Annotated in this window: 217 protein-coding genes, 7 tRNA genes and 1 pseudogene (2 of these 225 running past the window's edge); 119 read left to right on the top strand and 106 right to left on the bottom strand. The window is 65.0% G+C overall.

All coding sequences use genetic code 11. The annotated features are described in order from the left end of the window. The 4 genes from CK498_RS00320 to CK498_RS00335 form a co-directional block, all read right to left on the bottom strand. Window positions 1-1099 carry the 5' portion of an acetyl/propionyl/methylcrotonyl-CoA carboxylase subunit alpha gene (locus CK498_RS00320; RefSeq protein WP_095618879.1) on the bottom strand. The gene continues 959 nt to the left of window position 1, outside the view, so only the first 1099 of its 2058 coding nucleotides appear in the window; its start codon is at window positions 1097-1099; the stop codon falls past the left edge of the window. Then, window positions 1096-1914: an enoyl-CoA hydratase-related protein gene (locus CK498_RS00325; RefSeq protein WP_095618880.1), complete on the bottom strand. Its 819-nt coding sequence runs from the start codon at window positions 1912-1914 to the stop codon at window positions 1096-1098. The genes CK498_RS00320 and CK498_RS00325 overlap by 4 nt, the downstream gene beginning before the upstream one ends. 506 nt (window positions 1915-2420) lie before the next feature. Then, window positions 2421-4028: a carboxyl transferase domain-containing protein gene (locus CK498_RS00330; protein ID WP_095618881.1), complete on the bottom strand. Its 1608-nt coding sequence runs from the start codon at window positions 4026-4028 to the stop codon at window positions 2421-2423. 141 nt (window positions 4029-4169) lie between these two features. Beyond that, window positions 4170-5339: an isovaleryl-CoA dehydrogenase gene (locus tag CK498_RS00335; protein WP_095618882.1), complete on the bottom strand. Its 1170-nt coding sequence runs from the start codon at window positions 5337-5339 to the stop codon at window positions 4170-4172. Between the two features lie 259 nt (window positions 5340-5598). On the opposite strand from CK498_RS00335, the gene CK498_RS00340 reads away from it, so the two are divergent. Next, window positions 5599-6468 (top strand): class I SAM-dependent methyltransferase, encoded by an 870-nt coding sequence (locus CK498_RS00340; RefSeq protein ID WP_095618883.1) that lies wholly within the window; start codon window positions 5599-5601, stop codon window positions 6466-6468. 11 nt (window positions 6469-6479) lie between these two features. Here CK498_RS00340 and CK498_RS00345 read toward each other — a convergent pair whose 3' ends face one another. Next, window positions 6480-7421 carry a sodium-dependent bicarbonate transport family permease gene (locus tag CK498_RS00345; RefSeq protein ID WP_095618884.1) on the bottom strand — a complete coding sequence of 314 codons (942 nt, stop codon included), beginning with the start codon at window positions 7419-7421 and terminating at the stop codon, window positions 6480-6482. Between the two features lie 124 nt (window positions 7422-7545). On the opposite strand from CK498_RS00345, the gene CK498_RS00350 reads away from it, so the two are divergent. From CK498_RS00350 to CK498_RS00360, 3 genes are all read left to right on the top strand, one after another. Further along, entirely contained in the window at window positions 7546-8535 is a 990-nt protein-coding gene (locus tag CK498_RS00350; protein ID WP_095618885.1) for a LysR family transcriptional regulator, read from the top strand. Window positions 8536-8572: 37 nt separating this feature from the next. Continuing rightward, complete coding sequence (locus CK498_RS00355) at window positions 8573-9163, top strand: TetR/AcrR family transcriptional regulator (protein ID WP_229358915.1); 591 nt, start codon at window positions 8573-8575, stop codon at window positions 9161-9163. Window positions 9164-9270: 107 nt separating this feature from the next. Beyond that, a complete protein-coding gene (locus tag CK498_RS00360) occupies window positions 9271-9648 on the top strand; it encodes a group I truncated hemoglobin (protein ID WP_095618886.1) in 378 nt (125 codons plus the stop codon). 102 nt (window positions 9649-9750) lie between these two features. On the opposite strand, the gene CK498_RS00365 is transcribed toward CK498_RS00360, so the two are convergent. Genes CK498_RS00365 through CK498_RS00380 form a run of 4 tightly spaced genes read right to left on the bottom strand, consistent with a single transcriptional unit; the run spans window position 9751 to window position 13526 of the window. Continuing rightward, a complete protein-coding gene (locus CK498_RS00365) occupies window positions 9751-11256 on the bottom strand; it encodes a tripartite tricarboxylate transporter permease (protein ID WP_095618887.1) in 1506 nt (501 codons plus the stop codon). A gap of 13 nt (window positions 11257-11269) precedes the next feature. Further along, window positions 11270-11725: a tripartite tricarboxylate transporter TctB family protein gene (locus CK498_RS00370; protein ID WP_095618888.1), complete on the bottom strand. Its 456-nt coding sequence runs from the start codon at window positions 11723-11725 to the stop codon at window positions 11270-11272. Between the two features lie 24 nt (window positions 11726-11749). Then, window positions 11750-12712 (bottom strand): Bug family tripartite tricarboxylate transporter substrate binding protein, encoded by a 963-nt coding sequence (locus CK498_RS00375; RefSeq protein ID WP_095618889.1) that lies wholly within the window; start codon window positions 12710-12712, stop codon window positions 11750-11752. A gap of 55 nt (window positions 12713-12767) precedes the next feature. Beyond that, window positions 12768-13526, bottom strand: coding sequence for a GntR family transcriptional regulator (locus CK498_RS00380; RefSeq protein ID WP_095618890.1), 759 nt, complete (start codon window positions 13524-13526; stop codon window positions 12768-12770). Window positions 13527-13685: 159 nt separating this feature from the next. On the opposite strand from CK498_RS00380, the gene CK498_RS00385 reads away from it, so the two are divergent. Then, window positions 13686-14483 carry an amidohydrolase family protein gene (locus CK498_RS00385; protein WP_095618891.1) on the top strand — a complete coding sequence of 266 codons (798 nt, stop codon included), beginning with the start codon at window positions 13686-13688 and terminating at the stop codon, window positions 14481-14483. 81 nt (window positions 14484-14564) lie between these two features. Here the strand turns inward: CK498_RS00385 and CK498_RS00390 are convergent, their stop codons facing one another. From CK498_RS00390 to CK498_RS26045, 4 genes are all read right to left on the bottom strand, one after another. After that, window positions 14565-15821 carry a flavin-containing monooxygenase gene (locus tag CK498_RS00390; RefSeq protein WP_095618892.1) on the bottom strand — a complete coding sequence of 419 codons (1257 nt, stop codon included), beginning with the start codon at window positions 15819-15821 and terminating at the stop codon, window positions 14565-14567. After that, window positions 15818-16378, bottom strand: coding sequence for an OsmC family protein (locus CK498_RS00395; protein ID WP_095618893.1), 561 nt, complete (start codon window positions 16376-16378; stop codon window positions 15818-15820). The genes CK498_RS00390 and CK498_RS00395 overlap by 4 nt, the downstream gene beginning before the upstream one ends. A 103-nt stretch (window positions 16379-16481) precedes the next feature. Then, window positions 16482-17030 carry a DUF4242 domain-containing protein gene (locus CK498_RS00400; protein ID WP_176475672.1) on the bottom strand — a complete coding sequence of 183 codons (549 nt, stop codon included), beginning with the start codon at window positions 17028-17030 and terminating at the stop codon, window positions 16482-16484. After that, the gene (locus tag CK498_RS26045; protein WP_176475673.1) at window positions 17027-19273 is read right to left on the bottom strand and encodes a hypothetical protein; all 2247 of its coding nucleotides are present in this window, start codon (window positions 19271-19273) and stop codon (window positions 17027-17029) included. Before CK498_RS26045 ends, CK498_RS00400 begins: the two co-directional genes overlap by 4 nt. Before the next feature lie 160 nt (window positions 19274-19433). Here CK498_RS26045 and cysK point away from each other — a divergent pair, with 160 nt between their 5' ends. From cysK to CK498_RS00415, 3 genes are read left to right on the top strand one after another with little or no spacing between them, the layout of a single operon-like run. Then, window positions 19434-20912, top strand: a complete 1479-nt coding sequence (gene cysK, locus CK498_RS00405) for a cysteine synthase A (protein ID WP_095618895.1) — start codon at window positions 19434-19436, stop codon at window positions 20910-20912. Window positions 20913-20925: 13 nt separating this feature from the next. Next, on the top strand, window positions 20926-21510 hold the full coding sequence (locus CK498_RS00410) for a carboxymuconolactone decarboxylase family protein (protein ID WP_095618896.1): 585 nt from the start codon (window positions 20926-20928) through the stop codon (window positions 21508-21510). A 51-nt stretch (window positions 21511-21561) separates the two neighbouring features. Beyond that, on the top strand, window positions 21562-21906 hold the full coding sequence (locus CK498_RS00415) for a TfoX/Sxy family protein (RefSeq protein ID WP_095618897.1): 345 nt from the start codon (window positions 21562-21564) through the stop codon (window positions 21904-21906). Window positions 21907-21953: 47 nt separating this feature from the next. On the opposite strand, the gene CK498_RS00420 is transcribed toward CK498_RS00415, so the two are convergent. Both CK498_RS00420 and CK498_RS26050 read right to left on the bottom strand, forming a co-directional pair. After that, a complete protein-coding gene (locus CK498_RS00420) occupies window positions 21954-22361 on the bottom strand; it encodes a VOC family protein (RefSeq protein ID WP_095618898.1) in 408 nt (135 codons plus the stop codon). 70 nt (window positions 22362-22431) lie between these two features. After that, window positions 22432-22590, bottom strand: coding sequence for a hypothetical protein (locus CK498_RS26050; RefSeq protein WP_176475666.1), 159 nt, complete (start codon window positions 22588-22590; stop codon window positions 22432-22434). Between the two features lie 146 nt (window positions 22591-22736). On the opposite strand from CK498_RS26050, the gene CK498_RS00425 reads away from it, so the two are divergent. Next, a complete protein-coding gene (locus CK498_RS00425) occupies window positions 22737-23468 on the top strand; it encodes a helix-turn-helix domain-containing protein (RefSeq protein ID WP_095618899.1) in 732 nt (243 codons plus the stop codon). A gap of 42 nt (window positions 23469-23510) precedes the next feature. Further along, on the top strand, window positions 23511-24407 hold the full coding sequence (yddG, locus tag CK498_RS00430; protein ID WP_095618900.1) for an aromatic amino acid exporter YddG: 897 nt from the start codon (window positions 23511-23513) through the stop codon (window positions 24405-24407). Window positions 24408-24437: 30 nt separating this feature from the next. On the opposite strand, the gene CK498_RS26055 is transcribed toward yddG, so the two are convergent. From CK498_RS26055 to CK498_RS00450, 5 genes are all read right to left on the bottom strand, one after another. Beyond that, window positions 24438-24611 carry a hypothetical protein gene (locus CK498_RS26055; protein WP_176475674.1) on the bottom strand — a complete coding sequence of 58 codons (174 nt, stop codon included), beginning with the start codon at window positions 24609-24611 and terminating at the stop codon, window positions 24438-24440. A 5-nt stretch (window positions 24612-24616) separates the two neighbouring features. Continuing rightward, a complete protein-coding gene (locus CK498_RS00435; protein WP_095618901.1) occupies window positions 24617-25909 on the bottom strand; it encodes a glycerophosphodiester phosphodiesterase family protein in 1293 nt (430 codons plus the stop codon). 115 nt (window positions 25910-26024) lie between these two features. After that, window positions 26025-26834: a substrate-binding domain-containing protein gene (locus CK498_RS00440; protein ID WP_095618902.1), complete on the bottom strand. Its 810-nt coding sequence runs from the start codon at window positions 26832-26834 to the stop codon at window positions 26025-26027. A 51-nt stretch (window positions 26835-26885) separates the two neighbouring features. Beyond that, window positions 26886-27641, bottom strand: coding sequence for an ABC transporter ATP-binding protein (locus CK498_RS00445; protein ID WP_095618903.1), 756 nt, complete (start codon window positions 27639-27641; stop codon window positions 26886-26888). Next, window positions 27638-28342 carry an ABC transporter permease gene (locus CK498_RS00450; RefSeq protein WP_095618904.1) on the bottom strand — a complete coding sequence of 235 codons (705 nt, stop codon included), beginning with the start codon at window positions 28340-28342 and terminating at the stop codon, window positions 27638-27640. Before CK498_RS00450 ends, CK498_RS00445 begins: the two co-directional genes overlap by 4 nt. A gap of 118 nt (window positions 28343-28460) precedes the next feature. On the opposite strand from CK498_RS00450, the gene CK498_RS00455 reads away from it, so the two are divergent. Together CK498_RS00455 and CK498_RS00460 are read left to right on the top strand one after the other, a co-directional pair. Then, window positions 28461-29345, top strand: a complete 885-nt coding sequence (locus tag CK498_RS00455; protein WP_095618905.1) for a helix-turn-helix transcriptional regulator — start codon at window positions 28461-28463, stop codon at window positions 29343-29345. A 192-nt stretch (window positions 29346-29537) separates the two neighbouring features. After that, window positions 29538-29756, top strand: a complete 219-nt coding sequence (locus tag CK498_RS00460) for a hypothetical protein (protein WP_095618906.1) — start codon at window positions 29538-29540, stop codon at window positions 29754-29756. Between the two features lie 276 nt (window positions 29757-30032). Here the strand turns inward: CK498_RS00460 and CK498_RS00465 are convergent, their stop codons facing one another. The 7 genes from CK498_RS00465 to CK498_RS00495 form a co-directional block, all read right to left on the bottom strand. Beyond that, entirely contained in the window at window positions 30033-31241 is a 1209-nt protein-coding gene (locus tag CK498_RS00465; RefSeq protein ID WP_095618907.1) for an MFS transporter, read from the bottom strand. A 62-nt stretch (window positions 31242-31303) separates the two neighbouring features. Then, window positions 31304-32407, bottom strand: coding sequence for a pyridoxal phosphate-dependent aminotransferase (locus tag CK498_RS00470; protein ID WP_095618908.1), 1104 nt, complete (start codon window positions 32405-32407; stop codon window positions 31304-31306). Between the two features lie 38 nt (window positions 32408-32445). After that, window positions 32446-33834 carry an FAD-binding oxidoreductase gene (locus CK498_RS00475; protein ID WP_095618909.1) on the bottom strand — a complete coding sequence of 463 codons (1389 nt, stop codon included), beginning with the start codon at window positions 33832-33834 and terminating at the stop codon, window positions 32446-32448. 19 nt (window positions 33835-33853) lie between these two features. Beyond that, window positions 33854-35479 carry an ABC transporter ATP-binding protein gene (locus CK498_RS00480; RefSeq protein ID WP_095618910.1) on the bottom strand — a complete coding sequence of 542 codons (1626 nt, stop codon included), beginning with the start codon at window positions 35477-35479 and terminating at the stop codon, window positions 33854-33856. A gap of 13 nt (window positions 35480-35492) precedes the next feature. Next, window positions 35493-36329: an ABC transporter permease gene (locus CK498_RS00485; RefSeq protein ID WP_095618911.1), complete on the bottom strand. Its 837-nt coding sequence runs from the start codon at window positions 36327-36329 to the stop codon at window positions 35493-35495. Next, on the bottom strand, window positions 36326-37303 hold the full coding sequence (locus CK498_RS00490; protein ID WP_095618912.1) for an ABC transporter permease: 978 nt from the start codon (window positions 37301-37303) through the stop codon (window positions 36326-36328). The genes CK498_RS00485 and CK498_RS00490 overlap by 4 nt, the downstream gene beginning before the upstream one ends. 75 nt (window positions 37304-37378) lie before the next feature. After that, window positions 37379-38932 (bottom strand): ABC transporter substrate-binding protein, encoded by a 1554-nt coding sequence (locus CK498_RS00495; protein ID WP_095618913.1) that lies wholly within the window; start codon window positions 38930-38932, stop codon window positions 37379-37381. Window positions 38933-39265: 333 nt separating this feature from the next. On the opposite strand from CK498_RS00495, the gene CK498_RS00500 reads away from it, so the two are divergent. Further along, window positions 39266-39940 carry a GntR family transcriptional regulator gene (locus CK498_RS00500; protein ID WP_095618914.1) on the top strand — a complete coding sequence of 225 codons (675 nt, stop codon included), beginning with the start codon at window positions 39266-39268 and terminating at the stop codon, window positions 39938-39940. Between the two features lie 34 nt (window positions 39941-39974). Continuing rightward, a complete protein-coding gene (locus CK498_RS00505) occupies window positions 39975-41249 on the top strand; it encodes an ArgE/DapE family deacylase (RefSeq protein ID WP_095618915.1) in 1275 nt (424 codons plus the stop codon). A 16-nt stretch (window positions 41250-41265) separates the two neighbouring features. Here CK498_RS00505 and CK498_RS00510 read toward each other — a convergent pair whose 3' ends face one another. Together CK498_RS00510 and CK498_RS00515 are read right to left on the bottom strand one after the other, a co-directional pair. Continuing rightward, on the bottom strand, window positions 41266-42192 hold the full coding sequence (locus CK498_RS00510; RefSeq protein WP_095618916.1) for a hydroxymethylglutaryl-CoA lyase: 927 nt from the start codon (window positions 42190-42192) through the stop codon (window positions 41266-41268). A gap of 15 nt (window positions 42193-42207) precedes the next feature. Next, window positions 42208-43413: a CaiB/BaiF CoA transferase family protein gene (locus CK498_RS00515; RefSeq protein WP_095618917.1), complete on the bottom strand. Its 1206-nt coding sequence runs from the start codon at window positions 43411-43413 to the stop codon at window positions 42208-42210. A gap of 138 nt (window positions 43414-43551) precedes the next feature. Between CK498_RS00515 and CK498_RS00520 the strand changes: the two genes are divergently transcribed. From CK498_RS00520 to CK498_RS00555, 8 genes are all read left to right on the top strand, one after another. Further along, the gene (locus tag CK498_RS00520; RefSeq protein ID WP_095618918.1) at window positions 43552-44448 is read left to right on the top strand and encodes a LysR family transcriptional regulator; all 897 of its coding nucleotides are present in this window, start codon (window positions 43552-43554) and stop codon (window positions 44446-44448) included. Between the two features lie 361 nt (window positions 44449-44809). Beyond that, window positions 44810-45784 (top strand): TRAP transporter substrate-binding protein, encoded by a 975-nt coding sequence (locus CK498_RS00525; protein WP_095618919.1) that lies wholly within the window; start codon window positions 44810-44812, stop codon window positions 45782-45784. An 82-nt stretch (window positions 45785-45866) separates the two neighbouring features. Then, window positions 45867-46409, top strand: a complete 543-nt coding sequence (locus tag CK498_RS00530) for a TRAP transporter small permease (RefSeq protein WP_095618920.1) — start codon at window positions 45867-45869, stop codon at window positions 46407-46409. Further along, a complete protein-coding gene (locus tag CK498_RS00535) occupies window positions 46409-47704 on the top strand; it encodes a TRAP transporter large permease (protein WP_095618921.1) in 1296 nt (431 codons plus the stop codon). The genes CK498_RS00530 and CK498_RS00535 overlap by 1 nt, the downstream gene beginning before the upstream one ends. 11 nt (window positions 47705-47715) lie before the next feature. Beyond that, window positions 47716-48750 (top strand): histone deacetylase family protein, encoded by a 1035-nt coding sequence (locus CK498_RS00540; protein ID WP_095618922.1) that lies wholly within the window; start codon window positions 47716-47718, stop codon window positions 48748-48750. Between the two features lie 25 nt (window positions 48751-48775). Beyond that, window positions 48776-49132, top strand: a complete 357-nt coding sequence (locus CK498_RS00545; RefSeq protein WP_095618923.1) for a RidA family protein — start codon at window positions 48776-48778, stop codon at window positions 49130-49132. A 1-nt stretch (window position 49133) separates the two neighbouring features. Next, window positions 49134-50075 (top strand): bifunctional Delta(1)-pyrroline-2-carboxylate/Delta(1)-piperideine-2-carboxylate reductase, encoded by a 942-nt coding sequence (gene lhpI, locus CK498_RS00550; protein WP_095618924.1) that lies wholly within the window; start codon window positions 49134-49136, stop codon window positions 50073-50075. Window positions 50076-50209: 134 nt separating this feature from the next. After that, window positions 50210-51484: a D-amino acid dehydrogenase gene (locus tag CK498_RS00555; protein WP_095618925.1), complete on the top strand. Its 1275-nt coding sequence runs from the start codon at window positions 50210-50212 to the stop codon at window positions 51482-51484. Window positions 51485-51679: 195 nt separating this feature from the next. Here the strand turns inward: CK498_RS00555 and CK498_RS00560 are convergent, their stop codons facing one another. The 4 genes from CK498_RS00560 to CK498_RS00575 all read right to left on the bottom strand — a co-directional run bounded on the left by CK498_RS00560 (window position 51680) and on the right by CK498_RS00575 (window position 55324). Further along, entirely contained in the window at window positions 51680-52450 is a 771-nt protein-coding gene (locus tag CK498_RS00560; protein WP_095618926.1) for an RNA methyltransferase, read from the bottom strand. Between the two features lie 151 nt (window positions 52451-52601). Further along, window positions 52602-54242: a chaperonin GroEL gene (gene groL, locus CK498_RS00565; protein WP_095618927.1), complete on the bottom strand. Its 1641-nt coding sequence runs from the start codon at window positions 54240-54242 to the stop codon at window positions 52602-52604. A 59-nt stretch (window positions 54243-54301) separates the two neighbouring features. Further along, on the bottom strand, window positions 54302-54595 hold the full coding sequence (locus tag CK498_RS00570; protein WP_076748271.1) for a co-chaperone GroES: 294 nt from the start codon (window positions 54593-54595) through the stop codon (window positions 54302-54304). A gap of 210 nt (window positions 54596-54805) precedes the next feature. Then, window positions 54806-55324 carry an FxsA family protein gene (locus CK498_RS00575; RefSeq protein WP_095618928.1) on the bottom strand — a complete coding sequence of 173 codons (519 nt, stop codon included), beginning with the start codon at window positions 55322-55324 and terminating at the stop codon, window positions 54806-54808. Between the two features lie 264 nt (window positions 55325-55588). On the opposite strand from CK498_RS00575, the gene CK498_RS00580 reads away from it, so the two are divergent. After that, on the top strand, window positions 55589-56350 hold the full coding sequence (locus CK498_RS00580) for an SDR family oxidoreductase (RefSeq protein ID WP_095618929.1): 762 nt from the start codon (window positions 55589-55591) through the stop codon (window positions 56348-56350). A 132-nt stretch (window positions 56351-56482) separates the two neighbouring features. Here CK498_RS00580 and CK498_RS00585 read toward each other — a convergent pair whose 3' ends face one another. Then, on the bottom strand, window positions 56483-56749 hold the full coding sequence (locus CK498_RS00585; RefSeq protein ID WP_095618930.1) for a ComEA family DNA-binding protein: 267 nt from the start codon (window positions 56747-56749) through the stop codon (window positions 56483-56485). Window positions 56750-56986: 237 nt separating this feature from the next. Here CK498_RS00585 and pyrF point away from each other — a divergent pair, with 237 nt between their 5' ends. Continuing rightward, the gene (gene pyrF, locus CK498_RS00590; protein ID WP_095618931.1) at window positions 56987-57688 is read left to right on the top strand and encodes an orotidine-5'-phosphate decarboxylase; all 702 of its coding nucleotides are present in this window, start codon (window positions 56987-56989) and stop codon (window positions 57686-57688) included. Window positions 57689-57694: 6 nt separating this feature from the next. Here the strand turns inward: pyrF and lapB are convergent, their stop codons facing one another. The 3 genes and pseudogenes from lapB to CK498_RS00605 all read right to left on the bottom strand — a co-directional run. After that, window positions 57695-58870: a lipopolysaccharide assembly protein LapB gene (lapB, locus tag CK498_RS00595; protein WP_095618932.1), complete on the bottom strand. Its 1176-nt coding sequence runs from the start codon at window positions 58868-58870 to the stop codon at window positions 57695-57697. After that, window positions 58871-59176, bottom strand: coding sequence for a LapA family protein (locus tag CK498_RS00600; RefSeq protein ID WP_095618933.1), 306 nt, complete (start codon window positions 59174-59176; stop codon window positions 58871-58873). 44 nt (window positions 59177-59220) lie between these two features. After that, a pseudogene (locus tag CK498_RS00605) lies at window positions 59221-59556 on the bottom strand (integration host factor subunit beta); the annotation flags it as partial. Window positions 59557-59712: 156 nt separating this feature from the next. Here CK498_RS00605 and CK498_RS00610 point away from each other — a divergent pair. Both CK498_RS00610 and CK498_RS00615 read left to right on the top strand, forming a co-directional pair. After that, window positions 59713-60006: an FAD assembly factor SdhE gene (locus CK498_RS00610; protein ID WP_095618934.1), complete on the top strand. Its 294-nt coding sequence runs from the start codon at window positions 59713-59715 to the stop codon at window positions 60004-60006. Next, window positions 59966-60376 (top strand): protein YgfX, encoded by a 411-nt coding sequence (locus tag CK498_RS00615; protein ID WP_141246889.1) that lies wholly within the window; start codon window positions 59966-59968, stop codon window positions 60374-60376. Before CK498_RS00610 ends, CK498_RS00615 begins: the two co-directional genes overlap by 41 nt. Here the strand turns inward: CK498_RS00615 and nadB are convergent. Together nadB and CK498_RS26060 are read right to left on the bottom strand one after the other, a co-directional pair. Then, window positions 60363-61952, bottom strand: coding sequence for an L-aspartate oxidase (nadB, locus tag CK498_RS00620; RefSeq protein WP_095618936.1), 1590 nt, complete (start codon window positions 61950-61952; stop codon window positions 60363-60365). The genes CK498_RS00615 and nadB overlap by 14 nt on opposite strands. Before the next feature lie 106 nt (window positions 61953-62058). Next, window positions 62059-62168: transfer RNA gene (locus tag CK498_RS26060), tRNA-OTHER, on the bottom strand. Window positions 62169-62263: 95 nt separating this feature from the next. On the opposite strand from CK498_RS26060, the gene CK498_RS00625 reads away from it, so the two are divergent. The 11 genes from CK498_RS00625 to CK498_RS00675 all read left to right on the top strand — a co-directional run bounded on the left by CK498_RS00625 (window position 62264) and on the right by CK498_RS00675 (window position 71072). After that, window positions 62264-63607, top strand: a complete 1344-nt coding sequence (locus CK498_RS00625; protein WP_095618937.1) for a tyrosine-type recombinase/integrase — start codon at window positions 62264-62266, stop codon at window positions 63605-63607. Beyond that, window positions 63604-64098 (top strand): hypothetical protein, encoded by a 495-nt coding sequence (locus CK498_RS00630; protein ID WP_095618938.1) that lies wholly within the window; start codon window positions 63604-63606, stop codon window positions 64096-64098. The genes CK498_RS00625 and CK498_RS00630 overlap by 4 nt, the downstream gene beginning before the upstream one ends. A gap of 87 nt (window positions 64099-64185) precedes the next feature. Beyond that, complete coding sequence (locus CK498_RS00635) at window positions 64186-64455, top strand: helix-turn-helix transcriptional regulator (RefSeq protein WP_217987669.1); 270 nt, start codon at window positions 64186-64188, stop codon at window positions 64453-64455. Continuing rightward, window positions 64452-64673 (top strand): hypothetical protein, encoded by a 222-nt coding sequence (locus tag CK498_RS00640; protein WP_095618939.1) that lies wholly within the window; start codon window positions 64452-64454, stop codon window positions 64671-64673. The genes CK498_RS00635 and CK498_RS00640 overlap by 4 nt, the downstream gene beginning before the upstream one ends. Beyond that, entirely contained in the window at window positions 64666-67119 is a 2454-nt protein-coding gene (locus tag CK498_RS00645) for a DNA primase family protein (protein WP_095618940.1), read from the top strand. The genes CK498_RS00640 and CK498_RS00645 overlap by 8 nt, the downstream gene beginning before the upstream one ends. A 1-nt stretch (window position 67120) precedes the next feature. Continuing rightward, the gene (locus tag CK498_RS00650; protein WP_176475675.1) at window positions 67121-67648 is read left to right on the top strand and encodes a GNAT family N-acetyltransferase; all 528 of its coding nucleotides are present in this window, start codon (window positions 67121-67123) and stop codon (window positions 67646-67648) included. A 466-nt stretch (window positions 67649-68114) separates the two neighbouring features. Continuing rightward, the gene (locus CK498_RS00655) at window positions 68115-68477 is read left to right on the top strand and encodes a hypothetical protein (RefSeq protein WP_095618942.1); all 363 of its coding nucleotides are present in this window, start codon (window positions 68115-68117) and stop codon (window positions 68475-68477) included. 100 nt (window positions 68478-68577) lie between these two features. Continuing rightward, window positions 68578-69999 carry a hypothetical protein gene (locus CK498_RS00660; RefSeq protein WP_217987670.1) on the top strand — a complete coding sequence of 474 codons (1422 nt, stop codon included), beginning with the start codon at window positions 68578-68580 and terminating at the stop codon, window positions 69997-69999. Continuing rightward, entirely contained in the window at window positions 69996-70205 is a 210-nt protein-coding gene (locus CK498_RS00665; protein WP_095618943.1) for a hypothetical protein, read from the top strand. Before CK498_RS00660 ends, CK498_RS00665 begins: the two co-directional genes overlap by 4 nt. A gap of 25 nt (window positions 70206-70230) precedes the next feature. Further along, a complete protein-coding gene (locus tag CK498_RS00670) occupies window positions 70231-70530 on the top strand; it encodes a hypothetical protein (protein ID WP_095618944.1) in 300 nt (99 codons plus the stop codon). A gap of 2 nt (window positions 70531-70532) precedes the next feature. Further along, a complete protein-coding gene (locus tag CK498_RS00675) occupies window positions 70533-71072 on the top strand; it encodes a hypothetical protein (RefSeq protein ID WP_095618945.1) in 540 nt (179 codons plus the stop codon). 475 nt (window positions 71073-71547) lie between these two features. Here the strand turns inward: CK498_RS00675 and CK498_RS00685 are convergent, their stop codons facing one another. The 7 genes from CK498_RS00685 to uvrY all read right to left on the bottom strand — a co-directional run bounded on the left by CK498_RS00685 (window position 71548) and on the right by uvrY (window position 76068). Then, window positions 71548-71964: a type II toxin-antitoxin system YafO family toxin gene (locus CK498_RS00685; RefSeq protein ID WP_095618947.1), complete on the bottom strand. Its 417-nt coding sequence runs from the start codon at window positions 71962-71964 to the stop codon at window positions 71548-71550. A 347-nt stretch (window positions 71965-72311) separates the two neighbouring features. Then, window positions 72312-72398, bottom strand: a tRNA-Leu gene (locus CK498_RS00695). Between the two features lie 176 nt (window positions 72399-72574). Beyond that, window positions 72575-72648 (bottom strand) — tRNA-Cys (locus tag CK498_RS00700). Between the two features lie 122 nt (window positions 72649-72770). Beyond that, window positions 72771-72845 (bottom strand) — tRNA-Gly (locus CK498_RS00705). 79 nt (window positions 72846-72924) lie between these two features. After that, the gene (pgsA, locus tag CK498_RS00710; RefSeq protein WP_095618949.1) at window positions 72925-73473 is read right to left on the bottom strand and encodes a CDP-diacylglycerol--glycerol-3-phosphate 3-phosphatidyltransferase; all 549 of its coding nucleotides are present in this window, start codon (window positions 73471-73473) and stop codon (window positions 72925-72927) included. 74 nt (window positions 73474-73547) lie between these two features. Beyond that, the gene (gene uvrC, locus CK498_RS00715) at window positions 73548-75362 is read right to left on the bottom strand and encodes an excinuclease ABC subunit UvrC (protein WP_095618950.1); all 1815 of its coding nucleotides are present in this window, start codon (window positions 75360-75362) and stop codon (window positions 73548-73550) included. A 52-nt stretch (window positions 75363-75414) separates the two neighbouring features. After that, window positions 75415-76068, bottom strand: a complete 654-nt coding sequence (uvrY, locus tag CK498_RS00720; protein ID WP_095618951.1) for a UvrY/SirA/GacA family response regulator transcription factor — start codon at window positions 76066-76068, stop codon at window positions 75415-75417. A 248-nt stretch (window positions 76069-76316) separates the two neighbouring features. On the opposite strand from uvrY, the gene CK498_RS00725 reads away from it, so the two are divergent. Then, window positions 76317-76392 (top strand) — tRNA-Ala (locus CK498_RS00725). Between the two features lie 130 nt (window positions 76393-76522). Here CK498_RS00725 and argF read toward each other — a convergent pair. Next, window positions 76523-77443 carry an ornithine carbamoyltransferase gene (gene argF / locus CK498_RS00730; protein WP_095618952.1) on the bottom strand — a complete coding sequence of 307 codons (921 nt, stop codon included), beginning with the start codon at window positions 77441-77443 and terminating at the stop codon, window positions 76523-76525. 151 nt (window positions 77444-77594) lie between these two features. Here argF and grxD point away from each other — a divergent pair, with 151 nt between their 5' ends. Beyond that, window positions 77595-77930: a Grx4 family monothiol glutaredoxin gene (grxD, locus tag CK498_RS00735; protein WP_095618953.1), complete on the top strand. Its 336-nt coding sequence runs from the start codon at window positions 77595-77597 to the stop codon at window positions 77928-77930. Window positions 77931-78089: 159 nt separating this feature from the next. On the opposite strand, the gene rnt is transcribed toward grxD, so the two are convergent. Then, window positions 78090-78755, bottom strand: coding sequence for a ribonuclease T (gene rnt / locus CK498_RS00740; RefSeq protein ID WP_095618954.1), 666 nt, complete (start codon window positions 78753-78755; stop codon window positions 78090-78092). Between the two features lie 164 nt (window positions 78756-78919). Here rnt and CK498_RS00745 point away from each other — a divergent pair, with 164 nt between their 5' ends. The 3 genes from CK498_RS00745 to CK498_RS00755 all read left to right on the top strand — a co-directional run bounded on the left by CK498_RS00745 (window position 78920) and on the right by CK498_RS00755 (window position 81735). Further along, a complete protein-coding gene (locus tag CK498_RS00745) occupies window positions 78920-80140 on the top strand; it encodes an argininosuccinate synthase (protein ID WP_095618955.1) in 1221 nt (406 codons plus the stop codon). 25 nt (window positions 80141-80165) lie between these two features. Beyond that, on the top strand, window positions 80166-80456 hold the full coding sequence (locus CK498_RS00750) for an HlyU family transcriptional regulator (protein WP_095618956.1): 291 nt from the start codon (window positions 80166-80168) through the stop codon (window positions 80454-80456). Window positions 80457-80595: 139 nt separating this feature from the next. Beyond that, on the top strand, window positions 80596-81735 hold the full coding sequence (locus tag CK498_RS00755) for a DUF294 nucleotidyltransferase-like domain-containing protein (RefSeq protein ID WP_095618957.1): 1140 nt from the start codon (window positions 80596-80598) through the stop codon (window positions 81733-81735). Between the two features lie 7 nt (window positions 81736-81742). On the opposite strand, the gene CK498_RS00760 is transcribed toward CK498_RS00755, so the two are convergent. The 7 genes from CK498_RS00760 to CK498_RS00790 all read right to left on the bottom strand — a co-directional run bounded on the left by CK498_RS00760 (window position 81743) and on the right by CK498_RS00790 (window position 91988). After that, window positions 81743-82966 (bottom strand): EAL and HDOD domain-containing protein, encoded by a 1224-nt coding sequence (locus tag CK498_RS00760; RefSeq protein WP_095618958.1) that lies wholly within the window; start codon window positions 82964-82966, stop codon window positions 81743-81745. 77 nt (window positions 82967-83043) lie between these two features. Further along, window positions 83044-85794, bottom strand: coding sequence for a sensor histidine kinase (locus CK498_RS00765; RefSeq protein ID WP_095618959.1), 2751 nt, complete (start codon window positions 85792-85794; stop codon window positions 83044-83046). Continuing rightward, complete coding sequence (locus CK498_RS00770; RefSeq protein ID WP_324615486.1) at window positions 85791-86063, bottom strand: hypothetical protein; 273 nt, start codon at window positions 86061-86063, stop codon at window positions 85791-85793. Before CK498_RS00770 ends, CK498_RS00765 begins: the two co-directional genes overlap by 4 nt. Then, the gene (locus tag CK498_RS00775) at window positions 86060-88141 is read right to left on the bottom strand and encodes a 3'-5' exonuclease (protein ID WP_095618960.1); all 2082 of its coding nucleotides are present in this window, start codon (window positions 88139-88141) and stop codon (window positions 86060-86062) included. The genes CK498_RS00770 and CK498_RS00775 overlap by 4 nt, the downstream gene beginning before the upstream one ends. Next, complete coding sequence (locus CK498_RS00780) at window positions 88141-88512, bottom strand: response regulator transcription factor (protein WP_095618961.1); 372 nt, start codon at window positions 88510-88512, stop codon at window positions 88141-88143. Before CK498_RS00780 ends, CK498_RS00775 begins: the two co-directional genes overlap by 1 nt. Before the next feature lie 155 nt (window positions 88513-88667). Next, complete coding sequence (locus CK498_RS00785) at window positions 88668-90839, bottom strand: cytochrome P450 (RefSeq protein ID WP_095618962.1); 2172 nt, start codon at window positions 90837-90839, stop codon at window positions 88668-88670. Between the two features lie 90 nt (window positions 90840-90929). Next, window positions 90930-91988, bottom strand: a complete 1059-nt coding sequence (locus CK498_RS00790) for a phytoene/squalene synthase family protein (protein ID WP_095618963.1) — start codon at window positions 91986-91988, stop codon at window positions 90930-90932. Between the two features lie 562 nt (window positions 91989-92550). On the opposite strand from CK498_RS00790, the gene ispH reads away from it, so the two are divergent. Further along, window positions 92551-93558 (top strand): 4-hydroxy-3-methylbut-2-enyl diphosphate reductase, encoded by a 1008-nt coding sequence (gene ispH / locus CK498_RS00795; RefSeq protein WP_095619548.1) that lies wholly within the window; start codon window positions 92551-92553, stop codon window positions 93556-93558. A gap of 159 nt (window positions 93559-93717) precedes the next feature. After that, entirely contained in the window at window positions 93718-95925 is a 2208-nt protein-coding gene (locus CK498_RS00800) for a CHASE2 domain-containing protein (RefSeq protein ID WP_095618964.1), read from the top strand. An 11-nt stretch (window positions 95926-95936) separates the two neighbouring features. On the opposite strand, the gene CK498_RS26065 is transcribed toward CK498_RS00800, so the two are convergent. From CK498_RS26065 to CK498_RS00820, 4 genes are all read right to left on the bottom strand, one after another. Next, window positions 95937-97523 (bottom strand): FecR family protein, encoded by a 1587-nt coding sequence (locus tag CK498_RS26065; RefSeq protein ID WP_176475676.1) that lies wholly within the window; start codon window positions 97521-97523, stop codon window positions 95937-95939. An 11-nt stretch (window positions 97524-97534) separates the two neighbouring features. Then, complete coding sequence (locus CK498_RS00810) at window positions 97535-98947, bottom strand: hypothetical protein (protein ID WP_095618965.1); 1413 nt, start codon at window positions 98945-98947, stop codon at window positions 97535-97537. After that, complete coding sequence (locus tag CK498_RS00815; protein WP_095618966.1) at window positions 98944-99717, bottom strand: 3',5'-cyclic-nucleotide phosphodiesterase; 774 nt, start codon at window positions 99715-99717, stop codon at window positions 98944-98946. Before CK498_RS00815 ends, CK498_RS00810 begins: the two co-directional genes overlap by 4 nt. Before the next feature lie 282 nt (window positions 99718-99999). Next, window positions 100000-100278, bottom strand: coding sequence for a hypothetical protein (locus CK498_RS00820; RefSeq protein WP_095618967.1), 279 nt, complete (start codon window positions 100276-100278; stop codon window positions 100000-100002). A 241-nt stretch (window positions 100279-100519) separates the two neighbouring features. Between CK498_RS00820 and CK498_RS00825 the strand changes: the two genes are divergently transcribed. From CK498_RS00825 to CK498_RS00835, 3 genes are all read left to right on the top strand, one after another. Further along, the gene (locus tag CK498_RS00825; protein ID WP_095618968.1) at window positions 100520-102199 is read left to right on the top strand and encodes a carbon starvation CstA family protein; all 1680 of its coding nucleotides are present in this window, start codon (window positions 100520-100522) and stop codon (window positions 102197-102199) included. A gap of 22 nt (window positions 102200-102221) precedes the next feature. Beyond that, on the top strand, window positions 102222-102524 hold the full coding sequence (locus CK498_RS00830; protein ID WP_095618969.1) for a cory-CC-star protein: 303 nt from the start codon (window positions 102222-102224) through the stop codon (window positions 102522-102524). A gap of 215 nt (window positions 102525-102739) precedes the next feature. Then, window positions 102740-103747, top strand: a complete 1008-nt coding sequence (locus tag CK498_RS00835) for an ArsA family ATPase (protein WP_095619549.1) — start codon at window positions 102740-102742, stop codon at window positions 103745-103747. A gap of 2 nt (window positions 103748-103749) precedes the next feature. On the opposite strand, the gene CK498_RS00840 is transcribed toward CK498_RS00835, so the two are convergent. From CK498_RS00840 to metG, 5 genes are all read right to left on the bottom strand, one after another. Continuing rightward, window positions 103750-104808 (bottom strand): carboxysome shell carbonic anhydrase domain-containg protein, encoded by a 1059-nt coding sequence (locus CK498_RS00840; protein WP_095618970.1) that lies wholly within the window; start codon window positions 104806-104808, stop codon window positions 103750-103752. Between the two features lie 20 nt (window positions 104809-104828). Then, window positions 104829-105464, bottom strand: a complete 636-nt coding sequence (gene nth / locus CK498_RS00845; protein WP_095618971.1) for an endonuclease III — start codon at window positions 105462-105464, stop codon at window positions 104829-104831. Further along, on the bottom strand, window positions 105461-106420 hold the full coding sequence (locus tag CK498_RS00850) for an RnfABCDGE type electron transport complex subunit B (protein WP_229358916.1): 960 nt from the start codon (window positions 106418-106420) through the stop codon (window positions 105461-105463). Before CK498_RS00850 ends, nth begins: the two co-directional genes overlap by 4 nt. Before the next feature lie 83 nt (window positions 106421-106503). Then, window positions 106504-108090 (bottom strand): diguanylate cyclase domain-containing protein, encoded by a 1587-nt coding sequence (locus CK498_RS00855; protein ID WP_095618973.1) that lies wholly within the window; start codon window positions 108088-108090, stop codon window positions 106504-106506. A gap of 147 nt (window positions 108091-108237) precedes the next feature. After that, window positions 108238-110283, bottom strand: a complete 2046-nt coding sequence (gene metG, locus CK498_RS00860; RefSeq protein ID WP_095618974.1) for a methionine--tRNA ligase — start codon at window positions 110281-110283, stop codon at window positions 108238-108240. A gap of 145 nt (window positions 110284-110428) precedes the next feature. On the opposite strand from metG, the gene CK498_RS00865 reads away from it, so the two are divergent. After that, window positions 110429-112810, top strand: coding sequence for a DNA polymerase II (locus CK498_RS00865; protein WP_095618975.1), 2382 nt, complete (start codon window positions 110429-110431; stop codon window positions 112808-112810). A gap of 95 nt (window positions 112811-112905) precedes the next feature. Here CK498_RS00865 and thiI read toward each other — a convergent pair whose 3' ends face one another. Beyond that, window positions 112906-114378, bottom strand: a complete 1473-nt coding sequence (gene thiI, locus CK498_RS00870) for a tRNA uracil 4-sulfurtransferase ThiI (protein WP_095618976.1) — start codon at window positions 114376-114378, stop codon at window positions 112906-112908. A gap of 327 nt (window positions 114379-114705) precedes the next feature. Continuing rightward, window positions 114706-115335, bottom strand: coding sequence for a glutathione S-transferase family protein (locus CK498_RS00875; protein ID WP_095618977.1), 630 nt, complete (start codon window positions 115333-115335; stop codon window positions 114706-114708). Between the two features lie 179 nt (window positions 115336-115514). Between CK498_RS00875 and CK498_RS00880 the strand changes: the two genes are divergently transcribed. Together CK498_RS00880 and CK498_RS00885 are read left to right on the top strand one after the other, a co-directional pair. Further along, complete coding sequence (locus CK498_RS00880; protein ID WP_095618978.1) at window positions 115515-115784, top strand: hypothetical protein; 270 nt, start codon at window positions 115515-115517, stop codon at window positions 115782-115784. Window positions 115785-115890: 106 nt separating this feature from the next. Then, window positions 115891-116268, top strand: coding sequence for a metal ABC transporter substrate-binding protein (locus CK498_RS00885; protein WP_141246890.1), 378 nt, complete (start codon window positions 115891-115893; stop codon window positions 116266-116268). 9 nt (window positions 116269-116277) lie between these two features. Here the strand turns inward: CK498_RS00885 and CK498_RS00890 are convergent, their stop codons facing one another. Beyond that, window positions 116278-119349 carry a transglycosylase domain-containing protein gene (locus CK498_RS00890; protein WP_229358917.1) on the bottom strand — a complete coding sequence of 1024 codons (3072 nt, stop codon included), beginning with the start codon at window positions 119347-119349 and terminating at the stop codon, window positions 116278-116280. 195 nt (window positions 119350-119544) lie between these two features. Here CK498_RS00890 and CK498_RS00895 point away from each other — a divergent pair, with 195 nt between their 5' ends. From CK498_RS00895 to CK498_RS00945, 11 genes are all read left to right on the top strand, one after another. Continuing rightward, window positions 119545-120675, top strand: a complete 1131-nt coding sequence (locus CK498_RS00895; RefSeq protein WP_095618981.1) for a heparan-alpha-glucosaminide N-acetyltransferase domain-containing protein — start codon at window positions 119545-119547, stop codon at window positions 120673-120675. Then, entirely contained in the window at window positions 120672-121790 is a 1119-nt protein-coding gene (locus tag CK498_RS00900; protein ID WP_095618982.1) for a serine hydrolase, read from the top strand. The genes CK498_RS00895 and CK498_RS00900 overlap by 4 nt, the downstream gene beginning before the upstream one ends. Before the next feature lie 18 nt (window positions 121791-121808). After that, window positions 121809-122087 carry a peptidylprolyl isomerase gene (locus CK498_RS00905; RefSeq protein ID WP_095618983.1) on the top strand — a complete coding sequence of 93 codons (279 nt, stop codon included), beginning with the start codon at window positions 121809-121811 and terminating at the stop codon, window positions 122085-122087. Window positions 122088-122251: 164 nt separating this feature from the next. Next, complete coding sequence (locus CK498_RS00910; RefSeq protein ID WP_095618984.1) at window positions 122252-122458, top strand: DUF6494 family protein; 207 nt, start codon at window positions 122252-122254, stop codon at window positions 122456-122458. Between the two features lie 28 nt (window positions 122459-122486). Next, window positions 122487-123422 carry an ABC transporter ATP-binding protein gene (locus CK498_RS00915; RefSeq protein ID WP_407645827.1) on the top strand — a complete coding sequence of 312 codons (936 nt, stop codon included), beginning with the start codon at window positions 122487-122489 and terminating at the stop codon, window positions 123420-123422. Further along, window positions 123419-124180 (top strand): ABC transporter permease, encoded by a 762-nt coding sequence (locus CK498_RS00920; RefSeq protein ID WP_095618986.1) that lies wholly within the window; start codon window positions 123419-123421, stop codon window positions 124178-124180. Before CK498_RS00915 ends, CK498_RS00920 begins: the two co-directional genes overlap by 4 nt. Window positions 124181-124227: 47 nt before the next feature. Continuing rightward, window positions 124228-125235: a nucleoid-associated protein gene (locus CK498_RS00925; protein ID WP_095618987.1), complete on the top strand. Its 1008-nt coding sequence runs from the start codon at window positions 124228-124230 to the stop codon at window positions 125233-125235. Window positions 125236-125330: 95 nt separating this feature from the next. Next, window positions 125331-125852, top strand: coding sequence for a DUF1269 domain-containing protein (locus CK498_RS00930; RefSeq protein ID WP_176475677.1), 522 nt, complete (start codon window positions 125331-125333; stop codon window positions 125850-125852). A gap of 15 nt (window positions 125853-125867) precedes the next feature. Continuing rightward, complete coding sequence (locus tag CK498_RS00935; protein WP_095618988.1) at window positions 125868-126341, top strand: tellurite resistance TerB family protein; 474 nt, start codon at window positions 125868-125870, stop codon at window positions 126339-126341. Continuing rightward, window positions 126338-126934 (top strand): exopolysaccharide biosynthesis protein, encoded by a 597-nt coding sequence (locus CK498_RS00940; RefSeq protein WP_095618989.1) that lies wholly within the window; start codon window positions 126338-126340, stop codon window positions 126932-126934. Before CK498_RS00935 ends, CK498_RS00940 begins: the two co-directional genes overlap by 4 nt. A gap of 39 nt (window positions 126935-126973) precedes the next feature. Next, window positions 126974-127186 (top strand): LapA family protein, encoded by a 213-nt coding sequence (locus tag CK498_RS00945; RefSeq protein ID WP_095618990.1) that lies wholly within the window; start codon window positions 126974-126976, stop codon window positions 127184-127186. An 8-nt stretch (window positions 127187-127194) separates the two neighbouring features. Here the strand turns inward: CK498_RS00945 and CK498_RS00950 are convergent, their stop codons facing one another. Next, window positions 127195-128109 carry a YihY/virulence factor BrkB family protein gene (locus CK498_RS00950; RefSeq protein ID WP_095618991.1) on the bottom strand — a complete coding sequence of 305 codons (915 nt, stop codon included), beginning with the start codon at window positions 128107-128109 and terminating at the stop codon, window positions 127195-127197. A 127-nt stretch (window positions 128110-128236) separates the two neighbouring features. Between CK498_RS00950 and CK498_RS26070 the strand changes: the two genes are divergently transcribed. Next, window positions 128237-128416 (top strand): hypothetical protein, encoded by a 180-nt coding sequence (locus tag CK498_RS26070; RefSeq protein WP_176475678.1) that lies wholly within the window; start codon window positions 128237-128239, stop codon window positions 128414-128416. Continuing rightward, window positions 128407-129603 (top strand): CHASE3 domain-containing protein, encoded by a 1197-nt coding sequence (locus tag CK498_RS00955; protein WP_176475679.1) that lies wholly within the window; start codon window positions 128407-128409, stop codon window positions 129601-129603. Before CK498_RS26070 ends, CK498_RS00955 begins: the two co-directional genes overlap by 10 nt. A 3-nt stretch (window positions 129604-129606) precedes the next feature. On the opposite strand, the gene CK498_RS00960 is transcribed toward CK498_RS00955, so the two are convergent. Continuing rightward, complete coding sequence (locus CK498_RS00960) at window positions 129607-130632, bottom strand: serine hydrolase domain-containing protein (RefSeq protein WP_229358919.1); 1026 nt, start codon at window positions 130630-130632, stop codon at window positions 129607-129609. A gap of 321 nt (window positions 130633-130953) precedes the next feature. Between CK498_RS00960 and CK498_RS00965 the strand changes: the two genes are divergently transcribed. From CK498_RS00965 to dcd, 4 genes are all read left to right on the top strand, one after another. After that, complete coding sequence (locus CK498_RS00965) at window positions 130954-131550, top strand: hypothetical protein (RefSeq protein ID WP_141246891.1); 597 nt, start codon at window positions 130954-130956, stop codon at window positions 131548-131550. Between the two features lie 156 nt (window positions 131551-131706). Next, on the top strand, window positions 131707-132693 hold the full coding sequence (locus CK498_RS00970) for a coiled-coil domain-containing protein (RefSeq protein WP_141246892.1): 987 nt from the start codon (window positions 131707-131709) through the stop codon (window positions 132691-132693). A 187-nt stretch (window positions 132694-132880) separates the two neighbouring features. Continuing rightward, window positions 132881-133681, top strand: coding sequence for an iron-sulfur cluster carrier protein ApbC (apbC, locus tag CK498_RS00975; protein WP_176475702.1), 801 nt, complete (start codon window positions 132881-132883; stop codon window positions 133679-133681). Between the two features lie 111 nt (window positions 133682-133792). After that, window positions 133793-134359 carry a dCTP deaminase gene (dcd, locus tag CK498_RS00980; protein ID WP_095618996.1) on the top strand — a complete coding sequence of 189 codons (567 nt, stop codon included), beginning with the start codon at window positions 133793-133795 and terminating at the stop codon, window positions 134357-134359. 85 nt (window positions 134360-134444) lie between these two features. On the opposite strand, the gene purN is transcribed toward dcd, so the two are convergent. Together purN and purM are read right to left on the bottom strand one after the other, a co-directional pair. After that, on the bottom strand, window positions 134445-135191 hold the full coding sequence (gene purN, locus CK498_RS00985) for a phosphoribosylglycinamide formyltransferase (RefSeq protein WP_095618997.1): 747 nt from the start codon (window positions 135189-135191) through the stop codon (window positions 134445-134447). Next, window positions 135188-136261, bottom strand: coding sequence for a phosphoribosylformylglycinamidine cyclo-ligase (gene purM, locus CK498_RS00990; RefSeq protein WP_095618998.1), 1074 nt, complete (start codon window positions 136259-136261; stop codon window positions 135188-135190). The genes purN and purM overlap by 4 nt, the downstream gene beginning before the upstream one ends. 149 nt (window positions 136262-136410) lie before the next feature. On the opposite strand from purM, the gene CK498_RS00995 reads away from it, so the two are divergent. From CK498_RS00995 to CK498_RS01005, 3 genes are all read left to right on the top strand, one after another. Further along, the gene (locus CK498_RS00995; protein ID WP_095618999.1) at window positions 136411-137487 is read left to right on the top strand and encodes an AI-2E family transporter; all 1077 of its coding nucleotides are present in this window, start codon (window positions 136411-136413) and stop codon (window positions 137485-137487) included. Next, on the top strand, window positions 137484-138185 hold the full coding sequence (gene hda / locus CK498_RS01000; RefSeq protein WP_095619000.1) for a DnaA regulatory inactivator Hda: 702 nt from the start codon (window positions 137484-137486) through the stop codon (window positions 138183-138185). The genes CK498_RS00995 and hda overlap by 4 nt, the downstream gene beginning before the upstream one ends. A 189-nt stretch (window positions 138186-138374) precedes the next feature. Continuing rightward, complete coding sequence (locus CK498_RS01005) at window positions 138375-139664, top strand: PQQ-dependent sugar dehydrogenase (protein WP_095619001.1); 1290 nt, start codon at window positions 138375-138377, stop codon at window positions 139662-139664. A gap of 98 nt (window positions 139665-139762) precedes the next feature. Here CK498_RS01005 and CK498_RS01010 read toward each other — a convergent pair whose 3' ends face one another. After that, window positions 139763-140326, bottom strand: a complete 564-nt coding sequence (locus CK498_RS01010) for a carboxypeptidase-like regulatory domain-containing protein (protein WP_229358920.1) — start codon at window positions 140324-140326, stop codon at window positions 139763-139765. 147 nt (window positions 140327-140473) lie between these two features. Between CK498_RS01010 and CK498_RS01015 the strand changes: the two genes are divergently transcribed. After that, window positions 140474-141853, top strand: a complete 1380-nt coding sequence (locus CK498_RS01015) for a class II fumarate hydratase (protein ID WP_095619002.1) — start codon at window positions 140474-140476, stop codon at window positions 141851-141853. Between the two features lie 267 nt (window positions 141854-142120). Here the strand turns inward: CK498_RS01015 and CK498_RS01020 are convergent, their stop codons facing one another. After that, a complete protein-coding gene (locus CK498_RS01020; RefSeq protein WP_095619003.1) occupies window positions 142121-142879 on the bottom strand; it encodes a DeoR/GlpR family transcriptional regulator in 759 nt (252 codons plus the stop codon). A gap of 226 nt (window positions 142880-143105) precedes the next feature. Here CK498_RS01020 and glpK point away from each other — a divergent pair, with 226 nt between their 5' ends. The 3 genes from glpK (at window position 143106) to CK498_RS01035 (ending at window position 144900) form a co-directional block, all read left to right on the top strand. Next, window positions 143106-144587 carry a glycerol kinase GlpK gene (glpK, locus tag CK498_RS01025; RefSeq protein ID WP_095619004.1) on the top strand — a complete coding sequence of 494 codons (1482 nt, stop codon included), beginning with the start codon at window positions 143106-143108 and terminating at the stop codon, window positions 144585-144587. 116 nt (window positions 144588-144703) lie between these two features. Beyond that, window positions 144704-144780 (top strand) — tRNA-Val (locus tag CK498_RS01030). A 43-nt stretch (window positions 144781-144823) separates the two neighbouring features. Beyond that, window positions 144824-144900 (top strand) — tRNA-Val (locus CK498_RS01035). Between the two features lie 56 nt (window positions 144901-144956). On the opposite strand, the gene CK498_RS01040 is transcribed toward CK498_RS01035, so the two are convergent. The 4 genes from CK498_RS01040 to CK498_RS01055 all read right to left on the bottom strand — a co-directional run bounded on the left by CK498_RS01040 (window position 144957) and on the right by CK498_RS01055 (window position 148082). Continuing rightward, the gene (locus tag CK498_RS01040) at window positions 144957-145424 is read right to left on the bottom strand and encodes a GAF domain-containing protein (protein WP_095619005.1); all 468 of its coding nucleotides are present in this window, start codon (window positions 145422-145424) and stop codon (window positions 144957-144959) included. A gap of 66 nt (window positions 145425-145490) precedes the next feature. Continuing rightward, window positions 145491-146324 carry a MetQ/NlpA family ABC transporter substrate-binding protein gene (locus CK498_RS01045; protein WP_095619006.1) on the bottom strand — a complete coding sequence of 278 codons (834 nt, stop codon included), beginning with the start codon at window positions 146322-146324 and terminating at the stop codon, window positions 145491-145493. 80 nt (window positions 146325-146404) lie between these two features. Then, window positions 146405-147058 (bottom strand): methionine ABC transporter permease, encoded by a 654-nt coding sequence (locus tag CK498_RS01050; RefSeq protein WP_095619007.1) that lies wholly within the window; start codon window positions 147056-147058, stop codon window positions 146405-146407. After that, entirely contained in the window at window positions 147039-148082 is a 1044-nt protein-coding gene (locus CK498_RS01055; RefSeq protein ID WP_095619008.1) for a methionine ABC transporter ATP-binding protein, read from the bottom strand. The genes CK498_RS01050 and CK498_RS01055 overlap by 20 nt, the downstream gene beginning before the upstream one ends. 412 nt (window positions 148083-148494) lie before the next feature. Here CK498_RS01055 and CK498_RS01060 point away from each other — a divergent pair, with 412 nt between their 5' ends. The 7 genes from CK498_RS01060 (at window position 148495) to CK498_RS01090 (ending at window position 154503) form a co-directional block, all read left to right on the top strand. Next, window positions 148495-149124, top strand: coding sequence for a riboflavin synthase subunit alpha (locus CK498_RS01060; RefSeq protein WP_095619009.1), 630 nt, complete (start codon window positions 148495-148497; stop codon window positions 149122-149124). 228 nt (window positions 149125-149352) lie between these two features. After that, the gene (locus CK498_RS01065; protein ID WP_095619010.1) at window positions 149353-150654 is read left to right on the top strand and encodes an NCS2 family permease; all 1302 of its coding nucleotides are present in this window, start codon (window positions 149353-149355) and stop codon (window positions 150652-150654) included. A 21-nt stretch (window positions 150655-150675) separates the two neighbouring features. Beyond that, window positions 150676-151221, top strand: a complete 546-nt coding sequence (locus CK498_RS01070) for an adenine phosphoribosyltransferase (RefSeq protein ID WP_095619011.1) — start codon at window positions 150676-150678, stop codon at window positions 151219-151221. A gap of 36 nt (window positions 151222-151257) precedes the next feature. Beyond that, complete coding sequence (gene gpt, locus CK498_RS01075) at window positions 151258-151746, top strand: xanthine phosphoribosyltransferase (protein WP_095619012.1); 489 nt, start codon at window positions 151258-151260, stop codon at window positions 151744-151746. Between the two features lie 15 nt (window positions 151747-151761). Continuing rightward, window positions 151762-152463 carry a uracil-DNA glycosylase gene (ung, locus tag CK498_RS01080; protein WP_095619553.1) on the top strand — a complete coding sequence of 234 codons (702 nt, stop codon included), beginning with the start codon at window positions 151762-151764 and terminating at the stop codon, window positions 152461-152463. 79 nt (window positions 152464-152542) lie between these two features. After that, the gene (gene upp, locus CK498_RS01085) at window positions 152543-153172 is read left to right on the top strand and encodes a uracil phosphoribosyltransferase (RefSeq protein ID WP_095619013.1); all 630 of its coding nucleotides are present in this window, start codon (window positions 152543-152545) and stop codon (window positions 153170-153172) included. A gap of 86 nt (window positions 153173-153258) precedes the next feature. Then, on the top strand, window positions 153259-154503 hold the full coding sequence (locus tag CK498_RS01090; protein WP_095619014.1) for a uracil-xanthine permease family protein: 1245 nt from the start codon (window positions 153259-153261) through the stop codon (window positions 154501-154503). Window positions 154504-154507: 4 nt separating this feature from the next. On the opposite strand, the gene CK498_RS01095 is transcribed toward CK498_RS01090, so the two are convergent. After that, window positions 154508-155089, bottom strand: a complete 582-nt coding sequence (locus tag CK498_RS01095; RefSeq protein WP_095619015.1) for a cupin domain-containing protein — start codon at window positions 155087-155089, stop codon at window positions 154508-154510. A gap of 221 nt (window positions 155090-155310) precedes the next feature. Between CK498_RS01095 and mobA the strand changes: the two genes are divergently transcribed. The 7 genes from mobA to CK498_RS01130 all read left to right on the top strand — a co-directional run bounded on the left by mobA (window position 155311) and on the right by CK498_RS01130 (window position 160454). Continuing rightward, window positions 155311-155922 (top strand): molybdenum cofactor guanylyltransferase MobA, encoded by a 612-nt coding sequence (gene mobA / locus CK498_RS01100; protein ID WP_095619016.1) that lies wholly within the window; start codon window positions 155311-155313, stop codon window positions 155920-155922. Beyond that, window positions 155919-156482 carry a molybdopterin-guanine dinucleotide biosynthesis protein B gene (mobB, locus tag CK498_RS01105; protein ID WP_095619017.1) on the top strand — a complete coding sequence of 188 codons (564 nt, stop codon included), beginning with the start codon at window positions 155919-155921 and terminating at the stop codon, window positions 156480-156482. The genes mobA and mobB overlap by 4 nt, the downstream gene beginning before the upstream one ends. Continuing rightward, window positions 156479-157729, top strand: a complete 1251-nt coding sequence (moeA, locus tag CK498_RS01110; RefSeq protein WP_095619018.1) for a molybdopterin molybdotransferase MoeA — start codon at window positions 156479-156481, stop codon at window positions 157727-157729. The genes mobB and moeA overlap by 4 nt, the downstream gene beginning before the upstream one ends. A 13-nt stretch (window positions 157730-157742) precedes the next feature. Next, complete coding sequence (moaC, locus tag CK498_RS01115; RefSeq protein WP_095619019.1) at window positions 157743-158552, top strand: cyclic pyranopterin monophosphate synthase MoaC; 810 nt, start codon at window positions 157743-157745, stop codon at window positions 158550-158552. A 2-nt stretch (window positions 158553-158554) separates the two neighbouring features. Continuing rightward, on the top strand, window positions 158555-159007 hold the full coding sequence (gene moaE / locus CK498_RS01120) for a molybdopterin synthase catalytic subunit MoaE (RefSeq protein WP_095619020.1): 453 nt from the start codon (window positions 158555-158557) through the stop codon (window positions 159005-159007). Continuing rightward, window positions 159004-159990, top strand: coding sequence for a GTP 3',8-cyclase MoaA (gene moaA / locus CK498_RS01125; RefSeq protein ID WP_095619021.1), 987 nt, complete (start codon window positions 159004-159006; stop codon window positions 159988-159990). Before moaE ends, moaA begins: the two co-directional genes overlap by 4 nt. A gap of 173 nt (window positions 159991-160163) precedes the next feature. Further along, window positions 160164-160454: an H-NS family histone-like protein gene (locus CK498_RS01130; RefSeq protein ID WP_095619022.1), complete on the top strand. Its 291-nt coding sequence runs from the start codon at window positions 160164-160166 to the stop codon at window positions 160452-160454. 103 nt (window positions 160455-160557) lie between these two features. Here CK498_RS01130 and CK498_RS01135 read toward each other — a convergent pair whose 3' ends face one another. Next, window positions 160558-162129 carry a ribonuclease J gene (locus tag CK498_RS01135; RefSeq protein ID WP_095619554.1) on the bottom strand — a complete coding sequence of 524 codons (1572 nt, stop codon included), beginning with the start codon at window positions 162127-162129 and terminating at the stop codon, window positions 160558-160560. 236 nt (window positions 162130-162365) lie between these two features. On the opposite strand from CK498_RS01135, the gene purU reads away from it, so the two are divergent. Together purU and CK498_RS01145 are read left to right on the top strand one after the other, a co-directional pair. Next, entirely contained in the window at window positions 162366-163220 is an 855-nt protein-coding gene (gene purU, locus CK498_RS01140; protein ID WP_095619023.1) for a formyltetrahydrofolate deformylase, read from the top strand. A gap of 18 nt (window positions 163221-163238) precedes the next feature. Beyond that, window positions 163239-163910, top strand: a complete 672-nt coding sequence (locus tag CK498_RS01145; RefSeq protein WP_095619024.1) for an energy-coupling factor ABC transporter permease — start codon at window positions 163239-163241, stop codon at window positions 163908-163910. A 13-nt stretch (window positions 163911-163923) separates the two neighbouring features. Here CK498_RS01145 and dinB read toward each other — a convergent pair whose 3' ends face one another. Next, window positions 163924-164976 carry a DNA polymerase IV gene (gene dinB, locus CK498_RS01150; RefSeq protein ID WP_095619555.1) on the bottom strand — a complete coding sequence of 351 codons (1053 nt, stop codon included), beginning with the start codon at window positions 164974-164976 and terminating at the stop codon, window positions 163924-163926. Window positions 164977-164990: 14 nt separating this feature from the next. Further along, on the bottom strand, window positions 164991-165638 hold the full coding sequence (lexA, locus tag CK498_RS01155) for a transcriptional repressor LexA (RefSeq protein WP_095619025.1): 648 nt from the start codon (window positions 165636-165638) through the stop codon (window positions 164991-164993). A 166-nt stretch (window positions 165639-165804) separates the two neighbouring features. On the opposite strand from lexA, the gene CK498_RS01160 reads away from it, so the two are divergent. From CK498_RS01160 to CK498_RS01175, 4 genes are all read left to right on the top strand, one after another. Next, on the top strand, window positions 165805-166473 hold the full coding sequence (locus CK498_RS01160; protein WP_095619026.1) for a TetR/AcrR family transcriptional regulator: 669 nt from the start codon (window positions 165805-165807) through the stop codon (window positions 166471-166473). Beyond that, the gene (locus CK498_RS01165; protein ID WP_095619556.1) at window positions 166473-166994 is read left to right on the top strand and encodes a L,D-transpeptidase; all 522 of its coding nucleotides are present in this window, start codon (window positions 166473-166475) and stop codon (window positions 166992-166994) included. Before CK498_RS01160 ends, CK498_RS01165 begins: the two co-directional genes overlap by 1 nt. A 111-nt stretch (window positions 166995-167105) precedes the next feature. Further along, window positions 167106-168125, top strand: a complete 1020-nt coding sequence (nagZ, locus tag CK498_RS01170; RefSeq protein ID WP_095619027.1) for a beta-N-acetylhexosaminidase — start codon at window positions 167106-167108, stop codon at window positions 168123-168125. Window positions 168126-168165: 40 nt separating this feature from the next. Continuing rightward, on the top strand, window positions 168166-168744 hold the full coding sequence (locus CK498_RS01175; RefSeq protein WP_095619028.1) for a hypoxanthine-guanine phosphoribosyltransferase: 579 nt from the start codon (window positions 168166-168168) through the stop codon (window positions 168742-168744). Window positions 168745-168802: 58 nt separating this feature from the next. Here CK498_RS01175 and CK498_RS01180 read toward each other — a convergent pair whose 3' ends face one another. Beyond that, the gene (locus CK498_RS01180) at window positions 168803-169213 is read right to left on the bottom strand and encodes a MerR family transcriptional regulator (protein ID WP_095619029.1); all 411 of its coding nucleotides are present in this window, start codon (window positions 169211-169213) and stop codon (window positions 168803-168805) included. An 81-nt stretch (window positions 169214-169294) separates the two neighbouring features. Between CK498_RS01180 and CK498_RS01185 the strand changes: the two genes are divergently transcribed. From CK498_RS01185 to CK498_RS01195, 3 genes are all read left to right on the top strand, one after another. Continuing rightward, a complete protein-coding gene (locus CK498_RS01185) occupies window positions 169295-170428 on the top strand; it encodes an enoyl-CoA hydratase/isomerase family protein (protein ID WP_095619030.1) in 1134 nt (377 codons plus the stop codon). 88 nt (window positions 170429-170516) lie between these two features. Next, entirely contained in the window at window positions 170517-171698 is a 1182-nt protein-coding gene (locus CK498_RS01190; RefSeq protein WP_095619031.1) for an acyl-CoA dehydrogenase, read from the top strand. Window positions 171699-171981: 283 nt separating this feature from the next. Continuing rightward, entirely contained in the window at window positions 171982-173187 is a 1206-nt protein-coding gene (locus tag CK498_RS01195; protein ID WP_095619032.1) for a CaiB/BaiF CoA transferase family protein, read from the top strand. A gap of 31 nt (window positions 173188-173218) precedes the next feature. Here CK498_RS01195 and ppsR read toward each other — a convergent pair whose 3' ends face one another. Further along, entirely contained in the window at window positions 173219-174052 is an 834-nt protein-coding gene (gene ppsR / locus CK498_RS01200) for a posphoenolpyruvate synthetase regulatory kinase/phosphorylase PpsR (protein WP_095619033.1), read from the bottom strand. Window positions 174053-174252: 200 nt separating this feature from the next. Between ppsR and ppsA the strand changes: the two genes are divergently transcribed. Next, window positions 174253-176625, top strand: coding sequence for a phosphoenolpyruvate synthase (ppsA, locus tag CK498_RS01205; protein WP_095619034.1), 2373 nt, complete (start codon window positions 174253-174255; stop codon window positions 176623-176625). Window positions 176626-176861: 236 nt separating this feature from the next. Further along, the gene (ggt, locus tag CK498_RS01210) at window positions 176862-178685 is read left to right on the top strand and encodes a gamma-glutamyltransferase (RefSeq protein WP_095619035.1); all 1824 of its coding nucleotides are present in this window, start codon (window positions 176862-176864) and stop codon (window positions 178683-178685) included. 53 nt (window positions 178686-178738) lie between these two features. Here the strand turns inward: ggt and CK498_RS01215 are convergent, their stop codons facing one another. From CK498_RS01215 to acnB, 3 genes are all read right to left on the bottom strand, one after another. Next, window positions 178739-180616, bottom strand: a complete 1878-nt coding sequence (locus CK498_RS01215) for a glycerophosphodiester phosphodiesterase family protein (protein ID WP_095619036.1) — start codon at window positions 180614-180616, stop codon at window positions 178739-178741. A gap of 9 nt (window positions 180617-180625) precedes the next feature. Next, entirely contained in the window at window positions 180626-181111 is a 486-nt protein-coding gene (gene rraA, locus CK498_RS01220; protein ID WP_095619037.1) for a ribonuclease E activity regulator RraA, read from the bottom strand. 187 nt (window positions 181112-181298) lie between these two features. Then, window positions 181299-183902: a bifunctional aconitate hydratase 2/2-methylisocitrate dehydratase gene (acnB, locus tag CK498_RS01225; RefSeq protein WP_095619038.1), complete on the bottom strand. Its 2604-nt coding sequence runs from the start codon at window positions 183900-183902 to the stop codon at window positions 181299-181301. Window positions 183903-184192: 290 nt separating this feature from the next. Between acnB and CK498_RS01230 the strand changes: the two genes are divergently transcribed. The 3 genes from CK498_RS01230 to CK498_RS01240 all read left to right on the top strand — a co-directional run bounded on the left by CK498_RS01230 (window position 184193) and on the right by CK498_RS01240 (window position 189281). Then, window positions 184193-184627 carry a DUF1289 domain-containing protein gene (locus CK498_RS01230; RefSeq protein WP_095619039.1) on the top strand — a complete coding sequence of 145 codons (435 nt, stop codon included), beginning with the start codon at window positions 184193-184195 and terminating at the stop codon, window positions 184625-184627. A 68-nt stretch (window positions 184628-184695) separates the two neighbouring features. After that, the gene (gene miaE / locus CK498_RS01235; RefSeq protein WP_229358921.1) at window positions 184696-185334 is read left to right on the top strand and encodes a tRNA-(ms[2]io[6]A)-hydroxylase; all 639 of its coding nucleotides are present in this window, start codon (window positions 184696-184698) and stop codon (window positions 185332-185334) included. 53 nt (window positions 185335-185387) lie between these two features. After that, window positions 185388-189281, top strand: a complete 3894-nt coding sequence (locus tag CK498_RS01240; RefSeq protein WP_407645811.1) for an AAA family ATPase — start codon at window positions 185388-185390, stop codon at window positions 189279-189281. Window positions 189282-189289: 8 nt separating this feature from the next. Here the strand turns inward: CK498_RS01240 and CK498_RS01245 are convergent, their stop codons facing one another. From CK498_RS01245 to queC, 4 genes are read right to left on the bottom strand one after another with little or no spacing between them, the layout of a single operon-like run. Further along, window positions 189290-189556: a YkgJ family cysteine cluster protein gene (locus CK498_RS01245; protein ID WP_095619041.1), complete on the bottom strand. Its 267-nt coding sequence runs from the start codon at window positions 189554-189556 to the stop codon at window positions 189290-189292. Next, window positions 189553-190389 (bottom strand): 6-carboxytetrahydropterin synthase, encoded by an 837-nt coding sequence (locus tag CK498_RS01250; RefSeq protein WP_095619042.1) that lies wholly within the window; start codon window positions 190387-190389, stop codon window positions 189553-189555. Before CK498_RS01250 ends, CK498_RS01245 begins: the two co-directional genes overlap by 4 nt. Next, window positions 190386-191030 (bottom strand): 7-carboxy-7-deazaguanine synthase, encoded by a 645-nt coding sequence (gene queE, locus CK498_RS01255; protein WP_095619043.1) that lies wholly within the window; start codon window positions 191028-191030, stop codon window positions 190386-190388. The genes CK498_RS01250 and queE overlap by 4 nt, the downstream gene beginning before the upstream one ends. Continuing rightward, window positions 191030-191725 (bottom strand): 7-cyano-7-deazaguanine synthase QueC, encoded by a 696-nt coding sequence (queC, locus tag CK498_RS01260; protein WP_095619044.1) that lies wholly within the window; start codon window positions 191723-191725, stop codon window positions 191030-191032. Before queC ends, queE begins: the two co-directional genes overlap by 1 nt. A 137-nt stretch (window positions 191726-191862) precedes the next feature. Between queC and CK498_RS01265 the strand changes: the two genes are divergently transcribed. The 3 genes from CK498_RS01265 to CK498_RS01270 all read left to right on the top strand — a co-directional run bounded on the left by CK498_RS01265 (window position 191863) and on the right by CK498_RS01270 (window position 193554). Then, window positions 191863-192273 (top strand): SRPBCC family protein, encoded by a 411-nt coding sequence (locus CK498_RS01265; protein WP_095619045.1) that lies wholly within the window; start codon window positions 191863-191865, stop codon window positions 192271-192273. A 99-nt stretch (window positions 192274-192372) separates the two neighbouring features. Continuing rightward, window positions 192373-192519 (top strand): hypothetical protein, encoded by a 147-nt coding sequence (locus tag CK498_RS26075; protein WP_176475681.1) that lies wholly within the window; start codon window positions 192373-192375, stop codon window positions 192517-192519. A 336-nt stretch (window positions 192520-192855) separates the two neighbouring features. Further along, window positions 192856-193554, top strand: coding sequence for a TVP38/TMEM64 family protein (locus CK498_RS01270; protein WP_229358922.1), 699 nt, complete (start codon window positions 192856-192858; stop codon window positions 193552-193554). 4 nt (window positions 193555-193558) lie between these two features. Here CK498_RS01270 and CK498_RS01275 read toward each other — a convergent pair whose 3' ends face one another. From CK498_RS01275 to flgA, 4 genes are all read right to left on the bottom strand, one after another. Next, the gene (locus CK498_RS01275) at window positions 193559-195181 is read right to left on the bottom strand and encodes a GGDEF domain-containing protein (protein WP_176475682.1); all 1623 of its coding nucleotides are present in this window, start codon (window positions 195179-195181) and stop codon (window positions 193559-193561) included. Between the two features lie 134 nt (window positions 195182-195315). Then, a complete protein-coding gene (locus CK498_RS01280; protein ID WP_095619047.1) occupies window positions 195316-195768 on the bottom strand; it encodes a flagella synthesis protein FlgN in 453 nt (150 codons plus the stop codon). Next, the gene (gene flgM, locus CK498_RS01285; protein WP_095619048.1) at window positions 195765-196061 is read right to left on the bottom strand and encodes a flagellar biosynthesis anti-sigma factor FlgM; all 297 of its coding nucleotides are present in this window, start codon (window positions 196059-196061) and stop codon (window positions 195765-195767) included. Before flgM ends, CK498_RS01280 begins: the two co-directional genes overlap by 4 nt. Window positions 196062-196148: 87 nt before the next feature. Further along, window positions 196149-196871, bottom strand: coding sequence for a flagellar basal body P-ring formation chaperone FlgA (gene flgA, locus CK498_RS01290; RefSeq protein WP_095619049.1), 723 nt, complete (start codon window positions 196869-196871; stop codon window positions 196149-196151). Window positions 196872-197069: 198 nt separating this feature from the next. Between flgA and flgB the strand changes: the two genes are divergently transcribed. The 11 genes from flgB to flgL all read left to right on the top strand — a co-directional run bounded on the left by flgB (window position 197070) and on the right by flgL (window position 207753). Then, entirely contained in the window at window positions 197070-197483 is a 414-nt protein-coding gene (flgB, locus tag CK498_RS01295; protein WP_095619050.1) for a flagellar basal body rod protein FlgB, read from the top strand. A 12-nt stretch (window positions 197484-197495) separates the two neighbouring features. Further along, a complete protein-coding gene (flgC, locus tag CK498_RS01300) occupies window positions 197496-197903 on the top strand; it encodes a flagellar basal body rod protein FlgC (protein WP_095619051.1) in 408 nt (135 codons plus the stop codon). Window positions 197904-197905: 2 nt separating this feature from the next. Continuing rightward, a complete protein-coding gene (gene flgD, locus CK498_RS01305) occupies window positions 197906-198583 on the top strand; it encodes a flagellar hook assembly protein FlgD (protein ID WP_095619052.1) in 678 nt (225 codons plus the stop codon). Between the two features lie 66 nt (window positions 198584-198649). Then, window positions 198650-200011: a flagellar hook protein FlgE gene (flgE, locus tag CK498_RS01310; protein ID WP_095619053.1), complete on the top strand. Its 1362-nt coding sequence runs from the start codon at window positions 198650-198652 to the stop codon at window positions 200009-200011. A 23-nt stretch (window positions 200012-200034) separates the two neighbouring features. Beyond that, complete coding sequence (locus tag CK498_RS01315) at window positions 200035-200793, top strand: flagellar basal body rod protein FlgF (RefSeq protein ID WP_095619054.1); 759 nt, start codon at window positions 200035-200037, stop codon at window positions 200791-200793. Window positions 200794-200829: 36 nt separating this feature from the next. Continuing rightward, the gene (gene flgG / locus CK498_RS01320) at window positions 200830-201612 is read left to right on the top strand and encodes a flagellar basal-body rod protein FlgG (RefSeq protein ID WP_095619055.1); all 783 of its coding nucleotides are present in this window, start codon (window positions 200830-200832) and stop codon (window positions 201610-201612) included. Window positions 201613-201631: 19 nt separating this feature from the next. Next, on the top strand, window positions 201632-202321 hold the full coding sequence (locus tag CK498_RS01325; RefSeq protein ID WP_095619056.1) for a flagellar basal body L-ring protein FlgH: 690 nt from the start codon (window positions 201632-201634) through the stop codon (window positions 202319-202321). 57 nt (window positions 202322-202378) lie between these two features. Beyond that, window positions 202379-203461 carry a flagellar basal body P-ring protein FlgI gene (locus CK498_RS01330; protein ID WP_324615501.1) on the top strand — a complete coding sequence of 361 codons (1083 nt, stop codon included), beginning with the start codon at window positions 202379-202381 and terminating at the stop codon, window positions 203459-203461. Then, window positions 203461-204555 carry a flagellar assembly peptidoglycan hydrolase FlgJ gene (gene flgJ / locus CK498_RS01335; protein ID WP_407645812.1) on the top strand — a complete coding sequence of 365 codons (1095 nt, stop codon included), beginning with the start codon at window positions 203461-203463 and terminating at the stop codon, window positions 204553-204555. Before CK498_RS01330 ends, flgJ begins: the two co-directional genes overlap by 1 nt. A 57-nt stretch (window positions 204556-204612) precedes the next feature. Then, window positions 204613-206490, top strand: coding sequence for a flagellar hook-associated protein FlgK (gene flgK / locus CK498_RS01340; RefSeq protein ID WP_095619059.1), 1878 nt, complete (start codon window positions 204613-204615; stop codon window positions 206488-206490). A gap of 21 nt (window positions 206491-206511) precedes the next feature. Continuing rightward, window positions 206512-207753, top strand: coding sequence for a flagellar hook-associated protein FlgL (flgL, locus tag CK498_RS01345; RefSeq protein ID WP_095619060.1), 1242 nt, complete (start codon window positions 206512-206514; stop codon window positions 207751-207753). A 46-nt stretch (window positions 207754-207799) separates the two neighbouring features. On the opposite strand, the gene amaA is transcribed toward flgL, so the two are convergent. Both amaA and amaB read right to left on the bottom strand, forming a co-directional pair. Further along, on the bottom strand, window positions 207800-209083 hold the full coding sequence (gene amaA, locus CK498_RS01350) for an L-pipecolate oxidase (RefSeq protein WP_095619061.1): 1284 nt from the start codon (window positions 209081-209083) through the stop codon (window positions 207800-207802). Between the two features lie 76 nt (window positions 209084-209159). Then, window positions 209160-210653: an L-piperidine-6-carboxylate dehydrogenase gene (gene amaB, locus CK498_RS01355; RefSeq protein ID WP_095619062.1), complete on the bottom strand. Its 1494-nt coding sequence runs from the start codon at window positions 210651-210653 to the stop codon at window positions 209160-209162. A 124-nt stretch (window positions 210654-210777) separates the two neighbouring features. Between amaB and gcvA the strand changes: the two genes are divergently transcribed. After that, on the top strand, window positions 210778-211692 hold the full coding sequence (gcvA, locus tag CK498_RS01360; RefSeq protein WP_095619063.1) for a transcriptional regulator GcvA: 915 nt from the start codon (window positions 210778-210780) through the stop codon (window positions 211690-211692). Here the strand turns inward: gcvA and CK498_RS01365 are convergent. Further along, window positions 211673-212560 (bottom strand): LysR substrate-binding domain-containing protein, encoded by an 888-nt coding sequence (locus CK498_RS01365; RefSeq protein ID WP_095619064.1) that lies wholly within the window; start codon window positions 212558-212560, stop codon window positions 211673-211675. The two genes, gcvA and CK498_RS01365, sit on opposite strands and share 20 nt — an antisense overlap. Window positions 212561-212747: 187 nt before the next feature. On the opposite strand from CK498_RS01365, the gene CK498_RS01370 reads away from it, so the two are divergent. Further along, on the top strand, window positions 212748-214001 hold the full coding sequence (locus CK498_RS01370) for a 2-aminoadipate transaminase (protein WP_095619065.1): 1254 nt from the start codon (window positions 212748-212750) through the stop codon (window positions 213999-214001). A 44-nt stretch (window positions 214002-214045) separates the two neighbouring features. Continuing rightward, window positions 214046-215404, top strand: coding sequence for a 2-oxoadipate dioxygenase/decarboxylase HglS (gene hglS, locus CK498_RS01375; RefSeq protein ID WP_095619066.1), 1359 nt, complete (start codon window positions 214046-214048; stop codon window positions 215402-215404). A 23-nt stretch (window positions 215405-215427) separates the two neighbouring features. Here the strand turns inward: hglS and fliR are convergent, their stop codons facing one another. The 9 genes from fliR to fliJ form a co-directional block, all read right to left on the bottom strand. Beyond that, window positions 215428-216219 (bottom strand): flagellar biosynthetic protein FliR, encoded by a 792-nt coding sequence (gene fliR, locus CK498_RS01380; RefSeq protein WP_095619067.1) that lies wholly within the window; start codon window positions 216217-216219, stop codon window positions 215428-215430. A gap of 12 nt (window positions 216220-216231) precedes the next feature. Beyond that, window positions 216232-216501, bottom strand: a complete 270-nt coding sequence (gene fliQ, locus CK498_RS01385) for a flagellar biosynthesis protein FliQ (protein WP_095619068.1) — start codon at window positions 216499-216501, stop codon at window positions 216232-216234. Between the two features lie 49 nt (window positions 216502-216550). After that, window positions 216551-217300, bottom strand: coding sequence for a flagellar type III secretion system pore protein FliP (gene fliP, locus CK498_RS01390; protein ID WP_095619559.1), 750 nt, complete (start codon window positions 217298-217300; stop codon window positions 216551-216553). 5 nt (window positions 217301-217305) lie between these two features. Continuing rightward, the gene (gene fliO, locus CK498_RS01395; RefSeq protein WP_095619069.1) at window positions 217306-217788 is read right to left on the bottom strand and encodes a flagellar biosynthetic protein FliO; all 483 of its coding nucleotides are present in this window, start codon (window positions 217786-217788) and stop codon (window positions 217306-217308) included. After that, entirely contained in the window at window positions 217785-218279 is a 495-nt protein-coding gene (fliN, locus tag CK498_RS01400) for a flagellar motor switch protein FliN (protein WP_095619070.1), read from the bottom strand. The genes fliO and fliN overlap by 4 nt, the downstream gene beginning before the upstream one ends. Next, window positions 218272-219324 (bottom strand): flagellar motor switch protein FliM, encoded by a 1053-nt coding sequence (gene fliM / locus CK498_RS01405; RefSeq protein WP_095619071.1) that lies wholly within the window; start codon window positions 219322-219324, stop codon window positions 218272-218274. The genes fliN and fliM overlap by 8 nt, the downstream gene beginning before the upstream one ends. Before the next feature lie 47 nt (window positions 219325-219371). Further along, window positions 219372-219857 carry a flagellar basal body-associated protein FliL gene (gene fliL, locus CK498_RS01410; RefSeq protein WP_095619072.1) on the bottom strand — a complete coding sequence of 162 codons (486 nt, stop codon included), beginning with the start codon at window positions 219855-219857 and terminating at the stop codon, window positions 219372-219374. 214 nt (window positions 219858-220071) lie between these two features. Then, complete coding sequence (locus CK498_RS01415) at window positions 220072-221460, bottom strand: flagellar hook-length control protein FliK (protein WP_095619073.1); 1389 nt, start codon at window positions 221458-221460, stop codon at window positions 220072-220074. 72 nt (window positions 221461-221532) lie between these two features. Then, window positions 221533-221894, bottom strand: the 3' portion of a protein-coding gene (gene fliJ, locus CK498_RS01420; RefSeq protein WP_095619074.1) for a flagellar export protein FliJ. It continues 97 nt past the right edge of the window; the window shows 362 of its 459 coding nt (coding positions 98-459); its start codon lies off the right edge, out of view; its stop codon occupies window positions 221533-221535.

Below are 221894 nucleotides of genomic sequence, written 5' to 3' on the forward strand. Positions count from 1 at the left end.
GGGTGCCGGTGGCGGGCAGGAAGTCCTGCAGCGGGTCTTCGGCGTAGAGCCGCGCCTCGAAACTGTGGCCGCTGATGGTCAGTTCGTCCTGCTTGAGCGGCAGGGTTTCGCCCATGGCCACCCGCAGCTGCCACTCGACCAGGTCCTGGCCGGTGATCATCTCGGTGACGGGGTGCTCCACCTGCAGGCGGGTGTTCATCTCCATAAAGTAGAAGGCGCCGTCCCGCTCTTGTGAAGAGCCTTGTGAAGAGTCCAGCAGGAACTCGACGGTGCCCGCGCCCACGTAGCCGATCTCCTTGGCGGCGCGCACCGCAGCCTCGCCCATCTCGCGGCGCAGCTCGGCGGTCATGCCGGGGGCGGGGGCTTCCTCGAGCACCTTCTGGTGGCGGCGCTGTACCGAGCAGTCGCGCTCGAACAGGTAGACGCCGTTGCCGTGACTGTCGCAGAACACCTGGACCTCGACGTGGCGCGGCTGGGTCAGGTACTTCTCGATCAGCATGCGGGCATCGTTGAAGGCGGCCTGGGACTCGCGGCGGCAGCCGTCCAGCGCGGCCTGGAAGTCGGCGCCGGACTCGACCACGCGCATGCCCTTGCCGCCGCCGCCGGCACTGGCCTTGAGTAGCACCGGGTAGCCGATCTTGTCGGCCTCGCTACGCAGCAGGGCGTCGTCCTGGTCGTGGCCGTGGTAGCCGGGCACCAGCGGCACCCCGGCGTTGGCCATGCGCGCCTTGGCGGCGGACTTGTCGCCCATGGCGGCAATCGCCGCGGCGGGCGGGCCGACGAAGACGATGCCGGCGGCGTCCAGCGCTTCGACGAAGGCGCCGTTCTCGGAGAGGAAACCGTAGCCGGGGTGAATGGCGCCGGCGCCGCTGCGCTGGGCGGCCTCCACCACCGCCTCGACGTTGAGGTAGCTGTCGCGGGCGGCGGCGGGGCCGATGCGTATGGCCTCGTCGGCTTCGCGGACGTGGCGGGCGCTGGCATCGGCATCCGAGTAGACGGCCACGGTGCGCAGGCCCATGCGGCGTGCGGTGCGCATCACGCGGCAGGCGATCTCGCCACGGTTGGCAACCAGCAGGGTATCGAAGCGGGCGGTGGTCATGGGGTGTCGTCCTGTGGCGGGCGCCAGCGCGGGGCGCGCTTGTCGAAGAAGCTGGCCAGGCCCTCCTGGCCTTCGTGGCTTACGCGCAGTTCGCTGATCACGTGGCAGCTGTGCTCGCGGGTGGCATCGCTGTCGGGCTCACGGGCGACCTCGGCGAGCAGCGCCTTGGTGGCGCGCTGGGCCTGGGGCGAGCCGGCCAGCAGCGTCGCGAGCATGGTCTCGATTTCGTCATCCAGGTCATCGTGGCCCACCACCTGGTGAACCAGGCCGAGCCCAAGGCCGGTGGCGGCGTCGATCTCCTCGGCGGTCAGGGCGAAGCGGCGCGTCTGGCGCGGGCCGATGGCGCGCTGCACATAGGGGCTGATGACTGCCGGAGCAAGGCCGATCTTGACCTCTGAGAGGCAGAAGCGGGCCTTCTCTGAGGCGATGACGATATCGCAGCAGGCGGCGAGGCCCACGGCGCCGCCGAAGGCCGCGCCCTGCACCCGGCACACGGTGGGGCAGGGCAGGGTGTCGAGGCGCTGCATCATTTCGGCGAGCCTGCGCGAGTCGGCGAGGTTGGCCTCGAGGTCATACTCGACCATGCGCTGCATCCAGTTCAGGTCGGCGCCGGCGGAGAAGTGCTTGCCCTCGGAACCCAGCACCATCACCCGCACCTCGCCGCGGGTGGCGGCCTCATGCAGGTGTGCCAGGTGCGCGTTGAGCTCGGCGATCAGGCTATCGTCGAAGGCGTTGTGCACCTCGGGGCGGTTCAGCGTCAGCCGGGCGACGCCGCGTTCGTCGATGTGTTGCTGGCAGAGTGTGGTCGTTGCCATGGTGAAACCTCCCTCCAGTGGGAGCGAACTTATTCGCGATGGCTGTTTGCCCGGCAGGGCTGCGCCCTGCATCGCGGTTGAAACCGCTCCTACATTTGCCTCGGCGCCATTTCCCTGTGGGAGCGAATTTATTCGCGATGGGCTGTTTATCCGGCAGGGCTGAGCCCTGCATCGCGGTTGAAACCGCTCCTACATTTGCCTCGGCGCCATTTCCCTGTGGGAGCGAATTCATTCGCGATGGGCTGTTTGCCCGGCAGGGCTGCGCCCTGCATCGCGGTTGAAACCGCTCCTACATGTGCTTTGGCGCCATTCCCTAGTGGGAGCGAATTCATTCGCGATGGGCTGTTTGCCTGGCAGGGCTGCGCCCTGCATCGCGGTTGAAACCGCTCCTACATTTGCCTCGGCGCCATTTCCCTGTGGGAGCGAATTCATTCGCGATGGGCTGTTTATCCGGCAGGGCTGCGCCCTGCATCGCGGTTGAAACCGCTCCCACATTTGCCTCGGCGCTACATCCTGAACACACCAAAGGTGGTGTCTGCTATCTCGGCATTCATGGCGGCGGCGAGCGCGAGGCCCAGCACGTCGCGAGTCTGGGCTGGGTCGATCACGCCGTCGTCCCATAGCCGCGCACTGGCGTAGTAGGGGTGGCCCTGGTGCTCGTACTGCTCGCGGGTGGGGGCCTTGAAGGCTTCTTCGTCTTCGGCGCTCCACTCGCGGCCGTCGCGCTCGTGCTGCTCGCGCTTGACCTGGGCCAGTACGCCGGCAGCTTGTTCTCCACCCATGACGGAAATCCGGGCATTCGGCCACATAAACAGCAGGTTGGGCTCGAAGGCACGGCCGCACATGCCGTAGTTGCCGGCGCCGAAGCTGCCGCCGATCAGCACGGTGAACTTGGGCACCCGGGCGCAGGCCACCGCGGTGACCAGCTTGGCGCCATGCTTGGCGATGCCCTCGTGCTCGTACTTGGAGCCGACCATAAAGCCGGTGATGTTCTGCAAGAACAGCAGCGGGATCTTGCGCTGGGCACAGAGCTCGATAAAGTGCGCGCCTTTCACGGCACTCTCGGAAAACAGTACGCCGTTGTTGGCGACGATGCCCACCGGGTGGCCGTGGATATGCGCGAAGCCGGTGACCAGGGTGTCGCCGTAGTAGCGCTTGAACTCGTCGAAGTCGGAGTCGTCGACGATACGGCCGATCACCTCGCGCACGTCGAAGGGCTTCTTGAGGTCGGTGCCGACGATGCCGTAGAGCTCGGCGGGGTCGAGCCGCGGCGGCTTGGGAGGCTGCATGGCGAGCCGGCCGCGCTTCTGCCAGTTGAGCCGCGATACACAGGCGCGGGCCAGCTGCAGGGCGTGGGCGTCGTTCTCGGCGTAGTGGTCGGCCACGCCGCTGAGCTTGGCGTGGACGTCGGCGCCGCCCAGCGCCTCGGCGCTGATGCTCTCGCCGGTGGCGGCCTTCACCAGCGGCGGGCCGCCCAGGAAGATGGTGCCCTGCTCGCGGACGATGATCGACTCGTCGGCCATGGCCGGCACGTAGGCGCCGCCGGCGGTACAGGAGCCCATCACCACGGCGATCTGCGGGATGCCTTCGGCGGAGAGGGTGGCCTGGTTATAGAAGATGCGCCCGAAGTGGTCGCGGTCGGGGAATACCTCGTCCTGCAGGGGCAGGTAGGCGCCGCCGGAGTCGACGAGATAAATACACGGCAGGCGATGCTTGCGGGCGATCTCCTGGGCGCGGATGTGCTTCTTCACCGTGAGCGGGTAATAGGTCCCGCCCTTGACAGTGGCGTCATTGGCGACGATCACGCACTCCACGCCCGAGACGCGGCCGATGCCGGTGACGATGCTGGCAGCGGGCACTGCATCGGCGTAGACCTCATGGGCGGCCAGCGCCGAGAACTCGAGGAACGGCGAACCTTCGTCGAGCAGATGGTCGATGCGGTCGCGCACGAACAGCTTGCCACGACCTTCGTGCCGGGCGCGGGCCTTGTCGCCGCCGCCCCGGCGGATCGCCGCGCTCAGCTCGCGTAGCGCCAGCACCTCCCGGCGCATGGCCGCCTCATTGGCCTGGAATAGCTCGCTGCGCGGGTTGACTTGTGTCGTTAAGATAGCCATAGGAGTCTTTTTTCTCTTCAGGCATGAAAATAAGCGAGCGATATTCAGACAAGGCAAAAATTGACGAAAAAGCGGAGTTTACTGTTGTAAATGAGCATTTTGAGTCAATTTTTAACGCTGTATGAATGAGCGCAGCTATTTTCATTTGGATTCGTTGAAGATCTCGCGGCCAATCAACATGCGCCTTATCTCACTGGTCCCGGCGCCGATCTCGTAGAGCTTGGCGTCGCGCAGCAGGCGCCCGGTGGGGTAGTCGTTGATATAGCCGTTGCCACCCAGCAGCTGGATGGCGTCCAGCGCCAGCTGGGTGGCCTTCTCGGCGCAGTAGAGGATCACTCCGGCAGCGTCCTTGCGAGACACCTTGCCGCGGTCGCAGGCGCCGGCCACGGCGTAGAGGTAGGCGCGGCAGGCATTGAGGGTGGTGGCCATGTCGGCGACCTTGCCCTGCACCAGCTGGAACTCGCCGATCGCCTGGCCGAACTGCTTGCGCTCGTGGATGTAGGGCACCACCACGTCCATGGCGGCCTGCATGATGCCGATGGGCCCGGCGGCGAGCACGGTGCGTTCGTAGTCCAGCCCGCTCATCAGCACCCGCGCGCCCTTGTTCACTTCGCCCAGCACGTTCTCGGCCGGCACCTCACAGTCCTGGAACACCAGTTCGCAGGTGTTGGAGCCACGCATGCCGAGCTTGTCGAGCTTCTGGGCGGTAGAGAATCCCGGCATTCCCTTCTCGATCAGCAAGGCAGTGATGCCCTTGGCGCCGGCGGTTGGGTCGGTCTTGGCGTAGACCACCAGCACATCGGCGTCGGGGCCGTTGGTGATCCACATCTTGTTGCCGTTGAGCAGGTACTTGTCGCCGCGCTTGTCGGCGCGCAGCTGCATGGAGACCACGTCGGAGCCGGCGCCGGGCTCCGACATCGCCAAGGCGCCGACGTGCTCGCCGCTGATCAGTTTGGGCAGGTACTGGGCCTTCTGCTCGGGGCTGCCGTTGAGGGCGATCTGGTTGACGCAGAGGTTGGAGTGGGCGCCAAACGAGAGTGCCACCGAGGCGCTGGCGCGGGAGATCTCCTCCATGGCGATGCAGTGCGCCAGGTAGCCCATGCCGCTGCCGCCATCCTCGTCCGGCACGGTGATGCCGAGCAGGCCCATGTCACCGAACTTGCGCCACAGGTCGGACGGGAAGTCGTTGCTGGCGTCGATCTCGGCGGCGCGCGGGGCGATCTCGTCACGGGCGAAGGCGTTGACCTGGTCGCGCAGCATGTTGAGCTCGTCGGCGAGGCCGAAGTCGAGGGGCGTATAGGCGCTGTGCATGGTGGGCTCCGGAAACATCGAATGCTGGTTGTCAGCCTAGAATTAGTTGACGTTAACGTAAAGTGCGCGCAGCAATGATTAGACGAAAGGCCCAGATCAATGTCAGTCGTGGGATCGAGGTGTCGATGGGCGTTGGCTGCTACTACTGATGAAGTGGGAGAACGTCACGATAACGATAGCGGCTGCCGTACCGGCAGCCCGCCCGTTGGCGCTGCCGCTCGGCGCTGACGCCTTGGTTCCGTCATGCGGAGAGACCGTCATGAACCAGACTGCACAACCCGCCAACGAATACGTCGAATTCTGGAACGACACCCTGGCCGAGAAGTTCACTCGCTACCAGGACATCCTGATGAACGGCTTGAGCTATCACAGCCGTGTCCCCCTCGAACACCTGGAGGTGCCCGCTGGCGCAGGCATTCTCGATGTCGGCTGTGGCTGGGGCGACACCGCCATTGCACTGGCGCACAAGGCCGGCCCCGAGGGGGAAGTGCTGGGGCTGGATTGCGTCGAGGCGTTTCTGGAGGATGCGCGACGACGGGCCGACGAGGCCGGCGTCAGCAATGTGCGCTTCGTGACCGCCGACGTCGAGCGCTACCCCTTCGAGCCGCTATACGACCTGTGCTTCTCGCGCTTTGGCATGATGTTCTTCGAGCATCCGGTGGTGGCCATGCGCAACGTGCACAAGGCACTGCGCCCCGGCGGGGAGCTGATGTTCATCGTCTGGCGCGATATCCAGGACAACCCCTGGCTCGGCCTACCCAAGCAAGTGGTGCTGGACTTTCTGCCGCCGCCGGGGGAAGACGCCCGCACCTGTGGCCCAGGCCCCTTCTCGATGGCCAATCCCGAGGTGGTGACCCAGCAGCTGGAGATCGCCGGCTTCGAGGAGGTGGCCTTCGAGCGTAATGATGGCCCGGTGGAGGTGGGCGACTCAGTAGAGAATGCCATGCGTTTCCAGCTCGCGCTGGGGCCGGCGGGGGAGGTATTTCGCGAAGCCGGCGATGAGGCGGAGCGGCAACGACCCCAGATCGAAGCGGCGCTGCGCGATGTCCTGGCGCCCTTCGAGCAGGATGGCAAAATCGTCATGGACTCCAGCTCCTGGACCATCACGGCGCGCAAGCCGGCGGCGTGAGCGATGGCCGGCTAGCTCGACACCATCTGGATGAGGCCATGGTAGAGGGGAATGCCCACGATCACGTTGAGGGGGAAGGTAAACCCCAGCGCAGCGAGCATCGCCAGGCCGATATTGGCCTCGGGGATGGCGCTGCGCATGGCCGCCGGTGCAGCGATATAGGAGGCACTGGCGGCAAGCGCGGTAAGGATCAGCAGTGAGCCGCTGGGCAGACCCAGCAGCAAGCCGACGCCCAGGCCGGTCATGGCCAGCAGCGGCGGGGCGACCAGCGCAAAGCTGAGCAGCCGCCAGTGGAACCAGGGGATGGGGCGCAGGGTCTCGGCGGCGGTCAGACCCATCTGCAGCAGGAACAGCGCCAGCACTGCATGGAAAGCGCCAGTGAACAGCTCGGTGACGTTGGCGCCCTGCATCGGGCCATACATCGCACCGATCACCGCGCCACCGGCCAGCAGAATCACCCCGCGGTTGGTCAGGGTCTCGTGCCAGATACCCTGCAGCGCCTCGGCGGAGTCGCTGCCCTTGTAGCGGCGATAGAGCGCGATGGCGACCATGATCGCCGGCAGCTCCATCATTACCAGGTAGAGGGTGACTTCGGCGCCGATCGGCAGGCCGCGGCCCTCGGCGAAGGCCAGTGCCACGGCGAAGGTGCCGGCGCTCACCGAGCCGTAGTGGGCGGCGATGCTGGCACTATCCGCCGGCGACAGCCGCACCAGGCGCCGCAGCACCGGCATCAGCGCCAGTGGAATCAGCGCACCCAATGCAGCGACCGCCAGCAGCTCGGGCAGCAGTGACCAGCGCAGGTTGCCATACAGCGCCATGCCGCCCTTGAGGCCGATAGTCAGCATCAGCAGCAGGCTCAGGGTGTCATAGGCGGCCTTGGGGATGGTCAGGTCGGACTTCACCACGCCGGCCAGCAGGCCAAGCAGGAAGAACATCACCACGATATCGGGCATCAGGGCATCTCGCGCTGGTGGAGAGGGTAGTAGAGAAGTGGTGCGCATTCTGCAAAGAGACGGTCATTGCTACAAATCAAGAGTTGGGCGATGTTATATAGATATTTATCTATATGGGGGCCCGATGAACATTCGCCATCTGACCTTTCGCCTGCTGCAGGTGTATGTCGCAGTGGTGGCCAGCGGCACGGTGAGCGAGGCAGCACGGCGCCTGCACCTGACCCAGCCGACGGTCTCGATGCAGCTCAAGCGGCTCGGCGAGGCGGTCGGCGAGCCGCTGCTGGAGAGCCGCCAGGGGCGCCTCTATCCCACCGAGGCGGGCAGCGAGCTGTATCGCGCCAGCCGTGAGGTGCTGGGGCGCTTCGACGACTTCGACGATTACCTCTCGGCGCTGCGCGGCGGCGAGCGCGGGCGCTTCTCGATTGCCCTGGTCAACACCGCGCAATACGTACTGCCACGGCTGCTGGGGCCACACAGCCGCGCCTTTCCCGAGGTGGAGGTGACCGTGCATATCGGCAATCGCCGCCAGATGCTGACCCGCTTCGAGCGCCAGGAAGATGACCTCTACGTGTTCAGCCACCCGCCGTCGCTGGCCCATGCTCGGGCCGGACGCTTCCTGCGCAATCCGCTGGTGGCGGTGGCGCCGCGTGGCCATCCGCTGGCGACACGCGAGCAGGTCGACATGAGCGAGCTGCTGGGCGAGCGCATGCTGCTGCGCGAGCCGGGTTCGGCCACCCGTATGCTGTTCGAGAGCTGGCTGCAGGAGCAGGGGCTGACGCTGGGGCCGACGCTGCAGATGGCCAGTAACGAGGCGATTCGCATCGGGGTGGCGGCGGGCATGGGCCTGGCGGTGCTCTCCGAGCATGTGCTGCCACCGGAGCACCCCGATATCGTTATCCTGCCGGTGGCGGGCCTGCCCATCGAGAGCCACTGGCAGTTCATCGTGCGCAGTGACCGGCGACTCTCGCATGCGGCCCTGGGCTTTCTGCGCTTCGCCGCCGGCCATCTGGACGAATGCGTCGAGCCGCGTTTCTTGAGCAACGAGCTGCAGGGGCTGCTGGATCGATTGGAGGAGGCGCCCCGGAACTTGACGACTCGGCGAACTGAGCCATAGTAAAGAGTAGACCGGTCGGTCTATGTAAGGAGCGTGCATGACGGTTGAAGCTAAGGAGATGTCCACTAAGGATCGCCTGCTCGAGGCGGGACTCGCCATGTTACTCAAGCAGGGCTACAACCACTTGGGTATCCAGGCCCTGCTGGCGGAAACGGGGATCCCCAAGGGGTCCTTCTACCACTACTTCCGCAGCAAGGAGGATTTTGCCCTGCAGGTAGTGGACCGCTATATGCAAGAGGTTCACCAGGGGCTGGATATGAGCCTGGGCAATCGTGCCCTGCCACCTCTGCAGCGGGTGCGTCTCTTCTTCGAATTATCGCGGGAGAAGTACCGCAGCGAGGGTTACCTCGGCTGCCTGTTGGGTGGGCTTGGCCAGGAACTGTCCGGGGTCAGCGACACCTTTCGGCACAAGATCGAGGGCTGTTTCAACCTGATCGCCGAGCGGATTACCGACTGTCTGGAGGAGGCGCGCCAGCGCGGCGAGCTGGCGGCGGAGCAGGACCCCCGCCAATTGGCGGACCGGCTGCTGGACTGCTGGGAGGGTGCTGCGCTGCGCAGTCGCCTACGTCGTGACCCTGGCCCGCTGGGGGCCATGCTCGACTTCTATTTCTCGGCCGCGACCCGCTAGGCGTTTTTTGCGCCGAGAAATAGACCGACCGGTCTGTTCCGGGTGGCTGCCAGCCACCCCTCACTAGTGGCAAGGGTCGGCTCCATGACCGACCCGGGAGGTATCAGATGACAACCACAAGCCTCTACCAGCGTCTGGGCGGCGAGCAGGGCATTGCCTTGCTGGTCGACGATATCGTCGAGGCGCATATGCAGAACCCCACGGTCCAGGCGCGCTACCTGCCCGCTCTGGACGATCCGGTGCATCTCGATGAGTTGAAGGGGCACCTGCGCGATTTCCTCTCCGCCGGTACCGGCGGCCCCGCGGAGTACCGTGGCAAGAACATGCTCGAGGCACATCGCGGCATGAATATCGGCGAGGCCGAGTACATGGCGGTCATGGATGACATCCTGGGCGTGCTCGATCGCCATGAGGTGGATCCGCAGACCCGCCAGGAGGTGCTGGGCATTGCCTATTCGTTGAAGGAGGAGATCTTGCACGTTTGACGCTGAGGTATTGGTGCGATGGGCTCGGCGCTTGGTGAGGCCGAGCCTTTTAATTGGGAGAGTCCGATGCTCGCGCTGGTTACGGGGATTTGCGCGGTGGTTTCAACTGGCTCTTTTTGACGAGTGGCCGCGCAGACGCAGTGCCTTCCAGAGCTGGGAAAGCAGGATCGTCGCAAGGAGAATGATGATACCCAGGGAGATGGGGCGGGTGAACAGTACTGTCCAGTCATTCTGGGAGATCAGCATGGTAAGGCGCAGGTTCTGCTCGGCCATGGGGCCCAACAGTACCCCCAGCACCACGGGTGCCAATGGAAAGGCGAGGCGATTGAGCAGGTAGCCGATCAGTCCGAAGGACAGCATGACATAAAGGTCCGTTACGTTGCCGTTGACGGTGTAGATCCCTATGGCCATCAGCACCAGGGTGGTGGGCACCAGCAATGCGGTGGGCATGCGCAGGATCTGGGCGAACAGGCGAGTGGCGACCATGCCGCCGAGCAGCAGGAGCAACATGGCCGTCAGCAGCAGCTGCCACATGAAGCCGAAGACCACATCGGGCGAACGGGTGAACAGCTGTGGGCCGGGTTGAAGTCCGTGGATCATCAAGGCACCCAGTACCAGGGCGGCGATCAGGTTGCCGGGAATACCCAGTGTCAGGGAGGGAATCATGGCCGAGGCGTTGTCGGCACTGTTACCGGATTCGGCCGCGGCGACGCCGATCGGGTTGCCGGTGCCGAAGGTTTCGGGATCGGGGGCTCTTCGCTTGGCCTCGTTGTAGCTGAGCAGCGCCGCCAGGTTACCGCCGGCACCGGGCAGGATACCGACACAGACGCCGATCACCGAGGAGCGCGTCCAGGTCCGCCAGTAGCGCCGCACCAGGCCCAGGCTGCCGTCACCGGCGGTGACACGAAAGCTGTCGGCATTGAAGTAGGATGCGTTGCGCTTTTCCGCCATCTCCAGCACTGGAGGCACGGCATAGAGCCCGATTAGGACGATCAGCAGATCGAAGCCGCCCACCAGGTAGAGGGTGCCGAAAGTGTAGCGCTCTGCTCCACTGATGGCGTCGACGCCCACCAGGCCGATAATGACGCCGAGCAAGGCGCTTAGCATGCCTTTGCTGATGTCCTTGCCGACCAGCACGGCAATGCTGACGAGACCGAAGATGGCCACCCAGAAATACTCCGAGGGGCCGAAGGCCAGGGTTACCTTGGCCAGCATGGGGGCCAGGGTCATCAGGGCCAGGGCGCTGACGATACCGCCGATGGCAGATGACCAGCATGCGGTCTTGAGGGCGAGTCCGCCTTGCCCCTTGCGTGTCATCGGATAGCCATCGAAGGTGGTGGCGATGGCGGCCGGCGTACCCGGAATATTGAGCAGGATGGCCGGGATGGAGCCACCGTACATGGAGCCGTTGTAGATACCGGCCACCAGCCCCAGGGCGATGACGGGGTCGAAACCGTAGGTCAGGGGCAGCATCAGTGCGATGGCCATGACCGGATTGAGGCCCGGCAGGGCGCCAATCATGATGCCGATCAGGGTGCCAACGACCAGGCTGATCAACGACCCGAGCTGCAGCGCCACCGGGAGTGCATTCAATAGTGATTCGAACATCGGGACACCCTTTCTACGAAGCGAGGAAGAACTCGACGGGTAAGGGGCGCCTCAGCACCATGGCAAACAGGCCGTACAGCAAGGTGATGAAGACCAGGGTGATGCCCAGCACTACCACAGGTCGTCGCTCTCCCAGCACTGGGGCCAGCACAATGATGAACAGGGCGCTGGTGGTATAGAAGCCCACGCTCGGCAGGGCCGTGTAATAGACCAGGCAGCAGCCCAGCGTGGCCAGGAAGCGTCCAGGGTGATCCACCAGGGCCATGACTGGCTGGCTGCTGGGGTGTCTGGCCAGGAGGCTCCGCGAACTTCGCCAGATCAGCGGCAGCGAGAACACCCCCATCAGGATGCCTGCCCCGATGGGGATGTAGGCGGCGTCGGCAAAGAAGTCCTTCCCCATCCAGGCCGTGGTGGCGCCAATGATGAGGAAGGCGATGCCAGAGAAGAAATCTCTGTAGGTCATGGGCATGATGGCTCTCTGAGCAGGCGCAGGTCAGTGTTGCTTCAGGCCGAGGCTTTCCAGGGTCTCGCCAATGGCTTGCGTCTCCAGCCGCAGCCGCTCGCGCAGTTCTTCTCCACGTACCAGATTGAGGGTTTCGCCCTGGGCGGTGAGGAAGTCCTGGAACTCCGGGTCTTCCACGGCACGGGCCACGGCGTCGGCAACCACGTCGGCGCGCGCCTCGTCCATGCCTTCCGGGCCCAGCATCATGCGCCAGAGCACGGTTTCCAGCTCCGGGTGGCCCAGGGCCGTGAGCCCCGATGCCTGGGGCAGGGCTTCGTTGTCATCGGCAGAGGTCACCAGCAGGCACTTGGCCTGGTCATCCTCGACATAGGGCAACACCGGGGTGATGGAGCCGCCGTAGATGTCGACGTGGCCACCGAGAAAGTTCTGCAGGGTCTCGCCGGCGCCACCGAAGGGGATGGGGCGGGCGGTGATGTCGAAGGCGTCGAAGATCCGTTCGGCGGCCAGGCGCATGGTGCCGCCGACGCCATCGTTGCCGTAGGTGTATTGGCCGGGGTTGGCCTGCAACTCGGCAAGCAATTCCTCGGCGTTTTCAGCCGGGAAATCAGGCGATACGCAAAGGGTGTAGGCACTCTGCGAGGTGCTGATGATCGGGGTCAGCGTCTCGTAGGAGTACTGCACGCGCTGCATGTGCGGCACCGTGGTGATGGGGCTGTTCCAGGTGGAGAGCAGGGTATAGCCATCGGCACGCGACCGGGCCAATTGGTTGACGCCGATGGCGCCACCGCCACCGGCGACATTGAGCACGGCGGCGGGTTGGCCGAGTTCCTGCTCGAGGTACTGGTTGAGCATTCGGGCGACGTTGTCCGTGCCACCACCGGCGGGTGCCGGCACGATGATTTCGATGGGGCGGTTGGGGTAGTCGCTTGCCAGGACGGGAGTGAAGGCAGTGGCTGATATGGCGGCAGCGGTGAAGAGCAGCGTGAGTTTCATGGTAGATACCTGTTGTTGGAATCGTGAGGACATGGGGCGAGCTTCGAGACTCGCTTCAGGTGTGTTGCTCGCCGAGGTTGACGCGATAGCGGAACCGCTCCGGGCGACCATGCACGCGGCGATATTCGATGATGCGTCCTACGGGGTTGCGCGCGATGCGCTCGATGACGGCAACCGGCGAATTGGCGGGCAGCTCCAGGTATTTGGCGCTTGCCTGGGTGGCGGTGCCGAACGAAAGCTCATCCGTCGCAGACGAGATCAGGATCCCGAATTTCTGCAGGAATACCGGATAGAGCAGGGGGCCCATCTCCTTGGGATCGAGTGACATCAGTCCATCGAAATCGGGCAGGCGCAGGTAGATCTCCTCGAACAGCAAGGGATCCCCGGCCCAGAGACGCACGCGTTCCAGCTTGAGGCAGCGCCCGCCAGCGTCGTCGCCAAAGGCTCGCTTGACCTCGGGCGGCAGGTCCACTTCCTGGCGGCTTAGGATCCGGCTCTCGGGAATCACCGGGCCGTCGGGGTCTTCCACGTCGTGAACGTGAAAGAAGCGGAACAGGTCGGCGCGAAATGCCGGTTGCTTGACGAAGGTGCCGGTTCCACGACGGCGTTCCAGCAAGCCTTCGTCAACGAGCTGCTTGAGCGCCATGCGCATGGTGGCCAGCGCGACGCCATACTCCTCGGCGAGGCGGTTCTCGGAGGGAATCATGTCGCCGGGGGACCATTCGCCATTGGCGATCCGCGAGGCCAGCTGATCGCGCAACCGAGCGTAGAGCGGGAGTCGTCCATCGGTGCGGGTCTTGGGTAGCGCTTGCATGAGTGGGTTCTCCCGGTGGGATTCCGTTGCCTTGTTGCTGTCACTAAAGACCAGTGTATACTTCTAGTCAACCAGTTCTCTAGAGAACTAGACTTAAGTTCAAGTCGGAACGCCGGGGACATGTCCCTGCCCGGATGACCGGACGGAGAGGAATCGAGAGTGAAGCGAGGATTCGACTGCCATGCCCACGTCTACGCCCGGGTGGATGAGGCCAAGGGATCCAACTATCGTCCGTCGCGGCCGGCACCGCTTGATGAGTGGCAGGGTTACCTGGATGACCGCAGGCTCCGTGGCGGTGTCCTCGTGCAACCCAGCTTCCTGGGGCACGATAACCGCGAGCTGCTGCAGATCCTGGACAAGCTCGGTGACGGGTTCAAGGGAGTGGTACAACTGCCCAAGCACGCGAGCCTGGCGGAGATGAAAGAGCTGGATGCTGCCGGTATCGTCGGCGTGCGCTGGAACCTCATCGAGCGGCGCCGCGAGCTACCTGACCTGGACGATCCCCAATGGATCGACTTCCTGGATCGCCTCAAGGCATTGAACTGGCACCTCGAACTGCACCTGGAGGGAAACCGACTTCCGGAGCTCTTTCCGGCACTCCACGCGCATGGTGTCACCCTGGTCATCGATCATCTGGGGCTGCCCGTTGAAGCCGATCCCTTTTCCGGCAGCGGTTTTCGAATACTGCTGGAGGCAGGACGAGCCGGGCGCACCTGGGTCAAGCTGTCGGCGCCTTATCGATCCCCCGTCAATGACCTGAGGCCGCATGCTCAGGCGCTGTTGGAGCACCTGGGGCGCGAGCGGCTGGTATGGGGCAGCGACTGGCCCTGGACCCGTCACGAAGGCAAGCACGACTACCGGGACACCCTCGACTGGCTGAGCGACTGGGTCCGCGATGAAGACGACCGACGCGTTATCCTGAACGATTCTCCGCGCAGGCTGTTTCATCTCGATTGAGGATGGTTTGAGAACGAAATCCAGAGCGAATGAAGACCCGGCCGCTCACACCGAGCGGCTGGGTCTTGGCGTTTTCAGGGTTTAGGCAAAGCTGCCGTGGTGCGTTCTCACCTTGGCCAACCAGGCGGCCAGGTGGGCGCTGAGTTCGGCGGCGTCGGCATCGGCGCCGTGGATGGCGCCCGACTTGCGCCTGCGCATGAACGGCAGGCCCATGGCGTAGAGGCCGGGAGCCACCACGCCGCCTTCGTGACGCAGGCGCCCGCGGGTATCGAATACCGGTACCTGGAGCCAACTGAAGTCGGGACGAAAGCCCGTGGCCCAGAGCACCGTCTTGATCTCACCGGCAGCCAGGTCGAGGCCCAGGCAGGGCCGCGGCGGCACCCGAGTGGGCGCCGGGCGCTCCGGAGTCGGCAGGGCGCCGTGCCAGTCGTGGGCGCTGGCCCAGGCGTCCAGGTTGTCTAGCAGCCGCGCCAGCTTGAGATCCGCGGCGGTGCAGTGAACGGCCAGCGAGCCCGAGAACTGCAGCCGAGAACCGACAAGGCCAGCCAGACGCCCCACCAGGCGAACGCCACGCCCGCTCAGAACGTTGAGGTCGAGATCCTCGGACGTGGCGTTGCCCAGCAGCTGCGGCGAAGGTTGACGCCGGGCGCGGGCGAGATCGTCCACCTCGTCGAAGCGCTGGTCGAGCATGCCCGCGTGCTCAAGCCACCATTGAATGTCACGGCCGCGGTAGCGTCGCGGCAGGCGCAGGTGCTGCCCCACGGCCAGAGTCACGGGTCGACTGCTGCGCTGAAGCTCGTCGGCCAGCTGTACGCCGGTGGCCGAGGCGCCCACTACCAGCACGCCGCCTTCTGGCAGCTGCCCTGGGTGACGGTAGGCATGCGGCGTCAGGCTCATGATCCATGGCGGCAGGGCCGCCGCCATGGTAGGCACGACAGGCAGCTGACAGGCACCGGTGGCGATGATCGCCGCGCGGCAGCGCCATTCGCCGCGGTTGGTGATGATTCGGTAGCCGTCTTCCTCCTGGCGCAGCGCGAGCACCTCGGTCGCGGTATACAGCGGGGCCGAAAGGCCCCGTGCATAGTCATCGAGAAAGGCGATCAACTCCGGCATGCTCATGAAGCCTTCCGGCTCCGGCCCAGTGTAGGCCTGCCCGGGCAGACGGCACTGCCAGTTGGGCGTGAGCAAGCGCAGCGACTCCCAGCGTTCGTGGCGCCAGGCGTTGGCCACCTCGCCGCGTTCCAGCACCACATGGTCGATGCCGTGCCGGGTCAGATGATGGCTCATGGCGAGCCCGGCGTGCCCGGCGCCGATGACCACGGCGGTCACACGCTTCATTTCAGCTCGACCTTCACGTGGCTGGGATTGGTCAGCAGGTCGTACACGGCCGAACGCTTCTGCGATTGGGCGACCAGCGCCTCGATATCCGCGTGGCTGGCGTCGGCGTCGATCTCGAACGTCACGCGAATGTCGTCGAAGCCGTTGCGCACCTCCGGGTCCATGCCGAGGATGCCCTGGATGTCCATGTCGCCCTCCACCATGGCCTTGACCGAGCGCAGCTGGATGCCGCGATGCTGGGCTACGGCGGCAACACCGGCGGTGAGGCAGGCGGCCAGCCCGACCAGCACGTACTCCACCGGGGTGGGACCGTGGTCTTCGGCGGCGAACACGTCGGGGTGGTCCGCCTGGTAGGTGAAGCGTGAGCGATGCCGCTGGGTTTCGCCGAGGCCGTGGAAGTCCTCGACGGCGATCTGGCTGTGCGTGCCGCGAATCCAGTCGCAGTGAGCGCGCCAGGTGAAGCGGGCGGCCTGCGGGGCCTGGGCCAGCGCTTCGCGGGCGCCCAGCAGGGCGGTGACATTGACGCCGTTGTCGATCTGTTGAGTAGTGGTGTGCATGGAACTCTCCTCTCGCTTTTTTCTCGTCGTGGGTGACCGTCAGCGGTCAGGAACGAGATTCGGTGGGGCACGTGAGACCCAGCGTGGGAGAGGGCGTGGTTTTTCAAGGCTGCGCCGTGGTATCGGCCGGTGCGATACGCTGAAAGGCCCAGATGCGGCTGACCGGCATGCCGGCCTGATGCTGGGCCAGGCGTACCGATTCGGCATCGGGCGCTTGGTAGAGGCAGTGCATGCGCCGCCGGTCGAGAGAGAAATGGCTGCGCAGGAAGCGCACGCGATGGTTGGATAGGCAGGCGGCTCCGGCGTTCTCCAGGGCCTGGATCGCCTCGAAGGTGACAGGGGCGGCGAAGTGGCGCTCGACCAGGACGTTGGCGGTCGCCAGCTCCGTGGCCTTCAGGCCGGGGGGATCGTGCACGCTGCCGCCCCACAGCGAGCTGATGTCGGCGCCGGCCTGGCGCAGGCCGATACGCGCCGATTCGATGTCGGGGGCCTGGAAATGGCAGACCAGGCGGCGTCCATCGCGTGCCAGCAGGCTCTCCTGCCATTGGATCCGATACAGGTCGAAACACGGCTGGGCCGCCTCGGTCAGTGAGCGTACCAGCGGCGATTCGAGGGGGCGCTCGAAGTCGCGTTCCAGGATGACGTCGATCATGCTTCGTCCTCGGCTGCGGGCTGGCTCAGCAGCGCTTGCCAGCGCCGTCGAGCCCAGCCGGCAACGGGCTGTCGCGCCAGTGCTTCGGCGGCCTGGGTATGCTGTTTCCAGCCGGCCGTGTCGCCAAGGCGCTGGGCACATTCGGCCAGCAGCGCGTGGGCCAGCAATTGCTCGCTGAGGCGTTCGAGCACCCTTGCGTGCTCCAGGGCTTCGCTGGCGCGGTGCCTGGCACTTTCGGTTCGTGCACGTGAGAGGTCGAGCCGGGCTGCTTGCAACAACAGCACGGCCAGGCGATGGCGCGCATCGGCGTGGCGCAGGGTGACGAGGGCGACGCTGAAGGGGGCGGGGTCGTCCTCCAGGGCATAGTGGCACAAGGCCTGCGCGGCAGCAGCATAGGGTGCCTCGCTGCCGTCGCGCAGGCGTTTGCCGAGCTCCTGCAGCAGGGCGCAGCGTTCCCGGGCCCGTGCGTAGTCGTCACGCTCCAGGTCGATCAGCAACTGCGTCTCCAGCGCTTGGAACTCACCCAGCCGATCACCCATGGCTCTGCACAGGGTGCGGGCCTCCATGAAGTAGCTCGCTGCTTTATCGAAACGATCCTCATGCAGGCTGAGCAGGCCTTGGGCCAGGGGGATGGCGGGGTGGCCGATACGCAGCTGGATGGCCAGCTCGCGCGCTTCGCTGAGCAGCTCGACCGCCCGGTGCAGGTCGCGTTCCAGCATCGCCAGGCAGCGGGCGGTTTCAGCCATGGCGATGACCTGTTCGCGGCCCCCGGCGCAGCGTGTTGCGCGCTCCGCTTGCAGTGCCTGCTCATGAGCATCACCCCACTGGCCGTGGGCCCAGCGTATATGGCTAGCCAGTTGGTAGCCGAGCCGCGCATGGGCGAGTGCGCCCTGTTCCAGGGCCAGCTCGGCAAGCGCCACTACTTCGCCGGCGCCACTCTCCCAATCCGCCAGGGGCGCGGCGCTATAGAGGATATCGTGTAGTTCCAGGGCCAGGCAGATACGCCGGGTGCCGGTCATGTCCTCGATCAGTGCCAGGCCTCGCTGGGCGAAGCGCTGGGCGTCCTGGTTGGCGAGGATACGCAGGCAGTAGCGTCCGGCTTCGATCACTGCTCGGGTAGCCAGTTCGAGGTCGCCGCTGGCATGAGCGTGGTGAACCAGGCTGCTGGCCTGGCGCATATCGTTGAGGGGCCTTGCGGCCAGCCATTCGGCAATACGCCGATGCATGGCCTGACGCCGTGCCGGCGAAATCGCCTGGTAGAGCTCGGTGGCCGCTTCAGCGTGGGTAAAGCGCAGCCCTTCGGCGCTGATGGAGAGCCACTGGTGACGTTCGGCGAACTCCAGCGCGATGCCGATTCGGTTGGTGTCGAGCCCAGAGACCTGGCCCAGCGTAGCGGGGTCGGGGGCGGGAGCCAGCAGCGCCGCCCAGCGCATCACTTCCAGGGTGTCGCCCTCCAGGGCGGGTAGCCCACGGTTGGGAGTGGAGCGAGGTGGCAACGCCGTGTCGGTACTGATCGGCAGTGGGCCTTGGGCTTGCTTGGCCTCGCGCCAGGCACGCAGCAACTGGCCGCCGGGTTGCAGGCCAGCCTCGCGGCTGAGGCGCACGCCCAGCTGCAGCTGCTGTTCGGCGTCGCGTGGGCGATGCAAGGCCAGCAGCAGGCGCACCAGTTCGGCGCGTGCCGCTTCGTCGAAGGGGGCAAGGCGCACCCAGGCGTGAGCGTGGGGAAGGGCGCGCTCGGGAGTATCGACGAGACGCTCGACCAGGGCCGCCAGTAACGTCGTCTGGGCACGCAGGGCGGCTTCGCGTTCGGCCAGACACCAGCCGTGGAAGTCGTGGAAGTTGGCCAGTTCCAGCCCCTCGAGAAAAGGGCCGCGGTAGCGGCAGGCGGTGCGTTCGAGGGTTTCGATGGCGGCGGCCGTCAACTGAACGGCATGCAGGCCAGCCACATCGACATCGATGTCCGTGGTATCCAGGCCCACGCCTCGCCGGTCGGCCATGAGCCGGGCTCGGCCTGGGGTGTCCATCAGGCGGCGCAGCTTCGACAGGCTCCAGCGCAGCGAGCCCCGTGGGTCGTCAGGTAGTTCCCAGAGCAGGTCGCACAGGTGTTCCCGGCTCAGGGGGCGCGAGTGGCGCGCCAGATAGGCGAGCAGGGCGCGTGTCTTCTTCGAGGGCGGCAGCGCCAATACCTGTCCGTCCCGAATCACTTCGAGATCGCCAAGCAGATTGAGGGTCAGCGCGTTCATTTCCCGGCCCTGTGAGGCATCCCAATCAGTATAGCCTGCGCAGTGTCCACGAGCCTGACTGCAGGCTGCGTCGCACCGGCAAAAAACCACGCTGGTTACCACGCCTGCTTACTCGGACCTGAGCGAGTCTCTACTCGGACCCCATCCCGAGGAGCCTCACATGACTCGATACATCAGCATTCTCGAAACCATCGGTCGTACCCCACTGGTACGCCTGGATCGCCTGGCGCCGCCGGACGTCAACGTATACGTGAAGGTGGAGGCCTTCAATCCCATGGGCTCGGTGAAGGATCGCATGGCGCTGGCGGTGATCGAGGCAGCCGAGCGCAGCGGCGACCTGCACCCGGGCCAGACGGTCATCGAGGCCACCAGTGGCAACACCGGCATCGGCCTGGCCATGGTCTGCGCACGCAAAGGCTACCCGCTGGTGGTGACCATGGCGGAAAGCTTCAGCCTGGAGCGGCGCCGGCTGCTGCGTTTCCTCGGTGCCCGCGTGGTACTGACGCCGGCCGCCGAGAAGGGCAGCGGCATGCTGGCCAAGGCAATCGAACTGGCAGACAAGCACGGCTACTTATTGTGCCGCCAGTTCGAGAACGAGGCCAACGCCGAGGTGCACAGCCGCACCACGGCAAGGGAGATACTCGACGACATGCAGGGCGAGCCGATTCATGCCTGGGTCAGCGGCTTCGGCACCGGCGGTACGCTCAAGGGCGTGTCCCGGGTGCTCAAGGCGGCCGATCCGCGTATTCGCATCGTCGTGGCCGAGCCCGACAACGCTCCGCTGCTGGGCAGCGGCGAGGCGCAGCCGGCAGGCGTCAGTCATCCGCGTTTCCGCCCGCACCTGATGCAGGGCTGGAGCCCCGACTTCATCTCGCCGCTGACCCAGCAGGCGGTAGCCGCCGGTGTAGTGGACGACGTCGTGCCGGTGGCCGGGGAGGAGGCGCTGCGGCTGGCCCGAGAGCTGGCCCGCAAGGAGGGGATCTTCGTCGGCATATCTGCCGGTGCGACCCTGGCCGCGGCCTTGCAGGTGGCTCGGCGGGCGCCGGCCGGCAGCCATATCGTCTGCATGCTGCCCGACACCGGCGAGCGCTACCAGTCCACGCCGCTGTTCGAGGGTATCGAGGACGAGATGAACGAGGAGGAGCTGGCGCTGTCGCGCTCAACGCCAGGTTGTCGCTTCGACACGCCGGCTGTCACTCCCGTATCGCAGGTTGTCACGCCACAGGAGGCGGTCAGCGATATCGAGGCCGAGCGCCGGCTCGACGACTACCTGACCCAGACGCCGGTGGTGATGTTCGCGCTGGCCTGGTGCGAGTTCTGTTGGTCGGCGCGTAAGTTGTTCGACCGCCTGGGGGTCGACTACCTGAGCGTGGATCTCGACTCACCCGCCTATCAGGCCGGCGACATGGGGGTGCGCCTGCGCCCAGTGCTGGCGCGGCGTTGCGGAGCGCCGACCATCCCGCAAATCTTCATCGACGGTCAATCCATCGGGGGCTGCAGCGAACTGTTCGAGGCATGGCACGACGGCAGCCTGGGCCGTCATCTTGCTGAGTGCGGCGTTGCATATGACGCCGAGGCCATCATCGACACCGAATTGCTGCTGCCGACTTGGCTACATCCACGTTCCGTCACGGCCTGAGGGAGAGAGACCCATGAGCTATATCGCAACGACGCCACCCGAGCAGGCCGAAGGCGAGGTGCAGGCCATGTATCAGCGCCAGCAGGCGCACTTCGGCTACCTGCCCAACTATGCCCGGCTGTTCTGTCATCGCCCCGAGGTGATGAAGGCCTGGGCGACGCTGATCGCCACTGTCCGCCGCCCCATGGAGGCGCGCCGCTACGAGCTGGTGACCGTTGCCGCCGCCCGTGCCCTGGGCAACTCCTACTGCTCCTTGGCACATGCCAAGTTCCTCTCGGAGCTGGTGGGCATGGCGGCCACCCAGGCCATGGTGCTCGGAGAGAAAGGTGCGCTCGACGAGGCCGAGTGCGACATCATGGCCTTTGCCGCCAAGGTGGCCTGCCGCGCTCAGGAGGTCGGTGCAGAGGATATCGAAACACTGCGCGCCCATGGGCTTGCCGACGACGAAATATTCGACATCGTCGCCGTGGTCGCCGGGCGCGCCTTCTTCACGCGCATTCTCGATGGCTTGGGGGCCGAACCCGATGCCGCCTACCGCGAGCTGCCCACCGAGCTGAGTGAGGCGCTTTGCGTGGGCAGGCCGATGGCTTTGAGTTGAGCCGGTCGTAAGCCAGAATGATGGACATCCCATAGGCATGGAGGAGATGCCGTGAGCGAATATACCGATTCGCTGCGCGACGTGTTCGAGCTGTTTGGCCCCATCACCGCACGGCGCATGTTCGGCGGCCACGGCATCTATCACGATGGCCTGATGTTCGCGCTGGTGGCCGACGAGACGCTCTATCTCAAGGTCGATGAGTACAACCTGGGCGACTTCGAGCGCGAGGGGCTCGAGCCGTTCGCGTACGACAAGGGCGGCAGGGTGGTGCAAATGTCCTATTACCAGGCGCCGGAGGAGCTGTTCGAGGACCGCGAGCTGGCTGCCGCCTGGGCACGCCGCTCCTTCGAGGCCGCCCTGCGCGCCCAGGCGGGCAAGCGCAAGGCGAAACCCTGATGGTCGGCTTGTTTGCCACCTCGGTGCAGCTTCTCCGACGGTGATGCTCAGATGGTGGGAGGCCCCTTGAGCTCGATGGTGTTGCCTTCGGGGTCTTCGAGGTAGAGCGAAGGGCCTGTGCCCTCGGCGCCGTAGCGCTGCATGAGTTCGCCGGCCTCGATGTCGTGCGTGGCTAGGTGTCGGCGAATCTCCTCCTCGTCGAAGGGCTCCAGGCGCAGGCAGAAGTGATCGAGATTGCGCCCCTCGCGGCCCGGGGCGGCGCCGCCACGCTGTCCCAGTTGGCCTGCCACGGGTACCAGGTCGATCAGGCTGCTTCCGGCGCGCAGCTGGATCAGGCCGATCTCTTCCTGACGCTTCTCCACCGTGCAGCCCAGCACGTCACAGTAGAAGGCGAGCATGGCGTCGGTGTCGCGGATGCGCAGCACCAGATGATCGATTCCTTGGATAGGCAGCATGCTTTCCCGGTTCTCTTGATGAGCCCATAGACACTATGGCTCAGGCGGTCGGTAGGCTCCAGCACTTGAGTCACTTCCACCTGCCGCGCCCTCGCTCCGGTACCATGCGGCCGAAGTAGAGCAGGCCGAAGATCAGCCAGGCCACGGTGAGTATCAGCGTGAAGCCAAGAACGGTGGGTGCACCGAACTGGGCGATGAGCGGCAGCGCACTTGGGCCGCTGCCTGCCATGCATTGCCTGGTTCAGCTTAGCTAAATTCGGCCACCGTCCAAGGATGCGATACGTTATCCTGTTTCGGTCGTAGCATGCTCGATACGGGACCAGAACCCCATTACCCGACGGTTCAAGAAGCACTACCATAATGCCTGGACATGTCATGGACAGCCTTCTTGTCGAAACCCGCAGCTATCCTGATCGCGAACTGAGCGATCGCCACGGTTTTCACCAGTTACTGCTGGGGCTAGACGGTGCCCTGGAACTGGAAGCGGCAGGGCGGCTCATTCACGTGACCCGCGGTGTGCTGGCCCCGGTAGCCAGCGGCGACCTGCATCATTATCTGGCGCCGGGAGACAACCGCGTGCTGGTGCTCGACCTCCCCGAGGGGTGGTGCGAGGCGCTGGTCCTGGATGGCTTGTTCGAAGGCTCGGCGCGGCGTTTGCCGGAGCCGCTGGTGTCCCAGGGAGAAAGGCTTGGCGGCACCGACCAGGCGCTGGCCCGCTGGCTCGAGCTGGCGCTTGGAGCCGGTGGGCGTCGGCTGGTGCCGCCGCGGCTCAAGCTGCTCGATCTGCTGCCTGCCATGCGCGCCGACCTGGCGCACCCCTGGCGCGTGGCCGAGATGGCCCGCCGCTGCCACCTGGCCGAGGCCGTCTTCGCCCGCCAGTTCCGTATGCTGACAGGCCAATCGCCCCACGAATGGCTGGTGCGGGAACGATTGGCACTGGCTCGCGCGCTGCTGCTGAGCGACGATGTCTCGCTGACCGAGCTGGCCCAGCACTGCGGATTCGCCGACAGCGCCCATTTTTCCAAGAGTTTCCGCCAGTGGCATGGGGTGTCGCCCGGCAAGTGGCGGCGTAGAGGTCAGGATTCGACAAGCGACAGCATGGCCTGAACGGCATGCTGAAGCCTCGACGTTGTTGATGAGGCTTGCGCCATGTTATCGCTCTCCCGCCGTCAGGCCACGGCCATCGGGGCCACCACCATTCTCAACTGGGCATTGCTCGCCACCCTGACGCAGTTCTCCGGGCCGGTGCCGCCGTTCCTGCTCACCGGGCTGGCCTTCGGCATCGCCTTCCTGTGCTTTCTGGCCTGGAGCCTGGGGCGGCGTGAGTCGTTCACGGCGCCGCTGCGTCAGGCGCCTTCGGTGTGGGCGCTGGGAGTGGGCGGACTGTTCGGCTATCACGCGCTCTACTTCGTCGCCCAGCAGAACGCACCGCCGGCCAATGCGGGGCTGATCAGCTATCTGTGGCCGTTGCTCATCGTGCTGTTCGTCGGCCTGCTGCCGGGGGAGCGACTGCTGCCCAGGCATGTACTGGGCGGGCTGCTGGGCTTTGCCGGGGCGGCGCTGTTGATTGGCGGCGATCTGGGCGCTGGCGGCAGCGTACTGGGCTATGGGGCGGCCTTCGCCTGTGCCCTGGTGTGGAGCGGCTATTCGGTGCTATCGCGAGCCAAGAAAGCGGTGCCGACCAGCGCCGTGGGCGGTTTCTGCTTGGTCACCTCGTTGCTGGCCTTCACCTGCCACGGCCTATTCGAGGCCACGCGCTGGCCCCAGGGCAGTGCGTGGCTGGGTGTGGCCGGGCTGGGGTTGGGGCCGGTGGGCAGTGCCTTCTTCACCTGGGATATCGGCGTCAAGCACGGCGACCTGCACCTGCTCGGGCTATTGGCCTACGCCACGCCGCTGCTCTCGACACTGGTGCTGATCGTGGCCGGCTACGCCGAGGCCACGCCGTTGCTGGCCCTGGCGGCAGGCGTGATCACCCTGGGCATGCTGGTAGGTAGCGGCGCGCTGGTTCGCCGCAAGAAGCGGGAGATCCCCGTGCGCTCCGCCTGAGGCGGGCGCACGGGGGCGGGAACGAGCCGCTCAAAACGAGCCTGACAGTGAGTCCACCACGATCAGCAGGAGCAGCGAGATGACCGGCCCCACCACGGCCATCGCGCGGTGAGTATCGTAGTGACGAACTAAGGCGTTGACGCGCTTGGCGACAACCCGCCCCTTCATGCCGATATTGCCAAGGCTCACCTGCTCGAAAGACATGTGACTCAGCGACTCGCGTTGATGCAGTTGTCGTAGAAGGTCACGGTGGCGGGCCAGTCGCTGAACAGGCCGATGATGCCGACATCGCGGGCCAGCACATCGAGGCTGAGCAGCTTGTCGCCCTCCTTGTCGATCACGTCATCGGTAGTGCGGTGGTACCACTCGCCGTCTTCGGTCAGCGGGCCGGAGCGTTCGAAGGTCCAGGCGATCAGGTCGAGCCCGGCAGCCTTGGCGCGCTCGGCGTAGAGCGAGGGCACGATGTGGCTTTCGTCGTCAGCGGCGTCGGGGTTGGAGGCCAGCAGCATCCACATCGGCGGGGCGAGGATCTGCACGCCCTGGTCGGCCAGCTCTGCCATGCTCGGCGACCAGGTGGCGGGGTCGCTGTGATCGAAATCGTCCTGGCTATAGCGACCGTCGAGGTAGACGGCCTGCTCGCCAAACTCAGGCTCGTTGTCGATCCAGTAGCGCACGTCGTCGAGCGAGAACGACTGGGCGTAGACGTCGCTGGCCGGCACGTCGGCGGCCTTGTACTCGTCGATCATCTTCTGGGCGTAATCGGCCTGACTCATACCGTTGAACGGCATCTCGACACTGGGTGCCTTGAGCTCCGGGGTCATCTTCACGCCCAGCGCCTTGAACAGTTCGATGCTGTCGGCATGGCTCATCAGGGTACCGCGGGTGGCATAGAGGTCGGTACGCCAGCCGGGGGTGCCGGCCAAGTAGCCGTCGATGCTGGTGGCTGCGGTGTTGGCCCCCTCCATCTTGCCCTCGAGGGTACGGAATTCCGCCAGGGTGATATCGCTGGTGCAGCACTGAATATCAGCGGCGTTGGTCAGTTCGCCCGCCTCGTTGAACGCCGGCGGCACGCTGCACTGCTGGGCCAGCTCGGTGGCGACGATGTTGGTGGTGGTGTGGAGGTCGCACTGGGAGTGGCGGCAGACGAGCTCCTGGTCGGCGGTGAAGGTGACGTCGCACTCGAGGATGCCGGCCCCCATTTGGGCACCGGCGAGGAAGGATTCACGGGTGTGCTCGGGGAACTGTAGCGGGGCGCCGCGGTGGCTGATACTGAAGTCGCTGCGCTGCCACTCGCCGGTATTGGCCGCGCAGTTCAGCAGCTCTGCCTTGAGTTCGCGTGAGCGCTGGGTCGCTTCATCCATGTCCTGGACCAGGAACAGTGGGCGGGGCCCCAGGGTAACGTGGCCGGCAGCGGCGATATCGTCCTGGGCGGCGCCGTTGATAGGGGTGAGCAGCAGTGCTGCCAGGCCAGCGCAAGTGAGCATCAAGGGGAGCGTCTTCATTTCAAGCCTCGCGTTTGTTCTAAGCCGGATAGGGGAAGCCACGCTGAGAGAGTGAACGTGTGGCATGACCGTGATGTTAAGGCCCTATGTCAGCCCCGGCGCAAGCCTTGGCCTCTCACTCGGCGTTGGGAAAGAATAGCTGCTCGCCGTCGATGGCGTAGCCGGCAATCGCCTCCTGGCCCTGGTCCGAGACCAGCCACTGGTGCCACTGTGCGGCGAGGTCGTGCTTGAGGTGCGGGTGGCGTTCGCGGTCCAGCAGCAGGCTGCCGTACTGGTTGAACAGCGCTTCGTCACCCTCGAACAGGATGGCGAGATCCTGGCGGTTGTCGAAGGCCAGCCAGGTGGCGCGGTCGGCGAATACGTAGGCGTCCATCCCCGCCGCGGTGTTGAGGGTCGGGCCCATGCCGCTGCCCAGCTCGCGGTACCAGCCGCCGGCGGTATCGACCCCGGCGTCTTGCCAGAAGCGTTGCTCGGCGCGGTGGGTACCGCTGTCGTCGCCGCGCGAGGCGAACGGTGTGCCGCTCTCGGCGATACGGCTAAAGGCGTCGAGCGCGCTGTCGGCGTCGGCGATGCCGGCCGGGTCGTCGCGGGGGCCGATCAGCACGAAGTCGTTGTACATCACGTCGAGGCGCTCGCTGGCATAGCCATCGGCGACGAACTGCTCCTCGCCCTGGGTATCATGAACCAGCAGGCTGTCGGCATCGCCACGGCGGGCGATCTCGAAGGCCTGGCCGGTGCCCACCGCAACCACGCGGACGTCGATACCGCTAGCTTTGCGAAACTGCGGCACGATATCGGCGAACAGCCCCGACTGCTCGGTGGAGGTGGTCGAGGCCAGGGTGATAAAGCGCTCTTCAGCGGTGGCGAGTGGCGCCGAGAGGGCGATGCCTAGCGCGAAGGTCGAGAGTAGATGGCGACGTGGCATGGGAGCTCCTTGTTGTCATGGTAGCGCTGTTCTAGCGGCGCTGCTTGCCAGCTACCAGGGCAGCTCGCCGCGTACGAAGGCGGCGGCCTCGCTGCTCTGGGGCGTATCGAAGAAGCGCTCGGCGGGGCTGTGCTCGAGCAGCCGTCCGGCGTTGAGGAACACCACGTCGTCGGCCAGGCGGCGCGCCTGGTTGAGATCGTGGGTGGTCATCACGATCTTGGTGCCGCGTTGATGAAACTGATTGACCGCCTCCTCGACGGCACGAATCGCGGCGGGGTCGAGGGCCGCGGTGGGCTCGTCGAGAAACAGGATGTCGGGCGCCAGCAGCCAGGCCCGGGCCAGCGCCAGGCGCTGCTGCTCGCCGCCGGAGAGCACCCGCGCCGGGCGCTGGGCGAGCGAGGCCAGGCCGAAGCGTTCCAGCGCTGCCTGGGCGCGGGCCTTGCGCAGGCGCCGCGGGCAGCCGCGGATCGCCAGCACATAGGTGAGGTTGGCCTGGGCGCTGCGCTTGAGCAGTACCGGGCGCTGGAAGACCATCGCCTGGCGCAGTGCCAGCGCCGGGCTCAGCGGCTGACCGTTCCAGCGGATCTGCCCGACGCTGGGTGTCAACAGGCCGTGGCAGAGGCGCATCAGCAGGCTCTTGCCGGCGCCGTTGGGCCCCATGATCAGGCTGCGGCCGGCGCCCAGGCGAAGGTCGATGTCGCCCAGCAGGCGCTGGCCTCGATGGCTGAAGCGCACGCCGTCGAGCGATAGCGGTAGCATCGGGGCCGTCGTGGCCTGGGCCAGATGCGGTTGGCTCAAGTCGCTCATCCCATCTGCCTCCTGGCGCGCTCGCCGAGCAGGTGCGCGGCGCCGTTGACACAGGCCACCAGCAGCAGCAGTACCAGGCCCAGGCCCAGCGCCAGCGCCAGGTTGCCGCGGCTGGTCTCCAGGGCGATGGCGGTGGTCATCACCCGGGTCACGCCGTCGATATTGCCCCCCACGATCAATACCGCGCCGACCTCGGCGCTGGCGCGGCCGAAGCCGGCCAGTACCACGGTGGTGAGGGCCACCCGGGCGTCCCACAGCAGGGTCGGCATCATGCGCGCGCGCCCCATCCCGAAGGAGGTCAACTGCTCGCGGTATTCGGCGAGCAACGCCTCGATATGCTGGCGGGTCAGGGCGGCGACGATGGGCAGTACCAGCACCACCTGAGCGATGACCATGGCGGTGGGCGTGAACAGCAGCCCGAGGCTGCCCAGCGGCCCGGCCCGTGACAGCATCAGATAGACCATCAGGCCGGCCACTACCGGCGGCAGACCCATGAAGGCGTTGAGCACCACGACCACCGCACCGCGGCCGGGGAAGGCCCACAGCGCCAGCGCCGCGCCCAGTGGCAGGCCGATCATGGCGGCGATCAGCACGGCGCTCAGCGACACCTGCAGCGACAGGCTGACGATATTCAGCAGCGCCGGGTCGAGGGTAACGATCAGGGTCAGCGCGGTGGAAAAGGCGTTGTCGGCGAGTGGCATTACGGGCTCCATGCAGGTCGCTGCATGATGTGCCGTTATGCCGTTATATGCATCATGTGCTGTAATCAATGCAGCCCTATGCAGCCAAATGCCACCCTTGACGCCTGAAAGGCCTGCCATGACCGCCCACGCCTACCTCACCACCCGCGAGGCCGCCGATTACTTGCGCCTCAAGGAGCGCAAGCTCTACGACCTGGTACGCCAGGAACTGGTCCCCTGCACCCGGGTGACCGGCAAGCTGCTGTTTCCGCGCCAGGCGCTGGACCTGTGGCTGATGAACCATCTGGAGGGCGACCAGCGCAGCCGCGAGCCACTGGCGGCGATCCTCGCCGGCAGTCAGGACCCACTGCTGGAGTGGGCGGTGCGCGAGTCGGGCTCGCAACTGGCGACGCTATGCCACGGCAGCGGTGACGGCGTGCGCCGGCTGCTGGCGGGGCAGGCGCTGGTGGCCGGCGTGCATCTGCTCGACCCGGATAGCGGGCGCTACAATGACCCGCTGGCACTGGGGTTGGGCGGTATGCGTGACCTGGTGGCGATCCGCTGGGCACGGCGCCGCCAGGGGCTGATGCTGGCCCCCGGCAATCCGCTGGACATTGCCGGGCTCGCCGACCTGGCCAGGCCCCAGGTGGTGCTGGCCCATCGCCAGCCGGACGCCGGTGCCGAGCGGCTGTTGTCGCTGCTGCTGGCGCGGGCCGGCATGCGCCTGGAGGCACTCGACCTGAGTCCCAACGTGGCGCTGAGCGAGGATGACCTGGCGCTGGCAGTGCGCCGTGGGGATGCCGATGCGGGGCTCGGGGTGGAGGCGGCGGCCCGGCGTCATGGGCTCGATTTCATCGGCCTGCACGATGAGTGCTTCGACCTGCTGCTGCGCCGCCGTAGCTACTTCGAGGCGCCGTTGCAGCGGCTGATGCGCTTCGCCCACGACCCGCGTTGCCGGGATTGGGCGGCGCGGGCCGGGGGGTACGACCTCGGCGAGCTGGGGGAGGTGGTCTATAACGCCTAAGGCGCGCCTAGCGTCATATTGTTTCCATATTCTGGACGCTTGTTGGTGGCAGAGATCGGATATAGTAATTAATGAACGCTGTTCGAGCCTGCCCGCCCATCAGAGGCGCGACCCCAAGCGGGGTCGAGATGCCGGCCGAACCGGGAGCGAAGGGGATAACGGACTGTTTCCTTATCCTCATGAGGCAAGACCATGCGACTGTTACCCCTGACGATTGCTGCCGTGGCACTGACCCTGGCCGGCTGCAGCTACTCGCCGGCGCGGATTACCCCCGAACCGCTGATCGAGATCGATGGCCGCGATCATCGCCACCATCGTGGCAGCCGGAATTCCCATCACTACTACCACTATGACGACCGTCGCCGCGGTGGTTTCTGCCCGCCGGGGCAGCGCAAGAAGGGACGCTGCTGAGGCCACACCAGCTGGTTCGGCCTAGCTGGGAGGAAGGCAGGGAGTAGGGCGTTTGACGCTCCATTGCGCGGCAATGGCTTTGGCCTAATGCTCAATCCGCATGCGTGCTGCAGCGCAGTATAGATGTCTCGACAGCGGCTGACGCTTCACGAGGTACCACTCAGCATAGTCGGCTGCCGAGCAGCAGCATGCCGGGGTCGAGGGCGTGCCAACCCCACCATGTCAGCAGCAGGGCACCGCTCAGTAGCGCCAGCACGGCAAGTCGCGTAGCCAGGCTCATGCGCTGATCTCGCTGGGAGTGGTGCGGTTGATGGGTTGTTCGTTGATGAACCAGTGGAGAGCTGCAGCCGCCACCGAAAGCAGGATGGCGATGTTCCACACCATGTCGTAGTCACCGTGGATGTCGTAAAGGTAGCCCCCCAGCCAGACGCCTAAGAAGGAGCCGAGCTGGTGGAAGAGGAAGACGATGCCGCCCAGCATGGAAAGGTGCTGCACGCCGAAGACCGAGGCCACAATGCCATTGGTCAACGGCACCGTAGAGAGCCACAGAAGCCCCATGGCGATGCCGAACAAGTAGGCGCTGGGCGGGCTTAGCGGGGTGAGCAGGAAAAGGGCGATGACGACTCCGCGGATCAGGTAAAGCCAGGTGAGTAGGCGTGGCTTCGAATAGTGTCCTCCCAGCCACCCGGCGGCGTAGGTCCCGAAGATATTGAACAGGCCGACCAGGGCCAGCACCGTGCTGCCAACGTGCACGGCAATACCGCTGTCGAAGAGGTAGCCGGGCAGGTGGACACCGATGAATGTCACCTGAAAACCGCAGACGAAGAACCCCAGACTGAGTAGCCAGAAACCGCGATGGTTGGAGGCCTCGTTGAGTGCGGTGGCTAGGCTGATATCGCTGGTGGCCTTGGCTGAGGGGCGATCACGTAGCATGGCACCAAGGGGCAGCATCAGCGCGGCGATAGCCCCCATCGCCAGCAGCGCTGCCGACCATCCCAGCCACCCCAGCAGGCCGAGGGTACCAGGAAGCATGGCGAATTGACCAAAGGAGCCGGCGGCGCTGACCATGCCCATTGCCATGCTGCGCTTTTCTGGAGCCACCGCACGTCCCACGGCGCCAAGAATTACCGAGAAGGTGGTGCCGGAGAGGCCCAGTCCGATCAGTACCCCGGCGGAGAGGGTCATGCCCAGTGGCGATTCCGAGATCCCCATCAACACCAGGCCCAGGGTGTAGAAGGCGCCGCCCACCACCACCACTCGGGCAGCGCCGAATCGGTCGGCCAGGGCGCCAGCAAAAGGTTGCGAGAGCCCCCAGAGTAGATTCTGAATCGCCAGAGCGGTGGCGAAGACACCGCGGCCCCAGCCCAGCTCCGAGCTCATGGGCTCGAGAAACAGCCCGAAACCGTGGCGTAAGCCGGTGGCCAAGGTCACGATCATACTGCCGAGTATGATAATTAGCAGTGAGTGGCGTCGGATGGCATCCATGTCGTCATAACTATTTGCAGGCTAGTGAATATCACCATACTGAGTCTGAGCATTCTTGCCTACTAACGACCGAGGGCAGCTTCCAGGATGGCCAGTTGCCCGGGTGCCAGGGCGTTCTCCACCGCGGTGATGCGCAGCACGTGGCCCAGCGCCGGGTCGGCGGGGCGGGCGATCAGCTTGCCGGCCTCGAGCATCTCGCGATGCACGCGCCCGGCCAGCTCGGCGCTGGGCAGACGCAGGCCGACGAAGTTGGTGGCGCTGGGCAGCACGTCGGCGCCCAGCGCGCGGAAGTGCTCGCTGAGCCGCTCGCGGCGCGCGCGCACCGCCCGCACGTGGGCATCGCTCTCCGCCGGGGCATCCAATACCACTTCGGCGGCAGCCTGGGTCAGCGTCGACACCGCATAGTGAATCCGTACCTTCATCATCACCGCCAGGGTCTCGGGTTCGGCGATGGCGTAGCCGACCCGCAGCCCGGCCAGGCCGTGGGCCTTGGACAGGGTGCGCAGGCGAATCACCCCGGGCAGCACGCGGCGCCCGAACTCGCTGCCGGCATCCTCGCGGAAGTCATGGTAGGCCTCGTCGAGCAGCAGCCAGCAGTCGTCGGGTAGGGCCGCGCGCAGCGACAGGATGGCGTCGTCACCGTGCAGGTGACCACTGGGATTGTCGGGATTGGCGAGATACACCAGCCGCGCCTGGTGGTCGTGGGCGGCGCGGGCCAGGGCCTCTAGGTCCGGCGCCAGGCGGCCGGGCCCCTCGTCGTAGGCGATTTCCACCAGCCGGCAGCCCTGGCCGCGGGCAAAGTAGCCGAAGGTGGGGTAGGTGCCGGCGGTGCCCACCACGCAGTCGCCGAACACCACGCTAGCGCGCAGCGCCAGCGCGATCAGACTGTCGGCGCCGGCGTCGACCAGCATGGCGTCCAGCGCAATGCCTTGCTGCTCGGCCAGGCGCTGGCGGATGCCCAGCGCCTCGGCGTCGCCGTAGCTGTAGACGTGCTCGGCCATGGCGTCGCCGAAGTGCTCGCGTAGTGCGCGATGGGGCATGTCGAGGCCCTCGTTGGAGCCCAACTGATGGGGGATCTCGCGTCCCAGGCGGCGCTCCAGCACGCGCACGCCGGGGAAGGGGTTGTGGGGGCCGTCGCCGCTGAGATGGTCGGGAAAGCGGGGCATGGGTGACTCCAAAGAAGCGTGAAACGAGGTGGCGGCGTTCAGTCGTTCGCCACGACCTTATGACGGTTGAGCAGCCCATGGGGGTCCAGGGCCTGCTTGAGGGTGCGCATCAGGGCGAGCTCTTCCCGGCTGCGTGAGAGCGCCAGGTAGTCGCGCTTTTCGAGGCCGATGCCATGCTCGGCGGAGACCGAGCCGCCGAGCGCGGCCAAGGGCGCATAGACGTGTTGCTCCACTGCGCGCCGGGTGGCCGGGTCCTGGCTGCCGACGCCCACCGAGAGGTGCAGGTTGCCGTCGCCGAGGTGGCCGAAGGTGACCACGCGGCCGGCCGGCCAGTCGCGATGGATCGCCGCCTCGACGTTGCTGACATAGCCCTCCATTTCCGCGATAGGCAGGCTGACATCGAAGGTGAACAGTGGCGAGAGGCCTTGGATCAGCCCCTCGATGTCCTCGCGGATGGCCCACAGCCCCTGGCGCTGACTGTCGGAGTGGGCCAGCACCGCATCGCCGATCAGCTCATGCTCGAGGGCCGTTTCCAGGGCCTGGGCGAACTGCGCGGCGTGGCTGTCGGGGTCGCTGCCTAGCGACTCGACGATGGCATAGAACGGCGCATCCGGCGTCAGCGGCGGCGCATGGCGTTGGCTCTCTACCGTCAGCAGCCGGTAGTGGCTCTGCCACATCGCCTCGAAGGCGGCGAGGCTGCCGCCCAGCGAGCGCCCAAGGTGGCCGAGCAGGCCGGTGAGCGCGGCGAAGCTCGGGCAGGCGACCAGTGCGGTCTGCACCGCCGGCGTGGGCGGCTGCAAGCGCAGCACGGCACGCGTGACGATACCCAGGGTGCCCTCGCTGCCGATGAACAGCTGCTTGAGGTCGTAGCCGGCGTTGTTCTTGAGCATATGGTTCATCGAGCTGACCACGCTACCGTCGGCGAGTACCGCCTCCAGCCCCAGCACCTGCTGGCGCATCATGCCGTAGCGGATCACGCGGATGCCGCCGGCGTTGGTGGCGATATTGCCACCGATGGTGCAGCTGCCGCGGGCGCCCAGATCGAGGGCGAACTGCAGGCCGGCCGCCTCGGCGGCCTCCTGGACGCGCTGCAGCGGCGCGCCGGCCTGCACGGTGAGCGTCGCGCCCACCGGGTCGAGGGTCTCGATGGCGGCCATGCGCTCCAGCGAAATGACCAGCTCATCATCGCTGGCCTCGGCGCCGTGTACCAGGCCGGTGAGGCCGCCGTGGGTGACCACTGGCTGGCGTGCCGCGTGGCAGGCGCGCATCACCGCGGCGACGTCCTCGGTGCTGGCCGGGCGCACGATGGCCGCCGCCTGGCAGGGGGCGCCGGTCATCCAGTCCACCACGCGAGCGGTGACCGCTTCGCCGGTCAGCACATGGGCGTCGCCGACGATGGCGGCGATCTCTTTCAGCAGGGCATCCATTCGTTGCTTGGTCTCCTTGTCAGGCATCGGCGAGTTCGTGCTCGCGGCCGGGAATGGCATCCAGCAGTTCGCGAGTGTAAGCCTCGCGAGGCGCCAGGAACACCTCCCGGGCCGGCCCCTGCTCGACGATGCGTCCGTGCTGCATGACGACGATGTGGTCGCAGATCTGTGCCGCCACCCGCAGGTCATGGGTGATGAACAGCAGCGATAGCGAGAGCTTCTGCTTGAGCTCCTCCAGTAGCTCGAGGATCTGGGCCTGGATCGATACGTCCAGCGCCGAGACCGCTTCGTCGGCGACGATCAGCTCGGGCTGCATGGCCAACGCCCGGGCGATGCCGATGCGCTGGCGCTGGCCGCCGGAGAACTCGTGGGGGTAGCGGTCGTCGGTGCCGTCGAGCCCCACCAGTGCCAGCAGTTCCTTGGCCTTGGCCATGGCCTGGCCCTTGGACGTGCCGTTGGCGATGGGCCCCTGGGCGATGGCGTAGCCGACCCGGTGGCGCGGGTTGAGCGAGGCGTAGGGGTCCTGGAAGATCATCTGCACGCGGTGGCGTTCGCGGCGCAGCGCCTCGCCCTGCAGGTGCATGAAGTCGGTGCCGGAGAGGCTTAGGGTGCCGCTGTCCGGACGCTCCAGGCGCACCACGCAGCGCCCCAGGGTCGACTTGCCGGAGCCCGACTCACCGACGATACCGATGGTTTCGCCCTTGACTAGCGAAAAAGAGACGTCTTGCAGGGCGTGTACCTCGCGGGCCGGCTTGAATAGCCCGCCCTTGGAGCGGAAGACCTTGTTGAGTCCCACCACCTCGAGCAGCGGGGTATCGGTCTCGGCGCCGCGCGCTTCGGGAATCACATCGCTGGGAATCGCCTCGATCAGCGCCCGAGTGTAGTCGTGGGAGGGGTGCTTGAGCACCGCCTCGGCTTCGCCGAGTTCGACGATCTGGCCGTAGCGCATCACACAGACCCGGTTGGCGATCTCGGCGACTACCCCGAAGTCGTGGGTGATGAACATCACCGCCATGCCACGACGCTGCTGCAGGTCGCGGATCAGCTCGAGGATCTGCGCCTGGGTGGTGACGTCGAGCGCCGTGGTCGGCTCGTCGGCAATCAGCAGCTCCGGCTCCAGGGCCAGCGCCATGGCGATCATCACCCGCTGGCGCTGGCCGCCGGAGAGCTGGAAGGGGTAGGCGCGAATCGCCTTGTCGGGGTCCGGGATGCCGACCTCAGTGAGCAGTGCCAGGGCCTTCTGCTGGCGCTCCCGTCCATTGAACTGGCCGTGGGCCTCGAACACCTCGGCGATCTGGGCACCGACCCGCATCAACGGATTGAGGGCGGTCATCGGCTCCTGGAAGATCATGCCGATGCGCAGCCCGCGCAGAGTGCGGTGCTGCTTTTCGCTGAGTTGCAGCAGGTCCTGGCCGTCGAAGATCGCCTCGCCACCGCTGGTATAGACGCCCTTGGGCAGCAGGCCCATGACCGCATTGGCGGCCATCGACTTGCCGGAGCCGGATTCGCCCACCACGCACAGGATCTCGCCGCGAAACACGTCGTAGCTGACGTCCTCCACGGCCAGGGCGCGGTCGGCGCCCTTGGGCAGCGCGATGCTGACATTACGCAGGCTGAGCAGGGGCGTCGCTTGGCTATCGGTCATGGTGTTTCCCCCCTCAGGAGCGCTCGCGGGCGAGTTTCGGGTTCAAGGCGTCGTCGAGGCCTTCGCCCACCAGGTTGAGGGCCAGTACGGTGAGCAGGATCGCCACCCCGGGGAAGAAACTCAGCCACCAGGCCTGGCGGATCACGGTGCGTGCCGCGCCGATCATGTAGCCCCACGACATCACGTTGGGGTCGCCAAGCCCCAGAAAGGAGAGCGCGGACTCCAGCAGGATGGCGGTGGCGACCATCAGCGAGGCCAGCACGATGATCGGCGACAGGGTATTGGGCAGGATCTGGCGCAGGATGATGGTGGTGTTGGACTGGCCCACCAGGCGCGCCGCTTCGACGTACTCGCGGTTGCGCAGCGACAGGAACTCGGCGCGCACCAGGCGCGCCACCGGGGGCCAGCTGACGATGGCGATGGCCAGCACGATGGAGGTGATGCTGGGCTGCATGATGGCCACCAGCACGATGGCCAGGGCGAAGTTGGGAATGGTTTGGAAAAACTCGGTAAAGCGCATCAGGGCGTCGTCGATCAGGCCGCCATAGTAGCCGGCGATGGCACCCAGCGGTACGCCGATGGCCAGTGCCACCGTGGTCGAGACCAGGCCGATTAGCAGCGACACCCAGGCGCCGTGCATCAGCCCCGCGGCCACGTTGCGGCCCATGGTATCGGTGCCGAGCGGAAAGCCGTCGACCTCCATGGGTGGCAGAAAAGGGCGCTGCACCATGCGCCAGGGCGACTCGGGAAACAGCAGCGGGGCAAGGATCGCCATGGCGATGATCGTGAGGAGAATGATCAGCCCGATCAGGGCGCCGCGGTTCTGGGCAAAGCGGGCGAAGAAGCTCATGAGCCCTCCTTGATGCGCGGGTCGGCCAGTCCGTAGACGAGGTCGGTGATGATGTTGAACAGGATCACCAGGGCCGCCGAGAAGAAGAAGATGCCCAGCAGCAGGTTGTAGTCGCGCTGCTGCAGCGCCTCGAACATCAGTCGGCCGATGCCGGGCCAGGCGAACACCGTCTCGGTGAGGATGGCGCCGCCGACCATCTGGCCCGCCTGCAGGCCGGCCAGGGTGATGATCGGCAGCAGCGCGTTGCGCAGGATGTGACGTCGCTGGATGACACTGTTCTTGAGCCCCTTGGCGCGGGCGGTCTTGACGAAGTCCTGCTGGCTGGCATCGAGCATCGAGGCGCGGGTCATGCGGGTGTAGATCGCCATGAAGAACAGCGCCAGGGTGGTGGCCGGCAGGATCAGATGTTTGCCCACATCGAGGACCAGGGCCAGTCCGGTGTGGCCGGCACCCACGGTGTACATGCCGTAGGCGGGCAGCAGGTCCAGGTAGACGGAGAACAGCACCACCGACATCAACGCGACCCAGAACAGTGGCGTGGCATAGAACAGCAGCGCCAGCGCCATGATGATCGAGCCGGAGGGCTTCTTGACGCGGGCGGCGGCCAGCGAGCCGGCGACGATGCCCAGGAACAGGGATAGCACGAAGGCGGTGCCGGTGAGCAGCAGGGTAGCCGGCAGGCGCGCCAGAATCAGGTCGAGGACCGGCATCTGCTGGCGGTAGGAGAAACCGAAGTCGAGCATGGCGACGCCGGAGACGTAGCGCCACAGCTGTACATAGAGAGGCTGGTCGAGGCCGAAGCGTTCGCGCAGCTGACGCAGGAATTCCTCGTCGGTGGCGCCGGCCTCACCGGCCAGGATGGCCGCGGGGTCGCCGGGGGCGAGCTGGATCAACACGAAGTTGAAGATGATGATCATGAACAGCACGACGACGGCCTTGAGCAGCCGCATCGTGATCAATCGGACGTAGAGCATGCCAAGGCCTCGGGCTGGGAGAGGACGCCTCGACCCAGGGCGTTTCACCGCCCCGGGTCAATCGGTGGGTAGCGATCAGCGATCTAGCCAGGTGTCCTTGAAGCCGTCGTTGACGCCCACGCCGGAGGTCACCAGGTCCTGGACATCGCAGCGGTAGAGGGTCGGGAAGCCGAGCTCCAGCAACCAGCCCACCGGCACATCCTCCTGGAGGATCTCCTGGACCTCATGATAGAGCGCTTCACGCTCCTCGTCGGGAAAGGCCGTGGCTGCCTCGTTGAACAGCTCGTCGACCCGCTCGTTCTCGTAGCCCTCGACGTTGTTCCAGGGTGAACCGCGCTCGATATTGGTGGAGAGGTAGGTGCGCGAGATACCCAGTGCCGGGTCGCCATACTGGAACAGATAGGTGAAGGCGAGATCGTAGTCCCAGTCGCCGAGGCGCTGGTTCCAGCCGCCGACGTCGGTGGCTTCGGTACGCACCTCGATGCCCACCTCGCGCAGGTTCTGCTGCACGGCCTCGGCCCAGCGCGTCCAGGTCTCGCCGTAGGGCAGCGGCAGCAGGCGTACCTCTTCGCCGTCATAGCCCATCTCGTCGAGCAGCTCGCGGGCACGTTCGGGATCGTGGTCGTAGGGTTCGAGGTCGGGGTTCTGGAAGCGCGCATTGGAGCCGAAGGCGCCCAACGGCACGTTGCCCAGTCCGTTCCACAGCACGTCGCGGGCGAATTCGCGGTCCATGGCGTGCATCACCGCCTGGCGGAAGCGCTTGTCGGCGGTGGGGCCTTCACGGTTGTTCATCCACAGCATGGCGAAGGGGCTGAAGTACTCGTGGCCCGCCTCAGTCATGCAGGTGTTGTCGAGCTCGGCCAGGCGAGGGATGTCGAAATTCTCGACGGTGCCATAGGGCAACACGTCGACGGTGCCGTTCTCGTAGGCCACCGCACGCGAGGCACCGTCGGGGATGATGTGCCAGTTGATGCCATCGAGGTAGGGCAGGTCATCCTCGTAGTAGTCATCGTTTCTGACCAGCTGGATCACCGTGCCGCGGTCCCAACTGTCGAATTTGAAGGGGCCGGTACCGATGGGGTGGTTGTTGTGCTCGTTGTCGCGGAAGTCGGTCCCCTCGTAGAGATGCTTGGGGATCATGGTGAAGGTGCCGGCCTCGAAAGAGATCAGGAAAGGGCCGAAGGGTTCGTCGAGGGTGAACTCGACGGTGTAGTCGTCGACGGCCTCGATCGACTCGATGTGCTGCAGCACGGCGCGGGCACTGGGGTTGAGCTCGCGGTGGAAGACATCGGCGGAGAACACCACGTCCTCGGCGGTGAAGGGCTCGCCGTCGTGCCAACTCACGTCATCGCGCAGGTGGAAGGTCCAGGTGCGGCCATCCTCGCTGACCTCCCAATCCGTGGCCAGCTGCGGCATGGGCTCGAGGTCGGTGGTGTAGCGCAGCAGCCCCTCGTAGATGTTGCCGGCCACGGTACGGGTCGGGGCGTTCTGGATCATGCCCAGCACCAGGCCCGGCGGCTCGGGCTGGATGATGGTGTCGATGGTGCCACCGTGGCGAGGCTCGTCGGCATGAACGGTGGAGACAGAAAGTGCCGCGGCGGCAATGGCCAGGGCCAGAGGAGTCTTCATAATGTACGTCCCTTGTTGTTGGTCTTGAGAAACACCGTATAAATGTCTGCGCGGGCGAACCACTGCGTTGCGCGATGCGCGAAATCCTCACCTATACCCCATAGGCTCCGGTTTCTGTGCTCCGTGCGCCTTGTGTTTCATCCCGCTCGCCGATTTATTCAGCGTTTCTATTGGTACGTCTTGTTGCTGTTGTACGTCGATGGCAAAAGCTCGTCGTCTTTGAACATAGCAACGCCCACCCAAGCTGTCGACAGTCGGTGGTCGACATGGCGTGATGTTTGGCCATACTGTAAATACATTAGCGTCTCAGGATTCTGGAGCAGAGGGACTTCAATGCATGCCAACCCCCCGCCTGCTGCGCCGCGGCTGCAGCAGACCAACCTCGTCGAGCAGGTGGCCGACTATCTCAGCGAGGCGATCATCGCGCGCCACTACGCGCCGGGGGTGCGACTGTCGGAGGTGCAGCTGTCCCGCGAGCTGGGCGTGAGTCGCGCGCCGGTACGCGAGGCGGCGCGGCTGCTGGAGAGCCGCGGCCTGTTGATATCGCGGCCGCGCAAGGGCTTCTTCGTACGCGAACTCAACGGCGAGGACCTGGCCGATGTCTTCGACCTGCGGCTGTGCTACGAGCGCCACGCCTTCGAACTGCTGGTGGCACGTTTCGACACCGAGGCCAAGGTCCAGCTCTCGCGGCAGGTCGAGATAATGTGTTCGCTGGCCGAGGGCAGTGATGATGGGCGCAAGATCGAGGCTGACCTGCGCTTTCATCGGCTGGTGTTCGAGATGGCCGGCAACCGCCGCCTGCTCAAGGCCTTCGACGACCTGTCCCACGAGCTGCGGCTGTGCATGGCGCTGATCGAGCGCACCCACGCTGAGCCCGAGCGCATCGCCGCTAACCACTGGCCGCTGATCGAGGCCCTGGCCAGCGGCGAACCCGAGCGCTGCCGCGAGGAGGTGGACTACCACATCGGCGTGGCGCGGGACTATGTGATTCAGGGGCTGGGCGCCTGACGCGCCAGCTGCAACCGAGCGCCGGGGAGGGACGATGACGAGTGAGCCGTTGAGTGAGCGGGAACAGCGTGTACTCGAGCAGTGCGATGCCTGCTTCGAGGAAACCCTGGCTCTGACCGAAACCCTGGTGCGTGAATATAGCGTGCTGGGCCAGGAGCAGGGCGTGCTGACGGCGATGGAAGCGGCACTCGAGCGGCTCGAGCTGCCAGTGGAGCGGGTGGCGATGGATGCCCCGAGCCTACTGCAGCACCCCCAGTATGCGCCGGTGGCGTGGTCCGGCGCCGGGCGCTACTGCCTGGTCTCGGCACTCAACCGCGATGCCCCGGGGCGACATCTGGTGTTCAATGGCCATCTCGACGTGGTGCCGGCGGAGCCCATCGATACCTGGACGCGTCCGCCCTGGGAGCCGTGGCGCCAGGATGGCTGGCTGTATGGGCGTGGCGCCGGCGACATGAAGGCGGGGGTGGCGGCGATGATCATGGCGGTCGCCGCGGTGCGCCGCGCCGGGGTGGCGATCGAGACGCCGTTGACGCTGCAGACCGTGATTGAAGAGGAGTGCAGCGGCAACGGCGCGCTGGCCTGCGTCAATGCCGGTTACGGCGGCGATTGCGTGCTGATCCCGGAGCCCTTCGGGCCGTGCCTCTACACCGGTCAGACCGGCGTGCTGCGCTTCCGGATTCGCGTCGACGGCGTGCCGGCCCACGTACTCGATGCCACCGCCGGCAGCGATGCCATCGAGACCATGCAGCGGCTGATCCCGGCGCTCAGGACGTTCGAGGATGAACTCAACGCCGAGCGCGAGCCACCCTACGACGCCTTCGAGCACCCGTTCAATCTCAACATCGGCCGCTTCGATGGCGGTAACTGGGCCTCCAGCGTGCCCGCCCACGCGGAAATCGAGGGGCGTATCGGTTTTGCGCCGGGAGTGGCGCCTGAGCAGATCATGCGGCGCTTCGAGGCCTGCGTGGCCCGCGCGCACCACGACCTGGCGCTGCCCGGCAACGCCCCCCACGTCGAATTTCACGGCTTTCGCTCGCCGGGTCACCTGGTCGACCTCGAGGCGCCGGGGATCGAACTGCTCGGCGAGTGCCATCGGGCCCTGAGTGGCGGTGAGCCCGAGCGCTATCTCTCCACCTGTATCACCGACCTGTGCGCCTTCCATGTGGCGGGCGGCGTACCCGGTAGCTGCTATGGGCCGGTGGCGGAACGCATCCACGGCATCGATGAGCGGGTCGACATCGAGTCGATCCGCCATACCCTCAAGGCCTACGCGCTGTTCATCTGCCGCTGGCAGCAGCTGGGCGACTAGTCCCGGGCCGCCGCGCTCAGCGGGCCGGCATGGGATAGCGGCGGTCGGCCTTGCCGGCCTTGGCTACCTGCCCCGGGGTGTCGTGGCCGATCAGCCCGGGCAGGGTGGCAGAGACTTTCAGCAGGGCGTCCAGGTCGACTCCGGTGGACACGCCCATGGCCTCGAACATATGCACCAGGTCCTCGCTGCAGACGTTGCCGGTCGCGCCGGGTGCGTAGGGGCAGCCGCCGAGCCCGCCGAGCGAGGCGTCGAAGCGGGTGATGCCCGCCTGCCAGGCGGCCAGCGCATTGGCCAGGCCCATGCCGCGGGTATTGTGGAAATGCAGCGTGAAGGGCGTCTCCGGGAAGCGCGCGAGCACGGCCTCGCACAGCCGCCTGACCTGGGCCGGGTTGGCCATGCCGGTGGTGTCGCATAGGCTCACGCCCTGCACGCCCAGGGCCAGCTGTCGCTCGACCAGATCGAGTACACGCGCCTCGGGCACCTCACCCTCGAAGGGGCAGCCGAAGGTGGTGGAGAGCGAGGCGTTGATGAAGACCTCGCGCCCCTGAGGGGGGGCGCGGACGGTTTCGACAATGGCCGCGAACTGCTCGAGGGACTGCGTCGGCGTCATGCGCAGGTTGGCCAGGCCGTGGGATTCGCTCGCCGACATCACCAGATTGACCTCGTCGACGTGGCAGGCCAGTGCCCGCTCGGCGCCCTTGACGTTGGGCACCAGCACGGTAATGCCAACGCCCGGACGGCGCTGGATGGCGGTCACCACCTCGGCGGCATCGCGCAGTTGGGGAATGGCCTTGGGCGAGACGAAGCTGGTCGCCTCGATGCGCGCCAGGCCGGTGGCGGAGAGGGCATCGATCAGGCCTATCTTGTCCGCGGTGGGCACGAACTCGGCTTCGATCTGCAGGCCGTCGCGGGGTGCCACCTCGTTGATCTGTAGTGAAGGCATGGGCGCTCCTTGGGGTTAGATGATGCCGGCGCTGCGCAGCTTGGCGCGAGTCTCGTCATCGATGCCCAGCTCGTCGAGCACCTCCTCGGTATGCTGGCCCAGGGCCGGGCCGCCGTTGCCGAGCCGGCCCGGGGTGGCGCTGAGACGCGGCAGTACGCCGGGGACCTTCAACGGGTCGCCGCTGGGGCGGGTGATGGTCTGGATCATCTCACGCGCCAGGTAGTGCGGGTCGCTGGCAATGTCGGCCGCGGTGTAGGGAAAGCCCGCGGGCACCCGCGCGGCATCCAGGGCGGCGAGGATCTCGTCGCGGCCGAGGGTCTTGCTCCAGGCCTCGATGGCGGCATCGATCTCGGCGGCGCGGCGGCTGCGCCCGTCGTTGTGCGCCAGCGCCGGGTCCTCGGCCAGGTCGTCGCGCTCGATCACCTTCATCAGGCGCTTGAAGATGCTGTCGCCGTTGCCGGCAATCAGCACGAAGTCGCCGTCGCGGGTGCGGTAGGCATTCGACGGCGTGATGCCGGGCAGGGCGCTGCCGCTGGGCTCGCGGACCTGGCCGGTGGCGTCGTATTCGGGCAGCAGGCTCTCCATCATGGCGAATACCGACTCGTAGAGGGCCACGTCGATCTCCTGGCCGAGCCCGCTGCGGCTTCGCTCCTGCAGTGCGAGCAGGGTGCCGATCACCGCGTAGAGGGCGGAGAGGGAGTCGCCGATGCTCACCCCGACTCGCACCGAGGGTTCGCCGGGGTGGCCGGTGAGGTAGCGCAGGCCGCCCATGGCTTCGCCGATCACCCCGAAGCCGGGCTTGTCGCGGTAAGGCCCGGTCTGGCCGTAGCCGGAGATGCGTACCATGATCAGTCGCGGGTTGAGTTCGGCGAGTGCCTCATAGCCGAGCCCCCAGCCTTCCAGCGTGCCGGGGCGGAAATTCTCGACCAGCACATCGGCCTCGCTAACCAGCCGACGAACCAGGTCCTGCCCCTGGGGGGTGCGCAGGTCGAGTGACAGCGAGCGCTTGGTGCGGCTCTGGACGTGCCACCACAGCGAGGTGCCATCTTCGATGATTCGCCATTTGCGAAGGGGGTCGCCGGTGCCTGGCGGCTCGACCTTGATCACGTCGGCACCGAATTCACCCAGCAGCTTGGTGGCGAAGGGCCCGGCAATGAGCTGGCCCAGTTCAAGCACCTTGAGGTTCTCAAGGGGGAGCTGGCGAGTCTCCGCAGTCGTCATGGCAGCACTCCTAGGCAGTATGTGACATAGCATGGCGCCTGGCATCGGTGCGAAGCAATTAGGCGATGGATAACTCGGGCTTCGTCAATCGCGAACACTTCGCTAGGATGGGCCTCTACTTTCCCCTCGAGAGTCGCCATGCGTCGTTTCGATCTCGTCACCCTCAAGCTGTTCGTTACCATCGCCGACGAAGGGCGACTGACCGCGGCGGCCGAGCGTGAGCACCTGGCACTGGCGGCGGTCAGCAAGCGCGTCCGCGACCTGGAATCGCTGGTCGGCACCACGCTGCTCTATCGCCGCTCGCGAGGGGTAGAGCTGACTCCCGCGGGCCAGGCCTTTCTGCACCATGCGCGGCGGATTCTCGAGAACATCGAGCGGCTGCAGGCCGAGCTCAGTGAGTATGGCGAGGGCATCAAGGGCCATGTGCGCATCCACTCCAACACCTCGGCGATCATCGCCTTCCTGCCTCAGGACCTGAGCGCCTTTTCGCGACGCTACCCGGAAGTCAAGATCGACCTGCAGGAGCGGATCAGCACCGAGGTGATCGCGGCCGTGCGCGACGGCCTGACCGATGTCGGCATCTTTGCCGGCCACGTAGCGGCGCCGGAGCTGCAGGTAATGCCCTACCGCAGCGATCGGCTGGTGCTGATGACCCCGCGCGACCATCCCCTGGCCGGACGCGAGACGCTCGATTTTCAGGAGGCCACCGCCTACGACTTTATCGGCCTGCAGCAGGACACCTCGCTGCAGTCACTGCTCCACGAGCAGGCGAATCGCGCCGGCCGCAGCCTGCGCATGCGCATCCAGGTGCGCAGCTTCGACGCCATCTGTCGAATGATTCACCACGGCATGGGGGTCGGCGTGCTCCCCCAGCGCACCATCTACCGCGACCTGCGCGATCTCGAACTATGCAGCATCCCCCTGGCCGACCCCTGGGCGCGGCGTGAGCTGGTGATCGGCGTACGCCGCTACGACACCCTGCCGGTGATTGCCCGCCACCTGGTCGATCATCTGGTGGAGGAGGAAGAGTCATGACCCCTGACGACGTTGAAGGGCGCCTTCTGCTGGCAGAGCGGTGCCACCTCCAGCCGGGTGATGTTGACGCGAGGCGACAGTTCGGCGATCTGCACGGCAACGTCCTCCGGCTGTAGCGGCCATCGGGTGGTCCGTGATCTGCCATTGGGATGCCCGCCGGTGGCGTTCTGGTATTCACCTTTAGTCGTGCCGAGGTGGGTTGGGGAGGCGGGAAGCCCGCTGCCATGGGATAAGCTTTGATATCGCCATTGACGAAGGCCCCCTTCATCAACGTCGATTTGAGCGTGGCTCGCGCTTGTACCAAGATCGAGTCACGACACGCCATCCTCAACCATAATCACAACATCAAAGGGAGAGTCCGATGCAAAAGTCTCTGCTCGCCACCCTGATCGCTGCCGGCATGCTGGCAGCGCCTTATGCCTTAGCCAATGCCATCGAGATTCAGGTCAACAACACCATGAGCGAGGGCGGCTCCGAGAGCGATGCCGTCGAGCGCTTTGCCGAGTATCTGGAGGAGCATGCCCCGGGCCGATTCGATGTGCGCCCGTTCCTCGCCGGTTCCCTGGGCGGTGAAAACTCGGTACTCGAGCTGCTCAATCTCGGCCAGACCCAGCTATCGATTACCGGCGGCAACTGGCGCCAGCAGTACGCCGAGGAGTATGACGCCATTACCGTGCCGTTTGTCTTCTCTACCTGGGAGGAGGTTGATGCCTTCATGGAGAGTCCCTCCGGCCAGCGGCTGATCGAGCAGGCTGAGGAGCGCGGCGGGCTGAAGTACTTCGGTACTCAGCATCGCGGGCCGCGCCACATGACCGCCAATCAGGCGATCCACTCACCGCAGGACCTCGAGGGCTTCCGCCTGCGCCTGCCGTCACTGCCGGTATGGTTGGAGGTCTGGGAGGAGATCGGCGCCCAGGTCGTCAATGTGCCGGCGCCGGAGATCTACCTGTCGATGCAGACCGGCCAGGTCGATGGCCACGAGAACTCCCTTTCTTCACCTTATACTCGCCAGCTGTGGGAGGTGCAGGACCACATCATCCTCACCAGCCATGTGCAGTTCCCTTGGAACTGGGTGGCCAGCAGTCAGTGGTGGGATGGTCTCGAGGCAGACGACCAGGATCTGATTGCCGAGGCGATCCATGTGGCACGCGAATACGGCACCGAGCGCGAGCGCGAACTCGATGAGTATTACCTCGAGCAGCTCGAGGAGCGCGGCATGACCATTATCGAGCCCGATATCGATGCCTTCCGCGACGCCGCCATGCCGGCCATCGAACGACTGCTCGATGGCATGGCCGATGGGGTGATGGACGATGCCCTGGGCGACGATGCCTAAGGCCATGGTGCCATGAGCGGCAACAGCGGCGACCCTGCGGGGCGCCGCTGTTGCATTGTGAACGACCTCTGAGGAGTCTGCCGTGTCCCGTTCTCCCACGCCGCCCGCCGCCACCCTCGACCGGGTGGCCTTTTACCTTCTGCGGGGGCTGACCTTGGGGTGCGATATCCTCGGGGTCGTGCTGCTGGCAGGGGTATTGCTGCTGCTCTCCAGCGCCGTGGTGGCGCGCGATCTGCTTGGCCTGGGCATGCCCTGGTCGGAGGAGGTCGCCTCGCTGCTGGCCATCTATGCGATCGGCTTCGGCTCACTCTCGGCCTGGGTGCGTGGCGAACACCTGGTGGTCGATCTGTTCAGCCACCGTCTCTCCGGCATGGCGCGGGGCGTGCAGTATCGGCTCGTCGCGCTGCTCTCATGCGGATTTTTCGTGCTCGCGGCCTGGGGCGCCTGGGTCATGGTGGGGGCCAGTGCCCACAATCGCAACGTGTCGCTGGGCATCAGCTTCAGTTACCTCTATCTGGGCATCCTGATTGGCTTCGCTGGCATGGCGGTGCTGTCGGCCTGGCAGGCGCTGCGAGGCCCCGTCGAGTGGCGAGCTGCGGCGGACATGCACGAGGAGGGGGCCTGATGCTCGAGCTGCTGATCTTCGTGGGTGCCCTGCTGGTGTTGATGGCCATCGGCCTGCCCGTCGTCGTGGCCATCGGCATTACCTCGTTCGTTGCGCTGGGAATGACCAGTGCCACCGGATTGTCGGTGGAGCTGATGTCGTTGCGCATGGTGCAAACGCTGAACAATTACACTCTGCTAGCGATACCACTGTTCATCCTGGCCGCCAATATCATGAACTCGGGGTCTACGACCTCGCGAATCTTCGATTTTGCCACTGCCTTGGTCGGCTTTACCAAGGGCGGGCTGGGGCATGCCAACGTGGTCGCCAGCTCGCTGTTTGCCACCATGTCGGGTACCGCGGTAGCCGATGCGGCAGGCCTGGGTAGCGTCGAGATCAAGGCTATGAAGGAGCGCGGTTACGATCTTGGCTATTCGGCGGGAATCACCGCGACCTCCAGCGTGATCGGACCGATCCTGCCGCCCTCCATCGCCCTGGTGGTGTATGGCTGGCTGGCCAATGTGAGTATCGGTGCGCTGTTCATGGCCGGCCTGTTGCCGGGCATCCTGATGGCGCTGATGTTGATGGGATTGACCGTGGTACTGGCGGTCACCAACCGGGTGACGATGCCGGCGCCGACGCCTTTCTCGGGGCGCGAGGTACTGCGCACCGGCCGTCGGGCGATTCTGCCGCTGGTGATGCCGGCGATCATCGTCGGCGGCATCTGGAGCGGGTTCTTTTCGCCCACTGAGGCCGGCGCGGTGGCCTCTCTCTACGCCTTGATTCTCGGCGGCCTGATCTACCGCGATCTGGGTCTAATCGATCTCTATCGTGCATTCCGCCGCACGCTGATGTTCAGTGCTGCGATCCTGCTGATCATCGCGGTATCGAGCTTCTATGGCTGGCTGTTGGTGCGCATTGGCATTCCCCAGGCGCTGGCCGGACAGGTGGCGGGGCTGGAGGTATCGACCCTGGTGCTGCTGCTCGGCTTTGCCCTGTTCTTCCTGCTGATCGGCTGCTTCATGTCGGTGATCGAGAGCATTCTGATCTTTACGCCGATCGTGGTGCCGGCGGCGCTGGCGGCGGGACTCGATCCACTGCATTTCGGCATCGTGATGGTCATCACGCTGTCGGTGGGTGTGGTGACGCCGCCGTTCGGCACGGTGCTGTTCCTGATGGTGGGGATTACTCGATTGCGCTACGGTCAGGTAGTGATGTCGGTGTTGCCCTTTCTGGTGCCGATTTTTGCCACCATCCTGATCCTGATCGCCTTTCCCAGCTTGGTGACCTGGTTACCGGCACGACTGGGGTACTGACGAGGACGTCCATGCAACTCTATTATCACCCCGACCAGGAGCGCCACGCCCCGCCCAGCTTTCTGCTTCGCGGCCGCCAGGTGGCCTCGCCGGAAGGGCCGTTGCGTGCCGAACTACTGTCTGCTGGCCTGGATGCGTGCGGCCTGTCACTGGTCGCGCCTGCCACCAACGACGATGAGCGACTGCGCGAGCGGCTGCTGCGCATCCATACGCCGCGCTATCTCGAATTTCTCGAGACCATTCACGCCCGCTGGCAGGCGTTGCCGGACGCCGCCGAGGTCGTCGCGCCCAACGTCCATCCCTGCGGCGGCGGCCACCACTATCCGCGTCATGCGGTGGGGCAGGTAGGTTGGCACATGCACGACATGGCCTGTCCGATGACCGCGGAGAGTTTTACCGGCATCCTGGCCAGCGCCGCCAGCGCCGAGGCCGCCGCCGAGGCGGTGTTGGCTGGCAAGCGCCACGCCTATGCGCTGTGCCGGCCACCGGGCCATCACGCCGGCCCGGAGCGGGCCGGCGGTTTCTGTTTTCTCAATAATTCGGCGTTGGTCGCCTCGGTGCTGCGCGAGCAGCATGAGCGGGTGGCGATTCTCGACGTCGACCTGCATCATGGCAACGGCACTCAGGATATTTTCTACGCGCGGGGCGACGTGTGGACAGGTTCGCTGCATGCCGACCCGACGGATTTCTATCCGTTCTTCTGGGGCGGCGCTGACGAGACTGGCGAAGGTGAGGGGGCTGGCGCCAATTTCAATATCCCCCTGCCATTGGGCAGCGACGGCGTGGCCTTTATGGCCGCGTTGGAGCGCCTCATCGAGGCCATGCAGGCGTTTCGTCCCACGGCGCTGGTGGTGGCGCTGGGGCTCGACGCCCACAAGGCCGACCCGCTGGCCGGATTGGTGCTTGAGACCGAGGATTTCACTCTCCTGGGGCAGCGTTTGGCAGCCATCAGGCTGCCGACGGTGATCGTCCAGGAGGGGGGCTACCCGACGCAGCACCTGGGGGCCAACCTGGCTGCGTTCATGCGTGGCTACTGTCAGACCTGACCATCTATTGCACACGGAGCAGCATATGAGCATCCAGTATCACGACAGCAACACCCGCATGAGCCAGGCCACCTTGCATAATGGCACCGTCTACCTGGCCGGCCAGGTGCCCGATGATGCCAGCGCCGACATGCGTGGCCAGACAGAGCAGGTGCTGGCCAAGATCGAGCGCTTGCTGGCCGGCGCCGGCAGCTCCAAGGAGCATCTGCTCAGCGCCCAGATCTGGGTCACCAGCATGGCTGAGCTCGACCAGATGAATGCCGCTTGGGATGCCTGGGTGGTGCCCGGTCGCCCGCCGGTGCGCGCCGCCACCGAAGCCAAGCTGGCCAAACCCGAGTGGAAGGTCGAGATCATGGTTATCGCGGCGATTCCAGGGGCCTGATATGCGTGTCATCTCAGCCGAAGAGGTCGCCGCGGCGCTGCCGTGGCCGGCACTGGTCGAGCGGCTGGCGTCGACCTTTCGCAACGGCGTGGAATCACCGCCGCGCCACCACCACGCCATGCAGCGGCCTGACGGCGAGGCCACCCTGCTGCTGATGCCGGCCTGGGAGCAGGCCGGGTATATTGGGGTCAAGATGGTCAACGTCTTTCCCCAGAATGCTGACCACGGCCTGCCGGCGATTGCCGGCGTCTATCTGCTTAGCGAGGGCGCCCACGGTCGCCCGCTGGCGTGCCTCGACGGCAGCGAACTGACCCGGCGGCGCACCGCCGCCGCCTCGGCGCTGGCCGCCCGAGAACTGGCGCGTGATGACGCCGAGACGCTGCTGGTGGTGGGGACCGGCAAGCTGGCGCCGATGGTGATCGAGGCCCACGCCGCGGTGCGCCCCATCAAGCGCGTGCGGATCTGGGGGCGCCATCGCGACAAGGCCGAGCGGCTGGCCGCCGACTACGCCGGGCGTTTCGACTGCGCGGCGGTGGAGGACCTCGAGGCGGCCACCCGTGAGGCGGATATCGTCAGCTGCGTTACCCTATCCAGCGAGCCGCTGATCCGCGGCGCTTGGCTCTCGCTGGGCACCCATCTCGATCTAATCGGCGCCTTCCGCCCCAGCATGCGCGAGACTGATGCCGAGTGTTTCTCGCGCAGTGAGGTGTTCGTGGATACCTACGCCGGCGCCCAAGGAGAAGCGGGGGACATCCTGCAGGCTATCGATGAGGGCGCCTTTCGTTTCGACGACATCGGCGCCGAGCTGGCCGAGCTGCTGTGCAACGAGAAGTCGGGACGCTCCTCGAACGAGGCGATCACCCTGTTCAAGTCGGTGGGGGCTTCGCTCGAGGATCTGGCGGCGGCCATCGAGGTCTGGGAGCAGCTCGAGGGGCGTGCATGACCTGTGCCACCGGGCTGTGGCACCTGTGACGATGCCATGAACCGACTTGGGCCATGAGCCAGCTGGCGGCGCCAGGTGATAACGCAGTAGGCTGGATACGCTTATGACAACGACCGGCGTTGGGGAGAGGTGACGTGCATATTGCGGTGATCGGTGCCGGCGTGGTGGGTGTGACCACGGCGCATGCCCTACAGCAGCGCGGCCACCGGGTCACGGTGGTGGAGTGCCTCGCTGCGGCGGGGCTCGAGACCAGCCGCGCCAATGCCGGCCAGCGCAGCTACGGCTATGTCTACCCCTGGGCCTCGCCGGCGATGCTCAAGAAGGCCCTGCCGTGGCTGGTCAAGCGCGACGGCCCGCTCAAGCTACGGCTACCGCCCTCGCGGCACACCTTGAGTTTTCTCGCGGCGACCTGGCGCTTTGCCCAGCAGCCCGGCCTGTTCGAGACCAACAAGCGTGCCATGCTGCGTCTTGGCGCTTATAGCCGCCAGTGTTTCGAGGCGCTGGAGGATGATGCGACGCTCGACTTCGATGCCGGTCGGGGCGGCCTGGTCGATCTGGCCAGCGACGTCGAGTCGCTCAAGGCGCTGCAGGTCAACGCCGGGCTGCTCGGTGAGCTGGGTATCGAGCATCAACTGATGACGGCGGCCGAGGTCGCCGAGCGCGAACCTGCACTGGCCGGCAGCCAGCCGCTGGTAGGCGGCATCTGGCTGCCCGGCGACGGAACCGGTGACTGCTACCGCTTCACCCAGGCGTTGGCCGCGGTCTGCGCGGCACGTGGGGTGGATTTCCTGTTCCAAACCCGAGTGACCGGCGCCGAGCGTGACAGCGGCGGCCATCTGCGTGCCTTGACGTTGGCCAACGCCACGGGAGAACCGCAGGCTCCGCTGGCCGCCGACGCCTTTGTGCTGTGTGCCGGCACCGCCTCGCAGCGCCTCGGAAAGCTGTTCGGTGCCCGACTGCCGATCTATCCGGTCAAGGGCTATTCGCTGACCATGCCGCTGCGCGATGCTGCCCTGGCACCTCGCTCGACGGTGATCGATGATCGCTACAAGGTGGTATTCACACGCCTCGGCGAGCGGCTGCGGGTCACTGGCTTCGTCGAGCTTGCCGAGCATGACCGGCAGATTCCAGCGGCGCGGCTGGCGACGCTACGCCGTGCCGTGGCAGCGCGATTCGCCGGCGCGGCCGATGTCGACGCCGCCGAATCATGGGCCGGCTTCCGGCCGATGACGCCGGATGGGCCGCCGGTGATTGGTGAAGGCAAGCGCAACAACCTATTCCTGAATACCGGCCACGGCACCTTTGGCTGGACCCTGTCGGCAGCCAGCGCCCAGCTGATCGCGCAACTGATCGACGGCGACAAGCCGGCGTTGGCCCTCGAGGCATTTCGTCCGGGGCGATTCGGCTGAGAGAGCGTCTAGCGGACAAAAGAAAACGCCATGAAGCCCGACGCTTCATGGCGTATTCCTTCCTCCCTGAGCACCGTCCGGGTGCCATGGCCGTGGCCATTTCCTGTTGGCGCTCCCTGCGCCGTCGCATCCTTGACGAGGTAGAGCAGTATCCTTTGCGCCCGCCCAACCGTTATAGGCCGGATAGATGACAGTCTAGTCACGATTGCGTGACCTTTCCTTGTCATCGCTCAAATCAGTGGCGATATGCTGCTCCAGCGCGCTGAGCAGCCCGCGCAGCAGCGAGAGCTCGCGGCGTGAAGGCTGGGCGCGGGCGAACAGCGTCTGCAGCTGCTGCTCGGTGGTGGCGTGGGGCTGGGTGAGAAAGCCGCTACTGGCCATGACCCGCGAGAGATGCGCCTGGAAATGCCCCAGCTGCTCACGGGTTGGCGGCTCGGCCTGGGCCGGGCGCTGATAGCGGTAGTCGCTGGCCGGCTGCCGGCGCCAGGCGCGGTGTACTTCGTAGGCCAGCACCTGCACCGCCTGGGAAAGGTTGAGGATGCCGTAGTCGGGATTGGCCGGAATGCTCACCTGATGGCTGCACTGGCGGATCTCGTCGTTGGTCAGCCCCGAGCGCTCGCGGCCGAACACCAGTGCCACTGGTGACTGGCGGGCATGCCCGACGACCGTCTCGGCCATGGCGTCGGGTTCATCGAAGTGGGGCAGCGGCAGGCTGCGCAGTCGTGCACTGGCGCCGACCACTTGCACGCAGTCAGCCACGGCGTCGCTCAGTTCATCGACCACCCGAGCGCCGTCTAGCACGTCCTCGGCGCCGGCCGCCAGGCGCGATGCTTCGACGTCGGGGTAGCAGCGCGGCCGCACCAGCACCAGATCACTCAGCCCCATGGTCTTCATGGCGCGGGCGGCCTGGCCGATATTGCCGGGATGAAAGGTCTGGACGAGGACGATGCGGATATTGGAGAGCATGGCGGGGCTTCGCTAACGGGCAGACAAGGGGGTATGTTACAGCGCCAAGCGCCAAGCTGCTGGGCGCTTACGCTTGGCGCTCGCGCTAAAAAAGCAAAAACCCCGCCGGCTGTCACCGGCGGGGTCTGTCTCAGGCGGTGCCTGGGCTGGCTTACATCATGCCGCCCATGCCACCCATGCCGCCCATGTCGGGGGCGCCACCGGCCTCTTTCTCGTCCGGGTCATCGGCGATCATGGCTTCGGTGGTGATCATCAGGCCTGCCACGGAACCGGCTGACTGCAGCGCAGAGCGGGTTACCTTGGCCGGGTCCAGCACACCCATCTCGAACAGGTCGCCGTACTCGCCGGTCTGGGCGTTGTAGCCGTAGTTGCCTTCGCCGTCCTTGACCTTGTTGAGGATCACGGAGGCTTCCTGGCCGGCATTGGTCACGATCTGACGCAGCGGGGCTTCCATGGCACGCAGCGCGATGGCGATACCGTGGGTCTGGTCCTCGTTGTCGCCCTTGAGGTCCTTGATCTTGGTCAGCACGCGCACCAGGGCGGTACCGCCGCCAGGTACCACGCCTTCCTCGACCGCGGCACGGGTAGAGTGCAGGGCGTCTTCGACGCGGGCCTTCTTCTCCTTCATCTCGATTTCAGTAGCGGCACCGACGCGGATCACGGCAACACCGCCGGCCAGCTTGGCGACACGCTCCTGGAGCTTCTCGCGGTCGTAGTCGGAGGAGGTGTCCTCGATCTGGGTACGGATCTGGCCGACACGCGCTTCGATGTCGCCTTCGTTACCGGCACCATCGATGATGGTGGTGTTTTCCTTGGACATGGTGATGCGCTTGGCGCTGCCCAGGTGGTCCAGGGTAGCCTGCTCGAGGGTCAGACCCACTTCCTCGGAGATCACGGTGCCGTTGGTCAGGATCGCGATGTCCTGCAGCATGGCCTTGCGACGATCACCGAAGCCCGGTGCCTTGGCGGCGGCGACCTTGACGATGCCGCGCATGGTGTTGACCACCAGGGTAGCCAGCGCTTCGCCTTCGATGTCTTCGGCGATGATCGCCAGCGGCTTGCCTGCCTTGGCAACGGCTTCCAGCACCGGCAGCAGTTCGCGGATATTGGAAATCTTCTTGTCGACCAGCAGCAGGTACGGGTCTTCCAGTTCCACCGCCATGGTGTCCTGGTTGGTCACGAAGTAGGGCGACAGGTAACCGCGGTCGAACTGCATGCCTTCGACGACTTCCAGCTCGTCTTCGAAGCCACGACCTTCATCGACGGTGATCACGCCTTCCTTGCCGACCTTCTCCATGGCATCGGCAATGATTTCGCCGATGCGCGAGTCGCCGTTGGCGGAAATGGTGCCGACCTGGGCGATGGCCTTGGCGTCGGTGCACGGCACGGCCAGGGACTCGATCTCCTTGACCGCGGCAATCACTGCCTGGTCGATGCCGCGCTTGAGATCCATCGGGTTCATGCCGGCGGTAACGCCCTTCATGCCCTCGTTGACGATGGATTGGGCCAGCACGGTGGCGGTGGTGGTGCCATCACCGGCAACATCGGAGGTCTTGGAAGCGACTTCCTTGACCATCTGGGCGCCCATGTTTTCGAACTTGTCCTTGAGTTCGATTTCCTTGGCCACAGAGACGCCGTCCTTGGTGACGGTCGGGGCGCCGAAGGACTTCTCGATCACCACATTGCGACCCTTCGGGCCCAGGGTGGCCTTGACGGCGTTGGCCAGGACATCAACGCCTCGCGCCATGCGCTTGCGGGCATCATCGGAGAATTTGATCTGTTTCGCTGACATTTTTAGTGGTTCCTAATCTGAGTTCGTGAATCTAACGCAGTGCAGTAACGGGTAGAGGCTTAGCCTTCGACCACGGCGAGAATGTCGGACTCGCTCATGATCAGGACTTCTTCGCCGTCGATCTTCTGCTTCTCGACGCCAAAGCCATCCTTGAAGATCACCGTGTCGCCGACCTTGACGTCCAGCGGACGCACTTCGCCGTTGTCGAGAATCCGGCCGTTACCGACGGCGAGGACTTCGCCACGAGTCGGCTTTTCCTGGGCATTGCCCGGGAGCACGATGCCGCCAGCAGTTTTCTGTTCTTCTTCGACGCGACGGACGACGACGCGATCGTGCAAGGGACGGATGTTCATTGCTCACGTTCTCCTGATGGTTTGCTGTGTCGTGATGGTTCACGACGGTCCATAACAGCTCCGGAAGCGGGCTTCCGGGAAGGCGATTGCCTTCATTGTCATTGGTGCCGAGGAGACCTCGGCACCGAAGCTCGTCTTCTAGCCCAACAGTGGGGGCTGGAGAAAGCCTTTCAAGGCCGCCAAGTAAAATTTTTTACGTTTTTCAGCCACTCAGCGGCGCGAGTCGTCGCGGCTGATGAAATCGCCCTCGATGGGCCCCGCGGGATTGTCTCGATGGCCGCGGTCATGCGCTTGCCAGTCGTCGGCCGGGCGCTGACCGCTGGCCCGATGCCAGTCGTCCGGGCTCGGCCCAGGCTGTTGATGGAAACTGAAGCCGCGCGCCTTGACGCCTACCCGGCCAAAGGCGCGGCCGAGCAGTTGCCGGGTGCCGGGAATCAGGCACATGAAGCCCAGTGCGTCGGAGACGAAGCCGGGCGCCATCAGCAGGGCGCCGCCAAAGATCAAGGCGGCGCCGGTAATCAGTTCACCAGAGGGCAGTTCGCCCTGGGCGAAGCGCTGCTGAGCACGCTGTAGGGTGGCAACGCCCTGGCGGCGCACCAGGTGGAGCCCGATGAAGCCGGTGGCCAGCACCAGCAGCAGGGTGGTGAGCAGGCCGATCTGGCTGCCCACCGAGAACAGGATGACGAAATCGAGCAGGGCGAAGAGGGTAAAGAGCAACAGGAAGGGCATGGTGACTCCTGGTGTAGTTTGGCCTTGATATGGAGGTGGAGCAGGCGTTTTCAAGTCGCGCGCGAGAATGGCCGATAACCAAGTGTGGCGCCGCATGTGCGGGTCTTCGCCAATGGTTGGCTGGGCGAAGGCAGCGTCTCGTGCTAGGGTAATTTATGTTGCGATGCACAATGGCGTCGGCCGCCCCGCACTGGACATGCCGAGCGGTGGCGCGCATCTAGCGAGAGGGCCAGGCACACTGGCACCCATAAGGAGATACCCATTATGCAGTGGAACGATTCGGTGGTGGCGATTACCGGCGGCGCGCGCGGGCTCGGCTTGGCCATGGCCGCGGTACTGGGGCGCAAGGGCGCCCGGATCGCGCTGCTCGACCTCGAGCGCGCGACGCTCGACAACGCGGCCAATGCGCTGCTCGACCAGGGCGTACAGGCAACCGGTTTCGTGGTCGACGTGGCCGACGAGACCTCGGTGCGTCAGGCATTCGACGATATCGCCGCGAAGCTGGGGCCGGTCTCCGGGCTGATCAACAATGCCGGGATCACCCGCGATGGTTTGCTGGTCAAGGCGCGGGACGGCAAGGTGGAGAGCACCATGTCCCTCGAGCAGTGGCGTCAGGTCATCGATGTCAATCTGACCGGCGTCTTCCTGTGCGGACGCGAAGCGGCCAGCCAGATGGTCGAGGCCGGCCAGGGTGGGGTGATCGTCAATATCTCGAGCATTTCCCGCGCCGGCAACATGGGCCAGAGCAACTACTCGGCAGCCAAGGCCGGGGTAGCCTCGCTGACCGTGACCTGGGCCAAGGAGTTGGCACGCTACGGCATTCGCGTCGGTGCGGTGGCGCCGGGCTTCATCGAGACCGAGATGACCTCCGCCATCCGCCCCGAGGTGTTGGAGAAGATCACCAAGGGCATTCCGCTGGGCAGCCTCGGCCAGCCGGCAGATATCGCCGAGAGCGTGGCCTTCATCTTCGACAACGCGTATTTCACCGGGCGGGTGATCGAGTGCGACGGTGGTCTGCGGATCTGAGCCTGCGCGCAAGAAGCCGGGCGGCCCAGTCAGGGTCGCCCGGTGAGCTCAGCAGAGTGGGGAGGAGTTGAGCTCCAAGGCCGGACACACATCTCGTCTACTGCTTGGGAAGAGGCTCCATGCCGGGGCCGCCTAGAAGCTTACCTGGTCGCGGAAACCGTCTACCGTGGCGGCGCCGATGCCGCTCACCCGGCTCATGTCGTCGGCGCTCTCGAAGGGGCCGTTGGCCTCGCGCTCGTCGATGATCGCCTGGGCGCGGGTTGCACCGATGCCGGGCAGTTCTGCTAGCAGCTCCGCGTCGGCAGTATTGACGTCGATGGGGGCCATTTCCTGGGCCAGGGCGGGCAGCGCAAACGTCAGCAGCAGGCTGATGACAAGCGCTTTGAAGAGTCCTTGCATACCGTTCTCCTTAGTAGAGTTATCAGTGGGTCGACACCGCCGGGCGAAGGTGCTGGGAGGCCCTGCGTGCTCTTTAACCATAGACAGAGGCGACGGCGCTGGGATGTGAGCCATTTCTCCATTTTCTGTAAGACTTATATAACAAAACATGAAAGCCATGGCTTACCGGCAGCGGATGCCACTGGGCTGATATACTGAGGCGTATCCCTCTCAGCCTGGACGGAGCCCTCCTCGCGCATGCCGATTACCTCTCCCTTGATCATTGCCCTCGACTACGCCTCTCTCGATGCCGCCCTGTGCATGGCCGATCGCCTCGATCCGCAGCGCTGCCGGCTCAAGGTAGGCAAGGAGCTGTTCACCCGCAGCGGTCCCGAGGTGTTGGACGCGCTGCACGGTCGCGGTTTCGAGGTATTCCTGGATCTCAAGTTTCACGACATTCCCAATACCGTGGCCGGCGCCGTGGAAGCCGCTGCCCAGCAGGGGGTGTGGATGGTCAATGTCCACGCCGGCGGCGGACGACGGATGATGGAGGCGGCCCGTGAACGGCTCGAGGCGGGCGGTCTCGACACGCGGCTGATCGCGGTAACGGTGCTGACCAGCATGGCCGCCGCGGATCTTGCCGAGGTGGGCATTACGGCCAGCCCCGCCGAGCACGTCGAGCGGCTGGCGCAGCTGACCCGGGACAGCGGCCTGCACGGGGTGGTGTGCTCGGCCCAGGAGGCCGAGCGATTGCGGACGCTGTGCGGCGACGCCTTCCTCAAGGTGACCCCGGGCATTCGCCCAGCCAGCGCGGCGGCCGGCGATCAGCGCCGGGTGATGACGCCGGCGGCGGCGCTGGCGGCCGGCAGTACGCATCTGGTGGTGGGGCGGCCGGTTACCCAGGCCGAGGAGCCGATGCAGGCCCTGGCGGCCATCGAGGCGGAGCTGGCGGGAAGCTGACGGCGACTATTCGCCGCGTAGCCCGGTGATCGGCCGAGTGGTGCCCCAGCTGCGGCAGCTGGGGCACTGCCAGTGCAGTTGGCGGCCATCGAAGCCGCAGCGTTGGCAGCGGTAGTGGGGACTGGCGTCGAGCAGCGACTGGGTATGCTGCTTGAGCAGCGTCATCGGTTGGCTCTCGGCGAGCCCGGGCTGGTGGCGATAGAGGTCGACCAGGTAGTCGATGCCGCGCAGGTTGGGCGCCTGGCTGAGCTGCTGGCTGACGAAGTCTGCAGCGGCATGGTCGCCGTCGCGCTGCTGCAGGCACTCGGCGAGCATGATAATGGCGCTGGTCGAGCGAGTCGCCTCGACCAGCGCCTGCAGCGTCTGCTCGAGGCCATCGGGATCCTCGCGGCGCAGGTAGGCGTCGCGCAGCGGGGGCAGTATCAGGGCGGTAAAGTCGGGATCCTGCTCGGGGATGCGTTTGAGCAGCTTGATCTCGGCCTTGTAGTGGCCGGTGTCGTGCTCCATGCGTGACAGCATCCAGGTGGCGCGTACGCAGCGCGGGTCAGTCTTCAGCGCCTGCTTCAGCCGTTTGCGGGCGCGTGACGGACTCGCCGAGTCGAGTTCCTGTTGCGCGAGTTCGCACTGCCAGTGGGCGGCGGCGCGGCGCAAGCCGTTATCCTCACGAATCAACGGCTGCGCCACCTCGAGTGCCGCCTGCCACTCCTTCTCACGCTCCAGTAGGTCGGCCAGCAGGCGCTTAGCGTGGCGCCGGGTGTCCTCGAGGTGAGCCTCGTGGATCAGGCCCTGCAGCAGCTTCTCGGCGCGGTCGAGCAGCCCCAGGTGGAAGAAGTCGCGAGCCAGTTCGAGTTGCACGCTGTCGCCCTGGTGGGCGGTCAGGGTGGGCCGTGCCAGCAGGTTCTGGTGGATCTTGACGGCGCGGTCGGCTTCGCCGCGGGAGCGAAACAGATTGCCCAGGGCAATGTGGGTTTCAATGGTATCGCTGTTGACCTCCAGGGCGGCGACGAAGGTCTCGATGGCGCGATCGGGCTGCTCGTTGAGGAGGTAATTGAGCCCCACGAAATAGTCGCGGGTCAGCGACGGCTGCTGCGCGGAGTCGTCGGGAGCGCGTTGTCGGCGGCCCAGCCACCAGCCGATGGCGACCGCTGCCAACACGAGTGCCAGCAGCATCGGGTCGAGCATTTAGGGCAGTTCCTTGAGCTCCTGGACGCGCAGACGGTCGAGTTCCTTGCGCTGCTGCTGGTTGTGGCGCTGGGCGCGGGTCAGCAGGGTGCGCAGGCGCAGGTAGACGCCGCTCATCGCCAGCATGCCCAGCAGCACCCCGCAGGCCAGGGCGCCGAGCAGCCACACCGAGAGCGATACCGCCGGCAGCTCGATCCAGATCAGGTTGAGCGGCATGGGCTGCTGGTTGTTGACGGCAAACAGGATACCGACCAGCAGCACGGCCAGCAGGATTATTGCCAGGATCACGCCTTTGAGCCAACGCATGGTGATGGATTCCTTAAGTCGTTCAGTAAAGCCGGAGCGGGGCGTCAGTAACCGAGGGCACGGCTGGCGTTGACCTGCTCACGAAGCTCCTTGCCGGGCTTGAAGTGTGGCACGAACTTGCCATCCAGTTCGACCGGATCACCGGTCTTGGGATTACGCCCTACGCGCGGCTCGCGGTAGTGCAGCGAAAAGCTGCCGAAGCCGCGTATCTCCACGCGCCCGCCATCGGCCAGTGCGTCGGTGATGTCGTCGAGAATCAGTCGCACGGCCGCTTCGACTTCCTTTATCGACAGCTCGGGCTGCCGCATTGCTATCTGCTCGATGAGTTCGGACTTGGTCATTGCTTGTCTCCAATGCGGTCTACGCCATATCCGGCTTTGTTGTTTGTCTTCAGCATACTGCGCAAACCGTGATAAAACAACGCACTAGACTGCGACTATCTGCTATCTCACGCAACATGGTCGGGGGCCGTCGTGTGCCACTGCGGTGGCTCGGGTATACTGCGGGCTCATTCATCGAGAGTTTCGAGGTTTCCCTTGAGCGAACAAGCGTCCGCCGACGACATCACCCGCAAGCGCCTGTATTGGCATTCCCGGCGCGGCATGTGGGAGCTCGATCTGCTGTTGATCCCGTTCCTCGAACATCGCTATGGCGATCTCGATGGCGCCGACCAGGCCGCCTACCAGGCACTGATCACCGAGGAGGATCAGGATCTGTTCATGTGGCTGATGCGCCGTGAATGGCCCACTGAGCCGTCGCGGCGACGCATCGTACAGATGATCGTCGACTATGCCGAAACCACCGGTAACGATCAGTACCGTACCCTCTAGGCTGGCGCTGGCCGTCCAGGTCGGCCTGGCACTGGCGGTGGTTGGATTGCTGGCCTGGGTCGCAGCGCCGTGGCTAGCCGCCACGGCGCTGCTGTGTCTGGCGGCAGTGATCGCCCAGTGGTGGCGGGGCCAACGCCCCTGGTCATTGCGCTATGCCAGGGGCGAGGGCGGCTGGCAGATGGCAGGTAGTGAGAGTGGCTGGCGACCGGTAACGCTCGAGCTGGGCTATATCGGGCCGTGGCTGATCGGGTTGCGCCTCGATGGGCGCCCGGTGTGGCTGTGGCCCGACAGTGCCACGCCCGTGGCACGCCGCGAGCTACGGCGCTGCCTGCTGGCCGAGCAGGCTGGCGGCTCGGCTAGTCGCTGGTGAGGTCGCTGAGCCGCAGGCGCGAGGCGAGCGCTCGCGGGGCCGGCGCGGGACAGTCACGGTTGAAGTGCAGGCCGCGGGATTCGCGACGCTGGCGTGCCGCCATCACGCTCAGGCGGGCTAGCCTCAGGGCGTGCTGGAGACGTGCCAGGGCCACGCTGACGGGCTGCTGATGGGCGTCGCGGCGTACTGAGCGCTCGAGTTCGCCCAGCGCCTCGGCGGCACTGGCGAGCCCGGCGTCGCTGCGCACGATACCCACCTGGCGGCTCATGATCTGGTGCAGGGTGGCGAAGCGCGTGGCGAGCCACTCGGGGCTACTCGCGGTAGTGGCCTGGGCTTGCCAGTGCTGCGTATCCACGTCCCGCGCACTCACTGCGCCTTCATCTGCCGTTGAGTCGTCGAGAAGGTGTGCGGCGGCGGCACGGGCGAACACCAGGCACTCGAGCAGCGAGTTGCTGGCCATGCGGTTGGCCCCGTGCAGGCCGGTGCAGGCGCTCTCGCCGATGGCGTACAGGTGTGGCACGCAGCTGGCACCATGCAGGTCGGTGGCGATGCCGCCGCAGCTGTAGTGGGCGGCCGGTACCACCGGGATCGGTGCCTGGGTGATGTCGATGCCACGCGAGAGGCAGTGGGCGTGAATGGTGGGAAACTGGCGGCGAATGTCCTCGGCCGCCAGGTGGCTGATGTCGAGCCAGACGTGCTGTCCCGCTTGGCGCTGCATCTCGGCATCAATGGCGCGGGCGACGATGTCCCGTGGTGCCAGTTCGCCGCGCGGGTCGAGCGCCGCCATGAAGCGCTCGCCGGCGAGATTCTTCAATATGCCGCCCTCGCCACGCAGCGCCTCGCTGATCAGGAAGGGAGGCCCCGCTGGGTCGTAGAGACAGGTGGGATGAAACTGCTGGAACTCCAGGTTCATCAATTCGGCGCCCAGCTCGGCGGCCATTAGCATGCCTTCGCCGCAGGCCGGCTGCGGGCTGGTGGTGTGCTGATAAAGCCCGCTGGCACCGCCGCTGGCGAGCACCGTGTCTTGTGCCAGTAGCGTCAGCGGCTCACCGTCGGCGCTCAGGCAGTGGGCGCCACGGCAGCGGCCTCGGCTGTCGCTGGCCAAGCGTACGGCGGTGAGGTCGTCACGCAGGGTGATCGCCGGGTGACGCCTGGCTTGGCTCAGCAGGGTATCTATCAGCGCGCGGCCGGTGGCATCATCGGCGTGGATCACGCGGCGCGCCCCGTGGCCGCCTTCGCGAGTCAGGTGGTAGGGGTAGAGGGCATCGGGGCTGGTGTCTGGCGTGAATGGCATGCCCAGACTGAGCAGCCAGTCGATGGCGGCTGGGCCATGAGAGACGGTGAAGCGCACTGCTGCCGTATCGCACAGACCATCGCCGGCGGTCAGGGTGTCGCTGACATGGGCCTCGATGTCGTCCTGGGGCGAAAGTACCGCAGCGATCCCGCCCTGGGCCCACTGGCTGGCACCTTGATGGTCATTGCGCGGACGCAGCAGGGTGACCCTACGCTGTTGTGCCACGCTCAGGGCCAGCGTCAGGCCGGCCACGCCGCCGCCGATGATCAGTACGTCAGGCATGGGCTTCCTCGTCAGGCGCGTGCCGGGCATCAGACAGTGGCACTCATGGGTGTTGCTGCAGCATAAGGCGTTGGGCGAGTAACGCAAAGCAGGGGTGGTTAGGCAATGGTGCCCGGAGCCGGGCTCGAACCGGCACGGTGTTGCCACCGAGAGATTTTAAGTCCATAAGCTAATCTTTGAACAGTTTGTATGTATCACCAAGAATTGCCATCTGGCGGGGGTTTACCTTATAATTAGTCCCTAGGTGCATCACGTAGCTTTGAACCTGACTGGTACATATTTGCTACATATTTTTTGCCGAGGGATACGCTATGACCACCAAGCAGAAGCTGGACGCGACCACCGTTGTGAGTTTGGCGCCGCCTGGCCCTGACGACATGACCGAGAGCGGCAATCCCAAGACCCAACTGGTCTACTGGGATTCTGTCATCGTGGGGTTTGGCATCCGCGTTGGCCGGGAGAAGATCGACCCCAAGACGGGCGAGCCGAAGCCACCAACCCGCACCTTCTTCTACCAAGGCCGCCTGAACGGTAAGCTGATGAAAGTCACCATTGGCAAGATGGGGCGCATCAAAGCCGAGGCAGCCCGCAAGGAAGCCAAGCGTATCCAGTCCATGATGGAGCTGGGCCAAGACCCCAGCCGCAAGAAGGGCGCCAGCAAGGCGGCATCAACCTTTGGCGAGATGATGACAGCCTACTGCGACCTGCTGACGGCTCAAGGCAAAGTATCGGCTCGCAACGTCAAGAATCAGATAGACCGAGATATCAAGAACGCTCACCCCCGCCTGTGGAAGAAGCCCGCCGCCGAGATCACGCTTCACGATTGCATGGCGATTGTTGGCGCCCTGTCTGACGTGGGTAAGAAGCGACAGGCTGACAAGATACGCAGCTATATACGTACCGCTTTCAGTGAGGCCATCAACTCCCACGGCGACGCAACCATGCCAGCGTCCATGCGCAAGCTCAACATCACGTTCAACCCCGCCCGTGATATGCGTAAGGTCAAGGGCAGCAGCAACGCAAAGGATCGAGCGTTAACGCTTGCCGAGTTCCGCGCCTACTGGCGCCGGGTGAAAACACTTCCTGAGCCCCATCGCTCTATTGCCATGCTCCACGTTCTGTCTGGTGGGCAGCGCCAGCAGCAGCTTGCCCGTGTGACCCTCCACGACATCGACCGCGACGGCCCGAGCATGCGCATACTCGACTACAAGGGGCGGCGGACTGAACCCCGTGTCCATATCATCCCGCTACTACCCGAGGCGCTGGAATCTATCGACCGCATTACAGGCAGCGGTGAGTACGTCTTTTCGTGCGACGGCGGGCAGCGCCCGATACACAACGTCTTCATCAATGACATTGCCAAGCGCATACGCGCTCAGATGGAGAAGGCGGGCGAGCTGGAGGGTGGGCACTTCACGGCAGGTTCAATCAGGGCAACGGTCGAGACTCGATTGATAGCCAAGCCGTACCGCGTCAGTTCCGATGTGCTGGGGCAGTTGCTCAGCCATGGCACTGGCGGCATTCAGCAGAAGCACTACCAGCACCATGACTTTTTCGACGAGAAGCTAGAGGCGTTGCAGATGCTGCTGCGCATGGTCGAGGGGCAACCCGAGCCGGGTGCCCAGGTGGTCGAGTTTAAGAGGGCGCAGGCATGAAAGACCCGCTAGAAGGGCTTGATGGCCAGGAACGGGAGTGGCTGGCCAATATCGCCCAGGCCGAAGGTCTAACGCTTGAGCAGGCGCGGCAGCGTAGGGACCAATCCGCCGAGAGGCTTTCAGGCGCGTTCCGGCGGGCAGCCGAAGCGCAAGGAATAAGCGAAGAGGAAATAGAACAAGCATATAAATCAGAAAAGTACATGATTGAGTTTACATATAAAATGAAAGGGGTTAAGTTTCCTGGCCGCTTTAGTATTGCTGCCGCCGCTGATACTGGCGAGCGGGTGCTATCTGCTTCTTCACGTGGTCATGAGAACACGCATGGTACCGAAGAGGATAAAATAAAGCGCTGGGGCGAGTATCAAAATTATCTTGATGAACTAATGCAGCGCAATAAATCGTTAAGCCTGACAGAGGCGCGCCGTAAAACAGCAGTCCATTTCGATGTAAGTGCAAAGACGATTCAGCGTCATACTGAAAGCCCAAAGTGAAAAAGTGAGGACACTGCCCGCCACTGTCCCCGCCCCCTCAAAGTGATCATGGACTCGTTCAAATCAACTGACGAGCGAGTCCAACTAATGAAAGCTGACACCTACTTAGAATCTACCATCTTCAAAGGCGGCACCCTTCCCCCTGATGCCGTCGTCCCTCTTCCCAAACTGATGAACCAGCGCGACCTTGCCGATTATCTTGGCAAGTCTACTGCCTGGTGCGAGCGCGCCCGCTGGGCTGGTGAAGGCCCCCGTTACATTAAACTTGGAAGGCATGTCAGATATCGCGCTGATGATGTGCTTGCCTGGATTGAAGAATGTGCCCGCACTTCTACTACCGGAGGTGCTGGCGAATGACCGCTTCCAAACTTCAACAACTGATTATCCGCATTGTTGGACGCCGCGACGGTATCGAGCCGGGCTTCCTCATTAACCAAGCTGTCAGAGAAGGCTACTCCGCGCAGGAAGTCCGCGAGGGTATCGACTGGCTGCTGAACACGGGGCAACTCGACTTCCACATCGAGCGATACGGCATTGAATACTGCTTGCCCGAGGGAGGTGTTGCCCATGGCTGACATGCAAAGAAAAGCGCCCGGCCTTGGGGAGGGCCGAGCGCATCAATATATGTCGTCTACTGTCAATGATACCACAACCGCCTTCACTGTCACGCTGTGGAAGAATAAGCTGGGCACCCAAAAGCGTGACTTGATTATGACATGGCCGGAGTTCTGCCAGTGGCTCGGAGACTTGCCCCGCGTATCGGTCAAGGATGACTGCCAGCTTATCAAGTTGGCCGAGTTCGGAGACGAGCGGACAGAAAAAGGCGCCCTCCGCCATGATGCCAACATAATGTCTATTACTGGCATCGAAGGCGATTATGACGATGAAGTCATGACGCCCCAGCAGGCGATAGAGAAGCTAGAAGCGCATGGGCTTCGTTCTGCTGTGGTACCAACCTTCAGCAGCACGCCCGAGAAGCCCCGATGGCGCGTTCTAACGCCGTTGGCTGAGCCAGTCTCACCAAGTGAGCGCCTAAAGTATTTGGAGGCGCTGAATGGCATTCTCGGCGGTGTTCTGTCTCATGAGTCGGCTACGCTGAGCCAAAGCTATTACGTTGGTGTTCGGGCTGGCGCTGACTTCTCTGTCATCCATACCTTCGGAGACCCCGAGCAGGGATATACACTCGACGGCATAGAGATGATGGACGGGCTCGACCACTTGCGCCTGCCAGTGCAGGGGGGCCGGTCGAAGGATAAGGGCGGCGATGCCAGAAACTTTGACGTGGCGATAGACGATTCCACCTTCGATGATTGGGTCGAAGATGTTTGTAGCACCGATGCTATTCACCCGGCCCTGGTGCGAATCGTGGCCCACTGCGTGGCCAAAGGCTTCGACGATGTGCACATTCGGCTTCTCTTCACCGGCCTAGCTGACCGCGTGGCTGCAAAGCGTGGGGCTGAGCGGGCCGACCTGATGCTCGGCAAAGAGCTAGACGACGCGATAAGCAGCGCCCGTGATAAAGGATTCGCGCCGCGCCCCTTCGACGACATCCTCGCTGATGCCAAGGCGCTTGATCAGGACAGCGACCCCAATACCATCGACGCGGTGATTAAGGAATCTGTGACGCTGCCGCCTATTCAGAAGCGCCGAGTACGCGAGGCCATAAAGCGGGGAACGGGGCTCCCGTATGGCGTCATGGATGAAGCCGAACGGGGTGCGTCCGATGATGACGAAGCCGACGACCTGGCACTAGCCCAGGGGTTGGCCGAAGAAATCGGGCGCGAAAACGTACTGGGCAGCGAGGCATTCGTCTGGCAGTGGCGCGATACAGGCGTCTGGCAAAAGCAGGAAGACCGGAGCGTAAAGCAGTGGGTGCAGGGTTACATTTCGGGGAAGGTGGGCGCCGTGAGGAAAACCAATGTCGAGAGCGTGGCGGATCTGTTCCGAACTGAGATATTCAGCCCCCACCATGAATTCGACATAGGTCCGCCGGAGTGCGTCAACACGCCGAATGGTGAGCTGGTGCTTGAGTCTGGAAACTGGACGCTTGTTCCGCACGACCGAGAGCACTATCGGACGACTCAAGTACCTGTCGAGTATGACCCGAACGCCCAGGCGTCTATGTTCGAGAAGTTCATGCTCGAAGTTTTCAATGGTGATCCTGATGCCGCCGATAAGCGTAAGGCGTTACTTGAAATGATGGGCTATACCCTGATGGCACACTGCCGTCATGAAAAGTTCATCATCCTTGTCGGCTCCGGTGCCAACGGCAAAAGCGTGTTGCTATCCGTGCTGGAAGCGCTCGCTGGTGTAGTGAACGTGGCAGGGGTGCAGCCGTCACAGTTCGACCGCTCATTTCAGCGAGCACACCTTCACGGCAAGCTGGCCAACATCGTGACCGAGATCAAGCAAGGCGAGATGATCGACGACGCTAGTCTAAAAGGCATCGTTTCAGGCGAGCCGACAACGGTTGAACATAAGTTCAAAGACCCGTTTGTGATGCGCCCGTTCTCTACTTGCTGGTTCGGCACCAACCATATGCCGCATACCCGCGACTTCTCCGACGCCCTGTTTCGTCGCGCCCTGGTGGTGGAGTTCAACAACAAGTTCAAGCCGGAGCTTGGCAACTGTGACCCGCAGTTGAAGGATAAGCTGATGGGGGAGTTGCCTGGAATCTTGAACTTGGCGCTTGAAGCATACGCGGAAGCGCTGCTGTTTGGCTTCACTATGCCGGATAGCTGCAAGCAAGCCCGAGAGCGCTGGCGGTTGGAGGCGGATCAAGTCGCGCAGTTTGTCGATGCGGAATGCCAGCCGGAGGCGGGCGAGCGCATACCGCCCCAGCGACTCTACAACGCCTATCGCGGTTGGGCAGATGAGAACGGCATTCATAAGAAGATGGGCCAGCGTCAGTTTATCGACCGGGTGGTGCTACTCGGCTTCGAGCGGCATAGAACCGGGAAATCCCGATATATATGCGGGCTCAAGTGTGAGCGCATCTTTAGCGAGTTCGTGGGGGCATGACATGAGAGTTATCGAGGCAACTGGAAGGGATCATCGCTACAACCTCATGATGCATATGGCGATGGACGAGTACGACGACTTAACCGCTGATGAGCGAGCCGAACGGTTTGCGATGGCGTATGTGTATGCGCTTCCCGAAACGGGAGTCACGGTACTGGCTGCTGAATATCACGGTAGTCTGCTGGGCTACGCCATCCTGACCCCTAAGAAAAGGGGGGCTGCTGTAAGGTTGCACTGGCTGTACGTCGGGAAGGCGGCCCGTGGGTGGGGTGTGGGGAGCCTGCTGGTGAAAGAGGCGGTAAAACGATACCGCTACCTGCAACTAGCCTGCCATCCGAGGCTGAAGCCGTATTATCAGCGATTCGGTTTCAGCGTATGGCGGAAGTCAATGAATGATGGCGACCTGATCGGTAGTACCACGAAGAAAGGTGCCCGCCTTCCCTTCATTGCCCGAATCATCCCTGGTGAAGCCTTTGATGCTGGGCGATGGATGGCAGCGCAGGTAGAGCGAGAACGTCGAGCATCGTGAAGTGAGAGCCCCGCCTAGCGCGGGGTTTTTCTTTTCTAAGGGCTGACGGTGACGGACAGTGACGCTAGTGACGGACGTTTCGACATTCCATGATGGGGGAGAAAGAAATAGTGACACTTATAACCGTCACTGAGTAATTGAATATGTTTTTGTGGGTATAGGGGAATGTGGGATTAAGCGTCACCCGCGTCACCTGCGTCACCACTGACACCCGAATACATGACCGATTGGTCAGCATTTCATCCCACCCCTATTTTGACCAGTACCCTCCGCGCATCGACACCGACACGCCTCTTATGGATATATAGTCCCCCTAAAAGACGTTCAAGCTACTGTTATATAGTAAGTTAATCTGAGAGGCGTATAATATGTATCAGATGAGTATCAGATGGTCGAGTTTGAACGGGTATTGGTCGCCACTTGATCGCCGAACTATCACCGCGTCCAGCACGAAAGGTAATTAGATATGGCAAGACTAAAAAGCCTGCCTGAATCCTTCACCAGCGGGTGGCTGGAGAATATCGACAAGCGAACGGCCTTTGGCTACGCGATGGCACGCCGCTATCACGAATTCACGTCAGACTTGGGCGGTGTCGAGAACCTGTCATTCCAGCAGCGGGTATTGGTCGAGCGTGCTCTATTCCTTCAGCAATGGATTGCCCAGTCTGAAGCGGCAATTGCAGAGGGTGGCGATGCGGACATGGGCAAGATCACCGCCGCTAACAATACGCTGATGGGCATCCTGTCCAAGCTGGGCCTGGAGCGTAAGGCAAAGAACGTTCCCTCGCTCGGTGAGTACATCGCCCGCCGTGAGGGGGCCGCCCAATGATCAAGCAAACCAATGTCTTCTGGATTGTGGCTGGCCGTCGTGGTGCCAAGTCTAACCCCGCCGCGATGCTGGCGATTCTGGAATCACTGAAGGTGGCCCGATGAACGTCACCATCCGCGACGCCATGACAGACCCGGCCCTATTCGGCGAGCAGTTCGGCGGGGAATCCTTCGAGGCGTGGCGGGCACTGCTGAGCGGCTTCTACGGGCTCGACCTGACCTATGCAGAGCGTAAGCACTGGAAGGCCCTCACAAAGCAGCAGGCAGCCCCCAGGGCGCCGCATGACGAGCTATGGTTAGTGGTGGGCCGCCGTGGTGGCAAGTCGCAGTGTGCCGCCCTCCTGGCCGTCTACGAGGCCGCCTTTCGTGACTACTCCGACCGCCTGAGCCCCGGCGAGGTGGCGACCATCATGGTGCTGGCCGCTGACAGGCGCCAAGCCCGCAGCGCATTCCGGTATATCACCGGCCTGCTGCACTCCAACCCCATGCTTGAACGGATGATCGTACGCGAGGACAAGGAAGCCGTAGAGCTGAGCAACCGCACCGCTATTGAAGTCCATACGGCGAGTTTCCGGGCCGTGCGTGGTTACACGGTCGCCTGCTGCATCGCCGACGAGATAGCGTTCTGGCGCTCCGAGGATAGCGCCAACCCTGACCATGAAATCATCAACGCGATACGCCCGGCCATGGCCACGCTGGACGGCCGCCTGGTGGCCCTGTCGAGCCCGTACGCCCGCCGTGGTGCCCTGTGGGACGCCTACAAGCGACAGTTCGGCAAGCCTGGCCCGATCCTGGTAGCCAAGGCGCCTAGCCGCACCATGAACCCGACGTTGCCCCAGCGCGTGGTCGATCAGGCCATGGAGCGTGACGAGGCCAGCGCTAAAGCCGAGTACCTGGCTGAATTCCGTAGTGACGTTGAGGGATTCATCACCCGCGAGGTAGTGGAGCAGTGCACCGTGCCGGGTCGCGTGGAGCTGCCCCCGACAGACAATGCCCGTTACGTCGCCTTCACTGACCCTTCAGGGGGATCGAAGGACGCCTGGACCCTGGCCATTGCCCACCTTGAGGGGCAGACCGTGGTGGTCGATGCCACCCGCAGCCGCAAGCCGCCGTTCTCACCTGACGCTGTGGTCGAGGAATACGCCGCCCTGCTGAAGCAGTACCGCTGCCAAGACGTTACTGGCGACCGATACGGCGGACAGTTCCCGCGTGAATTGTTCGACAAGTACGGCATTCGCTACAAGATCGCCGACCGCCCACGCTCCGACCTGTACCGCGACATGCTCCCGCTGATGAATTCCGCCCGCGTGGAGTTACCAGATTCGGCCCAACTGATGAAAGAGCTTGTTTCCCTGGAGCGCCGCACCGCTCGGAGTGGCAAGGACACCATCGACCACGGCCCAGGTGGGCATGATGACCTGGCTAACAGCGTGGCGGGCGCCATCGTCACCACGAACGGCAACACCGGCAGCAAAGCAGGCATCTTGCTACCACGCCGGCACCGCATGGGGATGCGCCGATGATTCCGATTCACACAGGCACCGCCGTCGAGAGTGTCACGGATGAAGAATTCGAAAAACTTCGGAGCACCGTGCTGCAACTGATCGAGCTGCAACAGCAGAACCATATCGAGGTGGTGGCCGCAGTCACCGCCCAGGTTCAACCGACACTAGCGCGGCTAGAAATCCAATCCGCCCTGGCCGAACGCGCCGGGGCAACACTGCATTAACCCAACCGCCCTGGAGGGCACTGCTATGCAATTCATTACCAACAACGTGCCCGCCGGCACTGATCAGAAAACCGAGGCATTCGCCGCTGATTTTGTCGAGCTGCTGAAAAAGCACGGCATTGACCCAGCCCATGCCAACCTGAGCTTCGATGGCAAGAACGTTGCCGTTAACACTAGCCGGAGCAAAGCCCCCGCCAAGGGATGGGCTGACGACCTGGCACCCGACGACCTGCCCAGCAAGGGCGCCCCCGTCGAGGATACCCGACGCACCGCGCCGACTGACCCCGACAAGTTTAACCCCGCAGACTTGGCACCGGAGGCCTGATCATGAGCAAGGATCTGATTCAACAGGCCGCCGAGCTGCTGGATAACCCGGACGCCAGCGCCCAGCAATTCAACGCCCTGGCCCGCGACGTATCCCTGGCCCGCGAACAGCTCTCCGCGTCGATGAATCCCGGCAAGCCTGCCGCGAGCATGGCCGCGTCGATGGATGACGCCATTGGTGCCATTGAGGCCGAGAATCGGCGCAAGCTGGAGGTCGAGGCGCTGGGCCGTTGCTTCACTCAACTGAAGGCCGCCGAGCGTCGTGCCCGTGCCGCCGAGGCTGCTGCTGGCTTTGATGATGCCCAGGCGTCGCTGGTGGCCCAGGCTGATCACGTCGCCGCGCTGGAGCGTCAACTGGCAGAGGCCCGCACCGAGCTAGGCGAGCAGGCCAAGCGCATGGAGCAACGTCGTCAGGCCGCCCCAGGCTGCACCGTGGATGGTGAGACAGCCGACCGCATCGCCGCGCTAGTGCATCCAACCCCTGACTTTGCCCCTGCTGAGCGCTCACACCGGACGACAGTTCGCCGCCAACTGGCTGGCTGATTCCTGGCCCCTACGGGGGCCGCTTCATTCTGAGGGGCAGCGATGGAAGCCGAGAGCATCGACCACCCGTGGCGCGTGTACTACCCCGAGGTAGACGAGTCACGGCAAACGCGGGCAGAGCTGGCTAATGCCTGTAGCAACCTGTTTGGCGCGGCACTCGGTCAATACTACTCAGACTGCACAGCGGCTCTCAGGGACAAGGCTCACCATGGCGACCAAGGCGAGGCGCTGGAAGATATTACTTCCGTGGATATGCCCCTGCTGCGCCACCTATGCCGCCTGTGTGACGCCGATGCGGATAGAGTGGCCTCCGCCATGATCCATGGCCTGGACGCCGGGAGGAAGTTCACTCAAGCCGCCATGAATCGGGCCGTTCCCGAGGTGTACGAGCGTTTTGGCCCTGAGCGGGGGGTAAGGACTAAATCCAATTGGCGGGAAAAGGGCGGGGGCATGGGGCCGTTGAGTGGGCGGGGGGCTAGTATTGTTGCCGAAAACGTTCCGCTAGCTCAGCCAAGGCATTGATTAGCTGAGGGTCTTGGCACATTAGATCATGGCCATCTGGTTCATCGAGTATATCAATGAGTAGATATTTTTCAGGATCATAATACCCACGCGTGTAGACGAGAATGCGACTTGATGTCTTGCGGGATCGACGTTGGTAGCGCAAGAGCCATTGGTCTCGTGCGGCTTCGTCAAATATGGGGATTAGATGGACGTGGCGCAATTCTTCATCTACTGCCAAGCGCGGGGTGCGAAAGGCGCTGTCTTTGCCAAAGGTTATATGCTCATATTCGCCAACCTGAAGCCAGTCGAGAAACTCATCACGAAGCTGACGGAAGGAATCTTCACCCAAGGCGTCTCTAAGCTGCGTTGTGGTGAATACCTTTGCCATTCAGTCCCTTAGGGTGGGGTTGCTAAATTTCTTAGGCGGCTAGGTTTCGATGAAGTCCGCGGTGCGGTAGCCTTTGATGCGCTGCTCTGTGGTTAGCTCACGGTTACGCTGAACAACCCTCTCAACGCCTCTCCCCATGACGACAAGGCCTCGCGCTCTTTTCTTGCCAGTGTATACGCGCAGCTTTTCCGCTACCTGATCATCACGGTGATCACGGCCTTGTAGGACAGAGGGTTTTCGATAGTCTTTCAAAATCATAGCGGCAGCCTCATAGTTGGACGTTGCCATTCCCATAGTATGGGGATGGTGAGGCGAGCTGTCCAATGCTTACTGAAGAGGGGGGAGAATGGTACGGGTGGCCGGACTCGAACCGGCACGGCCTAACGGCCTTCAGATTTTAAGTCTGATGTGTCTACCAATTCCACCACACCCGCATGGTGATACATAAGCGCTACATAAAAATTCAAGATCATTCTAAGATATTGAATTTAATGTGTTTTTTCCCCGATACCTGCAAGATTTTAAGTCTCTTGCGTCTACCAATTTCGCCATCCGGGCGGGAGTTCGAGCGGGGGATCTTGCACAGCGAAGAATATCGTACAGACGAAAATGGAGGCTGGAGTCGGAATCGAACCGGCGTACACGGAGTTGCAGTCCGCTGCATAACCACTCTGCCATCCAGCCTCTCTTGTCAGGAATAGCAAAAGCACATTCCCGACGAATCATGGAGCGGGAAACGAGATGCGATCGGACCGGCGCACCGGCTCGCGATACTGCTCGCTTCTAGCTTGTCCCATGCCGAATCATGGAGCGGGAAACGAGATTCGAACTCGCGACCCCAACCTTGGCAAGGTTGTGCTCTACCACTGAGCTATTCCCGCTTGATTCGAGTGCGTATTCTACGCATAACCCGCTGCTTGTCAATCGTTTATTACCGTTGGCAAGGCGGCCGAGACCGCCTTACATGGCGCGACTCAGATGCGGCCAGGCGGCACGTAGATATTGGACCATCGACCACAATGTCAGCGTGGCGGCGACGAACAAGGTGAGTACGCCCAGGTTGGCAATCAGCGAGCCGGGGGAGAAGCCCAGCAGCAGGAAGATCGACGTCATCTGCAGGGTGGTCTTGAGCTTGCCGATCCACGATACCGCCACCGTGCCGCGCTTGCCCATTTCGGCCATCCACTCGCGTAGCGCCGAGATCACGATCTCGCGGCCGATGATCACCAGCGCTGGCAGGGTCAGCCATACCACGTCATAGCGCTCGATCAGCAGCGCCAGCGCCACTGCCACCATCAGCTTGTCTGCCACCGGGTCGAGGAAGGCGCCGAACGGCGTGCTCTGGTCCCAGCGTCGCGCCAGATAGCCGTCGAGCCAGTCGGTGATTGCCGCTATGGCAAATAGCCCGGCGGCTAGCGGCATGCTCCAGCTGAACGGCAGGTAGAACACCACCACCAGCAGCGGAATGAAGGCAATACGCGCTAGTGTCAGGATATTGGGGATATTCATCTGTGCGTCGCAGGTCCTGGGGGGTGGACGGAAAGCCCTATCTTAGCGGTCTTGGCATGATTCATCCATGCGCCTCAGCCATGTAGCGCCTGATGAATGGCCTCGGCCAGGCTGGCACTGATACCGGGCACCTTGGCGAGGTCCTGGCGACTGGCCTTGCGCACGCCCTGCAGGCCACCGAAGTAGCGTAGTAGCTCGCGGCGACGCTTGGGGCCGACGCCGGGAATATCCTGCAGCGTCGAGGTGCGCCGCGCCTTGTCACGTCGCGTGCGGTGGCCGGTGATGGCGAAGCGGTGCGACTCGTCGCGGATGTGCTGGATCAAGTGCAGCGCCGGCGAGGCGCCGTCCAGCGCCAGGCTGCGCTCCACGGTTTCGATGAACAGCGTCTCGAGGCCGGCCTTGCGGGTGGTGCCTTTGGCGACGCCGAGCAGGCGAATGTCGGCGATGCCGAGCTCGGTGAACACCTCGCGGGCCATGTTCAGCTGGCCCTTGCCGCCATCCACCACCAGCACATCGGGACGCTTGCCTTCGCCGTCCTGCAGCCGCTTGAAGCGCCGCGTCAGCGCCTGGCGCATGGCGGCATAGTCATCGCCGGCGGCTACGCCTTCGATATTGAAGCGCCGGTAGTCCGACTTGATGGGGCCCTGGTGGTCGAACACCACGCAGGAGGCCACCGTGGCCTCGCCGTGGCTATGGCTGATGTCGAAGCACTCCAGGCGCTGCGGGGTGTCGGGCATGTCGAGGGCGTCGCGCAGCGCTGCGAAGCGCTTGGCCAGCTGCTGCTGGTTGGCGAGCTGGCTGGCCAGTTGCTGCTCGGCATTGGTTTGCGCCAGTTGCAGCCACTGGGCGCGATGACCGCGCACCTGATGAGCCAGGCGCACGCGCTTGCCGGCATGGGCGGAAAGGGCGTCCTGCAGCAGGCCGCGGTCGGGGAGCGGATGGGTGGTGATCACCTCGCTGGGTGCCTCGCGGCTCTGGCCCAGGTAGAGCTGGCTGACGAATTCGCCCAGCAGGGCTTCGGCGCCCAGGTCGAGGCCGTTGCTGGGGGCATAGTGGCTCGCGCCGAGCATGCGCCCCTGGCGCACGCTGATCACCGATACGCAGAGCGCGCCGGGGCGCTCTGCGAGAGCGATGATATCGGCATCGCCGCCCTCGGTGTCGACGAACTGGCGGGCCTGCAGCTGGCGCAGGTGCTGGACCTGGTCGCGCAGACGCGCCGCCTCCTCGAAGGCCAGCGCCTGACTGGCACGCTCCATGGCGGCGGTCAGCTCGTCGGTGACCTGTTCGCTCTTGCCCTCCAGGCACATGACGGCGTGCTCGAGGTCGCGGCGGTAGTCTTGCTCGCTGATGTAGTCGACGCAGGGCGCGCTGCAGCGCTGGATCTGATACTGCAGGCAGGGCCGTGTGCGGTGGGCGAAGACGCTGTCTTCGCAGTTGCGGATACGAAAGATCTTCTGCATCAATGACAGGCTCTCACGCACCGCGCCGCTGCTGGGGTAGGGGCCCAGGTAGCGGCCGTCGTCGCGTCGCGCCCGGGCGCGTTTGTACTCCAGCGCCGGATAGGGGTGGCGGTCGCTGACGAACACGAAGGGGTAGGACTTGTCGTCGCGCAGCAGGATGTTATACGGCGGACGCAGCTCCTTGATCAGGGTCTGCTCGAGCAGCAGCGCCTCGGTCTCGGTGCGCGTAACGGTGACCTGTATATCGGCGATGCGGCCTACCAGTGCCTGGGTCTTGGTATTCAGGGTGCCGCGGAAATAGCTGGCCAGGCGCGCCTTGAGGCGCTTTGCCTTGCCGATATAGAGCGTATCGCCCTGAATGTCGAGCATGCGATAGACGCCGGGGGAGGCGCTGACCGAGGCGAGAAAGTGCTTGGAATCGAAACTCATGGTGAATCACTGGCCGGAACTGCGGCCAGCATATCAGATCGGCGTTGCGCGCTCAGGCCTGCTCGCTGCTACGATAGCCGTCGACCAGGCCGTGACGCAGGCCGAGGTGGGTCAGTTCGACGTCGGAATGCACGCCAAGCTTCTCGAAGATCCGGTAGCGATAGGTGTTGACCGTCTTGGGGCTCAGGTAGAGTCGGTCGGAGATCTCGCTGACCTTCTGGCAGTTGACGATCATCATTGCCACCTGCAGCTCGCGATGAGAGAGGTTGTCGAAGGGGTTTTCGCTGGACTCCATCTTGGTGAGTACCAGCCGCTGGGCGATCTCGGGGCTGATGTAGCGCTGCCCGTCGAAGACATTGCGGATCGCCAGCACCATGTCGTCGAGCTCGGCACCCTTGCTGATGAAGCCGCTGGCGCCGGCATCGAGCAGACGCTGGGCAAAGGTTTCCTCGAGGAAGGCGGTCAATACCAAGACGTGGATATCGGCCATGCCCTTGGCGATCTTGCGGGTAGCCTCCAGGCCGCCGATCCCCGGCATGCGGATATCCATCAGGACGATATCGGGGCGAAGCTGGCGGGCCATGCTGATGGCTTCTTCGCCATCGATGGCTTCGCCAACCACGGCAATGCCGTCTTCGCCGTCGAGTAACCGGGCTATGCTGGTACGCACCAGATGGTGATCGTCTGCAACAAGGACCTTGATCAAGTCAGCTCCCGTATCTGTCCAAAAAGGGCGTCGGCATGCGGGGCGGTTCGCCCGACGCTGCAAGCTTAGCTTTAATTAGTACGCCAATCCATAGCGTTATCGTTACTGGCGATGGTGCTATCGTAACCCGCGATGGCAAGCCGCCTCCGGGCACTGCTTGACGCCACCAAACCCTTTGTATATCATACGCTTCGTCTTGTGAGAGGCGATCTTTCAAGATCCAGTGGCAATCCATTCTTGCCATTCGTGGGGCCTTAGCTCAGCTGGGAGAGCGCAACACTGGCAGTGTTGAGGTCAGCGGTTCGATCCCGCTAGGCTCCACCAACAAGATTCCCTGAAGCAGCCGCTTGTCGCACCGCGACAGGCGGCTTTTTCATTGGGCTATAAAACACCGCGAACGCCCCGCGGTCGTTGGCCGCGTGAGCAGCCCCCTGCCGACAACAGGGGGCTGCTTTCAGGACTCGACCCGGCCCAGTAGCAGGAATTCGAGCAACGCCTTCTGGGCGTGCAGGCGGTTGCCGGCTTCCTGCCAGACTACCGCACGAGGGTCGTCTAGCAGAGTTGCACTGATCTCTTCGCCGCGGTGGGCTGGCAGGCAGTGCAGGAATAGCACATCCTTGGCGGCGCGATCGAGCATTGCTTCGGTGACCTGAAAACCGCTGAAGTCGGCCTCGCGCTTGGCCTGTTCTTCCTCCTGGCCCATCGAGGCCCAGACATCGGTGGTGATCAGGTCGGCATCCTGGGCCGCCTGCTGCGGATCGTGCAGGATCGTGACCCGCTCGCCAGCGGCGGCCAGGATATCCTGGCGCGGCTCGTAGCCCTCAGGGCAGCACACTCGCAGCTGGAAGTCGAACTGGCGGGCGGCATTGATCCAGGAGTGGCACATGTTGTTGCCGTCACCTATCCATACCGCGGTCTTGCCGCGGATCTGGCCGCGCAGCTCGGTCCAGGTCATCACGTCGGCGAGCAGTTGGCAGGGATGGTAGTCGTCGGTGAGGGCGTTGATCACCGGCACGCTGCTGGCGGCGGCGAAGGCTTCCAGCCCCTGGTGGGAGAAGGTGCGGATCATCACCGCATCGACCATCTCCGAGAGCACGCGGGCGGTATCCTCGACCGGCTCGCCGCGACCCAGCTGAGTGTCCCGCGAGGAGAGGAACAGCGCATGGCCGCCGAACTGTGCCATGGCGGTCTCGAAGGAGACGCGGGTGCGCGTCGAGGACTTCTCGAAGATCATCGCTAGGGTACGGTTCGAGAACGGCGTATAGGTTGGGCCGTGTGTCTTTAGGCCGTTCTTGATGCTGATCGCGCGCCGAATCAGGTAGCTGAGTTCGTCGCTCGAGAGGTCCAACAGGGTCAGGAAATGGCGAGTCGCCATGATGTCGCTCCGCGAGAAAAAACAGTCATCCTAGCCATCCCCCCGCTGCAGCGCAATGTGCCCGGCGGTGCGCGCGATGGCAGGGGTGTTTTCGATGCGCGCGGATCAGTAGAATGGGGGGTAACGTCAAGCCAACCGAACAGGAGTGCTCATGAGCACCACCGCAGAGAATATCCAGCAGCAGATCAGTGAAAACCCGATCCTCATCTACATGAAGGGCACCCCGCAGCTGCCGCAGTGCGGCTTCTCGGCGCAGACCGTGCAGGCGCTGATGGCCTGTGGCGAGCGCTTCGCCTTCGTCAATGTGCTCGACAACCCCGATATCCGCGCCGAGCTGCCCAAGATTGCCAACTGGCCGACCTTTCCGCAGTTGTGGGTCAACGGCGAGCTGGTCGGCGGCTGCGACATCGTGGTCGAGATGTACCAGAACGGCGAGCTCGAGCCGCTGGTCAAGGACGCCGCCGCCAAGCAGCAGGACGACGCGTAACAACAGCAGCAAGCGCCCAGCACCAGCACCAGCACCAGCGGCTGGGTGCTGGACACGACGGTCTAGAACGTACGCAGCACGGCCCCACGGGAATCAATTCCCGTGGGGCTTGTGTTTGGTATCAGAATAGTGGGAGACGACACCCTGTGGCGCTCGGCGCTAGTCCTCCTCCATCCCCTGCTCGCGCTGGGCGAGATGCCAGCCGCCGAGGTCCTTGTAGCGATTGACCATGGCGCAGAACAGCTCAGCGGTGCGTTCGGTGTCGTAGCGCGCCGAGTGGGCCGACGAGTTGTCGAATTCGATGCCGGCGGCGCGGCAGGCGCGAGCCAGTACCGTCTGTCCGTAGACCAGGCCCGCCAGCGAGGCGGTGTCGAAACTCGAGAACGGGTGGAAGGGGTTACGCTTGATGCCGCAGCGCGCCACCGCGGCGTTGAGGAAGCCGTGGTCGAAGGCGGCATTGTGGCCAACCAGCACCGCGCGGGTGCAGCCATTGGCCTTTATCGCCTTGCGTACCGGACGAAATATCTCGCCCAAGGCTTCCGCCTCGCTCAGGGCGACTTTCTGGCGTAGCGGGTCGTCGAGCTTGATGCCGGTAAAGTCCAGCGCCGACTGTTCGATGTTGGCGCCCTCGAAGGGACTGATGTGAAAAGCGTAGGTGGCATCGGGGGCGAGTACGCCATCCGCGTTCATGGCCAGCGTCACCGCGGCGATTTCGAGGATCGCATCGCCTTGGGCATTGAAGCCGCCGGTTTCAAGATCCACGACCACCGGCAGGAAACTGCGAAAACGCTTAGCCATCAGATCGCAGGCGACTGTCTCGCTCATGTACCTCTCCCTACCCGATTAACGAATTCCCTGGCGGTCACCCGCTTCTGAATGCGCGAGAGTTTAACAGTTTTGCCAGGCCTTTGCCGCGGCGCGGCGGTATTCGTGGACGCCCATCGGCGCTATAATCGTACGGTTTCGACGTTTACTTAAAGGAGCCCAGAATGTCCGATGTCAAGAAGGTCGTCCTCGCCTACTCCGGCGGCCTGGATACATCCGTCATCGTCAAGTGGTTGCAGGAAACCTACGACTGCGAAGTCGTGACCTTCACGGCCGACATCGGTCAGGGCGAGGAAGTCGAGCCGGCGCGCGCCAAGGCCCAAGCGCTGGGCGTCAAGGAGATCTACATCGAGGACCTGCGCGAGGAGTTCGTGCGCGACTACGTCTATCCGATGTTCCGCGCCAACACTGTCTACGAGGGTGAGTACCTGCTCGGCACCTCCATCGCACGGCCGCTGATCGCCCGCCGCCTGATCGAGATCGCCAACCAGACTGGTGCCGATGCCATCTCTCACGGCGCCACCGGCAAGGGCAACGACCAGGTGCGCTTCGAGCTCGGTGCCTATGCGCTGAAGCCCGGCGTCAAGGTGATCGCACCGTGGCGCGAGTGGGACCTCAACTCCCGCGAGAAACTGATGGCCTACTGCGAGCAGCACCAGATTCCGGTGGATTTCTCCACCAAGAAGAAGAAATCTCCCTACTCCATGGATGCCAACCTGCTGCACATCTCCTACGAGGGCGGCAATCTGGAGGATCCCTGGGCCGAGGCTGAGGAGGACATGTGGCGTTGGAGTGTCTCGCCCGAGGCGGCACCGGAGCAGCCTACCTACGTTGAGCTGACCTATGAAAAGGGCGACATCGTGGCCATCGATGGCCAGACGATGAAACCCCACGAGGTGCTCGAGAAGCTCAACAAGCTGGGCGGCGACAACGGCATTGGCCGTCTCGACATCGTCGAGAACCGTTACGTGGGCATGAAGTCACGCGGCTGCTACGAGACCCCCGGCGGCACCATCATGCTGCGTGCCCACCGCGCCATCGAGTCGCTGACCCTTGACCGCGAGGAGGCCCACCTCAAGGACGAGCTGATGCCCAAGTACGCCGAGGTGATCTACAACGGCTACTGGTGGAGTCCGGAGCGTCGCATGCTGCAGGCGGCCATCGACGAGACCCAGAAGAGCGTCAACGGTGTCGTGCGCATGAAGCTCTACAAGGGCAGCGCCACCGTGGTCGGCCGCAAGTCTGAGCAGTCGCTGTTCGACGAGTCCATCGCCACCTTCGAGGATGACGCCGGGGCCTACGACCAGAAAGACGCCGAAGGCTTCATCAAGCTCAACGCTTTGCGTCTGCGCATCGCTGCCGGCAAGGGCCGCAAGCAGGACTGATCGCCAGGCGAGCGAGGAGGCACAGATGCTCAAGAAACTGTTTTCCGGCCTGCTCGGCGGCGCTGGCGACAAGCCCGCCGCCGAGGCCGAGCCGGTCGAGTACAAGGGCTACCTGATCGTTCCCGATCCCCAGGATCGCGACGGCCAGTACCGCGTCAGCGGCTGGATCCGCAAGCCGGTTGCCGAGGGCGAGACCCTCGAGCACCGCTTCGAGCGCTCCGACGTGGTCTCCGGACGTGAGGCCTGCGAGTCGCTGATGATCAGCAAGGCGCAGCGCTTTATCGACGATCTGGGGGACGCCATCTTCGACAAGTAGTCGCTTTAGCTGCTGTTGCACTGTCGCGCGGCGCCCTTCGGGGCGCCGCGCGCGGTTGTGGTGTGCCTATGCGCCCTTTGGCTTAACGCGCCGCGGTGGGGCGGGGCGCTACACTGGGGGCACCACCAAGGAGCCTGCCATGCGTCTGCTGCATCGTGCCTCGCCCTGGCGTGCGCTATTCGCCGGCGACGCGCCCCCCGATCCCTGTGATTGGCCACCGCTGCTGGCCCCGCTGGCCGATGCCGTGGCCGCACTGGGGCCGACGCCACGCCTTGCCGAGGCCAAGGCGTGGCAGCCGCAGCTGGTCGAGGCACTGCGGCGTCTCGACCTGCCGGCCTGGCGCATCGCCCAGCTGCTCAGCGACCATAACGACTGGCTCTACCGACAAGCCGTCGAGCAAGGCCTGAGTGCCATGCGTGGCTCCGGTTGGGGGGAGCCGCCAGCGCGCTTCTGCGTGTTGACGCTGGGCTCTGGCGCCCGCCACGAGAGCCTGCTAGGGCCGGACCAGGACAACGCGATGATTGTCGAGGACTACCCGGACCGTGCGCATACCGAGATCGACGGCTACTTCCAGGCGCTCGGCGAGCGCATGACCGATACGCTGGATGAGGCCGGTATCCCGCTGTGCAATGGCCATGTCATGGCGCGCTGGCCGATGTGGCGCAAGCGCCTCGGCGAGTGGGGGCGTCAGTTGGAGATCTGGACCGCCGAGCGTCGCGTCAAACGCGTGCAGCAGGCCAATATTCTGCTCGATTTCCACGCCGTCTACGGTGATCCGGCGCTGGCCGAGTCGCTGCGCGACCTGGTGGTGGCACTGGTGCCGCGGGCGGCGCTGTTCCTCGACGAGATGGCCAGCCTGTTGGATGAAACCCCGGTGGCGCTTGACCGCCTCGGGCGTCTGGTCGGTGACGATGACGGCGCGCCCCACGAGCGCGCCATCAACCTCAAACGCCAGGGGCTACTGCCGCTGACCGGCAGCGTGCGCTTGCTGGCACTGCGCCAGGGGTGTCGGGCGCCTGACACCCGTGGCCGGCTCAGCGAGTTGGTCGTGGCAGGCGTGCTGGACGCGGCACGTGCTTCCGCCCTGGGCGATGCCCTGGGGCGCCTTCAGGCGCTGGTGCTGGATGCCCAGCTGACCAGCCTGGCCGCTGGCCGTGCCGCCGATGGCTGGATCGATACGGCACGGCTCGACGACGCCCAGCGCCTGCTACTGCGTCACGATCTGCAGCAGGTTCGGCGCCTGATCAAGACGGCGAAGAGCATGGGCAACAATGGGTAACGCCGCCTCACTGCGCTGCAGATAGCGTCGTCAACAGCTCGAGTGCATCTTGGTGTGCCTGCAGGTAGAGGTCGCAGAGTCGCGGCTCTTCGCTCCCCGACGACCACTGCCGCATAGCGAAGCACTTCTCGGTGACTTCGATGCGCTGCAAGACCTTGCCATAGACGCCTGCGCGGCGGAGTGTGGCTGACATGGTGGCCGAATCGAGTCCAAGGCTGGTTAAAAACTCTTCACCGGGAATGCCAAGTAGCAGCTCGGCCGAGGAGAGCAGGCCAATGAAGTAAGCGTCCTGACCGCTCAAGCCCTCCTGATTGGCCAACAACTCGCAGGCTTTGGCACGGGTCAGCGCCAGTTCGGCATGTGCTGAGCTGGCGTTGCCCAGCAGGCCAAACAGGGCCGCCCAACTGGAGAGCTGCTGAAAACCGATTCTGGCTACGACATCGCGTAGCGAGCTGATCGGGGCGTGCTGGCTGAAGTAGGCGCTGTTGGCGATGCGAGTCAACTTGATGGCCAGCTCGGGGTCGGCTTGTATTAGCGCGATGACGGCATCGATGCTTGGTTCGTTACGGCAGAGGGCCTGGAGCAGCTGTGTGGCGTATAGGGTGGTGGCGGGCAGTTTCTTGCCATATACGGGCACCGGTTGTGCGTAGTAGTAGCCTTGGAAGAGGTCGAAGCCCATTTGCCGGTAGGTGTCGCGCTCCTCGCGGGTCTCCACGCGTTCGGCGATCCACTTGAGGTCCAGGTGCGACAGCCGTTGTTTGTGTCGTGCCACTTGCGACGCCTCGAGCGAGGAAATATCGACCTTGAGGTAGGATGACAGGGCGAGCAGGGGCGTCCACTCGGGGGTGAAGTTGAAATCGTCGAGGGCGAAACGGTAGCCCTGCGCATGCAGGCGTCGGACCGCGTCGATCAACGGCTGGTCAGGCGTGATGCGCTCGACGAGCTCGATCACCACCTGGTCGGGAGACACGGGCAGGAAGTGCGGTGACAGCAATAACGCGGCGGAGACATTGATGAAGGTGGGTACCTTGGAAAAGCTGACTCGCTGCATGATGGCAGTATTGAGGTGGTAGACGACTTCGGCCGTGGCAACTTCATCGCCGACATCAAGTGCTCCTAGTCCGGAGTCGCTACGATAGAGCAGTTCCACGCCGTGAATATCATCATGGATATCAAAGACCGGCTGCGAGGCCAGTAGCAGGGAGTTTGCACTAGTTGTTGGTTTGGGCATTCCGTTGACCTCGAGTTGGCACCCCAAACGTTATATCGACGCTTCCCGCGTCTTCTTTAACTGGGGCGGGAAATAGCTTAGCTGTCGAGGGGCTGCTGGCGCTCTTCTGGGCGTGCCTCGGGGAGGTCCATTACCAGGCAGGCGCCGCCCAGGGTGGGGGCGTTCTCGACCCACAGGCGACCGCCGAGGTGGGCGACGATGCCGCGGCTGATGGGCAGGCCCAGGCCGCTGCCGCGGGGGCGTCCGCGAGCCTTGCCGCTGTCGTGCTGCTGCTTGATCTGATGGAATTTCTCGAATACCCGCTCGCGCTCCTCGGCGCTGATCCCCGGGCCGTTGTCCTCCACCGCCAGGCACCAGTGCTGCTTGTGGCGCCACAGGCGCAGGCGCACCCGCGCGGCGTGTTCGTCGGCAAACTTGCTGGCGTTGTCGAGCAGGTTGATGATCACCTGTTCGAGGCGGTCCGGGTCGCCGATCACCCAGGCCTCATCGGCCTCGATGTCGACGCTCAGTGTTACGCCCCGCTCCTCCTGCACGCGCTGCACCGCGGCCACGCTCTGGCGTGCCAGGGCGGCGAGATCCAGCGGCTGGGGATTGAGGGTCAAGCGCCCGCTCTCGAGACGTGCCAGGTCGAGAATCTCTTCGATCAGCCGCGACAGTCGCTGGCTCTCGAGTACCATCACATCGAGGAAGTGAGCGCGCTTGTCGTCGGGCAACGTCTGGCCGTCGCGAAGGATTTCGGCGAAGGCGCGAATCGAGGTCAAGGGGGTGCGCAGCTCGTGACTGACCATGGCGACGAACTCGTCCTTGAGGCGGTCGAGTTCGCGCAGCCGCTCGTTGGCGGCGCGCAGCTCCTCGCCGATGCGCGCCAGCTCGGCGGACTTCTGTTCCAGGCGTCGGTTGTATTCGAGGGTCTGGGAGGTGGTGTCGAGGATGCTCAGCACGGCTTCCAGATCGAGTGCCTCGCCGCGCACCACCGAGTTGATCAGCACCCGCGCCGAGGCGCTGCCCAGCGCCCCGGTCAGGGCCTGCTCGGCGCTGGCGATGACCTCGGAGGGTACCGCCTGCTGGTCGTCGTCGTGCTGGCCGGCGAACACCCGCGCCGCGGCCGCCGCCCCCAGGTAGCGGGCCAGTAGCGCTTCCAGCTCGCCGCGGGTGGTCTGGCCCTGCCACAGGCTGGCGTAGCTGAGTCCGGAATTAAGGGCTTCGGTAAAGAGTGCTGCCTGGGTCTGCTCGAGACGGCTTTGGCGCGTGAACAGCGACACTCCTACCAGTACGCCGACGTTGGCCAGCAGGCTCCACAGCAGCGAGTGGCTGTAGATATCGGCATTCTCGAGGCCGAACAGGGCATAGGGGCGCAGCCAGGCGATGCCCAGCGGGCCGGCCTCGACGAAGCCGGGGGCGAGCCAGCCGGACTGGGCGAAGCCGGGCAGCAGCAGGGTATAGACCCAGACCAGGAAACCGGCGATCAGGCCGAAGGTGGCGCCGAGGCGGGTTGCGCCGCGCCAGTAGAGGCCGAGTAGCAGCGCCGGTGCGAACTGGCAGGCGGCGGCGAACGACACCAGGCCGATGGTGACCAGGCTGTAGGAGTCACCGACCAGCGCGTGGTAGAGGTAGCCGAGCAGCAGGATCAGTACGATGGCGACCCGGCGAATGCCCAGTAGCCAGCCGGTGAGTTCGACCTGCGAGCCGAGGTGCAAACGCGAGGAGCGCAGCAGCAGCGGCATCACCAGGTGGTTGCTGACCATGGTCGACAGGGCGATGGTCTCGACGATGACCATGCCGGTGGCCGCCGACAGCCCGCCGATGAAGACCAGCAGCGGCAGCCCCTCGAGGCCCGCCGAGAGCGGCAGGGTGAGCACGAAGCTATCGGGGTCGCTGGCGCCGTTGCCGATCAGCATGCCGGCCATGGCGATGGGGATCACGAACAGGTTGATGGCCAGCAGGTAGAGCGGGAACAGCCAGCTGGCGCGTTTTAGGTGGCGCTCGTCGACGTTTTCCACCACCAGCACCTGGAACTGACGGGGCAGGGTCAGGAAGGCCAGGAATGCCAGCACCAGGGTGCCGACCCAGCCCAAAGCGCCGCCGGGCACGGCGTCGAGGCTCAGTGCATCGACCAGCGCCGGGTGCTCGGCGGTACGCGCGAACAGGTCGGCGGGGCCGTGGAATAGCACGAAGACCGTGAAGATACCCACCGCCAGGAAGGCCACCAGCTTGACCAGTGACTCGAAGGCAATTGCCGCGACCATGCCCTCGTGGCGCTCGCTGGCGTCGAGGTGGCGGGTGCCAAAGAGAATGATGAACACCGCCAGCACTAGCGCCACCCAGAACGACTTGTCGATCCAGAAGCTCTCTTCGGCCAGGCGCAGCTCGGGCGGTGCCGGGTAGTTGACCAGCACGGCATGGCTCAGGGTGATGGCCTTGAGCTGCAGGGCAATATAGGGGGTGATACCGATCAGCGCGATCAGTGCGACCAGCGCGCCGAGGCTGCCGCTCTTGCCGTAGCGGGCACTGATGAAGTCGGCAATGGAGGTGATGCGCTGGGCGCGGGCGATGCGCACCATCTTTCGGATCAGGAACGGCGCGGCGAGCATCGCCAGCGTGGGGCCCAGGTAGATCAGCAGGAAGCTGGGGCCGTGCTCGGCGGCGCGGCCGACGCTGCCGTAGAAGGTCCAGGCGGTGCAGTAGACGGCGATCGACAGCGCATAGATGGTTGGCGAGCCGATCAGCGAACGGCCCTGCTCGGCGCGGCGGTCGCCCCAGGCGGCGATCACGAACAGCAGCGCCAGGTAGCCGAAGGCCACCGTCAATACCAGCGGCTCGGCCCTCATTGCGACCCTCGCGGCGGCTCAGCGGGCGGTGCATCGGATTGGTGCTGCTGTGTGGCGTCGTCGCTGCGCCCGCCTGGTTCGTGGCGATGTTCGAGCAGCCAGGCGGCCAGTGTGATGACCAGCGCCCAGGCAATGAACAGGTAGAGCGGCAGCCACGACAGGCCGTTGGTGGCGGGGCGGTCGGCGACCAGGATCAGCGGCGGGCTGAACAGCACCAGCGCGACGCCGATCAGGGCGACCAGCCGCTCACCGAGGCGTGGCGTCTTCATGCGCTGGCGTCCTCACGATCGAAGGCGCCGGCCTGCAGGGTCAGTGCTTCCTGCAGGGTGATCACGCCGCGTGCCTCCAGGCGTGGCAGCAGTGCCAGCCATAGCTCGGCGGTGAGGCGGGCATCGCCCAACGCGGTATGCCGGGCGCCCTCGGGTACGCTGAGGTCGAAGCGGCTGGCCAGGCTGTCGAGGTCGTGGCCGTCGAGGCTGGGGTCGAGAGCCCGCGACAGCAGCAGGGTGTCGAGCACCGGTAGCTGGAAGTCGACGCCGGCGCCGGGGGGCTGGATCGCCAGCAGGTCGAAGGCGGCGTTGTGGGCCAGTAGTACCGCTTCGCCGACATAGCGGCGAAAGCGTGGCAGCACTACATGCAGCGGCGGGGCGCCGGCCACGTCGGCATCGCGCAGGCCATGGATCACGGTGCTGGCCGGCGGAATCGGGCGGCCGGGGTCGACGCGCGCATCGAAGGTGTCGTCGGCGAGCAGGCGGGCGTTGACCACCCGGCAGGCGCCGAGGCTGATCACCGTATCGCCACGACGCAGCTCGAGCCCGGTGGTCTCGGTATCGAAGGCGACGATCTCCAGCGCGCGCAGTGAGCAGGCCGCCAGCTCGGCATCCGGCGGCGGCAGGTCGGCGATGCCGAAGTCGTGGAACTCCGGGCGCGGCGCCTTGTGGGCGGCGGGGGCGCCAACCCGCTCTACCGCAGGCAGTGGCAGCCGCAGCCGGGCGTGCTCACCGTCGGCATCGGCCAGGCTCCAGGCGTCACTGCCGTGCTGCTGGAGCAACTCGCCGATGCTCGGCGCCAGTGGCAGGCTCTCCAGGCGCTGGTCGTGCCACTCGGCCAGGGTGCGCTGGGGCAGCGGCGTACCGCGCCAGATCAGATCGAGATAGACGCGACGATTGCCCAGACAGAGTTCGCCTTCCAGGGCATGGCTTCCGGTGGCCTGGTGGAGCCGCTCGAGCAGCGCCTCGAGCAGCGCCAGCAGCGCCGGGGCGTCACCCTTGAACCAGGCTGGCATGCCGATCGGCGTGACCCGCGGCAGTTCGGGCAGATGATCGAGGCGCTCGTTGAGCGACTGCCAGAGGTCGTTGGACCACAGCGGCACCAGCCGCTCGCCCTGCTGCTGCAGGTCGTCGATGCGCTGACCCAGGCGTTCGATCTCGGCGGTCAGCGCACGACTCTCTTCGTCGATGACGGCGCTGATGCGGGTACGTAGATCGCCGGCCTCGGCGTGTTGAGCATCCAGTCGAGTCAGGGTCTCGGCGGCGCTGGCAAGCCCCGCGCCGTGACGGCGCAGGGCCGGCAGCAGCTCGCCGAGGGCGGCGCGGGTGTGGCTTTCGCCGGTGAGGCTGGCGGTGGTGTCGGTCAGCGTGATTAGGGTCTCGCCCTGGCTTTGCGGTACGCGCTTGAGCAGGCAGCGCAGCCAGCGTTCGTCGCTGGGCACCAGCAGTTCGCGGGGGGCGCCGTCGTCGGGCAGCCGTGCCAGGGCGTCCTGTAGGCTGGCCACGCCGATCAGCCCCTCCAGGCGCTTGCCCAGGCCCAACCCGGGATGGCCGTCGAACAGCGTCTCGGCGGCGTGATTGAACAGCAGCAGGCGGCGGTGCTGGTCGCACAGCAGCAGCGGCATCTCCAACACCTGTAGCAGCGACTCCAGCTCGAGGCGGATGCGTGCCGCGCTGCGCGCGCCGTCGGTGTGGGCGGTGGCCAACAGCTGGCGGTCCTGGCGCCAGCCATCGCGCAGCCTGGCCAGGTCTGGCCCCAACCCCTTGAGCCAGCCTTCGGGGGGGTAGTCGTCGCGGGCATCGGGATTGGCCGCCAGGCGTGCCATCTGTACTTGCAGGTGGCGCAGTGGGGTGAACAGGCGGCGCTCTAGCACTAGCCCCAGCAGCAGGGTCAGTACGCCGCCGCCCAGGCTACCGGCCCAGAGCGCCACGCGCTGTACGCCGCTGGGAGCCAGTTCGGCATCCAGCCACAGCGCCAGCAGGGCGCCGCTGAAGAAGGCTAGCCCGCTGACCAGTAGCCAGATACCCACCAGGCGCTGGCGACGGGGCAGGTGGCCGCGGGCAGGGCGCGGCGCCATCAGCGTGCCTCGCCGAGCAGGCCCTGTACCTTGTCGACCAGCGCCTGGGTGGAGAACGGCTTGGTGATGTAGTCGTCGGCGCCCAGCGCCAGGCCCTTCTCACGCTCTACTTCGCGTCCGTGGGCGGTCAGCATGATGATCGGCAGCTTGGCGTGGGCGGGGTCGGCGCGTAGCTGCTCGAGCACGTCGAAGCCGCTGATGCCGGGCAGGCTGATATCCAGCAGAATCAGATCGGGGGCGCCGTCGACAACGCTTTGCAGGGCGCTTTCGCCATCTTCGGCAGTGACCACGTCGAATCCCGCCTGCTGCATCAGAAATTCCAGTGACAGGACGATGTTGGGTTCATCGTCGACCACCAGTACCTTGGCCATGGCGGCTCTCCCTTCTGCGATGGCGTATCTGTTGTCTGCAGTCTAGTGCGGCGACGATACCTGGCGAAAGACGACCTTGGCAGGAGGTGGCAGGGTGGTTGTCGGGTTTGGCGCGCGGAGCGGCGGCCCGGCCTGGTGGTCGGGCCGTCGGGTCGTTACGGCGTCCCTGAGCGGATTCGGTCGAGAATGATCGATGCAATATCCCTGCGCGCCTGAGGGTCCTGCTCCACCAGTTCCAGCAGGGCGTCGCGCGGGATGGCCAGGGTCTCTACCGGGCCATCCGCTGTCACCCGTACCGTTGCCGTTCGCGCTCTGGCTTCGAGAATGCCGATTTCGCCAAAATGGTCGCCTGGCTGGAGCGTTGCCACCTGCTGCGTGCCGTTCGCATCCTCGATCAGCACAGCAACCGTCCCGGTGAGCAGGATGTAAAACCAGTCGGCATCATCGCCCTGGCGAATGATGGTGTCGTCGGCCTCGAAGCGTTTCAGCGAGCCGGTTCCAGCCAACGTTCTCAGCCGCTCTGAGGTGAGCGCAGGCAGGGCTTTGTGCACACGGGTTGTGAGGTAGCGCTGGCGCAGCGCGGCCGCGATTTCGCCGGGCACCAGATCATCCTTGAGCACGATGGCCAGGAAGTCGTCCCGGGTCATCTCCAGCACCAGCGTGGGGGTAGTCGATAGACAGTTGGCGGTTCTGCGACCCTCCCCAAGCAGTCCGATTTCGCCAAAGTAGTTGCCTGGCTCGAGGCTGGCCAGGTGTTCATTCGATCCCGACGTTACCTCGACAGTACCTTCGATCAGGACATGGAATGTCTCGGCCTGCTCTCCCTTACGTAGGATGTAATCACCGGACTCATGGCGGCGTGGGGTCACATTGTCGAGTCTTTCGCGCATGGCGGGTTTCGCCAGGCGGCCACTTTCGAAAAGCTCATCGAGTGCGTTGACGGCAAGTTGCGTGTGATCCGTCTTTCCCGCCGCATGCTCGCTGCGCTCGTCAATAAAACGGATACGGAACTTGCGATCGGGTGCCGGCAGCGGAGCGAGGACGGTGCGCAGCGGATCATTGGCCGGTACGCGCTCGAAGGTGCGTCGGTGAATGATCCGGCTGATCGAAACCAGGGTGCAGGTCTCTACCAGCCCCCCTGCTGGGCAGACGCGTTTGCCATATCCGTAAGGCGCGTATGCACGGCGCTGTTTGTGTTCATTGCGTGGTGCGCGGCACCGGTCTGGATCGAAGCGGTGAGGCTGCGGATAAAAGTCGGCACTGAAGTGGTTAGGGACCCCGCTATAGACGCAGAATTGCCCCTTGGGAACCGTGTGGCCGTTGAATTCGAAAGGTTCATCGACCATGAATGGCATGCCCAGCGACACCGGATGTAGCCGCATCGACTCCTTGAGCGCCGCATTCAGCGTGCTCATGCCGCGCAGGTCGAGGCTGTCGGGCAGCCCGTTGGCATAGGCGCCGTCGACCTCTTCGCGCACGCGCTCGTAGTGTTCGGGGTTCGATAGCAGGTCGTGCAGAAGGAAGGCGACCGTGCGGTTCATATACACCACGGTACCGATAATGCCGTACTGCAGCGTTGCCACCAGATCCTTGCGCGGCAGCGGGTTGCCGTCATCGTCTGTGGCGCTGACCAGGGCATCCAGGATCGTATACGGCATGCCATGGTCTGCCGGGCGATTTTCATAGCGCGTGAGTACCTCATCCGCCATCTTCATGACGTCGCGCCGCAGCTTTTTGTAGGCCGGCAGATGGACGCTGAACTCCGGCACCTTCTTGACGCCTATGTTCATTACCCACACCGCGTAGCGGTTGGCGGTATCGAAGTAGGCGTCCAGGCTCTCACCACACAGTAACCGGCTGTATTGATCGAAGCTGACGCGCGTGCATAGATCCATCACCGACACGGTGCTGCCCGGCGGATGTCGATCCAGGCCCTCATCCACGCAGCCGACGAGGTCGGGAATAAACTCTGCGGCCAACTGACGGGAAAACGCCAGGCGTGCCTGATTGCGCAGATTCTGATACGCCCCAACGGGCTGCGTCAGCAGCACGACACCCCCGATCTGTTTGTCCACCGGACCGAAAAACGCCTCCCGGCTCATGCCCTGCTCGCGGAATTCCAGCAGATGGTTCAGCGATTCCGGGCCGGCCATGATGGTGTAATTGCGAAACAGGTAGTTGACCTGAAACACCGGGCCGAGCTTCTCGTAGGCCTCACTGAAAAACCGATTGGCGTCTTTGGTCAGCAACTCGATCGTGTTGCCGAGCAGGGGTAAGCCAGGCAGGCTGGGTGGGGGCGTGGACTCGGTGGACTTCGAATCAGTCATCAAGCAGATTCCTGTTGTTGGGTGCTTGTCCGGCGATAGGCTGCATGCTGGTGGCGCTGCGCCAGACTGAGAAAAGCGCGGGGCGCATCTTCATGCATTTCTGTCATGGCCCGCCTGCAGGCGGTCGACTTCCTGTTCCTGAACGCTGGGCAGTCGGTAGCAGCTCAGCCGAAAGACACCTCGCAGCAGCGTATCGTTGACGACCGTGAGATTATTCGTGGCCACGATCATGCGCAGGCGTCGCCGCGAGATCTTGACCTGCTCGCTGGCAGTGAAGCCTGGATTGTTGGCAATGTTGCGCAGCGTCGAGAGCGCCATACCGATCGACCAGCTGCAGAAGCGGCGAATGCCGACCTCAGAGGCGGGAATGCGCAGCGTATACTCTTGCGCCTGGCGCAGATGATGATGCGCAACGGCGACCAGAAAACGGATCCCGTCGCGATAGCCGGGATGATTCTGCCAGTCATGTATCCGCATCAGGTCAACGCCACGCGCCGCGAAGACGTCGCGCGGGAGCCAGCAGATACTGCGCTGGCGATCATCCCAGACGTCTTTCAGAATGTTGGTCAACTGCAGTCCCTGGCCGAAGGCCAGCGACAGGCGCCGAAGCTCTTCGCGCTGGGCGTGGATTGTCGGATTGATCTCGGCGAACAGCCGAGTCAGCATTTCGCCAACGCAGCCAGCAGCCACGTAGCAGTAATCGCGCAGGCTGTCACTGTCTTCGAGCCCATACGGGTTCTTGAGACGTTCGAAATTCGCCATGCCGTGGCACATGGTGGTTAAGCAATCGCGCAATGCCTGCTGCTGATCGACCGGCAATTCGCCGAAGGCGAGCAGTACGCCGGGTGTCTGGTCGATGAGTTCCCGTTCCAGGGGGGCTTGTACCAGTCCGGTAGCGAGCAGCGCCTCGGAGAACTTCCGGGCGGCGATGGGGTTATTCAGCCCATCCAGCAGGCGCTGGTAATGAGCGTCTTTTTCGTCGGGCGCCATGGCGGTGCTATCTTCCACCGTGTCGGCAATACGGCACAGTAAATAGGCATTGGTGATCGCCGGGCGCAGCGAAATCGGCAACTGCGGAATGGTCAGCGCAAAGGTCCGAGAAACGCCGGGCAGCAGCCGGTTCTGTAGGGCGAGCGAGGCATGCCTCATAGCAACGTCATCTCCGATGTCGGGAGCAGGTATATTTCCCGCTCAAGCCAGATCATATTGAATGCCTCCGACCTCTCGGGATTGACGTGGAAAAGGCTCTCAGCGATACACAAGGCAGGTTTTCTTACCTACATGCAGCCGGGCTATTCTGTTCGATTGGCCGCATCTACAGGCGTTAACCAGTAATTCACGGAAGCAAGGCCGCTGGATTGAAAGCGTACCGGCCCGGTCAGCGCCCTGCAACGACCCCGTTCACGTTAGGCCGGCTTTTTCATCAGGGTGATGGTCACCACTTATATTCCTTTTTCGTCTAGATGGCCTTTCATCTATAGCATTTCTTGCAAAATGCCGGGCATGAGCGCAGGCGGGCTCATCGGCCATCGACAGGCTTTCCCAGTTTGTGATTGGATCGGGGTGGGCATTAACCCCCCCACTGGCAGGGCGTACTCTGAGCCTCGAGATCGAAGCTTCGATGCCAGGCTAGCGCTGACGCCATCAAAGGCGTCGTGTAGTGTAAAGGCACTCTCCATTTCTAGCGATGCAGTGGCATCAAGGCGTGAGCATGGCTTCTGAAACAGCTTCCAAGGCGCTTCCAGAAACGACAGGCGAATCTCCCGTGCAGATCATGCTGGCCAATCCGCGCGGATTTTGTGCTGGGGTCAACCGGGCTATCGACATTGTCAATCGCGCTTTGGATGTATTTGGCCCGCCGATTTACGTGCGCCATGAAGTCGTCCATAACCGTTTTGTGGTCGAATCGCTACGCGAGCGTGGCGCGGTATTCGTCGAAGAGCTGGATGAAGTGCCGGATGACGTCATTGTGATTTTTTCTGCCCATGGCGTGTCGCGTGCAGTGCAGCAAGATGCCGAGCGGCGCGGTTTGAAAGTCTTCGACGCCACCTGCCCACTGGTTACCAAGGTTCACATGGAAGTGCTGCGCTACGCCAAGCGCGGCCAGGAGTGTGTGCTGATCGGTCACGCAGGACATCCCGAAGTGGCAGGCACCATGGGGCGCTACGACACCTTCCACGGTGGCCGCATCTATCTCGTCGAGGATGAACACGACGCCGCCAATCTGGAGGTCAAGAATCCTGCCCAGCTGGCATTCGTGACCCAGACGACGCTTTCGATGGATGATACCGCCAAGGTGATTGACGTCTTGCGGAGCAAATTCCCCGAGATCAGTGGCCCGCGAACGGATGATATTTGCTATGCCACCCAGAATCGCCAGGATGCGGTGCGTGAGTTGGCCGCTAAGAGCGATCTGGTGCTAGTGGTCGGTAGTGCCAATAGTTCCAACTCCAATCGCCTGCGTGAGCTCTCCGAGAGCATAGGCAAACCGGCGTATTTGATCGACAGCGCCGAGCAGATCGATGCGAGCTGGCTGGATAACGTGCAGCGCGTGGGTGTCACTGCCGGTGCCAGCGCGCCCGAAGTGCTGGTGAAAGGCGTGATTGAACGGCTTAAATCCCTCGGTGCCGCCGTACCAGAAGAACTGGCAGGTTGCGAAGAAACCATCACGTTCTCCATGCCCTATGAGCTACGTCAGCAGGTGATTGCTAGCAGCTGAGCGAGCTGAAATCCTTACGCAACTGCATGTGTGTGATGGCGAAATAACATCAGCAAGGTTGCCGGCCGTATAAGCGCTTTCTACATGCCCTGGCACTGGTGGTCGCGCGCGCTGCGGCCCAACCAGTAGTGTAAGAAAAACCTTGAGGAATGTTCGGGCATGGCATCAAAGACTCCCATCCGTACCTACAAGCGCTATTGGCACTGGTTGCAGTACGCTGGCGGTGTGTTGATCGTGATGCTGTTGCTTGTCGAGAAAACGGGCCTGCTGCCCTTCCCGTTGTTGGAGCGCCTGGAGTGGCAGGCTTACGACATGAAGGTGCGCAGCACCTTGTCGGAACAGGCGGACGCCTCCCTGGCCATTATCGACATTGACGAGCGCAGCCTTTACGAAGTGGGGCAATGGCCATGGCCGCGGGCTACGCTTGCGGATCTGGTGGACACGCTGTTCACCGAGTACGAGGCAGGGTTGCTGGGCATCGATGTGGTCTTTGCCGAACCTGAAACCTCGCTATGGCAACGGCACTGGGAGGAGCTCTCCCGCGATTACCCGGCGCTCGGTGAACTGCCGCCGCCTGTCGATGGCGACGAGCAGTTGTCGAACGCCCTGGCGGCCCACCCTGTTGTACTTGGTTACTATTTCCAGGCGTCACGCCAACCCGGGGATCCGCCCTCTGTCGGGCAGTTGCCTCGCCCGGCGCTCCTAGAGGCGTCTGACCCGCTGCCGTTTCCTGCGCCCGAGCGCTATACCGCCAACCTGCCGATCCTGCAACAGAGCGCGATGAATGCGGGGTTTTTCGATAACCCGCGTGTGGACGACGACGGTGTATTTCGTCGCGTGCCCATGCTGCAACGTTGGGAGGGGGAGCTTTACCCCAACCTGCCGTTGGCGATGTTGCTCACGCTGCTGGGCGAGCCACCGATCACAGCGGTGCTGGGGGAGGGCGCTGGGGTGACGCAGTTGGAAGCCCTTGACGTCGGCGGGTTCGAGATCCCGGTGGATGGTCGTGGCGCCGCCCTGGTGCCCTGGTACGGGGCGCAAGGGCATTTCGACTATATTCCGGCAGTCGATGTGCTGGAGGGGCGCCTGGAGCCGGGGGCGCTGGCGGGAAAGACGCTGATACTGGGGGCCTCCGCCCCTGGATTGATGGATTTGCGCTCCACGCCGGTGGGGGGCGTCTACCCCGGGCCCGAGATCAACCTCAGCCTGCTGGCCGGCATGCTGCACCAGAGCATCCACGCCCAGCCGCCGTGGGTGCTCGGGTTCGAGCTCGTGAGCCTGGTGGCCCTGGGCATGCTGATGGTGCTGCTCTATCCGCATCTCAATGCGCTACTGCTGGTCGCGATCAGTAGCGTACTGCTGGCGACGGCGCTAGGCGGTAACCTGTGGGCGTGGTATCAGGGGCTTGCGTTGCCCATCGCCGGCTTGCTGGTGCTGCTGGTGGCCCAGATGATGTGGCACCTGGCGATGAACTTTCTGCGCGAAACCCAGCAGAAGCGCTGGGTGGCCGAGCGCTTCGGACAGTACATTCCACCACAGCTGGTGGAGGACATGGTCGATAGCGGCGAAAGCTTCGGGTTGGAAGGGGAGGAGCGTGAGCTCACCGTGCTGTTCTCGGATGTACGCGGCTTTACCGCCTTTTCAGAGGCCATTGCGCCTGCAGAGCTTACTGAGGTGATGAACCGGCTGTTGACGCCGCTGACCGGCGCGATCCATCAGCACCGCGGTACCATCGACAAGTATATGGGCGATGCCATCATGGCGTTCTGGGGCGCACCGCTGCACGACACGCAACACGCCGAGCATGCGCTCGAGGGCGCCTTTGCCATGCTCGACGCGCTCGAGGCCGTCAACCGCGAATTCATGGCCGAGGGCAAACCCGCACTGGCCATGGGGGTAGGGCTCAATACTGGCCCCATGAGCGTGGGCAACATGGGCTCCAGCTTTCGCATGGCGTATACGGTGATGGGCGATAACGTCAACCTTGGCTCGCGCCTGGAGGGGTTGACCAAGGCCTATGGCGTGAGCGTGATCGTCAGCGAGAATACCGCCAAGCAGTTGCCCAGCTGGTGTTTCAGACGCTTGGATAAGGTGCGGGTGAAAGGTCGCAGCGCGCCGCTGTGGATTCTCGAGCCGCTCGGCCGCCAGGAGGCGCTGGGCGAATCACGGCGCGAGTGGCACGCCGCGTACGAGCAGGCGCTGGATCTCTATCACGCGGCGGATTTTGCTGCCGCCGGGCGCGCCTTCCAGGCGCTATCCGACCGGCAAGACGCTCCCACCCAGATGTACCTTGAGCGCATCGCGCTGTTCAAGGCAGCCCCACCCCCATCCGACTGGGATGGGGTATGGACGCATACGGAGAAGTGAGGTTATCTGGGTTATTCAGGTTGAGGTCCGATTTCTTCGAACACGCCGGTACCGCTGTAGTTGCCGATATCGCCCCAGGTTTCAATTAGGCTCATGATGGCGGCGGCGTCTTCGCCGATATAGCGGCCTGTGAAATTTCCGCCGTCGAAGCAGCCGCTACCACCACAGGTCACATCATCTAGCGGAATATTGGCGAGAGAGAAGCTTTCAGTTGCCACGCTGCCGGACAGTGTGCCAAATCCATCGAGATGAATCTCAATTTCAATACCACCAATGCCACCAACGTTGGAAAGCTCAATAGAGCTGTCGCTGAGAATAGGGATGATATCGCCACCTTCGTGGGGTACCAGCCCGGTGCCATCCACCCAGCTAAATGTAACGGAAGCCAATTCATCAATCTCGAAGGGATACGCTTCGTTTATCGTTAACTCCGGTGAGGCGGCGATAAAGACGACCGATTCCGGCAGCACATCGGTAGTGCCGTCCAACGTCACTTCCTGCCCGCTCTCCCAGTAGCCCCACACCACCTCGCCCGTTTCAATTTCTCTGGAACTCTGCGCGAAAGGCGGTGTGTTGGACTCATATAGCGCACCTATATAGTCAGTTCCGACGACGGTGGTCAGCGTGTTTTCAAAGACAACGGGCTCAAAGTCTAACCACGGCTCTGGTTCAGGCTCAGGCTCTGGTTCAGGCTCGGGTTCTGGTTCTGGTTCTGGTTCTGGTTCGGGCTCGGGCTCGGGCTCTGGTTCGGGCTCTGGTTCAGGCTCAGGCTCAGGCTCAGGCTCCGGAGCGGGGGTGGACGCGATGACATCTTCGGCATCACGCTCTGTATCGATCAGCTGTTCACTGCTCTCGGATTCACTCAGGGTGGCCTGCAGGTCCGCCGTATCCACGGGCGTCAGCGCTATTTCTTCGAAAAACGTGCTGCCCTGGGGCATGCTCTCCTCGAGTTGATCGAAGATACCGATGCCACCCGGTGCCAGGCGCGGCGGTTCATCCAACGCAGGGGAGAAATAGACCTGGCCAGGGCGCACCAGGGTTTCGCCGGCGGCGGTGGACATGACCAGCAGGCCGCTTTCCACATAGAGGTAACTGCCGGCTTCGACGTCGGGCAGGGAGGGTATTCCTTGCTCGGGAACATGCAGCATTTGGAAGCTGGTCCCGCGGATGCCCATGGTGGCGACCGGGGTGCTGTGGGTGACATTGTCAGGCGCGTCTCGGCCAATGGCGCCGGTGATGGCACGCAGGCCGCCGCGCACGAGCTCGCCACCCTGGGCGGAGTCTTCCGGGCTATCGTCATCGAGTTCATAGCGCTCGAGGGTGTAGCTGCTGTCTGGGCGAATGGCCTTGGTGCCGCCATCGCTGTAGCGCAGCTGTAGCGTGCTGGCACCTGCGGTGTGGAAGGTGTCACCGGCAAAGAAGTCGGCGCCACGTTCCGCGGCAATGCGTTCGCCATTGCGTTCGATGGTGGCGCTGCCGTGAACGAACATGACCTGCCCGGCAGGCGTGTCTGCGTGGGCGAGCATGGGCAGCAGCCCGGCACCAGCAATACCCAGCGATAGGCAGTGTGCCAGGGGATGTTTGGCAAAGAGGTTCATGTCCGGCTCCGTCAGAAAAGGTAGCGAATGCCGACTTGTGTCTGGCGGCGGCTCGTATCGAAGAAGTCGACCGACGATCGACGGCGCTCGACATCGGCACTGGCCTCTACCAGCCAGTCCCTGCTGAACTGGTAAAGCCAGGTGAGACGGGCCTGCCAGATACGGTCGCGGCGCTGCGTGGCGGAAAAATCGTTGAAGCGTGCGAAGCCGTCGTCTTGATAGCTGCGCAGGCGATGATTCAGGTCGGCGCGCAACAGCTGTCGCTCACCGATGGGGTAGTCCACGCCGCCGCCCAGGCGAAGCTGAGTCACGTCGCCGCCCTCGCGGTCGTCGTTAGCCCACTCCTGCTCGACCTGGGCCACCAGACGTGTGCGCCATGCCGAGTGGTGGCTGGTGAGTTGAATGCCAAGCAGGCCGGTATCATGGTCGTTTCTCGCGTCACTATAGCGGTTGTGCTGGACACCCAGCTGCCAAGTCAGCTCGCTGTCGAGCCCAATCGGTTGGCTGAGTTCCGCGCGGCTGCCCCAGCGAGTCAGCAGGCGGTCCTGGCTGCGCCCACTCCAGCCCTGCAGTGCAGCGCCGCGCAGTGTGAAGACGCGCTGCTGCGCCAGGTCGCGCTGGTAGCCTAGCTCGGCCTGCGCCAGGGTTAGATCGTAATCCTGTGCCGCTTCCCGGCTATAGCGCTGCGCCTGGCCCACGGCATTGAGCAGCCAGCGCGACTGCCCATCCACCGGGAAGGTCCCCTGGTAGCTGCCTTGTAACCGCTGATAGGTACTCGAATCGCGGGCAAATATCTGCGGCTGAGGTATAGAGCTCTCGTCAATCTCAATATCTGGATGGGCGAGCAAGGTCTCGATGGCATCACGTCTATTAGGCTGCAACGGGTCAATAGCGACCTCACCGGGAAAGCGCTGGGGATTACTGTCATGGCCGATGTCGATGCCAAAACGCCCTTGGTGCTGCGGGCTGTTCTCCGCGTGTTGGCGCTGCTCGATCGCGGCTTGAAAGCGCCCGATCGCTGCCTCTGCGTCAGGGGGCGGCGAGAGTGCCTGCAGGCGCTCGATCTCGCGTTCCGCGGCGGCACGCTGGTCGAGTTGCAATAGCGCCGCCACACGCTCCATGCGGGCACCTGCGTGGCGTGGTTGCCGGAGAATGACGCGCTCCAGCGCGATCAGGGCGTGGCTTGGCGCCCCGGCACGTAGAGCGGCTACGCCCAGCCAGTAATCGAATTCAGGCTCGCCGCCGTATTCTAGCTCAAGCGCTTGAAGCTGCTGGTAGGCGGCCTGATGTTCGCCTTGTTCGAGGGTCTGGCGGGCTGCGTCGAGGTCGGCGTGATAGGCCCAGGCGGATGAACAGAGCAGCACGAAGAGAACACCCACCCGTGAGGCGAGCCGGGCCGGCGAGAAGGTGAAAATTCGCCTCATGATGGAAGGCTCCAGGTCAATGAATCGGGTAGCGCATGCTGCAGTTCGGTAAAAATCTGCTCGCGAAGGCTGGGCTTCAGGTGAGTGACCCAGAGTGTCTTGGGAGGTGAATCGAGGCTGGCAAGCAGCGCGGTTAGACGGTGTGGCGTCAAGTGACAAGCGATTTCGGCCAGGGCATCAAGGTGGTTGGCAAAGGCACACTCGATGACCAGGCAGTCGAGTGTGCCTAATCGATTGAGCGATGCTGTCACGCTGACATCGAGGCCGGTGTCGCCACTGAAAGCGAATTTCATCGTGTCGTCACTCACCAGGTAGCCGCATGCGGGCACGCTGTGGGAGACGGGAAAGGGGGTGATGGTCAGCGATTCTCCCCCAATAGTGGGGAGCGTGAGAGCGTCCCACGGGCTTAGGGGAGAAAAGCGCAATACGGCATTATCGGAGGAGGGCAAGGTGCTGAAGTCCGGCCAGATAGCGCCATTGAAGATATGCCGTTTGAGTGTCTCGATCACCTCGGGCAGCGCATAGACCGTCAGGGCCGTCTCCTGCTCGACCATTCTTTCGTATTGGGTGTCGATGAGCAGGGGCAGGCTTGCAATGTGATCGAGGTGGGCATGGGTGAGCAGCACGCTGTCGATACATGCCATCTGAGCCGGGGTGAGTTGCTGGACGCCGGTGCCAGCATCCAGCAGCAGGTTCGGTGCGAGCAGGAAAGCGGTGGTGCCTTCCCGGCTTTCGATTCCGCCGCTGGCCCCCAGTGTCTGAATGTGCATGGCATCTATCCGTCAGCGATGGAGGTGAAAAGCAGCGCTATCGAAGGCACCATTTTCGCCTAAAAAAGGGGGCGTCAATTGGATGAGGCGTTCTGCCTATGTCGTCAGCTGAAGTCGAACCTTAGGCTAAACTGATTGGTTGCCGAGTGTCGAGTTACATGGATAGAACGCTGCGACATCAAGGCGGCCAAGCACCTCGAGGAAGATTTTCACATCCAGAGGCGTGGTCAGGGAGTGGTGGTGAATCGCCGCGGATATCCAGGTGAGCGTTCCGCTGCGGCGCTACTTGCTGTTGCCGTTGGCCTGGGTGAAGCGTGGTGCTAGCGGCCCCAGCCATAGCCATACCTGTAACACCACCAGCAGCGGCACCAGCCATACCGGCGCACCGGTTACCGCCAGCAGGATGCGGTAGATGAAGAAGGCGGTGATGCCCGCCAGCAGCCCCACCAGCGGAAACAGGAAGGGCCGCTGGTAGCCTGGGCGGCGGCTGAGGCGAAACAGCGAGCCGGTGAAGGCACCGAAGGCGGCGGACATGGCCAGGAGAGTCCAGAATGCATCCATGAGGAGGCCTCTTCGCGATGAAGGTGGGTCATCGCCGTTGGCGATGCCTATATGGGCAGCGTATCGCCGCCGCCTGGCGGTTGCCTTTCGACCTTCGATGTAATTTGCTCAGAAACGCCATGCCCGTGATGGATTTATCGATAATCAGGCGCCATCATTGGCGCGACGAGCAACTGCCCGATAAAAGCGAGATGACGGAAAACCGCCGCATGCGTTTTTCCCAGTGCAAGGAGCCTCTCACATGAGTGCAATCGTTCTGCTGGTGCTAGGTCTTGCCGGGATGGCCGGGGGGTACTTCGTGTACTCCAAGTTCATTGCCGAGAAGATCTATCGCCTCGATCCCGACTTCAAGACACCCGCCCACGAGTACGAAGATGGCGTCGATTTCGTACCCACCAACCGTTTCATTCTCTGGGGCCACCACTTCACCTCGGTAGCCGGGGCCGCGCCCATCGTAGGGCCAGCCATTGCGGTGATCTGGGGTTGGCTGCCGGCCTTCCTGTGGGTGGTGTTTGGTACCATCTTCTTTGCCGGGATACACGACTTCGGCGCCATCTGGGCCAGCGTGCGCAACAAGGCCAAGTCGGTGGGGGCGCTGACCGGCGATGTGGTCGGTAGTCGCGCGCGCAGCATCTTCATGATCGTCATCTTCCTGGTGTTGCTGATGGTCAACGCGGTCTTCGCGGTGGTCATCGCCGGCCTGATGATGAACTTCTCCAGCGCCGTGGTGCCGGTGTGGGGGGCAATCTTTGTCGCACTGATCATTGGCCAACTGATCTATCGTCGCATCCTCAGCCTGCCGGTGGTCTCGGTGATCGGTGTCATCGCGCTTTACGCGCTGATCGGCATCGGGCCGTCGGTGCCGCTGCAGATGCCTGCCGAGGTGGCCGGCTTCTCCGGTAATGCGGTGTGGATCCTGATCCTGTTCGGCTATGCCGCCATCGCTTCGCTGCTGCCGGTGTGGGTGCTGCTGCAGCCGCGCGACTATATCAATGGCTTGCAGTTGTTCATCGGCCTGATCGTCCTCTATGGTGCCATCCTGCTGCTCAATCCGAGCATCGTCGCGCCGATGGTCAACAGTGACGTGCCGGCGGGAACGCCATCGATGCTGCCGCTACTGTTCGTGACCATCGCCTGCGGGGCAATCTCGGGCTTCCACGGGCTGGTGTCGTCGGGCACCACCTCCAAGCAGCTCAACAAGGAAACCGACGCGCGTTTCGTGGGCTACTTCGGTGCGGTGGGCGAAGGCATGCTGGCGCTGGCTGCGATCCTCGCTGCGACGGCCGGCTTCGCGACTCTGGCCGACTGGCAGGCCATGTACACTGCTTTCGGCGCCGGTGGCGTGAATGCCTTCGTCGAGGGCGGTGCCTTCATGATTCACAATGGCCTGGGCCTGCCCGAAGCCACCGCCGCGACCTTGCTGACGGTGATGGCGGCGCTGTTTGCCGGCACCACCATGGATACGGGCCTGCGTCTGCAGCGCTATATTTTCCAGGAGTGGGGCGAGATCTATCACCAGCCATGGATGAAGAAGTCGGCCCCGGCCACCCTGCTGGCGGTGGGCAGCTGTCTGGTGCTGGCCTTCGGCGCCGGTGGTGCCGATGGCACCGGTGGCTTGATCATCTGGCCGCTGTTCGGCACCACCAACCAGCTGCTGGCGGGCCTGACCCTGCTGGTGATCACGGTGATGCTGGTGCGCCTGCGTCGTCCCATGTGGTACACCCTGGCGCCGTTGTGCTTCCTGCTGGTGATGACCATTGCCGCGCTGCTCATCCAGCTGCGTACCTTCTTCAACGACGGTAACTACTTCCTGCTGATCCTGGATATCGTGGTACTGGTTGCCGCGATCATGGTGGCCATGGAGTGTGCGGCGGCGCTCAAGCGTACCCGCGCGGACATGGCCGAACAGGGTGAAGGGTGACTGACGCCCCGAGGAGCGACTGATGCACGACGATCATGACACTGGGCATGATCCTCGTCGCGAAAAAATCCGGGCCTGGCTAAGCCAGGCCCGTTTCTTCGCCGAGGAGGTCTACTCCTCGCGCTATCGCGGCGCGATAGCCCGCGCCCGCCGCGACGAGGACGACCTGTTCATGCTGCTGGTGTTCTCGGAGATGATGGGCGTGCCCAATCCGGCCGCCTATTACACCCTCGAACTGCAGCCGCTGCTGCTCGAGCGTTTCCATGACTGGCACACACGCATGGGGATGGAGCGCTCGCCGCTGGATCACTTCAGGTGCTGCTAGCGCCGGCTGCTGAGACACACAAGCGTACCCATCAGCATCGCTTGGGTGGTAGTGCTCAGGGCTGATCCGTCGACAAGCCTAGGAGGGGGCGCCATGAACCCCTCCCTGGGGGCTACCTGGACCATCCCTGGTCCAGAACCCCCTCTTCGGCTTGTCCCCGGCGCCCCTCGCCGCTGGCCCTTGCGATAGCCCTGTGACATTGGGATAAGTGCATGATGAAAGCTTTACTGCAGAAACGCCTGCTATGGGTCGGCGGCAAGGGCGGGGTGGGCAAGACCACCGTGGCTGCCTCGCTGGCGGTGCTCGCCGCGCGTCGCGAACGGCGCGTGCTGGTGGTCTCCACCGACCCGGCACACAGCCTCGGCGATGTCTTCGACCGCGAGCTGAGCGACACCCCGCGGCGCCTGCTACCCAACCTCGACGCCATGGAGATCGACCCGGATATCGAGGTCGAGGCGCACCTGGCGCGGGTCACCGAGCAGATGCGCCGCTACGCCGCGCCGGAGATGATGAAGGAGCTCGAGCGTCAGATGCGTCTCACCCGGCAGTCGCCGGGCACCCAGGAGGCGGCGCTACTCGAGCGCCTGGCGCGGCTGATGACCGACGACCAGCTACCCTACGACCTGATCATCTTCGATACCGCGCCTACCGGCCACACCCTGCGGTTGCTGACGCTGCCCGAGGCGATGGCCGCCTGGACCGATGGCCTGCTGGCCCACAATCGCAAGTCCGAGGAACTGGGTAAGGTGCTCAAGCACCTGACCCCCAAGCGTGGTCGCGATGTCGCCACGCCCTTCGATGACCCCCAGGAAGACGCCTTCAACGATCTCGATGAGCGCACCCGTGACGTGGCGCAGACCTTGCTCGATCGCCGCCGACTGTTCCACCAGGCGCGGCGACGCATCGAAGACCCTGAGCAGAGTAACTTCCTGTTCGTGATGACCCCCGAGCGGCTGCCGATTCTCGAGACCGCGCGTGCCGTCGAGGCGCTCGAAGCGGTCAAGATTCCGGTGGCCGGGACCCTGGTCAATCGGGTGATTCCCGCGGATGCCGACGGCGACTTCCTGCGCGCGCGGCGCGAGCAGGAGGCGGTCTATCTGGCCAGTATTGATGAGGCCTTCAGCCATCTGCCGCGGCCACACCTGCCGTGGTTGCCCACCGACGTGCAGGGCATCGAGATCCTCGATGACCTGGCCGACCGGCTCGAATCGCTGGGGTTCTAGCCTTAAGTGTCGAGCAGATCGAGGCGACGTGTCGGCCAGTGGACCACGGCGGTGTGCCGTACCATGCGCTCGGCGAGTGCCGGGTGTTCTCGGCCAATCACCTGGCTGGCGAAGTCCGACAGGAAGCGTGACTTGAGCTCGGCGCGGGCGCGATCGACACCGATGTCCTGGTAGGGCGTCGAGGCCAGCAGCATGAAGCCGTCGTCGGGAATGCGCCCGGCGCGCATGTTGGCATCGATGATGCTCGCCGCGGTGCCGATCGGCTCCGAGAGATTGGGGCTGTAGGGGCCGACGATCAGCGCGGTATTGGGCACGTGCAGGAAGTCGAAGCCGCGGCCGATACAGATCACCCACTCGCGATGCTCGATATCCAGGGCGCGGGATACCCCACGCAGCGCCTCGACGTGTGCCAGGTTGCCCTCCAGCAGTGGCAGCAGGTCGCGCAGCGTGGCCGCCGGCATATCGGGGCAGAGTGCGCTGACGGCTTGTGTCAGGCCGGCAGCCTGATTGGCGTCGAGGCTGCCGATGTCGAGCACGCGGCCGTCGTCGCCGTGAATGATCAGCGCATCGCTGTCGGTTTCGAAGCCGCACACCAGCGGGTAGACGTGGCGGTGGTCAGCGCCGAACAGCTGCTCGGCCTGGGCGCGGATCTGGTAGGCATGGGCCAGCGCCGCCTGGCTGTCGCAGTCGAAGCCTGCGCAGCCGCGCGACCGCTCACCGCGGGAGAAGTGGTAGGTGATCAGCATCAGCACGCCATGACCAGCGCGGGCGGCTTCGCTGACGCTTTCGGCGAGCATCTCGCCCAGGTAGGGCCAGCCGAGGTGGAAGATGCCGCCGAGATTGCGAAACGGGCGAATGATGCCCAGCGGGGTGCGCGTGGCATGCGGCAGGTGAATCCGCCCGTCCATGCACTTCATCGCCACGATGCGGGTGGGATGCGCGGCGAGGTAGCGCTCCCGGGCCAGCCAGGCCGACGGGCTGCCGAAGCACTCGGCGTGGTCGCGGGACAGGGTCAGCAGCCACTCGATGCGCTGTGCCAGGGGGCGGTCATGTATCTGCATGGGCGGCTCGCTGGTATCTGTTAGAGGTCGACCTTGTCCTTGAACTCGCACAGGTCCTCGATCACGCAGCTGCCGCAGCGCGGCTTGCGCGCTACGCAAGTATAGCGGCCGTGGAGGATCAGCCAGTGGTGGGCATCCTGCCGAAACTCCTTGGGCACGTGGCGCATCAGTTTCTTCTCGACCTCGACCACGTCCTTGCCCGGGGCGATGCGGGTGCGGTTGGAGACCCGGAAGATGTGGGTGTCGACGGCAATGGTGGGTTGCCCAAAGGCGGTATTGAGGATCACGTTGGCGGTCTTGCGGCCCACCCCGGGCAGCGCTTCCAGGGCGGCGCGGGTCTGCGGCACCTCGCCGGCATGCTTGTCGATCAGGATATGGCAGGTCTTCATCAGGTTCTCGGCCTTGGTGTTGTAGAGGCCGATGGTCTTGATGTGCTGCTTGAGGCCATCAATGCCGAGATCGATGATCGCCTGGGGCGTATTGGCTACCGGGAACAGTCGCGCTGTGGCCTTGTTGACGCCGACATCGGTGGCCTGGGCCGAGAGTAGCACCGCGGTGAGAAGTTCGAAGGGCGTGGTCCAGTTCAGCTCGGTGGTCGGCTCGGGCATATGCTCGCGCAGCCGGGTGAATATCGCGTGGCGTTTCTCGGCATTCATGATGGCTTGCCCGGTGAAGGTGGCTGGGAGGCGAGGGCCTGCTCGAGCATCGCGCTGGCCTGTGCGATCTGCTGCTGGGCACTGGCTTGGGCGGCGGGGTCGTGCTGGCGCTCGGCGTGGGCCAGCTGCTGGCGGGCCTTGCGCAGCGACTGCTCGGCCGCGTTGACGGCCATGCGTTTCTGCTGCAGCCCCGGTGTGCGGGGCGTCGAAGGCGCCTGAGCCTGACCGAGCCGGCGGTCGAGTTCATCGAGCTTGGCCTGGTGCTCGGCGATGCGTGCTGTCAGGCTCCGGCGCTGCGTATCGTCCTCGGCGCGCTGCTGCTGACGCGTCAGCCGCTTGATGACCGCCGCCAAGCGCATGCGATTGGCGCGCAGGGCACTTTCGGAGAGCGTCGCGGCCTGCTGGGTGCCGGGTCTCGCCTGGCGTTGGGCACGACGCTGACGCTTGGCCTCGGCCTGGGCTGCCAGACGCTGCTGACGCGCTTCGAAGCGCTTGCGGCCCTGATCGGCGCGATAGGCCAGATAGCGCTGCTGCTGTGCTTCGCTGCTGGCGGCCTGCCACTGTGGATGGGGGAGCAGGTCGATACAGTCGACCGGGCAGGGGGCGACACACAGCTCGCAGCCGGTGCACTGGTCGACGATCACAGTATGCATCTGCTTGGCGGCGCCGAGAATGGCGTCCACCGGGCAGGCCTGAATGCACTTGGTGCAGCCGATGCACTCGTCTTCGCGAATATAGGCGGTCAGCGGCGACTGGGCCGGCTGTTCCAGCGCGATGACAGGGCGCCCGGTGATCGCCGCCAGCCGCGCCACGGTACGTTCGCCGCCCGGCGGGCAGCGATTGATTGCCTCGCCGTTGGCGACCGCCTCGGCGTAAGGGCGGCAGCCCGGTTGGCCGCACTTGCCGCACTGGGTCTGGGGCAGTTCGGCATCGATGGCGTCGATCAGGTGCTGCATGGGACACATATCATCATCGGCTGGCGGCTTGGCTATATGAGCCGCCCATTATAGCCCCCGCAGCGGTTGGCTTCGAGCGCCGCTCACGGCTCTTCCGCGGCGTCCAGCACATGGTTGCGGCCGGCGGCCTTGGCCGCATATAGCGCGCGGTCGGCCTCGCGCATCAGCGCATGCGGATCGAAAGGTGGCGACGTGGCACTGGCGACGCCGATGCTTACCGTCAAGGGGCTGCCGACCGGCGAGGCAACATGCGGGATATCCAGCGCCACTATCGCGGCACGCAGCGACTCGGCGAAGCCCATCGCAGTATCGTGGTCGCTATCCTCCAGCAGTAGGCTGAATTCCTCACCCCCGGTGCGTGCTACCAGCGGCCGCAGACCCGGTTCTGCACGATCGGCGAGACGTCGCATGCAGTCGGCAACCTGCACCAGGCAGGCATCGCCGGCCTGGTGTCCGTAGTGATCGTTATAGGGCTTGAAGTAGTCGATATCGAGCATCATCACTGCGACGCTGCCAGCGTTGCGTTCGGCGGTGATCAGCGCCTCGTCGAGCCGTGCGTCGAACAGCCGTCGGTTGGCAAGACCGGTGAGATGATCGTGGCGAGCCAGCTCGAGCAGCGACGAGGTGCGTGCGCGCTGCTCCTCGAGCAGTCCCTGAAACTCCCGGGCCAGGGTGCCGATCTCGTCGTCTCGGGCCAGCAGCGCCGCCGGGGTGGAGTGGGTCTTGGCCGGATCCTGCAGGCTATGAGTGAAACGCGTGAAGTCGCGCAGCGGGCGCAGGATCATACGCTCCAGCAACAGCAGCACCAGGGCAATGACCAGCAGCATCAGCGCGACGACGGAGCCCAGCGCATAGCGGAAGGTACGCAGGCTGGTGCGGATCGTATCGCGTGGCAGTTGGGTCGTCAGATTCAGGGCAAGCCCGGGCTGAGAGGCGGGCAGGTAGCGGCTGACTCTCATCAGGGAAGCCTCATCCTGATGCAGCAGGACGTGGATGTCGCCGGGCTCCGCTGTCAGGGCCGGCTCGACGCTGACGGGCAGCCCTGTCCGCTCATGGACACCTGCCTGCCAGGCCTCGTCGAGTAGCCGTACCTTGGCTAGCCAGCCGCGCGGCGGGCCGCTCTCATCGGTGCGCAGCACCGGGCTGATGCCGACCAGTGCGGGCCAGGGCTTGACGAAAAGATAGTCGCTGCCGCCCTCCATGACGCTCTCCAGGCGCTGCTGGAGGCTGGTGATGACCGCTGCCGCCCAGGCACAGTCGCCGCGCGGCTCGGCGCAGGAGGCATATCGGGCGCTGGCGGGATCGATGCCCGCCACCCAGTAGACGTTGCCGTCGGAGTCGAAGAACACCATCAGCTGGTAGTCCATGTCCTCGAACATGCTGCGGCTGAAGTTGACTTGCGCATAGCGGGGCTGCTGGCCCTGGACGAAGGCGTAGGTATCGTCCCAGTGCGCCCAGTCGCGAACCTGGGCCATCAGCAGCTGCTGATTGTGAGTAAGGCTGCGTTCGAGTCGATCGAGCTCCCGCGAGGCGACCTCGCGCTCTTCCTCGAGCAGGGCGGGAAGCACCAGCAGCCGGCCGATCAACCATAGCCCGGCCATGGTCATCAGTAACACACCGCCCAGGGCGAGCAGGAACCGGTGGCGTAAGGAGGTGAGGGGGAGTGGCATCGAGGTTTCCCGGGCGCCCGGTGACGCCGTCCTGTAAGAGATATCCTACAAAGCCTATCGGCGAGCGCTAATGATTCTTTAGTTCAGTGGCAAAAAAACGGGCGCCTGGGATACCCCCGGCGCCCGCTACGGCGTTGGCGAATGAGGTTACACCACGCGTTGGCCAGGCTCAGCGCCGGAGTCCGGCGACAGCAGGTAGATGCCGTCGTCGTTACCGGCGGCCAGCACCATGCCTTCGGAGACCCCGAAACGCATCTTGCGCGGCGCCAGGTTGGCGACCATCACCGTCAGGCGCCCCTCCAGTGCTTCCGGGGCATAGGCGGAACGAATGCCGGAAAACACCGTGCGGGTCTCGCCGCCCAGGTCGAGGGTCAGCTCGAGCAGCTTGTCGGCCCCCTCGACGTAGTCGGCCTTGGCGATGCGGGCGATGCGCAGGTCGACCTTGATGAAGTCGTCGAAGCCGATCTCTGCGGCGATGGGCTCCGCGGCCAGCGGGCCCTTGGGGGTGTCCTTGAGTTTCTGCTCTTCCACCAGGTCCTCCTTGGATGCCTCGATCATGGCATCGATCTTGTCGCGCTCGACGCGGGTCATCAGCGGCTTGAACTTGGCGACCTCGTGATCCAGCAGCACCTCATGGCGGCTATGCCAGTCGAGGCCGTCGAGCTCGAGGAACTCGCGGGCACCCTCGGCCATGGCCGGCACCACCGGCGCCAGGTAGACCATTAGCTGGCGGAACAGGTTGATGCCTACCGAGCAGATATCGAGGACCTCGTGCTCGCGCCCCGACTCCTTGGCCAGTACCCACGGCGCCTTGTCGGCAATATAGGTGTTGGCCTCGTCGGCGAGCTCCATCACCCGGCGCATGGCGCGGCCGAATTCACGTGCCTCGAAATCGGCGGCGATGTCATCGCCAGCGGCGATGAAGCGGGCCACCAGCTCCGGCTCGGCGCAGTGGGCCGACAGCTTGCCATTGCCCAGTTTCTTGACGAAGCCAGCGCAGCGACTGGCGATGTTGACCACCTTGCCGACCAGGTCCGAGTTGACGCGCTGGGCGAAGTCCTCGAGGTTGAGGTCGAGGTCGTCGACACCCGAGGTCAGCTTGGCGGCGAAATAGTAGCGCAGGTACTCGGGGTTGAGATGCTCGGCATAGGTCGCCGCCTTGATGAAGGTGCCCCGCGACTTGGACATCTTGGCACCGTTGACGGTGACGAAGCCGTGGCAGTTGACCCCGGTCGGGGTGCGGAAGTCGGCACCCTCGAGCATCGCCGGCCAGAACAGCGCGTGGAAATAGACGATGTCCTTGCCGATGAAGTGGTAGACCTCGGCGTCGCTGTCACGCTTCCAGTAGGCGTCGAAGTCGATGCCCTCGCGGTCGCAGAGGTTCTTGAAGCTGGCCAGGTAGCCGATCGGCGCGTCGAGCCAGACGTAGAAGTACTTGCCCGGGGCATCGGGAATCTCGAAGCCGAAGTAGGGCGCATCGCGGGAGATATCCCACTCGTTGAGCCCCGACTCGAACCACTCCTGGAGCTTGTTGCTGATCTGGCTCTGGACGTGGTCGCCGCGGGTCCAGCGCTTGAGGAAGTCGGCGAAGTCGGGCAGCTTGAAGAAGTAGTGGGTCGAGCTGCGCACCTCCGGCGTGGCGCCGGAGATCGCCGAGACCGGATCGATCAGCTCGGCCGGTGTATAGGTAGCACCGCACGCCTCGCAGTTGTCGCCGTATTGATCCTCGGCCTTGCACTTGGGGCAGGTACCCTTGATGAAGCGGTCGGCGAGGAACAACCCCTTGACCGGGTCGTACATCTGCTCGATGTCGCGGGTGGCGATATGGCCGGCGTCGCGCAGGCGAGTGTAGATCAGCTCGCTGAAATAGCGGTTTTCGTCGGAGTGGGTCGAGTGGTAGTTGTCGAAGGCCACGCCAAAGCGTGCGAAATCCGCCTGGTGCTCCCTGGAGACGCGCTCGATCAGTGCCTCGGAGGTGATGCCTTCCTGCTCTGCACGCAGCATGATGGCGGTGCCATGAGCGTCGTCGGCGCACACGTAGTGGCACGCATTGCCACGGCTCTTCTGGAAGCGCACCCAGATGTCGGTCTGGATGTACTCCAGCAGGTGGCCGAGGTGGATCGCACCGTTGGCGTAGGGCAGGGCGCTGGTAACGAGAATCTTGCGCGCATGGTGACGTGGCGAGTTGGACATAGTGGCGATGACGTTCCCCAGAAAATCAGACCCCCGATTGTAGCCATCTTCGCCGCCCGCTGCATCCGTGTGCCGCGCACGGCCAACGACATCGACGCCTGCAGCACGTACCATCCGAGTCTGGTAGGCAGCAGCGAGACACGGCGTGGCACAGCAGGGGTTTCTACTCACTCGACACTGGCGGGACACGCCGGCCGGCTGCGAGGTGTCATTCTGGCTGGCCACCGACGCCGGGCCGCGGTATGTGATACTGCCGCCACGCCCGTCGGTGGCTTTCGTGGCCGCCGCCGAGTGTCAGCGAGTGGAGCAACTGCTGGTGGAAGAGCGCGGCGTCGAGCTGCGCGAGCTGGCGCTGTGCGATTTTCAACAGCGCCCGGTGCTGGGGCTCTACTGCCGTCACCAACGCCAAATGATGCAGCTCGAGAAACGCCTGGCTGATGCCGGGGTCGCGCTGCTCGAGGCCGATATCAGACCCCCCGAACGCTACCTGATGGAGCGCTTTATTACCGCTGGCGTGTGCGTCAGCGGTAGCCTTGGCGACGCCGGCCGGGTGGTGGATGCCGATCTCAAGCCGGATGCCTGCTATCGCCCTGAACTGCGACTCTGCTCGCTGGATATCGAGACCAGCGAGCGCGGCGCGCTCTACTCGATTGCCGTGCAGGGCTGCGGCCAGCGTCAGGTCTTCATGCTCGACGAAAAGGGCAGCGCCGAACCCAATGTGGCGCCAGACGACATCGACCTGAGCTACTGCGCCACCCGCGCCGAACTGCTGGAGCGGCTCAATGAGTGGGTCGCCAGGCACGATCCGGACGCGATCATCGGCTGGAATCTGGTGCAGTTTGATCTGCGCGTGCTGCAGCGCCACGCCGAGCAGCTCGGTGTCCCGCTGCGGTTCGGCCGCGGCGGTGAAGCGATGAGCTGGCGCGCCCACGGCAGCCAGGCCAACCACTATTTTGCCGCGGCGCCGGGGCGGCTGATCATCGACGGCATCGAGGCACTGCGTCAGGCGACCTGGCAGTTCCCCTCGTTCAGCCTGGAGAGCGTCGCCCAGACGCTGCTCGGCGAGGGCAAGGCGATCGACAACCCCTACCAGCGCATGGACGATATCAACCGCATGTTCGCCGAGGACAAGCCGGCGCTGGCGCGCTACAACCTCAAGGACTGCGAGCTGGTCACGCGGATCTTCGCCAAGACCCAGTTGATCGACTTCCTGCTCGAGCGCGCCGCGGTCACCGGCCTGCCCGTCGACCGCATGGGCGGCTCGGTGGCGGCGTTCTCGCATCTCTACCTGCCACGCATGCACCGCCTCGGTTTCGTGGCGCCGAACCTTGGCGACATTGAGGGCGACAACAGCCCCGGCGGCTTCGTCATGGACTCGCGTCCGGGGCTCTACGACTCGGTGCTGGTGCTCGATTTCAAGAGCCTCTACCCGTCGATCATCCGCACCTTCCTGATCGATCCGGTGGGCCTGGTGGCGGGGCTCGCCGAGGAGCAACACGACCCTGGTCGCGGCCTGACGGTGCCCGGCTTTCGCGGTGCGTACTTCTCGCGCAGCCGCCACGCGCTGCCCGAGATCGTGGCCCGGGTATGGCGGGGCCGTGAGGCCGCCAAACGTGACGGCAACGCACCGCTGGCCCAGGCGCTGAAGATCATCATGAATGCCTTCTACGGCGTGCTCGGTTCGCGGGGCTGCCGCTTCTTCGATCCGCGGCTGGCCTCCTCGATCACCCTGCGCGGTCACCAGATCATGCAGCGCACCCGCGAGCTGATCGAGGCCGAAGGCCATACGGTCATCTACGGCGATACCGACTCCACCTTCGTATGGCTCCAGGACGCCCACGATGGCGATGCAGCAGAGGCCATCGGCCGCCGCCTGGCGGCCAAGGTCAACGCCTGGTGGCGCGATCATCTGCGCACCACCTACGATCTGGAGAGTGCCCTGGAACTGCAGTTCGAGACCCATTATCGGCGCTTTCTGATGCCCACCATTCGCGGCGCCGAGGAGGGCAGCAAGAAGCGCTACGCAGGGCTGGTGGAGGATGCCGGGGGGCAGCCGCAGCTGGTGTTCAAGGGACTCGAGACGGTGCGCGCCGACTGGACGGCACTGGCCAAGACCTTTCAGCAGGAACTCTACCGACGGATCTTTGTGGGCGAACCCTACCGCGACTTCGTGCGCGACTACGTGGCCCGCACCCTGGCCGGTGAGTACGACGAGCAGCTGGTGTATCGCAAGCGGCTGCGCCGCAAGCTTGGCGACTACCAGCGTAACGTGCCGCCCCACGTACGCGCCGCGCGCCTGGCCGATGAGCTCAATCAGCGCCTGGGTAGGCCACGGCAGTACCAGCACGGCGGCTGGATTCGCTACGTGATCACCGTCGCCGGCCCCGAGCCGCTGGAGCTGCAACGCTCGGCCATCGACTACCAGCATTACCTGACGCGCCAGCTGCAGCCGGTGGCGGATGCCATCCTGCCGTTCGTCGATGATGATTTCAGCGCCTTGATCGACCGGCAGCTGGGGCTCTTCTAGGCGCCGATGGCGGCGTCTCGTCGCATATCACCGAGCGGCGTAGTGCCCGAGCATGCTGGGCTCGGAGACATACTGCCGATGCGGCGCGGGCTGGCTCACGCCTCGCCCCGGTAGACGCCAAAGTGGTCGAGACCCTGGTCGGTGAGGTGCAGTGCCTGCATGCGGCTCATCACGCCCTGACCGCAGTAGAGCAGGTAGCGTCGGCGTGGCAGCGTCGGGGCCCGGCTTGCCAGTTCGAAGAAGGGTATCGCCAGCGGTTCGCCATGGGGCAGTCGTAGCGGCGCGGCGTCACGCTCCTCGGGGTGGCGAATATCGATCACGGTGGCGTCGGCGGCCTCGGCCAGTGTGTGGGGCGTGGCGATCTCGTCGATCTCTCCCAGCACAGGGGCGCTCTCCAGCAGGCGATCGCTGCGCGTCATCTCGGCGGCGGCGATGGCGGCGTCGAGCACCGCCTGATCGAAGTCCGCCTCGGCGGCCTCGAGCTGGGCCGGGCTGGGGCGCACGTGGGGGCGCTGCGAGACCACGCCGCAGTACTCGGGGAGCCGTTCGGCGTAGGTGGCGGTGCCGATGCGCCGGGCGTCGGCGATGATCGCCTGCTTGTCGCTGGCGATCAGCGGGCGCAGGATCGGCCGCTCGCTGACCGCATCGATCAGCCCCAGGTTAACGAGGCTCTGGCTCGAGACTTGGGCCAGGGCGTCGCCGGTGATCAGCGCGGGGATCCGCGCCCGGGCGGCGACCCGGTTGGCGGCGCGCAGCATCATGCGCTTGAGCACCACCCCGGCCAGGCCGGCCGGCACCCGGCGCTGGATCTCGTCGACCACGCCGCCGAAGGGCACGCTGATGAAGTTGACCCGGTGCGAGGCGCTGTACTGCTGCCAGAGGTGGTGGGTGACCTCGCGCACGCCTCGTTCGTGGGCCGGACCGCCGAGATTGAAGAATAGGAAGTGGGTCTTGAGCCCGCGGCGCAGCAGCCGCCAGGCGGCCACCGGCGAATCGAAGCCGCCCGAGATCAGCGCCAGCGCCTGGCCCTGGGTGCCCAGTGGGTAGCCACCGAGGCCTGCCAGGCGCCGGCTGACCAGCAACAGCCGTTGATCCTTGAGCTCCAGGCCCACGTCGAACTCGGCATGGCGCAGGTCGACGCGTGCACTGGGCACGGCCTCGAGCAGGGCGCTGCCCAGGTAGCGCTCGAGATCTTCCGAGCCGAAGTCGTGCTGGCCGCGGCGCTTGACGCTGACCCGGAAGCGCCGGCCGGGCAGCGCCTCGCGCCATAGCGCTACCAGCCGCTCGGCGGTGGTGGCGAAATCGATAAAGGGATACGCCTCCACCACCTGCACCTCATGAATGCCGGGAATGCGCGTCAGGCTGGCTTCGACGGCGGCATGTGCCGCGTCATCAAGATGTGCCGAGGGGCGAACCTCCAGCGCATCCCAGTGGTCGGCGACCCGCACCTTCGGGTCGATACCACGCAGCGTATTGCGGATATTGGTGCGCAGGCAGCGCACCATCTCCTTGCGCACCGCGCGGGACTTGATGGTGATTTCGCCAAACAGCTTGATTCGATAGCGCATGCGCTTCACTTCGAGGAGACACGAACGCGTCATGGTAGCAATCCGCTGCCACGCATCGCCAGTTGGCTCGCCATGGTCTAAGCACTATCGCTGCGACTCTTAGCGAGGGACGCCGGGGGCAGGCCGATGAGGAGGTTCTGCGCCATGGGTGAGGAGGATTCCTCCGAACGGGCTGGCCATGGATGGCCAGCACCGGTCCTGCTAGCGGAGCAGGATGCGAGAGCGCTGCAGGGCGCAGGTAGCGCCCAGGGACGGTTTACAGCGCCTCCTCTTAGGCCTGTCGACGGATCAGTTCCGAGCGATGTTGATAGCTGGAGTAGCATCGGCTCAGGGCAGTGGAATCTCGTTGACCTTGTGCGGGCTGTGGTAGCCGCGCTGCACCGCCGGCCGGGCGGCGATCTCCAGATACCAGCGTTTGACCGCAGGGTAGGCGTCGAGATCGATGCGCTGCCACTCGAAGCGCGACACCCACGGCCACACCGCCATGTCGGCGATGGAGTACTCGCCAGCCAGGTAGCTGCGCTCATCGAGGCGCGTATCCAGCACCCGGTAAAGGCGCTGGGTCTCGTCGAAGAAACGCGTCTCGGCGTAGGCCGCCTTGCCAGGGTTGAAGTGCAGGAAGTGGTGTGTCTGGCCGAGGATCGGCCCCAGGCCGCCCATCTGCCACATCAGCCACTCCATTACCCGGTAGCGCGGCTCGCCGTCGGCGGGCAGAAAGCGCCCATGGCGCTCGGCCAGGTAGTACATGATGGCACCCGACTCCATGAGGGTGACGCCGGTGTCGTCATCGCGCAGGGCGGGAATCTTGTTGTTGGGGCTGACCGCGAGGAACGCCGGGGTGTGTTGCTCGCCCTGGGTGAGGTCGACCGCGTGGGTGCGGTAATCGAGCCCCAGTTCCTCGAGCAGAATCGAGACCTTGCGGCCGTTGGGAGTGGTCCAGGTCCAGAAATCGATCATGCGCGCAGCCTCGTGGCGAAGGGGATCGAATAGCCAGCCTCGCACAGTCGCGGTGAGCTGTCATGGTGACGATGTCAAACGCTGTTCGAAAAGTGTTGACGCAGGTTTGAAAGCGGTGATATTTAGCGCTACCGGCAATCCGTGCCGGGCCTATCAACGCTCTTCGAGGGTTCGTGAACATGCCTCTGCGCCGCTGTTTACCCATTCTTCTGGTGGCTGCTCTCGCCACCGGTTGTGCCAGCACTACCATTGCGCCGCGCTACACCACCGACAATCCCGATGTCCTGCGGATCGGTGGCGAGCGTCCGGCCAATCCGGACCAGCGTACCGAAAGCGCCGGCTCCTACTGCCTCGAGATCGCCGAGCGCTGGAACGACCACGGCAAGACCCCGGACGGTCAGGTGCTGTGGGCCAAGGACACCCTGCGCAAGGTGGTGCCCTGCCGCTGACTCCCTCGGCTGGGCCAGATATCAGCGACCCCGGTGTGACGCTCACACCGGGGTCGCTGCGTTTAGTATGCTGTGAGCTCCTCGGATCCTGACCGGAGCAATGCCTATGCCCACGATGCAACCCGGGAACCATCTGCGGATGCGCCTGACGCTGAGTTCACCGCTGGCGGCAGTGTTGCTGGTGGTACTGTTCCTGAGCGGCTGTGGTAGCGACAGCGACAGTCAGGTGCCGCTCTACGTGCTGGCCTCAGAGGGTGATGCCTACGATGGTGAACGCGTGGTCACCCAGGGCGTGGTGCGACGCTTCGAGGATCCACTGCACTACTGGATCGAGGATCAGGATCTCAATCGCGTCGAGCTGTTTCCCCATGATGCCGTCGCCGAGCACCTCGGAGAGCAGGTGCAGGTGAGTGGTACCTTTCGCCTCGACGAGCGCGGCGGCCGCCGCTTGACGGTGACGCGCCTCGAGGCGCTGGGCGAGTAGCGCCAGAGGCTACTCGCTTGTGGCAGGCGGCACACGTCGTTGCTCGGCCACCAGCAGCTCCTGGCGGCTGCCCGGCAGGCAGCCGTCGCCTTCGCCGGCCAATAGCGGGCGCAGGATCTCCTGCATGCCCTTGAGTACCTGCACCGGCAGTGCCGAGGTGAAGCGGAAGTTGTCGGCATCGCTGCCCGGGACGAAGGCGGTCAGAGTGCCGAAGTGGTCGTCGCCCAGGTAGAAAACGAAGGTGGCGGTGCGGTTGCGCGCCTGGGAGCTTAGTACCTGTCCGCCGCGCCCCACGGTCTCGAAGCGATTATTGCCGGTGCCGGTCTTACCGCCCATTACCAGTGGTGTTGCGTCGTCGAGGCTGAAGCTGCCCTGCAGGCGGCGTGCGGTGCCGCCCTCGACCACCTCGGCAAGGCTTTCACGCAGCACCGCAGCCACTTCCGGTTCCATGACCCGCTGGCCGCGGGTGCCGGCAGGCACCAAGCGCGTCTCGTAGGGCGTGTCGGCGGCGAAGTGCAGGTCGTCGATACGCAGCGTCGGCAGGCGCACGCCGTCGTTGAGAATGATCCCCATCAGCTCGGCCAGTGCTGCCGGCCGGTCGCCGGAGCTGCCCACGGCGGTGGCCAGCGACGGCACCAGGTGGTCGAACGGGTAGCCGAGCCGCGCCCAGCGTTGGTGAATGTCGAGGAATGCCTCGACCTCGAGCATGGTACGGATGCGTACGTCGCGCGCATGGCGGTGGCGGGTCTTGAATAGCCAGCCGTAGACCTCCTGGCGCTCGCTGCGGCTGGCGTGGGCGGCTTCGCCGAACGTCGCCTCGGGGTGGTCGAGCAGATAGCCGAGCAGCCACAGCTCCAGCGGGTGAACCCGGGCGATATAGCCCTGATCGGAGAGGTCATGGTTGCCCGGCGCATAGCTGCGGTAGAGCGAGGCGATGCGCTGCTCGCTCAGCGCCTCGTCGGGCAACCGCTCGCGGATGAAGGCGGCAAAACTGGCCTCGTCGGCCTCCGGGAACAAGTAGCGATGCACCGCCGCCAGGCGTGGCGCGGTGGTGCGCAGGCCGTCGAGGAACAGTGCCAGGCGCGCGTCGCTCTCCTTGCCGCGGTACTTGTTCCAGAAGCGCTGCAGGAAGACTCGGCCTTCGCGGTCGGCGAAGCGCTGCAGGTAGTCCTGGCGGCGCGGGTCCTGATCGTCCTCGAGCAGCTGGCTGCGACGCTCGTTCTGGTGAACGCTGTAGCGTACCAGGTCGCGCAGTAGGCGTACGAAGGGCAGGTTGAGGGATTCGCGCAGCGACTCGCTGAGGGTCGGGTTGCGGCCATTGTCCTCGCGGCGGAAGTTGCTGAAGGTGTGACGCCCGCCGCCGGTGAAGAAGGCCTCATGGGGGCTGGCCGAATAGCGACGCTGCATGGCGTCATCCAGCAGGCTGCGCAAGTCGAGGTCGGGGCTGGCGATCAGTTGATCGATGACCCAGCGGCTCAGCGCATCCTGGCGGTCTACTTCGATACTGCGCAGTGCGTCGCCGCTCTTGCCGGCGTGGCGCTGATGCAGTTCGGCGATTACTTCCAAGTAGGTGGCGAGCACGCGCAGCTTGGCGGTGGAGCCCAGCTCCAGCTTGCTGCCCTCGTTGATGTCGAAGGGCTGGCCGGTGTTGTCGGTCTGGATGCGCACCCGATAGCCGTCTTCGCCGCGCTCGAAAAGCGTAAAGCTGTAGTTGACCTCGGCGGTCACCTCGGGTGCCAGCAGGCGCTCACCAAACAGCCCGATCTCGCCGGCGAAGTCAGGATCGGCAAGACGATAGAGGTAGTCGCTGACCTGGCGCTGCAGGTCGCCGTGGAGGGTGGTGCGGGCCGCCAGATCGAGGCGGTCGAGTTCGTAGAAGGAGGTGCCGAGTAGGCTGCCGAGACGGCTGCGGGCGACCTGCAGGCCCTTGTCCTGCGCGACCTGCAGGCGCAGTGGGTCGCGGGCGAAGTCGCGGAAGCTGAGCCGCTGGGCCAGCGCCGCGTCGCGCAGCATGGGATCGACCACCTCGGCCTCGGCGAGGATGCGCAGGTAGCTGTCGGTGAGCCGTTCGAGGCTCTGGCGCCCGGTGGTCAGATACCAGGAAGGGCGCCGCTGGGCGATCATCAGCGCCACTACCTGGCGCAGCGCCAGGCCCTGCTGCTGCAGGCTGGTCGGGCCGTTGAAGCTGGGCACCAGCAGCCGGTTGAGGGCGTCGAAGTCGGCGTCGAACCATACCCAGAGGCCGTCGCCGATGCCGTGCACCTCGCCGTAGCCAGGCGCCGCCGACAGCGGCACGCTGTTGAGGTAATCCAGCGCCACGTCCTGGCGGGCGGCGAGGGTCTGCGGCCCTTGACGGTAACCGCGCACGCTGGCGGAAATCATCTGGCGCAGCTTCTCGCGGGCCGAGCCGGTCAGGCCCTGGGGTGAGTGGCGATACTTCTCGACCTGGGTCGCCAGAGTACTGCCGCCGGACGACTGGCCCGAGACATCCAGAGCGCGGCCCACCTGCGACATGGCCGCCTTGGCGAAGCGTGGCCAGTCCACGGCCGGGTTGGCGTAGGGCGAGCGGGTGTCGAGCAGTTCGCGATTCTCGATGAACAGCAGCACCTGCGGCACCAGCGGCGGGATGGCATCGAAATGCGGGTAGTGGCGCTGCGGATGACGAAATGCATACAGCGTTTCGCCGCGACACTCCTCCAGGGTCAGGCCGGCGCGAGTCTTTTCGGGGTAGGGGGGAAAGAAACCGCGCTGGGTGTACTCGAGCAGCGCGGGTGAAAAGCGCGCCTGGCGCTCGACCACGAAGTCGCTGGCACGCAGCCGCGCCTCGAACTGGGGCAGGCGGGTGTAGCCCAGGCGGATATCGAAGGGACCGTGCTGTGGAAAGACGATGCGCTCGCTGGGGCCCGGCGACAGGGTATAGGTAAGGGTGCCGGCGTAGCGCGACAGCTCCTGGGCCTGGAAATGCGAGGTGCGCGCTTCGGCGACCAGCAGCGTGGCCAGGCTGACCGAGACCAGCGCCAGCGCTATCAGCAGGGTATTGCGTAACCAGTGGCGGCGTTTGGCCGGCACTGGCAGCGGCACGAGCTCATCCTCAGCCGCTTGCGGATGTCCTGCGTCAGACGAGACGGTTGCGCTCATGTGCCACCCCCAGCGCCTAGGTGCCCCGACGAGTTGTTTTCGGCATAAGCTTCGCCTTACTTTGTAGCGTAGCCTGCACTGCAGGAAAGTGGATGGCTTTATTTATTCTTTCTCATGGTCGACACAGGGACGAGTGCTATGAACCACACCACGGCCGAGTCGTGGCGCTATCTGCGGGATGCGCCGCACCTACCGCGCGCCGAGGGGCGTATCGCGGCCATCGACCTGGCCCGTGGGGTGGCAATCGCGCTGATGATCGTCAGCCATGCGGTAAGCGGGCTGCTGGGCCTGCGCCTGGTGCCGGAATGGGGCATGGTGCCGGTGCACTTGCTCACCAAGTTCTCGTCGTCGCTGTTTATCCTGGTGTTCGGCATCGCGCTCGCCGTGGCTTTTCTGCCCCATGCACGCGGCGCCGGCTGGCCGCGGCGACGCCTCAAGCTGTGGCTGCGCGGCCTGGAGGTGCTGTTCTGGTACAAGGCGCTGACTGTCGTCGAGATGCTGCCGCTGTATGCCCCGGAAGATATTCTCGCCACCCTGCTATGGAACAACTTCGCGATCTGGGTCGAGATCCTCGGCTTCTATGCCATCGCCCTGATATGGGTGCCGTTGGCCCTGCCGCTGTGGGCGCGTGCCCCGCTGTGGAGTCGCCTGGCGGCGATGGTGCTGGTCACCGCGCTGGCCGCCTGGCTGCAGGGCGTTGACTTCGGTGGCAATGACATCCTCAAGGCGCTACTGGTCGACCATGAGGACCATTACGCCTGGGGGCAGCTGTCGCGGGCGCCGCTGATCATGGCCGGCCTGCTGATCGGCGAGGCGCTGCTACGCTGCTATTTCACGCCCGCCTGGCGGCGCCGCCTGGTGATCACCCTGCTGGGCCTGGGGGGCGCCATGCTGGCGGCGTTCTTTGTGCTCGCAGCCCTCGGTGGCGAGGTTCATGCTGCGCTGATGGCGGTGGCGCGCAACGTTGGCAAGCATCCCCCGGGGCTGGCCTTCATGCTGTTCAGCGTGGGTGGGGCGCTGGTGATTCTGGCGGCAGCGCTGGCGGGCGGCGAGCGCTTGTCGCGAGTGCTGCTACCCATCACCCTGGTCGGCTCGGACGCGCTCAAGGCGTTCATCTTCCATATCGTGGCGATCTTCCTGGTGCTGCGCTTCCTGCTCGACAGCTGGCAGGTCTACAGCTATCCCCAGGTACTGGGTATTGGCGTGGCGCTGGTGCTGGGGGCCGCCGGCTGGATCGCCCTGACGCGCTGGATAGGAGCCAACAAATGATACATCGCGCGATCTGCTGCCTGCTGCTGCTGCTGGCCAGCAGCGCTCTCCACGCTGCAGGCATGCACGCTGACTGGTACTACCAGGTCGACAAGCGCAGCGCCTGGCAGGCGCCGCTGGAGGCGCGCCTGGCCGAGCTGGAAGGTGACTTCCCCGGCCAACTCGGCGTCTATGTCCAGGACCTGCACAGCGGCGAGGCGCTGTCGTGGCGGGGTGAGCAGCACTGGTACCTGGCATCGCTGATCAAGGTGCCGGTGGCGGTGGAGCTCTTTGCGCGCCGCGACGAGGGGGCTTTGGGCCTCGATGAGCACATGACCCTGACCCGCAGCGACTATGTCGACGGCGCCGGCCAGACCAACTGGCAGGAACCGGGTAGCCGGCTGACGCTGCGCTTTCTGCTCGATGAGATGCTCACCGTCAGCGACAACACCGCCAGCGACATGCTGATCCGTCGGGTCGGCCTTGCCGCGAGCAATCGCCGTGCCCGGGAGATGGTCGCCGCGGCCGGCGGTGACCCCGACCAGCTGGGCGAGATCACTAGCCTGCTCGAGGTGCGCCGCGCACTGTTCGGCGAACTGCATCCCGGCGCCCGCGAACTGGGTGGCATGGACTATATCGCGCTGCGCCATAATGACGATCTCGCCACCCGCGTGGCCGCCTTTGCCGAGCGCCTCGGCGTGGCGCCAGGCGAGCTGGCGGTGGAGGGCTACGATGCCGCTTTCGACGCCTACCAGGATAGCGGGCTCAATGGCGGCAGCCTGATGGCATTCGGCGACCTGCTGGCGACCCTGGCCCGCGGGGCTCCCGGGCAGGCCGGCTTGAGCGCTGCCAGCCGCGAGGCGCTGCTGGCAGTCATGCAGCGCACCCGCTCCGGCGAGGCGCGGCTCAAGGCCGGGTTCGGCGACGACGTGATCTTTGCCCACAAGACCGGCACCCAGCATCGCCGCACCTGCGATGCGGGTATCGCCCAGCGCGGCAGTGACCGCCAGGTAGCGGTAGTAGCCTGCACCCGTGGCCCGCTGGCCGTGACGATCCATGAGCGGCTGCTGGCCGAGGTGGGGGCGGCCATCGAGGCCAGCGGCGTGCTAAGCTTGCCAGTCCCAACCCTAGACTGATGTTCAGGAGAAGTATCCATGGCCCGCGCCAGCGCACGTCACATTCTGGTCGATAGTGAAGATAAGTGTCTCGCCCTCAAGCAGGAAATCGAAGCCGGCAAGGACTTTGCCGAAGTCGCCAAGGCTCACTCGTCCTGCCCCTCGGGCAGCCAGGGCGGCGACCTGGGCAGCTTTGGCCCGGGGCAGATGGTGCCCGAGTTCGACAAGGTGGTGTTCAGCGCTGAGCTGAATCAGGTACAGGGACCAGTCAAGACCCAGTTCGGCTATCATCTGCTGGAAGTCACCGAGCGCACGTGACGCTGTTGTTTACCAACGGTAAACGCTGAGTTGAGCGCCGCGGTGTTTAGCGAGGGACGCCGTGGGCAGGCCGAAGTCAGGCCTGCCCACGGATCAGTCCCGAGCGACGTTTAATCGTGTTGGCTTGACGGTAATGGGTATTCGCTTTCGCTAAGGAGATCACCATGAATGAAGAAGCCTTCAATCTGAGCCTGCGCAAGTTTCTCAAGACCGTGGGCGTGAGTTCGCAGCGTGAAATCGAGCAGGCCGTCGACAAGGCCCGCGCCGAAGGCCGCCTGAGCGGCAACGAGTCGCTGCCGGCGAGCATGACGCTCAACGTCGAGGGACTCGATCTCACGGTCACCTTCGATGGCTCCATCGAGCTTGAATGAGCTGAGTCAGGCGGTACTGCCCGATGCGCTGGGCGCCGCCGAGCCGATCATCCGTATCAGCGGCCTCGAGAAGACCTATGCCGGCGGCTTCCATGCCCTCAAGTCCGTCGACCTGAGCATTCGTCGCGGCGAGATCTTTGCCCTGCTGGGCCCCAATGGTGCCGGCAAGACCACCCTGATCAGCGTGGTCTGCGGCTTGGTCAATCCCAGCGCCGGCGAGGTGCGGGTCGATGGCTTCGACAACGTGCGCGACTACCGTCAGGCACGGTCGCTGATTGGGCTGGTTCCTCAGGAGCTGACCAACGAGGCCTTCGAAACGGTGTGGAATACGGTCAGCTTCAGCCGCGGACTGTTTGGCAAACCGCCCAATCCGGCCCATATCGAGCGGATACTCAAGTCGCTGACGCTGTGGGACAAACGCGACAACCGCTTGATTACCCTGTCGGGCGGCATGAAGCGCCGGGTGCTGATCGCCAAAGCGCTGTCCCACGAGCCGCGCATCCTGTTCCTCGATGAGCCCACTGCCGGCGTCGACGTCGAGCTGCGCCGCGAGATGTGGGAGGTGGTGCGCCAGCTGCGCGACAGCGGCGTGACGATCATCCTGACCACCCACTATATCGAGGAAGCCGAGGAGATGGCCGACCGCATCGGCGTGATCAACGGTGGCCGGATCGTGCTGGTGGAGGAGAAGGCGGCGCTGATGCGCAAGCTCGGCAGCAAGCAGCTTACCCTGCACCTGCAGGTGCCGCTGGACGCCGTGCCGGCGAGCCTGGCCGGCTACGACCTGCAGTTGGCGGCTGATGGCAGCGAGCTGATCTACAGCTACGACGGTGCCGAGGAGGGCAGCGGCATCACCGCCTTGCTGGGTGATCTTGACGCTGCAGGCATTGCCTTCAAGGATCTGCATACCCGCCAGAGTTCGCTGGAGGATATCTTCGTCGACCTGGTCAAGGAGCGCCCATGAATCTGTATCCGGTGCGTGCCATCTACGCTGCGGAGATGGCACGCACGCGCCGCACCCTGCTGCAGAGCATCGTATCGCCGGTGATCTCCACCTCGCTCTACTTCGTGGTGTTCGGTGCCGCCATCGGCTCGCGCATCAGCGAGATCGACGGGGTCAGCTACGGCGCCTTCATCGTGCCTGGGCTGATCATGCTGATGCTGCTGACCCAGAGCGTCTCCAATGCCTCGTTCGGGATCTTCTTTCCCAAATTTTCGGGTAGCATCTATGAGCTGCTCTCGGCGCCGATCTCGCATATCGAGATCGTCATCGGCTACGTCGGCGCCGCGGCCACCAAATCGATCGTGCTGGGGCTGATCATCCTGGCCACGGCCGGGCTGTTCGTGCCGCTGGAGATCGCCCATCCGTTGTGGATGCTGACCTTCCTGGTGCTCACCGCGGTGACCTTCAGCCTGCTGGGCTTCATCATCGGCATCTGGGCCGACGGCTTCGACAAGCTGCAGCTGGTGCCGTTGCTGGTGATCACGCCGCTGACCTTCCTCGGCGGTAGCTTCTACTCCATCGACATGCTGCCGCCGGTGTGGCAGACCCTGACCCTGTTCAACCCGGTGGTCTATCTGGTCAGCGGCTTCCGCTGGAGCTTCTACGGCATCAGCGATGTCAGCCTGATGGCCAGCGTGGCGATGATCCTGGTGTTCCTGGCGCTGTGTCTGGCGGTCATCGCCTGGATGTTCCGCACCGGCTACCGCCTCAGGCCGTAACTCGCCGTGCCACGTTCCACTTTCTTCTTCCTGTCAGAATGTAACCTATGCCCGTATTGCAAAGCATCGTCCATCGCCTCGAACCCGGCAGCGACAGCGACCGCCTGGTGGTCAGCGCGGCCTCCGAGGTCCACCCCGAGAGCACGGTGATGGCCGAGCTGGTGGCTGCCATCAGCGATGCCTACAACCCCAAGCCCAAGGGCTGGGGCGCCTTCGCCGAGGGCGAGTCGGCGAGCCCGCTGGCCGGCTGGTTGAGCGCCTATCTCGACGCTGAGCGCGACTTTGCCGATATCACCCGAGCGATTGCCGAGCGGCTGGCCGGCCTGCTCGAGGACCGCCTCTCGGTGGGCGGCTATTTGGTGTTCGACCACAGCCGCCGTGGCGAGGCGGACAGCATCAGCCTGGCGCTGGTGCAGCAGCGCCAGGGTATCGGCATCGACGCCGAGCAGCGCGCGGTGCCGGCCGCCCAGCTCAACCTCGGCCAACTGACGCTGGCGGCGCGCATCAACGTCAGCCAGTGGCGCAGCGATTCACCCGGCGCACAGTACGTCTCCTTTCTCAAGGACCGCGGCGGCAAGAAGCTTGCCGAGAGTCTGGTCGAGTTGCTTGGCGTCGAAGAGAGCATCGATGCGCCCAGCGAAACCCGCACCCTGCTCAAGGCGTTCAGCGACTACGTCGAGCAGGGCGACTTCGACGAGACGGCCAGCCGCGAGAAGACCGACGCCCTGGTCGACTATGCCAGCGAGCAGCTCAGCCGCGGCGAGCCAATTACCCTCGATGAGCTCTCGGCGCTGGTCGACGAGCAGCAGCCCAAGGCGTTTTACGAGCATATCCGCCACGCCGACTACGGGCTGGCAGCGGAGATTCCGCCCGACAAGCGCACCCTCAATCAGTTTCGGCGCTTCACCGGACGCGCTGCGGGGGTCTCGATCAGCTTTGACTCGCATCTGCTGGGCTCGAGCGTCGAATACGACGAAGCGCGTGAGCGTCTGATCATCAAGACCCTGCCCAGCCAGCTGCGCGATCAGCTCCAGCAGCGCCAGAAGGGAACCTAATTCCGGTCATTATTGTCGCTAGTTGGAGACAGATAATGCTGGATGCCGAGGGTGGATTGCCTCGGCAATCGTTCACATGGATGGGGAGTATCATCATGCAACGCCTGTATTTCCTGGCACCCAATGCCGACACCACCTCAGATATCGCTGACGAGCTGAACCAGATGGGCCTTACCCAGGACGAGCTCCATGTGGTGGGACGCAAATGGAAGCCGCTGGAGCGTGAGGGCGTGCCGGTGGCCACCCTGCGCGAGACCAGCGACGTGATGAACGCGCCCAAGCGCGGTGTGCCGGTCGGCGCCGGCCTGGGGGCAGTGCTGGGCGTCGTGGTGCACTATGTGCTGGGGCCGAGCCTGATCGTGATCGTGCCGGCGATGGCCGTTTTCGGTGGCTTGTTCGGACTGTGGACCAGTACCATGGTTGGCGTCTCGGTGAAGGATGTGAAAGTCAGCAAGTACAGGCAGGCGCTCAATCGTGGCGAACTGCTGATGATTGCCGATGTACCCGGCGAACGCGAGGAGACCGTCAAACAGATGGTGCGTCGCCATCACCCTGAAGTGGTGATCGACAAGATCACCGCACGCGATGAGGCTCGGCCGGTCGGTAAGGGCCACTGATGGAGTCGTTTTTGCATGCTTGATTCGATTCAGCAATTCTTCCAGCGCGCCCTGGCCGAGCCTGAGGCCAGGGAGGATCGAGGTCTTACCCTTGAACTGGCCACTGCGGCGTTGCTGTGCGAGGTGATGCGTGCCGATTACGCCACCAGCGAGGCGGAACTCGCCACCCTGCGCCGCATGCTGGTCGAGCGCTATCACCTCAGCGACGCGGCGGTCGACGAGCTGATGGCGCTCGCCCGGCGCGAGGTGGAGGAGGCCGTCGACCACTACCAGTTCGTTAGCCTGATCAAGCAGCACTACGGCTATGCCCAGCGCTGCGAACTGGTGCAGCTGATGTGGCAACTGGCCTGGGCCGACGGCAGCATCGACCCGCTCGAGGAGCACCGCATCCGGCGCCTGGCCGACCTGCTTCACGTCGGGCACAGCGATTTTATCCTCGCCAAGCTGACGGTGCAGGAGGCGCGTGGCACAGGCAAGGACCAGGCATGAACAACGCGGCTTCATCGCCACGCACGCTGGGCGAACTACTCGAACGCCTGCAGCGCATCGATGGCCGTGACGGCCACGTAAGTCTCGATGATGTGCTCGACGAGCTGGGACGGAGGGCCTTCGGGCCGTTGCTGCTGCTGGCCGGTATCGTCACCATGGTGCCTATCATTGGCGGCATTCCCGGCGTGCCGACCGTGATGGCAGGCCTGGTGCTGCTGGTGGCTGTGCAGCTGCTGTTGCAGCGGCACGCCATCTGGCTGCCACGCTGGCTGCTCGACCGCAGCGTAACGCCTGCCTCGCTGCACAAGGCGTGCGCCTGGCTGGCGCGCCCGGCAAGACTGCTCGACGCGCTGCTGTACCAGCGCTGGGCAGCACTGGTCGGCGACCACGCCGTGTTGGCGATAGCGATCTGCTGTATCGGGGTGGCCTTGATGATGCCGCCCATGGAGCTTGTGCCATTCTCGGCCAACGGTGCCGGCCTTGCGCTGAGCGGCTTCGGTCTGGCACTGATGGCCAAAGACGGCCTGATGGCGCTGTTCGCCTTCGCGGTAAGTATTGCTACGCTGATAGCCATCGTTGCCGGGCTGAGTTGATCGAGCGCGCAGTCCGAACCCCTGACAAGGAAGCCTGCCATGGACAAGGTATACCTGATACTCAAGATCCTGATCACGCTGATCGTGGTGGTGCTGTTCGTGCAGAACATCCGCGTGGTCGAGGTCAATTTCCTGGCCTGGAGCCTGTCGCTGCCGCTAGCTATGCTGCTGGTGGTGGTCTATGTGCTGGGCATGGTCAGCGGCAAGAGCCTGATGGCGCTGGTCAGGCGCCTGCGCGCGTCGCGGCGCTGAAGCGCCGGCTACTCCACGGTGGTGATCACTGCATGACGTGGGTCGACGTGCCAGGCCACGCCGACTCGGTCGCTGTGCTCGAGCTCGGCGATGACCTGGCCGCCCAGCAGCAGGATGATGGCGCCGACCTCGAGGCTCAGCAGCACTACGATCAGCGTGGCCAGTGAGCCGTAGACCACGTTGACGAACGAGATCTGGGCGAAGTAGACCACCAGCAGCAGCCTGACCCCCTCCCATAGCAGCGCGGCCACGAAACCGCCTACCAGCGCGCGGCGTAGTGCGATGCGTACCACTGGCAGCACCTTGTACACGGCGCTGAACAGTGCAAACACACCAACGAAGCTAAACAGGTTCAGCGCTGCCTGTGAGAGTCCCGCCAGCGGCAGCTCGCGGCCGAGGATTGCCAGCCACAGGTCGTTGATGGCACTGGCCATCGACACCAGCAGGGTCAACCCGAGGATGCCGCTGGCGAGTACTAGCATGAAGGCATAGGGCAGCAGCGCTGACACCCAGGCGCTGCGCCGGCTAGGGTTGTCGGGCTGGTGGAAGATGATCGCCATGGCGTCTTCCAGCATGCGAAAGGCGAATGAGCTGAACAGCAGCAGTACCAGCAATCCCAGGGTGCCGATGGCATCCCGCGAGTCGACCAGGGCGCGCACCGCGTCGAGCAGGATATCGGCATGCGCTGGGGCCAGGTGCTGGGTCTGTACCGCCATCACCCCGAGCAGGTGCTGCTCGTCGACCACGCTTGCCAGCAGCACTGCCAGCAGCGCCAGCAGTGGCACCACCGAAAGCAGCACGTTGTAGCCAACACCGCCGGCCAGCAGGACGCCGCGATTGCGCATGAAGGCGACCACCACGCGCCAGGCGAAGCGGGCCAGGCGGGCTAGTAGCGGGGCATGCCAGCGGCGCGTGGTTTGCATCGATATCTCCTGATGGATGAGGCTCCTTGGCTATCCGTCGTCACGTGGTTATCGTAACCTGCGGCCATGCCTTGGTTTCAGGGTACTCTCCACCGCGTTCGCCATCCATCTGTAGGGAGCTTGACGATTGCACGACGCAGGACACATACCCGGAACCTGGCGCCACACCCTTGCGTTCACTCTTGCTTTCATTCTCCTCCTGGGGCTCGGTTGGCAGGGCATGCGCGTGCAGCAGGCGCTGCTGGATGCCAATGCCGAGGTCAATCACAGCCTCGAGTTGATCACCGTTATCAGGACATGCAGCTGACGCTGCAGGATGTCGAGACCGGTGAGCGGGGGTTCGTGATTACTGGCCAGCCAGCCTATCTGCAACCCTACCGGGAGGCCCGCGAGCGGATCGCCGATGAGCGCGCAGCGCTGCAGCAGCTGTTGGAGCGTCGCAGCGTTGCCGATCAGCAGGCGCTGGCCGAGCTCGATGCACTGATCGCCCGGCGCCTCGAAATCAGTCAAGCCAATATCACAGTGCGCGAGAGCGACGGACTGGAAGCCGCCTCGCTACGTCTGCTGGCGGCGGGTGGGCGCCAGACAATGGATCGTCTGCGCCTCAGTCTCGGTGCTCTGGAGCGCGATGAACGCAGCCGCCTGGCCGCGGACACCCAGCGCGCTGCCGAGCAGGCCGAGCGGGCGCGCTGGCTGGGCCTGCTCGGTGCGCTGTTGGCCGGCGGTCTGCTGCTGGCGGCGTTCATGTCGGTCAGTCGCAACCTGCGGCTGCGCCGTCAGCTGGCGCTCGAGGCGCTGCAGCGCGAGGCGCGCATGGCGGCGCTGCTCGAAGCGGTGCCCGATGATCTCTATCGGATCGTGCCCGGGCAAGGGGTCAGCCGCTTGCGCCAGCAGGATCCGGCAGCGCCGCCGGTGGACGCGGCCTTTGCCGAGGAGTTGCTCGCACGGCTTGGCGATGACGATGAGCTGCTGCATAGCTTTATGTGGCGCGCCGCCAGCGGTGACGAGTTCGACGTGCGCATGCTGCCGACCCGCGATGGCGAGTACCTGGCGGTGTGCCGTGATGTGACCGACCGCCTGCGCAGCCGGCAGCGGTTGCGTGACCAGCAGACTTTCCTGCGCAGTATCGTCGATGCCGACGAGAACCTGATCTTCGCCCGTGACGTCAGCGGCCGCTTTTGCATGTGCAACCAGGCATTCGCTGACTTTGTGGGCGTAAGCCCTGGCTACCTCGAAGGTCGCAGCGCCGCCGAGCTGCGCCACGGCCAGTGCCTGTTGCCGCTGATGGCCGGTGACAGCGAGCTGCTGGCCGGCAAGCCAGAGCAGCGTGCCATGGCCCTCGAGGTGCAGGACGCCGAGGGGCATACCCGCTGGCTGCAGCTGCTCAAGCGCCCGCTGACGCTGTCCGACGGCAGTCGCTACCTGCTGGCAGTGGCGGTGGATATCACCGGGCGGTGCGAGATGAAGCGCAGCGGGCAGTGGGGCGGCGAATAGGTGTTATTCGCCCTCGAGCAGCGTCTCGACCAGGCCATTGAGCTGCTGCTGGAACTGGCCGCCGGGGGAGGGGGGGTTGGGGTTCGAGGTGATTGCGATGGTCAGCTCGCGTTCGGGAATCACGTACAGCGCCTGGCCGCCGAAGCCGCGGCCGTAATAGGTCGGCTCGTCGGCCAGGGTGGTGATGAACCAGCCGTAGCCGTAGCCGTCGTTGGTCCAGGGCGAGCTGCCGCGGGCGGCCCAGGAGTCTTCGACCCAGCCCTCGGGCAGGATGCGCTGGCCGTTGAGCTGGCCGTCGTGGCGATACAGTTCACCGATCTGGATCAGCGCCCGCGGCGATAGCAGCATATCGTTGCCGCCGAAGTAGATGCCCTGCGGGTCGCGCGCCCAGGCCGGAATATTGATCGACAGCGGCTCGCCGAGCAGACGCTGGGCGAGTGCCAGGGTCGATTCGCCGCTGGCGCGGGTCAGCGCCGCCGAGAGCAGATGGCTGGAGCCAGTCGAGTAGAGCATGCGCCCTCCGGGCTCATCGACGAATGGCCGACCCAGGGCGTCTGCCACCCAGTCGGGGCTGGCGACCCAACTGCCGTAGTTGCTACCCGAGGTCCGTTCTAGCCCCGCCTGCAGGGCCATCAGGTGCCCGATCGTGATGTCGTTGACGCGCGGGTCGGCGCCGGCGGGTACGCGATCCCCCAGCAGCTCGACCAGCGACTGGTCGGCATCGTCGAGTACCCCCGCCTCGATGGCTGCGCCGGTGAGGGCTGCCAGCACCGTCTTCGACAGCGACTTGACGTTGGCCGGCGCGGCGGTGCCGGGACCGCCCTGATGATGATCGAGGACGATCTCGCCGTCATGGGCTACCACCAGTGCATGCACCCTGTCGAGCCGCTCGGTGGCTGCCTGCATGGCTGTCAGGGCCTGTTCGGAGGGGGCGCTGGCAGCTGCGCTGGCGGCCATCAGTCCAGCCAGGGCAAGGCTCGCCAGCGCGCTGATGAAGGCACGTGTTCCTCCCGGGGGCGAGACGGGCATAGGGCAATCTCCTTGTAGGTTGGCCTGGCTTCGAGCCGCATCCGGTGCGGTTGGTTCCCGGCCAGTCGCGTCAGTGGTGGCAGGATGCGGCAGGTGTGCAAGGTGGCTGAGGGCTGCTAGGCTGGAATCGTCGGTGCAACGAACGCCGACCGATCTGGGCAATGGCGTGCCGTCAGGAAGACGCGGCCTTGTTCATTACCTACCCCACTGCAAGGAGTGCTGCCATGCGAAGCATCATCTATATCATCGGTTTGATCGTTGTGGTCATGTTCCTACTGTCGCTGTTCGGCCTGCGCTGAGCCGGGATCCGGTGGTATGGCCATGTACGGCAGGTCCCGCTATCGGCCGCTACTGGCAGCGGGGCTGGCGTTGACCGTCACGCTACTCGGCGGTTGCGCTGCACGGATCATGCCCGAGTCACAGCTCGACACCCCACAGCCGGTTTATCTGGTCGACCACGGTCGTCACGCCAGCCTGGTAATTCCCCACGAGGATGGCCTTACGCGCTACTCATTCGGTGAGTGGCGCTGGTACGTGGAGGGCCGGCGTGGCGCCATGGCTGGATTGTCGGCTCTGCTATGGCCGACCGCCGGCGGACTCGGCCGCAAGGAGCATGCGGCGCTCGAGGCGCCGCCGCTGCCTGCGCGGGTGACGCCTGAAGGTCGCCAGCAGGTGTATGCTTTGAACGCCGAAGCAGTGCGCGTCGAGGCGCTGCGTCGACGGCTCGATGCCTATCATGCCGGTGCGCCCGAGCCGCCTGTCTACAGTGAAACCTTCGGGCTCTATTTCGTGCCCTACTCCCGCCACTACTGGGCCGGGCATCAGTCCAACCTCAAGGTCGTGGAGTGGTTGCAGGAACTTGGCATGCAGGTGCAGGGGTCGGCCTGGCTATCGCGTTGGCGCATCGTGGAAGATTGACGGCGAGGATCTTATGCTGAGGCTCAACAATCGGTAACAATCAGCAGGCTCGCTTTTCTGATCGTCACGAGTGTGTATGCTGAATGGTGAGCCTTACCCTAGCGTCGTGTAGGCAGTGACGGCGTCCATACGCAGTTACCAAGGGGAAACCACAAGATGGCACAACAATCGATGAGTGAGCTCTCACGAGACAACCGGGTACGCATCCTCGCCGGCATCGCGGTGATCGCGCTGGTCTACGCGCTGATCGCCAGTTCCGGCGCGAGTTCTGCGCGCGAGGAGCGCGATAGCCTCGAGGAGCGCGTGGCGGTGCTCGAAGGCGAGAATGATGCATTGCGCAGCGAAGTCGACACCTTCGCCGAGGCCCAGGGCAGCGTAGAAGAGGCGCAGCAAGAGCTGTCCACGCTCGAAGCCGATGCCGAGTCGGCCCGCGAGCGTCTTGCCGAGGTCGAGAGCGAGTTGGCCGACAGCGAGTCGCAGCTGGCCGAGCAGGAGGCCGCCTACGAGCAACGCCAGGCCGAAATGGAAGAGGAGCTCGAGACGCGCCGCCAGGCGCAGGAAGAGGAGCTGGCGGCCCGCCGCGACGAGCTCGAAGCGCAGGTCGAGGAGCTCAACGAGCAGGCCCAGGCGCTGGACGAGCAGGTGGCGCAGAAGCAGGCTGAGCTGGAAACGCTGGAAGCCCAGGCAGAAGAGACGCGTGAGGCCCGCGACAACGCGCGTGAGTCGTTCGAGGCACTGGAGGAGCAGATCGCCGAGGCCGAAGGGCGTCAGGCCGAACTGCAAAGCCAGGTCGAGTCTGGGCAGGACCACATCGCAACTCTCGAGGAGGAGATCGAAGCACTGGAAGCCCAGGCCGAGGAGCGCGAGGCCATGCTCGAAGAACTGGACGCCCAGATTGCGGCCTCCCAGCGTAGCTTCGACCATGTCGAGGAAGGGCTCAACGCTGCCCTCAACGAGTACGAGGCGACTGAGGCGCAGGTCGATGAGGCCGAGGCGCGTCTCAATGAGCTTTCCGAGCAGACTACTGCCCGTACTGAGCAGCTCGAGCGTCTTGAAGCCCAACTGGCCAACTGGCGTGACGAGCTCAGCGAGCTCGAAGCCAGCCTTGAAGCAGCAGCGGCGCAGCAGGAAGATGACGAGTGACCTGATCTGACGCCTGTGGCGCAGAGTCATGACACGGCGGCGAGCACCCAGTTCGCCGCCGTTTTTGGTGAGTCAGGCTAAAGTTGAGCATGGCACTTGGTTATAGCGCCCGCTACCGGGTTATACTCGCCGTTACACCGATCGGTGCCGACCGGTCGCCACGATCGACCAGCAGGAGCAAGCCGTGATCGAAGGGGTAAAGCATATCGTTGCCGTGGCCTCGGGCAAGGGGGGCGTGGGCAAGTCCACCGTGACCGTCAATCTGGCCCTGGCGATGGCCGCCGAAGGCTATCGGGTGGGCCTGCTCGACGCCGATATCTATGGTCCCAGCCAGGCGCAGATGCTAGGCATCGGCGAAGGCGTGAGGCCCCAGCAGGCTGGCGAGAACCAGTTCCAGCCGCTCGAGGCCCACGGCATTCAGGCGATGTCGATGGCCTTCATGGTAGATATCAACGAGCCGATGGTGTGGCGTGGGCCAATGGTTGCCGGGGCCTTCCAGCAGATGCTCAACCAGACTGCCTGGAACGACCTCGACTATCTGTTCATCGACATGCCGCCGGGTACCGGCGACATCCAGCTGACTCTGGCCCAGAAGGTGCCGGTGTCGGGGGCGGTGATCGTTACCACGCCGCAGGACATCGCCCTGCTCGACGCGCGCAAGGGCATCGAGATGTTCCGCAAGGTCAATGTCCCGGTGCTCGGCGTGGTCGAGAACATGAGCCTGCACGTCTGTTCCGAGTGTGGACACAGCGAGCCGATCTTCGGTGCTGGCGGTGGCGAGCGCATCGCGGCTCAGTACGAGACGCGCCTGCTTGGCCAGCTGCCGCTGACGCTATCGATTCGCGAGCAGTCCGACAGCGGCCGGCCGACGGTGATCAGCGACCCCGACAGCGAAGCAGCGGCGACCTTCCGCAACATGTCGCGTGCTGTGGTCGAAGGCGTCGCTGGCCAGCAGCCGCAGGGGCCGAGCATCAGCTTCGGTGACTGAATGCCGGCATTGCCAGCTTTGTATTCGTTGAACGGGCCGTTATCATAACGGCCCGATTTCTTTCTGGCCGCGTCACGGCGCGGCAGGCTTCGCCCCATCAAGGACGCCCCGATGAGTATCAAATCCGACAAATGGATCCGCCGCATGGCCGAGCGGGAAGGCATGATCGAGCCCTTCGAGGCCGACCAGGTGCGCTACGTGGACGAGCGTCGGGTGATCTCCTACGGGACCTCGAGCTATGGTTACGACGTGCGCTGTGCCGACGACTTCAAGGTGTTCACCAATATCCACTCGGCGGTGGTTGATCCCAAGGCCTTCGACGAGAAGAGCTTCGTCGATATCAAGGGCGATGTCTGCGTGATTCCACCCAACTCCTTCGCCCTGGCGCGGACTGTGGAGTATTTCCGCATTCCGCGTAGCGTGCTGACCATCTGCCTGGGCAAGTCGACCTACGCACGCTGTGGGATCATCGTCAACGTCACACCGCTGGAACCGGAGTGGGAAGGGCACGTGACGCTGGAGTTCTCCAACACCACCAACCTACCGGCCAAGATCTACGCTCACGAGGGCGTGGCGCAGATGCTGTTCCTGGAGTCCGATGAGGTGTGTGACACCTCCTACAAGGACCGCGGTGGCAAGTACATGGGGCAGCGGGGCGTGACCCTGCCCAGGACCTGAGCCGGCCCGGCTTCACCGGGAGCAGTGAGCGGCGCAGGGGACGGGGTGAAGCGGACATCTTTTTCAGGGACGAAAAAGCTAGCGCTTATTGATCCTCGTCCAGCTCCTCTGCGGCATCGGCATGCGACAGGCGCAGCCCCTGGGGCGGCAGCGGCATGCCGTCGAGGGTCGGGCCCTGGCTGCCGAGTTGCAGGCGACCCTGGAGGAACCACTTCACGGCGATGGGGTAGATCAGGTGCTCGCGGACGTGCACCTTGTTCTTTAGCGAGGCTGCATCGTCCTCGGCATCAACTGTCACCGCGGCCTGTACCACCACCGGCCCGCCGTCGAGCTCTTCGGTGACGAAGTGCACGCTGCAGCCGTGCTCGGTGACACCGTCGGCCAGCGCCCGGGCGTGGGTATCGAGCCCTTGATAGGCGGGCAGCAGCGAGGGGTGGATATTCAGCAGGCGGCCGTAGAAGCGCTGCACGAACAGCGGGGTCAGGATGCGCATGAAGCCGGCCAGCACGATCAGGTCGGGCTCGTGGCGTTCGATGACCTTGATCAGGGCGCCGTCGAAGGCCTCGCGGCTGTCGTACTCGCGATGCGGCAGGGCCACCGCGTCGATGCCGGCGTCGCGGGCGCGCTTGAGGCCATAGGCATCGGCCCGATTGGAGATCACCGCGACGATTTCGCCGCCCAGCTCATCGTAGGCCTGGGCGTCGATCAGCGCCTGAAGGTTGCTGCCGTTGCCGGAGATTAGCACTACCACGCGCCGCGCCTCGCTGGGTGCGGCGGTGAAGTCGTTGAGGGTATCGCTGGCCGGTGTGGGGCCTTCGGCGGAATGACTCATGCCGGGAGATTCTCCAGTTGGACCTGGGCCTCATCGCCGTGTCGCGGAGCGATCTCGCCGAGGCGATAGACGCGCTCGCCCTGGGCCTCGAGGTGGGCCTGCGCGGCCTCGGCCTGGGCCGCGGAAACCACCACCACCATGCCGATGCCGCAGTTGAGCACGCGGTGCATCTCGTGCTCGTCGACGTTGCCCTGCTGCTGCAGCCAGTCGAACACCGCCGGGCGTCTCCAGCGGGTCACATCGACGTGGGCGGTAAGGTTGTCGGGCAGCACTCGCGGTATGTTTTCGAGCAGGCCACCGCCGGTAATGTGCGACAGCGCATGCACCGCCACGCCGCTCTCCTTGATCAGCGACAGCAGCGGCTTGACGTAGATGCGGGTAGGGGCGAGCAGCGCCTCGCGCAGCGGCTGGCCGTCGAGTTGGGTATCCAGCGAGGCCGAGGAGACCTCAAGGATTTTGCGGATCAACGAATAGCCGTTGGAGTGCGGCCCGGAGGCTGCCAGACCGAGCAGCACGTCGCCGGCGGCGACCTGGCTGCCGTCGAGGATCTCGGACTTCTCGACCACCCCGACGCAGAAGCCGGCCAGATCGTAGTCGCTACCCGCGTACATACCGGGCATCTCGGCGGTCTCGCCGCCGACCAGCGCGCAGCCGGCCTGGAAACAGCCTTCACCGATGCCGGTTACCACGTCGGCGGCGATGTCCACATCCAGCTTGCCCGTGGCATAGTAGTCGAGGAACAGCAGCGGCTCGGCGCCGGCCACCACCAGGTCGTTGACGCACATGGCCACCAGGTCGATGCCGATGGTGTCGTGCTTGGCCAGGTCCATGGCCAGGCGCAGCTTGGTGCCGACGCCGTCGGTGCCGGACACCAGCACCGGTTCACGGTAGCCGCTGGGCAGCTGGCACAGCGCGCCGAAGCCGCCGAGTCCGCCCATCACCTCGGGGCGAGTGGTACGCTTGGCAACGCCCTTGATGCGTTCCACGAGGGCATTGCCGGCGTCGATGTCCACGCCGGCGTCCTTGTAGCTAAGGGACGCCTGGGGGGGCTGGGAGGAGCTGCTGGTCATGACCGATCCTGTCGAAGTACGGCGAAGAGATATAGGGTGAAAATGCGGCGTGAATTGTAGCATCACCTGACCGCGCCCGCACCGCCGGTGCGTGGCTAAGGCAAGGGTAGTGTCCACAGGAGTGGCCAACCAGCAACAGGGAGTAGCGGATGCGCAGAGAATGGTGGTTATTGGCCGTAGCGGCCGGCCTGGTGTGGCTGCTGGTGCAGCTCGAATCGATGTTGATGCCATTCATCGCCGGCATGATCATCGCTTATCTGGGCGATCCGCTGGCCAACCGTCTGCAGCGCCTGGGGCTGTCGCGGCCAATGGCGGTGAGTGGCGTGTTCCTGGTGCTGATTCTGGTGCTCAGCGTCAGTCTGCTGATCCTGATTCCGCTGATGGTGCAGCAGGCGCGCCAGTTTGGCGAAGTCGTGCCGACCATCTTCGAATGGTTCGAGACGGTGCTGGCTCCCCAGCTCCAGGCCTGGACCGGTTACGATCTGCGCGGTGAACTCGACAATGTGCAGGAGACGCTGGCCGAGCATTGGCAGGAAGCCGCCGGCCCCGCCGCAGACATCCTCAGTCACATCGGTCGCTCGGGACGCGCCTTCCTGACCTGGATCACCTATTTGTCGCTGGTGCCGGTGGTAGCCTTCTACCTGCTGCTCGACTGGGAGCGATTGCTGCACAGCATCCGCAGCCTGCTGCCACGCCAGTGGGAGCCGGATGTGACGCGGCTGGCGAATCGCTGCGACGAGGTGCTGTCGGCCTTCCTGCGCGGCCAACTGCTGGTGATGCTGTGCCTGGGGGCAATCTATGCGCTGGGCTTGACGGTGATGGGCGTGCGCTTCGGGCTGCTGATAGGGCTGATGGCTGGCCTGGCCAGTATCGTGCCATTTCTGGGCTTTATCGTCGGCATCAGCGTGGCGCTGGTGGTGGCGTTCTTCCAGTTCGGCAGCTGGCTGGCGCTGCTCGGCGTGGTGGTGGTGTTCAGCACCGGTCAGGCGGTGGAGAGCACGGTACTGCAGCCCAAGCTGCTCGGTGACAAGATCGGCCTGCATCCGGTGGCGGTGATCTTTGCCGTGCTGGCCGGCGGCAATCTGTTCGGCTTCACCGGCGTACTGCTGGCATTGCCCGCCGCAGCCGTCATCATGGTACTATTGCGAGAAGCCAAGGAACGCTACAAAAACAGCACCTTATATGATGCCGCGCGGAACGGCGACAGTGATGAGGAGCCCCCATGAGCCCTGGGCCTGCGCAGCTGCCGCTGGGTGTAGGATTGCGCGACGATGCGACCTTCGCCAATTTCCTGCCGGCTGGCAATGCCAGCCTGGTGCAGACACTGCGTGCCCAGTGGCAGCCCCACGGTGAACCGTTCCTGTTCCTGTGGGGGGCGAGTGGGGTGGGTCGCAGCCACCTGCTGCAGGCAGCCTGCCATGCCGCCACGGATCACGACAAGCGCGCGCTCTACCTGCCACTCGCTGAGTTGGGCCATTTCCCACCGCATATGCTCGAGGACTCCGAGCGTCTCGACCTGGTCGCCATCGACGACCTTGATAAGGTGCTCGGGCGGCGGCGCTGGGAGGAGGCGCTGTTCCACGCCTTCAACCGACTGCGCGATGCCGGCAAATGCCTGGTGATCGCCGCCTCTGCGGCGCCTCGCCAGCTCGACGTGGCATTGCCTGACCTGGCCTCGCGGCTGAGCTGGGGTACTACCTTCCACGTTCACCCGCTCGATGATGAGCAGCGCCTGGCGGCGCTCAAGCTGCGTGCCAGCGTGCGAGGCATGCAGCTGCCCGACGAAGTGGCGCGCTACATGCTGCATCGTGGCCCGCGGCGTCTCGGCGAGATGTGTGACGCCCTGGATACCCTGGACCGTGCCTCGCTCTCTGCCCAGCGCAAGCTGACCATCCCCTTCGTCAAGCAGGCGCTTGGCTGGTAGCCCCCTCGACCATTTCTGCACGCCGTGTTGCGCGAATCGGTCTACATTCAATGTGGGCTACCGTGGCAATGCCACCAGGAGGTGCGCGACACCAGTATTTCGGAGTGACCCCAGCAAGTACTACCGGTAACCATAAGAACCACAACTGACCGCCCGGATATGCGGTCGCCACTTCAGAGGTATCGCCTCATGAAAGTTCTTGCAGTCTCAGTCACCTCCGCACTGCTGTTGGGGGCCGCCACGGTGTGGGCCCAGCCCACCAGTGACGAGGCCCTCGAACGCATGCGTGGCATGCAGACCACCGGCCAGTCGCTGGCCATGCAGACGGTGCCTCAGGAGGGCGAGGTGGCCGATGCCATCCGCCGCAATCTGGAGCGTATCCGCCTGCCGCCGGGATTCCGGATCGAGCTCTACGCAGTGGTGCCCGATGCCCGGCATATGGCCGTCGGGCCCTCCAGCGGGGTGGTCTTCGTCGGTACCCGCAAGACCGACATGTGGTCGGTCACCGATCGTACCAAGAACCGCGTCGCCGACGAGGTCAAGCGCTTCGCGCCGGCGATCTCCTTCACCCAGCCGGGTCCCTGTTTCACCTCGGACGGCTTCCTCTACGTGGCCGAGCACAATCGCGTGCTGGTATTTCCGGCTGCCGAATTCTTCTTCGAGGGGCCCGATGTGGCGGTAGATATCGTGGTACCTAGCGGTGAGTTGATCCCTGTCGAGGAGGAGAGCTTCAACCACGGTGCACGGGTCTGTGCGCTGGGCGCCGACAACAAGCTCTACGTCTCGCTGGGCCAGCCCTACAACGTTCAGCCTGCCGAAAAGCGTGAACTCTACGAGGAGATCGGCATCGGTGGAATCGTGCGCATGGAGCGAGACGGCAGCCGCCGCGAGGTATTCGCCAAGGGAGTGCGCAACTCGGTTGGTATCACCTTCCATCCCGATACTGAGGAGCTGTGGTTCACCGACAATCAGGTCGACGGCATGGGTGACGATATCCCGCCCGGTGAGATTAACCATGCGCCCAAGCCCGGCATGCACTTCGGCATGCCGTGGTACGGTGGCGGCGATACCCGCACCGTCGACTATCGCGACGAAGAGCCGCCGGAAGGGCTGACATTCCCGGTGGTGGAAACCGTCGCCCATGCGGCGGATCTGGGATTGACCTTCTATCGTGGCGAGATGTTTCCCGACGCGTATCGTGGCGGCTTGTTCAGCGCTCAGCGAGGCAGCTGGAACCGTTCTACCCCGGTGGGTGCGAGGGTGATGTTCACTCCCTTTGCCGAGGACGGCAGTGGACCGAGTGGTGCCACCATCCCCTTTGCAGAGGGCTGGCTGGACGAGAGTAGCGGCGAGTACTACGGGCGGATCGCTGATGTGGCCCAACTGGCCGACGGATCGCTGCTGGTCTCCGACGATACCGCCGGTGCCATCTACCGGATCTCCTATGTCTCCCCAGCGGTCCCTGAGAACGAGACCTGAGGCGCATCGCTGATGCAACGGCCCCGCGTGCGGGGCCGTTCTGAACGCCTGGTACTCGGCGATCGCGATCAGCGTCGAGCTGCCAGATGGCAAGGCGCTCAGCGGCTCAGATTGACGTTGACCCGCTGGCCGCTGTTGAGCCTGACCTGATTGATGATGATCCGCGGCCTGCCGTCGGACGGCGTGACGCTGCCCGAGACGTAGTAGTCGCCGGCCGGCAGACCGTTGACGGTGAAGCGCCCGTCGTCGTCGGTGCTGGCCTGGCGGGTATAGGCCTGGGCGCGCGGGTCGGCGGGCTCCACGGCTTGTCCGGCCAGCGCCTTCTCGGCGGCTTCGGCAGAGTAGGTGGTGACCGGCGCCACCGAGACGCGACTGTTGCGACCGACCAGCGTGCCCGACGCGGTGTTAAGGGTCAGCCTGCCGCTGATCGAGCCGCTGCCGTGCTTCTCCAGCGCCGCGTATTCGGCCTCGGGGAAGGCTACTTCGCGGGCCACGCGGCCCGGCGGCGCGGCTTCATCAGGAGCGCGCTCGGCCTCGGTGCCGACGTCGGTGACTTCGATGCGTTCCGGAGGCGGCCCGGGGCTGGTGTCGATCAGCTGGCAGCCGCTGACGGCCAGGCCGGTGGCGACGATGACCAGGTATTTCATCAGACTCTTGGGCATTGCCTGTCTCCTACGTCCGTGTCTGCATCGCTGGGCTTGAGTCTATGTCGCCACCATTCCCGGCGCCAGCGTCACTTGAAAGCATGACGGGTCGCTACCATGGTAAAGGAAGGTGTCCTAGAGGCACGCATCGACAGGGAGGCGAGCATGACCAAGACACGACGCGAGCGCGACAGCATGGGCGAGCTGGAGGTGCCGGAGAGTGCCCTCTACGGCGCCCAGACTCAGCGTGCGGTGAACAACTTTCCGGTCAGCGGGCAGCGCCTGCCGATGGCCTTCATCCATGGTGTGGCCCACGTCAAGCTGGCTGCGGCGCGGGTCAATGCCGAGCTTGGCCTTCTCGATACGGCGCGCGCCGAAGCCATCGCCGCCGCCGCGCGGGAGATCCTCGACGGTCGCCACGACGAGCAGTTTCCGGTAGATGTCTTCCAGACCGGCTCCGGCACCTCGACCAACATGAATGTCAACGAGGTGATCGCCCACCTGGCATCGCGCCAGGATCTGCCGGTGGGGCCCAATGACCACGTCAACATGGGCCAGTCGAGCAACGACGTGATCCCCACCGCGCTGCATCTGTCCGCCGCTATCGGGGTCGAGCAGCGGCTGCTGCCGGCCCTCGACCACCTGCGCCAGACCATCGAGGCGCGGGCGGCCGAGCTCGACGGGGTGGTCAAGACCGGCCGCACCCATTTGATGGATGCCATGCCGGTGCGCATGAGTCAGGAGCTTGGCGCCTGGGCGAGCCAGGTGGCGCAAGCCAGCGAGCGCCTGGCAAGCGGTCAGCAGCGCCTCGGTCGGTTGGCCCAGGGCGGTACCGCGGTGGGTACCGGTATCAATGCCCACCCTGAGTTTTCCGAACGCATGGCACGCACGCTCGCCGAGCAGACCGGGCTGGCGCTGTCGCCCAACGACAGCCTGTTTGCCAGCCTGGCCTCCCAGGATGCCGCGGTCGAACTTTCCGGCCACTTGCGCGGCTACGCTTGCGTGGTGATGAAGATCGCCAACGACCTGCGCTGGATGAATTCGGGGCCGCTGGCCGGGCTCGGCGAGATCGAGCTCGAGGCGTTGCAGCCGGGCAGCTCGATCATGCCGGGCAAGGTCAATCCGGTGATTCCCGAGTCAGCGGCCCAGGTCGCGGCCCAGGTGATCGGGCTGGATAGCGCGGTCACGGTGGCCGGCCAGAGCGGCAACTTCCAGCTCAATGTGATGCTGCCGCTGATCGCCAACAACCTGCTGACCGGCATCGCGCTGCTGAGCAATATCAGTCACCTGCTCGCCGACCGTGCCATCGCCACCTTCAAGGTGCGCGAGGAGCATCTGCGTGAACCCCTGGCGCGCAATCCAATCCTGGTCACCGCGCTCAACTCGGTGATCGGCTATGACGCGGCGGCGGCGATCGCCAAGCAGGCCTATCAGGCCGGGCGGCCGATTCTCGATGTGGCCGAGGAGCAGACCGAGCTGTCGCGCGAGGAGCTCGAGCGCCTGCTCGACCCGGCGGCGCTGACCCGCGGCGGCATACCCGAGTGAGGTTCGCAAGCGAACATGGCATCAGGCCAAGGTAGATAGGCGGCACTGCTCGGAATTGATCCGCCGACAAGCCTACGAGGAGGCGCTGTGAACCCTTCCCTGGGCACTACCTTGCGCCCTGCTGCGCTCTCGCATCCTGCTCCGCTTGCAGGACCGGTGCTGGCCATCCATGGCCAGCCCGTTCGAAGCGATGCTTCTCACCCATGGCGCAAACCTTGTGTCTCTCCAGTGGGTGGTGATTAGCTACCACTGCTCACGGCCTGGGTGTCAGGCGATATGCAGGGTAACGTCATGGTTCTCCAGCAGCCGGCAGATGGTCTCCGAGGGGCGACGATCGGTGAACAGGGCATCGAGCTGGGAGATGTTGCCCTGGCGTACTACCGGGTTGCGGTGGAACTTGGAGTGGTCGGCGGCCAGGAAGACCTGCCGTGAGTTGCGGATGATCGCCTGGGCGACGCGCACCTCCTGATAGTCGAATTCTAGCAGTGAGCCATCTTCGTCGATGCCGCTGATGCCGATGATGCCGAAATCGACCTTGAACTGATTGATGAAGTCGATGGTTGCCTCGCCGATGATGCCGCCGTCGCGGGCACGCACCTGGCCGCCGGCGACGATCACGTTGAAGTCTTCCTTGTGCTGCAGGGCGGCGGCCACGTTGAGGTTGTTGGTGATCACCTCGAGCCCCTTGTGATGCTCGAGGGCATCGGCGATGACTTCGTTGCTGGTGCCGATATTGATGAACAGCGAGGCGTTGTCGGGAATCTTGGAGGCCAGCAGCTGGGCAATGCGGCGCTTGGCATCCAGGTTGAGGGTCTTGCGCGTGCTGTAGGAGGTGTTGACGGTGCTCGACTCGAGGCCGGCGCCGCCGTGCACGCGGCGGATCAGGCCTTCCGCAGCCAGGGCATTGAGGTCGCGACGAACGGTCTGGGGTGTGACATCGAAATGGCCGGTGAGCTGCTCGATGGCGGCATATCCCTGGCGCTTTACCAGTGCCACGATGGCATCCTGACGTTCCCGCTGATTCATGCGACCTCCTTGATGTTGTCGCCAGTCTACGTGATTTCGCCAATCTGAAACATCATACATGCGCGTCGGGCGATGCATACCAGGTGGCAGTGTTCGACTAAGGTGCAAGTGAAAGTCACCGGCAAAGGTTTGAGCCGTTCTCGGGACTAGTTTAGTCTCGAATCGTCGTAAACGAACATTGATGCCGCGAAAACGAAAATACCAATCAACCATCGAGGACCTCGCCATGCCCGCCTACCTGCTTGCCATCGACCAGGGAACTACCAGTTCGCGGGCGATTCTGTTCGACCGGCAGGCCAACGTCGTCGAGGTTGCCCAGCAGGAGTTCACCCAGCATTTTCCTGAAGATGGCTGGATCGAACACGAGGCCGAGGACATCTGGCGCAGCGTCGAGCAGACCTGCCGCCAGGTGCTCGAACAGGCCGCTATCGGCGCCGATGAGGTGGCGGGAATCGGCATCACCAACCAGCGCGAGACCACGCTGCTGTGGGATCGCAGCACCGGCGAGGTGCTGCACCGAGCGATCGTGTGGCAGGATCGGCGCACCGCTGACCTGTGCCAGCGGCTGCGCGATGACGGCCACACGTCGCTGGTGCAGTCGCGCACTGGGCTGCTGATCGACCCCTATTTCTCTGCCACCAAGCTGGCTTGGCTGCTGGAGCACGTCGAGGGCGCGCGGGAACGCGCCGAGCGCGGCGAGCTGGCCTTCGGTACCGTCGATACCTTCCTGATCTGGCGTCTCACTGGTGGCAAGGTACACGCCACCGATGCCACCAACGCCTCGCGCACCGCGCTGTTCAATATTCATCAGCAGTGCTGGGACGACGAGCTGCTGGCGCTATTCGGCATTCCGGCCTCGTTGCTGCCGGAGGTCAAGGATTCCAGCGACGACTTCGGCCAGGCCGAGGAGGCGTTCTTGGGCACGGCGCTGCCGATTGCCGGTGTTGCCGGCGACCAGCAGGCGGCGCTGTTCGGCCAGGCCTGCTTCGAGCCGGGAATGGGCAAGAGCACCTATGGCACCGGCTGCTTCATGATTCTCAATACCGGCGATAGTGCCGAGACCTCGCGCAACCGGCTGCTGACCACCGTGGGCTACCGCCTGAACGGCAAGCCGACCTACGCCATGGAGGGCAGTATCTTCGTGGCCGGGGCGACGGTGCAGTGGCTGCGCGACGGGCTCAAGCTGTTCCAGGATGCGGCCGAAACCGAGGCGCTGGCCAAGAAGACGCGTGAGGGGCACCACGTCTACCTGGTGCCAGCCTTCACCGGTCTTGGCGCGCCGCACTGGGATCCCCAGGCACGCGGGGCGATCTTCGGTCTGACCCGGGATACCGGTATCGCCGAGATTGTCGCCGCCGGCCTCCAGGCGGTCTGCTACCAGACCCGTGATCTGCAGGTGTGCATGAATGACGACATGGCCGCCAATACCGGCACGTTGCGGGTCGATGGCGGCATGGTGCGCAACAACTGGCTGATGCAGTTTCTGGCAGACATGCTCGGGGTGCCGGTGGATCGGCCCACGGTGCTCGAGACCACGGCACTGGGCGCCGCCTACTTGGCCGGCCTGCAGATCGGCTGGTACCGCGACCTGGACGAAATCGCCGAGCTATGGCGCTGCGAGCGCACCTTCGAGCCGAGCATGCCCGGCGACGAGCGCGAGCGCCTCTATCAGGGCTGGCAGGATGCCGTGGCGCGCGTCAAATCCTGACGCGGTATATCGCCAAGCGGCTGATCGCCAAGAATTTTTACGCTACTATTGCATTCGCGGGGCGGATGCGTAAAATACGCATCCGTTGCCAGGCAAGCCATATGCTGGGAAGCGGCAGGACCATAGCTCAGTTGGTTAGAGCGCCACGTTGACATCGTGGAGGTCAGCGGTTCAAATCCGCTTGGTCCTACCAGTTCAGGTGCATCATTGGCAGCACGCAACGGCAGTCACGAAATAGGACCATAGCTCAGTTGGTTAGAGCGCCACGTTGACATCGTGGAGGTCAGCGGTTCAAATCCGCTTGGTCCTACCAGAATCCAGAGACGGCCCCGTAGCGCATTCGCTACGGGGCCGTTTTGCGTCTGGCTGCTAGCTCGCGGCGGCGAGGTCGCTACGCGCGACGAAGACCGCGACCAGCTGCTCGATCCCGGCCTGGTCGGCGGCGCTGAAGCGCGCCGGCAGCGGGCTGTCGAGGTCGAGCACGCCCCATAGCTGCGTTTCGGCAAGGATGGGCACCACCAGTTCAGAGCGCGAGGCCGCATCGCAGGCGATATGGTCGGCCACGGCGTGAACGTCGGCGACGCGCTGGGTCTGGCGGCTGCGCGCCGCGGCGCCGCATACGCCCTTGGCGAAGGGGATCGGGTTGCAGGCCGGCTGACCCTGGAAGGGGCCGAGCGTCAGCAGCTGCGGCTGGCGCTGCAGGTAGAAGCCTGCCCAGTTGAGGTCGGGCACGCCATGCATGATGAAGGCGCAGGTCTGGGCGCTGTTGGTCAGCCAGTCGCGGCCGTCGAGCAGCGCCTCGAGCTGGCGTGCCAGTAGGTCATAGTCGGTGGACATGGTGTCTCCTCACGGCAAACGGCCGGCACAAGGCCGGCCGCTGCTGAGTTGCGCTATGCGACGGGCTTACTCCCAGCCGGGAACCGCGCCGCCGTCGAACAGCTCTTCGGCCTTGGCGGCCACTTCGTCGCGCTGGTAGGCGCTGACCAACTGGCGAATCTCCTCGCGCTCTTCATCGCCGGCGCGCACCACGATCAGGTTGACGTAGGGCGAGTCGGGACCTTCGCGAACCAGGGCGTCGTCGAGGCTGAGGCCAGCAGGCTGGGCGAAGGTGTTATTGATGAAGGCCATGTCGACATCGGGGAGTACCCGCGGCAGCTGGGCGGCCTCGATCTCGCGGAACTGGAAGTCGCGCGGGTTCTCGATCACGTTGACCGGCGTGGCTTCGAGGTTCTCGGGGTCGTCGAGCTCGATCAGTCCCTCGTTATGCATCAGGATCAGTGCGCGGCCTTCATTGGACGGATCGTTGGGCAGCGCGATAATGGCGCCGTCGGGCAGTTCATCGATGCTGGCGTGGCGCTCGGAGTAGGCACCGATCGGATAGACGAAGCTGCGTCCGGCGGCGACCAGCTCGTAGCCGCGGTCTTCGACCATGCTCTGCAGGTAGGGCTCGTGCTGGTAAGCGTTGGCGTCGAGGCTGCCGTCGGCCAGCGCCGCATTGGGTGAGACGTAGTCGGTGAATTCGACGATCTCGACGTCGAGGTCGTACTCCTCCTTGGCGATGCGTACCGCAACTTCCATGACCTCGGTTTCCGGGCCGGCCACGGTGCCGACGCTGATCGAGCGAGTCTCGGCGGCGTCGTCGCCGTTGCCGCAGCCGGCCAGCGCCAGGCTGCCGGCGAGCATCAAGCCGCCGAGCAGGCGCGACGGGGTGAACTGGCGGGAGAGGGTGTCATTCATGAGCGCTGTATCTCCTTGATGCCTCGAAGCGAGGCGGTGGAGGCGCCGCTATTCCAGGTGCGACGCCGAGTGAAAATGGATCACTTGTGGTCGGTGCGGCGTACCAGATGGTCACCTAGGCTCTGGAAACCCTGCACCATGACCACCAGGATCGCCACGGTGATCAGCATCACCGTGGGATCGAAGCGGTTGTAGCCGTAGCGTATGCCAAGGTCGCCGAGGCCGCCGCCGCCCACGGCACCGGCCATCGCCGAATAGCTGACCAGGGTCACCACGGTGATGGTCAGGCCGGTAATGATGCCGCCCAGCGCCTCGGGCAGCAGCACCTTGGTGATGATCTGCAGTGGTGTGGCGCCCATCGACTGGGCGGCCTCGATCAGGCCCGGCGAGATCTCGTTCAGGGCCCCCTCCACCAGTCGCGCCACGAACGGAATCGCGGCGATGGTCAGCGGCACTATCGCGGCGTTGGTGCCGATCGAGGTGCCGGCAATCATCCGCGTGAAGGGAATGATCGCCACCATCAGGATGATGAAGGGCACCGAGCGGCCGATATTGGTGACCACCCCCAGTACCCGATTGAGCGCCGGCTGGGCGAGGATCTGGCGTGGCCGGGTGACGTATAGCAGTACGCCCAGCGGCACCCCGAGCAGCGCCGAGAGCAGGCTCGAGACACCGACCATGTAGAGGGTGTCGAGGGTCGCCTTGAGGATCAGATCAAGCATCGCGCTGGACATGGCCGAGCAGCTCCACGTGAAGGTCATGGGTTTCGAGGTAGTCGATGGCCTCGCGGGTCTTGCTCTCCGGGCCGATCAGCTCGGCGATCATCAGCCCCAGGGTGCGGCCCTGGATGGATTCGACCTTGGCCTGCAGGATGCTGACGTCGATCTGGCAGTCGCGGGCCAGCCGCGAGATCAGCGGCGTCGACACGGCGTCGCCGGAGAAGGCCAGACGCACCACCGGGTGCGAGTGGGGGCCTGATGCCGCGTCGAGGCGCTCGACCAGTGCCCGCGGCGGTTCGAGCTTGAGGAATTCGTTGATGAACTCGCGGCCCAGTTGGGTGCGCGGTGCGGTAAAGAAGTCACCCACCTCGGCCTCTTCGACCAGGTCGCCGGCCGAGATCAGGCCGACCCGATGGCAGATCCGCTTGACCACTTCCATCTCGTGGGTGATTAGCAGAATGGTCAGGCCCAGGCTGCGGTTGATCTCCTGCAGCAGGGCGAGGATCGAGCCAGTGGTCTGGGGGTCGAGGGCCGAGGTGGCCTCGTCGCACAGCAGTACCTTGGGCTTGCTGGCTAGGGCGCGGGCGATCGCCACGCGCTGCTTCTGGCCGCCGGAGAGCTGCGCCGGATACTGGTCGGTCTTGTCGCTGAGGCCGACCAGCTCGAGCAGCGGGGTGACTCGCTGGCGAATCTCGCGGCGCGGAACGCCCATCAGCTCCAGGGGAAGGGCGACATTGGCAAAGACCGTGCGTGAGTCGAGCAGGTTGAAGTGCTGGAAGATCATGCCAATGCGGTGGCGGGCCTGGTTGAGCATGGTGCCGCTGAGGGTGGTGAGCTCCTGGCCGTCGACGCTGACGCTGCCGCTGGTGGGCCGCTCGAGCAGGTTGACGCAGCGAATCAGTGTCGACTTGCCGGCCCCTGAGAGGCCGATGACGCCGTAAATGGTGCCTTCGGGGACATGCAGGTCGAGCGGCTTGAGTGCCTCGACGGCGCTGTCGCCCTGGCCGTAGGTCTTGGAGACGTTGGAGAGTGTGATCATGGTCCTGTCGCGTTGCGGCGCTGGCGGGCTTGGGCAGCAGGCGGCCGAAAAAAAGGCCACCCTGGCGGGTGGCCATCAACGCTGGACACACCCTTTTAGCTGCACTTCTCGCTTCCCGTAGGAAGGAGGGCGCCCGCAATCTGGGGTCAAATCGGCGCCTGAATATGTGGCGCAAATTCTAGGCGGCGCACTCGGATAATGTCAACGACCTTAGTTCAAGATAAGGGTTGCTGGCCAATGGTATAGGAAATATTTCTGATTTTTTCCATTATGAAGAGGTTTTGACTGCCATTGTCCGGGCGCCGCCGGCGCGCCCGGCGTGGACGTCCGGCACGCCGATTCATTACACTTGATGGCTTTCCAGCGTCTGGTGCAACCGTCGGGCGCGGATCGATCAGGGGCGGGAGAGAGCATGTTCACAGGCATCGTACAGGGCACGGCGGCGGTCACCCGGGTCATCGAGAAAAGCGAGTTTCGCACCCACGTGCTGGCGCTCGACGCAGCACTGCGTGAAGGCCTTGCGCTGGGTGCCTCGGTGGCGCACAACGGCGTGTGCCTGACAGTCACCGCCATCGACGGCGAGGAGGTCAGCTTCGACCTGATGCGCGAGACCCTGAGGTTGACCAATCTTGGTGCACTCGAGGTGGGTGATAGCGTCAATATCGAGCGGGCGGCGCGTTTCGGTGATGAAATCGGCGGCCACGCCATGTCCGGTCATGTCATCACCATGGCCGAGTTGGTCGAGCTGGACGAAGCGCCCAACAATCGCCGGCTGTGGTTCGAGCTCGACGCAGAATTCGGTCGCTTCATCTTCGACAAGGGCTATATCGGCGTCGACGGCATCAGCCTGACCATTGGCGGTGTGGCGTCCGGTGCGGCGGGGCGGGTGCGCTTCTGCGTCAATCTGATACCCGAGACACTGGCGCGCACCGTTCTCGCCGAGCGTCGCCCCGGCGATCGCGTCAATGTCGAGATAGACCCGCAGACCCAGGCCATCGTCGAGACCGTCGAGCGGGTGCTGGCAAGCCGCGAAGGGCACTAAAACGCTTGCTTTGACCGCTCCGTCAAGTTTTCGTTGGTGGTACGGGTGGCCAATGGCGCAGCGCTTGCTTATAGATAGGGGGTGGCGGCGAGAGATGCCGACCATCACAACAATCAACGCAGGTCGCCATGCCCTCGATACGCGCCTCGCATCCGCCGGCGCCTTTGGGTACCATGTGCGGCTTTTCTCGCACCCTGGGCGCTGAGCGTCCACGCGCAGGACTGACCCATGAAACGACTGCTCGACAACCACTTCAAGCTGTCAGAACACAATACCTCCATCAAGACCGAGGTCATTGCCGGGATCACCACCTTCCTGACCATGGCCTATATCATCTTCGTCAATCCCAGCATCCTCTCCGAGGCCGGCATGGACTACGGCGCGGTGTTCGTCGCCACCTGTCTGGCGGCGGCGGTGGGCTGTCTGATCATGGGGCTGTGGGCCAACTATCCGATCGCCCAGGCGCCGGGCATGGGGCTCAACGCCTTCTTTACCTATGGCGTAGTGCTGGGCATGGGCTACACCTGGGAGGCGGCACTGGGGGCGGTGTTCTTCTCCGGCTTCATCTTCTTCCTGCTCAGCGTGTTCAAGATTCGCGAGTGGATCATCAACGCCATACCGCTCTCGCTGCGCCTCGGCATTGCGGCTGGCATCGGCCTGTTCCTGGCCATGATCGCGCTCAAGAACGCCGGCATCGTGGTCTCTAATCCGGCCACCTACGTGGCGCTGGGCGATCTCTCCCAACCGTCGGCGATCTATGCCCTGGTCGGCTTCTTCGCGATCACCGCGCTGGCCCATCTCAAGGTCACCGGTGCGGTGATGATCGGTATCCTCGGCGTTACCGTGGTGGCCATCCTGTTCGGCCACAGCGAGTACGGTGGTATGGTCTCGGCGCCGCCGTCGATCGCCCCGACCTTCATGGCGTTGGACTTCGCCGGTGCGTTGGACGTGGCTATGCTCAGCGTGATCTTCGCCTTCCTGTTCGTCGACCTGTTCGATACCTCCGGTACCCTGATCGGGGTGGCGCACCGCGGCAAGCTGCTCGACAAGGATGGCAAGCTGCCGCGCATCGGCCGGGCGATGATGGCCGACAGCGGGGCCTCCATGGCCGGCGCGGTGATGGGCACCTCGACCACCACCAGCTACATTGAATCCACGGCTGGCATTGCCTCGGGCGGGCGCACCGGCCTTACCGCGGTGGTGGTCGCCGGGCTGTTCCTGATCAGCCTGTTCTTCGCTCCGCTGGCTGGCTCAATTCCGGCCTATGCCACCGCCGGTGCGCTGCTCTACGTGGCGGTACTGATGGCCGGCAGTCTGGCCCACGCCGACTGGGACGACGTGACTGAGGCAGCCCCGGTGCTGATCGCTGCCCTGGCCATGCCGCTGACCTTCTCGATCGCCGAGGGCATCGCCCTGGGCTTCGTCAGCTACGTGGCGATCAAGACGCTGTCGGGCCGTTTCAGCGATCTCAACCCGGCGGTGATTGTGTTGGCACTGCTGTTCGTTCTCAAATTCCTTTTTCTCGACTGACCCGATGGGACCCGACCCCCGATGAGCATATACGGCGACTACATCAAATCCGTGATTCGTACCGTCCCCGACTGGCCGCACCCGGGGGTCAACTTCCGCGATATCACGCCGCTGCTGCAGAACAGTGCGGCCTTCCGCAAGCTGATCGACAGTTTCGTGCATCGCTATCAGGAAATGGATCTGGATGCGATCGCCGCCATCGATGCGCGTGGCTTCATTATCGGCGCACCGCTGGCCTACGAGCTGGGCTGCAGTTTCGTGCCGGTACGCAAGAAGGGCAAGCTGCCGTTCCGTACCGTCAGCGAGACCTATACCCTGGAGTACGGCAAGTCGGAGGTCGAGCTGCACTCCGACGCCTTCCAACAGGGCGACCGTATCCTGGTCATGGACGACCTGATCGCTACTGGCGGCACCATGCTGGCCGCCTCCAAGCTGATCACCCGTAGTGGCGGCCAGGTGGTGGAAACCGCCACCATCATCGACCTGCCGGAGCTCGGCGGGTCGCAGAAGATTCGCGACGCAGGCTACGGCGTGTTCGCAGTCTGTTCCTTCACCGAGGACGAGTAACCAGGTCCTCCCCTGTGGTTTACCGGTATATCGATCATGAGCGCCAATCGCTATCAGCAGCACTTCACCGTTTCCTGGGACCAGCTTCACCGCGATGTGCGGGCGCTGTGCCATCAACTCGTCGAGCGTGACTTCAAGGGCATCATCGCCATCACTCGCGGCGGGCTGATTCCCGCCGCGCTGATCGCCCGCGAGCTCAACGTGCGGCTGATCGACACCGTATGCATCAAGAGCTACGACCACATGGACCAGGGCGGCCTGGACGTCATGAAGGGCGTCGAGCACGACGGCGACGGCTGGCTGCTGGTCGACGACCTGGTCGACACCGGCAAGACCGCCCGTGCGGTGCGCGAGATGTTGCCCAAGGCACACTTCGTCACCATCTACGCCAAGCCCGAAGGGCGCCCGCTGGTCGACCAGTGTCTCACCGAGGTGGCCCAGGATTGCTGGATCCAGTTCCCCTGGGATATGGGGATTGCCTACGTCGAGCCGCTGGTCGATCAAGTGCGCGGCCAGACGCCCTGAGTGAGGAGAGTCATGATGCCGGAATCACCGCTTCCCGAGAGTTGGCAGGCGCATCTCGGGGCCGAGCTGGAAGCCCCACACATGCAGGCACTGCGCGATTTCCTGGCCGCCGAGAAGGCCGCGCGCAAGGTCATCTACCCGCACTCGGCGCACTGGTTCCGCGCCTTTCAGCTGACTCCGCTTGACCAGGTCAAGGTGGTGGTGCTCGGGCAAGACCCCTACCACGGTCCCGATCAGGCCCACGGCCTGTGCTTTTCGGTGCGCCCCGGGGTACCAACGCCGCCGTCGCTGCAGAACATCTACAAGGAGCTGGCCCAGGACCTCGGCACCACGCCGGTCAACCACGGCTTCCTCGAGTACTGGGCGCGGCAGGGCGTACTGATGCTCAACAGCGTGCTCACGGTGGAGCAGGGCAATGCCGGCTCACATCGCGGTCGTGGCTGGGAAACCTTTACCGACCGTGCCATCGCCGCGGTCAACGAGCAGTGCGACCACGTTGCCTTCCTGCTGTGGGGCAGCTATGCCCAGAAGAAGGCCGCCTTCGTCGACCGCAGCCGCCACCTGGTGCTACATTCTCCGCACCCTTCGCCGCTGTCGGCGCATCGTGGCTTCTTTGGCCAGCGGCATTTCTCACAGGCCAACGCGTTTCTGGCTGCCCATGGCCGCGAGCCCATCGACTGGCAGCTACCCGCCGCCCCGGAAGCCGTTGGGCCTTAACCTGAACGCCTGATCAGGCTAGAATTGCGCGCAATTTGTCCATCCAATAGACGTCAGCCTGACGAGGGAGCTTTCCGCCATGAGCGTTCACGCCATCGACCATCCTCTGGTACAGCACAAGCTCGGCCTGATGCGCGAAGCGGGGATCAGCACCAAGAGCTTTCGCGAGCTGGCCGGTGAGCTGGCCAAGCTGCTGACCTACGAGGCGACCCAGGACCTCGAGCTGCAGACCCAGGAGATCGACGGCTGGAGCGGCGACAAGATCCCGGTGCAGCTGCTCAAGGGCAAGAAGGTCACCATCGTGCCGATTCTGCGCGCCGGGCTCGGCATGCTGGATGGCGTCACCGACCTGATTCCCAGCGCGCGGATCAGCGTGGTGGGACTCTATCGTAACGAGGAAACTCTCGAGCCGGTGCCCTATTTCGAGAAGTTCACCAACGACCTCGACGAGCGCCTGGCGATCGTCATCGACCCGATGCTGGCCACCGGTGGCTCGATGCTGGCTACCCTCGACATGCTCAAGGCCCGCGGCTGCCCGCTGATGAAGGTGATCGTGCTGGTTGCCGCACCGGAAGGCATTCGCCGCGTGCAGGAGGCCTACCCTGAGGTCGAGATCTACACCGCGGCCATCGACGAGCGCCTCGACGAGAACGGCTATATCGTCCCAGGACTGGGCGATGCTGGAGATAAAATTTTCGGCACCCGCTAATGGCTCAAAAATTCAATTACTCAATGCCCCTGATATTCAGGGGTTTTTTTTGACAAGACTCAAGTCATAACAAGAGGAAATGGTTGATGAACGACTCGACTGCGGCTGCGGTGGAGCCTTCGCCAAGCCTGCCCAAGACGCTGCTGACCGGCGCCCAGATGCTGTTCGTGGCCTTCGGTGCGCTGGTGCTGGTGCCGCTGTTGACCGGCCTCGATCCCAGCGTGGCACTGTTCACCGCTGGTGCCGGCACGCTGGTGTTCCACGCCGTTACACGCCAGAGCGTGCCGGTGTTCCTGGCCTCGTCGTTCGCATTCATTGCGCCGATCCAGGGCTCGGTGGCCAGCTTCGGCGTCTCCGAGACCCTCGGCGGGCTGTTGGCGGCGGGCTTGGTCTACGTTGCCATGTCGCAAGTGGTGCGCGTCAAGGGCACGGATTGGCTGCACCGCGTGCTACCGGCGGTGGTGGTGGGGCCGGTGATCATGGTGATTGGCCTGGCGCTGGCGCCGGTGGCGGTGGACATGGCCAGCGGCGAGACCAGCGAGCATATCGGCTACGGCCAGGCGATCACGCTGTCGATGATCAGCCTGTTGGTGACCCTGGTGCTGGCGGTGTTCGGCCGCGGCCTGTTGCGCCTGATTCCGATCATGGGAGGAATTGTCTGCGGCTATCTGCTGGCGCTGGCGATGGGCGTGGTCGACTTCTCGCCGGTGCGCGAGGCCAGCTGGCTGGCGCTGCCGAGTTTCACTGCGCCGAGCTTTCACTGGGCGGCGATCCTGTTCATGATCCCGGTGGCCATCGCCCCGGCGGTGGAGCACATTGGCGACATGGTGGCGATCGGCTCGGTGACGCGCAAGAACTACCTGGAGAAGCCTGGTCTGCACCGCACTCTGCTCGGCGATGGCCTGGCCACTTCAACCGCGGCGCTGTTTGGTGGCCCGCCCAATACCACCTACTCCGAAGTGACCGGGGCGGTGACCCTGACCCGCGCCTTCAACCCGCGCTACATGATCGTTGCCGCCTGCTTCGCCATCCTGCTGGCCTTCGTCGCCAAACTCGGCGCCGTGCTGCAGACCATCCCCGGGCCGGTGATGGGCGGGATCATGGTGTTGCTGTTCGGTTCCATCGCGGTGGTCGGCATGAACACCCTGGTGCGCGCCGGTCACTCGCTGACCGCGCCGCGCAACCTGGTGGTGGTGTCGCTGATCCTGGTGTTCGGCATCGGCGGGATGCAGTTCGGCGGCGGCCAGTTCACCCTGCAGGGCGTGAGCCTGGCGGCGGTGGTGGGGATCGCCCTCAACCTGATCCTGCCGCCGCCCCGTGAGGGCGAGTAAGCGCTCAGTGGTGGTGGCGTTCGCCGCTGCCGTCGGAGAATGACGGCGGGTTGTTGGCGCTGACGATCACGCACTCGCTGTCGCTGACGTTGCGAAAGCGGTGGGGCAGCCGCGAATCGAAGTAGTAGGCGTCGCCGGCGGTCAGCAGGCGCGCCTCGCCGTCGACGGTGAGCTCGATGGTACCGGCTACCACCACACCGCCTTCCTCCCCCTCATGCTCGAGCATATCGGCGCCGGTATCGGCGCCGGGCGGATAGCGCTCGTGGATGATCGACATGCTGCGGTTGGGGCGCCGTGCGCCGACCAGTCGCCACGACAGCTGGCCATCGCCGATCTCAGTGAGCTCGCTGGCGCGATAGAAAACCCGCTCCTGGCTGGTCTGTTCGCCGGCGAAGAACTCGCTGATAGAGACTGGCATGGCATCGAGTATCTTCTTCAGCGAGCTGACCGACGGACTGACGCTGTTCTGTTCGATCAACGAAATGGTGCTGTTGGTCACACCGGCACGCTTGGCCAGTTCACGCTGCGAGAGCGTGGCCCGCAGCCGCAGCTGCTTGAGTCGTGCACCGACGTTGAAACCACTCATGCGCTGTCCTTGTTGAAGATCCTTGACGGCATGATAGCGCGTCGCCCTGGCAAAGATAAGCCGATGATCCGGCTATGACTTTAGCCCCGTATGGGTGTCGCTACGGTCGCAGTGGCGGTACCCTTGGGGTAATCTGGAGCTAAAGACCTACGCCGCTGATCGGATTTGACCGTTCGGTCAAATCCGATCAGGATCGTGGGGTAAACGACGAGGGGCGTGACATGAACCAGCGGCTGCCGCTTAGCGGAGTGATTCTTGCCGGCGGCCAGGGCCGGCGCATGGGTGGCTGCGACAAGGGCCTCAGCACCTTCCTGGGCCGGCCACTGGTCGCCCACGTGCGCGAGCGCCTGGCGCCCTACGTCGAGGAGGTGGTGATCAACGCCAACCGCCACCTTGAGGAGTACCGGACGCTGGGCTGCCGTGTGGTGAGCGATCGCGAAGCGGGCTACCAAGGGCCGCTGATGGGCATCTGGAGCGGCCTGCTGGCCGCACGCCAGGCGTGGGTGGTGGTCGTGCCCTGCGACACCCCGGCGCTGCCCATGGCGCTAGTGCCGCGGCTATGGCAAGGCATCGGCGAGCACGACATCGCCGTCGCTCATGACGGCGAGCGTGCCCACCCGGTGGTGGCACTGATGCGCCGCGAACTGGCTGACGACCTGGCTACGGCACTCGCTGCCGGCGAGCGCAAGATCGACCGCTGGTACGCCCGTCACGCCCAGTGCTACGTCGACTTCAGCGACTGCCCCGAGGCCTTCGCCAATCTCAACAATCCCGAACAGTGCCAGGTCCTCGAGCAGCGCCTGGGCAATGGCATGCCAACGGAATCGCGATGACGCTGACCTTCGACGCGCAGCTACCGCTGCTGGGTATCGCCGCCTGGAGCGGCACCGGCAAGACTACCCTGCTCGAGGCCCTGTTGCCACGGCTGCAGGTCCGCGGGATCAAGGTGGCGGTGGTCAAGCATGCGCATCATGCCTTCGATATCGACCAGCCCGGCAAGGACAGCTACCGCCTGCGTGAGGCGGGTGCGGCACCGATGCTGATCGCCTCGCGGGCGCGCACCGCGTTGATGTTCAATACGCCCGACGCCGCCGAGCCGGACCTGGCGCAGCTGCTCGCACAACTGGCGCCGCTGGCCCCCGACCTGGTACTGGTCGAAGGCTTCAAGGCCTGGCCGCTGCCCAAGCTCGAGCTGCACCGCGCGGCGCTGGGCAAGCCGCTGCTGGCGCCCGACGATCCCTGGGTGCGGGCGGTTGCCAGTCCCGATATGCTGGATCTGCCGGCCGGCGTCGAAGCGCTCGACCTGGACGATCACCAGCGGCTGTGCGACTGGGTCGCCGCCTGGCAGCAGCGCTGGCCGCAGCAGGCGCTGCCGCGGGAGGTGCCGGCATGACACTGTCGTGTTTCGAGCTCGGCGAGCGCATGCTAAGCGTCGCCGAGGCGCGCACCGCCCTTGACGCACTGTTCGCCACCTCCCTCGACAGCGAACGGCTGCCACTCGAGGCGCTGCTGGGCCGGGTGCTGGCCGAGCCGTTGGTGTCGCCCATCGACGTGCCCCAGAACACCAATGCGGCGATGGATGGCATCGCGCTGGCCTGGCCCGAGCGCCCGGTGCGGCGCTGGCCGGTGGTCGGCGAGGTACTGGCCGGGCAGCGCTGGGGGCTGCCGCTGGCGGCGGGCACGGCGTTGCGCATCACCACCGGCGCGCCGCTGCCCGCGGGTGCGGACACGGTGATCATGAGCGAGCAGCTCGAGGCCGTGGGCGATCAGGCGGTCGAGATCAGCCGCACCGAGCGCGTCCAGCGCGGCCAGAACGTGCGCCAGGCCGGTGAGGACATCGCCTGCGGTCAGCGGGTGCTGGAGGCCGGTACTCGGCTGCAGCCCCAGCATCTCGGTCTGCTGGCCTCGCTGGGGCTGGCCGAGGCCCGGGTATATCGCCGGCCGCGGGTGGCGATCTTCTCCACCGGCGATGAAGTTACTGCGCCCGGCCAGCCGCTGCCGGCGGTAGGCATCTATGATGCCAATCGCTATACGCTGCACGGCATGTTGACGCGGCTCGGCGCCGAGGTCTGTGACCTGGGGATTCTTGCCGACCGCCGCGACGAGGTGGTCAGCGCCCTGGGCGACGCCGCCCGTGACCACGACATGTTGATCACCAGCGGTGGTGTCTCGGTGGGCCAGGCCGACTGGATCAAGGCGGCGCTCAATGAGCTCGGCGAGCTCGGTTTCTGGCGTATCGCCATTCGCCCAGGGCGGCCGCTGGCCTGCGGCCGACTGGGGGCGCGCCAGGTTCCCTTCTTTGGCCTGCCGGGCAACCCGGTGGCGGTGATGGTGACCTTTCTCGAGTTCGTGCAGCCGGTGCTGCGGCGCCTGCAGGGCGAGCCGGACTGGCAGCCACCGCGGCTGACGGCGCGCAGCGAGGCGCCGCTGAAGAGCCGCCTGGAGCGCGTCGACTTCCTGCGCGGGGTCTACCGCTGCGACGCCGACGGCCAGCTGTGGGTACGCAGTACCGGCGCCCAGGGCTCGGGTATTCTGTCCTCGATGAGCGCGGCCAACTGCTTGATCGAGATCGATGCATCGCGTGCAGGGGTGGCCGGCGGCGAGACCGTGACCCTGCAACCCTTCGACAGTCTGATATGAGGCATGCAACGTTATGAGCCTGACCCATCTCAACGCCCGCGGCGAGGCCCATATGGTGGATGTCGCCGACAAGCAGGAGAGCCGCCGTGAGGCGCTGGCGGGCGGCAGCATCAGCATGCGCCCAGCGACGCTCGCGCTGCTGGCCGAGGGCGGCCTGCCCAAGGGCGACGTACTGGCTACCGCACGCATCGCCGGCATACAGGCAGCCAAGCGCACCCATGAGCTGATCCCGCTGTGTCACCAACTGGCGCTGTCCAAGGTCAGCGTCGATTTTCGCCTCGACGAGCAGCGCAGCTGTGTCGAGGTCACCGCGACCTGCCGTCTGAACGGCCGCACCGGGGTCGAAATGGAGGCGTTGACGGCAGTCTCGGTGGCCTGCCTGACGCTGTATGACATGTGCAAGGCCGTCGACAAGGATATGCAGATCGGCGCGATCCGTCTGCTATCCAAGACCGGCGGCAAGTCCGGCGACTATCGCCGCAGTGAGATGCCGCCAAGCGTTGGCCCTCAGATCGTCACCGATGACTGCTACAGTGGTGAAGTAAGCCTCGGGCCGCATGCCGATTCGCGCAGCGTACGGGTCAAGTGCCTGGCTGAACTGCGCGAGCGGCTGGGCGTAAGCGAGCTGGAAATTCCCGTCGCCTCGCTGGCACGTCCTGACGTCGCCGCGCTCAAACAGGCTCTCAAGGCGCGCGATGCCAACTTCGCACTACTCGAAGAGGGGCGCATCCTGTGCGCCGTCAATCAAGTCATGGGTGGCGATGATACGCCGCTGACCGAAGGTGACGAGGTGGCGTTCTTTCCCCCCGTCACGGGAGGTTGATGATGATTCGAATCCAGCAGGCATCGTTCGATCCCGGCGCCGAGCAGCTTGCGCTTTGCGAGGGGCGTAGCGATATCGGCGCGGTGGTCTGTTTCACTGGCCTGGTGCGCGACTTCAATGAGAAACCCGACGTCGAGGCGCTGAGCCTCGAGCACTACCCGGGCATGACCGAAGCGGCGTTGGAGCAGATCGTCGCTGAGGCCGAGCAGCGCTGGCCGCTTGACGGCGTACGGCTGATTCACCGGGTCGGCAAGCTGTTACCGGGCGATGCTATCGTGCTGGTGGCGGTGGCCAGTGCGCACCGGCGCGCAGCGTTCGAGGCCTGTGATTTCATCATGGACTACCTCAAGACACGGGCGCCGTTCTGGAAGAAAGAACACACCTGTCACGGCGACTACTGGGTGGCTGAGCGAAGCACCGACAAACATGCTGCACGCCGTTGGGAGACTGTATGACGACGTTGATCGATGACTTCAACCGCCGCGTGCGCTACGTGCGTATTTCGGTGACCGACCGCTGCGATTTCCGCTGCGTCTACTGCATGAGCGAGGAGATGACCTTCCTGCCGCGCGCCCAGATATTGACCCTGGAAGAGCTGTCAATGGTGGCGCGGGCCTTCGTCGAGCTCGGCGTGGAGAAGGTCCGGCTGACCGGCGGCGAGCCGCTGGTACGGCGCGGCATCGAGCAGCTGGTCGACGAGATTGGCAGCCTGGGGCTCGCCGACTTTGCCATGACTACCAATGGTGCCGGCCTGGTCAAGCACGCCAAGGCGCTGCGCGATGGCGGCCTCAAGCGACTCAATATCAGCCTCGATTCGCTGGATGCCGAAAAATTTCGACAGCTTACCCGCACCGGGGACCTGCACAAGGTGATCGACGGCATTCGCGCCGCCCGCGACGCAGGCTTCGAGCGCATCAAGCTCAATGCCGTGGTGCTCAAGGGGCGCAACGACGATGAAGTGGTCGACCTGGTCGAGTTCGCGCGCCGTGAAGCCCTCGACATTAGCTTTATCGAGGAGATGCCGCTTGGCGACGTCTCGGATCACTCCCGTGCGGAAACCTTCTGTTCCAGTGACGAGGTGCAGGAGCTGATCGAGGCACGCTATCCGCTGCTGCCTACTACCGAGAGCACCCTTGGGCCGTCGCGCTACTTCCGCATGGCCGACAGTGACTCGCGGATCGGCTTCATCTCTCCCCACAGCCATAACTTCTGTTCGACATGCAATCGTGTCCGCGTCACGGTGGAAGGGCGCCTGCTGCTGTGTCTGGGCAATGAGCACTCGGTAGATCTGCGCGCGGTACTGCGCCGCCATCCGGGGGATATGGATGCCCTCAAGACGGCAATTATCGATGCCATGCCGCTCAAGCCCGAGCGCCACCATTTCACCACCGACGGGGACGTTCAGGTGGTTCGCTTTATGAATATGACCGGAGGCTAGCGGACAATTCTGCCACCCTGGCGATACTTGTCTGCCGCCAACGCCCGCCCTACCGATCGAGAGTGGCGGGTTTTTTCTTGCGGTCTTTTCTTGCCATGACGTAATATCGGCTTATACTTTTTAGCCAGGTATCGCGTGTATGTGTTCCCTGACTTTTACTAAGGAGGAGGCCGATGTCTTCCGAATCTCTGGAGCGTATCGCTCGCAATAAGAACGTTGCTCGTGCCGCGGCGCGTCAGCTGAGCATGGAGCAATTGCACAAACTCGCCGAGGTCATCGGCGAAGTGATCGAGCAGAAACAGGACGAGGACAAGCAGCGCCAGCAAGAGGAAGCCATGAAGGAGCGCAAGCTGGCCGAGATTCGTGAGGCCATCAACGACGCCGGGCTTTCTCTGGACGACCTGGTCGGCGAGCAGCCCAAGCGTCGTCGTGGGCGCCCGCCGAAGAACGCCAAGAAAGAGTGACTCGTCGAGCCAACGGCAATTCGGCACAGTGACAAGGCGAGCCTCCGGGCTCGCCTTGTCGTGTGGGTGAGGCGTCGCAGTAGGTGGGGCCGGTGGGCTATCGCTAGTGGGGTTCGCCGGCCAGCAGCTGCAGATGCACGGTAGGCAGATGGCGCATGCGCTCACCCAGGTAGTCGATCATGCGCGGCTGGAGCCGGCGGCGCAGTTCGGCGAGGTCGTCGGCGTCGAGCTCCTGCAACTGATGGTCGAGCCAGTCCCCCAGGTCATCTGCATCGAGATGCGAGGCGGCACTGTCATCGACCACCATCCGGCCGATACGGGTCCAGCCGTCGCCGTCGGGCGTCACGGTGATGGCCAGGAACAGGCTGCCGCGGCGCGATGCATCGCTGCCGTTGAGGCCCGGCGCCGGGGTCACGGCATTCTGGCTGACGATGCAGGGCGGCTGTGGGTGGCGGCTCTCGAGCTGCAGGCCTTGGCCATCGAAGCGCATCAGGTCGCCGTTGACCGGAATCAGCGGGGCAGCGATGCCGAGCTGCTCGGCGAGTGCTACGTGCGCCTGCTGATGGCGCCGCTCGCCGTGTACCGGCAGCAGGTGGCGCGGCTTGATCCAGTCATAGAAGGTCGCCAGTTCGCCCTGGGCCGGATGCCCGGAGGCGTGCAGTTCAGGATGCTGATGCTCATCGAAGAGGGTCACGCCGAGCCGACGCAGGCCGAGCTGCAGGCGCTCGATCAAGCGCTCGTTGCCGGGAATCGCCTTGGCCGAGAAGATCACGCTGTCGCCGGCCACCAACTCGAAGTGGGGATGACGATTCTGCGCCAGCCGCGACAGCGCAGCGCGCGGCTCGCCCTGGCTGCCGGTGGCGATCACCAGCACCTCCTCGGGGGGCAGGTAGCCGAGATCGCGCACCGGCACCAGCGGCGGCAGGTCATCCAGATAGCCGAGCCCGCGCGCCACGCCGACCATGCGTTCCATGGAGCGTCCCATCAGGCACACTCGGCGGCCGGTGCGCGCCGCCGCACGACCCACCGCCAGCACCCGCGCCAGGTTGCTGGCGAAACAGCTGACGATCACTCGCCCGGGGCAGGCGGCCAGGGTACGTTCGAGTGCCCGGGCGACGTCGCCCTCGCTGCGCGAATGGCCGGGCAGGGTGGCATTGGTGGAGTCGCCGATCACCAGGTCGACCGGCGCCAGCGACTGGAATAGCGCCGGGTCCATCGGTGCACCGATCAGCGGCTCGGGGTCGAGCTTCCAGTCGCCGCTGTGCAGGACCTTGTGATGCGGGGTCATGATCAGCAGCGCACAGCTTTCCGGAATCGAGTGGGTCAGCGGCAGGTAGCGCAGGCTGAAAGGGCCGTTGTCCAGCGCCTCGCCGGGTTCGATCACCTTGATCGCATCACTCGCCAGGCCGCGTTCGTGGAACTTGGCGCGCAGCAGGCCGGCGGCCAGCGGCGTGGCGTAGATTGGACAACCCCAGCGCGGCCACAGCCACGCCGCCGCGCCGATATGGTCCTCATGGCCGTGGGTGATGATCAGCGCCTGGGGTGCGATCTCCAAGCTCGCCAGGGTGGTCAGGTTGGGTACCTGCAGCGGCGTGTCGGGCAGGTCCTGGCGAATCATCATCCCGCAGTCCACCGCCAGCCAGTGATCCTGATAGCCGTAAAGCGTAAGGTTCATGCCGATCTCGCCGCAGCCACCGAGGGGCAGCAGCTTGAGCGGCGGGTGCTGGCGACGGCGAACGGTAACGCGGGGTTGCGGCATGAGCGGCTGCGGCCTGATGAGAGCGGACTTTCATCATACGGGAAGGCTCGCCGGCCCCACAACGCGCGTGTTCCGATGCCGTTGAATTCGTTACACTAACGCCGAGCCTGGCGGCGCCATGGCGTCTTCTCTTTTCCACTGATGGTTACCCGATGTCCGATTACTATCGTCTGGTCGTGTCCTGTCCCGATCAGGTTGGGATCGTTGCCCGCGTGTCTGGTTTCATTGCGCGCCAGGGCGGCTCGATCACCGAAGCCAGCCAGCACTCCGACCTGGCTACCGGCCGTTTCTTCATGCGTTACGAAATCCTCGCCGACTCGGTGGGGTTGAATGCCGAGCAGCTGCGCGAGGCGTTCACGCCGATCGCCACGGAGTTCGCGATGGACTGGGCGCTCACCGATACCACCAGACGTCCCAAGGTGGTGCTGATGGTGTCGCGGGAGAGCCACTGCCTGGTCGACCTGCTGTATCGCTGGACTGCCGGCGAGCTCGACTGCGAGATCCCCTGCGTGATCTCCAATCACGATGACCTGCGTGCCCTGGTCGAGTGGCACGGCATTCCCTACCACCGGGTACCGGTCAGTGCGGACACCAAGCCCCAGGCGTTCGCTGAGGTGGAGCGGTTGGTGGAGGAAGCCGCCGCCGACAGTGTGGTATTGGCGCGCTACATGCAGATCCTGCCGCCGGCGCTGTGCCAGCGCTATGCCGGACGGGTGATCAATATTCACCACAGCTTCCTACCGTCCTTCGCCGGTGCCAAGCCGTACCATCAGGCCTACGAGCGCGGCGTCAAGCTGATCGGCGCCACCTGCCACTACGTTACCGAAGAGCTCGACGCCGGGCCGATCATCGAGCAGGACATTCACCGTGTCAGCCACTGCCACACCGCCAATGACCTGGTGCGCTTCGGGCGCGATGTGGAGAAGGCGGTGCTTGCCCGCGGCCTGCGCTGGCACCTCGAGGACCGGGTGCTGATCCACGGCAACAAAACGGTCGTCTTCGCCTGATCGAACACGGAGCGCGCCATGACCTTTGCCGAGGTAGTGCTGATGCCCTGGATGTTGGGGCTCGGCTGGCTGATCAGTGCCGCGGTGCTGGGCCTGGCCCTGGCCCAGCGGCCGTGGCGGGCGCTGCTTGCCGACGTCGCCCTGCAGCATCGCTGGCTAGCGGCGCTGGTGGCGGTACTGCTGCTATGGCAGCTGCGTGCTCAGGCGGTGGACTGGCTGACCCTGCACCTGGTATTCACCGCGCTGCTGACGCTGATCTTCAAGGCGCCGCTGGCGCTGCTGATCTGCCTGGCGGTCAATCTTGGCATGGTGTTGCTGGGGCGCGTGGCCTGGCCGCTGCTGGGGGTCAACGTGCTGGTCAGCGGGGTGGTGCCGGCGCTGGTGATGGTCATCGCCTGGCGGCTGGTGGATCGTTGGCTGGCCGATAACCTGCCAGTGTTCGTGTTCGTCTGCGGTTTCTTCGGTACGGCGCTTGCCACCCTGGCCAGTGGGCTGACCACGCTAGCCATCGTCGGTCTCGGTACCAGCGACCCCGAGGCGTGGTTCCTGGCCTCGGAGTATGCGCGTTTCCTGCCGCTGCTGATGCCCTCCGAGGCCTTTATCAGCGGCATGCTGCTCAGCGTGCTGGTGGTCTATCATCCCGAGTGGGTGGCGACGTTCAACTCCCGGCGCTATATCGATACCAAGTAGCGGCCGCAGGCGGTCACGCTTCGTCGAATAGCGTCAGCTGCCGCTGGGCGTCTTCGGGGACCAGCCGAACCCCGACGCCGAGCAGTCTCACCGGGCGTGCGCCGCGCTGCCAGGCCTGCTCGAGCAGGTGCTGGAAGCCCTGCGGGTCGCCGGCGCTGCCCATGCCCTCCATGGTGGTCAGGCTGAAGTCGTCGAAGCGCACCTTGACGAAGCGCTTGTCGCTGGGCGGGTGATCGTGGCGTGCCAGGCGCTGCTGCAGCTTGTCGAACAGCGGCATCAGCGCCTGCCGGCAGGCGGGAAGGTCGGGCAGGTCGCGGTCGAAAGTGGTCTCGACGCTGACCGACTTGCGCTCGCGGCTGATCTTCACCTCGCGCTCATCGATGCCGCGGGCCAACTGGTAGAGGTGGCGGCCGAACTTGCCGAAGCGCTCAAGCAGGGTGGCCAGCGAACGCTGGCGCAGATCGTCGCAGGTGTGAATGCCCAGTCCTTCGAGCTTGGCCGCAGTGGCCGGCCCGACGCCGTGCAGCTTGCTTACCGGCAGCGGACGCAGGAAATCCTCCACGGCATCGGGGGTAATCACCGTGAGACCGTCAGGCTTGTCCCAGTCGCTGGCGATCTTGGCCAGGAACTTGCTCGGCGCCACACCCACCGACAGGGTGATACCGGTGCGTGCCAGGGTCTGCTCCTTGAGCCAGCTGGCCATCCAGGTGGCGCTGCCGCGGAAGCGTTCGACCTCGCTGACGTCGAGGTAGGCCTCATCCAGCGACAGCGGCTCGATCAGCGGGGTGAGCTCGGCAAACAGTGCCTGGATCTGCTGCGAGACGGCGCGGTAGCGTTCGAAATCGGGAGGCAGTACCACCAGCTCGGGGCACAGCCGCAGCGCCTTGGCGGTGGGCATGGCGCTGCGCACGCCGAAGGCGCGCGCCGGGTAGTTGCAGGTCGCCACCACCCCGCGGCGCTCGGCACTGCCGCCCACTGCCAGCGGCACCTCGCGCAGTGCGGGCCGGTCGCGCATTTCCACCGCGGCGTAGAAGCAGTCGCAGTCGGCGTGCAGGATCTTGCGCATCATGCGGCTGAGGCTTAGCCCAGCGCCTGGCCGTTACCGCCGCGAATCACGCCAACGCCAATGCCTTCGATCTCGAGTTGCTGATGGCGCAGGTCAATCTCGATGGGGGCGAAGTCCTCGTTCTCGGCGGTTAGCCACACCTGGTGCCCCTGGCGCTTGAAGCGCTTGACGGTGACCTCATCCTCGAGCCGGGCGACCACGATCTGGCCGTCGCGAATGCGCTCGGTGCGGTGCACGGCGAGCAGGTCGCCTTCGAGGATGCCGATGTCCTTCATCGACAGGCCGCGCACCCGCAGCAGATAGTCGGCGCGGGGCGTGAAGTACTCTGGCGGCAGCGGACAGTGGCGATCGATGTGGGCGGCAGCCAGAATCGGGCTGCCGGCGGCCACCTCGCCGATGATCGGCAGGCCGGGCTGGGCGCTGGCGTCGAGCTCGGGATCCTGCTCCTGGGCGGGGAGGCGGATGCCCCGCGAGGTACCGGCAACCATGCGAATCACGCCCTTCTTGCTCAGCGCGCGCAGGTGCTCCTCGGCGGCGTTGGGCGAGCGAAAGCCCAGGGCCCGGGCGATCTCGGCACGGGTTGGCGGATAGCCCAGCTCGGACATGGTCTTGACGATGAAGTCGTAGACGTTCTGCTGGCGTGGCGTGAGAGGGCGGGTCATGTGACCTCCGCAAGTGGGTGGCGGTGTTTGGTTAAGTATACAGTATGGCTGAGTATCCAGTAAAAGCGTTGTAGCGTTTAAAACGCGATGTTTGTGACCAAGTGTCATATTGCGTAGAATATGATTACGTTTAAAACAACCGTTTACCAATTCGGCAGGGGGGTACATGGCACAACCCGATACCGTGACGCGCATTCTCGACACCGCAGAGGTGCTGTTTGCCGAGCGAGGCTTCGCGGAGACCTCGCTGCGCAACATTACCAGCAAGGCCAAGGTCAACCTGGCCGCGGTCAACTACCACTTTGGCTCCAAGAAGGCGTTGATCCAGGCCGTGTTTGCGCGCTATCTGGACCCCTTCACCGAGCGTTTCCACGCTGCCCTGGATGAGCTCGAGACGGAGTACGCCGGCCGCGTCATACCGCTCGAGGTGTTGCTGGAGAGCATGGCAAAAACGGTGCTCGATGTCCCCGCCGAGCGTAACAGCCTGAAGGTCTTCATGCGTCTGCTGGGGCTGGCCTACAGCCAGGCCCAGGGGCACCTGCGGCGCTATATTCAGGATCACTACGGCAGCGTGTTCAGCCGCTTCTCCGAGCTGGTGCGCAAGGCCACCCCCGAGCTGCCCGAAGCCGAACGCTTCTGGCGGCTGCACTTCGTGCTCGGCACGGTGATCTTCACCCTCTCGGGGCTGGATGCGCTGCGCGACATCGCCGAGAAGGACTACGGCGACCACGTCAGCGTGCGCGACCTGATCCGTCGCCTGCGCCCGGTAGTGGTGGCGGCGATGAATGCGCCGCTGCCCGACGCGGCGCCGGATAGCCTGCCGGCGGCGGTATGATGGTCACTACTCCGCGCCTCGAACAGCTGCCCCCGGAGACAGGCCACTGGCTGGAGGTCGATCTCACGACCCAGCGGCTGTGGTGCTGGCAGGGCCGCCAGCGCGTCGCCGACTACCCGATCTCGAGCGGTGCGACAGGCATCGGGCAGCGTGACGGCAGCGGCCAGACGCCGCTCGGTTGGCACTACGTGCGGGCGGCGATCGGCGACGGCCAGCCGCCGGGCGCGGTGTTTCGCGGTCGCCGCCCGACCGGCGAGGTGTTCGACGCGACGCTGGCCGCCGAGTACCCGGCGCGCGACTGGATCCTGACCCGCATCCTGTGGTTGTGTGGACTCGAGCCGGGGTATAACCGCGGCGGCCAGGTCGACTCTCAGCGCCGCTATATTTATCTGCATGGCACGCCGCCGGATCAGCCGATGGGCACCCCGGCCTCCCACGGCTGCCTGCGGCTGCGCGATGCGGCGCTGCTCGAGGTGTTCGACTTCGCCCCGGCCGGCACGCCGGTGTGGCTCCACGACTGACCCATCCAGGGCGAGCTTGGTCGTCTCTAAGGGTGGGGCGCCGGGCCATCCCCTGTTGTCGGCCTGGCGGTTGGTCTAGAATCGGCTCCTTCTCTGCCAAGGAAGATGAACATGACGCAACCTATCGGCCCGGTGATGCTGGACCTGGAAGGGCCCCGGCTCAGCCGAGAAGAAGGTGACATGCTCAAGCGTCCCGAGGTGGGCGGCGTGATCCTGTTCTCCCGCAACGTCGAGGATGCCGTCCAGGTTCAAGCGCTGTGCGCGGCGATTCGCCGAGTACGCCCCGACCTACTGCTGGCCATCGATCAGGAGGGTGGCCGTGTGCAGCGCCTGCGCCAGGGCGTCACCCGCCTGCCGTCGATGGCGCAGCTGGCGGCCGGCTACGACGACGATCCCCAGGCGGTGCTGCAGCAGTGTCAGGATGCCGGCTGGCTGCTGGGCATGGAGATGGCCGCCTGCGGTCTCGACGTCACCTTCGCCCCGGTGCTCGATGTTGACGGTGACTCGATATTGATCGGCGATCGCAGTTTCTCTTCCGACCCGCAGGTCGTCAGCCTGCTCGGCGGTGCCTTCATCAGCGGCCTGCACGATGCCGGGATGGTCGCCATCGGCAAGCATTTTCCCGGCCACGGCGGCGTGGTGGCAGACTCGCATCACGAGCTGCCGGTGGACCCACGACCGCTCTCGGCGCTGCGCGAGCACGACATGCGGCCCTTCGCCGAGCTGGCTTCGCGCCTCGATGGGATCATGCCCTCCCACGTCATCTATAGCGCCTTCGACGACAAGCCGGCGGGGTTCTCGCGCAGCTGGCTTGGCCTGTTGCGCGAAGAGCTGGGGTTCAAGGGCGCGATCTTCTCCGACGACCTGCTGATGGCCGCGGCACGGGTCGCCGGCAGCCCTGGGCAGGCGGCACTGGCGGCCCTCGATGCCGGCTGTGACATGGTGCTGGTGTGCAATGACCGCGCCGCGGCGCTGGAGGCCCTCGATGCTTGCGCCGATCGCGCCGGCAAGCGCCAGGCCAAGCTGCGCTACGGACGCGCCAGGCCGAGCCTCGAGACGTTGCCGGCACTATCGCGCTGGCGCCGCGTGCATGCGCGGCTCGAGGCCCTGAGTGCCAGCCACGACGCCTGATGGGCACGAATACATCTCTATACCGCGACCCAGGACAACGATGCCTAACCTCGACCCCCTGTATCATGAGTCCCTCACCACCATGCGCGAGGTGATGGACAACGCCGACTGCCTGATCTCCCAGGCCGACGTCGAGCGCGCCCTCGATCGCATGGCCGACGAGATCAGCGCCGACCTGGGCGACAAGCTGCCGGTGTTCTACTGCGTGATGAATGGCGGCCTGATCACCACCGGCCACTTGCTGACGCGGCTGGGGTTCCCCCTCGAGGTGGATTACCTGCATGCCACCCGCTACCGCGGTGGCCTGCGCGGCGGCGAGCTGTTCTGGCGCGTTTCGCCGGAGATTCCCATGGCCGGGCGCCACGTGGTGATCGTCGACGATATCCTCGACGAGGGCGCGACCCTGGCGGCGATCCTGCGCTACTGCGAAGAAGCCGGTGCGGCGAGCATCTCCACCGCGGTGCTGGTCGACAAGCGTCACGACCGCAAGGCGGTGCCTGAGCTGACCGCCGACTACTGCAGCCTCGAGGTGGTCGATCGCTACGTGTTCGGCTTCGGCATGGACTACAAGGGCTACTGGCGCAATGCGCCGGGGATCTTCGCGCCCAAAGGACTTTGAATAAGCGGCTTTGAATATGCGGCGCCAGGTCGTCGCTACCGAGGGCTGGCCCGCCGGGTCAGCCCTCGGCGTTTTCGGCTAGCGCCAACAGCGCCTCGCGGCAGCGCCCCTCGACGTCGTCCAGCTCCTTGCGCATCAGGCGGATGTCCTCCTCCTGGCGCTGCAGGTTGGCGCGTTTCTCGGCCAGCAGCTCGAGCAGCCGTCGCAGCTGGCGAGCGTTGCCGTCGGGCAGGGCGTCGTAGAGCTCGATCACCTCGCGGATCTCGGCCAGCGAGAAGCCCAGCCGCTTGCCGCGTAGGGTCAGCTTGAGGCGCACCCGGTCCTTGTCGTGGTAGATGCGTGTCTGGCCGCGGCGCTGGGGCTCCAGCAACCCTTCCTGCTCATAGAAGCGGATGGTGCGCGGGGTGACCTCGAACATGCGCGAGAGCTCGCTGATCGAGTAGGTGCGGGGGGCGCTGTCGGGTGTCATGCCGTTCAGGGTACCGCGAGTTGACGTTAACGTAAATCGCCGATCATGCTGTGGGCATCCACTATCCTGCCTGGAGGCCCGATGTCCAACACCCCATCCCCCCTGCGCGTTACCCACTGGCCGACCCAAGATGGCCACCGTATCGGTGTGGCAACACTCGACGCCGAACGCTCCCTCAACGCCCTGACGCTGGACATGATCGAGGCCCTCGACGCCCAGTTGACGACCTGGCAGCACGACGACAGCGTGGTGGCGGTATGGCTGGAGGGTGCTGGTGACAGGGCGTTCTGCGCCGGCGGCGACATCGTCGCCCTGTACCGTGCGCTACAGGGCGACGCATACGCGGCGCGCGACTACGTGGTGCGCTACTTCAGCGCCGAATACGCCCTCGACTACTGCCTGCATACCTATTCCAAGCCGCTGCTGGCGTGGGGCGACGGTATCGTCATGGGCGGCGGCATGGGGCTGCTTGCCGGGGCCCGACACCGCCTGGTCAGCGAGCGCTCGCGGCTGGCGATGCCCGAGATCAGTATCGGCCTCTACCCGGACGTGGGTGCGAGCTGGTTTCTCAACCGCATGCCGCCGGGTATCGGTGCTTACCTGGCACTGACCGGGGCGCAGCTCAACGCCCGCGACGCCCTCGACCTCGGCCTGGCCGACCAGCTGGTGCCTGCCCAGCGTCGCGAGGCCTTGATCGATGCACTGTGCCGCGCCGACTACGGCAATGACACGACGCTGAATGACCGCGCCATCCATTCGGCCCTGGCAGCGGTGGCCGACCGCGACCAGGCACCGCCCGCCCAGCTGTGGCCGTGGCGTGACCATCTCCAGTCACTCACCAGCGCCGCTGATGCTGCCCAGGCCTGCGCGGCCATCCTCGCCGACCCCGAGCAGGATGACTGGCTGGACGCCAATCGCCGCCGGCTCAGTGACGGTTGCCCGCTCACCGCCCAACTGGCCTGGGGCATGCTCGAACGCCATCGCCGCGCCAGCCTCGCCGAGGCGCTGCGCGACGAGCTGAGCCTATCGCTGCGCTGCTGCCTGGAGGGCGACCTGGCCGAGGGCGTGCGTGCGCTGCTGATCGACAAGGACAAGCAGCCGCAGTGGTCCCACGCCGATGTCTCGAGCGTACCTGCGGCGAAGGTAGCGGCGATGCTGCACAGCGCCTGGCAGCGCGATGACCACCCCCTGGCCTCGCTCGGCGAGGAGGGCTAACGGGCGGATAGGGGTAGCGTTGGCGGCGCTTTTATTCTACATTCTATGAAAATATAGAAATTATTACGCCGCTACCCCGGAGCCAACCATGAGCCAGATTACCCCGATCACCTGGGACGACCCGTTCCGCCTCGTCGACCAGCTCAGCGAAGATGAGCGCATGGTCTACCAGACCGCCCACGACTACTGCCAGGACAAGCTGCTGCCGCGGGTGCTGGAGGCCAACCGCCACGAGCGCTTCGACCGCGAGATCATGAACGAGATGGGCGAGCTGGGGCTGCTCGGCGCGACCATGGAGGGTTACGGCGGTGCCGGGCTCAACTACGTCAGCTACGGCCTGATTGCCCGCGAAGTGGAGCGCGTCGACTCCGGCTACCGTAGCGCCATGAGCGTGCAGTCGAGCCTGGTGATGTACCCCATCCACGCCTTCGGCAGCGACGCCCAGCGCGACAAGTACCTACCCAAACTGGCCAGCGGCGAGTGGGTCGGCTGCTTCGGCCTCACCGAGCCCGACCACGGCTCCGACCCCAACGGCATGAGCACCCGGGCCACCAGGATCGACGGCGGCTACAAGCTCAACGGCACCAAGAGCTGGATCACCAACTCGCCGATTGCCGACGTGTTCGTGGTGTGGGCCAAGGACGATGAAGGCGACCTGCGCGGCTTTATCCTCGAGAAGGGCATGGCCGGGCTCTCGGCGCCCAAGATTGAGGGCAAGTTCAGCCTGCGCGCCTCGGTCACTGGCCAGATCGCCATGCAGGACGTGGAGGTCTCCAACGAGCAGATCCTGCCCGGCGTCAAGGGCCTCAAGGGGCCGTTCTCGTGCCTCAATCGCGCCCGTTATGGTATCGCTTGGGGCACCATGGGCGCCGCCGAGGCGTGCTGGCACGCGGCGCGCCAGTACACCCTCGACCGCAAGCAGTTCGGCCGCCCGCTGGCCGCCAACCAGCTGATCCAGAAGAAGCTCGCCGACATGCAGACCGAGATCGCCCTGGGCCTGCAGGCGGCGCTGCGCGTCGGCCGCATGATCGACGACGGCCAGCTGGTGCCCGAAGCGATCTCGCTGATCAAGCGCAACAACTGCGGCAAGGCGCTGGATATCGCCCGGGTGGCGCGGGACATGCACGGCGGCAACGGCATCGCCGACGAGTACCACGTGATTCGCCATGTGATGAACCTCGAGGCGGTCAACACCTACGAGGGCACCCACGATATTCATGCGCTGATCCTGGGCCGCGCCCAGACCGGCATTCAGGCCTTTTCCAACTGATCGACCGGCTTAGCCCGAGTAGTAGGGGCATCTAAGCGAAGGACGCAGGGGACAGGCCGAAAAGGAGGTTTGCGCCATGGGTGAGGAGCACTGCTCCGAACGGGCTGGCCATGGATGGCCAGCACAGGTCCTGCAAGCGAAGCAGGATGCGAGAGCGCAGTCAGGGCGCAAGGTAGCGCCCAGGGACGGGTTTACAGCGCCTCCTTGCAGGCCTGTCGCCGGATCCGTTCGAGCGGTGCTGCCTATCTCCGATAGCCCTGTCCCGAGTGATCAAGGAGACAAGATGAGCGGACCGCTCGACGGTATCGTGGTGCTCGATATGTCACGCGTGCTGGCCGGCCCCTGGGCCGGTCAGCTGCTGGCCGATCTGGGTGCCCAGGTGATCAAGATCGAACGTCCCGGCAGCGGTGACGACACCCGCAGCTGGGGCCCGCCGTGGCTGGAAGACGCCGCCGGCGACCCGCTGGAAGCGGCGTATTTCCTGTGCGCCAATCGCGGCAAGCAGTCGCTGGCGGTGGATATCACCCGCCCCGAAGGCCAGGCGCTGGTGCGCGAACTGGCCTCGCGTGCGGATATCCTGCTGGAAAACTTCAAGGTCGGCGGCCTCAAGAAGTATGGCCTCGACTACGCCAGCCTCCACGAACTCAACCCAGGGCTGATCGGCTGCTCGATCACCGGCTTCGGTCAGGACGGCCCCTATGCCCACCGCGCCGGCTACGACTTCATGATCCAGGCCATGGGCGGCTTGATGAGCGTCACCGGTGACGCCGAAGGCATGCCGATGAAGACCGGCGTGGCGATTACCGACGTAATGACCGGGCTCTACGCCGCGGTGGGCGTGCTGGCGGCGCTGCACGAGCGTGGGCGCACTGGAGCCGGCCGGCATATCGACGTGGCGCTGCTCGACGTGCAGCTGGCGACCCTGGCCAACCAGGCCCTCAATACCCTAGTGTCGGGGCGTGATCCGCAGCGACACGGCAACGCCCACCCCAATATCGTGCCCTACCAGGCCTTCGCCTGCGCCGACGGCTACCTGGTACTGACGGTGGGCAACGACAGCCAGTTCGTGCGCTTCGCCACGCTGCTCGGCCACCCCGAATGGGCCACTGACCCGGCCTACGCCACCAACGGCGCGCGGGTCGCCAACCGCGACACCCTGGTGGCGCTGATCGAGGCCTGCCTGCTGGCTCGTCCGCGCGACGCCTGGCTCGCCGACTTCGAGACGCATGGCATCCCTGCCGGTCCCATCAACACCATTTCCGAGTCGCTGCATGACCCCCAGGTGCTGCATCGTGGCATGGTCACTACCCTCGAGCGAGGCGGCAATGCCGTGCCCCAGATCGGCAATCCGCTGCGTTTCGATGGCGACGGCCAGACCAGCCGGCGTGCACCGCCGGGACTCGGCCAGGACAGCGACAGCGTGCTCGCCGGGATGGGACTCAACGCCGAGCAGATCGAGGCGCTACGCGAGCAGGGGATCATTGCGTAGCGTCCAGCGCCATTGCGCCCGGCGGTAGCCGCTAGCGCGGTGACAAGCGCCGGTTGAGGCCGGTCTCGGCGATCATGCGTGTCGAGATCTCCTCGATGGAGAAGCGCGTGGTATCGATGAACGGTACATGCATCTGGCGGAACAGTCCCTCGGCCTGCTGCACCTCCTGCATGCACTGATCCATCGAGCAGTAGCGGCTGTTGGGGCGCCGTTCGCTGCGGATCGCCGCCAGCCGGCGGGCGTCGATGGTCAGGCCGAACAGCTTGTGGCGGAAGGGCGCCAGCGCCGCCGGCAGCTTGAGGCTGCCATCCTCGTCGAGGTCGTCGTCGGTGAGCGGGTAGTTGGCGGCACGGATGCCGAACTGCAGCGCCAGGTAGAGCGAGGTCGGCGTCTTGCCGCAGCGCGACACCCCAACCAGGATGATATCGGCCTTGTCGTACTGATGGGTGCGCGCGCCGTCGTCGTTGTCGAGGGCGAAGTGCACCGAATCGATGCGGTTCATGTAGGCATCATCGCGGCCGATCGAGTGGGTGCTGCCGACGCTATAGGTAGAGCGCGTGGCCAGCTCCTTCTCCAGCGGCTCGAGGAAGGTCGAGAAGATATCGACCTTGAAGCCGCTGGCCTGGCTGATCACGTCGCGGATGTCGGCATCGACGATGGTGTCGATGATGATCGGTTGGGCGCCGTCGCGCACGGCGGTGGCGTTGATCACCTCGACCAGTGCCTCGGCCTTGTCGACGCTGTCGATGTAGGGCTTGGTGAGCATGCGGATATCGACGCTCTCGAACTGAGCCAGCAGGCTGCGGCCAAGGCTTTCGGCGGTAATGCCGGTGCCGTCGGAAATGAAGAAGGCGGTACGGGTCATGGTGGTCTCGTCTGGTCGCGGTGGAGCGATTACTACACAAAACCCCGCGTGTTGTAAAAATCCTCCAGTGACTTCGCTGTTAGACCAATGGCGAATATGGCCTTGGCTTGGTAGGGTGAGCCACACTTCGCTAGCGGCCTCGCCGCGCTTTGCGCCGATACCGCCACAAGCGGTATTCCGCACCTGAACTAGGGGGTCTCGTGGAAGAGTACATTGTGTGGTTCGACCAGCTGGGCATGCACGACGTCGAACGCGTCGGTGGCAAGAACGCCTCACTCGGCGAGATGATCTCCAACCTGGCCGGGGCCGGCGTCAGTGTGCCCGGCGGCTTCGCCACCACGGCCCACGCCTATCGCGAATTCCTCGCCCACGAAGGGCTCAACGAGCGCATCAACCAGGCCCTGGCGCGGCTCGACGTCGACGACGTCGGCGAGCTGGCACGGGTTGGCGCCGAGATCCGCCAGTGGGTGATCGACACACCGCTGCCGCCGGCCTTCGAGGCGGCGCTACGCGACGCCTACCAGCAGATGGAAGCCAAGCACCCCAGCCTCAAGGCCGCGGTGCGTAGCTCGGCCACCGCCGAAGACCTGCCGGATGCCTCCTTCGCCGGCCAGCAGGAGACCTTCCTCAATATCGAAGGCTTCGACAATATCAAGCGCGCGGTCCACGAGGTATTCGCCTCGCTGTTCAATGATCGTGCCATTTCCTACCGGGTCCACCGCGGCTATGCCCACGAGAACGTGGCACTGTCCGCCGGGGTGCAGAAGATGGTGCGCTCCGAGACCGGTGCCAGCGGGGTGATGTTCACCCTCGATACCGAGTCGGGCTTCCGCGATGCGGTGTTCGTCACCGCCTCCTGGGGGCTCGGCGAAACCGTGGTGCAGGGCGCGGTCAATCCGGACGAATTCTATGTTCACAAGCCGACCCTGGCCGCCGGCCGGCCGGCGGTGCTGCGCCGCAACCTCGGCTCCAAGCTGATCAAGATGATCTACACCGCCGATGCCAGCGCCGGCAAGTCGGTGGAGACCGTCGAGGTGCCGCTCGTCGAGCGCGGCCGCTTCTGCATCAATGACGCCCAGGTCATGGACCTGGCGCGCCAGGCGGTGATCATCGAGCAGCACTACCAGCGGCCGATGGACATCGAGTGGGCGCTGGACGGCGACGACGGCAAGCTCTACATCGTTCAGGCGCGCCCCGAAACCGTGGTCTCGCAGCAGGAGGGCGGCAAGCTCGAGCGCTTCCAGCTCAAAGAGAAGGGCCGCACCCTGGTCAGCGGCCGGGCCATCGGCCAGCGCATCGGCCAGGGCGCGGTCAAGGTGATCCTGACCCCGGACGAGATGGACAAGGTCAAGGACGGCGACGTGCTGGTCACCGACATGACCGATCCCGACTGGGAGCCGATCATGAAGCGCGCCTCGGCGATCGTCACCAACCGCGGCGGGCGTACCTGCCACGCGGCGATCATCGCCCGTGAGCTGGGGATTCCGGCGGTGGTCGGCTGCGGCGACGCCACCGCAGTGCTCAGCGACGGCCGCGAGGTCACGGTGTCGTGTGCCGAGGGCGACACCGGCAACGTCTACGAGGGGCTACTGGCCTTCGACCGCAAGGTCTCGAGCGTTGACGCCATGCCCGAAATCCCGTTCAAGATCATGATGAACGTCGGCAATCCCGACCGCGCCTTCGGCTTCGCCGGCCTGCCCAACGCCGGCGTCGGGCTGGCGCGGCTGGAGTTCATCATCAACCGCATGATCGGCGTGCATCCCAAGGCGCTGCTCGACTACGACCGCCTGCCCCTCGACCTGCAGCAGAGCATCGACCTGCGCACCGCCGGTTATAGCGACCCGGTGAGTTTCTATATCGACAAGCTGGTCGAGGGCATCTCGACCCTGGCCGCGGCCTTCTATCCGCAGCGGGTCATCGTGCGGCTGTCGGACTTCAAGTCCAACGAGTACGAGAACCTGATCGGTGGCAAGCTCTACGAGCCCGGCGAAGAGAACCCGATGCTCGGCTTCCGCGGCGCGTCGCGCTACATCTCCGACGCCTTCCGGCCGTGCTTCGAGCTCGAATGCAAGGCGCTCAAGCGGGTGCGCGAAGAGATGGGCCTCGACAACGTCGAGATCATGGTGCCCTTCGTGCGCACGCCGGACGAAGGCAAGGCGGTGGTCGACCTGCTCGCCGCCAACGGCCTGGCCCGCGGCGACAACGGCCTCAAGGTGATCATGATGTGCGAGCTGCCGGCCAACGCGCTGCTGGCCGACGAGTTCCTCGCCCACTTCGATGGCTTCTCCATCGGCTCCAACGACCTCACCCAGCTGACCCTGGGTCTGGATCGCGACTCGGGGATCGTGGCGCACTTGTTCGACGAGCGTAACCCGGCGGTCAAGAAGCTTCTGGCGATGGCGATTCAGGCCTGCAAGGCCCAGGGCAAGTACGTCGGCATCTGCGGCCAGGGCCCCTCGGATCATCCCGATCTCGCCAAGTGGTTGATGGAGCAGGGCATCGACTCGGTGTCGCTGAACCCCGATGCGGTGCTCGAGACCTGGTTTATGCTCGCCGGTGAAACGCTGGGCTAGCAGCCTAGCTAGCGGGCCGGGGGGCAGGCCGTAGAGGAGGTTTCGATGCCATGGATGGCATCGGTAGCGCCCAGGGATGGTTTACAGCGCCTCCTCGCAGGCCTGCCCCCGGGCAAGCCACGGTTGGATTTAGCAAGCTACTAAGATGCTGCGCCCGCTCGACGACCCCGTCGAGCGGGCGCTTTTCGTCTATGCTGTCAGTCTCCCCCTAACGCCTGCGACAAGGAGCCCGTCCCATGCCTACTTCCATCGTTCCCTCCCGCCGTCGCCTGCTGCCGTGGGCGGTAGCCGTGACCCTCTGCGTGCCCCTCGCAGCCCAGGCCGAGGTGGCCTTCGACTACGATATCCCGGCGATCGCCCCGGAAGTCAGTTCCGGCAGCGAGGAGAAACCCGGCTGGGCCACCCAGCGCTTCGCCGTGGCCGCCGCCAACCCGCTGGCCACCGATGCCGGCTATCAGGTGCTCAAGGCCGGCGGCAGTGCGGTCGACGCGGCGATTGCGGTACAGATGGTGTTGACCCTGGTCGAGCCACAGTCCAGCGGCATCGGCGGTGGAGCCTTCCTGATGCACTACGACGGCGAGGCGGTGCAGGCCTACGACGGCCGTGAGACTGCACCGGGCGACGTCGATGGCGAGCTGTTTCTCGATGAGGAGGGTGAACCGCTCGACTTCATGGACGCCGCGGCCAGCGGCCTCTCGGTAGGTGCACCGGGTACCGTACGCATGCTCGAGCTGGCCCATGAGCGCCACGGCGAGCTGCCCTGGGCGGCGCTGTTCGAGCCAGCGATCGCGCTGGCCGAGCAGGGCTTCGCGGTCAGTCCGCGGCTGCATACCAGCTTGGCCGGTGAGGAGCGGCTACGCAACGACCCATTGGCAGGGCCGTTCTACTACCCCGATGGCGAACCACTGGCCGAGGGGCATGAACTGAAGAACCCGGCACTGGGGGCGATCCTGCGCGAACTCGCCGAGCACGGCAGCAAGGCCCTGCACACCGGGCCTATCGCCGAGGACTTGGTGTTTCGCGTTCAGGATCACGCCGAGCGGCCCGGCACCCTGAGTCTTGAAGACCTGGCCAGCTACTCTGCCGAGACCCGCACGCCGCTGTGCAGCGACTGGCAGGCCTATCGCGTATGCGGCTTTCCGCCGCCGTCCTCTGGACACCTGACCATCATGCAGATCCTCGGCGTGCTCGAGCACCTGCCCGCGATCGAGGCGCCGCTCGAGGATGACCGGCCGAGTGTGGACTGGCTGCATCAGTTTCTCGAGGCCTCGCGGCTGGCCTTCGCCGACCGCGGCAAGTATATCGCCGACCCCGACTTCGTCGAGGCGCCCGGCAACGACTGGAACAGCATGCTCGACCCCCACTATCTCGCCGGGCGGGCCGCCTTGCTGGGTGAGGAGAGCCTGGGTAGCGACGGCGCCGAGCCGGGTGAGCCTGGCGAGCTCACCACCGCTTGGGCGGTGCAGCCCGAGCAGCCCGAGTACGGCACCAGCCATATCAGCATCATCGACGAGCACGGCAATGCCTTGGCCATGACCACCACCATCGAGTCGGCCTTCGGTTCACGGATCATGGCCGACGGCGGTACTGGCCTGTCCGGCGGCTACCTGCTCAACAATGAGCTGACCGATTTTTCGTTCACGTCGCAAGACGCCGATGGCAACCCGATCGCCAACCGCGTCGAGGCGCACAAGCGGCCGCGTTCGAGCATGAGTCCGACACTGGTGTTCGATCGCGACAGCGATGCGCTGGTGGCAAGTCTGGGTTCCCCGGGCGGCGCGGCGATCATCCACTACACCGCCAAGGCGATGGTGGCGATGCTCGACTGGGGGCTGGACGCCCAGCAAGCCCTCGACCTGCCTCACGCCATCACCCTGGGCGGGCCGGTGTTCCTCGAAGAGGGGGGCTTCCCCGCCGAAGTGCTCGAGGCGCTCAACCAGCGCGGCCACGACGCCAGTGAGCGGGAGCTGGTCAGCGGCCTGCAGGCGCTGCAGGTCGTCGAGGACGGCTTCTACGGCGGAGCCGATCCACGCCGCGAAGGCGTGGTGATGGGGGAATAAGCACCTAGCGCAAAGTGCCGAGCCCCAGCCATCCAGCTTGGCGCTTGGCGCTATCAGCTTCTCAGCCAGTTCCTCAGCTTGACCAGCAGTAGCGCGCCGTCGCTGAGCTCGCGGCGGTCCTCGAGCAGCTCGGCGAGCAGATCGGGGCGGTCGGTGATGATATTGTCGACGCCCATGTCGATCAGCTGCGACATGCGTGCGCGGTCGTTGACCGTCCAGGTGTGCAGCTCGTAGCCGAAGTAGCTTGCGGCGCGGATCTCGGCATCGCTGACCCGGTTGTGACGTAGCCCGAGGGCATCGAAGCTAGTGCGATCGAGGGTGCCCGGTAGCACGAACTGGGCCAGCAGGGTGGTGCGTAGCTGCGGTTGGCGAGCCTTGATCTCGCGCACCAGCGACGGCGACATGGTGGCGATCAGTACGTCGCCATGGACGTCCTCGCTACCGCACCCTTGAGGCGGTTGTTGCGCCAAACCACGGCACTCCTGGCGCGCCAGGTTCTCGCGCCTCAGACTCTCGAGCACGGCATCGACCAGGTCCAGCTCACGGCCTGGGTCGGGCTTGAGATCGATCATCAGCGGGCTCTGGGTGCGGGTGCGGGCCAGGGCGTCATCCAGCGAGGGGATTCGCTCGCCGACGTAGGCGTCGCCGAACCAGCTGCCTACGTCAAACTGCTGCAGCTCCTCGAACGTCAGGTCGCGCAGTTGGCGCGAATCGCCAGCAAGACGCTGCAGGGTGCGATCATGATAGAGCACCACCTGGTCGTCGCCGGTGAGGCGCACGTCGATCTCGATGAAGTCGGCGCCGTCGAGGATCGCCTGGTCGACGGCCGCCAGGGTGTTCTCCGGGGCCGCCATGGAGCTGCCGCGGTGTGCGGTAATCAGTACCTCGTCGCGCAGCTCGAAGCTGTTGACGATTAGCCACGCCTGGCTGATCGCAAAGACGATCACCCCCAGCTCCACGGCCCAGGCCCAACGGCCTGGGTGAGCGTCGACAGTGGGTCGTGGCGGCCGCGGCTCACGATGTGCCAAGTGCAGGTAGAGGCACGCCGACAGTAGGCTGTTGGCGGCGATGCCGATGAAGGTTATCGCCAGCGTCAGCAGCACATAGCCGCTGAGATAGGCGAGCATCGCGGGTATCAGCACTGCGTTGCGCTCTGGCAGCCACCACAGCATCGGTGTGAAGACCCGGTCGAACAGCGACGAGATCAAAAACGGTAGGGCCACGATCACCACCAGCAGCAGGATCACCGCCGCGGCAATCGGGCGGCGGCGGCCGCGGGTCAGGCGATGGCTGCGTTTCAGGGCGCGCAGCGGGCTGAGAGTTTCGAGTACCACCAGCGGCAAGGCCAGGATCCAGCGGAAGTAGAGCGTTGCAGCAATGCTTGCCCAGACCAACGCCAGCGGCAGGCTGACCGCCAGGAACTGCCACAGTGCCGGTGGCCGCACACGCTGGACGTAGTAGGGGTCGAGGCCGCCGAGGAAGGCGCCGTAGAGCCAGCCAATCGCCAGCGCCGGCGGCAGCAACAGCAGCAGCTGGGCGCCGACCTGCACCACCACCAGCCCGGCCAGGGCTGGCAGGCGGCGCAGGCTACCCCAGAACGCTTCCCAGGCCAGCCGGTAGTGGTTGTCGCGGGGGCGCACCGCGACCAGGATCATTCCGGCCTGCTGCAGATAGAGCACCAGGAAGGTCAGGCCGATGGCGGCCAGTAGCCACAGCACGCCCCCCGGCGAGATCAGGATGTCGAACAGCTCGGCATTGCTGATCACCGGTCGGCCGAACTGGCCGAGCAGCGAGGTCAGGGTCCAGGCCACCGAAGGCAGCAGCACCGCCGAGGCGAGGACGGTAAAAAACAGGTGATAGGCGAGCAGAGGGCGAAAATGCTCACGCAGTGAGCGCAGCACGTCACCGTGTAATTGTGACAGTGACAGCATAGCAGTCCATTACTCCAACGGCAGGCGAGTCTCGGCAATCACGATACCGTTGTTGTCGGCGTACAGCCACTGGCCAGGGACGAGGCGGGCGCCGGCCATATGCATGGGTTGGTCGCGCTGGCCGCCGCCGTTGTCAGCGCCGCGCCGTGGGTGCACGCCCAGTGCCTGGACCCCGAACTCCATCTCGGCCAGCACGTCGACGTCGCGCACGCAGCCGTGGATTACCACGCCGACCCAGCCATTTTCCAGCGCCAGCTCGGCGAGGCGGTCGCCGAGCAGCGCGCAGCGCTGTGATCCGCCGCCATCGACCACCAGCACGGCGCCGTCGCCGGGCTCGGCAAGCATCTGCATCAGCAGGGCATTGTCCTCGAAGCAGGCGAGGGTCCGCAGCGGGCCACAGAATGCCTCGCGGCCGCCCAGGTTGAGAAAGACCGGCTCGAGCACCTGAACGTCAGGGTGAGCGTCGCAGATGTCCGGCGTGATGATATGGCTCATGCCTTGCTTGACCTTCGATCGCCGACTTTTCGTACAAACCTTAGCTATAAGGGCAGGCGGCAATTGTTGCAATAAAAAAACGCCCCGCATAAGCGGGGCGTTTCGGTCATCGGCTATGGCCATCGCTGCCAGGCAGCGGTGCCATCGATGTTGCGAGCATCGGCGACGATAGGCGTGATGCGGTCGATCAGGCTTCCTGGGCGACCGGAATCACATTCGAGGCAGCCTTTTGGTACTGCTCGATTTCATGGAAGTTCATGTAACGATAGATCTCTGATGCCATCGCGTCGAACTGTCCCATGTAACGCTGGTATTCTTCCACGCTCGGCAGGCGTCCTTCAACCGCTGCCACTGCGGCCAGCTCGGCGGAGGCGAGGTAGACGTTGGCGCCGTCGCCCAAGCGGTTGGGGAAGTTGCGCGTCGAGGTAGAGACCACGGTGGACTTGGCGGCCACCCGTGCCTGGTTGCCCATGCACAGCGAGCAGCCCGGCATTTCCATGCGCGCCCCGGCGCGGCCGTAGATGCCGTAGTAGCCCTCTTCGGTGAGCTGGTGCTGGTCCATCTTGGTCGGCGGTGCCAGCCACAGCTTGGTCTTGAGGCTGCCGGCCGGCTGCTGCTCGAGCAGCTTGCCGGCGGCGCGGAAGTGGCCGATGTTGGTCATGCACGAGCCGATGAAGACCTCGTCGATGGTCTCGCCGGCGACGTCGGAAAGCAGGCGGGCGTCGTCAGGGTCGTTGGGCGCGCAGAGGATCGGCTCCTTGATCTCTGCGAGGTCGATCTCGATCACTTCGGCGTACTCGGCGTCGGCGTCGGCACGCATCAGGCTGGGGTTGGCCAGCCACTCTTCCATGGCCTCGATGCGGCGGCGGATGGTGCGCTCGTCACCGTAGCCGCTGTCGATCATCCATTTCAGCAAGGTGATATTGGACTTCAGGTACTCGGCGACGCTGTCCTCACTCAGGGTGATGGTGCAGCCGGCGGCGGAGCGCTCGGCGGAGGCGTCGGAGAGTTCGAAGGCCTGCTCGACGGTGAGGTCGTCGAGACCTTCGATCTCCAGCACACGGCCGGAGAAGGCGTTCTTCTTGCCGGACTTCTCGACGGTCAGCAGACCATGCTTGATCCCGTAGTAGGGGATGGCATGCACCAGGTCACGCAGGGTGACACCGGGCTGGCGCTTGCCCTTGAAGCGCACCAGAATCGACTCCGGCATGTCCAGTGGCATGACGCCGGTGGCGGCGGCGAAGGCCACCAGGCCGGAGCCGGCCGGGAACGAGATACCCATCGGGAAGCGCGTGTGCGAGTCGCCGCCGGTGCCCACGGTGTCGGGCAGCAGCATGCGGTTGAGCCAGCTGTGGATGATGCCGTCACCGGGGCGCAGCGAAACACCGCCGCGGTTCATGATGAAGTCGGGCAGGGTGTGCTGGGTCTCGACGTCGACCGGCTTGGGATAAGCGCTGGTGTGGCAGAACGACTGCATCACCAGGTCGGTCTGGAAGCCCAGGCAGGCCAGGTCCTTGAGCTCGTCGCGGGTCATCGGGCCGGTGGTATCCTGGGAGCCGACGGTGGTCATCTTCGGCTCGCAGTACATGCCGGGACGCACGCCGTCCATGCCGCAGGCCTTGCCGACCATTTTCTGGGCCAGGGTATAGCCCTTGCCAGTGTCGACCGGCTGCTCTGGGGTCTTGAATACCTCGGAGGCTTCCAAGCCCAGCTCGTTGCGCGCCTTATCGGTCAAGCCGCGGCCAATGATCAGCGGAATACGGCCGCCGGCGCGCACTTCGTCGAGAATCACCCGGGTCTTGAGTTCGAAGGTGGAGAGCACCTCGTCGCTGCCGTGCTTGCAGACCTTGCCCTCATAGGGGTAGACGTCGATGACGTCGCCCATCTCGAGCTTGGTGACATCGAACTCGATAGGCAGGGCGCCGGCGTCTTCCATGGTGTTGAAGAAGATCGGCGCGATCTTGCCGCCGAAGCAGTAGCCGGCGGTACGCTTGTTGGGTACGTAGGGAATATCGTTGCCGAAGAACCACAGCACCGAATTGGTGGCTGACTTGCGCGAGGAGCCGGTGCCGACCACGTCGCCGACGTAGGCAACCGGGTAGCCCTTGGCCTTGACCGCCTCGATCTGTGCCAGCGGTCCCTTGCTGCCGGGCACTTCCGGTTCGATGCCGTCGCGCGGGTTCTTGAGCATGGCGTTGGCATGCAGCGGGATATCGGGGCGCGACCAGGCGTCCTGGGCCGGCGAGAGGTCGTCGGTATTGGTCTCGCCGGGCACCTTGAACACCGTCAGTGTGACCTTCTCCTCGAGCTTGGGCTTGGCCAGGAACCACTCGGCGTCGGCCCACGACTGCAGCACGTCTTTGGCCACGGCGTTGCCGTTCTTGGCGCGCTCGGCGACGTCGTGGAAGGCGTCGAACATCAGCAGGGTGTGCTTGAGTTGCTCGCCGGACTCGCGGGCCAGCTCGTCGTTGTCGAGCAGTTCCACCAGGGTGGCGATATTGTAGCCACCCTGCATGGTGCCGAGCAGCTTGACGGCGTGGATCTTGTCGATCAGCGGTGAGCTGGCTTCGCCCTTGGTGATGGCGCTGAGGAAGGCGGCCTTGACGTAAGCGGCCTCATCGACACCTGGCGGCACGCGGTCGGTGATCAATTCGAGCAGGAACTCTTCCTCGCCCGCCGGCGGTGTCTTGAGTAGCTCGATCAGCGCTGCGACCTGCTCGGCGTTAAGGGGTTTCGGCGGAATGCCCTCGGCGGCACGTTCCTCGACATGTTGGCGATAAGCTTCAAGCACGATAGGGCCCTCATCAAGTGTCTATGCCAGGACGTCGTCCGGTGCCGGGCGCGGTTGCCCGGCGCCAGTCGTATGCCGTCCTGGTTCTCGCGGTAACCATGTGAATGGGTGCAGCGGATCATACGTGAAACTGTCGACAATGTTAAGGAAGCGCGGCGTGGTGGGCCTTCAACTTTGGTCGCCGTGATGTTCGACGGACATGCGGCGACCAGATCGAGGGTGCTCCGGGCGGCTCGACGCGGTACCATCGGCGCCATGAATTTGCCTGACGGATTCAGCGGGAGAGGCTCATGAGTCGTCGGATCGTGTCGCCCTGCGTGGGCCTGTGTTCGACCACGGTGGGCGATACCACCTGCCGTGGCTGCCAGCGCCATGATCGTGAAATTCGCGACTGGCTGGGCTACGCCGGTGCCGAGCGCGAGGCGCGCATGCAGTCGCTTGACGCGCTGCGCGTGGCGGTCGCCGAGCGCTACCTGGAGGTCACCGATGCCGCGCTGCTCGAGGCGCAGCTGGTGCGCTACCGGATTCGCTTTCGCCCCGAGCAGCCGGCGCTGTCGCGGGCCATCGAACTGCTGCGGGTCGGGCGCCAGCGCATCAACGACATGACCCGCTACGGCCTTGCGCCGCGCAACGGCGCTGAAGCGCTGGGGCCGGCCGAGCTCTACGCGGTGCTCAACCAGGCACTGAATGCCGCCGCCCAGGCACGCAGCGACGCCGAACCCTAGAAATGTCTGACGTCGATTGTCTACAGCCACAGCCGAGCAACGGCCAACACATGCAAGAGAATCCAACCATGCAAGACGCACCCGAGGCGCTGCTGCCCGAGTCGCTGACCAGCTTCCTGCGCTGCCCCACCCCCGAGGCCTGGATTACCGCCGCGCTCGAGCATCAGGAGCTGCTGCTGATCGATCACGCCCAGTGCGAGAAGAAGGCCGCCTCCACGGCGATGAGCCTGATGTACCGCTACGTGGATCGGCCGCTGCTGCTGACCAAGATGTCGCAGCTGGCCCGTGAGGAGCTGCTGCACTTCGAACAAGTGATCAAGGTCATGGAGACCCGCGGCGTGACCTACCGCCATCTCAGCGCTTCGCGTTACGCAGAAGGTCTGCGCCGCCATGTGCGCGCTGAAGATCCGGCGCGACTGGTCGATATACTGATTATCGGGGCCTATATCGAAGCGCGTAGCTGCGAGCGTTTCGCGCGGCTGATTCCGCACCTCGACGCTGAACTTGCCAAGTTCTATCGCAGTCTGGTTAAGTCGGAAGGGCGCCACTTCGAGGACTACCTGATGCTGGCGCGCCGCTATGCCGAGGAGGGGGGCGATGCCCAGGTCGAGGCGCGTATCGTCTTCTTCGCCGAGTGTGAAGCCGACTTGATCGAGCGCAAGGACAGCGAGTTTCGCTTCCACAGCGGCCTGCCGTGCGCCGCATGAGCCGCACGGACAGACGTACGGGATACTGAGCAGATAATAACGCAGGAACCATCATGATGCGGGAATCACCTGTCAACGAGCAATTAGCGCTATTCGGTCATTTTTCCCTGATGCTCGGCGAGGACAGCCTTTCCCAGTTCAGCTACGACAAGGTCAAGGCCCTGCTGGTCTATCTGCTGCTGCATCGCCAGCCGGTCAACCGTTCGACCCTGGCCGAACTGCTGTGGCCCGACCAGGGGCTCTCGTCGGGGCGTACCAACCTGCGCCATGCGCTGCACTGCCTGCGCCAGTCGCTGGGTGATCAGGCCGAGCGGGTGCTGGTGGTGTCGCGCCAGACCATCGCCTTCAAGCTGCCCGACGAGTGGGCGTTCGACCTCCACGAGTTGCAGGAGATGCTCGATGCCCCGGCCGATATCGTCGCTCTCGAGTCGATCCTCGACATCTACCGCGGCGACCTGGTCGAAGAACTGCAGCTGTCGGCCTGCGCCGATTTCCAGCGTTGGCTGCTGCGTGTGCGCAACGAGTGGCGCCAGCGCGTCATTGCCTATGCCGAGGCCGTGCTCGAGTCCCACGACGAAGTGCCCGAGCACCTGCTGCGGGCGCTGGTCAGCCGCTTTTCCGGCTACGGCCCCTTCCACGAGCGGCTGGTGCGCCAGCTTGCCGAGCAGGGCCAGTCGGCTGCCGCCCATGAGCAGTACAACGCCTATCTGCAGCTGTTGGCGCTCTCCGGCCAGCAGCCCGAACCGACCTTTCTGCAGCTCGCTCGCCACTGGTCCGATGGCAAGGGTGAGTTGCAGCGGCTTTCGCCCCAGGGCGCCTTCTCGCGGGCACTGGCCGCCGACAGCTCGCCACTACGCGACGAGGAGATCGAGCAGCGCCAGCTGTCGGTGATGGCAATCCGCCTGCGCCTCAAGGGTGAGTGGCAGGATCGCGCCGAGACCCGTGCCTGCCTGGCGCTGCAGATCGAGCTGATGCGCTGGCTCGAGCAACAGTGCCACCACCTGGGCGGCTTCTGGCTGCCCGGCGCCACCGGTGGCCTCGGTCTGGCTTGCTTTGGCACCCACGGCCCGGCCCATCAGCTTGCCGAGCTGGTAGCACTCTACGAACACTGCCGGCGTGCGCTGCCCGAGGAGAGCGCGCGCCACTGGAGTGGCGACGCGGCGATTCCCAGCTTCGAGTTGGCCGCTGGTCTCAACAGCGGCCGCGTGGTGTATCTGCCCGAGCGCCAGCTGGTCGACCCGCTTGGCCAGGTGACCCAGGTGTCGTTGGAGCTGATGAGCGCCGCCGAAGGCAGCGAGCTGGTGATCTCCCAGGAGTCGAGCCAGCACATGCCGCCGGCGCTCGACCTGCAGCCGCGGCTATCGTCGCGGCTGCTGGCTAGCGACGGCAAGATTCGCCTGCGCGCCCTGGTGCTGGGCACCAACGAGGGCGGCCGCGAGGCGCTGCCGCCCAGCCTGATTGGTCGCGAGGCAGCGCTGCGCAAGCTGCGCGACGCCCTGGCCCGGGCCGGTATCGGCTTGCGCCAGAGCGTGCTGGTACGCGGCGCCTCGGGGATGGGCAAGTCGGCGTTGCTGGTCGGCTTTCGCCAGGTCGAGCAGAGCCTCGATGCGGCGGTGTGCTGGCAGCCGACCACGCGACTCTCGGTGCAGGTCCCTTATGGCGTGGCGCGCCAGCTGCTGCACTGGCACCTGGGCGATAACGTCGATGCCCAGGCGTTCGGCACGCTGCTCGAGCAACTGCCGGGGCTCAATCTGGACGCTGCCAAGCGTCAGCTGCTCGAGGAGGCGCTTGGTGTTCGCGAGCCCGAAGAGGTATCGACGTCGGCGCAGAGCGGTGAAGCCGTGGAGCTAGTGGTCAGCCTGATGCGACGGCTGATCGAGCTGCTCACCCAGGAGCGGCCGCTGGTGATGATGATCGACGACCTGCAGTGGCTGGATGAGCTCTCATTCAAGGTGCTCTCCGGGCTGCAGGCACGCTTGCCGATCAACTGTCCGCTGCTGATGGTGGCCAGCCATCATGGCCGCGAGCCGCTACCGGCCAAGCTGCACTGGGACCAGCAGATTGCGCTGGGGCGTCTCGATGCATTGCAGTCGTCGCGACTGTTGTCGCAGCTGGCGCGCCGCTATCGGCTGCATCTCAGCCCGCGGCTGCGTAATCAGTTGATCGAGCGCTGCGACGGTGTGCCGCTCTATCTGCAGGAGATCTGCCGACGCCTCGACATGGACCGCCGCGAGGGGCGCAGCGTACAGCTCGACGAGCTGCCCCGCGGCCTGCTTGGCCTGCTTGCCAGCCGCATCGACCAGCTCGACGTGGATCGTGAGATCGCCCACGTGGCGGCGGTGCTGGGGCGTCAGTTCCGGCTCGACTTCCTGGTCGAGTGCAGCGGCTGGGAGCCGGCGCGGCTCAAGCAGGCGCTGGAGCAGATGTGTCGCCTCGAGGTCATCGAGGCCTGCGACAGCGGCAGCGAATTCGACTACCAGTTCAGCCACCAGCTGTTGCAGGAAGCGGCCTACCTCTCCTGTCCCCGCGACCTGCGCATGCGTATTCACCTGCAGGTGGTCAACCTCATCGAGGAGCGCTTCCCGATGTGGATCAGTCGCCACCCCGGCGATTTCGCCACCCATCTGCGCCGCAGCGGCCACTACGCTCGCGGCGCGCGCTACTTCGAGCTGGCCGCCCGCGAGGCGCTCAAGGTCAGTGCCAACCGTACCGCGCTGAAGATGGCCGACTTCGGGCTTGCCAGCCTGCGCCACGTCGACGACCAGGGCGAACGCGAGATCAGCCTGCTGACCGTGCGTGGCCAGGCCGCCTTCGCTCTCGAAGGCCACGGCTCGCCGACCGCCCACGAAAGCTTCGTGCGCGCCCGTGAGCTGATGGCCAGCGAAAGCAGTAAGGAGGACTCCGAAGAGGCCGATCTCGAGCAGCGCTTCCTGGTCAAGTGGGGGCTGTGGGTAGGCTGCAGCCAGCGCCACGCGCATGCCGACGCCTTTTCACTGGCGTCCAACCTTTCTGCCCTGGCCGCGCGCCTCGACGACGTGCGCTACCAGCGCCTCGCCGACTACGCCCAGGCCACCTGCGAATACTGGGCCGGACGCATTCGTCAGGCCTACGACCACCTCGAGGAGATCGACCCGCTCAACCAGCCGATGATGATCGAGTGGCTGCCGTTCTCCGATCATCCTCAGGTCGCGGCGTCCTGCTACCAGGGCTGGGCGCTGTGCCTGCGCGGCGACTACCGCCGCGCCGAGCAGCAGGCCGAAGCCGCCATCCGCCTCGCTGAACGCTTCAAACACCCCGGCTCGCTGGCCATGGCGCTGCTGTTCTCGGCGGCGGTGTACCGTCAGCTGGGACATGTGCACCTGGCCGGCATGCGCGCACAGCGTGCCTTCGAGCTGACTGGTACCCCGGATCTGCATCTGTGGCAGGTGTCGTCGCAGAGCCTGATCGGCTGGCAGCGGGCGCTGGCCGGTGACACCGAAGGCCTGGTGATGCTGCAGGCGGGGATGGAGGAGTTCGACGAGGTGACCGGGCGCGAGCGGTATACCAGGCCGGTGCTGTGGTACGTCGACGCCTGCGTGGCGCTGGGCGAGTACGCCCGCGCCGAGGATTACCTCGACCAGTGTCTGCTGGTGGCCCAGGAGCGCGGCTCGCTCTACCTGCCGGAGATTGCCACGCAGCTGGCACGGGTGCGTCACCACCTCGGTCACCCCCGCGAGGCGATACGGGCGCTGGCCGAGCAGGCGCTGGCACAGGCTCGCGAGCATGAGAACCTGCACCAACAGCTGCATGCCCTGGAGCTGTGGCTGACGCTGATCGACCCGGCCGACGGCAAGGCGCGTGACGAGTTACGGCGGCTGCTCAGTGTGGTTTCGCACAGCGATGCGCCGGTATTGGTACGCTGGCGCAATTTGCTCGATCAGCGCGTCGCGGTCAGCATGGACAACTAGGCGGCGGGTCAGGCGTCGGTGGTGCTGAGCTCCAATGCAGCGATGCGCGCCAGCGCCTCGCTGCGCCGCTCGCCGCATAGTTCGGCGTCGAAGTCGAAGGCCCGGCATACCGCCGGGCGGCGCGGATCGCCGAACAGCCGACACAGGTTGTCTTCGTCGAGCTGTACGCAGCGTTCTCCGGCCGGCTTGCCGTGGGGCATGCCGGGAATCGGCGAGCTGATCGAGGGCGCGATGCAGCAGGCACCGCAGCCCGGCCGGCAGCCCGCCTCGCTCACGGCCCCGCCTCGGCGATGGCGCCCTTGTCGATCCCTTCGAAGGCCTTGACACGGATGCGTTCGCCGCACTCCCGGGCGATTTTCGCGGCGAGCCACGCGGCAATCTGCTCGACGGTGGTGGTACACGGCAGCACGGCGCAGCGCGCACGAGGCAGGCACAGGGCGAACCTGCCCTGGGGGGCCTGATAGTGGCAGCGCAGCGTATCGGCGTCGCCGTCGTCGATGACATCCTCGGCGTCGACCAGGTAGCGATCCGCCAGCCAGTTCGCCCAGCGTACTTCCAGCCCGGTGTCGCGTCGGCCCTGACGCCATACCTCGAGACGCGAGCGGTGGCCGTGGGCAATCCGCTGGCAGTTGCCGGCATGCCGCTTGAGGCCATGGCTGTAGGTATAGCTGGCGCCGTCGATGGTTTCGTCACGCAGCCCTAGGCGGATCGCCACGACACGCGGGGGAGGGCGTCGCATCAGCTCCTTGGCCAGGTGCTCGCCGAGCCGCTCGGCGCCGATGGCTTGCCAGGGCAACAGGGTGAAGGCCTGGCGTGGGCCACGCACTTCCATCGGGTAGGGCAGCTGAGTGCGTATCGCCAGTCCCTCGCGGCACTCCTCAACGCTGATGCCCGGCGCGCGGCTCGGTACCAGTAGCGTATGGTCGGCGCCGGCATCCAGTCGCGACTTGATCCACGGCTTGACCTCGCCGAAGTCGAACAGCATGCCGTCCTCGCCCAGTGCGCCGTCGAGCTCGGCATCGACATGCCAACTGGCGCCGATCAATCCGCGCTTCGGGCACCATAGCGAAACGTCGAGCTGGGTCAGGCGATTTACGAATAGCGTCATGCGAACCCCGCAATCTTGTGGGTCTGCAGCGACAGCTGCCAGCGCGGCGTGGCCAGGCAGTAGGCCAGGGTCGCCGCCAGTGTCGTGCCGTGGCCGCCACGCGGTGCCAGATCCATCGGCTGCAGGTAGAAGTGAGCGAAATCGAGTTCGGCGAAGCGCTCCGGCGGCGCTTCCGCTTGCGGATAGACCAGCTTGAGCTCGTCGCCGGCGGTGACCGCCAGCCGGCTGCTGCCCTTGGGGCTTACGCATAGCCAGTCGATGCCGGCGGGGGGCGCCAGGGTACCGTTGGTCTCCACGGCGATCTCGAAGCCAATCGCATGCAGGGCGTCGATCAACGCGGCGTCGAGCTGCAGCAGCGGCTCGCCGCCGGTAAAGACCACATAGGGCGTAGCCCCTTCACTGGCCACCGGCCACATCGCCTGCAAGTGCGCGGCCAGTTCCGCGGCGCTGGCGAAGCGACCGCCACCCTCGCCATCGACCCCGACAAAGTCGGTATCGCAGAAGGTGCACACGCTGCTGGCTCGATCCGCCTCGCGGCCGCTCCACAGGTTGCAGCCGCTGAAGCGGCAGAATACGCTGGCTCGCCCGGCACGGGCCCCTTCGCCCTGCAGAGTGTAGAAGGCCTCCTTGACGTGGTACATCAGCGCAATACCCCACTGTCGTGGCGCGGTGAATAGGCAATCGGATCGCCAACGCCGTTGGCGGCGAAGGCCGCCAGGCGCTCGCGGCAGCTGCCACAGCTGCCGCAGGCCAGCGCCTCGCCGCGATAGCAGGTCCAGGTCTCGGCGTAGTCGAGGCCCATGGCCAGGCCATCGGCGAGGATTTCGTCCTTGCTGCGGTACAGGTAGGGGGCGATGATCTCCACGGCATCGAAGTTGGCGATCGCCGCCACCGCGTTCATGCGCTCGACGAACTCGGGGCGACAGTCGGGGTAGAGCACGTGGTCGCCGCCGTGGGCGCCATAGTAGACCCGGGGCGCGCCGATATTGACTGCCTGGGCGATGGCCAGCGAGAGCAGGATCATGTTGCGGTTGGGCACCACGGTGGCGGCCAGGTTGTCGGCGGCGTAGCCGCCGTCGGGCATCGCACGACTGGCATCGGTCAGCGCCGAGTTGTCGATCAGGCCGTGGATGGCGCGAATATCGACCACCTGATGGGCCACCGCGAGGTGCTCACAGACGCTGCGTGCCACGTCCAGCTCGCGGGCGTGGCGCTGGCCGTAGTCGAAGGAGAGCGCGTGGACGCGATGGCCTTCGCGCACGGCGCGGTGAAGCACGGTGTAGGAATCCATGCCGCCGGAGTAGATCACCACGGCGGGTCGAGTATCGGTTGTCATGGGGCAGCCCTTGTCGGAGAATTTGTCCGGGGTCCGGTCCGGTAGCGGCGCCATTGTAGCCGCGCTGCTGGAGCCTGGCTATACGCCGGCCGGCCCGGTACTCTCGGGGCAGCGTCGTCACTACTGCAAGGATCGTCATGGCCACCATTGAGCACAGCGCCATTCTGCCGGCTACCCCGGAGCGGGTCTTTGCCCTGCTCGAGCGGGTGGAGGACTTCGCCGACTACTCCGACCTGATCGAGGCCATCGAGCCGCTGGGCGGGCAGCGCTATCGCTGGCATGTGCACGCGGTGGGCATGGACTGGACCTTCGACGTCGAGATCACCGAGCGCCAGGCGCCCGAACGGCTGGCCTGGGAGTCGCTGGACGGCGTGCGCAACCAGGGCTGCTACCGACTGCGCGAGGTCGGCGAGGGCACCGAGGTGTCGCTGACCATCGACTATCGCATCAACAACCGGCTGCTGGAGCGCGCCGTCAATCGTGCCGCCAAGCCGCTGGTCAATAGGGTCAGCCGGCAGATCCTGGAGCGCGTCGAGGCGCGTCTATAGACCGCAGCAGCGCTGCGTAAAAAACGTTGTTGCGGTTATGCGGCAGGGCTTATATTAGCGCTGTTGGAGCACCTGCTTCGGTACCTGGAACCTGCCGTCATGTGGAAAAGCTTGATGCTGTGCGTGTCGATCCTGGTCGTGCAACTCAGCGTGTTGCATTACATCGATCAGCGAATTCAACCGGGCAACCCGGCCTCATCGATGCTTGCCCAGCAGGATGACGATACGCCCCCGCCGATGGGTTAACTGTTGCCGGCCTCGCTCGGGACTGATCCGCCGCTAGGCCTACGAGGGGGCGCCGTAAACCATCCCTGGGCGCTACCTGCGCCCTGCTGCGCTTTCGCATCCTGCTTCGCTTGCAGGACCGGGGCTGGCCATCCATGGCCAGCCCGTTCGGAGCAGTGTTCCTCACCCATGGCGCAGAACCCCCTCTTCGACCTGCCGCCGGCGTCCCTCGCTACCGACGCTGCTTGCTTTACTAGCGATTCGGAGATGGTTTGACGGTAGACGGCATGATGTCGGCGGCGTTTCGTGGCACCATTGGAGCCTTTTGAACTTGGCTGCAGAGGCTGGGAAGGCTCGATGCAAAGCGACATGAACGACGAGGTGCGCGAAGCGCGCGGCCACTGGCGGCTGGTAGCGATCGGCGCCTCGCTCCTGATGGCGGTACTGCTGTGGGTGTGGCAGTCACCGGACTTGAGCGCTTTTCGCCAGTGGGCCGACGAGGCCTCTCACCACCCCTTGACCATGCTGGCGGTGATGGCGGTGATGGCCGTGACCCTGGCCGTGGGTCTGCCGGGCAGCATCGGCCTGTGGCTGATTGCCCCGTTCCATCCGCCCTGGGTGGCCACCCTGATGCTGATCGTTGGTAGCGTCGGCGGTGCGCTCGGCGCCTACTGGCTGGCTGCCACCTTTCGCCAGCGCTACACTCCCAAGGGGCTGACACGGCGCATCATGTACGTCATGAGCCGGCGTAGCGACGCCTTGACCCAGTGCGCCTTTCGCGTGCTGCCGGGCTTTCCCCACTCGGTGATCAACTATGCCGCTGGCCTGCTGCACCTGCCGCTGCGCACCTTCGTGATTGCCGCGGTGATCGGATTGGGCATCAAATGGGCGGTGTATGCCAGCGCTATTCACGGCGCACTGGAAGCGGTGGAAACCGGCGATGCGTTGAGCATCGACGTGATCCTGCCGCTGTTGGCGCTGGCACTGCTGCTGCTGCTGGGGGCTGGGGTGAGGCGGGCGGTGGAGCGGCGCCGCGGAGAAGAGCGTCAGGGCTGAGTGCTTAGACACTGTCCTGCTGTGGTTCTTCCTCCACGCCATCACAGTAGCGGGCGATGCGTCCACGGCCGGCGCGCTTGGCGATATACATCGCCTGGTCGGCGGCCTGGATCAGGTCCTCGGCGTTGACGAAATCGCTGTCGACCAGGCTTACCACGCCCATTGAGGCGCTGACACGAATGGCGTTGTGGTCGACGGTCACCGCCAGGGTGCGTGACGCCATTCGCTGCTGCAGCGTCTCGGCCAGGCGCATAGCGGCCTCGGCTCCGGCGCCGGGCAAGAACAGTACGAACTCCTCCCCGCCGTAACGTCCCCCGAGTATGTCATGACTCAGCAGCTCCCGCAGCAGGCCGGCGAAACCCTTGAGCACTTCGTCGCCGAGTCGGTGGCCATGCTGGTCGTTGAGCTGCTTGAAGTAGTCGAGATCGATGAACACCAGGCTGAGTTCGTTTCCCTGGTCGAGTGCCTCGCGAAAATGCTGCTCGAGCAGCGCCTCGAGGTGGGCGCGATTGAAGAGGCCGGTTAGCGGATCATGGCTGACTCGCTGGGTGAGATCGGCCTGGCGCAGACGCAGGCGTTCGATCTCCAGGCGCTGGTTGAGCAGCTGCTGGCTGAGCTTGAGGTGGTGGGCATGTAGCTGCTGCTTGGCCTCGAGCAGGGTGCGGGTAGCGTCGAATTCCGGTGGGCAGCTGATATGCATCAGCTCTGCGGTAGGGGGCAGCGTTTCCTGCAGGCCGCAGAGTAGCTCTATCAAGGCGTCTTCATCGATGCCCAGCGTCGGTACCAACTCCCGCAACATGTCGGTCAGCGGCATGTCGTCCGTTGCGGCGTGATTGTCAGCAGCGGAGCAATCGAGCCACGCCTCGGCCAGCGGCCCGGCGGCATTGACGCAGCGCTGCCCGATCAATACCTGGTCCAGCGGTAGATGGCTGTTAGCAATGCCGCTGACCAACTGCTTGGGTAGGCCCCAGCGCTGGGCCAGCCAGGCGCCAACCAGCGCATGATCGCAGCCCCACGCCTTGTGTTCGGCAGCACTCAACGCTGCGTGGTCATCGACGCTTGACAGTAGCGCGGCGTAGCCCCGCCTCAGGCAGGCGTCGAGGGCCAGCATGCCGATATCCTGTAGCAGGCCAAGGGTAAAGGCGCGCCCCGGTGAGGGCAGCGCCAGCTGCCTGGCTAGCGTGTAGCTTGTCAGCGCGCTGATCAGCGCGCGCTGCCAGAAATAGCTCAGGTCGAGGCCGCGAGCGCGGAACTGCTGCTGACTGGCGAGTCCGAAGCCCAACGCTACCGACAGCGTGGCATCGATTCCCAGCCGGGTGATGGCTTCCTGGCAGGTCTCGGCGGGCGTGTCATAGGCGTGGAAGACGCTGTTGGCCAGTCCCAGTATGCGCAGGGTCAGGGCCGGGTCACGTTCGATGGCGGCGGTGAAATCCTGAAGGTTGGCATCCGGCGATTCAGCCAGGGCGACGATCTGCATCACCGACGCCGGCAGTGAGGGCAGGGCGCGATTGTCACCCAGTACCTTGGCCAGTGCGTCGGGGAGTACCAGGAGTGTATCGTCCTGAGAGTGGCCGGCGGGAGGGGCAGCACTGTGCGTCGCGCTGTCTTGCTCTGCGAAGGGGGGCATGCCGGTCTCCATCCTGGTCTCTAGCTGCAAGGCCAGGAGCAGCGCATACCTCGAGGGCAGCGTGCCAGCCTGACGAATGTTATGTCGATGTAACCGACTATTGATCAGGCGCTGCGTTGAGGTCAAGGCTGGCGTCAGGCTTGTGAGGCGATTCCCGCCAATCCCTTGCGCTTGGCCTGGCCGTCTGGCCCATAGAGTGCCTTGCCGGCGGCCTCGTGCAGGAAGTTGAGCGTGCGTTGATTGTGACTGAGGCGGGTGGCGATCAGCTCGCCGTTCTGTGCATTCAGGTGGCGGGCGCGCTCGGCGCTGTCGCGCATCGCAAGCCAGGCGTCCAAACAGCCGGCATCGCGGGCCGCGGCCTCGGCGCCGGTCAGTCCCTCTGCGTAGCCGAGCTTGTGCTGGGCGCTGCGGCGCTGGCTCTCGAGTCGGTCGAGCTCATCGAACAGGGCCTGCTTGCCGGCCGCCAGCTCGTTGAGCTGCTGGCCATCCACGTGTCCGGCACAGAGCGCTTCACGCTCCTGCTCGAGCAGCGAGACCAGCGCCTCGAGGCGCTGCTGCTGGCGGGTCAGGTGGGCGACCAGGCTCATGAGCGCGGCTTGCCGCTGTCGTGACCGAGCATGTCGCGCACGCTGTCGATCAAGCCGTCGGCGATGCGCTCGGCGCGGATGTCGAGCTTGCCGTCGCTGATCGCCTGGCGAATCTCCTCGACGCGGGCCATGTCGATGTCCTGGCCGCTGCTGGCGCCGGTATCGCTCAAATGCGTGACCGCTGCCGGGCTGCCGGGCTTGGCCGGCGCGTTGCCGGTCGCCGCCGTCTTGCTGGTATTGCCGGGCTCGCCTTGCTGTGGGCGCGCCAGGGGATGGGAGCTATCGATTTTCACGGGAAGCCTCTCTCGTTCAGTCCTTTCCCCTAGTATCGGCGGGGAGAGGGCGAACTTGAATACTATTTTTGACAAACGGCGCCGAGGTTAAAAATCGACGCTGAGCCGATTGCGGCCGCTGACCTCTGCGTTGAGTATCTCGCGATTGGCTAGCCGCACGCGGACCTCGCGGCCCATGCCGCCGCTGTCCAGGGCCTGTCCCTCGCGGCTGATCGCAAAGCCATTGCCTACCGCTTCGATGCGTACCGAGGCGCCGCGTTCCACCAGCGTGACCTCGCGCAGCTGCTGCGAGGTAATGGCGCTGCCGGCGCGCAGTGCCCGGGCGCTCTCCTGGCCGATGACCTGATCGAGGTCGGTGAGTACGCCGCGCGGCAGGCTACCCAGTTCCGCTTCGCTGAGTTCGAGCATGTCGGCATTGATCACGGTGCCGGCGGGGATGTCCTGGCGCAACACCACATAGTCGCCGATTACCGCCACCGTGGCCTGCATGTAGCGGATTTGCTGGCCCTGATCGCCGCAGCGCACCCCCACCGAGATCCGTCCCTGAGATGGGGCGCGTTCATTAGGGATAAACGGTTCCGGCGACTCGCACGCCGGCAGATGCGCCGAGGGCGGATGCACTTCGATATGCACCTCGCTGCCCAGCGACTGGCTGCGCTCGTATAAAAAGCCGTGCACGCGCTCGACCAGCAACTGGCTTGAGGCGTCGGCGCTGGCCACCGTCGGCAGGCCCAGGCATAGCGCCGCCAGCAGTGCGGCCTGCCCCAGTCGCGGTGCAATAACAGTACGAACAAGATGAACTAGCGGCATGGTGACGTCCTCTGCAGCGCGCAGGCGAGGTTGACCGAGGATCACGATTCTAGGCCGCTTGGCAGAAACGCAACGCCGAAAATGACGCGCAAAGCGGCCCTTGTTTGTGACTTTGTCCTGACGCCGGCTCATCTATTCTCCACGCTGACCCAATACCCCAAGGGCCGCCAACGGCCATCGAGAAGGGAGGCTCAGCGGATGATCGACAAACTCTCGGGTGCCCTGAATTTCCATCAGGAAGCCCTCAATCTGCGCGCCGAGCGCCACGAAGTGCTGGCGGGCAATATCGCCAACGCCGACACGCCCAACTATAAGGCGCGCGACATGGATTTCTCCCGCGAGCTTTCCAAGGTGATGGAGAGCGGGCGGTCCGGTGGCCGTGGCCTGGCCCTGGCCACCACGTCGGCGCGGCACATTCCCGCCCAGGCCAGCGCACCGGCCACCCAAGAGCTGCTCTACCGGGTGCCGGACCAGCCGAGTCTGGATGGTAACACCGTGGACATGGACCGTGAGCGCACCCAGTTCGCCGATAACGCGGTGCGCTACCAGGCGGCACTGACCATGATCAACAGTCGCATTCAGGGCCTCAAGTCGGCCATGCAGTCCGAGTAACAGGAGCAGTCCATGTCGATGTTTTCCGTTTTCGATATATCCGGTTCGGCGATGAGCGCCCAGTCGCAGCGTATGAACGCCACCGCCAGCAACCTGGCCAATGCCGATAGTGTGGCCGGCCCCGACGGCGAGGCCTACCGCGCCAAGCAGGTCATGTTCGAGACCCAGGCCCAGGGCCGCCACGGCGTGGGCGGCGTGCGCGTCAGCGAAGTGGTCGAGGACCAGAGCCCGCTGCGCATGGAATACCGGCCCGAGCACCCGCTGGTCGACGAGCAGGGCTATGTGCAGATGCCCAACGTCGAGCCGGTCCACGAGATGGTCAACATGATCTCGGCGTCGCGCTCCTACCAGGCCAACGTCGAGGTGATGAACACCAGCAAGCAGATGATGCTCAAGACCTTGACCATCGGGGAGGGCTGATCGTGTCCAACGTCATCGATAGCAGCGTCATCAACAGCATGAATGCCACCGCCGGCGCCGGCAGCGCGCGTCAGTCCGAGGACCTGCGCGAAAACTTCATGACTCTGCTGATCACCCAGCTGCAGAACCAGGATCCGCTCAATCCGATGGAAAATGCCGAGATGACCTCGCAGCTGGCGCAGATCAACACCGTCAGCGGCATCGAGGAGCTCAACAGCACCCTCGAGGGTATCACCGGCCAGATCGATGCCGGCCACACCCTTCAAGCCGTCGGCCTGATCGGCCAGGGCGTGCTGGTGCCCGGCGATCGCATCCTGGTTGGCAAGGACGGCGCCACGCCGTTTGGCATCGAACTCGGTAAGTCGGCAGACAACGTCAAGGCGACGATTCGCGACGGTGGCGGCCAGGTGGTGCGCAGCTTCGATATCGGTGCGGTGTCGTCGGGGGTCGAGTCGTTCGAGTGGGACGGCAAGCTCGACAGCGGCGAGATGGCGCCGGAGGGCGCCTACAGCATCTCCTTCGAAGCCTCCGCCGGCGATGACAGCGTCGACGCCAAGGCCCTCAACTATGCCGTGGTCAGCGGCGTATCCACTGACAGCAACGGCTCGCCGCGCCTCGACCTGGGCGGCATCAGCGAACAGGCCAGCCTCGACGACATTCGTCAGATTCTGCGCCTCTGAGCGCCTCACTCACGATATGCAGCGTAAAAAAACAGCTACCACCACGGTGACACAGGGAGAAAGATCATGAGCTTTTCACAGGCCTTGAGCGGGTTGAACGCGGCGTCATCGAGCCTCGGCACCCTGGGCAACAATATCGCCAACTCGCAGACGGTTGGCTTCAAGGGCGCCAGCACCCAGTTTGCCGATGTGTTTGCCGGCTCGGTGGGGCTGGGCACACGGGTTTCAGCCACCGTGCAGAACTTCAACGAGGGCAACCTCGAGTCGACTAACCGCAACCTCGACCTGGCCATCAGCGGCCAAGGTTTCCTGCGCTATGAGCAGGGCGGCGAGATCGTCTACTCACGCAACGGCCAACTGAGCCTGACGCCCGATGGCACCCTGGTCAACGCCCAGGGCGCGCAGTTGATGGGCTACGGCCTCAACGCTGCTGGTGATGTGCAAGTCGGCGGTCAGCCGCAGGTGCTCAACGTGCCTGCCGACGAGATGCCGGCCAATGCCACCCAGAACGTGGGTACTACCATCAATCTGGATTCGCGAGAGAATGTCGGCGAGGGCTTGAGCACCACCCAGGTCAACGCTGCCGGCGGGGGCACGGAGGAGCTCAGTTATCACTACTCGAACAACTTCACCACATATGATTCATTGGGTAACCCGCGCAATGTGACGGTGTATTATGAGAAAGCACAAGATACACATGTAGATGGGGCCGGTGACGAGTATCCACTATTTGAAGACGAAAACGGTGATCAGTTTTATTTCGATGGTGCTGATTACCGTGATGTGGCGACTGAGACAGTCGCCACTGGGAATTTCTCACCGGTTGCAATTCCCAACGCTTGGAATGCCAAGGTGGTGATGGATGGCTATTATGATGATGCCAATGACTTCGAGGTCGCCTTCAACAACAACGGCACCTTAGCCTCAGCTCCGCAGCAGGATATCAATTTTGGTCCAGATTCCCCGCTGGGCAACGATCCTGAGCCGCTGAACTTCGAACTCAACCTGGCCGGTTCCACCCAGTTCGGTAACGACTCCACCACCAGCGCCCTGACCCAGGATGGCTACACTTCCGGTGCTCTCGTCGGTATTACCTTCGAAGACAACGGCACCATCATGATGAACTACGCCAACGAGCAGTCGCGGCCCGCCGGCCAGATTGCCCTAGCCTACTTCCGCAATCCGGAAGGCCTGCAGCCCAACGGCGACAACAGCTGGACGTCCACCAACGCTTCCGGCCAAGAACTAGTGGGTGCGCCGGGGACCGGCATCTTCGGTTCCATTGAGTCCGGGGTAGTGGAGCAGTCCAACGTCGATATGGCCAAGCAGCTGGTTGACATGATCGTCTCCCAGCGCGCCTACCAGGCCAACTCCCAGACCATCAAGACCCAGGACGAGATCCTGCAGACCGCCATCAACCTGCGTTGATGACGCCCCGGGGAGACTGAACCATGGATCGTATCCTGTATACCGCCATGAGCGGCGCCAAGCAGAGCCTCGACCAGCAGGCGGTGGTCAACCACAACCTGTCGAATGCCGCCACCGCGGGCTTCCGTGCCCAGCTCCACGCCATGCGCGCGGTGCCGGTGGAGGGCGATGGCCTGCTGGCCACGCGCACCTCGGTGGCCGCCACCACCCCGGGCTCGGATTTTTCTCACGGCCCGGTGAGCACCACCGGGCGTGAGCTCGACGTGGCGGTGGAGGGCAACGGTTGGCTGGCTGTGCAGACCGATGACGGCGGCGAGGCCTATACCCGCCGCGGCGACCTGCAGGTCGACGGCAACGGCATGCTGACCAGCGTTGGGCGCCCGGTGATGGGCGCCGACGGTCCGATCATCGTGCCCCTAGAGGCCAAGTTGTCGATCGGCGCCGACGGTACCATCAGCGCCATTGGCCCTGGAGAGGATCCCAATGCGCTGGTGCCGGTGGGCCAGCTCAAGCTGGCCGACCCCGAAAACCAGACCCTGATGCGCGGCGACGACGGCCTGTTCCGGCTGCCGCCGGGGGATGACGGCGAAGTGCCGATCCTCGCCGCCAACGAGGACGTGCGCGTGGTCTCCGGGGCGCTCGAGGGCAGCAATGTCAGCGCCATCGAGTCGATGGTGGCGATGATCGACACCCAGCGTCGCTACGACATGCAGATGAAGGTGATCGATAGCGCCGACGAGAATGCCCAGCGCGCCAATAATCTGCTGTCCATTCAAGGCTAAGGTTTTTCACCGGGTCACAACCCAAGGAATGTTCCCATGATCAAATCGCTGTGGACCGCCAAGACTGGCCTCGAATCGCAGCAGGTACAGATGGATGTCATATCCAACAACCTGGCCAACGTCGGCACCAACGGCTTCAAGCGCTCACGAGCGGTGTTCGAGGACCTGCTGTACCAGAACCTGCGCCAGCCTGGCGCCCAGAACGACATCCAGAACGCGCTGCCGTCGGGCATGCAGGTCGGCTCCGGGGTACGTCCGGTGGCCACCGAGCGCCTGCACAACCAGGGCGGCCTGGAGCAGACCGAGAACTCCCGCGACCTGGCCATCAACGGCAAGGGCTTCTTCCAGGTATTGATGCCGGACGGCGCCACCGCCTACACCCGTGACGGTAGCTTCCAGCTCGACCAGAACGGTCAGATGGTCACCGCCAACGGTTACCCGGTGGAGCCGGCGATCATCCTGCCCGAGAACGCGCTGTCAGTCAGCGTCGGTGAGGACGGCATCGTTTCGGTCACCCAGCCGGGCAGCACTCAGAGCCTGGAAGTCGGCCAGCTTAGCCTGGCGACCTTCGTCAATCCGACCGGCCTCGAGAGCATCGGCGGCAACCTCTACCTCGAGACCACCGCCTCCGGCCCGATGAACGAGACCATACCGGGTATGAACGGTGCCGGCCGGCTGATGCAGGGCTACGTTGAGACCTCCAACGTCAACGTGGTGGAGGAGATGGTCAGCATGATCCAGACCCAGCGTGCCTATGAGATCAACAGCAAGGCGGTACAGACCAGCGATGAAATGCTGGCCCGCCTGAGCCAGATGTGAGCATGACGCGGAGCACAGCATGAACAGGCACACTTCCTCAGGCGGCCGTTGGCGGCTGCTCGGCGCGCTGCTGCTGGCCGCCGTTGTCACCGGCTGCGCGCAGTTGCCGCGTCCATCGGTGGTCGGCGAGCAGGAGCAGGTCAACATTGCCGACCGCCCGCCCCCCGAGCCCAACGGTTCGATCTACCAGCCGAGCCGCGGCAATCATCCGCTGTTCGAGGATCGTCGTCCGCGCATGATCGGCGACATCCTGACCATCGTTCTCGATGAGGAAGTCAGTGCCAGCAAGAACGCCCAGAGCAATGCCGGGCGCAGCGGTTCGGCGGGGCTGTCGTTCCTCGAGCTGCCCGACGTGCTCGATCAGCTGGCCGACTACGGTTTCGACGTCTCTGGCAATAGCGATTTCACCGGTGGCGGCGGTTCCCAGGCCAACAACACCTTTACCGGCACTATCACCGTGTCGGTGCTCGAAGTGATGCACAACGGCAACCTGCGGGTACGTGGCGAGAAGCAGATCGCCATCAATCAGGGTGTCGAGTTCATTCGCTTCTCGGGGGTAGTCAACCCGCGCACCATCACCGGACAGAATACCGTGCCCTCGACCCAGGTCGCCGATGCGCGGATCGAGTACGTCGGCGATGGCTATATCAACGAGGCGCAGCACATGGGTTGGCTGCAGCGTTTCTTCCTCAATGTTTCACCTTTCTAGCGGAGCCGTGTGCCGATGAAGACGTTCCTGCGTGGCAGCCGCATTCTGCAAGCTCTGATGCTGGCCCTGGTGCTGGGCATGGCAGCAAGCCCGCTGCAGGCCGAGCGCCTGCGCGAGCTGGCCGACTTTGCCGGCGTGCGTGACAACGCCCTGGTCGGCTACGGCCTGGTGGTGGGGCTCGACGGCACCGGCGACCAGACCATGCAGGCGCCGTTCACCGGCCAGAGCCTGACCAATATGCTTTCGCAGCTGGGCATTACCGTGCCGCCGGGCACCAATATGCAGCTGCGCAACGTTGCCGCGGTAATGGTCACCGCCGACCTGCCGCCGTTCTCGCGGCCAGGCCAGCGCCTCGATATCAACGTCTCCTCGGTGGGCAACGCGCGCAGCCTGCGCGGCGGCACCCTGCTGATGACACCGCTCAAGGGCGCCGACGGCGACACCTACGCCATCGCCCAGGGCAACCTGCTGGTCAGCGGTGCCGGTGCCGAGGCCGGCGGCAGCAGCGTGCAGATCAACCAGCAGGCCGGTGGCCGTATCAGCGGTGGTGCCATGGTCGAACGCGAAGTGCCGCTGCAGTTGGGCGCCAACGGCGGCGTACTCGACCTGCAGCTCAAGGAGTCGGATTTCGGCACCGCGCGCCAGGTGGTCCAGGCCATCAACAATGACTTCGGCTGGCCGGTCGCGGCAGCTCAGGATGGCCGCACCATCCGCCTGCAGGGCCCCGCCGACCCCAACGACCGGGTCAACTTCATGGCCCGGGTCGAGAACCTGCGCGTCACCCCCAACGAGGCCCCAGCCAAGGTGGTACTCAACTCGCGCACTGGCTCGGTGGTGCTCAACAGCAGCGTGACTCTGCGCCGCGCTGCGGTCGCCCACGGCAACCTGTCGATCATCATCGACACCGATTTCCAGGTCAGCCAGCCGGCGCCGTTTGGCGAGGGCGAGACGGTGGTGGTGCCCGACACCGACATCGAAGTCGAGCAGCAGGAAGCCTCGCTGATGATGGTCGAGGGCGCCGATCTCACCGATGTGGTCAATGCGCTCAACGCCCTGGGTGCCACGCCCAATGATCTAATGGCGATCCTCGAGGCGCTCAAGGCCGCCGGGTCGCTGCGCGCCGAGCTGGAGATCCTCTGATGAGCAACGATCTCGGCGGCCAGTTCGCCCTCGACATGCAGGGCATCCAGCGCCTGCGGCATACCGCCAGCCGCGACCCCAACGCCGGCCTCGACGAGGCGGCCAAGCAGTTCGAAGCGCTGTTCGTGCAGATGATGATGAAGAGCATGCGCGAGGCTACGCCGCGCTCGGACCTGCTACACAGCCAGCAGACCGAGTTCTACGAGTCACTACTTGACCAGCAGTGGGCCCAGCACCTCTCCGGTCGCGGCATCGGGCTGGCCGAACAGCTGGTCAACCAGCTCGAGGGGCGCGGCATGCTGCCTGGGCGGGAGCAAGCCGACAGCGAGATCGACTCGTTGATTGCCGGGATTCCCCGCGGCACGCCGCGGGTGCTCAGCGATGGCTTGAGCGCTGGCAACATGACCAGCAGGGAGCCCGCTGAAAACGCTGATAGCGCAGTGTTGCCGGGCAGCTTCCTGGATGCCCTCGACCTGCAGCGTGGTGCTCAACGCGCCGCCGCCGAGTCCTCTGAAGCACCGGCCCACGCCGAGCGCAGTGAGCCGCGTGGCAGCCAGCCCGACCACGTGCGCGCCTTCGTCGACGAGCTGGCCGCCCCGGCCCAGGCAGCCAGCCGGGCTACCGGCGTACCGGCCGAGCTGATTCTCGCCCAAGCGGCGTTGGAGACCGGCTGGGGGCGCCATGAGATTCCCGATACCCGCGGCGGCAACAGTCACAACCTGTTTGGCATCAAGGCCGGCAGCCGCTGGCAGGGCGAGACCACCGATATCACCACCCACGAATACATCGACGGCCGTCGCACGCGGATCACCGACAGCTTCCGCGTCTATGACTCCTTCGAGGAGGCCTTTACCGACTACGCGGGGCTGATCGGCAACAACCCGCGCTATGCCGGCGTGGTCGAGGCGGCCAACGCTGAGCGGGCCGCCCACGCACTGCAGCAGGGTGGCTACGCCACTGACCCGGCCTACGCCGACAAGCTGGTCTCGATCATGAATACCCTGGGGCCGATCGATACTGCCGGCCCGACGCTGGCCAGCCGCGAGGCGCCTGCCAGTGGCAGTATTTTTGCACCGGGCAACAGCTGGTTTTGATTAAAGATGTGCATGGCACTGCCGATATAACAAGCATTGGCTTAAAGGAACGGAATCATGAGCATTTTTTCCATCGGCTTGAGTGGGCTTAACGCCGCTCAGAATGCCTTGAACACCACCAGCAACAACATCAGCAACCTCTACACTCCGGGCTATAACCGCGAGCTGACGCTGCTTGGTGAAGGCGGTGGGGCGGGCGGCGTCAAAGTCAACGACGTCCAGCGGCAGTTCAACCAGTACGTGGCCGACCAGCTCAATGCGTCGACCAGCTCGTCCAGCGCGCTCAAGGCTTACCAGGGCCAGGTCAGCCAGATCGACAACCTGCTTGCCGACCGCGACGCTGGCCTGGCGCCGCTGATGCAGAAATTCTTTTCGGCCATGGAAGACCTGGCCGGGTCGCCGTCCGACCCCGCCGCCCGTCAAGGCGTGTTGGGCGCGGCCGATACCCTGAGTGCCCAGTTCCGCTCCTTTGACCGTTATCTGGACGACATGCAGCAGGGCGTCAACGGCCAGATCCGGGACGAAGTCACCCAGATCAACAACCTCACCGACCAGATCGCCGGCTTGAACAAAGAGATCGCCCTGGCTCGCGCGCGTACCGGCCAGGCCCCCAACAGCCTGCTCAACCAGCGCGACGAGGCGATTGCCGATCTCAGCAAGCGCATGGATGTGCGCGTCAATATCCAGGACGGCAAGACCTACAATATCTCGCTGCCCAATGGGCAACCGCTGGTGTCGGGCACCAATCAGTTCGACCTCGAGGCCATCGAGTCGGCCAATGACCCGCAGCGCATGGTACTTGGCTACCGCGACGGCAACGGCAGCGTCTCCCAGCTCAACGAGGGGGCGGTGGCCGGCGGCACACTCGGCGGGCTGATGACCTTCCGTGCCGAGACCCTCGACAAGACCCAGAACCAGATCGGCCAACTGGCGGTATCGCTGGCGGCGGGCTTCAACGAACAGCATCGCCTGGGCCAGGACCTCAACGGTGACCAGGGCGAGGATTTCTTCAGTATCGGCCAGCCTCAGGCCTACCGTAATGAGCGTAACAACAGCGCCGTCGAGATTGCTGAGACGCGCTTTGGCGATCTCGACGACTTACGTGCTACCGACTACACCGTGCGGGTCACGGATGGTGGTGCGCCGGCCTTCGAAGTGGTGCGCAAGGACAATGGTCGAGTGGTCGACCATGCCTTTGATCCAGGTACCAACGAGCTGAGCTTTGGCGGTGTGGTGATCGGCTTCGACGGCGCTGGCTTCGAGAACGGCGACCGCTTCGAGGTGCAACCGGTACGCCGTGCCGGCGCCAGCATGGAGACCCAGATCAGCGACCTCGACAAGATCGCCGCGGCAAGCTTTGTCGAGACGGATGGCGACATGCCGATCAGCGGACTTAGTGCCGCCGAGGGCGTCTTTGACGAAGGGGGGGCTCCTTATACGCTGGAGGTTATCGACACCGCTGGGGTCTTCAGCATTGAGATAACGGCGGCAGATAATACTGTCACCACACTTGATCCGGTCACTGCTGGAGAAGAGATCACCATCGACGGTGTCACCTTTACTCTCGGCGATATCGAGGAAGGCCAGACCCTGACCCTTGGTGCCGCGCCTCCCGGCACCGGTAATAACCGCAATGCCCTGGCCATGCAGGGGTTGCAGGATGTCTCGCTGGTGGGCGGTACCTCGAGCGTCAGCCAGGCCTACGGCTCCATGGTCAGCGACGTGGGTAACCGCACCAATATCGTACAGGTCAACCTCGACGCTCAGCAGGGCCTAACCGACCAGCTGCGCGCCGTGCAGCAGTCCGAGTCCGGGGTCAACCTCGACGAAGAGGCTGCCAACTTGATGCGCTATCAGCAGTATTACCAGGCCAATGCACGGGTCATCGACATCGGCTCGTCGCTGCTGGATACCATTCTAGGCCTGCGTGCCTGATTCGTTTAGGAGTTAACCGCAATGCGCGTCAGCACCGTGACCATGTTCGAGCAGAGCGTCTCGAGCATGAACCGCCAGCAGAATGATTTCATGAAAGTTGGCCAGCAGATCGCCTCCGGGCGGCGCGTGGTCAACCCCTCGGACGACCCCCAGGCCGCCTCGCGGGCGGTGGGCGTTGCCCAGTCCAAGGCGGTTACCCAACAGCATATGGATGCCCGGGTCAGCGCACGTAACTCGCTGTCCCAGGAGGAGAGCATCCTCAACAGTGTCAGCGATGCCATCGCCAGCGCCAAGACGCTGATGATCCAGGCCTCCAGCGATACCCTCAGTGACGTCGACCGCGAGTCCATCGCCAGCGAGCTGCGTGGCATCTACGAAACGGTGATCGGCCAGGCCAACGCCACCGACGGCAACGGCCGCTACCTGTTCGGCGGTTACCAGGACAACAGCCCGCCCTACGTGCGTGAGGCGGATGGCTCGGTAAGCTATGTCGGCGACGACAACGTTCGCGAACAGCGCATCGACTCCTCGCGACTGATGCCCGTCACCGACAATGGCAACAAGATATTTGCCAGCGTGCCCAGCGGCGCTAAGTACATTACCGAGATGGGCGACAATCAGGGCAGTGTGATCGTAGGCGGACCCACGGTGGTGGATTCGTCAGATCCAGGTTATGGGCAGCAGTACCGCATCGAATTCAGTGGGGATGGCGAGGATGCCACCTATACGGTGGAAACCTTCGATACCGCCACGCAGCAGTGGGTGGCACTCGATCCCGCTGGGGACTATCAGGACGTTGACTACGTCGCTGGCGAGCAGATCCGCTTTGGCGGCCTGAGCCTGACCCTGGACGGCACAGCGGCCGACGGCGATAGCTTTACCCTGGGCCGTGCCACGGAGATGGAGCCCAACCTGTTCAAGACCTTCGAGAACGCCCTGGCGGTCCTCGAACAGCCCGCCGAGACGCCTCAGCAGAAGGCCGCGCTGCGTAACACCCTCAATACCTCGATGCGCGAGCTCGACAACAGCCTCGACAACGTCCTCACCGTGCGCGCCTCGGTGGGCGCACGCCTCAACGAGATCGACGTGGTCGACTCGGTGGGCGGTAACCGCATGCTCAACTACGAGCAGACCCTCTCCGATCTGGTCGACCTCGACTACGCCGAAGCCATCTCCGAATACAGCCTGCGTCAGGTCGGCCTGCAGGCCGCGCAGAGGGCCTTCGTCGACATCCAGGGGATGTCGCTGTTCGATCGTCTCTGAGTGGTATGTGCTGCTCTCTTCACCGCTGCCTCGGCAGCGGTTTTTTTCAGGTCACCACCCTTAGACACTGCCCAGCGTGGTAGAGCGTGAAGCCACTTTCGTAGGCGGCGCTTCTCAGCCTGCGCGCGCTAACTGGCGCGTGGCGCTTGAGCGGCAGCGGCAGCAGGGTGTCGTCGCCATGGGCTATATAGTGGGCGAAGCCTTTGCCAACCACGCTACCGGTGGTCAGTCCGCGGCCGTTGTAGCCACTGGCGGCGAGAATCCCCGGTTGTGGTTCGAACAGGCGCAGGGTGTGATCGGGGGTGAAGCCGATGCGCCCGGTCCAGGAGGTTTGCCACTCGACCTTGCCGAGGTCGGGGAAGTAGCAGCGCTGGATGCGATTGGCCCACTGCTCGAGGTACGCCTGCGGGCGACCTTCGCCCTGGCCGAGGCTGCCGAGGATCAGGCGGCCCTGATCGTCACGGCGCATGCTGCTCAGCACCATGCGGGTGTCCCAGGCGCCCTGGCGCTGGGGCAGGATGCGCTCTGCGGCGTCGCTCTCCAGTGGCTGCGAGGCGACCTGAAAGAAGTGGCCGGGAAAGTAATGTCGCTTGACCGCATTCCACTCATCGCAAGTATAGGCGTTGGTGGCCAGCACCACCCGGTCAGCAGTCACCGCGCCTCGCGCGGTGGACACCCGCCAGCGCTCGCCGTCGCGTGCGATGCCGTCGGCAGCGCTGTGAGTGAACAGGCGCGCGCCCTGCTCGACGGCGGCACGTGCCAGGCCGTGGGTATAGGCGGCCGGGTTGAGTGTGCCAGCGCGTTCATCGAGCAGGGCGGCCCGGATCCTGCTGGTTCCGGTAAGCGCCTGGCACGCCTCACCTTCGACCAGGCTGACCGGCGCGCCGCGTGAGATCAGCTGGGCGTGGCGCCGAGCCAGCTCGTTACGGCCCTTGGCGCTATGGCCCAAGTGTAGGGTGCCGGTACGCGTCGCACTGCAGTCGATGGCGTAGCGCTCGATGATATCGAACACCGCCGCCGGTGCCTCGCCCAGTATTCGATTGACGCGCTCGCCATCGGTCTCGCCCAGTGCCTCGACGATATCGTCGGGTGGAATCCACAGCCCGGCGTTGACCAGGCCGACATTGCGACCCGAACCGCCGCTGGCCACCGACTCACCAGCCTCGAGCAGCACGCTGTCGACGCCCAGCTCGGCAAGATGCAGGGCGGTGCTCAGGCCGGTGATGCCGGCTCCCACGATGCATACCCGGGTCTCGATGGGCCCTTCCAGCGCCGGCGTTGGCGGTGCTGTTTCGCGGGCAGTGGTCTCCCACAGGCAGCGTGTTTGCATATCCGCGTCTCCTTGCGCACCCGACCCTGCGGCGCGCCTACCTGTTTCCCCATCAGTCAGGCGAGGGCGTATGAGGTCAGTCGAACTTGATCCCCTGCGCCAGCGGCAGTTCGCGGGAGTAGTTGACGGTGTTGGTCTGGCGACGCATATAGCTCTTCCACACGTCGGAGCCCGACTCGCGGCCGCCGCCGGTCTCCTTCTCGCCGCCGAAGGCACCGCCGATTTCGGCACCGCTGGGGCCGATATTGACATTGGCGATGCCGCAGTCGCTGCCCACATCCGAGACGAAGCTCTCCGCCTCGCGCACGTCAGTGGTGAAGATGCACGACGACAGCCCCTGGGGCACGTCGTTGTTGAGGGCAATGGCCTCATCCAGCTCGCGATAGCTCATCACGTAGAGAATCGGCGCGAAGGTCTCGTGCCTGACCAGCTCGTCCTGGGCGTCGACCTCGACGATGGCCGGCGATACGTAGTAGCCGTTGGCGTACTGCTCGGCTAGCTGGCGCTCGCCGCCAAATACCTTGGCCCCCTGGTCGCGGGCCTTGGCCAGCACGCCCTGCATGGCATCGAAGGCCTGCTGATCGATCAGCGGCCCGACCAACTGGCCCTCCAGCGGATTGCCGATCGAGACCCCGGCATAGGCCTTCTTGAGCCGCGTTATCACTTCAGCCTTGATCGACTCGTGGACGATCAGCCGGCGCAGGGTGGTGCAGCGCTGCCCGGCGGTGCCCACCGCAGAGAACAAGATGGCACGGGTGGCCATGTCGAGGTCGGCACTGGGGGCCAGGATCATGGCGTTGTTGCCGCCCAGCTCTAGGATGCTGCGACCGAAGCGTGCGGCGACCCGCGGGCCCACCTCGCGGCCCATGCGCGTACTGCCGGTGGCGCTGACCAGTGCCACCCGGGCATCGTCGACCAGCTGCTCGCCGGTCTCGCGCTCGCCGATGATCACCTGACTGAGCTGCGCCGGGGCATCGTCGCCGAAGGCGGCCATGGCGCGTTCGAGCAGCGCCTGGCAGGCCAGGGCAGTGAGCGGGGTCTTCTCCGAGGGCTTCCACAGCAGGCTGTTGCCACACACCAGCGCCAGGGCGGCGTTCCAGGCCCAGGGCGCCACCGGGAAATTGAACGCGGTGATCAGCCCCACCGGCCCCAGCGGATGCCAACTCTCGCGCATATGGTGGCCGGGGCGCTCGGAGGCGATGGTCAGGCCGAACAACTGGCGCGACTGGCCCACGGCGAGATCGCAGATGTCGATCATCTCCTGAACTTCGCCGAGCCCCTCCTGGAGGATCTTGCCGCACTCCCAGGTCACCAGCGCGCCGAGGTCCTGCTTGTGGGTGCGCAGCTGCTCGCCGAACAGTCGCACTAGCTCGCCGCGGCGTGGGGCCGGCACCTCGCGCCAGGCGAGAAAGGCGACCTCGGCCGCCGCGATCTGCGCCTCGACCTCGCTGGCGGAGGCCGAGTGTACGCGGCCAATGACGCTGCCATCGATGGGCGTGGTGACGGCCAGGTTGCCGTTGCGGTAGGCATCGGGGCTGACGCCGAGGCGCTGCATGATATCGTCGATCATTCTTGCTCCTATCATTGTCGTTTAGTGCAAAAGCGTGAATCGAGTATCACCAGCATGGTTAGGCGCCAGCAAACGATGTTTAATATACATATCATTCCCTAATTTCATGACCTGTGGAGGCCCAATGAATCGCCGCCACCTTCCTTCCCTGGCCGGTCTGCAGTGTTTCGAGGCCGCTGCCCGGCATCTCAGCTTTACCCGCGCCGCCGCCGAGCTGAGTCTTACCCAGAGTGCGGTGAGCAAGCAGGTGGCCCAGCTCGAGTCGGTACTCGAGCATCCGCTGTTCCGACGCATCCGCCGCCGCTTGCATCTCACGCCGGAGGGCGCCGTCTACCTCAGCGAGGCGCGCAAGATCCTCGCCCAGGTCGAGATGTCGACGCGCTACATGCAGTCCTATGGGGGTGAGAGCGATGTGCTCAACGTTGCCACCTTGCCGACCTTCGGTGCGCGCTGGTTGATCCCGCGGCTCAACGGCTTCCGCTTTCGCTACCCGCAGATCAACCTCAACATCAGCAATCGGGTCGAGCCCTTCGACCTGCAGCAGGAGCGCATCGACGTGGCGTTCTTCTTCGGTCACGGCGCCTGGCCGCGCGCCGAATGCGTCAAGCTGCTCGATGAAGAGATGGTGGCGGTGTGCTCGCCTCAGGCGCTGCAGCACGTCACGATCGACCAGCCGCTGGATATGACCCAACTGGTGCTGCTGCAGAGCGCCACGCGGCCCGAGGCCTGGCACGACTGGTTCGAGGCCCAGCAGCAGTACACCGAGCACAGCTATCACGGGCCGCGCTTCGATACGTTCTACATGGCCTTGCGTGCCGCCCAGGCGGGGTGTGGCGTGGCACTGGTACCACGCTTCTTGGCCGAAGAGGAGCTCCAGGAGGGCAAGCTGGTGATGCCCTGGCCGTTTGCCCTGACGAGTCGCGATAGCTACTACATGGCGTATCCCGAGCATATGGCCGAGCTCTACAAGGTGCGCTCGTTCATCGACTGGATCGGCGAGCGCATCGCGGCGCCAGCGGCTATGCCGGCAGCGTGCTGAGGATATGCTCGACGAAGCGTCTCACCTTGGCCAGTTCGCCGAGGTGTTCGGGGTAGACGAGGTAGTAGGCGCTGGCACTGAGCAGGCGGTGGGGGGCGGCGACGGCGAGGTGCCCGCTGTCGAGCTCCTCGGCGACCGTGAAGCGTGGCACCAGCGCCACGCCGCCGCCAGCCATGGCGGTGCGCACTAGCATCGGAAAGGTCTCGAAACGGGTGCCGTGGTAGCTGCGGTCGGTGCCGATGTGCTGCTCGGCGAACCACCGGTGCCAGGCATCCGGGCGGGTCGAGAGGTGCAGCAGCGGTAGCTCGCCGAGGTCGCTGGCCGAGACCGGCGCCCGGGCTGACAGCAGCGCCGGGGCGGCCACGGCGACCATCTCCTCGTCGGCGAGCTTGTGGCACTCCAGGTCGGGCCAACTGCCGTGGCCGTAGAAGAACGCCACGTCGATGTTCTGCCGTTCGAGGTCGAAGTCCTCGACGCGGTCGTGGAACTCCAGGCTGATGCGTGGGTTGGCGGCCAGGAACGCCGGCAACCGGTCGGCCAGCCAGCGCGTGCCGAAGCTCGGCAGGGTCGCGACCTTAAGCACCTCGCTATTGCCGCTGTAGGTCATGATGGCATGGGTCGACATCTCGATCTGCGCCAGCACCTTGCGTACGTCGCTGAGGTATATCGCGCCCTCCGGCGTCAACACCAGGCTGCGCCGCACACGGCGAAACAGCTTGTGCTGCAGGTGCGCCTCGAGCTGGGCTACCTGCTTGCTCACCGCGCTCTGGGTCAGGTTCAGTGCCTCGGCGGCGCGGGTAAAGCTCTTGTGCCGCGCGGCGGCCTCGAAGCACTGCATGGCGGTGGTCGAGGGTAAGTTTCGTGACATTTCGCTGAGCATTCCATGACGGCATGTGTGAGGCAATTTTAGCCATTAAAACGCACTGTTTCGGCAGTTTTTCGTTTACCCATGATAATACGGAATGCATAGCGCGCTTTTTTTCGTTTGAGGCGTGGGGCGGGCTCTGCTCTGATAGCGGTACTACTGGATATCGCAGCTGGAGGATGGACAACGCATGGAGCTTCCCTTTGTCAGCGAGTCGATGGGCGTGGTGCATCCCATCTGTGTGGAGCGGGGGCGCAATGCCGAGGTGTGGGACGAGCAGGGGCGGCGCTATATCGACTTCGTCGGAGGCATCGGCGTGCTCAACCTCGGGCACTGCCATCCGGCGATCGTCGAGGCGGCCAGCGCCCAGCTCGGCCGCCTGACCCACTCGGCGTTCAACGCCGTCCCGCACCGCGGCTATCTCGATGTGGTCGCCGCGCTGCAGGACTTCGTGCCGGTCAGCTATCCGCTGAGTGTCATGCTCACCAACAGCGGCGCCGAGGCCACCGAGAACGCCCTCAAGGTGGCGCGCGGCCACACCGGTCGCCAGGCGGTGATCGCCTTCGACGACGCTTTTCACGGCCGCACCCTGGCGGCGCTCAACCTCAACGGCAAGGTGGCACCCTACAAGCGCCGGCTCGGCGCGCTGCCAGGCCCGGTCTACCACCTGCCGTTCCCCAGCGGCGACGGTGGCGTCAGTGCCGAGCAGGGCCTGGCGGCGCTGGCGCGGCTATTCGAGGTCGAGGTACCGGCGGATGAAGTGGCCGCCATCGTGGTCGAGCCGGTGCAGGGCGAAGGCGGCTTTCGCCTGCTCGACCGCACCTTCGCCGAGCAGCTACGCGAGGTCTGCGACCGCCACGGCATGGTGCTGATCATCGACGAGATCCAGTCCGGCTTCGGGCGCAGCGGCACGCGCTTCGCCTTTTCGCACCTGGGCATCGAGCCCGACCTGCTGCTGATGGGCAAGAGCATCGCCGGTGGCCTGCCGCTGGCCGCGGTGGCCGGGCGCGAGGCGATCATGAACGCCCTGCCCAAGGGCGGGCTGGGCGGCACCTACTCCGGCAACCCGGCGGCCTGTGCCGCGGCCAAGGCGGTGATGCAGATCATGACCGAGTCGCGCCTGGGCGAGTGGGGCGCGCGGATCGAGCAGACCATCGTCGCTGCCCACCGGCGCTGGCAGGCCAGCGACCGCTTGCCGATGCTGGGCGAGCTGACCGGCATCGGCGCCATGCGCGGCATCGTCTTCCACGATACCGCCGCCGCCAGCGGTAGCCAACACCTGGCCACGTTGCTGACCACGGCCCGCGAGCAGGGCCTGCTGCTGATGCCCAGCGGACGCCACAAGAACGTCCTGCGGCTGCTGATGCCGTTGACTATCGAAGCCGAGCGACTCGATGAGGGCCTGGCGATTCTCGAGCGCGCCCTCGACTCGCTCGAGGCCTGACACGTAACCGCTATGCTGAGTAATACCGGCCACAGGAGGCCCAGATGAGTAATTGGATAGCCACAGACGAGATTCGCGGCAACTTCGCCAAGGCGATGTCGGAGATGTACCGCCACGAGGTGCCGCAGTACGGCACCCTGCTGGCGTTGGTCGAGGAGGTCAACCGCGAGACGCTGGCGGCGAACCCCGCGTTGCATGTCGACCTGCTCGACGCCGACGAGCTGGCGCGGCTCGACGTCGAGCGCCACGGTGCGATTCGCGTTGGCACGCCGGCGGAACTGGCCATGCTGCGCCGCCTGTTCGCGGTGATGGGCATGCACCCGGTGGGTTACTACGACCTCTCCGAGGCCGGGGTGCCGGTGCACTCCACGGCGTTTCGCCCGGTGGATGACGCCGCGCTCAAGCGCAACCCGTTCCGCGTGTTTACCTCGCTACTGCGCCTGGAGCTGATCGAGAACGCCGAACTGCGCCAGCGCGCCGCCGAGATCCTCGCCGCCCGCGACATCTTCACCCCCGGCGCGCGGGAGCTGGTCGCCACCGCCGAGCGCCAGGGTGGGCTCGACGCGGCCCAGGCCGAGCGCTTCGTGGCCGAGGCGCTGGAGACCTTTCGCTGGCACCGCGAAGCCACCGTCGACCTGGTTACCTACCGCGCTCTGAGCGACGAGCACCGCCTGATCGCCGATGTGGTGTGCTTTCGCGGCCCGCACATCAACCACCTCACCCCGCGCACCCTGGACATTGACGCAGTGCAGCGGCGCATGCCAGAGGCCGGCATCGTCCCCAAGGCGATCATCGAAGGCCCGCCGCGCCGCGCCTGCCCGATCCTGCTGCGCCAGACCAGCTTCAAGGCGCTGGAGGAGCCGATCCGCTTCGCTGGCGACCAGCAGGGCCACCATACCGCGCGCTTCGGCGAGATCGAGCAGCGCGGCGTGGCGCTGACCCGCAAGGGCCGCGCGCTCTACGATCGTCTGTTGACAGCCGCGCGGGAGAGCGGCGCGGACGCTGACAACGCCAGCCACCAAGCGCAGCTCAGCGAGGTGTTTGCCGACTTCCCCGACGACCTCGCCACGCTACGCCGCGAGGGGCTGGCGTTCTTCCACTACCGTGCCGTGCCCGGCACGACGGCTGAAACGGGAGGCGCTGAAAGCGACGTGGAGGCGCTGATTGCACGCGGTGCGTTGAGCGCTACGCCGATGACCTATGAAGACTTCCTGCCGGTGAGTGCTGCGGGGATCTTCCAGTCCAACCTCGGCGAGGCCGTGCGTGATGGCTATAGCCATTCCAGCCACTCGAGCCAGGCGCAGTTAGAAGAGGCGCTGGGGGTGAAGGTCATCGACGAGATCGCCCTCTACGAGCGGCGCCAGCAGATGTCGTTGGAGCAGGCACTGGCGGCACTCGCCTAAGCCCGGGGTTCTGCAGGCGGGTATCAGCTCAGCGGCGCCAGCGTCTCGAGTAGATGTTGCAGGAACGCCAGGCTGTCACTGAACAGCCGCTGCAGGAAGCGGGCGAAGTCGGTCATCAGCACCATCAGCAGGAATATGCCCACGGTCAGCGAGGTGGGGAAGCCGATATTGAATACCGTGAGCTGTGGCGCCGAGCGGTTGAGGATGCCCAGTGAGAGGTTGATGATCAGCAGCGAGCCGACCAGCGGCAGTGCCAACAGCATGCCTGAGACGAAGATGGTGCCGCCGAAGCGCACCAGCATCTCGAAGGCGCCGGCGTTGAAGCTGCCGATGCCGATCGGCAGGGTGACGAAGGTCGAGGCGAGGATCTCGATCACGATCAGGTGGCCGTTGAAGGCCAGGAACATCAGCAGGGTGATCATGTATAGCACCCGCGACAGGATCATGGTGTTGGTGCCGCTGCCGGCATCGAAGAAGGTGGCGAAGGCCAGGCCCATCTGCAGGCCGATGAACTCGCCGGCCGCCTGCACTACCGCAAACATCACCTGCATGGTCAGCCCGATGGCAACGCCGATCAGCATCTGCTCGACCATGATGCCAAGGCTCGCCCAGGAGATGAGCGGTGCATCGGGCAGTTCCGGCAGGCTGGGGCCAATCACGACCGTGAGCAGCACCGCCAGGCCGATCTTGGCCTGATTGGGTACCGATGAGTGGCCCATCAGCGGTGCGGCCATCATGAACGCGGTGATGCGCACGAAGGGCCACAGAAACAGCATCAGCCAGGTCTGCAGCTGGGCGAAGGTAACCTCGACCATGGGCGGGCGTCGTCAGCTCAACATCAGCGGGATGTTGGTGAACAGCTCGCGGGTGAAGTCGGTGATCAATTTGAGCAGCCAGGGGCCGGCGAACACCAGCACCGTGAACACACCGAGGATCTTGGGGATGAACGACAGTGTCATCTCGTTGATCTGGGTGGCGGCCTGGAACAGGCTGACGGTCAGGCCCGTGAGCAGGGCGGTGATGAGCAGGGGGGCGGCCAGGAACAGCGTAATCCGCATGCCCTGATAGGCCATGCTCATGACGACCTCGGGTGTCATGGTTTACTCCTTGCGCGGCGCTGGGGCGCCCCGCTGATGGTGGCGATGGTCATAGATAGAAGCTCTCGGCCAGCGAGCCGATGATCAGCTGCCAGCCGTCGACGAGCACGAACAGCATCAGCTTGAACGGCAGCGAGATGGTTGCCGGTGGCACCATCATCATGCCCAGCGACATCAGCACGCTGGCCACCACCAGGTCGATGATCAGAAACGGGATGAAGATGGTGAAGCCGATCTGGAAGGCGGTCTTCAGCTCACTGGTGACGAAGGCCGGCATCAGCACGCGCATAGGCAAATCTTCCGGTCCCTGCATTTCGCCGACGTCGGCCAGGCGTACGAACAGTGCCAGGTCCGGCTCGCGGGTCTGGGCCAGCATGAACTCGCGAAACGGCTGGCTGGCCACCAGCAGGAACTCGTCGAAGTTCATGTCGTCGGCGGAGAGCGGCAGCCAGGCATTTTCATAGACCTGGGCGAACACTGGCGACATCACGAAGAAGGTCAGGAACAGCGCCAGGCCGAGCAGCACCTGGTTGGGCGGCGCCGATTGGGTGCCCATGGCGGTGCGCAGCAGACTGAGCACGATGATGATACGGGTGAAGCCGGTCATCATCAGCAGCAGCGCCGGCAGGAAGGCCATCGAGCTGAGCAGCAGCAGGGTCTGCAGATGCATCGACCACTGCTGGCCGCCGTCCTCGGTGGGCTGGCTGGTGATGCCGGGGAGGGTGGCCTGGGCGAAGGCGGTGCTCGGCAGCCACCACACCAGCAGGGCGAGCAGCAGGACAAGTGCAAGGCGCCGCATCGAGGTCACGGCCGGCTGCCCTTGCCGCGGCCCAGGGCCTGGTCGGCACTGTTGCGGGATAAATTGTGCTTCAAGGCGCTGGCGAAGCGCGTGGCGAAGCTGCTGCCTTCCGGGTGTTCGGGTGAGGGCGGTGCAGTGTCGACCGGCGCGGCGCACTCGTGGAGCTTGTTGACCTGGCCGCCGCCCACGCCGAGCACCAACCAGGTGCCTTCGACGTCGACGATGACCACCCGCTCGCGGTTGCCCACTGCAGTGCTGCCGACCACCTTGAGGTGCTGGCCGTGCGCGCGCCCCTGCGGATGCAGGCGTTTGACCAGATAGCTGCACAGGAAGATGACCGCTACCACCAGCGCCAGGGCCGCCGCGGTCTTGCCCAGCGCCGCCATGCCGAGCAGGGCGTCGCTGCTGCCTACGCTACCCTCGAGTGCTGCCAGACCGCTGGTATCGACCTGCGGGGCGGACTCGGCTGTCGAAACGCGCTCGCTCATCGGTTGAGTTTCTGCACGCGCTCGGAGGGGGTGATGATCTCGGTGACGCGGATGCCGTACTTGTCATCCACCACCACCACTTCGCCCTGGGCGATCAAGTAGCCGTTGATCAGGATATCCATCGGCTCGCCGGCCAGGCCTTCGAGCTCGATCACCGAGCCCTGGGCGAGCTCGAGCAGCTGCTTGATGGTGATGCGGGTGCGGCCGAGCTCGACGCTGAGCTTGACCGGGATGTCCATGACCATTTCCAGGTCGCGGGCGGCACCACTGCCTTGGCCCTTGTCGAGGGGCTTGAAGACCTGGGAGCCGGCGGCTTCCGGCTGGCTGGCCGGGGCCTCGGCTTCGCTTTCGGCCTGCTCGGCCAGCGCTTCGGCCCAGGGGTCGTCCTCGGCGGGCGCCGCATCGCCCTGTTCGGCCATGGCGCTGGCCCAATCGTCGTCGGTGGCGCTCTGATCGGGCTTGTTGGGATCAGGCTTGTTGGGATCAGTCATTATCGGATTCCTTGGCTTGCGGCGTTGACCCTTTGACGAAAGTTTCCTTGGCCGACTTGGATGAAGCATGCTCGATCAGGCTGTGGACACGCAGTGCACGCTGACCGTGTTGGCTACCGTATTCGCAGCGCATCACCGGCACGCCGTCGACGCGTGCAGTGACGATCTCCGGCAGTTCGATGGGCAGCACGTCGCCAACTTCGAGCGACATCACCCGGCCGATGCTGCTGGGGATCTCGACGAAGTCGGCGATCAGTTCGATGTGGGAGCGCTTGATCTCGCCGGCCATGCGCTGGCCCCACTGCCGCTCCTCTTCGGGGTGGCTGTCGGTGAGCGGGCCGCTGAGCTGCTCGCGCAGCGGCTCGATCATCGAGTAGGGCATGCAGATCTGGAAATCGCTGGTCAGGTTGCCGACTTCCAGGTGGAAGGTGCTGTTGACCACGATCTCGTTGGGCGAGTTGGTAATGTTGGCGAACTTGACCTGCATTTCGGAGCGCAGGAACTCCACTTCCAGCGGGTACACCGAGCGCCAGGCTTCCTGGTAGGCGTCCAGGGCGAGTTTCAGCAGGCGGCGGATGATGCGCTGCTCGGTGTGGGTGAACTCGCGGCCTTCCGACTTGGTGAGAAAGCGCCCGTCGCCGCCGAACAGATTGTCGACCACCATGAACACCAGGCTGGGTGGAAATACCACCAGCGCCGAGCCGCGCAGCGGCTTGAGTGCCACCAGGTTGAGGTTGGTGGGCACCGGTACATTGCGCGAGAATTCGCTGTAGCTTTGGTAGCGCACGGTGTCGACGGTGATGTCGGCACTGCGCCGCAGCAGGTTGAACAGGCTCATGCGGAAGTGCCGCGCAAACCGCTCGTTGATGATGTCCAGGGCGTGCAGACGCTCGCGGATGACCCGATGCTGGGTGGCCGGGTCATAGGGGCGAATGCGCGCGTCGCTGCCCTTGCTATCGCTACTAGGGGCAGCCTCTTCTTCGCCGCTGACGCCCTTGAGCAGGGCGTCGATCTCTTCCTGAGAGAGCAGATCGTCTTGGGACATGGCGCTATTGCACTTCTCGATGAAGACTCAAGGGTTCAGCGTCGCGGTCACTGGACGATGAATTCGGTGTACAGCACGTCGTTGACCATCAGTGACGGCTGTGGGTCGGTCAGCGGCTGGTCGAACAGGGCCAGGATCTCGGCCGAGAGCTGCTGCTTGCCCTCGGGGCTGACCAAGTCCTCGGCCTGCTGGCTGGAGAGTAGCATCAGCAGCCGGCTGCGCACCTGCGGCATGTGCTCTTCGATCAGCTCGCGGGTGGTGTCGTTGCCGACCCGTAGCGACAGCCCGATATAGAGCAGCTGCTGGTCGTAGTGACGACTCTGCAGGTTGACCGTGAACGGATTGATGTCGACGAAGATCGGCGCCGGGGCGCGGGCCTCTTCGACCACGCTCTGGGCGCTTGGGTCGCTCTCTCCGCTGCGGCTGTCCATCATGTAGTACATGGCCGCCGAGCTGCCCATCGAGAACAGGATGATCAGCAAGCCGATGATCCACCAGGGTTTGCGGCTGCCCGCGCTGCGATTCTTTGCCATTGTCTTTGCCACCGATAGATGGGCGACCCCGAGGGGTGCATTCTAGAAAGCAGTATGGCGATAGCCGTGCCATCGCCATGGTTCGAAAAGGCCGGCCTAAACGGCGTATCTTGGTGCTTTACCAGATCCGCAAGGCCTTGACCTGCTACATCGTTATCGGCCCGGCGGACGAGACATTGAGGGTGACGACTCAACGCACTGCCACACGGTGCGCTCAGGCATAGAGGTCGACGCGGCCGTCGAGCTCCAGCGGACGGCCCGGCAGCGCCTCGGTGGTATCACCCACGGCATTGTCTTCGTTGCCTGAAGCGCTGCCGCCTTGCTGGCCGCTACCGCCGCCGTTGGCGAAGGCCATCTCACCCTGCTGGCCACCCGCGTGCTCGCCGACCGTTGCCTCACTCAGTGAAATACCCTGTTCCTCGAGGGCCTCGCGCAGCTGCGGGATGGCCTGCTCGAGGGCCACGCGAACCTGGGCGTGGGTCGAGAGGAACTGTGCTTGGGCGCCGTTCTCGCCGAGCTTGAGGCTCACCGAGAGCGGCCCCAATTCGGCGGGGTTGAGGCGCAGCTCGACGCGCTGGTCACCGCGCTGGCTGAGGTTGACCAGCTGCTGGCCGAGCTGCTGTTGCCACTGGTGACTGGCCACAGGAGCGCTCAGTGCGGCACTGGCCGGCGGCTGACCGAGCGGCTGCGGGCTGGCGGTGGTGCCCTGGGCGCTGGCGACCGGCGGTGCTGCTGGCATGCCGTTGGTCTCGCCGTTGGCAGCGCTGGGTGCCTCGCTGCGGCCACTCAGGGCGGCGAACAGCGGGGCTTCGCTACCGGACTGGGGCTGGCCGGCGGCTGGCTGAGGGCTGGCAGTGGTGCCGGGGCTCGCCGCGGGGGCGGCCTGAGCAGCGCTGCGCAGCGCTTGCTGAGTGATCTCGGCGAGCGCCTCGCGGCCGGCGGGCTGGACGTCCCGCGCGGCGGCGGGGTCGAGCAGCAGGGCGTTGCTTGCGGCGCGCGGCTGGCGCATATCGCCCTCGGGCTGGCTGAGGGCACGCGCCTGCAGCGTGGCCAGTTCGGCGCCCGGTCGTTGGTTGCTTGACGGGTTGCCCTGGACGGACTCGGCCAGTGGTCGGCCGGCGGCGTCGATCAGCGCCATGCGCTGGCGTACCTCGGTCAGCAGCGCCGACTCTTCTCCGGCGTCCAGGCTCACGGCACCTGCCAGCGGGCGATTGGCCTGGGCGTTGCCGTTGAGCAGCGCCTCTAGGGCGGCCAATGGTGATTCGGCCACTGCCGCCTCGCCCCTGGCTTCGTCGCTGACCTCGTCGAGCACGCCCTCGATCCATGTCAGCGCTGAGGCCTGGCCCTCGTCGTTGGCCACGTCATTGGCAATATCCTCGACCAGCCGTTCGGCCAGTGCTGCCAGGTCGATGGGTAGTTCCCCGTCGCCGCTGGCCTCAGGCTTGGTGTGACTCGCTTCCAGTAGTTGGGTGAGGCCTGCAGCGTTGGCGGCCTGGCTGAGCTGCTTGGCGAAAGCGCCGTCGGCAGGGAGCTTGCCTCCGGGCTGGGTGCTGGCGGCCTTGCCGGTGCCGGCTGTGGCGGTCAGAAGCGCAGATATGTCCATGGTGCCTCCTTGTACGGGCCAGCCGGTGGTTGCCGGCGAAGTGGCCGCGCGGGGTGGCGCGACCGGGTTGTGTCAGTGGCTGTCGTCCTGCTCGCGACGGCGGCGCAGCAGAGCATTGGTGCTCAGTTCATCGTTGACGCGCTGTTCGTGACGCTGGGCCTGCTGGCGGAGCTGGTCGGCGCGGCGGCTGGCCAGGGTGTCGTAGGAGCAGAGCTTGCGCTGCTCCTGCTGCCAGTGCTGCTGGCTCGAGGCCACGCGCTGCTCTTGATCGCCGAGGGCCTGCCTGGCGCGCACGATGGCGGCGTCAAGCGAGGCCAGGAACTGCTGATAGTTATGCATGGTGGCCGGGTCGATGCCGGCGTGCATGGCGTCCTGTAGGCGCTGTGCGTACTCCAGTCGGTAGCGGCCCAGGGCGTCGAGCTGGGCCACGGTGT

It is taken from the genome of Halomonas salipaludis (assembly GCF_002286975.1).
Lineage (GTDB): Bacteria > Pseudomonadota > Gammaproteobacteria > Pseudomonadales > Halomonadaceae > Franzmannia > Franzmannia salipaludis.

Excerpts from the sequence above, each read along its gene's own strand:
- CK498_RS00325 (WP_095618880.1), bottom strand. The coding sequence starts at position 1,914 with ATGGCAACGACCACACTCTGCCAGCAACACATCGACGAACGCGGCGTC.
- CK498_RS00330 (WP_095618881.1), bottom strand. The coding sequence starts at position 4,028 with ATGGCTATCTTAACGACACAAGTCAACCCGCGCAGCGAGCTATTCCAG.
- CK498_RS00335 (WP_095618882.1), bottom strand. The coding sequence starts at position 5,339 with ATGCACAGCGCCTATACGCCCCTCGACTTCGGCCTCGCCGACGAGCTC.
- CK498_RS00340 (WP_095618883.1), top strand. The coding sequence starts at position 5,599 with ATGAACCAGACTGCACAACCCGCCAACGAATACGTCGAATTCTGGAAC.
- CK498_RS00345 (WP_095618884.1), bottom strand. The coding sequence starts at position 7,421 with ATGCCCGATATCGTGGTGATGTTCTTCCTGCTTGGCCTGCTGGCCGGC.
- CK498_RS00350 (WP_095618885.1), top strand. The coding sequence starts at position 7,546 with ATGAACATTCGCCATCTGACCTTTCGCCTGCTGCAGGTGTATGTCGCA.
- CK498_RS00355 (WP_229358915.1), top strand. The coding sequence starts at position 8,573 with ATGACGGTTGAAGCTAAGGAGATGTCCACTAAGGATCGCCTGCTCGAG.
- CK498_RS00360 (WP_095618886.1), top strand. The coding sequence starts at position 9,271 with ATGACAACCACAAGCCTCTACCAGCGTCTGGGCGGCGAGCAGGGCATT.
- CK498_RS00365 (WP_095618887.1), bottom strand. The coding sequence starts at position 11,256 with ATGTTCGAATCACTATTGAATGCACTCCCGGTGGCGCTGCAGCTCGGG.
- CK498_RS00370 (WP_095618888.1), bottom strand. The coding sequence starts at position 11,725 with ATGCCCATGACCTACAGAGATTTCTTCTCTGGCATCGCCTTCCTCATC.
- CK498_RS00375 (WP_095618889.1), bottom strand. The coding sequence starts at position 12,712 with ATGAAACTCACGCTGCTCTTCACCGCTGCCGCCATATCAGCCACTGCC.
- CK498_RS00380 (WP_095618890.1), bottom strand. The coding sequence starts at position 13,526 with ATGCAAGCGCTACCCAAGACCCGCACCGATGGACGACTCCCGCTCTAC.
- CK498_RS00390 (WP_095618892.1), bottom strand. The coding sequence starts at position 15,821 with ATGAAGCGTGTGACCGCCGTGGTCATCGGCGCCGGGCACGCCGGGCTC.
- CK498_RS00395 (WP_095618893.1), bottom strand. The coding sequence starts at position 16,378 with ATGCACACCACTACTCAACAGATCGACAACGGCGTCAATGTCACCGCC.
- CK498_RS00400 (WP_176475672.1), bottom strand. The coding sequence starts at position 17,030 with ATGATCGACGTCATCCTGGAACGCGACTTCGAGCGCCCCCTCGAATCG.
- CK498_RS26045 (WP_176475673.1), bottom strand. The coding sequence starts at position 19,273 with ATGAACGCGCTGACCCTCAATCTGCTTGGCGATCTCGAAGTGATTCGG.
- cysK (WP_095618895.1), top strand. The coding sequence starts at position 19,434 with ATGACTCGATACATCAGCATTCTCGAAACCATCGGTCGTACCCCACTG.
- CK498_RS00410 (WP_095618896.1), top strand. The coding sequence starts at position 20,926 with ATGAGCTATATCGCAACGACGCCACCCGAGCAGGCCGAAGGCGAGGTG.
- CK498_RS00420 (WP_095618898.1), bottom strand. The coding sequence starts at position 22,361 with ATGCTGCCTATCCAAGGAATCGATCATCTGGTGCTGCGCATCCGCGAC.
- CK498_RS26050 (WP_176475666.1), bottom strand. The coding sequence starts at position 22,590 with ATGGCAGGCAGCGGCCCAAGTGCGCTGCCGCTCATCGCCCAGTTCGGT.
- CK498_RS00425 (WP_095618899.1), top strand. The coding sequence starts at position 22,737 with ATGGACAGCCTTCTTGTCGAAACCCGCAGCTATCCTGATCGCGAACTG.
- yddG (WP_095618900.1), top strand. The coding sequence starts at position 23,511 with ATGTTATCGCTCTCCCGCCGTCAGGCCACGGCCATCGGGGCCACCACC.
- CK498_RS26055 (WP_176475674.1), bottom strand. The coding sequence starts at position 24,611 with ATGTCTTTCGAGCAGGTGAGCCTTGGCAATATCGGCATGAAGGGGCGG.
- CK498_RS00435 (WP_095618901.1), bottom strand. The coding sequence starts at position 25,909 with ATGAAGACGCTCCCCTTGATGCTCACTTGCGCTGGCCTGGCAGCACTG.
- CK498_RS00440 (WP_095618902.1), bottom strand. The coding sequence starts at position 26,834 with ATGCCACGTCGCCATCTACTCTCGACCTTCGCGCTAGGCATCGCCCTC.
- CK498_RS00445 (WP_095618903.1), bottom strand. The coding sequence starts at position 27,641 with ATGAGCGACTTGAGCCAACCGCATCTGGCCCAGGCCACGACGGCCCCG.
- CK498_RS00450 (WP_095618904.1), bottom strand. The coding sequence starts at position 28,342 with ATGCCACTCGCCGACAACGCCTTTTCCACCGCGCTGACCCTGATCGTT.
- CK498_RS00455 (WP_095618905.1), top strand. The coding sequence starts at position 28,461 with ATGACCGCCCACGCCTACCTCACCACCCGCGAGGCCGCCGATTACTTG.
- CK498_RS00460 (WP_095618906.1), top strand. The coding sequence starts at position 29,538 with ATGCGACTGTTACCCCTGACGATTGCTGCCGTGGCACTGACCCTGGCC.
- CK498_RS00465 (WP_095618907.1), bottom strand. The coding sequence starts at position 31,241 with ATGGATGCCATCCGACGCCACTCACTGCTAATTATCATACTCGGCAGT.
- CK498_RS00470 (WP_095618908.1), bottom strand. The coding sequence starts at position 32,407 with ATGCCCCGCTTTCCCGACCATCTCAGCGGCGACGGCCCCCACAACCCC.
- CK498_RS00475 (WP_095618909.1), bottom strand. The coding sequence starts at position 33,834 with ATGGATGCCCTGCTGAAAGAGATCGCCGCCATCGTCGGCGACGCCCAT.
- CK498_RS00480 (WP_095618910.1), bottom strand. The coding sequence starts at position 35,479 with ATGACCGATAGCCAAGCGACGCCCCTGCTCAGCCTGCGTAATGTCAGC.
- CK498_RS00485 (WP_095618911.1), bottom strand. The coding sequence starts at position 36,329 with ATGAGCTTCTTCGCCCGCTTTGCCCAGAACCGCGGCGCCCTGATCGGG.
- CK498_RS00490 (WP_095618912.1), bottom strand. The coding sequence starts at position 37,303 with ATGCTCTACGTCCGATTGATCACGATGCGGCTGCTCAAGGCCGTCGTC.
- CK498_RS00495 (WP_095618913.1), bottom strand. The coding sequence starts at position 38,932 with ATGAAGACTCCTCTGGCCCTGGCCATTGCCGCCGCGGCACTTTCTGTC.
- CK498_RS00500 (WP_095618914.1), top strand. The coding sequence starts at position 39,266 with ATGCATGCCAACCCCCCGCCTGCTGCGCCGCGGCTGCAGCAGACCAAC.
- CK498_RS00505 (WP_095618915.1), top strand. The coding sequence starts at position 39,975 with ATGACGAGTGAGCCGTTGAGTGAGCGGGAACAGCGTGTACTCGAGCAG.
- CK498_RS00510 (WP_095618916.1), bottom strand. The coding sequence starts at position 42,192 with ATGCCTTCACTACAGATCAACGAGGTGGCACCCCGCGACGGCCTGCAG.
- CK498_RS00515 (WP_095618917.1), bottom strand. The coding sequence starts at position 43,413 with ATGACGACTGCGGAGACTCGCCAGCTCCCCCTTGAGAACCTCAAGGTG.
- CK498_RS00520 (WP_095618918.1), top strand. The coding sequence starts at position 43,552 with ATGCGTCGTTTCGATCTCGTCACCCTCAAGCTGTTCGTTACCATCGCC.
- CK498_RS00525 (WP_095618919.1), top strand. The coding sequence starts at position 44,810 with ATGCAAAAGTCTCTGCTCGCCACCCTGATCGCTGCCGGCATGCTGGCA.
- CK498_RS00535 (WP_095618921.1), top strand. The coding sequence starts at position 46,409 with ATGCTCGAGCTGCTGATCTTCGTGGGTGCCCTGCTGGTGTTGATGGCC.
- CK498_RS00540 (WP_095618922.1), top strand. The coding sequence starts at position 47,716 with ATGCAACTCTATTATCACCCCGACCAGGAGCGCCACGCCCCGCCCAGC.
- CK498_RS00545 (WP_095618923.1), top strand. The coding sequence starts at position 48,776 with ATGAGCATCCAGTATCACGACAGCAACACCCGCATGAGCCAGGCCACC.
- lhpI (WP_095618924.1), top strand. The coding sequence starts at position 49,134 with ATGCGTGTCATCTCAGCCGAAGAGGTCGCCGCGGCGCTGCCGTGGCCG.
- CK498_RS00560 (WP_095618926.1), bottom strand. The coding sequence starts at position 52,450 with ATGCTCTCCAATATCCGCATCGTCCTCGTCCAGACCTTTCATCCCGGC.
- groL (WP_095618927.1), bottom strand. The coding sequence starts at position 54,242 with ATGTCAGCGAAACAGATCAAATTCTCCGATGATGCCCGCAAGCGCATG.
- CK498_RS00570 (WP_076748271.1), bottom strand. The coding sequence starts at position 54,595 with ATGAACATCCGTCCCTTGCACGATCGCGTCGTCGTCCGTCGCGTCGAA.
- CK498_RS00575 (WP_095618928.1), bottom strand. The coding sequence starts at position 55,324 with ATGCCCTTCCTGTTGCTCTTTACCCTCTTCGCCCTGCTCGATTTCGTC.
- CK498_RS00580 (WP_095618929.1), top strand. The coding sequence starts at position 55,589 with ATGCAGTGGAACGATTCGGTGGTGGCGATTACCGGCGGCGCGCGCGGG.
- CK498_RS00585 (WP_095618930.1), bottom strand. The coding sequence starts at position 56,749 with ATGCAAGGACTCTTCAAAGCGCTTGTCATCAGCCTGCTGCTGACGTTT.
- pyrF (WP_095618931.1), top strand. The coding sequence starts at position 56,987 with ATGCCGATTACCTCTCCCTTGATCATTGCCCTCGACTACGCCTCTCTC.
- lapB (WP_095618932.1), bottom strand. The coding sequence starts at position 58,870 with ATGCTCGACCCGATGCTGCTGGCACTCGTGTTGGCAGCGGTCGCCATC.
- CK498_RS00600 (WP_095618933.1), bottom strand. The coding sequence starts at position 59,176 with ATGCGTTGGCTCAAAGGCGTGATCCTGGCAATAATCCTGCTGGCCGTG.
- CK498_RS00615 (WP_141246889.1), top strand. The coding sequence starts at position 59,966 with ATGCCGAAACCACCGGTAACGATCAGTACCGTACCCTCTAGGCTGGCG.
- nadB (WP_095618936.1), bottom strand. The coding sequence starts at position 61,952 with ATGCCTGACGTACTGATCATCGGCGGCGGCGTGGCCGGCCTGACGCTG.
- CK498_RS00625 (WP_095618937.1), top strand. The coding sequence starts at position 62,264 with ATGACCACCAAGCAGAAGCTGGACGCGACCACCGTTGTGAGTTTGGCG.
- CK498_RS00630 (WP_095618938.1), top strand. The coding sequence starts at position 63,604 with ATGAAAGACCCGCTAGAAGGGCTTGATGGCCAGGAACGGGAGTGGCTG.
- CK498_RS00635 (WP_217987669.1), top strand. The coding sequence starts at position 64,186 with ATGAAAGCTGACACCTACTTAGAATCTACCATCTTCAAAGGCGGCACC.
- CK498_RS00640 (WP_095618939.1), top strand. The coding sequence starts at position 64,452 with ATGACCGCTTCCAAACTTCAACAACTGATTATCCGCATTGTTGGACGC.
- CK498_RS00645 (WP_095618940.1), top strand. The coding sequence starts at position 64,666 with ATGGCTGACATGCAAAGAAAAGCGCCCGGCCTTGGGGAGGGCCGAGCG.
- CK498_RS00650 (WP_176475675.1), top strand. The coding sequence starts at position 67,121 with ATGAGAGTTATCGAGGCAACTGGAAGGGATCATCGCTACAACCTCATG.
- CK498_RS00655 (WP_095618942.1), top strand. The coding sequence starts at position 68,115 with ATGGCAAGACTAAAAAGCCTGCCTGAATCCTTCACCAGCGGGTGGCTG.
- CK498_RS00660 (WP_217987670.1), top strand. The coding sequence starts at position 68,578 with ATGAACGTCACCATCCGCGACGCCATGACAGACCCGGCCCTATTCGGC.
- CK498_RS00665 (WP_095618943.1), top strand. The coding sequence starts at position 69,996 with ATGATTCCGATTCACACAGGCACCGCCGTCGAGAGTGTCACGGATGAA.
- CK498_RS00670 (WP_095618944.1), top strand. The coding sequence starts at position 70,231 with ATGCAATTCATTACCAACAACGTGCCCGCCGGCACTGATCAGAAAACC.
- CK498_RS00675 (WP_095618945.1), top strand. The coding sequence starts at position 70,533 with ATGAGCAAGGATCTGATTCAACAGGCCGCCGAGCTGCTGGATAACCCG.
- CK498_RS00685 (WP_095618947.1), bottom strand. The coding sequence starts at position 71,964 with ATGGCAAAGGTATTCACCACAACGCAGCTTAGAGACGCCTTGGGTGAA.
- pgsA (WP_095618949.1), bottom strand. The coding sequence starts at position 73,473 with ATGAATATCCCCAATATCCTGACACTAGCGCGTATTGCCTTCATTCCG.
- uvrC (WP_095618950.1), bottom strand. The coding sequence starts at position 75,362 with ATGAGTTTCGATTCCAAGCACTTTCTCGCCTCGGTCAGCGCCTCCCCC.
- argF (WP_095618952.1), bottom strand. The coding sequence starts at position 77,443 with ATGGCGACTCGCCATTTCCTGACCCTGTTGGACCTCTCGAGCGACGAA.
- grxD (WP_095618953.1), top strand. The coding sequence starts at position 77,595 with ATGAGCACCACCGCAGAGAATATCCAGCAGCAGATCAGTGAAAACCCG.
- rnt (WP_095618954.1), bottom strand. The coding sequence starts at position 78,755 with ATGAGCGAGACAGTCGCCTGCGATCTGATGGCTAAGCGTTTTCGCAGT.
- CK498_RS00745 (WP_095618955.1), top strand. The coding sequence starts at position 78,920 with ATGTCCGATGTCAAGAAGGTCGTCCTCGCCTACTCCGGCGGCCTGGAT.
- CK498_RS00750 (WP_095618956.1), top strand. The coding sequence starts at position 80,166 with ATGCTCAAGAAACTGTTTTCCGGCCTGCTCGGCGGCGCTGGCGACAAG.
- CK498_RS00755 (WP_095618957.1), top strand. The coding sequence starts at position 80,596 with ATGCGTCTGCTGCATCGTGCCTCGCCCTGGCGTGCGCTATTCGCCGGC.
- CK498_RS00760 (WP_095618958.1), bottom strand. The coding sequence starts at position 82,966 with ATGCCCAAACCAACAACTAGTGCAAACTCCCTGCTACTGGCCTCGCAG.
- CK498_RS00765 (WP_095618959.1), bottom strand. The coding sequence starts at position 85,794 with ATGAGGGCCGAGCCGCTGGTATTGACGGTGGCCTTCGGCTACCTGGCG.
- CK498_RS00770 (WP_324615486.1), bottom strand. The coding sequence starts at position 86,063 with ATGAAGACGCCACGCCTCGGTGAGCGGCTGGTCGCCCTGATCGGCGTC.
- CK498_RS00775 (WP_095618960.1), bottom strand. The coding sequence starts at position 88,141 with ATGGCGCCGCGCCCTGCCCGCGGCCACCTGCCCCGTCGCCAGCGCCTG.
- CK498_RS00780 (WP_095618961.1), bottom strand. The coding sequence starts at position 88,512 with ATGGCCAAGGTACTGGTGGTCGACGATGAACCCAACATCGTCCTGTCA.
- CK498_RS00785 (WP_095618962.1), bottom strand. The coding sequence starts at position 90,839 with ATGACTGATTCGAAGTCCACCGAGTCCACGCCCCCACCCAGCCTGCCT.
- CK498_RS00790 (WP_095618963.1), bottom strand. The coding sequence starts at position 91,988 with ATGAGGCATGCCTCGCTCGCCCTACAGAACCGGCTGCTGCCCGGCGTT.
- ispH (WP_095619548.1), top strand. The coding sequence starts at position 92,551 with ATGGCTTCTGAAACAGCTTCCAAGGCGCTTCCAGAAACGACAGGCGAA.
- CK498_RS00800 (WP_095618964.1), top strand. The coding sequence starts at position 93,718 with ATGGCATCAAAGACTCCCATCCGTACCTACAAGCGCTATTGGCACTGG.
- CK498_RS26065 (WP_176475676.1), bottom strand. The coding sequence starts at position 97,523 with ATGAACCTCTTTGCCAAACATCCCCTGGCACACTGCCTATCGCTGGGT.
- CK498_RS00810 (WP_095618965.1), bottom strand. The coding sequence starts at position 98,947 with ATGAGGCGAATTTTCACCTTCTCGCCGGCCCGGCTCGCCTCACGGGTG.
- CK498_RS00815 (WP_095618966.1), bottom strand. The coding sequence starts at position 99,717 with ATGCACATTCAGACACTGGGGGCCAGCGGCGGAATCGAAAGCCGGGAA.
- CK498_RS00820 (WP_095618967.1), bottom strand. The coding sequence starts at position 100,278 with ATGGATGCATTCTGGACTCTCCTGGCCATGTCCGCCGCCTTCGGTGCC.
- CK498_RS00825 (WP_095618968.1), top strand. The coding sequence starts at position 100,520 with ATGAGTGCAATCGTTCTGCTGGTGCTAGGTCTTGCCGGGATGGCCGGG.
- CK498_RS00830 (WP_095618969.1), top strand. The coding sequence starts at position 102,222 with ATGCACGACGATCATGACACTGGGCATGATCCTCGTCGCGAAAAAATC.
- CK498_RS00835 (WP_095619549.1), top strand. The coding sequence starts at position 102,740 with ATGAAAGCTTTACTGCAGAAACGCCTGCTATGGGTCGGCGGCAAGGGC.
- CK498_RS00840 (WP_095618970.1), bottom strand. The coding sequence starts at position 104,808 with ATGCAGATACATGACCGCCCCCTGGCACAGCGCATCGAGTGGCTGCTG.
- nth (WP_095618971.1), bottom strand. The coding sequence starts at position 105,464 with ATGAATGCCGAGAAACGCCACGCGATATTCACCCGGCTGCGCGAGCAT.
- CK498_RS00850 (WP_229358916.1), bottom strand. The coding sequence starts at position 106,420 with ATGCAGCACCTGATCGACGCCATCGATGCCGAACTGCCCCAGACCCAG.
- CK498_RS00855 (WP_095618973.1), bottom strand. The coding sequence starts at position 108,090 with ATGCCACTCCCCCTCACCTCCTTACGCCACCGGTTCCTGCTCGCCCTG.
- metG (WP_095618974.1), bottom strand. The coding sequence starts at position 110,283 with ATGTCCAACTCGCCACGTCACCATGCGCGCAAGATTCTCGTTACCAGC.
- thiI (WP_095618976.1), bottom strand. The coding sequence starts at position 114,378 with ATGCGCTATCGAATCAAGCTGTTTGGCGAAATCACCATCAAGTCCCGC.
- CK498_RS00875 (WP_095618977.1), bottom strand. The coding sequence starts at position 115,335 with ATGATCGATTTCTGGACCTGGACCACTCCCAACGGCCGCAAGGTCTCG.
- CK498_RS00880 (WP_095618978.1), top strand. The coding sequence starts at position 115,515 with ATGCCTCTGCGCCGCTGTTTACCCATTCTTCTGGTGGCTGCTCTCGCC.
- CK498_RS00885 (WP_141246890.1), top strand. The coding sequence starts at position 115,891 with ATGCCCACGATGCAACCCGGGAACCATCTGCGGATGCGCCTGACGCTG.
- CK498_RS00895 (WP_095618981.1), top strand. The coding sequence starts at position 119,545 with ATGAACCACACCACGGCCGAGTCGTGGCGCTATCTGCGGGATGCGCCG.
- CK498_RS00900 (WP_095618982.1), top strand. The coding sequence starts at position 120,672 with ATGATACATCGCGCGATCTGCTGCCTGCTGCTGCTGCTGGCCAGCAGC.
- CK498_RS00905 (WP_095618983.1), top strand. The coding sequence starts at position 121,809 with ATGGCCCGCGCCAGCGCACGTCACATTCTGGTCGATAGTGAAGATAAG.
- CK498_RS00910 (WP_095618984.1), top strand. The coding sequence starts at position 122,252 with ATGAATGAAGAAGCCTTCAATCTGAGCCTGCGCAAGTTTCTCAAGACC.
- CK498_RS00920 (WP_095618986.1), top strand. The coding sequence starts at position 123,419 with ATGAATCTGTATCCGGTGCGTGCCATCTACGCTGCGGAGATGGCACGC.
- CK498_RS00925 (WP_095618987.1), top strand. The coding sequence starts at position 124,228 with ATGCCCGTATTGCAAAGCATCGTCCATCGCCTCGAACCCGGCAGCGAC.
- CK498_RS00930 (WP_176475677.1), top strand. The coding sequence starts at position 125,331 with ATGCAACGCCTGTATTTCCTGGCACCCAATGCCGACACCACCTCAGAT.
- CK498_RS00935 (WP_095618988.1), top strand. The coding sequence starts at position 125,868 with ATGCTTGATTCGATTCAGCAATTCTTCCAGCGCGCCCTGGCCGAGCCT.
- CK498_RS00940 (WP_095618989.1), top strand. The coding sequence starts at position 126,338 with ATGAACAACGCGGCTTCATCGCCACGCACGCTGGGCGAACTACTCGAA.
- CK498_RS00945 (WP_095618990.1), top strand. The coding sequence starts at position 126,974 with ATGGACAAGGTATACCTGATACTCAAGATCCTGATCACGCTGATCGTG.
- CK498_RS00950 (WP_095618991.1), bottom strand. The coding sequence starts at position 128,109 with ATGCAAACCACGCGCCGCTGGCATGCCCCGCTACTAGCCCGCCTGGCC.
- CK498_RS00955 (WP_176475679.1), top strand. The coding sequence starts at position 128,407 with ATGCAGCTGACGCTGCAGGATGTCGAGACCGGTGAGCGGGGGTTCGTG.
- CK498_RS00960 (WP_229358919.1), bottom strand. The coding sequence starts at position 130,632 with ATGCCCGTCTCGCCCCCGGGAGGAACACGTGCCTTCATCAGCGCGCTG.
- CK498_RS00965 (WP_141246891.1), top strand. The coding sequence starts at position 130,954 with ATGTACGGCAGGTCCCGCTATCGGCCGCTACTGGCAGCGGGGCTGGCG.
- CK498_RS00970 (WP_141246892.1), top strand. The coding sequence starts at position 131,707 with ATGGCACAACAATCGATGAGTGAGCTCTCACGAGACAACCGGGTACGC.
- dcd (WP_095618996.1), top strand. The coding sequence starts at position 133,793 with ATGAGTATCAAATCCGACAAATGGATCCGCCGCATGGCCGAGCGGGAA.
- purN (WP_095618997.1), bottom strand. The coding sequence starts at position 135,191 with ATGAGTCATTCCGCCGAAGGCCCCACACCGGCCAGCGATACCCTCAAC.
- purM (WP_095618998.1), bottom strand. The coding sequence starts at position 136,261 with ATGACCAGCAGCTCCTCCCAGCCCCCCCAGGCGTCCCTTAGCTACAAG.
- CK498_RS00995 (WP_095618999.1), top strand. The coding sequence starts at position 136,411 with ATGCGCAGAGAATGGTGGTTATTGGCCGTAGCGGCCGGCCTGGTGTGG.
- hda (WP_095619000.1), top strand. The coding sequence starts at position 137,484 with ATGAGCCCTGGGCCTGCGCAGCTGCCGCTGGGTGTAGGATTGCGCGAC.
- CK498_RS01005 (WP_095619001.1), top strand. The coding sequence starts at position 138,375 with ATGAAAGTTCTTGCAGTCTCAGTCACCTCCGCACTGCTGTTGGGGGCC.
- CK498_RS01010 (WP_229358920.1), bottom strand. The coding sequence starts at position 140,326 with ATGCCCAAGAGTCTGATGAAATACCTGGTCATCGTCGCCACCGGCCTG.
- CK498_RS01015 (WP_095619002.1), top strand. The coding sequence starts at position 140,474 with ATGACCAAGACACGACGCGAGCGCGACAGCATGGGCGAGCTGGAGGTG.
- CK498_RS01020 (WP_095619003.1), bottom strand. The coding sequence starts at position 142,879 with ATGAATCAGCGGGAACGTCAGGATGCCATCGTGGCACTGGTAAAGCGC.
- glpK (WP_095619004.1), top strand. The coding sequence starts at position 143,106 with ATGCCCGCCTACCTGCTTGCCATCGACCAGGGAACTACCAGTTCGCGG.
- CK498_RS01040 (WP_095619005.1), bottom strand. The coding sequence starts at position 145,424 with ATGTCCACCGACTATGACCTACTGGCACGCCAGCTCGAGGCGCTGCTC.
- CK498_RS01045 (WP_095619006.1), bottom strand. The coding sequence starts at position 146,324 with ATGAATGACACCCTCTCCCGCCAGTTCACCCCGTCGCGCCTGCTCGGC.
- CK498_RS01050 (WP_095619007.1), bottom strand. The coding sequence starts at position 147,058 with ATGTCCAGCGCGATGCTTGATCTGATCCTCAAGGCGACCCTCGACACC.
- CK498_RS01055 (WP_095619008.1), bottom strand. The coding sequence starts at position 148,082 with ATGATCACACTCTCCAACGTCTCCAAGACCTACGGCCAGGGCGACAGC.
- CK498_RS01060 (WP_095619009.1), top strand. The coding sequence starts at position 148,495 with ATGTTCACAGGCATCGTACAGGGCACGGCGGCGGTCACCCGGGTCATC.
- CK498_RS01065 (WP_095619010.1), top strand. The coding sequence starts at position 149,353 with ATGAAACGACTGCTCGACAACCACTTCAAGCTGTCAGAACACAATACC.
- CK498_RS01070 (WP_095619011.1), top strand. The coding sequence starts at position 150,676 with ATGAGCATATACGGCGACTACATCAAATCCGTGATTCGTACCGTCCCC.
- gpt (WP_095619012.1), top strand. The coding sequence starts at position 151,258 with ATGAGCGCCAATCGCTATCAGCAGCACTTCACCGTTTCCTGGGACCAG.
- ung (WP_095619553.1), top strand. The coding sequence starts at position 151,762 with ATGCCGGAATCACCGCTTCCCGAGAGTTGGCAGGCGCATCTCGGGGCC.
- upp (WP_095619013.1), top strand. The coding sequence starts at position 152,543 with ATGAGCGTTCACGCCATCGACCATCCTCTGGTACAGCACAAGCTCGGC.
- CK498_RS01090 (WP_095619014.1), top strand. The coding sequence starts at position 153,259 with ATGAACGACTCGACTGCGGCTGCGGTGGAGCCTTCGCCAAGCCTGCCC.
- CK498_RS01095 (WP_095619015.1), bottom strand. The coding sequence starts at position 155,089 with ATGAGTGGTTTCAACGTCGGTGCACGACTCAAGCAGCTGCGGCTGCGG.
- mobA (WP_095619016.1), top strand. The coding sequence starts at position 155,311 with ATGAACCAGCGGCTGCCGCTTAGCGGAGTGATTCTTGCCGGCGGCCAG.
- mobB (WP_095619017.1), top strand. The coding sequence starts at position 155,919 with ATGACGCTGACCTTCGACGCGCAGCTACCGCTGCTGGGTATCGCCGCC.
- moeA (WP_095619018.1), top strand. The coding sequence starts at position 156,479 with ATGACACTGTCGTGTTTCGAGCTCGGCGAGCGCATGCTAAGCGTCGCC.
- moaC (WP_095619019.1), top strand. The coding sequence starts at position 157,743 with ATGAGCCTGACCCATCTCAACGCCCGCGGCGAGGCCCATATGGTGGAT.
- moaE (WP_095619020.1), top strand. The coding sequence starts at position 158,555 with ATGATTCGAATCCAGCAGGCATCGTTCGATCCCGGCGCCGAGCAGCTT.
- moaA (WP_095619021.1), top strand. The coding sequence starts at position 159,004 with ATGACGACGTTGATCGATGACTTCAACCGCCGCGTGCGCTACGTGCGT.
- CK498_RS01130 (WP_095619022.1), top strand. The coding sequence starts at position 160,164 with ATGTCTTCCGAATCTCTGGAGCGTATCGCTCGCAATAAGAACGTTGCT.
- CK498_RS01135 (WP_095619554.1), bottom strand. The coding sequence starts at position 162,129 with ATGAACCTTACGCTTTACGGCTATCAGGATCACTGGCTGGCGGTGGAC.
- purU (WP_095619023.1), top strand. The coding sequence starts at position 162,366 with ATGTCCGATTACTATCGTCTGGTCGTGTCCTGTCCCGATCAGGTTGGG.
- CK498_RS01145 (WP_095619024.1), top strand. The coding sequence starts at position 163,239 with ATGACCTTTGCCGAGGTAGTGCTGATGCCCTGGATGTTGGGGCTCGGC.
- dinB (WP_095619555.1), bottom strand. The coding sequence starts at position 164,976 with ATGCGCAAGATCCTGCACGCCGACTGCGACTGCTTCTACGCCGCGGTG.
- lexA (WP_095619025.1), bottom strand. The coding sequence starts at position 165,638 with ATGACCCGCCCTCTCACGCCACGCCAGCAGAACGTCTACGACTTCATC.
- CK498_RS01160 (WP_095619026.1), top strand. The coding sequence starts at position 165,805 with ATGGCACAACCCGATACCGTGACGCGCATTCTCGACACCGCAGAGGTG.
- CK498_RS01165 (WP_095619556.1), top strand. The coding sequence starts at position 166,473 with ATGGTCACTACTCCGCGCCTCGAACAGCTGCCCCCGGAGACAGGCCAC.
- nagZ (WP_095619027.1), top strand. The coding sequence starts at position 167,106 with ATGACGCAACCTATCGGCCCGGTGATGCTGGACCTGGAAGGGCCCCGG.
- CK498_RS01175 (WP_095619028.1), top strand. The coding sequence starts at position 168,166 with ATGCCTAACCTCGACCCCCTGTATCATGAGTCCCTCACCACCATGCGC.
- CK498_RS01180 (WP_095619029.1), bottom strand. The coding sequence starts at position 169,213 with ATGACACCCGACAGCGCCCCCCGCACCTACTCGATCAGCGAGCTCTCG.
- CK498_RS01185 (WP_095619030.1), top strand. The coding sequence starts at position 169,295 with ATGTCCAACACCCCATCCCCCCTGCGCGTTACCCACTGGCCGACCCAA.
- CK498_RS01190 (WP_095619031.1), top strand. The coding sequence starts at position 170,517 with ATGAGCCAGATTACCCCGATCACCTGGGACGACCCGTTCCGCCTCGTC.
- CK498_RS01195 (WP_095619032.1), top strand. The coding sequence starts at position 171,982 with ATGAGCGGACCGCTCGACGGTATCGTGGTGCTCGATATGTCACGCGTG.
- ppsR (WP_095619033.1), bottom strand. The coding sequence starts at position 174,052 with ATGACCCGTACCGCCTTCTTCATTTCCGACGGCACCGGCATTACCGCC.
- ggt (WP_095619035.1), top strand. The coding sequence starts at position 176,862 with ATGCCTACTTCCATCGTTCCCTCCCGCCGTCGCCTGCTGCCGTGGGCG.
- CK498_RS01215 (WP_095619036.1), bottom strand. The coding sequence starts at position 180,616 with ATGCTGTCACTGTCACAATTACACGGTGACGTGCTGCGCTCACTGCGT.
- rraA (WP_095619037.1), bottom strand. The coding sequence starts at position 181,111 with ATGAGCCATATCATCACGCCGGACATCTGCGACGCTCACCCTGACGTT.
- CK498_RS01230 (WP_095619039.1), top strand. The coding sequence starts at position 184,193 with ATGAGTCGTCGGATCGTGTCGCCCTGCGTGGGCCTGTGTTCGACCACG.
- miaE (WP_229358921.1), top strand. The coding sequence starts at position 184,696 with ATGCAAGACGCACCCGAGGCGCTGCTGCCCGAGTCGCTGACCAGCTTC.
- CK498_RS01240 (WP_407645811.1), top strand. The coding sequence starts at position 185,388 with ATGATGCGGGAATCACCTGTCAACGAGCAATTAGCGCTATTCGGTCAT.
- CK498_RS01250 (WP_095619042.1), bottom strand. The coding sequence starts at position 190,389 with ATGACGCTATTCGTAAATCGCCTGACCCAGCTCGACGTTTCGCTATGG.
- queE (WP_095619043.1), bottom strand. The coding sequence starts at position 191,030 with ATGTACCACGTCAAGGAGGCCTTCTACACTCTGCAGGGCGAAGGGGCC.
- queC (WP_095619044.1), bottom strand. The coding sequence starts at position 191,725 with ATGACAACCGATACTCGACCCGCCGTGGTGATCTACTCCGGCGGCATG.
- CK498_RS01265 (WP_095619045.1), top strand. The coding sequence starts at position 191,863 with ATGGCCACCATTGAGCACAGCGCCATTCTGCCGGCTACCCCGGAGCGG.
- CK498_RS26075 (WP_176475681.1), top strand. The coding sequence starts at position 192,373 with ATGTGGAAAAGCTTGATGCTGTGCGTGTCGATCCTGGTCGTGCAACTC.
- CK498_RS01270 (WP_229358922.1), top strand. The coding sequence starts at position 192,856 with ATGCAAAGCGACATGAACGACGAGGTGCGCGAAGCGCGCGGCCACTGG.
- CK498_RS01275 (WP_176475682.1), bottom strand. The coding sequence starts at position 195,181 with ATGCCCCCCTTCGCAGAGCAAGACAGCGCGACGCACAGTGCTGCCCCT.
- CK498_RS01280 (WP_095619047.1), bottom strand. The coding sequence starts at position 195,768 with ATGAGCCTGGTCGCCCACCTGACCCGCCAGCAGCAGCGCCTCGAGGCG.
- flgA (WP_095619049.1), bottom strand. The coding sequence starts at position 196,871 with ATGCCGCTAGTTCATCTTGTTCGTACTGTTATTGCACCGCGACTGGGG.
- flgB (WP_095619050.1), top strand. The coding sequence starts at position 197,070 with ATGATCGACAAACTCTCGGGTGCCCTGAATTTCCATCAGGAAGCCCTC.
- flgC (WP_095619051.1), top strand. The coding sequence starts at position 197,496 with ATGTCGATGTTTTCCGTTTTCGATATATCCGGTTCGGCGATGAGCGCC.
- flgE (WP_095619053.1), top strand. The coding sequence starts at position 198,650 with ATGAGCTTTTCACAGGCCTTGAGCGGGTTGAACGCGGCGTCATCGAGC.
- CK498_RS01315 (WP_095619054.1), top strand. The coding sequence starts at position 200,035 with ATGGATCGTATCCTGTATACCGCCATGAGCGGCGCCAAGCAGAGCCTC.
- flgG (WP_095619055.1), top strand. The coding sequence starts at position 200,830 with ATGATCAAATCGCTGTGGACCGCCAAGACTGGCCTCGAATCGCAGCAG.
- CK498_RS01325 (WP_095619056.1), top strand. The coding sequence starts at position 201,632 with ATGAACAGGCACACTTCCTCAGGCGGCCGTTGGCGGCTGCTCGGCGCG.
- CK498_RS01330 (WP_324615501.1), top strand. The coding sequence starts at position 202,379 with ATGCTGGCCCTGGTGCTGGGCATGGCAGCAAGCCCGCTGCAGGCCGAG.
- flgJ (WP_407645812.1), top strand. The coding sequence starts at position 203,461 with ATGAGCAACGATCTCGGCGGCCAGTTCGCCCTCGACATGCAGGGCATC.
- flgK (WP_095619059.1), top strand. The coding sequence starts at position 204,613 with ATGAGCATTTTTTCCATCGGCTTGAGTGGGCTTAACGCCGCTCAGAAT.
- flgL (WP_095619060.1), top strand. The coding sequence starts at position 206,512 with ATGCGCGTCAGCACCGTGACCATGTTCGAGCAGAGCGTCTCGAGCATG.
- amaA (WP_095619061.1), bottom strand. The coding sequence starts at position 209,083 with ATGCAAACACGCTGCCTGTGGGAGACCACTGCCCGCGAAACAGCACCG.
- amaB (WP_095619062.1), bottom strand. The coding sequence starts at position 210,653 with ATGATCGACGATATCATGCAGCGCCTCGGCGTCAGCCCCGATGCCTAC.
- gcvA (WP_095619063.1), top strand. The coding sequence starts at position 210,778 with ATGAATCGCCGCCACCTTCCTTCCCTGGCCGGTCTGCAGTGTTTCGAG.
- CK498_RS01365 (WP_095619064.1), bottom strand. The coding sequence starts at position 212,560 with ATGTCACGAAACTTACCCTCGACCACCGCCATGCAGTGCTTCGAGGCC.
- CK498_RS01370 (WP_095619065.1), top strand. The coding sequence starts at position 212,748 with ATGGAGCTTCCCTTTGTCAGCGAGTCGATGGGCGTGGTGCATCCCATC.
- hglS (WP_095619066.1), top strand. The coding sequence starts at position 214,046 with ATGAGTAATTGGATAGCCACAGACGAGATTCGCGGCAACTTCGCCAAG.
- fliR (WP_095619067.1), bottom strand. The coding sequence starts at position 216,219 with ATGGTCGAGGTTACCTTCGCCCAGCTGCAGACCTGGCTGATGCTGTTT.
- fliQ (WP_095619068.1), bottom strand. The coding sequence starts at position 216,501 with ATGACACCCGAGGTCGTCATGAGCATGGCCTATCAGGGCATGCGGATT.
- fliP (WP_095619559.1), bottom strand. The coding sequence starts at position 217,300 with ATGCGGCGCCTTGCACTTGTCCTGCTGCTCGCCCTGCTGGTGTGGTGG.
- fliO (WP_095619069.1), bottom strand. The coding sequence starts at position 217,788 with ATGAGCGAGCGCGTTTCGACAGCCGAGTCCGCCCCGCAGGTCGATACC.
- fliN (WP_095619070.1), bottom strand. The coding sequence starts at position 218,279 with ATGACTGATCCCAACAAGCCTGATCCCAACAAGCCCGATCAGAGCGCC.
- fliM (WP_095619071.1), bottom strand. The coding sequence starts at position 219,324 with ATGTCCCAAGACGATCTGCTCTCTCAGGAAGAGATCGACGCCCTGCTC.
- fliL (WP_095619072.1), bottom strand. The coding sequence starts at position 219,857 with ATGGCAAAGAATCGCAGCGCGGGCAGCCGCAAACCCTGGTGGATCATC.
- CK498_RS01415 (WP_095619073.1), bottom strand. The coding sequence starts at position 221,460 with ATGGACATATCTGCGCTTCTGACCGCCACAGCCGGCACCGGCAAGGCC.